This window comes from Deinococcus sp. AJ005, from assembly GCF_009017495.1.
Taxonomy (GTDB): Bacteria; Deinococcota; Deinococci; order Deinococcales; family Deinococcaceae; genus Deinococcus.
Map to the genome: position 1 here is coordinate 3,136,004 of NZ_CP044990.1, position 225,358 is coordinate 3,361,361.

The window sequence follows — 225,358 nt, forward strand, 5'->3', positions numbered from 1 at the left end:
AGGTGGATTACCTGCTGGGCGACGCCACCGAGACCCGCGAGAAGCTGGGCTGGACCCCCAAGACCACCTTCGAGGAACTGGTCCAGGAGATGGTGGACCACGATCTGGAACTGGCCCGTCAGGAACGCACCCTGCGCGACGCCGGACATAGCGTGGCCCTGAAAGGCATGGGCGCGTTCTGATGCAGCCCGCCGCAACGCAAGCGAATGTGATGCGCCCCGGTGACCGCATTTACGTGGCCGGACACGGCGGTCTGGTGGGCGGCGCGCTGGTCCGCGCCCTGAAAGCCGAGGGCCACACCAACATCATCACGCGCACGAGCCGTGAGCTGGACCTGCGCGATCAGGCGGCGGTACGCGCCTTTTTCGAGCAGGAGCGCCCGCAGTACGTCTTTCTGGCGGCGGCCAAGGTGGGGGGCATCCACGCCAACAGCACCCGCCCCGCCGAGTTCCTGTACGACAACCTGATGATCGCGGCCAACGTGATCCACGCGGCCCACGTCACGGGCGTAACCAAACTGCTGAACCTGGGGTCCACCTGCATCTACCCGCGCGACGCGGCGCAGCCCCTGCGCGAGGACGCCCTGCTGACTGGCCCGCTGGAAGACACCAACCGCGCCTACGCGGTGGCCAAGATCGCGGCCATCGAGCTGTGTGACCAGTACCGCGCGCAGTATGGCTCGGACTTCATTTCCGCCATGCCCACCAACCTGTACGGGCCAGGGGACAACTTCGATCTGATGGGCAGCCATGTGTTGCCCGCCCTGATCCGCAAGATGGTGGACGCCCGCGAGTCCCATTCCCCCACGGTCAGCATCTGGGGCAGCGGCACCCCTCTGCGCGAGTTCCTGCATGTGGACGATCTGGCCGATGCCTGCCTGTTCCTGATGCGCCATGTGTCCGAGCCGGGGCCGATCAACGTGGGCACCGGTCAGGACCTGAGCATCCGCGAGGTGGCCGAGCAGATCAGGGCCGTGGTGGGCTACCCCGGCGAACTGGCCTTCGACGCCAGCAAGCCCGACGGCACGCCGCGCAAGATCACGGATGTCAGCCGCATCCACGCGATGGGCTGGCATCACCGCATCTCGCTGGAGGACGGCCTACGCAGCACCGTGGAGTGGTATCTGGCCCACCGGGGTCAGGTGCGCGGTGAGGCGCTGGTGGGGGCCGGAAGTGGGACGGGCACAGCCCTGGCGTAACAGCGCTGACATCACAACAAGAGAGAGGGGCATGGTCCGTGAACCACGCCCCTCTTCTTGTTGTGCTTCTACTTGAAGAGGCCGAGCTTTTGTACTTCGTCGCGCTCCTCGGTCAGCTCCTGTGCGGTGGCGTCCATCTTGCCCCGGCTGAAGTCGGAGACGTCCAGGCCCTGCACGATCTCGTATTTGCCGCCGCTGCACTTGACTGGGAAGCCGTAGATCAACCCCTCTGGGACGCCGTAGCTGCCGTCACTGGGGATGCCCATGCTGACCCACTGGCCCTCGGGGGTGCCCAGCGCCCAGTCGTGCATGTGGTCAATGGCCGCGCTGGCTGCGCTGGCCGCGCTGCTGGCCCCGCGCGCCTCGATGATCGCCGCGCCGCGCTTGGCGACGGTGGGGATGTACTGGGTCTCATACCAGTCACGGTCCACCAGATCCAGGGCAGGTTTGCCGTCCACAGTGGCCTGGCTCAGGTCCGGGTACTGGGTGCTGGAGTGGTTGCCCCAGATGGTCAGGTTCTGAATGGCGGTCACGGGCTTGCCAGTCTTCTCGGCCAGTTGCGATACGGCGCGGTTGTGGTCCAGACGGACCATCGCCGTGAACTGTCCAGGGTCCAGATCGGGGGCGTTCTGCTGGGCGATCAGGGCGTTGGTGTTGGCGGGGTTGCCCACCACCAGCACCTTCACGTCGCGGCTGGCCACCTTGTTCAGCGCCTCGCCCTGCGGTTTGAAGATGCCGCCGTTGGCCGACAGCAGGTCGCCGCGTTCCATGCCCGCCTTGCGCGGCATCGCGCCCACCAGCAGGGCGTAATCGGCGTCCTTGAAGGCCACGTTGGGATCGTCGCTGGTCACGATGTCGGCCAGCAGCGGGAAAGCGCAGTCGCGCAGTTCCATGACCACGCCTTGCAGCGCCTTGAGAGCCGGGGTGACTTCCAGCAGTTGCAGGATCACGGGCTGATCCTTGCCCAGCATGTCGCCGGACGCGATGCGGAACAGCAGGCTATAGCCGATCTGGCCCGCTGCACCAGTAACCGCCACACGGATGGGTTCTTTGTTCGCCATAAAAATTCCTCCTGGGGTGAATTGATGTTCAGCCCACCATAACGCGGCGGGGGCGGCGACGGGGCGGGATGTTTCTTTAGGGGGGACAGGGGTAGGGCCTGACGATCTGAAGCTTTCTATTTTTAGATAGAACCACCGGAAGGTTTGGGGAAGGGGCTGCCATGCCCGTTTAACCCCTCCGGCCCTACGGGCCACCTCCCCTTAGAAGGGAGGCAAGAGTTGCAGAATTGCCGTGTTAGTCGATTTTCTTAGCTCCCTTTTGAGGGGAGCTGGCTGCGAAGGAGACTGAGGGGTTCGCCTTCCAGCTCGCTGCACCACCAAGCCCCTCAAACTGACCTCGCCCTCAGATCCATAGACCAACCTCAGATCGGCGCGTCCTCCGCAAACCTCGGCTCGCGCTTCTCGCGCAGGCTGCTCAGGCCCTCCTTCACATCGGGGCCAGTGAAGCCCAGGAATTCCAGGGCGAGGCTGGCATCAAAGGTGGGTCCCATCGCGCGGAGCCAGTTGTTGAGGGCGTACTTGGTCCAGCGGATCGCGGTGGGGCTGCCTGCCGCCAGTTTGCGGGCCACCTTCCACGAGCGGTCCAGCAGTTCGTCGTCTGGCACGCACAGGCTGACCAGACCGATGCGCTCGGCTTCCTCGCCGGAGACGGGTTCGCCCGTGAGCAGGTGGTACTTGGCCTTGTTCAACCCGCAGAGCAGCGGCCAGATGATCGCGGCGTGATCCCCGGCGGCCACGCCCAGGCGCACATGCCCGTCCAGAATGCGGGCCGTTTTTGCCGCAATGCTCACATCTGCCAGCAGCGCCACCGCCAGCCCCGCGCCGACGCAGGGGCCGTGGATGGCGCTGACGATGGGTTTGCCGCAATTGACGACGTTGTAAACCAGATCGCGGGCCTCACGCCACACGCGGGCCAGGGCGGTGAAGTCGCTGCTCATTTCCTCAATGAGGGTGAAATCCCCACCCGACGAGAAACCACGTCCCTCGCCCCGAATCAGCACGCAGCGCACACCCGTAGCCGCGTCAATGTCGCGCCAGACCTGCGTTAAAGCGCGGTGGGCTTCGGCGTTGACACTGTTCAGCGTTTTCTCGCTTCGGATAACGATTTCCAGGATGCCGCTGCCGCTTTCGGTCAGGTCATGCGCTTCCAGATGCAGGCCGGGATATGCGCCGGGGACGCAGAGTTGTTCCAGATTCACGGCTGCTCCAAGTTCATGGGTTGTGAGGTCATGGCTTGAGGCTAGCTCAGGCGGAAGCAGTTTTTCGCCAGCCCAGCAGGCCCACCACGCCCGCCAGTGCCATGCTGCCCGTCACCAGCAACACCACCGAGGGCCAGCCTCCGCCCTCGTAGGCATGTCCGGCCAGCACGCTGGCGGCGGCAGCCCCGCCATAATACGCCATGTGATACAGCCCCGAGGCTAGACTGCGTGCCCGCGTGACCTCGCGCTGCACGGCAGCCAGGGCGGCGGATTGGGCCAGAAACACGCCGCAAGCCCCCGCCGCCACGCCAACGATGATCAGGGGGAGCGGCGCGGCCAGCGTCAGCAGCAGCCCCACCAGACTGGCCCCCACCGCCGTCAGCAGCGCGATTCTGGGGCCGCGCAACGCAAGCAGCGGCCCGGCAATCGGGGTGATGACCACGCCCAGCAGGTAAACGGCAAAGATCAGTCCAGTCTGGGCGGTGTTCAGAAAATAGGGGGAAGCCGCCAGCCGCAGCGTCAGCGTATTGAACAGCCCCACCAGTGTGAACAGAATCAGAAAGCCCACCGCACACGTCGCCAGCAGCGCGGGATTTCGCAGATGGGCGCTCAGGTTTTCCAGCACGCCGCGCACATTCCTTTGCGGGGTGAAGTGCTGTTCAGCGGGCAATCCGGCGCGGGCCAGAAAAAAACCAGCCAGCGAGGCCACCGCCAGCAACCAGAAGGCCGCATGCCAGCCCCAGCGCACCGCCACCAGCCCAGCCAGAAAGCGTCCTAGAAAGCCGCCCAGTACCGTGCCCGTCACATACATGGTCAGGGCGCGGGCGCGTCCGGCAGGCGGGACTTCCTCGGCGATCAGGGCGTTCAGGGCCACCATCACGCCGGGGATCAGGAGACCCTGGGCGAAGCGGGCCGCATTCAGAGTCGCCAGCGTGGGCGCAAACACCGCCAGCACCGCCGGAACTGTCAGCAGCGCGAAGGCCCAGATCACTACGCCCCGGCGGCCCAACGCGTCGGCCAGCACGCCCACCAGCGGGGAGGCCAGGGCCATCGCCAGCGTCGTCGCGCCAATCACAACGCCGATCTGCGCCGCGTCCGCACTGAATTCCTGCGCCAGCACGGGCAGCAGGCTCTGGGGCGCGTAGACGTTCAGGAAGACTAGCGTTCCCAGCGCCGCAAAAAGAAGAGGATGTGGCGGCACAGCCCGGACGCTCAAGGCAGGCCGACGAGGCCCGTTTCGTTGACCCAGGCGGTCTGGACCCCCAGCGCCTCGGCCATTACCGGGTCCGGCGTGCCAGTCAGGCCGGGAAAGATCAGGGTGGGGCGGGCGTCCAGGCCCACGCCTCCAGTCTCGTCCAGCCGCGCCAGCACCGCTCCAAACGCCCAGTCAGATGCCCACAGCCGTTTCAGGGCTTGCAGGGCCGCCGTGCCGGGGGGCATGACCTGGGCCTCCTCCGTGGACAGCAGCCCCGGACGGCGCACATGCACCGCGCCTCTGTCTAATCCGGCATTGCCCAGCGCCCGGTAAAAAATCTGTACCGCGTCATCCATCAGAAAACTGGTGCGGATCAGGGCTTCGGCCCGCGCGGTCAGGTCCTCCAGCACGTCCTCGTCAATCCGCTTGGGGTTGATAGGTGCGAACAGGCGTCCCAGTTGTTCGGGCAGGTTGACGCTGCGGTAAAAGGCTTCCTCAAATTCGGGCGGCACCACCATGCCGCGCACGTCCTGCGCCGCCAGCCGCACCACTTCCGCGCCCACTCGGTCTGCACCGCGCCGCGCGGCTTCTTCAAAGGTCAGCATGACGGGCAGGCTAAAGCATTCCTGCCCACGTTGCTGTCGCCTGGGCCGTGGCTTACAGCGACGCCGCCGAGAGGTTGCTGTGGGTGGGCGTCAGGAACACGGTGCCCTGTCCGCTGATCATGAACACCAGACCCTCGCCGCTTCGCAGGGCGTTGCGGAGGCCGCGCACCAGCGGGCGCAATTCCACGTTCAGCGAGGCGCTGTACATCAGCATCAGATCGCCGTCCACGATCAGGCTGTCGCTGCCGCTGAGTTCAATCACTTCCACTTCCGAGACTGGAACCGGGGATTCCACTACGAAGATGCCCTTGCCCGACAGCTTGGGCTGGCGCAGCCCGTTGCCCGACAGCGCCCCGGCAATGGAGTTGTGCGTGTGCGTGCCCAGTTGCATGGTGTCCTGGGCCATGTAGAACGCCTTGTCGTCCAGAATCATGTCGTCGCCCTTCGCGCCGCTGGATTCCGCGATGATGAAGTGCTTGCGCGTCGGCTCGGTCCAGACCTTACCTTGTCCGGTAAAGCGCGTGGCGAAGGCGCTCTCTCCGGTGCCTGCGGTGGCGATGGCCCGGCTCAGGAAACCGCCCTTGGCCTGCTGCTCCACCTTGGCCTGAATGTTGCCGTGGCTGTACTGGAACGCCCCCGGCTCAATGAGAACGCCGGAGCCGTGAAGCTGGGCCTCCACGGTGAAGCGCCCGTCCATCTGGCGGGTCTCATCCAGTTCTCCGCTACTGGACGCCGAGTAGCGAATCACATGGGTCAGCGCATGGACGCGAAACGTCAATCCGTCGCCTTTTTGCTCCTGCACAAGCTGCATATGGGTCATGTTTCAAGTGTAATACAAATCTCTATTTTGGAATGTGGGAGGCGGCCCGCTCCGCAGATGGACCGTCTGGAACTGACCTGTCAGAGGCAATAGGAGACGCTAGGGTGCGGACATGAACGCGCCCGTTCCCACCTCTCCCCCGGCGGTGGCCGCCCGCCACATCACGTCCAGCGGCACGCGGGTCTATACGCTGACCGTGCCCGCCTTCCCGCACTTTGTCGCCAACGTGTTTGTAGTGGTGAGGGGCGACGCTGCCATGCCCGAATACGCCGCGCTGATAGACACCGGAGGCAGCCACGAGGCCAGCACCGCCGCGCTGGAAGCTGGGCTAGAAGCCATTCGCACTGAGTACGGCGAGGCGGTGGGTTGGGAGACCCTCAGCCGCGTGGTCATCACGCATCCGCACCCGGACCATGTGGCAGGACTGCCGTTCGTCCGCAGTCAGACAGACGCACCTGTCGCCACGCACGAGTGGGCCGTTCCCACCATGCAAAATCCGGCTGGCGATCCGGCAAAGCGGCAGGCCGAGATGGAAGACCACATCCACTGGCTGGGCCTGACCGGAGACGGCACTGAGGGCGAGTACGCCGAACGCCTGCGCCGCCGCGCCCGCAACACCATGCTGCCGGAAGCGGTTGAAGTTCAGACGGTCTTACATGACGGCGACGTGCTGGACGATGTATTTACTGTCATCCACACGCCCGGCCACGAGGGTTCACAGGTCTGCCTGCGCGTGGATGACCTGCTGCTGAGTGCCGATCATCTGTTGCCGCGCAACTCGCCGCCGCTGATGCCGGAGCGGTTCCAGCGGGGCGCAGGGCTGGGGCATTATCTGAAATCGCTGGACCGCATTGAGGAATTAGAAGGCGTAACTGTGGCGCTGGGTGGACACGACGGCCCCATGCACAACTGGAAAGGGCGTATCCAGAACCTCCGGGACCGCTACGACGACAAATTGCACGCCGTGCTGGACGCTGCCGCCGCACCGATTACCATTCATGACCTGACCCACGTATTGAATCCACGTTTGCGGGCGGTTCAGGCCATCCTGCTGCTGGACCAGACGGCGGCGCTGGCGGAGTATCTGGCGGCGCGGGGCGATCTGCTGGAAACGCGGCGGGAGGATGGGGCGGCTTTATTTGTGCGGGCGGCTCAGCCGTAAACTGACTTCACATCACGGTCAAAATAGGGGGCAGAATGACGCGAGTGAAAGAAGGGCTGGAGCGGTTGCTGGAAGATCTGGAGGAAAGCGGGCGCGTGGAGTTGGATGCCGGAACGATGGGCGGCTATTTCGGCGAGCGCCCACTGACCGACAAGCAGATGGATACCGTCAACGACGCACTCAACGCCAACGGTTTCAGTGTGGCGACGATTTACGTGATTTATAGAGACGTCGATGGCTACCGCTCCTTCACGCCGCCCCCCGCGCCCGAACCGCTGGACCTCAGTGCCGAATCCATCCGCGCCCTGAGCATCCGCCAGCCCTTCGTGGAACAGATTCTGCGCGGTGAGAAGAACATTGAATACCGCTCGTGGCAGGTTAAGGAGCCGGGGCCACTGCTGCTGCATGCCTCTGACACCAGAGCAGGGCCAGACGCCTTTGATGACGCGGATATCGCGCCAGACACGCTGCCTTACGCGGCGCTGGTGGGCATCGTGGATGTGGTGGATTGCCTGTGGGACGAGGAAAATGAGGAATTTGAATGGCTGCTGGCCTACCCCCGGCGCTTCTCCCAGCCCATTCCATACAAGGGCGCGGCCAGCATCTTCAACGTGCCAGTAGAGGAAATTCAGGCGGCGCTGCAAGCCCCGACTTGAATTGCCCCGGCCTGACGCCCCCGCGCTACTCTGCGGTGTTATGACCCCCGAGCGCTACGCCAAGATTCTGCGGGTGCTGAGCAAACGCCAGCCCACCCTGACCGTGTTGATGGATCAGGTCAACAAGCCCCACAACCTCTCGGCCATCGTCCGCACCTGCGACGCGGTGGGGGTTCTCACCGCCCACGCCGTCCCGCCGGGCAACGGCAAACCACTGGACTTCGAGGGCAATACCTTTGAGGCCACCAGCGGCAGCGCCCACAAATGGGTGCGGGTGCAGACGCACGCGGACACGCTGGAAACCGTGCGCGAATTGCAGGGGCAGGGCGTGCAGGTGCTGGCCACCCACCTGTCGCAGCGCAGCGTGGACTACAGTGAGGCCGACTACACCCGCCCCACCTGCGTCCTGCTGGGCGCGGAGAAATGGGGCGTGGCAGACGCGGCGGCGGACGCGGCAGACGGCAACATCATCATCCCCATGTTCGGCATGGTGCAGAGTCTGAACGTCTCGGTGGCGGCGGCCACCATTCTGTTTGAGGCCCAGCGGCAGCGGCTGGCGGCGGGGCTGTACGACACGCCTCAGCTTTCGCCGGAGGAGCTGGCACGGCTGGCCTTCGAGTGGGGCTACCCGGAACTGGCCCCAAAGTACCGGGAGCGGGGGGAAGCGTATCCGGCTTTGGATGGTGACGGGCAAATTCTGGGTTGAGGTTGTGTTCGGGCAGCCCCACCCCCCAGCCCACTCCCCCAGGGGGGCAGGGGGAGCAAGCGTTGCACTGGGCACGAGTCTATGGGCGTGGTGGGCGGGAGTGGCGGCAGCGTTCCTGTTCGGTGGTCCTGCTGCACGACGATAAGTGCGGCCCGTCCGCTTCGCGCCCGATGGCCTTCGGTTGCCGTTTCGCCAGGGACGGCGAGCGCTGCTTTTAGCTCCTCTTCTTTTTGGCGTTATCGGCGGCAGAATGTAATCTGCTGTCCTGCCAGACAGCCGAAACGCCACTGAAATTCTAAAACGAACTTCTCCCTGCCCGGTAAAAGTAGTGGACCAGCAACCCCGCTTCCGGCTTCGACGTCCTCTAACTTTCACCTGCCACCCAGTTAGTGTCCGACGTACACTGTTTGCCATGAGTGACCTGTTGCAGACGATCCGTGGGCTGTCCAAGAAGACCGAGAGCAAGATCGTAATGGTGGTGCTGGACGGTGTCGGCGGGCTGCCGCTGGAACTGAACGGCGAGACCGAACTGGCAACGGCAAAAACGCCCAATCTGGATGCGCTGGCCGCCCAGTCGCAACTGGGGCAGGTGGAACTGGTGGGCGCGGGCATCACCCCTGGCAGCGGCCCCGGCCACCTGAGCCTGTTCGGTTACGATCCGCTGGACTACGTGGTGGGACGCGGTGCGCTGAGCGCCGTGGGCATCGGCGTCAAGTTGAATAAGGGCGACGTGGCGGTGCGCGGCAACTTCGCCACGCTGGGCGCGGGCCGCATCGTGGAAGACCGCCGCGCGGGCCGCCCCAGCAACGAGAAGAACGCGGAAGTGGTGGCACAGCTCAAAGCCGCCATCCCCGAGATCGATGGCGTGCCCGTCGAGATCTACACCGAATCCGAACACCGTTTCGTGGTGGTCTTCCGGGCGCAGAACGGTGAGGTGCTGGGCGCGAATATCGGTGACGTGGACCCGCAGGACACCGGGGTGCAGCCGCTGAGGGCCGAGGCGCACGACGACGCCAGCGTCAAGTCAGCCGGGCTGGTCAACGCCTTCGTGGAGCGGGCCGAGACGGCGCTGAAGGACGACGCACAGGTCAACGGCGTGCTGTTCCGGGGTTACAGCGACGTGCCGCACTTCCCCAGCTTCGCGGACGTGTATCAACTGGACGCCGCCTGCATCGCCTCCTACCCCATGTACAAGGGACTGGCCAGTCTGGTGGGCATGGAGGTGCTGGACGTGCCCGGCGAGGAAGACGCGCTGGACGGCAAGGTGCAGGTGCTGCGCGACAACTGGGACAAACACGATTTCTTCTTCTTCCACGTCAAGAAGACCGACAGCACGGGCGAGGACGGCGATTTTAAGGCCAAGGTCAAGAAGATCGAGTTGTTCGACGCCCTACTGCCCGACATCCTGGCGCTGAAGCCGGACGTGCTGTGCATCGTCGGCGATCACAGCACGCCCAGCAAGCTGTCCAGCCACTCGTGGCACCCGGTCCCGGTGCTGGTCCGCAGCGATCACGGACGCAAGGACCTGACCGCGCGCTACACCGAGGAAGAGGCCCAGAAAGGCAGCCTGGGGCTGCGGCGCGGCCCGGACCTGATGCCGATCCTGATGGCCAATGCGTTGAAGCTGAACAAGTACGGTGCCTGAGGCGGAAGCTCATCTGAATTTGATCTCTGGGCAGCAGCTTAAGCCTGTGTGAGAGCGGATAAATGCGGCGAGGGCGGTGGATGAGAATGTCCTGCCGCCCTTTTGCCATGTTGTCAGGGCACAAAACCGCGTAGACGCCTCTGGAGCGGGTGTTACGGCCATGCGAATCCTCTCAGGATTGCGTAAAGAGTTGTCCAGGGCGGCCTTTAGCTGGCTGCCATTGTTCTTCCGGGTCGCTGCGGCAGCATGGGCACCACGAACGGAAGACAGGTCACAGAGCAATACCGTCAGAAATGACAGCCAGAAATGGCAGCACTGCGCCCCGTCGCCTGACCGTTTACCGAAAGTCCAGCCGCCATCAGGCGGCACCCCCACAAAGGAGATTCACATGGCCCGTTTAATGCCCCTGTCCGATATCACTGCCCAGCACTCCGACGTTCTCGGCACCGAATTCTACGATCCCACCGGCCAGACCGCCTACGGCATGAATGGCGAGAAGATCGGCACCATTCGCGGCGCGTTGGCCGAACCCGAAACCGGCAAGATCCGCTTCCTGCTGGTGGACGTGGGCGGCTGGTTCTCCAGCAAGGAAGTCGTGGTGCCCGTGGGCATGTCCACCTTCGAGGGCGATGAAGTGCATTTCACCAACCTGACCAAAGAGCAAGTCGGCGACATGCGCGAGTACCGCATGGGTGAGGAGTACGACACCGACGCCCAGATGTCCGATGAGCGGGTGCTGCGCGCCGCCAACACCGATATGCAGGTCGACGAGAGCAGGTACGCCGCCAGGGCCGGCTACCGCGAAGACGACGCCATGTACCAGACCCCCGACAAACTGCGCCTCCTGGAAGAGCGCTTGGTGGTCAACAAGGACCGTTTCGTGGCGGGCAGCGTGGAAGTCGGCAAGCGCGTCGAAACCCATCAGGAAAATGTGAACGTGGATCTGGCGCGTGAAGAAGTGGTCATTGAGCGTCACGCCGTCACCGACGCGCAGGCTGTGGAAGGCGCAGTGCTGGGTGCCGATTCCAAGACCATGCGCATTGATCTGGAAGCCGAGCGCGCCAACGTGAGCAAGCAGGCGTTCGTGACCGAGGAAGTCACGGTGGGCAAGCGCGAAGTCACCGACTCGCAGACCGTGACCGAGACCGTGGGCCGCGAGGTGCTGGAAGTGACCAAGAGCGGCGACGTGCGTCTGGACGCCGACGGCAAGCCGATGATGGACGACACGAACCGCAAGGTCTGATCTCAAGGCTCAGGGGCAGGGCGACTTCTCAAGGGAGGTCGCCCTGCTTTTTTTTCAAATATGTTCTCCCAGACAGGCAGGAGCTGAAATGACGGACCCAAGCAAGGACAAATCAAATGAGCCGCTGACCGGGACTGAGCTGGAAACCCGGACCACGCAGATTCAGGGCGTCCAGCTTCAGGGCGTGATCGAACTGCGCGAGGAACGCCTGATCATCGAGAAAGAGCGGGAAGTGGCGGGCAGCGTCGCCTTCACCCGCGAGGTCCGGCGCGAGACCGTACAGATGCCCGTGGAACTGGTGACCGAGGTGCTGATCATCGAACACCTGGGAACCGGTGCGGCGGACGGCGGCCACATGATTACCCTGGACGGCACACCGCTGGCCCCCGGCGAACGGCGCGAGGTTTTGGTCTACCGCGAGGAAGCCCGGATCGAGAAGCGCGTGGTGGTCCGCGAGCAGGTCAGCATCGGCAAACGGCAGGTGATCGAGACCCGCACCTTCGATGCCACGCTGGCCCGCGAGGAACTGGTGGTCAACCCAGAGGGCGACGTGCAGGTCTTCGAGCAACCCGCCGGAGAGCAGAAGCTCTAGCCGTTCAGGCCAGCCGCTCCCGTCCCTGGCGCAATTGAAACTCGTCCCAGGCGGCCTTCAGGCGCAGCACTGCTTCGGGCAACCGGGCCGGGTCCAGCGTGAAGGGCAGACGCAGAAAGCTGTCGGGCAGGGTGTCCACACCCATTGACGCGCCGGGGAACAGCCGCACACCGTACCGCGCCGCGCAGAGGGTAAAGGCGCTGGTCTGGCGGGTGGGCAACTCCACCCACAGGAACTGCCCACCGCCCGGCACGGTGAACCGCCATTCGGGCAGGTGCAGGCATAGCAATTCTGTCAGCAGATCACGGGCGACGGTCACGGCTTCGCGCCGCTGTTGCCGCAGCCGGGGCAGGTCCTGAAGCAGTTTCAGGGCGATGTGCTGCCCCGGTAAGCTGCTGCCAAAATCGGAGAGCGTCCGGGCCTGCCCCACCGGCCCCGCGTGCGCCACTGGCACGCGCACCCAGCCCACCCGCAGCCCCGCCCAGTACAGCTTGCTCAGCGAGCCGACATTGAAAATCGGCGCATCGGGGGCGAAGGTGGCGATACGCGGCGGGGCTTCCACCTCAAAGCCAAGATCGATCAGGGTGTCGTCCTCGATGGTGGGCAGATTGGCGTCTGCAATGGTGACAGCGATCCTTTGTCTGGCCCGCTCAGGCATCACTGTTCCCGTGGGATTCTGAAACGTGGGGGTCAGGAAGGCTAGACGTGGCGAATGCTGTTGCACGGCCTGGGCGAAAGCCTCAGCCTCCACTCCCTGCACCGTAACAGGCACGCCCACCGTCTCGGCCCCAACCGCGCGGAAGGCGTCGATGGCCCCGAAATAAGTGGGGGTTTCCAGCAGAACCCGGTCACGGGGGCGCAGAAAGACATTTGCAAGCAGCGAAATGGCCCCCTGCGCGCCGCTGGTGATCAGAACCATTTCCGGCGTGGTGGGCAGGCCCCCCTGCGTGTAGATTTCGGCCAGCAGGGCACGGAGATCGGGCAGGCCCAGTGGGTAATACAGCGACTCTTCAAAGGCGTCCAGGGCGGCCTCGCGCATCTTTTGGCGCTGGGCATCATGCAGCAGTGGAACAGCGATGGTGAAATCGAATTCCTTTCCACCCTGGGCCAAGACGGACGGTGTCCGCAGGGCCAGCACGTTCGCTCCACGCGGCGCACCAGCCGCCACCCGCGTGCCACTGCCGCGCTTGCGGGTGATCCAGCCGCCGCCCTCCAGCAGGTCATAGGCGGCCACCACCGTGCTGCGGCTGATGCCCAGCAATCCTGCCAGCGCCCGCTCTGCTGGCAACGGTTCGGCGGGCGAGAGTTGACCGTTGCGAATACCTGCGCGCATGGCCTCGGCCAGCAGGTCATACAGCGGCCCGTTCCCGGCCCTCCAGCCAGTGAGCAACGCAGACCAGCGGGGGGCATCCATTGGTTCAGCTTAGCAGTCCATTTGTGGATAGAATATAGACAAGCAGTCCAATTCTCAGACCATTGCTCCTCGACAGCAGTCCAATGACAGCGCAGAATCGCTCCCATGACCGCGCCCGTACTGGCTTCCCCCGCTCCTCGCAACTTCTGGCAGGACACCCAGTCCAGCGCCGTGCTGGCCGGACTGATCGCCGTGATCATCGGCTGGGCCGGGCCAAACGTGCTGGTCTACAGCGTGGCTCAGGCCGCGCACCTCAGCGACGCCACCGCCATGTCGTGGCTGTGGGCACACGCCATTTTCACCGGGCTGGCGGGCATCTTCCTGAGCCTGCGAACCCGGATGCCCATTTTGAGTACGTGGTCCACCCCCGGCATCGCCTTTCTGGTCACGGCGCTGCCCGGCATTCCCTTCGCGGAGGCGGTGGGGGCGTTCGTTACATCCGCCGTGCTGGTCTTCATTCTGGGCACTTTCAAACCGCTGACGCGGGCGCTGGGGGCCATTCCACCGCATCTGGCCGCCGCGCTGAACGCCGCGATTCTGCTGCCCTTCGGCTTCAAGGCGGCGCAGGCGTTCGGCGTGCAGCCCGCGCTGGTGGGGGCCATGATCGTGGCCTACTTTTTAATCCGGCAGATTTCGCCGCGCTGGGCGGTGGCCGCCGTGCTGGTGGTGGGCGTGGGGGCCAGCGCGGGCCTGGGGCTATGGCATCCCGCACCGATCAGTTTTGCGCTGACGCAGCCACAGTTTGTGCTGCCCATCTTCAGCCTGCACGCCACGATCAATCTGGCGCTGCCGCTGACGCTGCTGGCGTTCACCGGGCAATTTGTACCGGGTTTTGGCGTGCTGAAGACCAACGGCTACGAACCCGCGCCGGGGCCGGTACTGCGGACCTGCGGTGTCGCCAGTTTGGGCGCGGCCTTCGTGGGCTGCCACAACCTGACACTAGGCGCGCTGCTGGCCAACATCGTCAGCGGCCCGGAGGCGCACCCGGACGCACAGAAGCGCTACACCGCCGCCATCTGGGCCGGGGGCATCAACATCTGCTTTGGCCTGTTTGCTGGAACCTTCGTGCATCTGATGGGCATCCTGCCCGCCGAGGCACTGGCGGCCCTGGCCGGAATCGCCCTGCTGGGCGCGATGGGCAGCAGCCTTCAAGGCGCGTTCCAGGGACAATCCGGCAGTCTGGCCGCCCCGATCATTATTCTGGTCACGCTGAGCGGCATCACGCCGCTGGGCATCGGGGCGGCGTTCTGGGGCATCCTGGCCGGGCTGGCGGTGTACGCGGCAGAGCGGCGGGGTGTGGGGAAGACGGTGCAGGCAGCGAAATAAGTCCTCAGCCCTGAGCTGTCCCGAGCCACCCACTGAGGGGCGCGTGGTCACTCAGTTTCGCCTCGCGGTCCACCCGCACATTGCCCAGATCCACACCCGCCGACAGCAGGTAATCAATGCGCCAGCCGACGTTGTTGGCGTAGGCCCCGGCGCGGTTGCTCCACCACGTATATTCGGCTGCACTTCCCAGCGTGGCGCGGTGGGTGTCGGTCAGGCCCGAGGCCAGATGGGCGGTCATCCACTCGCGCTCGTGGGGCAAAAAGCCGCTGTTTTTCTGGTTGCTACGCCAGTTTTTGATGTCGATCTCGCGGTGGGCCACGTTGTAGTCGCCGCCGATGATCACGGGTTCGCTCTCCGCCATCAGCCCGCTTGCGAAGTCCTGAAATTCGCCCAGCACGCGGTCCTTGAAGCCCTGCCTGGCCTCGCCGCTGCTGCCGCTGGGCAGGTACACGCTGACATAACGCACGCCGCCAATCCGGGCACTCAGCACGCGGCCCTCGGCGTCCATCTCGTCGTGCCCCATGCCCACGCGCACGTCTTCCAGCGGCTGCTTTGCCAGGATCGCCACGCCGCTGTACCCCGCCTTCTGCGCTGGAAACCACGCGCTCTGATAGCCCAGGTGGGCCAGGGCATCAGGCATGGGCGGGGCGCGCACTTCCTGAAGCAGAAGAACGTCCGGGGCCTCGTGCGCCGCCCAGTCGGCCAATCCTTTGCGCATGGCGCTGCGAATGCCGTTGGCGTTCAGGGTGGTGACTTTCAGAGGGGAAGTCGGAACTGTCATCAGGGCCGAGGATAGCGCCGGACTTTTGCCCTTCCAAAAACAAGTCCGCTGCTCAAATCAAACTGTCAAGACATGTTGATCCAACTCAGCCCTGCTGCTCCCCCGTTTCGGGTACGCTACAGGCACTATGGCCGACATTAAATTTCTCAACGAAGCCGACGGTCAGGAATTCCAGATGACCCACCCCAAGGCGGCCCGCGTGCTGGGCGATATCAGGAAGTGGGCGCAGGGCAACGGCTTTGAACACGTCGCCTTCTGGCGCGACACCGACGACGAACATAAGCTGTGGGTGCAACTGGGCGAGGACAGGCTCAACTACTGGATTCACGACTCTACCTTCACCGAGGGCAAGCACGAAACGGTGGAAATGCAGATGGATTACGCGCGCGGGGCACAACGCCGCAGCGCTGCCGGATACGCCAAGTTCGACAAGTAGGTTCTGGACTCAGAAAACTGGGGGCTGGTCTTCGGGCTGGCCCTCAACCCGTTTTGTATGCGACGTAGACGGCCAGATGTGCGGTGTCCTGCACAGGAAAGCGATGTTCATTGACGCCGATGCTCAGGCCATAAGTTCCCACCAGTTCCCGCGCGTCCGCCGCCGTGACCCTGATGGGGACGCGCACGTCCAGCCGCAGGGCCGTGTGTCCAGCCTGTATCAGGGCGGCCCGTAGATTCTGCTCTGGCCCGCCATCATCGGCTGGGCGGCCCAGCGCGTGCCATGTTGCCCGCAGATGATCCGCATCGTGGGTCGCCAGCACCAGTTGCCCACCCGGACGCAGCACCCGCCACGCCTCGCGCAACGCTGCCCCGGCGTCCGGCAGGTGCGCCAGCGTCCGCACCAGCAAAGCCACGTCAAAGGCCCCGGCCATGTACGGCAGGGCTTCGGCCACACCACGATGAATCCCCGCGCCGGAGCCGGGATCGATGCCCTCTCCGCGCCCCGTTGAGTGCTGCCGCCACTCCCGAACCAGCGCCCCCTCCCCCGCACCGATGTCCAGCAGATCGGTATTGGGGGGAAGGGTCAGCACTTCCAACAAAGGCTGATGCGGCCACCCCACGCCAGTCAGGCGGGAAAGCAAAGCGTCCCGCTGCGCCAGCCTGGATTCGGAAGGCAAGGCTCAGGGCTGCTTGTAGGTGACCCGGTACATCACGCCGTTGCCGTCGTCGGTGACGAACAGCGCGCCGTCCGGGGCCACCTGCACGTCGGCGGGGCGGCCCGAAGTGGACAGGCCCAGCGCACCCAGAAAGCCGGTCATGAAGTCCTTCGTCTCCCCTGTTTTGGGGTCCACGGTGATCACGCTGTAACCGCTCTTCTGCGGGCGGTTCCACGAGCCGTGCAGGGCCACGAACATCTTGCCCTGGTACTCGGCGGGAAAGACCTTACCCGTGTAAAACGCCATGCCCAGCGGCGCAGCGTGGGCGGTGGTGGTGGCAAAGGACGGCTGAGCCGCCTCGCAGACTGCCGGGGTCTTCTTCCCAAAATCCTTGTCCCAGATCTGGGCCTCACCGGCGGCTACCGGATAGCAGTACGGCCAGCCGTAGTTCTTGCCGTCCATCACTCGGAAGAAGGATTCGGGCGGATTGTCGCTTCCAGCCATATCGCGCCCGTTGGCAGTGGCGTACAGGGTATCGCCCGACCACTCCAGACCCACGGCGTTTCGCAGGCCCGTGGCGAAGGGGCGGCCATTCTTACCATCGGCGTCGTAGACCCAGACGGTGGCGCGCTGGGCATTTTCTTCCTCACAGACATTACAGGTGCTGCCCATCGCCACGTACAGTTTGCCGTCCGGCCCGAAGACGATGGTGCGCGAATGGTGCCGCTCCCCGGCTTCCAGATTGATGATCTTCTCGGGCGTGGCTTCCGGCTTCAGATCGCCGTCCTTGTAGGGCATGCGGATCACGCCATCGGTGTTGGCGACGTACAGGTAGCCGCCGTGAAAGACCAGACTGTTCGGCTGATCCAGCGCCGAAAGGTAGGTCTGCGCGCCATCCAGAACACCGTTTTTGTCGCGGTCCGACAACACCAGTACACGCCCGGTGCCGGGGTCCTTACCCTCATCGGCCACAAACAGATCGCCGTTCGGGGCAAAGGCCATCAGGCGCGGCTTGCCCAGATCTTGGGCGTACAGGTCCGCCTGGAAGCCTGCCGGGAGGGTCAGCCCGGCGTTGGGTTTGGTGGTGTCGGGGCGCTGGACCACCGCGCAGGAGCCGAGGGCCAGGGTCAGCAGGCCGCCCAGCAGGGATGCGCGTCGCGTGTTGTGGGAGAGCATGACCCATGAGACACGGGCGACATGAAAATAGGGGGTCACTTGGTTAAACCGTGGCTGAGACTGCCTGCGGGCTTACGTTGTTGGCACGCAAGCGTCGGCAGAGAAGCACACAGGAAGGACGGGAGGCAGCCTGCTGGACTTCAGCTAAACGCCGCAGAACAGCCCAACAACACAGAACACAGCCCAAAAGACCGTCCGGGACTTCACAGTCCTGACTATTTCATTTGGCCTGCCGCCGATGCTCTAGCCTTCTGTCATGACCTCTACCCCGAAGAAAACCCTGAACGTGACCTGGCTGGGCGAGCAGCGCTACCTGGGCGTCAACGAAAGTGGGCAGCAACTGCTGATCGACAACAGCGCGACCAAGATCGGCGTTTCCCCGATGGAAGCGCTGCTGGGTGCGCTGGCGACCTGCACCGCCTACGACGTGGTGGAGGTGATGAAAAAACGCCGCACGCCGCTGGCGAGTTACCGCATTGAGGTAGAGGGTACGCGGGCCGACACGGACCCCAAACGCTACACCCACATCACCGTGCGCCACATCGCGGGCGGCGAGGGCATTACCGCCGAGGCGCTGGAGCGGGCCGCGCACCTGAGCCATGAGAAATACTGCTCGGTGGCCTCCAGCCTGAACAGCGAGATCAGCGTGGAGACACGGGTGGAAACGGCTTAACTCGGCCTCAGCTTCCGCGTTTGGCCGCCTTGAGGGCCGCGAGCGCCTTGCCCCGGTGGCTGATGGCCTGCTTCTCGGCCACGCTCATCTCGGCCAGGGTGCGGGTCTGGCCATCGGGGACGAACAGGGGATCGTAGCCGAAGCCGCCGTCGCCGCGCGGGCCTTCCAGCAGGGTGCCGGACAATTCTCCCCGGTACGATTCCACCTGTCCGTTGGGGTGGGCCAGGATCACCACCGAGACGAACCTGGCGCGGCGGTTGGCCTGCCCGCGCAGCTTTTCCAGCAAGTACATATTGCGCTCCAGATCGCTGTCGCGGCCCCCGAAACGGGCGCTGTACACGCCGGGTTCGCCGTTCAAGGCCTCTACCTCAATGCCGCTGTCGTCGGCCAGCGCCGTCGTGCGGGTCATCAGCGCCACTGTGCAGGCTTTCAGGGCGGCGTTCTCGGCGTAGGTGGCCCCAGTTTCCTCAGGCATGGGCACGCCCTGCACCGGCTGCAAATCCCAGTTCAGATCGGCCAGTGCCGCCTCGATCTCGCGCACTTTTCCGGCGTTTCCCGTCGCCACCGTTACTCGCATCAGGCCATTGCTCATCACACTCCAGAGTGTACGGGGAAATGCACAGCAGCAGGTGCGGAAATCCGGTCCCTCCCCCCACCAGTCCCCCCCAACACCAGTTCCCACAACACCAGCCCCCAGCCTCAGTCGCCCAGCGGCAATTCGGCGCGCACCCGCCAGCGTTCCTGGCCCTCCGGTTTCTCGAACAGGGTCAGAGAAGTGTAGTTCTGTGTGGTGAAAGGGCGGAGACGTTCCTCCAGTGCGCGGCGTAGCGCCTGCGGGTCATGGCCGCCGTAGGGCTGGACCAGGGTGAAATGCGGCTCCCAGGTGTCCAGCCCACGCGGCGTGTGCAGCAGTGACATGCGCGCACCCTCGAACGGTCTGGCGTACAACCCCTGAGCCACCTGCCCGGCAAAGGGCGAGGCAGTCACGAAGCGCGCGAGGCGGGCCAGCAGCAATGTATGCGCCACCAGCAAGGCCGGGGAAGGGTCCAGGCGCAGCACCCACGTTTCGCCGTCGTCCCAGACGTCGATGCGCCCATTCGTCAGCGACAGGTCCGTATCGGGCGAGAGGCAGGCCACGCAGGCGCGTGCCTCGGCCTCGATGGCGGGCCACCACGCCGGATCGGTGGAAAAACCCTCCACCACCGTCAGATGAAAGCCGAACGGCCCCGCGTCGGTTTGCCATTCGGGGGGTAGGAAGTCGGGAAGGGGGACGGGCTGATCCGCGCGCACATCAAAACCCAGCAGTTCGGACCCCACCTGGTACAGCGCCGATCCGGCAGGCGGACACAGATAGACGGCGAAACGCGTTCCAGCAGTGGCATCAGGCATGGCGCGATTGTGGCAGATGGCCGGGCAGGGGCTGGGGGTCAGAGGCCGGTTTGTGGGCGCAAGGCTTTTCGCACCCTTGCGCCCATACTTCCAGCTCCATCACTTCAGAGAAATCCTGACCTCGTTGCCCGCGCTGTCCTCGGCGCTGATCAGTTCGCCGGGGGGTGGGTCCGATTCGATCAGTAATTGCAGGGTTTCCAGGCTGAATCCGGCACTCTCCAGCGCGCGGATGCCGTGCGGCGGAATCAACTTGTGCAGATGCGGCGCGAGGCTGACCGGCAGGTTGGCGCTGTACTCGTCGCCCGCCGAGGACTCCACCCGAATTTGCAGGATGCGGGCCGAGCCGGAGCGCGAGTTGCCATATTGATACTGAGACTCGTACTGGGGTGTCTTGCCCTCGAACACGCCCTCGACAGCGCGCTCCACAGTATCGGTAATCCGGTCAACCATGCCCTCTATTCCTCCTCGGCCTGTGCGTGAGCGGCTGCCAGAATCCCAGGTCCATTGCGGGCCGCGTTGGTCCTCTGGACGTGGGTTGCCGAAGCCTCCGGGGGGCTGGGGTGGACGTGGAGGCGGGGGCGGCACATCACGCACGCCGCGCAGCAGCAGCAGGTGTTCGGCCACCTGTCCGGTATCCAGCTCGTCACGCTTGAGCAGCGAGTCGATCAGTTCGCGGTCACTGTCGGTCAGGGCCAGCTTGGCGCTCAGGGCGGCCAGCAGCGGCCCGGCGTCCTCCAGGCTCAGGCGGCCCGCGCGGACCAGATCGAGAAGACGTTTGACTTTCTCTTTCATGGGGTCCTCCTGTGGGTGGGGGGTCTGGTCTGAGCGGTCATGGCAGGTCACTCTGCGGAGGGCGACGGCTGGAGTGTGACCCAGGCGAGGACACCATCAGCACACGCCCGCCTGACATCAGCACCCTGCCGCGCAGATCGTCCCCGTCCGAACCCGTCTGACGGGTCATCTGATAAGCGTGCCACCGCTCGGGCGTGACGTGCAGCATGGCTTGCAAGCGCTGCCAGAATCTTCCGAACAGCCCAGGCCCAGGCACTTCGGCGGCGGATAGACGAACCCGGCGAATCACGCGGTAGCCCTTGCCGGAGCGGACCGTAAGAGGGGCCGAAACCGTGCGGGGGGAAGAAGAAGCGCTCATCTCACATCCTCCGTGAGCAGCTTGACCTGTCCGGCGGCCACCTTGCACGACAGGTAAGCCGCGCCGCCCCCCAGTTCCCCGGCGTGCTGCGTGTTCATGAAGCCGCCGCTCCTGCGGGTGGGAAAATCGGCCTTGAACGCGCCCACGGTCACGTCGGCGTCCACGCGAAGGCTGCTGCCCGGAAGCAGGTGCAGGGTGGCGTTTCCGGCGTTGACTTCCAGCCGATGATCGCCGCCCGACAGCACCCCGGCCCACTTGAGATTGCCGCCGTTGACGCTGGCGTTCAGGCTGTGCGCGCCGCTCAGCGTGAGGTTGCCGCCGTTGACGTTCAGGTGCGTGGGGCCATTCACCTCGGCGGCGGTCAGGTTGCCGCCGTTGACCTCGGCCTTCAGGCTTTCAGCGCGGCCCATGCGGACGTTGCCGCCGTTCACGTCGGCCCACAGCTCGCCGCCCAGATCGGGCAGGGTCAGGTTGCCGCCCTCCACCGAAGCGCGCACATGCCGGGGCATAAACGGCACCGAGAGGATGGCCTTGACATTGCCCCAGTGGCCTCTGGAGTGATCCACGCGCTGAACCTGCCAGCCCTTCGGCGTGCCGGTCAGGCGCAACACGCCGTCCTCGTTGGCGCTCAGATGCGGCGCATCCAGCGAAGCGTCGTGCAGCACGGTCAGGGTGTAGCCGCTGACCCTGAGCGTCAGGTCAGCGGGAATATCGCTGACGCTGCCCTGCTGGGCGGCAGGCATCACGGCTTCCTGCTCATCGGCGGGCGTGCCTTCCAGCAGCCCAGCGGCTTCCTCGGCGGTGAGTTTGCCCTCGGCCACCAGACGCTGCACCTGCGAACGGAAGTCCTCTGCGGGCGATTGCTTTTCATTCATATCCGTCTCCTTGAGAGAATAGAAACACAAATTTATCAGAATGTCAATATCGAGTTTAATGTCTGATTCTGGCAGATAGGATTTTTACTGTTCTGCACACGAATTGAGATATGAGACTCGCCCGTTTCTGACGCCTATAGCAATCTCAATCTGCTATTCACCTATTTCTTCTGCAATCATCCCCTTGCAACTCGGGCCGTCTGCCGCACCCGTCCTTCCCTCTCCCCTATGCTTGACGCCATGACATTGCCCGAACTCACCTCCGCCCAGCGCACCGATGTGGAACTGCTGGCGCGCGGCAAGGCAGAAAAGAGCCGCACCCTGCGCGAGATGAACCTGCCCGAGACGCCGGAATCCGCCCACACGCTGCTGTTGCGCCTGGGCATCTGGAACGAGGCGAAGACGCCCTACGCAGACCGTCTGGGCGCAACGCTGACCCACCTTTCGCTAGACGTGCCGGATTTTGCCGACGAGAACCGGCTGGACCTGACCCATTTGCCCGCCTACGCGATTGACGACGAGGGCAGCCGTGACCCGGACGACGCGATAGGCATTGAGGCGTTGGAGGGCGGTCTGACGCGCCTGTGGGTGCATGTGGCGGACGTGGCCGCGCTGGTGCCACCGGAAAGCGAGCTGGACCTGGAGGCCCGCGCACGCGGCGCGACGCTGTATCTGCCAGACCAGACCATTGGCATGTTGCCCGACGCTCTGATCGAGAAGACCGGGCTGGGCCTGCACGACACCATGCCCGCGCTGTCGATCTCGCTGGACCTGGACGCCGACGGCAACGCCGACGCCGTGGATGTGGCCCTGACCACCGTGCGGATCACGCGGCTGACGTACATGGGCGCGCAGGCGAAGCTGGAGGCGGGCGAGGAACCCTTCGTGACGCTGGCCCGGCTAGCCCATGCCAGCAAGGAACTGCGCGATTCCGAGGGCGCACTATCCATCGAACTGCCCGAAGTGAAGATTAAAGCCGACGAGAACGGCGCGTCCGTGACGCCGCTGCCCAAGCCGGAAATGCGCTTCGTGGTGCAGGAATGCATGACGCTGGCCGGCTGGGCCGCTGCCATTTACGCCGATGACCACGACATTCCCCTGCCGTTTGCCACCCAGGCCGATCCCAGCCGTGAGGTACGCGGCGAGGGGCTGGGCGTGCAGTGGGCACGGCGCAAAACGCTGGCCCGCACGCGCTTTCAGCCGTCGCCGGGGCCGCATTCCGGCATGGGGCTGGACCTGTACGCGCAGGCCACCAGCCCGATGCGGCGCTACCTGGATCTGGTGGTGCACCAGCAACTGCGCGCCGCGCTGACGGGGGGGGAACCGCTGGACGGCAAGGTGGTGGCCGCGCACATCGCCCAGGCCACCCTGAATGCCGACGCCACCCGGCAGGCCGAACGCCTGAGCCGCAAGCACCACACCCTGCGCTTCGCCGCCGCCCAGCCGGAGCGCGAGTGGGAGGCGGTGGTGGTGGACCGCCGGGGACCGCAGGCCACCCTGCTGATTCCCGAACTGGCCTACGATCTGCCCTTCAGCACCCCCGCGCCCGTGGGAACGGCGTTGCGAATCAGGCTGGTGGACGTGAACCTGCCCGCCCTGAGCATGCGGGCGCGGCTGGTCTGAGAACCTTCTCCGAAAAATACTGCGGCGGGACATCCAGCCCAGCCTCACCCTGAGCAGATGACGGCTGGCCCACGCTCTACGCCTCATCAGCAACCCGCTGTTCTTGATGAACGCGCTGCCTGTACTCAGTCCAGTACATCTACAGCGGAAATGTACTCGGGACATTTAACCCACAGCCGAAAAACAACGTTGAACACGCACATTTCATGCACCCAAACCTGCTTCATCTTTCATTCATATGCCCCCCTCTCTGCTTAAACTGCCAGACATGACCGCTGTGAGCCGGGTATTGAACGACATTGTGTCCCTGCGAATGAGCCATTGCCGCGCTGAACAGGCCGCTGGGGCCGCCCAGTACCATCTGGCGGTGCAGCACTACCGCGCCTGCCTGGAGGCTGCCGAGTGCCGCGAGGACTGTCAGGCGGTGCAGTTCTTCGCCCTGAAACTGTCGGGCTGCTATGACCAGATGGGCCTGCGCGACAAGGCAAGCCAGTTTCGCGCCCTGGCCAGTGCAGAAGACGAGATGCCCGGCCTGCTGGGCTGAAACCTTGAAACCTGCTGGACTGAAACCCGGCACGCCTCCGCGCCGTACTGGAAATATGTTGAAAACGTTGTTCCTGACGCTGACGCTCGCGGCCCTGCCCGCTGCTTCCGCCACATCCACATCTATAACGCTGACCGCCGGGCAGACGGTGACCAGCGGCGGCGCAAAAATTACCCTGCTGCGCTTTAGCGACAGTCGCTGCCCCGTGAAGGCCATCTGCGTGATGGCGGGCAACGTGAAGGCCAGCGTCTTCGTGGTTCGGGGCAAATCCGCGCGACTGTACACCGTCTATCTGCCCGGCGTGCCCATTCAGACGGCTGCCGGAAAAGTGGTTTTGAAGGCGGCAACGAGACTGGAAGACGGTTCGGCCCAGCGGCTGACGTTCCTGATCACACAATAGATTTGCTGAGGCAGGCTCGCGCGGCCTCGCCCTCCCCTAGCCCCCGCCCCGCGCTCAGGAGTCACACTCGCTAAAGTGACCCCCATGAAGTACGTGTCGACTCGTGGCCTGCGTGATCTGGGGGGCTTTTCGGATGTTCTGCTGATGGGCCTCGCCCCGGACGGCGGCCTTGCCATGCCCGAACACATCCCGACGTTTGGCCCGGACGAGCTGGAGGAGCTGCGCGGGCTGAAGTATTCAGCGCTGGCCTATGCGGTCATGCGGCCCTTCATCGACGATATTCCCGAAACTGACCTGCGCCAGATGCTGCGCGCCACCTACCACCCGGACGTCTTCCACAGCGCCGAAATCACTCCACTGATCCGGCTGGGCGACTCCGATCTGTACCTGCTGGAACTGTCTAACGGCCCCTCATTGGCCTTCAAGGACATTGCCATGCAGTTTCTGGGCCACGTCTTTGAATACGTGCTGGAGCGGCGGGGCGAGCATCTGAACATCCTGGGCGCGACTTCGGGCGACACCGGATCGGCAGCGGAGTACGCCATGCTGAGCAAGGCCCGCGTGAACGTGTTCATGCTCTCGCCGCACGGGCGCATGAGCGCGTTTCAGCAGGCGCAGATGTTCAGCATCAACGAGCCGAATATCTTCAACATCACCGTGGATGGCGTGTTCGACGACTGCCAGGATCTGGTGAAAGAGGTCAACGCCGATGCCGAATTCAAGGCCAGATACACCATCGGGGCCGTCAACTCGATCAACTGGGCGCGGGTGCTGGCGCAGGCGGTGTATTACTTCAAGGCGTATTTTGCGCTGAACCTGCCCGCCGGACAGCAGGTCGATTTCAGCGTGCCGTCCGGCAATTTCGGCAATGTGTTTGCCGGGTATCTAGCCAAGCGCATGGGCCTGCCCATCGGGCAACTGGTGGTGGCCAGCAACGAGAACGACGTGCTGCACGAGTTCTTTTCCACCGGGGTCTACCACGTCCGGCGGGCGGCGCAGGTGGCGCAGACCTCCAGCCCCAGCATGGACATCGGCAAGGCGTCCAACTTTGAGCGCTACCTGTATCTGGTGGCGGGGGAGGACGGCGTGCAGACCCGCGCGTGGTGGGACGAGGTGGGTGGCTCCAGACCCGTCGATCTGCGCGGTTCGGGCCACTGGGACGCCGTGAAGGCCAGCCGTCTCGTCGGCGGACGCAGCAGCCATCAGGACCGATTGGACACCATTCGCCGCGCCGATGGGGAGTTTGGACGCTTGATCGACCCGCACACCGCCGACGGCCTGCTCGTGGGTGAGCGCTGCGCGCGGCCGGGCGTACCGATGGTCTGCCTGGAAACGGCCCTGCCCGCCAAATTCGAGGCGACGGTGGAAGAAGCTGTGAACCGCATCCCCCCACGCCCTGAGCGCTTCGAGGGCATCGAGAAGCTGCCGCGCTATTTCACGGTTATGGACAATGATGCAGCGGCGTTGAAGGCATTTGTGGTGGAGAAGTTAGCGGCGACTCTAAAAGCAACGCCCTGATCCCCGCACTAAAGCAGTTGTTATAAAAAGACCATTTTTATGACCGAGCGGAGCGAGTGACTTTTACTGAGCAGGACGGAGAATGGAGTCGCCGGAAGTCTTTTATTCCGGCGACGTAATTCGTAGAACTGCACTAAACTCTGGCCCATGAAGCACCTCTCCGCCACCGATCCCACGCCGCGCAGCCTGGGCTTTACCATGCCCCCTGAATGGGAACCGCACGCCGCCACCTGGATGAGCTGGCCCGCTGACGACGAGTTGTGGTTCGGCCATCTGGAGGCCGTGCGCGCCGAATTCGCCGAACTGGTGCGCACGGTTGCCCGCTTCGAGCCGGTGCAGTTGCTGACCCGCGATGCCTATAGCCGTCAGGACGCCACAGAGCGTCTGGCCGGGGCCGACGTGACCTTCCACGACGTGCCACTGAACGACGTGTGGATCCGCGACAACGGCCCACTGTTCGTTACTCGCGCCTCCGGGGAAGTGTCCCTCGTCAACTGGCGGTTCAATGCCTGGGGCGGCAAATTCGACTATGCCGAGGATGACCGCGTGCCGGAAGCCGTGGCCCGCATTCTGGATGCCTCTCACTGGGATGTTCCGGTGGTACTGGAGGGTGGCGCGCTGGAAATCGGCGGCGCGGGCGTGGCGCTGACCACCCGTTCCTGCCTGCTGACCGAGACGCGCAATCTGGGCCTGGACGCGGGCAAGTACGCCGACTGGCTGCGCGAATACCTGGGCGTCAGCAAGCTGCTGTGGCTGGGCGCGGGGCTGGAGAATGACCACACCGACGGCCACATCGACACCATCACCCGCTTTACTGGTGAGCGGACGATTGTGACCAGCGTGGAGTCAGACGAGACAGACCCCAACCACGCAGTTATGTCGGCTAATCTGGCGGCGCTACGGGAGATGACCGACGAGAACGGCGAACCTTTCCGCATCGTGGAATTGCCACTGCCCGCCGAGTATCTGGAGGGCGCAGAGGGAAGACTGCCACCCACCTACGCCAATTTTTACATCGGCAACGGCTTCGTGGTGGTGCCGCAATACGGCGATCCCAACGACGCCCGCGCACTTGAAATTCTGGCCCCCCTCTTTCCGGGGCGCGAGGTCATTGGCCTGAGCAGCCGCGCGATCATCGAGGGCGGCGGCTCGTTCCACTGCATCACTCAGCAGCAGCCTGTGGGGACGGTGTGGACGGGGGAGTAAAATCGCACTCCCTAAAAATTGACCCTACTGGGAACATTCTGTATTCGTCTACGAAACTTTAGATCTGGAAAAGTAAATATATCGTATTCATAAGCTGTAAAAATTTTTTACACAGCCAGGATCGATGATTTGCACCTAAATATCTACTGCTAGAACTTTTAGCGCTATATTTTTATCAGATATGCAGCTCTATTGGAATTCATTTTTGCTTCTTAACTCCCATCACGGAATATGGAAAGGAAGAATTGAATTTATGAAAAATAATTCGACGGACTGTGAAATTGTACTGGCAACTTTTAATGGTGGTAAATATCTGAAGGATCAGTTGGACAGCCTGGAGGCACAGACAGTTAAGTGCAATATTCTATGCCATGATGATGGTTCCAGCGATAACACGCTCGTTCTACTAAAAGAACGCGTGCTGAGCAACGGTTACTTCCGTATCATTTCAGGTCCACCTATGGGAAGCGCAAGTCAAAACTTCTCACTCTTACTTGGAAATACGACGGCTAATTACGTTTTCTGTGCAGATCAGGATGATGTGTGGTTACCAGATAAAGTCGAGCATAGTTTGAAGGTTATTCAATTCTATGAACAGGTTTATGGCTCCGATACCCCATTGATGGTGCATAGCGACTTAACACTTATTGACGACTGCGGCAAATATATTGCTAGTTCAATGTGGAAATATCAGAATCTAGACCCAGAATGGGGAACTCAATTTAATTTACTTTTAACACAGAATGTAGTTGCTGGCTGTTCGATGGTTGTCAATCGGGCATTGCTAAATTTAGCTCTGCCCATACCAGCGACGGCAATTATGCACGATTGGTGGCTTGCCCTGATCGCCTGTGCCTTCGGCAAAGTCATATGGGAAGCAGAGAGTAAAATACTTTACAGGCAGCACGCGACAAATGTGATGGGAACAGAAAAGTATGACAAACGATTTCTACTCCTGAAGCTGATCTCATTTGGTCATTCCGAAAAGATGGCGTACCGCAACCACTGTAGGTTACGCGACGCAAAACAGGCCGAGGCTTTTGCCAAACGGTTTCCGACATCCTCATATGCAGTTCAGGCCAGTCTTTTTGCACAACTTCCACAAATGCACTCATGGCAACGTCGCCATACGATCCTACAACAAAGGTTTTTTAAGATCGGTAAAATACGTAATATGGACTGGCTCGTCTAGGTACAACCCGTGCTTACACAGCTTATGTGATTCGGCGTGATGTAGCAAGATTTTTATTTGTTGGACAGCATACGTCCCGGACGCCTCCGACGCGGCAGGTCAGGACACACAACTTCATCTGAGCCTTACCACACAGCTTCCACACCGATATTGAGTGACGTGGCGTCCACCGGTCCGACTGGTGGAGAACTCGCTGGAGTGGCTGGCGCAACGATGACCATCGCCCGTTGCATATATACCCGCTTGCAGGCAACGGGGCTGCGGCCCTGAGTGGAGATACCACAGGCGTGCTTGAATGCCAGGATGTCCGTTTTTGACCTCGGCGGCGGCTACAGTGCCCGGTCCATCCCGCTGGAGACCTACCGCGACGCCTGCGTCCGGCTGGGGAGCCGGATTTTCGGCGGCACTTCGCTGTATGCCTTCGGGGCTGAAACCAAAGCGCTGCCCCCGCTGGGCGAGACTTTTACCTGGGGCATTTACGTGGCTGAGGAACTGATCGGCTGGAGCTTCGCCTCTCAGCAGAGTGAACGCGCGGTGTACATGGCCGACACGGGAATCCTGCCCGAACATCAGGGGCGTGGGTTGTACACCCGCCTGCTGCCGCACCTGCTGGAGACCTTCCGGGCGGCGGGCTACACGCTGGTGCAAAGCCACCACCGCGCCACCAACAACGCCGTGATCATTCCCAAACTGCGCGCCGGGTTCTTCATCCAGGGCCTGAATCTGTACGAGGGCGGAATGAGCGTTCCCATGACGCTGAGCTTGGACGACACGTATCGGGACGCCATGCATGTCCGCAGCGGTTTTCAGGCGGCAGGGGGTGAGGTTGCGCGGCGGCTGGGATTGCCCTCCACGCCTCAAGCCGAGAGCGCTGCTGTTCCCGCCGTCCCGCTGCCAGAAGCTCAAGGCGACGACACCGATCTGGGCGGCGGCTACGTCCTGCGCCCCGTCGCCTACGAGACTTATTACGACATCTATATCCAGCTAGAGGACGCCGTGTACAGCAGCGTGTCGCTGAACTGGCCCGCGCCTGCCCGCCCCGAACCCGTGGAATACCCGCGTTACGCCTGGCTGATCGGCCACCAGAACGAGGTGGTGGGCTGGCACTATTCCCGCCAGTGGGACGCCCGCACGGCCTACATGGTCAACACGGCATTGCTGCCCGCACACCGGGGCCGGGGCCTGTACCCACGCGTGCTGCCGCCTGTGTTGAGGACGCTGCAAACCCAGGGCTACGATCTGGTCCGCAGCCACCACCACGCCACCAACAACGCTGTGCTGGTTCCCAAACTGCGCGCGGGCTTTCGCTTGCAGGGTCTTCAGGTGGACGATCACGGCGTCATGGCGGTGCTGATGCTCAGTTTTGGCACGCTGTACCGCGACTACATGGACGTTCGAAGCGGTCTGAAGCAGCCGGGGGGCGAGGTGGCGCGGGCGCTGGGCATGAATTGGAAGCCATAGAAAAAGCCCTCTCGGTGAAGGAAAGGGCCGATTGAACGAACTTTATGCCTTCTTCGCCGGGCGGTTCTTCGCGCGCTTGATCGTGGCGATGCCCGCGCCGGAGTGCAGCACGTCGCCGTACAGCTTCCACCACTGACGGGCCGTTTCCAGATCGCGGGTCAGGTTCTCGAAGCGGTAGTAGGCAGCTTCCCCGCCGGGCAGGACGAAGGTGGGCGTACCGAACACACCGATCTCAGCGGACTCGGCCAGATCGCTGCGGAGGCTGGCGCGCAGGGCGTCGTCGTCCTTGCGGTCAGCGGCAAACTGGTCCATATCCAGATTGGCGGCCTTCGCTGCGGCCATCACGGCGTCCTCGTCCAGCGATTTCTTGTCCTCATGGACCGCGCGGAACAGGGCCAGACTGAACTCCCAACTGGCTTCCTCGCCCTGCCTCGCCGCCGCCACCGCCGCCAGAAAGGCCAGCAGACTGGATTTCTGGAAACGCTCGCCCGCGTCCCCCGGCTGATCGGTCAGCCACCAGACGGGTTCCTTCTGGCCCGCGTTGTCGGGGTGGTTGCCCTGCACCAGCGAGAAGTGTTTGAGGGTGAACTGCTGCTCGCCCGCCTTTCGCAGCACCTGCGCCAGTTCCAGGCCGCGCCAGGCGTAGGGACACACGAAATCGAAGAAAATGGTGTTGGAAGTCATGGCGGGACGCTAGCACGCGCCCTGAACGGGGACTGTCAGCTTTCCAGCCCCCAAGCCCCATTACGAATGGTTCCAGTTCCCAGGATCGTCCGAGTCGCCGGGCGAGAGGCCCAGCACGTCGCCGTCCGTGGAGCAGCCCAGCCCCAGCACCGTGCGGTTGGCGTAGGCGAAGTAGGCCGTGACCTGATTGATCTCCAGAATCTCGCCGTCGGTGAAACCAGCGCTTCGCAGGGCCGCCACATCCGACTCGGCAACAGTAGACGGATTAACTGTCAACTTCTCGGCGTAGCGCAGGGCCTGTTTCTGGGCATCGGTCAGCGGGACGGCGTCGGGATCACGCGCTTCTATCGCGCAGCGAATCGCGTCGGCCCGCGCGTCGTCTTTGAGCAGCCGCCTCAGCCCGGCAAAGTGGTGTTCCACGCAATAGTCACAGGCATTGAGCGCACTGACCCAGACGCCCAGCGTTTCCAGCAGCCATTTGGGCAGCGTGTTGCCGCTGTGGTGCAGCGCGGCCTTGTACAGCGCCATGTGCCCCTCCATGCTGTGGGGCCGCAGCGAGTGCATCGCCATGATGTTGTCCACGGCATTGCCCGGCCCTTTCACGCGGTCATACAGGGTTTTCAGGCGGCCTGTGGCGTCGGCGTAGGGAACGGTTTCAATCCAGGGCATGGGGCAGTCTAGGCTGCCAGGAGGATTAAGCTGAACCCACCATGAACCCAGACGAGCGCGCGGCACAGAATGTCCGGCTGTTCGACACCCTCTCGGCCCACTATGACCGCATGGGCTTTTTACCGTTGACTGCCCTGTATCTGGCGCAGCGGTTTGACGCGCAGCCCGGCGAAACGCTGCTGGACGTGATGTGCGGCACTGGCACGCTGGCGCTGGCGCTGGCAGACGCGGTCGGTGCCGGCGGGCGGGTGGTGGGCGCTGACCTGTCGCCGGGAATGCTGGCGGTGGCGCGGAATAAAGCGGCGGGACAGCCACAGGTGTCATTCGTGGAGGCAGATGCGACGGCCCTGCCCCTGGCGGACGCGGAATTTAATGGTGTGGCCTGCGCCTCGGGCCTGTTCTTCGTGCCGGAGATGGACGCGGCCCTGCGCGAGTGGCGGCGGGTGGTGCGTCCCGGCGGACGCATGGTTTTCAGCTCATTCGGCAAGGGTCTGATGGGCGACCTGCCGGGGCGCTGGCGCACGGCGCTGGAAGGGGTGGGTTTCCATCCAGGCTTTCCGCCGCTGGGCCGCCTGCCCTCGCCGGACGCGGCGGCCCAGCTCCTGCGGGATGCGGGCTTTGCCGAGGTCACGGTGGACCTTCAGGACCTGCCCTACCTCCTGCCCACGCCACAGGACCGCTGGGACGACATCGAGGCGGGCATGGAAGGTGCGCCGCTGGCCGCCCTTCCGCCCGAGGTCCGCCGCCAGCTTCAGACTGATCATCTGGCCGAGCTGGAACTTCTGTTCGCCGGGCAACCGCTGACCGTGCCCGTTCCCGTGCTGGTGGCGGCAGGCGTGAAGCCGGGGTAAACGCGGCTGCCCCTTTTGACGGACGCAACCCAGGTCACGTTTGGGGCGTAATGTGAACCATGACGAATCCTGACGATCAGAAGACCCCGGCGGCAGGCAGGCCACAGGGCAACGGCAACGCACCGTCCTGGGTGGACGACGTGCTGGGCAGCCCGGGCGGCAGCGCACAGACGCACACCCCGGATTCAACCCGGCCCAACCTCAGCAAGACGCCCTCATCGGCGGGTGATCTGCGGATTCCCGAACCCGCGCGCGCCGCTCCGGTCCCAGCGGCAGAAACGGACGACTGGATTTCCCGCGTGACTGGCAGCCCGCCCCCGGCCCACGCCAACGCGCCGCACACCGCCCCCCAGCCCAGCAGTCCCCGCCCCACTGCCCCGGATCTGGACGCCTGGGGCGAACCGCAGCGGCCCACCATCCCCCTGGCCCCCCTGGCCGACGAACGGCCCGTCACGCCCTATACGCCAGTCCCCACCTACGCGGGCGACGTGGCCCAGAAACGCCTGATTGCTGGCCTGCTCGCCATTTTCCTGGGCAGCCTAGGCGTCCACAAGTTCTATCTGGGCATGAACATCCAGGGCATCATGATCCTAGGAGCCAACATCGGCGTCTGGATTCTGGCGCTGCTGATCGGCCTAGTCACGCTGGGCTTCGGCCTGATCATCACCCTTCCACTGGCGGGACTGATCAGCGCGGCGCTGGGTGTGCTGGGGCTGGTGGAGGGCATCCTGTACCTGACCAAGTCCGATGCGGACTTTGGGCGCGATTATCTGGTGGGCAAGAAACCCTGGCTGTAAGGAGCCATCCGACAGTCTCCTGTACCCACTTACCTCTTACAGCGCCGCCTCGATATCCGCCTTCAGGTCCGCCACCCCTTCCACGCCCACGCTCATGCGGATGGTCTGGGGCGTGACCCCGGCGGCGTGGCGGGCGGCCTCGGGGACGCGTCCGTGGGTGGTGGTCCAGGGGTGGACGACCAGGGTACGGACATCTCCCAGGTTGGGGGCCACGCGCAGCACCCGCAGGCGCGACAGAAAGGCGGCGGGGTCCGGCACCTCGAACGCCAGCACCGCGCCGGAGCCGTTGCCCAGGTAGCGCTGCGCCTGCGCGTGGAAAGGATGGTCCTCCAGGCCCGGATAGCTGACATGGCCCACCCTGGGATGGGCCTGAAGCCACTGCGCCAGCTCCAGCGCAGTCTCACATTCGCGGGCCATTCGCAGCGCCAGCGTTTCCAGCCCCTGCGCGATCAGAAAGGCGCTGTGGGGGGCCAGGGTCATGCCCAGTTGACTGGCCCCCAGCCAGCGTTGCCGCCACGCCAGAGCACTGTCGCCGCGCACCTTCAGAATGCTGTTTCCCTCGCCCTCGCTGTAGATCGGATTGCGGGTCAGATCGTGCCGCGCCCCAACGGTGACGCTGCCGCCCATCACGCTGCCGTGGCCGCCGGCCCACTTGGTCAGCGACTGCGCCACCAGATCCGCACCGTGGTCCAATGGACGGCACAGGTAGCCCACGCCGCCGCAGGTGTTGTCGATGGCGAGAAGTGCGCCGCGCTCATGGGCGATGTCCGCAAATGGCCCGATATCGGCGATGTCCCCGGCGGGATTGCTAATCATCTCGGCCCAGACCAGCCGGGTGTTGTCCTGCATGGCGGCGCGCACGGCGTCAGGGGTGTTGTCTACCAGCGTGGCGGAAATGCCCATCAGCGGCAGGATGTTGTTCAGCATCCCGGTGGTGCCCCCGAACAGGCTGGAGGCCGACACCACATGGTCCCCGGCGCGGCACACGCTCAGGATGGCAGTCAACGTGGCGGCCTGTCCGCTGGCGAGGGCCACCGTGTCTGCCCCGCCTTCCAGCGCCGTGATCCGGGCTTCCAGCGCGCGGGTGGTGGGGTTCTGGATACGGGCGTAACTGAGGCCGGTGTTGTTCTGGAACTCGCTCTGCGCCTGCTCCAGCGTGTCGAACTGGAAGGCGGCGGCGGCGTGGATGGGAAAGCCAATCGTCTGGCCCAGCCCGCGCGGAATGCCGGACTGGACGGCGGCGGTCTCATAGCCCCAATCGGCATCGGTCCAGTCGGGACCGGGCGCAGCGTCGTTCATGGGGCCAGCAGCAGAATCGCTCATCCACCCACGCTACGCGCCCCCGCGCCCGAACGTGCGGGACATGTCCGCATGACAGGACAGCAACAAGGCGCGGTCCCGAACTGGAAACCGCGCCTCGCCTTCAAACAGATGCTCTAGAGCCTGGGTGGCACGCTGCCCACAGACTGGGCCTTGAGGGCGTCGCGAATCTCGGCCAGCAGCTTTTCCTCATTGCTGGGTTCGGCCACAGGCGGCTTCTCCTCGCGCTTGAAACGTTCCATCAGGTGATTGAAGGGGATGATGACGAAGAAGTAGATGATGGCTGCCGTCAGCAGGAAGCTGAGCGCGTTGGTCAGGAACAGGCCGTATTTGAAAACGCTGCCGTTGATGGCAAAGGTCAGCGCCGAGAAATCCGGCACACCGCCGAAAATGCCGATGATCGGCAGGATCAGGCCGCTAGTAAAGGAATCCACCACCTTGCCGAAGGCGGCCCCGATCAGGACACCAACCGCCAGATCGATGAGATTGCCACGCAATAAGAACTTCTGAAATCCGCTGACCATCTGTGAATTTTTACACTGAACGAATGAGAATGCCAGCTTGGATACTTTCCGCTGTCTAGACAGGCTTTCCCGCCCATTCAAGGGTCTGCATCCCTCCTTGTGAGACTGCCGTGAACCCGACTCCGCTATGCTCCGGGACATGTCCCTGACGCCCACGGCCCTGCTCCTTCTTGGCGTGCAGCGCTGCCGACTGGAAGGCCATCCACACGAGCGGGAACTGGCGCGGCAGTGGGCGCATGCGGTAGATGAGGCCCGTGCCGTGGGCCAGTTGATCGTGCTGATGCAGTGGGACGGCCTGCCAGACACGCCCGGCGAGACCTTCGGCAAGGGCTGGACCCTGCACCCGGATTTCCGCGTGGAAGCGGGGGATCTGCCCGTGCGCGCCGGGCTGCCAGACGCCTTCTGGCACACCGATCTGGCTGCCGAACTCCATGCCCGTGCAGTTCGTGAGGTGGTCCTGCTGGCCCTGCCGGGCGTGCCCGAACTGGCCGCCACAGCCCAGGCCGCGCAAGAAGCCGGATTCACCGTGCGCGTGCTGGATGTCCTGATTCCAGTCTGAACCATGATCCCAGCGTGAACTGAGCGCCGGACAGCAACAGGTAGTGGCCCGGAACTTAAAACAGCGTTAAGCCAACTTGAACTCAGTGCGGCCCCCGCACTCCCAGACTGACGGCATGGCTGACAAAACACTGGCGGACCTTTCCAAAAATATGCGCGAGATCGACATCGCCATGCTCTCCACACACAGCAAGGGCGGCAATATCGCCGGGCGGCCCATGAGCAACAACGGACAGGTGGAGTATGACGGCACCTCGTATTACTTCACCTACGAGGCTGCCCATACCGTGGGCGAGATCGAGGCAGACCCCAAAGTCTCGCTGGCCTTCATGGGCGCCAAGGGCTTCTCGGTGGCGGTGGAGGGTAAGGCCAAACTCAGCCGCGACAAGGCGCAGATGAAAGACCACTGGTCCAAAGACCTGGACAAATGGTTCAAGGACGGCATCGACACCCCGGACATCGTGATGATTCAGGTGGACGCCACCCGCGTGCATTACTGGGACGGCGAGGACGAAGGCGAAGTCAAGCTGTAGATCCCGCATGGAAAAAGCCAGCGTGAGGACCGTCCTCCGCTGGCTTTTTTAATTCTGGCGCTCAGAGCAGTTCTCCGAATTACGTCACCGGAGTAAAAGACTTCCGGCGACTCCATTCTCTACTCCGCAGCTTTGCAAGTCCGTTCTGCTCAGTAAAAGTCACTCGCTGTCTTGGGCAGAACAGATGCCCTTGACTGGGACGGCTCGAAGAGAGGACGCTTGCCCGCCCCGCTCGGTCATAAAAATAGTCTTTTTATGACAACTGCTTTAGGGCTGATAGGTCTTCAGGCCGTCCATCACACCGCCCATTCCCTTTTGCCCGGTGCGGTAAAAGACCAAACTGATCGGCAGGTTGCTGCCACTGGCCGGAATGAAATCGATGTTGAGGCGGTCCGATCCCGCGCGCCACAGCAGCACGGGTTCCTGCGGTTTGATGGCGTTGCCGCTTCTGGGCAGCTTGATGGTCTGGCTGATCGGGCCGTCCTGCACATTCATGGCCCCCCGGTACAACCCCCCGCGCGGGCTGAGGGCCACCGCCGTGCCCGCCGCGCCGTTGACCTCCAGATCATACAGGACCCCGTAATTGCCGCTCAGGCGAACGGGCTTGTTGGTCAGTTTGTCGATGCCGTCAATGGCCGGATCAAGCTGCCCGTCCCCGATCACGATGCGGGCGGGCAGCGTGCCCAGATTGACGCGCAAATGGCGCACCGCGCCCTGGAAGGTGCCGCGCACATGCTTGCCGTCTGGCTGCAAATACGGCAACTGCTGGGACACCTGCGCGCTGGGGGGCAGACCGTCTTCCAACATCAGGAAGGTCAGTTCTACACGGCCCGAGGCGGTCAGGTCCTGCATCATGTTCGCGCCGCTGCCCATGCTCAGGGTGGGGCTGGCGTAAACGGCGGCGGCCTGACCGGGGGCCAGGGTCAGCGTGGGGCCGCCCGTGCTGGCGAAGTAATCCAGCAGCGTAACCTGTCCCAGCAGTCCCTCAATGCGGGTGGGCGCGGTCTCGCCCTGCCGCAGCGTGCGGACCTCTACCGGACGGTCCTCGGTGTTGCGGGCCAGCACGTACAGCCGCGCGGGTTTGCCCAGGCCGTTGAGGTGGTAGCCCAGCAGGCGGACCGGCCCCGAAATGGTGTCCTGGTACAGCACGCCGCTCTGGGTGGGCACTTCCGGGCTGTCACTGAAGATCAGCGGGAAAGAGGGTCCGGCCACTGGCACTACCGCCGCAGAGGGGTAATTCAGCACCTGCAAGTCAGGGAAGCGGTCACCAGGGGCAGCGTACTTGAGGGCGTAGGTGAGTGGACTGTCCAGCGGCGCACCCTGCACGGTGATGGTGCGGTTAAACGGCTTGCTGCTCAGGCCCCGGCTGTTGGTGACACTCAGGCCCACCGTATACGTGCCCGGCTGGAAGAAAGCGTCCTCGCGGTTGCTCCATTTGCGAGAGGTGATGTCCGCACCGTCCGGGTCATAGGCATACTCGGTGTACACCACGCGCTCGCCGGGGGCGTAGACCAGTTTGTCGGTGGAGAAACGCGCCTGTGGGGCCAGCGGATTTCCACCGTCGCGCAGAGCCGTCAGGGTCAGCGTGCGGCCCGTGTCGTCGGCGGCGCTGAGATTGGCGTCCAGCGCGTCGGCCAGCGTGCGGGCACTCAGATAAGGCACGCCGTCGATGATCAGGGCCGTACCCGCAGGCTGCGGCACCCCGGCCAGTGAGGCGTTGCCATCGGCAGTGACCACCACGCGCCCCACGCCCAGTTGCCCGGCACTCCCCACCTGCACGGGGCGGCCCAGCAGCACCGCCGTCTCGCGCAGCGGCAGCAGCGTGCGCCCGCCGATCAGCCGGGGCGCAGCCTGCCAGCGCGCGGCGTCGCCGTTCACGTTCAGGTCCGGGGCGTCCACCGTGAAGGTCAGTTGTACCGATCCGGCGGTCACGGTGGCGGCCAGCGCTGGGCCGCCTGCCGTGGACAGCAGGGCGCTCAGGACGAGAGAGGCGGGATTTCGACGTTTCAGGCGCAGGGCATGGCCCCGGAGCAACAACGGAAGGAAGAAGGGGGCAACACGCACCGGGGGAGTATGCCCGCCGCACCTGACGCCGATCTGTGCGGATTGTCCCTCCACATCTTCATGAACATCCCGCTGACAGCCCTGTGAGACAGATCTATGTCGATCTGCATCACAATTAGGGGGCTGAAGCATTAGAGAACCGAAACCAAAAAGAGCCTCATGGTCAAAGCCGGGAAACAGGCACGACAACAGCCTTCACCGTTGGGTCAGGTCTACAGCGGCACCCTGTCAATGTCCGCTTTCATTCCAAACTTTTCGAGTTCCGGCGGACTAGACTGGGCACATGTCGCCCCGCGCAGAATTCAACGTCGCCAGCAGGCCCGCATGAAAAAAGCGCCGTGGGGCTGGGGCCTGCTGGCCGGCATGGTGCTGGTTCTGGTGGTGGTCAGCCTGACCCTGCCCCGGGGCAACGGCAACGAGATGACCCTGACCGATTTTGCCGCTGGTGTGCGCGGGGGTCAGGTGCAGAGCGCCAACATCACCTATCAGAACGGCACCGCGCTGGTCAGCGGTCAGCTCAGGGACGGCCAGACGTTCCGAACCCGCACCCTGGCCAACGATCCGCTGATCGATCTGACCCGCCTGCAAGACCGGGGCGTCACGGTGGCCTACACCGCGCCCTCCCGCCTGAGCGTATTCGGCGTGCTGAGCGTGCTGCTGACCCTGGCCCTGATCGTGGGTCTGGTGATCCTGCTGATGCGGAGCCGCCAGAACTCGGGCACCGACGCCGCCGGGGCTTTTGGCAAATCGAAGGCCGCCGTGATCGCCGAGGGCCAGATCAAGACCAACTTCACCGATGTTGCGGGCTGCGACGAGGCCAAGCAGGATTTACAGGAAGTCGTCGATTTTCTTCGCCAGCCTGAGAAATACCACCAGCTCGGCGCACGCATCCCGCACGGCGTGTTACTCGTCGGTCCTCCTGGCAGCGGCAAGACCCTGCTGGCAAAAGCGGTCGCTGGGGAAGCCAAAGTGCCGTACTTCTCCATCAGCGGCTCTGACTTCGTAGAAATGTTCGTCGGCGTTGGGGCTGCCCGTGTCCGTGACCTGTTCGAGCAGGCCCGCAAGAGTGCGCCGTGCATCGTTTTCATCGACGAGATCGACGCTGTAGGCAGAAAGCGCGGCGTTTCGATGCAGGGCGGCAACGACGAGCGCGAACAGACATTGAATCAACTGCTGGTGGAGATGGACGGTTTCGGCAGTGGGCAGGAAGTGATCATTCTGGCGGCCACCAACCGCCCGGATGTGCTGGACGCAGCACTGCTGCGTCCGGGACGCTTTGACCGTCAGGTGGTGGTCGACGCCCCGGATGTCCGTGGACGCGAACATATCCTTAAGATTCATGCCCGCAAGAAGCCGCTGGACGTGAGTGTAGATCTGAGTGTCATCGCGCGGCGCACGGCGGGCATGGTGGGCGCGGACCTCGAAAACCTGTTGAACGAGGCGGCGCTGATGGCGGCAAGAGATGGCCGCAACCGGATCACTGGTAAAGATGTGGATGAGGCCAGAGACCGGGTGCTGATGGGACCGGAGCGGCGCAGCATGGTGGTGCGGGAAGCGGATAAGAAAGTGACGGCGTATCACGAAGTCGGGCACGCGTTGGCTGCCCAACTGCTGCCGCACGCCGACAAGGCGCACAAGCTGACCATCGTGCCGCGTGGGCGCAGCCTAGGGTCGGCGCTCTACACTCCAGAAGACCGCATGCACTACACCACGGGCGCGCTGCTGGACCGCATCTGCGTGGCGCTGGCCGGGCACGCCGCCGAGCAGGTCGCCACCGGACAGGTCACCACGGGCGCGGCCAACGACTTCCAGCAGGCCACGAGCATCGCCCGCCGGATGGTCACCGAATGGGGCATGAGCGAGGTAGGCCAACTTGCACTGGCGCAGGAAAGCAGCGCTTACTTGGGCTACGGCCCGCAGCAGGGCGTCTACAGCGATCACACCGCCCAGCAGATCGACCACGAGCTGAGCCGCATCCTGAACGGGCAATTTGACCGGGCCGTGACCCTGCTGACTGACCACGTCCATGTGTTGCACCGCCTGACCGACGAGCTGATCGCCCGCGAGAGCCTCAGCGGCGAGGACGTGCAGGCCGTGCTGGCGGGAGGCACGTTGCCGCCGCTGGAGTTGCCGGGGCCGGTGGTGCCAGCCAGTGAAGATCCCTCTGCCGCGGGTGGACTGAAACCCGGTCCAGCCTGAGCTGACTGCTTGCCACGTAAAAAAAACGCCTCACTTTCAACAGTGAGGCGTTTTGCTGCCGATGCCGAAACCACCAACAGATCATTCCGGCCATCAGTCCCATTCCCACTCGCGCCAGTCGCTGGCTTTCGCCTTGCCTTTTTTAGGTTTGGAGTCGGCCTCTTCCTTCAGGGCGTTCTTCGGAGCGTTTGGGTCTGGATACCACGTGTACGCAGCGGCCAGAGCCTCGTCCAGCCGTTCGCGCAACAACCCGCCCAAGCGGGCGTCCTCCTTTACAGTCAGTTTCTCGATCTCGCGCCGCAAACGGCCCAGCGCGGTTTCCAGACCATCCATGTACGGCTCGCGGGCCTTCTTGACCGCGCCTTTTTTTAGTGGTTCCGGGTGGATGGCGGGCGTGTACGACTGCGCCGCTGCCTGCAACAGCGCCTCCCGTTTGGCCTCGCGGACGGCGCGGTTGCGTTCGGCGCGTTCGCGGGCATCGGCGGCGCGGGCCTGGGCGGCCAGAAAGGTGTCGTCGCGCTCTACTTCATGCACGCGGGCCTCGGCGTACAGTTTGACGGGCGGCAGGCGGCGGCGGCCCATCCTGAGGCCGTTGGGACGGGTCTGGTCATGCTCGCCCAGGTAACGCCCGATCAGCGTGGGCGTCCAGCCCCGGTCCTTGAGGTCCTGCGTCGCCAGGAAGCCGGGGGGATTCAGCGGCGGTTTGTCCTTGCGGCTCATGGACTCTGCGCGGCTCATGAACTCTGCGGCGACTCCCGCGAACTGGTCCACTCGCGCCGCAGCAGGTCCAGACGCACGCTGTCGTGCCGGACGCCGTCCACCATTCGGGCCTCGCGGATACGGGCCGCTTCCTGAAAGCCCAGCCTCTGGGCGGCATGGATCATACGTTCGTTGCCTCCCCAGGTGGTAAAGGTCAGGACGTGGGCGTCGGTCTCGTCGAAGGTGGCTGTGACCCACAGAGACAGCGCCTGCGTGCCGATGCCCTGATTCCAGTGGGCCGGATCATAGATCAGGATGCCCAGGTCCCACCAGCCACCGCCCGCCGGTTCTTCCTGGCTGCGGTTGACCATGCCCACGCACTCGCCGTCCACGTCGATCACACGTTCGTCGGAGCGGGTGGGCGTGCGCTCCAGCCGCTCCACGTAGGCTTGCAGCGTGGCGGTGGTGGAAGCCGCGTGAAAATACGGCGCGTCCCACTTGCGCCACTCGGCCAGTGGATCGGCCAGCCAGCGCCGCAGCACCGGCAGGTCGCGGGGCCGCCGTCCGCGCAAGGTCACGGTTTGGGCGTAGGGAAGGGAAGTCATGGGATCAATCATCTCAGACGGGGCGAGGATACGGTGAGAGGGGGATTCAGTTGGGGCAGCGGTTTTGAAGGAAGCCGAGAAGCATCGGACTCCGCGTTATCGCCCGCCACCCACCCACGCCCACAGCGGTGGCAGCAGCACCACCAGACCCACCACCAGCGCTCCGGCGGAGGCGATCAGTACGGCCCCGGCGGCGGCGTCCTTGGCAACCTTCGCCAGCGGGTGCAGTTCAGGACTGGCCAGATCCACCACGGCTTCCAGCGCGGTGTTGACCAGCTCCAGCGCCAGCACCAGCGCGCACGCCAGGGCAATGGGAGCCAGGGGAACGCGGAGGAATGCGGCTGCGATCAGCGCCAGAACACCCGCCCAGACCTCGATACGGAAATTGGCCTGCGAGCGGTAGGCATGCCGGATTCCGGCCCAGGCAAAGCCCGCCGAACGCCACCAGCGGCGGGGGTTCAGGGCCGAGCCGTCCGAGCGCATGGCTAGATGCCAGCAGGCAGGGCGGACTCGGCGGCTTTCCAGGCCGCATGGAACACGTCCCACTCGGGACCCGTCGCGCCTTCCTCGTAGCCCAGGCCGTCGGCGTGGGGGTGGTCATGACCAACCAGATGGGTCAGGCCGTGGCTGGCCAGCAACGTCACTTCGCGGGTCAGGCTGTGGCCGCGCGCCGCCGCCTGCCGCCCCGCCGTGTCCAGGCTGATGATGATGTCGCCCAGATGCGGCGGCATAAAGGGATCCCCCGGCTCCCAGGTGGGAAAGCTCAGGACATCGGTGGAGGCGTCCTCGCCCCAGTGTTCCAGCTTGAGCTGACGGATGGTCCGGTCTCCCACCAGCACGAGGGTCAGCTCACGGTCCTGCATGCCGAAATGGGCCATCGCCGCCTCCAGGCCCATGCGCACCGCGGGGCGCAGGCCGGGAGGCGGGGTCTTGCGGGCCAGGAGGTCGATCATTGGGGCACAGCGTAGTGCAAGAAGTGTCAGAAAGAGAGGGCTAACGCGACTTTCACGCGCCAGCCCTCCTGATTGGGATGTTCAGCCCTGCGGTTGCGGATCGCCCTCGCCCTCGGGAATGCTGGCAAACTCGCCCCGGCGGGCCGAACGCTTGTCGTCCTCGGCGTTCTCGGCCTGCTCGTAGGCCCGGATGATCTTGCCCACCAGCGGATGACGCACCACGTCCACGTCGGTAAATTCGTGCCACGCGATGCCCTCGATCTGGCTCAGCACGCGCTTGGCCACCGCCAGACCACTGGTGATGTGGCGCGGCAGATCGATCTGGGTCACGTCCCCGGTGATGACCACGCGGCTGGAAAAGCCCATGCGGGTCAGGAACATCTTCATCTGCTCGCCCGTGGTGTTCTGCGCCTCGTCCAGGATGATGAACGCATCATTCAGGGTACGACCCCGCATGAAGGCCAGCGGCGCAATCTCGATCACTCCACTGGTCAGGTACGCCTCGAACTTGTCCTGATCCAGCATGTCCTGTAGCGCGTCGTACAGCGGGCGCAGGTACGGATCGATCTTGGCCTGGAGGTCACCGGGGAGGAACCCCAGCTTTTCCCCGGCCTCCACCGCTGGGCGGGTCAGAATGATGCGCTTGACCGTCTTGGTTTTCAGCGCCTGAATCGCCATCGCCACGGCCATGTACGTTTTGCCCGTCCCGGCGGGGCCGACGCCAAAGGTGATATCGCTGGCGGCAATGCGCTCCAGATACAGCTTCTGCCCCGGCGTCTTGGGTTTGAGACCGCGCGGCAGGCTCAGGCCCGGCATCTGGGTCTCGGCGGCCAGGCTGCGGCCCTCGCCGCTCATGCGGGCGGACCTGAGCAGGCTCTCGGGGGTCAGTTCGCCGCCGCCACGCACCACATCCAGCGCGTCGCGGACCATACGTTCGGCCTGCTGGACCTCGGCGTCTGTGCCCGTGATGGTGACGGTCTCGCCACGCGCCACCAGTTTGGCGCGGGTCAGCTCGCGCATACGGCGCAGGTTGGCGTCACCCGTGCCCAGCAGGCCCAGGGCCTCGCGCTGGTCTTTGAGGGCAATGACAGCGCTGGCGACGGGAGAGACGGTATCGGTCTGGCTCTGGTCCTGCTGTTGCAGGTCTTGCTGTTGCGGGTCAGTCACTCGGCTCCTGTGGTGGGATGAACGCAGTCCGGCGTGGCGTCCACGCGCGGCGCAGCCTGCCCCAAAGACGGCTTTGGCGGCGGGAAAAGAGGAAGGGTCATTCGGATGCCCCCATTGTCGGCAGTGTGCCGGAAGTGTGGCGTGGTCTGCGGCACATTCCGCCCCCAGGGAACCTGAACGCAGCTTGATGACTGGACTCTGCTTGATGACTGAACTGTAGTGACCGCCTGCACAACAAAAGTTCCCCGCCAGCCCACAGCGCCTGCTCAAAGTTGACAGGGAGGTGAGCAAACCCCCAACCCGCCCTGTAGGCCGCGCAAGAGTTCCGTCACGGCACGCGGCTACACTGGGAGCTGTGAACGTGCCGGACCGTCCCCACGCCCCCCAACACGCCTATCTGTTCGCTGACCCGGCGGCCCATTCGCTGTCGCCACAGATGCACCGCGCCGCCTTCGCGTATGCCGGAATCGACGGCGATTACGCCGCCCGGCGCGTGCTGACTGCCGATCTGCCGGAAGCCGTCGCCGGATTGCGAGACTCCGCTGTGTTGGGGGCCAACCTCAGCCTGCCGCACAAGGAAAGCGTGCTGGCGCTGCTGGACAGCCTGACCCCGGCAGCTCGGGCCATCGGGGCAGTCAACACCATCATCCACAAAGGCGGCAAGCTGCACGGCGACAACACCGACGCGCCCGGCTTTCTGGCGGCCCTGGCCGACGCGGACGCGCCGAAAGGTGGCCTGAGTGTGGTGCTGGGCGCGGGCGGCGCGGCGCGGGCAGCGGTGTACGCACTGCGGCAGGCAGGTCATGAGGTGCTGATCGTCAACCGCACCCACGCCCGCGCACAGGCGCTGGCCGCCGAACTGGGCGGGCGGGCGGCGTGGCCCGAAACTGCGCCGTGGTCCGCCGTGACCCTGCTGGTCAATGCCAGCAGCGCCGGGCTGGACGCGCCGGAGGACTCTCCCCTGTCTACCTTTTCCTCGGCCACCTTTCCCACACTGGCCCCGGCGGCGCTGGTCTACGACATGGTCTACCGCCCCGCCGAGACCCGGCTGCTGCGCGACGCCCGCGCGGTGGGCCTGCGCGCCGAGAACGGCCTTGGCATGCTGGCGCATCAGGCGCGGCTGGCCTTCGCGGCGTGGACCGGGGTGGACGTGCCGGTCTCGGTGTTCCTGGAGGCGCTGAATCCTGAAGCTGAAGACGCAGCGCCAACTGGAGACACAACGCCGTGACCGTACCCGCCGCCCCAGCCCCGGTGGCTGGCCGCGCCTCGCGGCGTGCGCCGCTGCTGGTGCTGGGGCTGATCCTGCTGCTGTCGCTGACTGCCGCGCTGGTCATTTCCGGCTTCGTGCAGGCGCAGCAGCGCGGACGCTTTGAGCGCGAGACGCTGGCCTACACCCTGGCCCTCAAGGACCGGATCAGCGACTATGACCGCCTGCTGCAGACGGCCCGGGCGGCGTGGCAGGTGCATCCCGATCTGCTCAATGAGTCCGCCTTTGCCCGTTTCGTGGACGGCATCGACCTGACTCGGCGCTATCCCGGCGTGCAGGCGCTGGCCTTCGGGGTCTGGGTGCCCGACGGCAATACCGACGCCCTGACCGCGCGGCTTCGGCGCACCGTGCAACCTGATTACACCGTGCGCCCTGACTACACTGTGCGGCCCGATGACACCGTGCGGTCCGGTTCCAGCCTGCGCGGTGGCGAATCGGCGCGGGTCGCCCGCGTGCCGGTCTCGGTGATCGCCCCGGCCAACGCCGAGAACCTGGGGGCGCTGGGCTTCGATCTGTACAGCGAACCGGTGCGCCGCGCCGCCCTGGACGGGGCCAGGAAGCGCGCAGAACTCCAGGCCAGCGGGCGCACCGAACTGGTGCAGCAAGATGACGTGGGGCAGCCCCTGTCCGGTTTCCTGCTGGCGTTGCCGGTGTGGCGAACGGCCCAGGTGGGGCCGCCAGAAGGCTTTCTGGTCCTGGCGGTGCGCGCCGATGGGTTCCTGGGCGGACTGGGGCCACCCGGGCTGGAAGACCGCCTCTCGGTCAGTGTCCGGCTGGACGATCAGCCACTGACAGGGGCCATTCAACCCGGTTACTTTCAGGACAGCACCACCCTCATGCTGGCCGGGCAGCCGTGGACCCTGGCCTACGCTGCCCCGCGCAGTTTCGGTCAGGACGCTGCCGCTGGCGTGCCAGTGCTGGTCATGCTGGCGGGCCTGCTGGTGGCCGGGCTGGCCTACCTGCTGGTGGGTTCGCAGGTCCTGGCCCGCCGCCGCGCCGAGGCCCTGAACCTCTCGCTGGGTCAGGCGCAGGCGCAACAGGAGCAGGCCCGCGCCGAGTTCGAGGCGATCTTCCAGTCCATGCAGGACGCCGCGGCCTTTACTGATCCGCAGGGGCAGATCCGACTGGTCAACCGCGCCCTGGAACGGCAGTTCGGGCATCCGGCCTCTGCGCTGATCGGTCAGCCGCTCTCAGAGCTGCATCTGGACACGCGGCTGAACGAACGCCAGACCTTTCAGGCCCTGACCACGCCGTACCGCCGCGCAGACGGCAGCATCTTTTCCGGCGAGGCCCAGCGTAGCACCGTGCAGGACGCCACTGGCGAGCGCCTGGGCCTGCTGGAAGTGGTGCGTGACGTCAGCGAGCGCGTGAGTGCCGAACAGGCCGTCGCGCGCGGTGAGCGGCGCTACCGCGGCGTGCTGGACGCCATCCCGCACATCTTGCAGGTCAGCGACGGCGCGGGCGCGATCACCTATGTCAACACCCAGCACCGTGACCTGCTGGGCGGCCAGGACCTGAGCGCCCGCATGACGCCCGAGGGCCGCGCCGCCTTTGAACACCTGTGGCAGGAAGTGCGTGAACGCGGCGCGGTGGGCCAGTACGCCGCCAGCGCCGAGGTCCAGCTTCAGGTGGGTGGCGGCCTGGCGGGCAGTGAGCTGGAGGACGGTGGAAGCCGCCGCTGGTTCACGTTGCGCCTCTCCCCCATCCGCATCAGCGACAGCCCCGAGGGCAGTGCCGGGCAGGAGGGTGCAAAACACGGCGAAGCGGACCAGACCGAGGAATGGATCACCTCGGCCACCGACATTCATGACCGCCTGATCGCCGAACGCCGGGCGCAGCACGGCGAGGAACGCTACCGCAGCGTGCTGGAGGGCCTGCCGCAGATCGTCTGGCAGGCCGATCCACAGGGCGATTCGCTGTCCTTCAACCGCCGCTGGGAGCAGTATGTGGGGCCAGAGCGTGCGTCTGGCGGCTTCCTGGGCCTGCTGCACCCCGATGACCGCGCCGACTACCAGCGCGGCTGGGCGGCGGCCATCCGCAGCGGGCGGCCCTTTGAAGCCGAACACCGCCTGCTGTCGGCGGGGGGGCGCTACCGCAACTTCGTGACGCGCGGCCTGCCCGTGCTGGACCCGGCAGGCGTGGTGCTGGAATGGGTGGGTACCAGCACCGACGTGGACGACTCGGTCTATGAGGAAAACGCCGCCCGCCTGCTGGCCGATGTGGCTGGAGATCTGGCCACCCGCCGCCCCGAGATCAAACCCACCCCCACCCGTCCCCACGTTATGGCCCCGCTGCTGATGCCGCCCTACCTGACGGCCCCCAGCCGCCCAGCGGTCTACCGCGCCGCGCTGGGCCGCCTGACTGCGCGTTTCGCGGAGGGCGCAGCGCTGTGGTCCATTCGGGACGGGTCTATCCGGGACGGGTCAGCCCAGGGGAGGGCCGCCCAGACCACGCTGCCCGAACTGCTCGCGTCGTCCTCGCTGCACCCGGCGTGGCAGACCGGGCACATGCGCGCCTTTCTGGACGGCCTGCTGGAACAGGTGATCCGCAGCGAGGACCCGCTGTTCATTCCGTCGCATCCGCTGCTGCACGCGGTCAACGCCACCGGGGCGCTGCTGTACCCGTTGCTGGGCGCGGGCGGGCGGCTGTGCGGCGTGCTTGGACTGTTCTACCGCCAGGAACTGAGCGGGCGCGACCACGATCTGGCCCAGGAGATCAGCGGGCGCTTTGCCGCCGCGCTGGACAACGACGCGCTTCAGGAGCGGGTGGCCGGGGCGCAGCGCGAGTTGCAGGCCCTCAACCTGTCCCTGGAAGACCGCGTGCAACGCCGCACCGAGGAACTGGAACATGCCAATCAGGAGCTGGAAGCCTTCAGCTACAGCGTCTCGCACGATCTGCGCACGCCGCTGCGGCACATCGTGGGCTTTGGTGACCTGCTGGGCAAGGAACTGCTGAACCAGCAGACCCGCAGCGAACAGGAGGGCGCGGCAGGGGGCGGCGGCCTGAGCGCCAAGGGACAGCGTTATCTGAGCATCATCACGGATTCGGCGGGGCGCATGAGCCAGCTTATCGACGATCTGCTGGAGTTCTCGCGCATGGGCCGCCAGGAACTACGCCGAGAACGGGTGGACCTGCGCGCCCTGCTGAAGACCGGCTGGGAGCAACTGGAACCGGACCGCGAGGGCCGCCACATCACCTTCACGTTGCCCGACACGCTCCCCGCTGTGCCCGGCGACGCGGGGCTGCTGGGGCTGGTGGTCACCAACCTGCTGAGTAACGCCATCAAGTACACCCGCACCCGTGACCACGCCACCGTGGACGTCAGCGCGCAGGTGGACGCTGCAGCAGGCCGCAGCGGAAGCATCACGTTAACGGTTCGTGACAACGGTGTGGGCTTTAATCCCGAATACCTGGATAAACTGTTCGGCGTGTTTCAACGTCTGCACCGCGCCGATGAATTCGAGGGCATCGGCATCGGCCTCGCCAATGTCCGGCGCATCGTGACCCGCCACGGGGGCCGTGTGGGGGCCGACGCCCGCCCGGACGAGTGGGCCGAATTCTGGATCACCCTGCCGCTGGATGCCGGGACGCCCGATGCCGGGACGCTCAATGCAGGTGCCCTGGCCGGATCAACCGCTCCCACCACCGGCACCGCCAACACCGAGACCGCAGGCCAGACCAACGTGGAGCGCGCATGACCGATACAGAAGTGAAACCGGCGGCGCTGAACGCCGCGCCGCCCGTACCCCAGCGCAGCTACCGCTTTCCCGGCCCCGGTGAAGCGCTGAACGTGCTGCATCTGGAAGACAGTGAACTGGACCATGAACTGGTGGTGATGCATCTGGACGGTGAGTTGCCGTGGCAGTTGCGGGTGCGCCGGGTGGAGGATGAAGCCGGATTCCTGGCCGCCCTCGACAACGATCCGCCGCACCTGATCCTCAGCGATTACGCGCTGCCCAGCTATGACGGCCTCAGCGCCTACCGCGCCGCCAGCGCCCGGCTGCCCGAGGTGCCGTTCATCATCGTGACCGGCGCGCTGGGCGAGGAAGTCGCGGTGGATACGTTGCGGCAGGGCGTCACCGATTACATCCTCAAGCAGCGCCTGGACCGGCTGGCCCCCACCATCCGCCGCGCGGTGGCCGAGGTGGAGGCCCGCGCCAGCCGGGAGCGCGCCGAGCGGGAGGTGCTGAGCCTCAACAGCAGTCTCCAGGCGCGCTTGATCGAGGTAGAACGCCTGCGGAACACCGCCGAACGCCAGAGCCAGCGCCTGGAAATTCAGGCCAAGCAGCTTGAGGAAGCGCTGAACATGCAAAAGACCTTCCTGGCCGAGACCAGCCATGAGCTGCGAACCCCGCTGACTGCCCTGCACGGCTACCTCCGCCGCGCCGAACGCGAGGCGGGCGGCTCCCAGACCCTGCTGGACGCCCAGAGGGTGGCCGAGAACATGACCCGGCTGGTCAATGACCTGCTGCAACTCTCACGTGGGGAACTGGTGCAGGGCATCGAAATGCACTTCATGAATCTGGGCAAGGTCATCTCGCAGGTGGGGCGCGATTACGGCGTCAGGGCCACACCCGAGAACATCGAGATCGTGGGCGATCCGGTGCGGCTGAGTCAGGTGTTCATGAACCTCGTGACCAACGCCATTCGCGTCAGCGGCTCACCGGAGCTGGTACATCTGGAAAGCAGCCTGCGCCCCGGCGAGGTGGAGGTGCGCGTGGTGGACCGGGGTCCCGGCGTGCCCGATGCGATCAAGCCGCGCATCTTCGACAAGTTTTTCAGGGGCAAGGAGGCGGGTTCGGCGGGCCTGGGCCTGACCATTGCCCAGCAGGTGGTGACCTCACATGGCGGCACGCTGGACGTGACCGACACCCCCGGCGGCGGGGCCACCTTCCGCGTGCGCCTGCCGCTGCCCGACGAGGAAGACGAGTAGAGGCGAATTGGCACTCGCAAGATTGCCCACTCAACTTTCCGCCGCTCCATTCCTGCCTCTCCCGCAGATGGAGAGGCAAAAGGCAGGTCAGGCCAGCTCTATTCCAGCTCCGCTCCCGCCAGGAAGGCCGCTAGCGGCCAACTCCGCCCGCCGCCCTGACGAACCCACTGGATTTCGCCGTTCTCTGCGCGCTGGAAGTGGTACGGCTCGCCCACAGAGCCGAAGCCGCCCTCGGGTTCCGGGCACAGGGTATTGGCGTCCTGCACGGTCAGTTCCACCGCGCTGGCGGACGGATCGCCCAGCGGGGTCAGGGCCACCAGCCGCCCGCCCAGATTCACGATATCGAACAGGCCCCAGGCGTTGGCGAAGCGTCCGGTGAAGGAGTCCAGATCATGCGCGGTGTCCGCCGTCTTCCCCGCATTCTTGTGCGCCAGATCGATCAGGCGGATCAGGTTGCCCGCCCATTCGGTGGCCGGGCCGCCCCCCGTGTTGGTCAGCACCGAGATGGACAGTCCAGTTTTCGGGTCCAACCACGACTGCGTGATGTGGCCGGGAAAGCCGCCGGAATGGCCCACCAGCGTGCGCCCGCCGATCTCGTCCAGAATCAGGCCCAGGCCGTAGCCGCGCCGGGTGGGCTTGGTGATCTCGGATTCGCGCCGCGCCATCAGGCGTTTGGAGGCGTCGGAGATCAGGCCGTCGTGGCCCAGGGCGTGCCGTGCCCAGTAGGCGGTCAGGGCCTCGGCAGTGCCGTAGAAGCCGGTGGCCGCCGCCAGCGCGCGGGTGTCGGAGGACGGCAGCGTGCGGCGGGCATCGTTGCCGTAAAGGCGTGCGCTGTGGCCGGTGGCCAGTTCGGCCTCGCGTTCCGGGGGCAGTTCCGCGCCCAGATCACTCAGACCCAGCGGACCCGTGATGTGCGCCTCTACATAGTCGCCGTAGTCCTCGCCACTGGCCGCCTCCACGATCAAGCCCAGCAGGCCGTAGCCGATGTTGGAATATTTGAAGTGCTGGTTCTGCGGAAACACGGCCTCGGCGCGGGCGAAGTCCAGCAGGGTCTGGCGATCCGGGAAGGCGTGCCGTTGCTGCCAGTAGTCGCTGTCGGCCCCGTCGCGGTTGATGCCGGACTGGTGGCCCAGCAGCGCCCGCACGGTCATGTCGGCGGCGGGCGAGCCTTGCAACTCTGGCAGCCAGTGGCCCGCCGTGTCGTCCAGGCGCAGCTTTCCGGCCTCGATCAGTTGAAAGACGGCGGTGGCCGTGAAGGTCTTGGAATGCGAGGCGATGCGGAACAGGTGCCGGGTGGTCAGCGCCTCGCCCGTGTCCTCGTTGGCTTTGCCCAGCGCGAACGACGCCGCCAGCTCGTCTCCCACGCGCACGGCCACCTGCACGCCGGGAATGCGCTGGAAGTCTCGCCCGTACTCCAGCCAGCGTTCCAGGTAGGGGGCGATGTGCCGGACGGTCTCCAGAAGGCTCATAGGCAGAACCCTAGCGCGTGGGGGTGTGGGTGGGGGCGTTAAGCTGGCCCATGAACCCAGACGACACCCGGAAGCAGGACGGCGGCGCGATCTTCGACGCCCTGACCGCCTTTGAAGGCATGCCTGAGCGCGAGCAGCAGGAAGATCAGGAACGGGATTATTCAGGCTGGGATGAGGCAGAACCCGCCATGCCGGACGCAGGCGAGAAGAAACCTCTGACGCAGGCCGAGCGAGAAGCCTTGATTGAATCTGTTGCTGGATATCTGGCGCGGGATGACGGGCAGGACATGACGCAGGAATTGCTGGACGAACGGCGGGAGGAGGCGAGAAACAAAGGCTGGTGAGCCACCCCCAGCCGCCGCACGCCTCCGCCGCAGCGTGGGCTGGTTGCTCACTATGCTGAAGACAGACTGGTGAGTTGAAGACAGATTCTCACCTCATTTCGTTGCTGCCTTGAATTAAGATGTTTCTATGGAAAGAGCGCATGGCAAATGGATTATTTCAGGAACCGAATCCACGCCATCAGGTTATATCGACTTTGGCGAGGATAAGATCGAAGCCTACTTTTTTGGTGTTGGAGTTGATGGGGATGAGCTATATATAGATAACCAATCTAAATATTCAAATATAGATTCTGCTATTCTAATTTCTTTAGAGGGAAAGAGTTATTCATGCTTTAATCTCTCATTTCTTGGAAACTCATTTCCAATTTTCGCCAAATCAAATGACGTTTTAGTAAGATATTCCTGTCAAATAGTTTTCAGCGGGGACTTTGCCTTCGACTCCTTAGAAGACAAAATCTTCAGATCACTGACAACAGAAACTGAAAATATTTTAAATTGGGCTGGATTACAACCCTATAAGTCTTTAAAACATAACAATGTGACTTTAAATTTGAAAAAATCAAAATTATATAATTATAAAGGGCTTAAACTATTTTTTGGGACTACTGCGCGACTAGAATCTAGGCTTCCTTCGATCAACATAATTGCCAAAGGCACAATAAATCTAAAATCTAATAGGCTTATTAAACCTATGGATCTCTATGGAAAGACGGTAGAAATATCTTCTTTAATATCTATATTATCAAGAAAAAGCCTAGCTACTTATAGCCAAAGCGTAGAAAGTAAATTTAAATCCATGAAAGTCGGAAATAAGATTGCTAGACATTCTCTTATTATAAAAACGAGAATGAACAGAGCTAAAGATATTGATGATTGGACTTTTGCACCTTTAATTAGATTGAGCGACATTGATGATTTTCAAGAAGTTCTAAATATCTGGGAAAATAGAACCGAGGTCTTCAATAGATCGGCATCGGTGATTATGCTAGCAATAAATAGGCCGGGCATGGTCTTGGATTCAAAGTATATTTCGATTGTTTCGGCACTAGAATCTTTATGTGGGGAAGGCGAGAAACAGTATTATATAGATAAAGCTAATTACAAAAACATTATGAAAAATTTACGTCAAATTTATAATACCGAAATCATGAATGAAACTTTATTGAAGGTTTTAGATGGCAGGCTGTCTAGCGCCAACGAAATCAGCTTACAAAGCAAAATAATTAAGGTCATCACAGATTCATATGAGATCATAAGAGAGCGAACTGACATGTCTCCAGAAGATTTAGCGAAGGCGCTCACTGACAACAGAAACTACATTGCACACAACGATTCAAGAAATAAGAAAATGATCGTAAAATCGTCTGAGACTTTATACTGGCTATGCGACTATGCTAGTATACTTTTATTATATAAATTTTACACAATGCTGAACATTGATAGTGAAAAAATTACACAGAATATCAAACAGAATATGAATAACTCCAACTTTAAAATTTATAGGGAAGACTTCGCTAAATTTAGAGAGCCAGAAACATTCAAAAAGGCAATTCTCTAAATTTAGGCCCGCATCCCCCCATTCCCATTCTGCTTGTTCATCCACGCCGGGGGCTTGGGCGCGAAGCGGCCCAGGATGGTCTGCTGATCGTAGGCCAGGTAGGCGTCGATCCATGGGAAGGTCTGGTTCAGCACCTTGATGGCGTCGGCGCTGCCCATGCCGTGATCGAGCTGGTAGACCACAAACTGCTCCGGCGTTTCCAGGCGCAGGTAGGTGGGCATGCTGCCCGCGTGTTCGTCCAGCACGCTCTGAAACTCGCCCACAGCGTCCGGGCTGGCGGTTTCCAGATCGATGTTCACGTACATAACCTTCGGCACCTCGCCCAGTTGCTCGATGGTGACCAGTTCCTCGGCAATGGCGCGCAGGCCGCCGTCCTCGCTCTCCAACTCCACGATCACCAGCGCGGGCGTGTCGTTGACCAGCTTTTCCTGAATCCGGTCATAGGCGCGGCTAAAGGCCACCAGCTCGGTCTGCCCGGACTCGTCGGCCAGGATGAAGCGGGCCATCATGCCGCCGGATTTGGTGGGCTTGCGAACCACGTTTTCCACCATGCCCGCCAGCACGGCTTTAATACGCTTGCCGGGGGCGACATTCTGGGCGGTAAACCACGTATCCAGGTCAGAAATGCGGCAACTGGCCGCCTCGCGCAGTCCCTCGTGCTGCTCCAGCGGGTGGCCAGAGATGTACAGGCCCAGCGCGTCCTTCTCGATACTCAGGCGTTCCAGATCGGTCAGCGGGGTAAAGATGGTTCGCAGGGGGCGTTCCTTTTTCACTTCGTCTGCGCCAAACATCATGCTCATGCCACTTCGGGCTTTTTCATTGATCCCGGCAGCTCCGGCGGCGTCTTCCAGGGCGTCGTCCAGACTGTCCAGCAGTTGGCGGCGTTCCCCGAAGGCGTCGAAGGCCCCGCTTTTAATCAGGTTTTCCAGCGCCTTGCGGTTGGTGGCTTTGCTGTCCACACGCGAGCAAAAATCGGCCAGAGATTTGAATGGCCCGGCGCGTTCCCGCTCCTCCAGAATCTTGAGAACCGCGCCCTCGCCCAGTCCCTTGATGGCGTACAGCCCGAACAGGATTTCCTCGCCCGCCACCGCAAAATCCGGCGCAGAGCGGTTGATGTCCGGCGGCAGCACCTTCACAGCCATCTTGCGCGCATCGGAAATGTACTCGGACACCTTGTCGGAATCGCGCCTTTCTACAGTTAACAGGGCGGCCATGAACTCGACGGGGTAATTGGCTTTGAGCCAGGCGGTCTGGTAGGTGATGACGCCGTATGCGGCGGAGTGGCTGTTGTGGACGATCAGGTCATTCGCCACGAAATTGTGCGTGCCAGGAACTTCCAGATCGTAGGTCTGCGCCTCGCCCACAGGCGTGATGCTGGTGATGGTGTCCCAGTAGAGATCATCCGAGCAGGCGTCCAGCAGTTCGGGAGCCTCGAAAAACTCGCCCAGAGTTTGGATGGTGGAGCGGCGGAAGCCTTTCTTGTGCGCCTTGGGCATGCCATAAAACTCCTTGGTACACACACCAGACTGCGCCTCCACATTGCGCCACGTCAGGCCGCTTGCAACCTTGGCCGTCTGGACGCGGGCCTTGACGCTGGCGGGCAGGGTATCCACCGTCTCGCGGCCTACAGGCGCGGCAGCGTAATAAGCACGCAACCCCACCAACTGCTCCTCACGGCCCACCAGATGCGGCCCAACCACTTCTAAAAAACGGTCAATGCTGCGCCGTCCCACCAGATGTACGGTGTAGCCAGTGCGCCCGGCAGTATCGTCGCCGCGCGTATAGGTGAAGTGCTTCTGCGTTACCTTGCCCACCATGCCCAGCCGCAGCAGAACATGGGCCAGATCATCGGCCAACTGGCGGGAGGAGGTGGCCGCGTAAGGCGTGGTGTTTCCAGCCCCGAACAGGAATCCGTCGCCAGACCAGTAACGCCCGATTAGCACGGCCAGCGAGGCGTTGTTGAGGCGGAAAGCGGCGGCGGGCAGGGATTTCTCGGTGGCTTTGACGCCAATCATGCCCAGGTCTTCCAGCCACAGGCGCACGCCGGACTTGCCGCCCGTGCTACCGCGAATGCCGCTGCCCAGGTACACATCGTGGACGTTCTGCCGATCAGGGCGCAGTTTGACCGTGGGACGGGTGTTGGGGAACTGTTCGGCCAGCGTCACCATATCCGCCACCTGCGTTTCAGACTGGCTGTACAGGTATGCGCCGTGGGGGTGATTCGTGTTGCCCTCGGCCAGAATCCAGCCCAGTAGTCCAGCTTGGTATTCAGGCCATGACTCCACGCCCAGTTCGGGAAGGCGGGCGGGGGCGGCGATGCGGTCTCCCGCGGCCAGGTCTTCCACGTTGCGCCAGCCGTCCAGCGTCAGCAGCGGGTGGTTGCCCGTGGCGGTCAGTTCGCGGCCCAGCGCGGTCTTGACTTTGAAAACGGGCTTGATGCCGTTGTCGAAGAATTGCCCGGTAGGACGCAACTCCAGGCGGTATTCGCCGTTCACGCTGGGAAGCTGGACGGGCTGGCCCTCGCGGTACAGGTCTTCAATCCGGCGCAATTCTCCGCCCGCCACCGGAACGCGGGTGTCGCCCGTCAAACACTTATTGAACCCGTAGTTCGCAAACGCATCCAGCAAATCGAAGAGTTTATTGGCTTCATCTTTCGGAACTTCATTGGTTTTCGCGCCCGCAACGAACAGGTCACGCTGCTTGGCCATTTCCGCCGTGTCTTTCTTGCCCATCGCGCGGCGCAGCAAATCAGCCCCGCCCAGGCTGAAGCCCGCAACTTCAGAGGCGATCTGCATGATCTGTTCCTGATATACCGGAATCCCATAGGTTTCAGACAGAATCTTTTCCAGAAACCGCGCAGAGGTAGGAAAGCCGTCGCGCACGTAATCCACTTCCTCCAGGCCGTGGTGGCGGCGCACGTAGGTGGGAATGTTCTCCATCGGGCCGGGGCGGTAGAGGGCCGAGAGGGCAATGATGTCGGCCAGACGGCGCGGCTTCAGGCGGCGGGAGGCGTCGGCAATGCCCGCGCCCTCCAACTGAAACACGCCCTTGGTGTCGCCGCGAGACAGCATTTCAAAGGTTCGCTCGTCCTCGTAGGGAATCGGCTGGTATTCGGTGGTGCCGCTGGGGCGCTGGCGCATCTCGTCAAAATCCACATCCTGACTCCGCGATTCACGCAGGATTCGCTTGGCCTCGTCTAGAAAGCTCAGCGTGCGCAGGCCCAGAAAGTCCATCTTGATCAGGCCGATGTCTTCCACCGCTTTCATGTCGTACTGGCAGACCATGCCCATGCCGGAGGTGTCGCGCATGACGGGCACCAAGTCGGTCAGTTTGTCGCGCCCGATGACCACCCCAGCGGCGTGGACGGAAGCGTGGCGGGTCAAGCCCTCCAGCTTCTGCGCGAACTCGTAGGCTTCCAGCAATTGCGCATCACTTTCCAGCATCTGCGCGATGTCCGGCACGGCGTCCCGCGCCTGCTCCAGCGAGTAGCTCTTGCCGAACTTAATGGGAATCAGCTTGGAAACCTTATCGACTTTGGCGTATTCCAGGCCCATCACGCGCGCCACGTCCTTCAGGCACGCCTTGCTCGCCATCGTCCCGAAGGTGGCAATCTGCGCCACCTTGTCCTCGCCGTACTTGTCCTGCACGTACTGGATGACCTCCACGCGGCGGGCATCGTTAAAGTCGATGTCGAAATCGGGCATGGAAATTCGGTCTGGGTTCAGGAAGCGCTCGAACAGCAATTCAAATTCCAGCGGATCGAGGTTGGTGATGCGCATGGCGTAGGCCACCAGCGATCCCGCCCCGGAACCGCGCCCCGGCCCCACGCTGATGCCCTGGTCCTTGGCCCAGTTGATGTAATCGGCCACGATCAGGAAGTAGTCGGGAAAGCCCATGTTGTTGATGACGCTCAGCTCGTACTCGGCGCGGCGCAGCAACACCAGTGCGTGCGTGTGGTGCGCGCGGCAGGTGGTCTCTTCCTCGCTGCCGGGATCGAGCGTAATAGCGGTGTTGCTGGCCTCGCCCTTACTGCGCTGCCAATCCAGACAAGCGTAATCGGGCAGGGGGCCGCTTTCCGCTGCCTTTTCCATCACTTCCAGCGCCGGGTAGAGGGTGTATTTCTCCCCCGCCGCCTTGCCGCGCGCCTCCCACTCGCTGCCCAGGAAGGCGGTCAGCGTCAGCAGCGTGTCCAGATGACAGGTGCGGGCATCGCAGCCTTCCGTGCGCGACAGGACACGTTCACGCTCCTCCTGCTCCAGCGCGTCCAGACTCCGCACGGCGTACTCGCGCAGCAGCGCCTCGGTGACGTGGTGCGGATACCGCTTGAGGCTCCCAGCATACGTCTGCACGCGCAGTTCCTCAGACATGGTGCGCCCTTCGGGAATGGGCAGCGCGGGCATCTGATACACGCGCTTTTTGCCCACCGGCAGATCAACGTTGCACAGGTCAGCGATGCGAGCGGTGTTGTCGAAGACTTCCTCGCCCCACTCGGACGGCGGCAAGGCGCGGCGCATCTCGTCCAGGTCTTTGACGTAAAACTCGTCACAGGGGAACTTGAAGCGGTTCTCGTCGGCCAGCGTGGCTTTGGTCTGAATCGCCAGCAGCGTCTCGTGGGCGGTGGCGTCCGACTTCTTGACGTAATGGCCGTCGTTGGTGGCCACCATGCCGATGCCCAGTTCCTGCGCCCAGGCTTTCAGGATCGGGTTGTTCCTCTTCTGCTCGGGCAGCCCGTGATCCTGAATCTCGATAAAGTAGTTCTCGCCGAACAGATCGCGGTACCACAGCATCCGCTGCTTGGCCTCGGCCTCGCGCCCCTGCATCAGCAGTTGCTGGACCTCCGAACCCAGGCAGCCGGAGAAGGCGATGATGCCCTTGTGGTGTTCGGTCAGCAGCTCGTGGTCAATGCGCGGCTTGTAGTAATAGCCCTCGGTGTAGCCCCGGCTGCTCAGGCGGCACAGATTCTGATAGCCCTCGAAGTCGCGGGCCAGCAGCGTCAGGTGAAAGATGCCCTTCTCGCCGCTGACGCCGGGTTTCTTGTCGCGGCGCGTGCCCATGCCGGGAACCACGTAGGCCTCGTAGCCCAGGATTGGCTTGACCTGCGCGGCCTGCGCGTAGTTATAGAAATGCACTGCGCCGTGCATGTTGCCGTGATCGGTCATGGCGCAGGCGGCGTCCTGACCGTCGGGCGTGACCTCTTTCACCCACTTCAGCAGATCCTTGAGCTTGGCTGCGCCGTCCAGCAGGCTGTATTGCGTGTGCTGGTGCAGGTGCGCGAACCGCCCGCTGTACTCGGTGGGGGCGCAGCACGAGCCGTCCGGCAGGTGGATGTGAGGAGCAGAATCGGCGGGCGCGGTCATGGGTCAAGGATAGGCCGGGGCGGGGGCGGGCTTCAGTGACGGGGAGGGGTTGACGGGGCTGTGACCTGTCTGTCGCGCCTGAATTTCCGCCGCCACGATCAACTTTGAAACAACCCTTTGATGAGGTCACTCTAATTGCTGACCGTCCACTACCTTCTTCATGCCGCGCTATAACCCCTGAATGCACTACCGCACACTTGGCAAGACCGGCTATGACGTGTCCAGCATCAGCTTTGGGGCGTGGGCCATCGGCGGCACCTGGGGCGAGGTCAGCGAGGCCGACGCCATGAGCGCCCTGCATAAAGCTTTAGACCTGGGCATCAATTTCTTTGATACCGCCGACGTGTACGGCGATGGACGCAGCGAACGTCTGATCGCCCGGCTGAGGCAGGAGCGCCCGGAAACCTTTTACGTGGCAACCAAGGCCGGACGCCGTTTGGACCCACATGAGGCGGGCGGTTACAACGCCAGGAACCTGCGCGGCTTCATCGAGCGCAGTTTGCAGAATCTGGAGACCGAGACTCTTGACCTCCTCCAGCTCCACTGCCCGCCGCCGGAAGTGTACGAGCGCGATGAAGTGTTTGGCGTGCTAGACGACTTCAAAACGGAAGGGCTGCTGCGGGCCTACGGCGTCAGCGTGGAAACGGTGGATGAGGCGCTGACCGCCATCAAGCACCCCAACGTCTCTACAGTCCAGATCATCTTCAATATCTTCCGCTTCAAGCCTGCCGAACAGTTCTTCGCGGCGGCGCGCGAGGCCAATGTGGGCATCCTGGCCCGTGTGCCCCTGGCAAGTGGCCTGCTGACTGGCAAGATGACGGCCCAAAGCAGCTTTGCCCCCGATGACCACCGCAGTTTCAACCGGCACGGCGAGGCGTTCGACAAGGGTGAAACCTTCTCCGGCGTGGATTTTGAAACGGGTCTTAGGGCGGTGGATGAGTTGCGCCCGCTCGTGCCTGCTGGCATGACGCTGGCCGAGTTCGCCCTGCGCTGGATTCTGATGTTCCCCGAAGTGAGCTGCGCCATTCCGGGGGCCAAGAACGCTGCCCAGGCCGAGGCCAACGCCCGCGCCGCCGATCTGCCGCCGCTGAGCGAGGACACGATGCGCGGGGTGGCAGATGTATATGACCGCCTGATCCGGCCCCAGGTTCAGGACCTGTGGTGAGCCGCTTTTCGGCTTGATATGGCCGACGCCCACCGCCAGCGCCAGAAGCTCTGTGCCAACTGCGGCCAATTCGCTCCGATCATGTACCGGGTCATTCGCAGGGCGGCGGAAGGCTGGGTGTTTTTATGCCCGGTGTGCCGCCGATTGACTGACAACAACAACCTGGAATACCGTTATGGCGGCACCTGGAAAGCCGAGAAAGGACGGTAGCGTTTCTCACAACTGCGGATGGCGTTGCTGGCCCCATCAGCAAGGGTGGGGGCCGTCATGACCAGACTGTAAACCGCATCGCTTACGCTGGACCATGACCATCCGCCCCGCCATTCCAGCCGATACCCCCGCCATTGCCCACATTCACGTCACCAGTTGGCGCGAAACGTACGCGGGCCTGATGCCGGACGACTTTCTGGACCGCATGACGAACGAGGAAACGCAGCGGCGGCGTGAGGGAGGCTGGGAACGGACCATCTCCCAGAAGCTGGAAACCGTGCTGGTGGCCGAACAGGACGGGGTTATGGTGGCCTTCGGCTCCGCTGGCCCAGCCCGCGATCATCCGGGTTACGAGGCGGAATTGATGACGCTGTACGCCCTGAAGTCTGCCCAGGGGCGCGGGCTGGGGCGGGCGCTGTTCACGGAAATAGTGCAGCAGCTCAGGGCAGACGGCTTTCAGAATCTGGCCCTGTGGGTACTGGATGCCAACCCCACGCGAGAGTGGTATCTGCGCCAGGGCGGACGCGAGGCGGGCGAAAAGACCGAGGGGGAACTGCGCGAGATGCGAATCGTCTGGGACACCCTGCCGGGCTGACGCCGCAGCCTGCGCGTGGCCAACCTCCGCCCCGCCGATGTGTCAACATCACTGCTTAACCCGCCCATGACCGATCTCTCCCTCCTCCACCTCCCCTCTCCCGCCGTCATCGCTTTAATCGGCGCACCTGCTGCGGGCAAAAGCACCTTTGCGGCGCGGCATTTTCAGCCCGAAGAAGTGCTGTCAGGCGACTTTTCGCCGGAGCTGGAGCGCAGGCTTGCACGCGGCGAACTGAGCGTGGTGAACGCCCCCCTGACCCGCCCAGACGAACGGCGGCGCGTGCTGGAGGCGTCCCGCGCCCACGATCTGCCCGCCGTCGCCATTGTGCTGGATCTGCCCCGGCAGGTGCTGGAGGAACGGGCAATACAGATGGAACTGGACCCCGCCGCCGTCCTCACCGACTTTGCCGAGTTGCGCCGCACGCTGGGCGGCTTGCAAAAAGAGGGTTTTCGTCAGGTGTACGTTCTGCGCTCGGTGGCCGAGATTAATGACGCACAGATGGTGCGCGTGCCCTTGCCCCCGGATCGCCGCGATTTGCCCGGCCCCTTCGATTTCATCGGCGACGTGCATGGCTGCCTGCCCGAACTGCTGGGGTTGCTGGGCAAACTCGGCTACAGCGTCAGCAGTTCAGAGGTCGCGCCGCCAGCGGGCCGCACTGCCGTCTTTATGGGTGATCTGACGGACCGAGGGCCAGACAGCGCAGGCGTGCTGCGCGTGGTCATGGGCATGGCGGCGTCGGGCGCGGCGCTGTGCGTGCCGGGCAACCACGACGAGAAACTGGCCCGCGCGCTGGACGGCAAGGCAGTCAGGGCCATGCACGGCCTGGAAGGAACGCTGGCCCAGATGGACGCGGCGGGCGAGGACTTCAAGGCGCAGGCCCGTGCCTTTATCGGCAGCCTGTCCAGCCATCTGGTGCTGGACGGCGGGCGAATTGTTGCGGCGCACGCTGGACTGCCTGAGAAGTATCAGGGGCGGATAGCCAGCCGGGTCCGCAGTTTCGCGCTGTACGGCGACGTGGACGGCAGCCGCGATGAGCTGGGGCTGCCGATCCGCCGCGACTGGGCCGCCGAATATGGTGGAGAGGCCATTGTGGTCTACGGTCACACGCCCGTCGCCGCGCCTGTCTGGATTAACCGCACGGTGGACATTGACACAGGCTGCGCTTTCGGCAACGCACTGACGGCATTGCGCTATCCCGAACTGGAATTCGTCAGCGTCCCTGCCCGCCAGATTTACACGCCCCCACCCCGCCCTTTGCCCTTGCTGGGGCCGGGAACGGGAACGCCAGAGCTGGGTTAAATCACCCCTGGCACGAATCGTTTTGTCCGTTTGCGGTAGGCCGCGTAGTCGGGAAAGCGCACCAACAGCGCCTTTTCCTCACGAGCCGATTTAAAGTGAAACAGCGGGGCGAGGGCGGCAGTCCAGCCCAGCGCCCCCGGACTGCCCCGCAGGACGCCCCAGCCCAGGCCCAAAGTCAGCAACCCGCTGTAAATCGGGTGACGGACATGGGCATACAGCCCCGTCGTGACCAGTTCCGACGTATCCAGCGGCTCCGGCAGAGGGCTGAGGTTGCGGCCCAGCGTGCGCCCACTGCCCATGACGACTGCGCCGCCCAGTCCCATCAGGGCCAGACCCGCCGTTTTCTGAACGACGCCAACCTCGCTTCGCTGCCGTCCGCTCAGGGCGACTAATGCCAGCAGCACAAACTGCGCGGCCACCAGATCGCCGCCGCGCTGGCGAAAGCTCTGGAGACGATTCTGAGGATTCATGCGCGAATCCTATCCCGCCGTCACCACGCCGTCGCGCACGCTCAGGCGGTAATTTGCCAGCGCCGCCACCTCCAGATCGTGGGTGATCAGGACCACGCGGCGGCCCTCGGCGGCGGCCCTGGTCAGCAGCGACAGCACCAGTTCTCCGGTCTTGCTGTCCAGATTCCCCGTCGGCTCGTCGGCCAGCAGGATGCCAGGATCGCGGGCCAGGGCGCGGGCGATGGCCACGCGCTGCGCCTCGCCGCCCGAAAGCTGGTTGGGCAGATGTCCGGCGCGGTTTTCCAGGCCCACCAGGGCCAGCAATTCCCGCGCCCGCGCCCGACGTTCTTTGGGCGGCAGGCCCGCCAGCGTTAGAGGAAACTCCACGTTCTCCTGTGCGCTCAGGATGCTGACGAGGTTGTGGTTCTGGAACACGAAGCCGTAGTGCGCCAGCCGGAAATCGGCCCGCGCGGGTTCAGAAAGGGTGGTCAGGTTAACGTCGCCCACCGCCACATGCCCGGTGCTGGGCGAGTCAAACCCGGCCAGCAGATTCAACAGGGTGCTTTTGCCGCTGCCCGACGGCCCCACCACTGCCGTCATCCCCGGCGGAAAGGTATGCGTGAACGGGGCCAGCGCCTGCACCTGCCCCTCGCCGCTGGGGTAGACGCGCGACAGGTTTTCAACGTGCAGGGGCGGCGTGTTGGTGGCCTGAGCCTCGGCCTTTTCTCTCGTTGCGACAGTCATCAGACCCTCCCCAGCGCTTCGGTGATGTTCAACTTACTGGCGGTGCGGGCAGGCAATAACCCCGACACCAATCCCAGAAACAGGCTGATGCCCAGCGCCAGCAGCACCAGCCGGGGCGTCAGCGCGGCGGCGTCGATTCCGGCCAGTTGCTGGGTGTACAGGTTGACGCCCCAGATGCCCACCAGACCCACGATCACGCCGCCTACACCGCCCACCAGCGACAGCAGCAGCGATTCGCTGAGCACCAGCGCCCGCACGAAGCCGGGCCGCGCCCCGATGGCCCGCAAGGTGCCGAATTCGCGGGTGCGCTCAAAGACGCCCATCATCACCGTGTTCGCCACCGCCAGCCCACCCACGATCAATGAGATCAGCGAGATGCCGAAGCGCACCGCGTCGCTGATTTTCAGCGCCCGTTCCACAAAGCTCAGGAAGTCCGACTGGGTGGAGGCTTCCAGGTCCAGTTTGTCGGACAGCGCCGTGGCCACCTCACGCGCTTGACGGGGATTGTCCAGTTTGACGGCCACCAGGGAGACGCGGCCCTCTGCACCCTCCGACTTTTGCAGGGTGTTCAGCGGCAGGAAGATGAAGTTGTCCACCAGCCCGGATTCGGGGGCCAGCACGCCCACCACTTTCGCCTGGTTGCGTCGGTTGAGGTTGAGGGTGCTGCCCACCTTGAGATTCAGGTTCTGCGCGGCCTTTGCGCCCGCAATGGCTACCCCTTTGCCCTCGTCGGCGGCAGTAAAGGCGCGGCCCTGCGCCTCCGATGAATTGGGAAACACCGCCCCGATGCCCTGCGCAGCAGGCAGGCCATACAGCACGACGCTCTGCGATACGTCCAGACTGCCCCGGATGGTCATCACCACCGGGGTCACCGTTTTAATCCCCAGTTCAGAGGACAGCGCCTGGATATCGGTCACGGCCTTGTCGGGCAGGTTGGGCTGCGGCGCAAAGCCCTGCGTGAAGCCGCTCAGGCTGACCTGAATATCCGGGCCGATACCGCCCAGTTGCTCCACAAACACCTTGCGGATGCCCTCGCCCAGCGACAGAAAAATGACCATGCTCGCCACTGCCACCGTGATCCCCAGCGCGGTCAGGCCGGTTCGCACCCGCCGCCGCGTCAGCCCGCGCCACGCCAGTCCCCACAAATCCGTCCATTTCATTGCCCTCAAGGTACGCCCCAGGGGCCGGGGCAGATGGTACGCAGTGCGGAGGTGTGGGGAAAGGGGGATTGGAAGTCTGGGGAGACTGGCACGGAAAATTTTCAGTCGGCCTCGCTCTCAGCTCCTTTTCAATGGAAAGTGGCACAGAGCGCCGGACTTGCAGTGTCAGGCTCGTAGAGCTGCGTATCAGAGGGATCAAACCGCGAACAGACATCCCAAAACTCTGCCTCCAAAACCCCCTCTCATCCCCCCCCGCTAGCCTGCTCCCATGTTTCGTCCTGCTGTCCTGCTGTCCATCCTGTTCGCTGCCCAGGCCGGGGCACAAACGCTGCTCCCGCTGGATTCACGGCCCGCGACACGGGTGCTGCCCGCCCTGATCGCGGGCCTCGGCGGCGGCGTACCCCACGTCCCGCCCGCCGTGCTGCTGGGCAACGCTGGACAGGAGGCCAACCCGGCGCTGCTGGCCGCGTGGCTGAACATGCAGCCCACAGACGGTCCGCTGATCGCTTCGCTGGACGCGCTGGCCTACGGCGGGCTGGTGCAGTCGCGCAAAAGTCCGTTGAGTGCGGCACAGGCGCTGGCCCGGCTAGAGCCTCTGCACGAGTGGCACACGCAGACCGGGCAGCCCATTTACGCCTTCATCGCCCTGCCGCGCGAGCCGGACGCCACGGACCGGGCACGCAATCTGGCGGTGGCGCGGGCCATGCTGGACTGGGCCAGCTCTGGTGTCCTGGCCCAGTTGGACATCACCTGGGACGACGCCCTGCCCGGCAGCCCGGCCCCGGCAGAAGGTGCGACGCTAGCAAAGGAAGCGGCAGATAGGGGCCTGACGAACGTGCGCGTCTACCCCGGCGCGGACGAGGTGCTGTCCATGCTGGTGGCCCGCGCGCTGGCCCCACAGCTTAAAACCGTGCGGGTGGAGTACAGCGATCCAAAGGCGGCACAGGCCGTCATCAGGTACGAGGGCATTCCGCTGACGCAGAGCGCGGCCAACCACGCGGCGGGCAGCGGCTTTACCGTGGTGGAGTCGGACGCCGATCTGACCCTGTACGTGTTCAACGGTGGCGATCCGCGCAAATCTGCCCTGCGAATCAGCGCCCTGCTGCGGCGCGGGCCAGTGGCAGTGGCGGACGTGGAAAAGGTCAACCTGGGCAACTCGCGGCTGTGGGCTGATCTGACCACCCTGCGCCAGCACGCCAATCTGCGGGCACTGGCGGCGTGGGGAACGCCGGGCAACAACCTTGGCTCGGCGCTGGCCCATGCCAGACTGGCCCTCAACAATCCCGATCCACTGCGGCAGGACGCTCTGCTGGCCCGCGAATACGCCAACGACGTGATCTACAGCACCGAACTGCGCGCCACACTCCGCAAGGCCGTACCGGAAAAGGAGCTGGACACGCCGCAGGGACAGGCCGAACTGCTCAAGCTAGCGCAGTCCTACTTTCCGCTGCGAATCGGCAACGAATACGTGCTGGACGCCGCCGCCCTGCCGTGGGGCCGCTCGTTCGAGTGGGATTTCGATTTGCAGACCCGCTGAAGCTCTGGCTCAACAGGTGATCCATTGGGCGCGGTCAATTATGGGCCGCTCAGTCGCGTGGTCCCAGCAGCGCAGCCGGGCCAGCCCGCAGTAATTTCAGGGTATCGGCCAGTTCCAGGGGCCGGGCGAACAGGTAGCCCTGGCCCCAGCGGCAGCCCAGGCGGAGCAGGTGATCGCGCTGCACAGGCGTCTCGATACCCTCGGCGATCACCTCCACATTCAGGGTGCGGGCCAGCAGCAGCACGGTCTGCACCACCTTGGCGCTGACCAGATCCTCGCCCAGCCGGGCGATAAAGGCCCGGTCCACCTTCAAGGCGTCCACCGGAAAGCGGTGCAGGAACGCCAAACTGGAATACCCGGTCCCGAAATCGTCGATGTGGATGCGGACGCCCAGGCCGCGCAATTCGGTCAGGGTGCGGGCGGCCTCATCGATATCCAGAATCAGGGCACTCTCGGTAACCTCCAGATGCAGCCGCGCGGCGGGAAAGCCGGTGTCGTCCAGAATCCGGCGCACCGTCCCCACGAAGCCGGGGCGCAGGAACTGCCGGGTGGACACGTTGACCTGGAGCGACGGGAGAGGGAAGGTGGCTGGGCCAGCCGGGCCAGAGCAGGCCGGATCAGGGCCGGAGGCAGCCTGAAAGGTGCGGCAGGCCGCCTCCAGCACGAAGGCCCCCAGCTCGGAGATGATCTCCAGTTCCTCGGCCAGCGGCACAAATTCATTGGGTGGCACTGCTCCAAGCTGCGGATGCTGCCAGCGCAGCAGGGCCTCGTAAGCGCCGATCCGGCCCGTTTGGATGTCCACGATGGGCTGGTAGACCAGCCGCATCTGGCCGCGCCGCGCCGCCTGCGCCAGATCGGCCTCAAGCTGAAGCTGACGCAGGGCCACCGCGTGCATCTCGGGCCGGAAGGTCACCACCGGGCGAGATGGGTCACGCTTGGCGCGGTACATGCTCAGGTCCGCGTCGCGCAGGATGTCGGCGGGCGAGGCGTGGTGCAGTTCGCCCGGCGCGATGCCGATACTGACGCTGACCCCCACCGAGCGGCCCTGGACCGTGAACGGCGAGATCAGGCGGGCCTGAAGGCGCGCGGCGGCGGCCTCCACCGGTCTCAGGTCACCTGGCGGCAGCCCGCACATCAGCACAGCGAACTCGTCGCCGCCCAGCCGGGCCACCAGCGCGTCGTCCATGCAGGCTTTCAGACGCTCGGCAAATGCCTGGAGCAACTGGTCCCCGGCGGTATGGCCCAGACTGTCGTTGATCACCTTGAACCGGTCCATGTCTAGGTACAGCACCGCGTAGTCCGGCTGCCCGGTCTGGCGGGCCAGTTCCATCTGCTCTTCCAGGACACTGTACAGACGGTCCCGGTTGAACAGCCGGGTCAGCGAGTCGTGGGTGGCCGCCCACAGCAGCCGCGCCTCGGCCTCCTGCCGCGCCGTGACATCCCGCGATGAGGACAGGTACTGGTGCGGCAGGCGTGGGCCGCCGGTCTCGGCTGGGCCGTCCGGCTCGATCCTGCTGAGACTGACCTCCAGGGTCAGGTAATGGCCCTCCCGGTGGCGCAACCTGAGCAGGATGGAGAGTCCCGGAGTCTGACCCAGTTCATGCAGGTTGACGCGGTCTTCCGGCTGCATCAGGGCTTCGGGAGAAGTGCCGATCAGCTCGGCTGGAACGTAGCCCAGCAGCCCGTGGACACTGGGGCTGACATAAGTGAAGTCGCCGCCGGGCCGGTGCAGACAGACCAGATCGTTGGTGTACTCGGCCAGCAGGCGGTACTGGGTCTCGCGCTCCCTGACCTGCGCGTGCAGCCACGAGCGTTCCAGCACCTGTTGCAGGTAGCCGCCCACCGAGCCGATGATCTGAGCGTCCCACGGCCCAAGCGGCTTGGCGCTGCCAAAGGTCTCGACGTTCAGGACGCCGATCACCTGCTGGCCACGCAGCAGCGGCACGCACACTTCCGAGGTGATGCCCTCAATGGCCAGCACCGCTTCCGGGTCCCGGCTCAGGTCCGGGACCCACTGCGTCTCGCCGCTGCGGCAGGTCCGGCCCATCACGCCCTGGCCCAACGGCAGGCGCTTGATCACCTCGGCGTACCCCACCTGATCCTGCATGACCAGCACGTCCCCGTCCAGCAGATACACGCTGACGTGCGAGTACCCGAAGGTCTCACGCAGCCCACGGGTCACTGCCCGGACGCTTTGGGCGGTATCCAGTCCAGCGCCGAACGAGGTCCGTAGGCGGTGCAGCAGGTCCAGCGCCCGGCGCTGCCGCTCCGTATCGGCGTGCAGCCGCTCGCGCTCCAGGGCCTGCCCCAGCCAGGTGCCCAGCGTCGCCAGGGGGCGCAGGTCCTGCACGCCCAGGTGCCGGGACTCACATTCCACGTCCAGCACGCCCACCACGCGCGTGCCGTCCAGCAGCGGCACGCAGATCTCGCTGATCACCCCCGGCAGCATGGAGATGTAATCGGGGTCCTGGGTCACGTCCGGCACCAGCGCAGGCTGACCGCTGCGGGCGACCCGGCCCGCCACGCCCGTATCCACCGGGTGCCAGGTGTCCCACTGGCCCTGCCCGGCGCTCTCGCGCAGCACCAGCACGCCCCCCGCCAGCGCGTCCCCTTCCAGCACAGCCCCTTCCAGCACACCGATGGCCACATGCTCGACCTCCAGCAGCTCGTGAATGGCCTGGGTGATCTTCCCGAACAGCTCATGCTGGCTGCCCGAGTACGCCACCGCCCGCCACGCCCGCTCCAGCAGTTCCACCTCGCGCTGCGCGGCGTTCAGGGCGCACTCCAGGTCCAGCCGGTGCAGCGCTGCGGCCAGCAACCCGGCCTGCGCCTGTGCCAGCGCCAGCAGCGGCGCGGGCGGCACGTCCACAGGCTGGCCCGCAGCCCCATCCACGGGCTCGAGGTCCAGATGCAGCGCCCCGCGCACCACCCCGCCCAGCTCGACAGGAACGGACAGCGAGAGGAAAGGTCGGGAAGACACTGCGCCGCTCAGGGCCTGCACAGCATCCGGGGCCAGCAGCGCCGCGTAGAGACTGGGGGCATCGAACAGGCGCTCAGGCTGCGGCAGGTGCGCCAGCAGTTCGGCGGCGCGGCGGCCCAAGGCCAGCGGCGTGGCCACGATGGGGGCAGACTCAGCCTGGGTAGGGACAGGTTCAGCCTGGGCCGCCAGCGCAAAAGTGCCACTCTCGCCAGTCAGGAACAGCCGCGCCGCCACCACCGATTCCAGCTCCAGCATTCCTGCCAGCGGCCCCAGCAGGACGTCTGGTGCAGACCCGGCCCCCGGTCCCGCCACAGGAACGGCAACGTCGGTCTCTTGCTGTCGGGGAAAAAAACTCGGCGGCTGAGGGTGCATGAGAATCTTCATGTATGGTAGCGCACCGTTCTTTCTGAACAATCACTGCCCTCTCGACAACGGTTGCCTGCCGAATGATCATTGCGGCGCGGGCAGGCAAAGCTCAGGACGCCGATCAGGAATCCACTGCTAGCGCCCGCGCGTCGGCGCTTTTTTTTCCACACTCAGCAGCAGCGCCGCGCCGATCACCAGCGCCGCCCCCAGCAGGGCCAGGGCGGCCAGCCGCTCACCGAACAGCAGCGCCGCCAGCCCGGCGGCCACCACCGGCTCCACGCTGGCGATCACGCTGGCGCGGGTGGCGTTCAGGCGGCGCAGGCCTGCGCTGTACAGCAGGTATGCCAGATACGTGGACAGCACCGCGATCCCTGCCAACCCGCCCCACGCGGAAGCCGACTTGGCCGCGAAGCCCGCCGAGGCCACGAGGGGTAGCAGCCCCAGCGCCCCCACCGGCAGCGCCACGCCCAGCAGCGCCGGGGTGCTGTAGCGGTGAAAGAACGCCTTGCCGTACAGGTAATACAGGCTATATGTAAAGCCTGCGGTCAGCCCGAAGGCCAGCGCGGGCAGCGTGACATTCACGCCCTGTCCGCCGCCCAGGCTGATCAGGGTGATCCCCAAAAGCGTTCCGGCAATCGCCAGCCACTCGCGCCCACCGGGTTTCTCCTTCAAAAAGGCCCAGCCCAGCAGCGCCACGAAAGCCGGGGCGGTGTACAGCAGCACCGAGGCCAGACTGGCCCCACCCGCCCTGACCGCCAACTGATACGTGCCGTAAAAGATGCTGACCCCGGCAATCCCGAAGGCCGCCGTGATCCACAGGTCACGCCCACGCGGCAGGCGGCTGCGCGTCAGGGCCGCGTGCAGGGCGTACAGCGCCCCGCCCAGCAGCGCCCGCCAGAAGGCCACCTCCAGCGGGGCCACACCCTCGGCCTGCACGCCCTTGCCGAAGATGCCCAGCAACCCCCACAGGCACGCGGCAGCCAGGATCAGCAGCGGTGCTGGAACAGATGGGCGGGCCGGAATTGCAGTCTCCGCACTCATGGACGGGTCACCTGCGCCGCCAGATTGCCAACGTCGCTGCCACGGTCAGCAACAGGGCCAGCCCACCCAGCCCCGCCAGAATCAGACTGGCGCGGTCCCGCGTGTCGCCCACCGGGGCCAGGGTGTTATCGGTAAAGGCGCGGGTGTCCCCGGCGGGTGCCAGCACATCCACGGGCGTGGGCGCGTCCGCCCGCCCGGTCTGGAGGCTGCCGGGGCCAGTCCCGCCCGTGGGCTTCAGGACCCCGCCCGCCGACAGCGGAGTGTAAACGCTGCTGGTCACCCAATATGCGTAACTTCCAGCGGGCACGGCGGCGTCGATGACCAGTCCGGTGCCTTCGATCTGCACGGTGGGCACGGCCAGGCGCTCGGTCTGCTCCCCGGCATCGTCCGTTCGCTCCAGCGTGCTGCCGTAACCGGTCACGCGCAGGTGATAGTGCCAGCCCCCACTGCGCGTCCGCAGGCCGGTGTCCGCCAGCGCCGTCTGGCCGCCAGGACCCGTCTTGATAAAAATGTCGGTGACCCCCGCCGAGAAGCCCGAAGGCGCATTCCAGGGGTTGCCAATCTGCCCCAGGCTGACGGTAAAACGCATGCCTGTTGCCTGCGGCGCAGCGCTGAACGAGCGCAGGTCCAGCGCGTCCTCGGTCACGGCGGGCTGGCGCGGCAGGATATAGCCGCCGTCCCCACGCGCGTCCCCCGCCGGATCGGGAACGGTCAGCAGCGAGGTGGTGAGCAGCAGCAGCAACAGCACAGGGGGAAGTATAGAGGCGGGGTGTGAAATGCGGGGGCCGGGACCGGGCTGAACCGAGGGAACCAGAAGCAGGGCAGGCTACGCCTGTCACCCCCTCTCCTGCGGAGCTGTACCAGTCCCAGCCTCCCCCGCAAGTGGGGAGGAGCAAAAAGCCGTGTCGATTAGCAAAACTTATTGACGCCATTCAAACCGTCAACGGCTAACCCGCCCCCCAATGAAACAGCAACCGAAGGCCGTCGGGCGCGTAGCGCACGGGCCGCACGCAGCGTCGCGGAGCAGGGCATCAGACCCGGAGGCTGCCGCCCTCTTCCCCCTACAAAGTCCATAAACCCCTGCCTAGCGCAGCGCTGCTCCCCCTGGGGTAGGGGGCTGGGGGGTGGGGCTGCCCGAATAACCAACCCGGAATTTCCCCGCCCACAGCTTCTACAGCCGAACCAGATCGTCCCTATGCACCGCTTCCGGCCCATAGGTAAAGCCCAGCAGCGCCTCAATCTCGCGCGAGTGATGCCCCGCGATGCGACTTAAATCCGCCGAGGCGTAACGCGTCAGCCCACGCGCCAGTTCCGCGCCGCCGGGGCCGATCAGGCGGATGGTCTGACCGCGCACGAACTCGCCCTCCACGCGCCGGATTCCAGCGGGCAGCAGGCTGGAGCCGCGTTCGGTCACCGCCCGCGCCGCGCCGTCGTCCAGATGCACGCGGGCCGGGGAAATCTCGGCCAGAATCCAGCGTTTGCGGGCTTCCAGGCGCGAACCGGCAGCCAGAAAACGCGTGCCCAGCGCCTCGCCACCCACGATGCGGGCCAGCGCGTCCGGCGCGTCGCCGGGGGCGATGACCACCGGGGTTCCGGCGCGGGTGGCGATCTCGGCGGCCTGGATCTTGGTGTGCATCCCGCCCGTGCCCCGGTGAGAGCCTGCACCCCCGGCCCGCGCCCAGACTTCCGGCGTGACGCGCTCCACCAGGGGAATCAGGGTGGCGTCTGGGTCTGTGCGAGGATCGGCGGTGTACAGGCCCGGTGCGTCGGTCAGGATCACCAGCAGATCGGCGTCCACCAGATTTGCCACGAAGGCCGAGAGGGTATCGTTGTCGCCCACCCGGATCTGCTCCAGCGCCACGGCGTCGTTCTCGTTGATGATCGGCAGCACGCCCCGGCTCAGGCAGGCGTCCAGCGTGGTGCGGGCGTTGAGGTAACGGGTACGGTCCCGGAAATCGTCGGCGGTCAGCAGCACCTGCGCCACGTTCACGCCGTACAGCTCGGCCAGCAGGGCGTACAGGTGCATCAGGCGGCCCTGGCCCACCGCCGCCAGCAATTGTTTCTCGGCCAGCGTGCGGTCACGCGGCGGAAAGGCCAGGGCCTCCCAGCCCGCCAGCACCGCGCCGCTGCTGACCAGCACCACCTGATGCCCGGCAGCCTGCACCGCCACCATGCCGCGCATCAGGTCCACCAGACGCGGGCGGCTCAGGCGGTCCCCCCCTGCCGTCAGGACGCTGGTGCCGAGTTTCAGGACAACGCGCATGGGAGGCAGTGTACGGGGCGCAGGGCAGTCTGACCGTCTGAAGGTCTAAAAGTCTGCGGGCCGTGTTCCCGCGTCCCCAAAACGAATCAGATGCGCCTGCCGTCCCGCCGCTGCCCGCAATGCTCCTGGCGACAGCACGGCGTCCCGGAAGGCGTCAATCAGTGGCGAAACCTCCTGCTGACCCCGGCGGGTCACACTGCCGATTGACCTCCACAGCGGCGTGGGCAGTGGATAAGCGCGCAGGTGGGAGGGCAGCGGCACGAAGACCAATCCGGTCAGCACCGTGAACCCGTGCCCCTCGGCCACCCGGCCCAGCGCCACCTGCGGGTCTTTGAGGCGTACGGCGGGCGTGGGCGGCTGCGAATGCCGGGCCACATGCGCAGCGATAAACGGGGCGCAGTCCTCCTCGCAGACGATATACGCGGCGCGGTGGAAGTCGGCCCAGGTGCGGATGGGCGGGGCGTGGGCAGACGCGATGATCAGGTATTCGTCGGCCAGCAGTTCGCGCGTGTCCAGTTCGGGGTGCATCGGCAGGCGGCCCAGGCCCAGATCGGCCTCGCCCGCCCGCACCAGCGCCTCGATCTCGTCATGCTCGCCGGAGGTGTCGCGCACCACCACCTCCACATCCGGGTACAGGTGATTAAAGGCGTTCAGCGCCGGGGTGATGAACTGCCGGATCACGCTGCGGCACGACACCACGCGCAGGATGCCGCCGAGTGGGGCCGGGAGAAGGGTCATGGCGTGCAGGGCGTCGGCAGCATTGCGGGCGTGGGCCAGCACCCGCGCGCCCGCCGCCGTGGGCCACGCGCCGTGGCGGCCCCGCTGGAAAATCCGCACGCCCAGCACCGTCTCGGCGGTCTGCACGGTATGGCTGACGGTGGACTGCGCCAGCCCCAGCCGCAGCGCGGCCTCGCTGAAGCTGCCCGCCTCGGCCACACCCAGCAGCACGCTGAGGTGGGCGCTGCCCAGTGCAGGCAGAGCGGGACGAGAGGGTGGTTCAGCGGTCATGGCCGCAGTCTAGAGGCTTCCATCGAATTTCCCGATACAAGGTCCAGGGGGATCGGCTCTGTGCGTTGTTTCCGCCCGAAGCGAGGACCAGAATGCATGAAACACCCCTGCTGACCCGCCCTTCAACTGTTCCGATCTCAGGAGGCCACCATGTCCACCCCCACTGCCTACCCCCGTTTGATTTTTCTATGCCTCACTCTGCTGGGCAGTGCCCATGCAGGCGGCAATGAAGCCCCAGTCATTCAGAACATGGTGACGCTCACCCCACCCCCTGCCGAGGCCACGCGCCCGCTGCGTGAACTGCAACTGGCCGCCGCCCCGGGCGGCTCCCTCGTGCTGGCGCTGCTAAATGATGCGGGGCAGGCCGACAGCGGTAAGGGCTTCTACGAATCGCGCAAGGTGCGGGTGTGGCGCAGTACGGCGAACGGCTGGGAGTTACTGCGAGGCGGCCTGCCCGGCGGCGTGCTGAATTACGATGTTCCGCGCCCCGCCTCCAATATCGATCTGGCGCTGGACGGCCAGGGCACGCCGATCCTGGTCTGGAACGAGAACTACGGCGACAACGACGTGGTGGTCTTCCGCGCGTATCAGGATGGAAACTGGACCCGGTGGCAGCCACGCTACCTGGGCGACGATCTGCCCTACGCCGCGCGCACCCGCTCGGTGGTGGCGCAGAACGGCGAACCCGTTTTCGCGTGGGGCGAGTCCCTCCGCAATCCCTACGGCAGCCGCCTGAGCGTGCGCCGCTGGGACGAGGCGGCAAAAACCTGGACGCGCAGCCCGGCCTTCAACCAGATCAGCGTTTTCTCGCGTACCCCCGCGCTGGGGCTGAACGGGGTGGGGCAGCCGACGGTGGCGTGGCTTCAGGGCGAGGTGCTGGAGAGCAACGTCTTCGTGAAGCGCTGGAACGGTACGGCCTGGGAGGCGCTGGGCGGCAGCCTGAACCGCACGCCGGACCGCTATCTGGCTTCCACGCGCCTGAAACTGGACGCCCAGGGACAGCCCACCGTGGCGTGGCTGGAAGACCTGAACGGCAAGGACGCGCTGTATGCCTCGCGCTGGGATGGGCAACAGTGGCAGGCGCTGGGCGGGGCGGTCAGTGCGAATTACGCCACCTCCCCTGCCTTGGCACTGGACGCGAATGGGCAGCCAGTCCTGGCCTGGGTGGAAGAACGAGGGGGCACCGGGCAGGTGCATCTGGCGCGTTGGCTGGGTGGGCGCTGGCAATATTCCGGCGTGGTGAACCTAGACCCCCAACACGACGCCCGGTCTCCCAGCCTCGCGGTGCTGCCGGATGGAGGGATCGTGCTGGGCTGGCGCGAGGACCTGAACGGCGTGTACGGCGTGCAGTTGCGAAAGATTGGAGGGAAAACCTCTCCCTGACCCCTACTGCGTGTTCAGGAAATCCAGAATGGCCCGCGCCAGGCCCTGCGCGACCTTTTCGCGGTAGGCCGCCGTCGCCAGCCGGGGTCCCTCGCTGGGGCTGGAGCCGAAGCCGATCTCGGTCAGGATGGCGGGGGTGGTGGGGTTGCGGATCACGTAGAAGGCGTCCGTCTGCACGCCCCGGTTGACGGCCCCGGTGTACTGCACCAACCGCGACTGCACCTTCAGGGCCAGTTGCCGCGAGAACGACAGCTTGGCCTGCGCCACGATGTCGCCCAGCAGGCCCTGGGCGCTGTTTGCCGCCTTGCGGGTCAGCTCCTGGCCCACACTGCCGCCGCCGTTTTCCTGCACGGCGCGGCTGCGGTCACTGCCCGCCAGCGGCTGCCCGAAGTAATACGTCTCGATGCCCTGCGCCGAGGCCCCGCCCGCGTTGACATGAATGCTGATATACGCGCTGACCTTGCCGGTGGTGGCCAGCCGTGAGCGGGCGTCCAGATCGGTGCGCTTGTCGGCACTCAGGTCAGTATCGGCGGTGCGGACCATCACCACATCCACGCCATGTTTGATCAGTTCGGCGCGGGTTCGCAGGGCCACGTCCAGCGTCACGTCCTTTTCACGCAGCCACTGGCTGGTCATGCCGGGATCGACGCCACCGTGCCCGGCATCCAGCACCACACGGGGACGGGTGACGGTGGAAGAGGCCGCCGGTCTGCTGGAAGTGGAAGCCGCCCGAACCGATGCCTGCGCGGCGGCAGTGGTGGGCACGTCGATAACCAGTCGCGCTGCCGCCGTTCCGCTTCTGGGCAGCACGCTGACCCTGGTTCTGGCCGCGCTGACACTCCCTGCCAGCGTGAGGGTGACGGTCTTGCCCGACACGTTGTAAAACTTGACGCCCGCCGCATTCAAGGCTCCCTTTTCAGTCTTGAGGGTGGTGCTGAGCCTGACGGTGACGCTTTGCGCCGCCCTGCTGACCGTGGAGGTGGCGTTGCCCGGCAACTCGAACACCAGCCGCGTGAACCCGTCGTGCGATCCCACACGCGGGGCGGCGTCAGCGCGGGGCAGGACCAGAAAGGCACACAGAAGTGCAACGATCTGAAGAAGCCGGGAGGAACGCGTGGTCCCTTGGCGCACAGCAACCTTATGGACTGGACCCCGGCAGCGTGGACCCCAGCGAATTGGGAACGGAAGAGACAGTAAAGACGAGGAGATCACTGCCCCGGAGTGTAACGCCCCCGTCCTGCTCGGCGATTGAAACCCCATGAGAGCGCACGGGCACCGTGGCGGCACCTGAATCAGGTCTGACTGGTCCACTCACGCCACTCAGGCACGGGCCGTTACGGTGGAAGGATGAAATTCCCCTCCTCGTCCCTGCTGGCCGCCGCCGCACTGGGCCTGCTGACCCTGAGTCCGTTCACGGGCGGGCAGGCGGTCACTTTCGGTGGCCTGAACGTCACGCCGCGCGGGCCGCAGAACCTGAATCTGGACACTGGCCTGACCGAACTGCCGCAGGGCGGCACCGCCACCGACAGCAAGGGCGGCCTGAAGCTGGTGGCGGGTGCCATGACCCTGAACCCCGGCAAGACCCTGACCGCCCAGAACGCCGTCCTGACCACCAAGCAGGGCGGGACACTGCGGGCCGCACAGGTGATCTATGACCTTAAATCCTCCACCGTGACCGCCACGGGCAACGTGACCTACAACGACGCCCGCTTTAAAAACCTGAGTGCGCCGCGCGTGATCCTGAATGTGGGCAGCGCCTTCGTGACCGCGCTGGGCGGCGTGAAGGCCGACGGTCCTGCCCTCAGCGGCACGGCGCTGGTCTTCGATCTGAACACCATGCAGGCCGTGCTGACCGGGCCATACACTGCGAGGCAGGGAACGCTGAATGCCTCGGCGGACGCGGCGGGACGGCTGCTGCTGGTCTTTGGGGGCAATCAGGTGGTGCGCTCGTCGACCAGCCCGGACGCGGCCACGCTGGGACGCTTCACGCCTTACCTAAAGTAAGGAACGCTACGCGTTTGGCTTGAGCAGATGCCCCAGGCAATGGCCGTAGCTGACGCCCTGGCGTGAATCGGCCACCAGATCGGCCACGCTGAATTCCTGCAACACGCCCAGCATGGCGTCGCGCATGCGGGTATAGACGGTGGCGCGGACGTGGCACCTGCCCTCCTCCGGACAGGCCTCGTGCCAGTTGAGACTGATACAGCTCAGCGGCGCAACCGGGCCGTCCACGGCGCGCACCACCTCGCACAGGCTGATCAGGGCGGGCTTGCGGGCCAGCGCGTAGCCGCCGCCGATACCCTTCTTGCTTTTCACCACGCCCTTGTTGCCCAGTGCCGCCAGGATGCGCACCAGATACGGGCGGTGAATCCCGGTGGCCTCGCTGATTTCCTCGCTGGACACCCAGCGCGCGGCGTCCCCTGGCCCCGGAGAATGGGTCCCCAGAAAACCCAGGGCCTGAAAGGCGTACACATCGGTGGCCGAAAGGCGCATAGAGACAGTCTAGAGCAGATGTGATGGAAGAGGCTGTCTGGACCGCTCCTGTCAGTCCCCGAAGTGCTGCCGCAGGTACGCCAGCGCCACCGGATCGAACTGCCCGCCTGCTGCCCAGCGTTCCTCCAGATTCTCGGTGCCGTACAGCGCCCAGGCGGCGGCCTCGGTTTCGGCGTCCCAGGGACCGTCCGGCAAGCTGGAGGCGTGGCCCTGCCGGATCAGCAAAGCACGCAGCCAGCCCAGTTCATCGGCACTCAACTCGCGCGTTTCCGTGGGTCTGCCGAACAGCAGATCAAAGGTATCCAGCAGACGCTCCAGCTCGGCGCAGGGTTCGGCGTGATCGTCGGCGCGCAGATTCACCCAGTCGTCGGTCAATCCGCCATACCCCCGCCCCGGCCCGGCGCACAGCAGCGCGGCAGACTGGCGGCCCCGTTTGTCGCCGCCCGCGCTATCCCCGGCACGCAACGCGGCCAGCAGACGGCGCGGCAGGGGCTGACCCAGCGCCGCATTCCAGGCCGCGTGCATAGCCTCCGCCACTTCCGGCCCGGTCAGGATGTTGCCCTGGATCGCCACGTCCGCCTCTGCAATCCCGCCCGCCCAAGCGTGGCAGCCGGGGCCAGTGAAGGTCACGCTCTGTCCGTCTGCGCCCACGATGCCGAACTGACGCTGGGCGATGTCGGAATCGTCGGTCTGAAAGCGGGCGCTGACCTGCTGCGGCGACAGGCCACTGGCGAGCAGACGCAGCCCATCGGGGCCGAAGTTGGGATTGACGTAACTCTGGGTGGCCACCGCGCCCACACCCGCCCGCACGAATGGCACCAGCGCGCCCACCGCCAGAAACTTGCTGGCCACCGCCACGCCGATGTCCCCGGTTGCCGCGTCGCGCCCCACGATGGAAAAGGTCATACGGAAAGCTAGCAGGCTTTACAGTAACGGGGTGTTAAAAGCGGCCCTGAACGGCAACCGGACCCTCAGCGAGCATCCCCGAATTCCTATCACGCCCCAGCAACTGGCGCAGGATGCACGCGCGGCGGTGGAGGCGGGCGCGGACGCCCTGCACCTGCATCCCAGAAACGCGGTGGGGGCGGAAAGTCTGGAGGCGAAGGATGTCGCGCAGGTGCTAGAAGCCGTGCGCGCCGCGTGCCCCGGTGTTCCCGTGGGCATCTCAAGCGGCTGGTGGATTCTGCCGGACACAGAAGCCAGACTGGCCGCCGTGCGCGCCTGGACGGTCCTGCCCGACTTCGTTTCCGTCAACTGGCATGAACAGCAGTCGCCCAAACTGGCAGAGCTGTTGCTGGAGCGTGGCATCGGCGTGGAGGCGGGACTGTGGACGGCGGACGAGGTGCGGAGATTTCTGGACTGGCCCCGGCGAGGTGAAGTGCTGCGCCTCCTGCTGGAACTGCCCGACAAACCCATCCGCGACTACAAGGCCGGGCTGAGGGAGATGTTCGCCCTGCTGGACGCCTCTGATCTGGATAAACAAGTCGTCTTGCACGGCCTGGGCGAGAGTGCTTGGCCCCTGCTGCGCGAGGCGGGGCGGCGCGGCCTGAGCACCCGTATCGGCCTGGAAGATACGTTGCTACTGCCCGGCGACTTCGCGGCTACCGACAATGCCGAGCTGGTGCGCGTGGGGCGGGAAATGCTGGGGTAAGGGCTTCGCCCGTCTAAAGGTCCAACCATCTAAACGTTCAGAGGCCACAAACCATCTACCTCGCTTGAGCGTTCAGACCCCCAGACTTCGAGACGTTCAGACGGCGCAGCCCCTGCAAGTGTTACCCTCGCCACGATGCTCACCTTTGCCCAGGCCGTGACCGAGCGCACCCGCCGACTGAACACCCGCCTATGCGTGGGCCTAGACCCGCGCCGGGACGCCTACCGCGACACCGCCCACCTGAAAGCCCACACGCTGGAGGTGCTGGAGGCGTGCGCCCCCTATGCCGCCTGCATTAAGCCGCAATTTGCCTTTTACGAGGCGCTGGGGCTGGAAGGCTTCGGCATTCTGGAGGAGGTCTGCGCCGCTGCCCGCACGCTGGGGCTGCCCGTGCTGCTGGACGCCAAACGCGGCGACATCGGCAGCACAGCTGGAGCTTACGCGCGGGCGTGGCTGACCGGGCGGCACGCAGGGGCAGCGCTGACAGTCAACCCGTTTCTGGGTTTTGAAACGCTGACCCCTTTTGTGGACACGGCGAATGAAAACGGCGGCGCAGTGTTCGTGCTGGTCAAGACGAGCAATCCCGGTCAGGCCGATTTGCAGGGCAGCGGCGTGAGCGAACGGGTGGCGGTGGAAGTGGCGCGGTTGAATGCCGAGGAACCAGACGGGGAATACGGTTCAGTGGGCGCGGTGGTAGGCGCGACGCACGCGGCGGACCTCGCCACCTTCCGGGCACTGATGCCGCGTGCGCTGCTGCTGCTGCCGGGGCTGGGCGCACAGGGCGGAGTGGCCGCAGACCTAAAGGGAGCCTTCCACGCAGGCGGCACGGGCGCACTCGCCAGCGCCAGCCGGGGCGTGCAGTACGCGGCTGGGCTGGATGTGGCCGCAAGTGTAGCGGCGGCACGGGGGTTTAGGGATGAATTGAATGGGGTGCTGGGGGATTGAATGTCAAACCGTCAAAAGGTCAAACCGTCTAACCGCTCAGAATTTCAGCGGTTAGACGGTTTGACTTTTAGACCTTTAGACCATCCTCAAATCCCCGCCAGTAACCGTTCCACATCGTCCAGGCTCGTGTAATGCGCGATGCTGACGCGTACGACGCCTTCCGGGTATAAACCTAAATCCTTGAGAGGCTGCACCGCATAGAAATGCCCCGCCGCCACGTCCACCCCGGCAGCCGTCAGGCGGGCAGCGGTCTGATCAGCAAATTCGCCGTCCACGCGAAAGGCTGCCGTTCCCACCCGGCCCGTCATGTTCTGTGGGCCATAAAGGGTCACGTTTTCCTTACCGACAAGGCCGGAAATCAGGCGCTCGGCCACCGGCTTTTCCAATTCGGCAATCCGCGCATAGGCGGACACCAACGCAGCCCGCGTCAACTCTACCGAGTCGCCCAGTTCGCGCAGATAGTCCAGCGTTCCCAGCCATCCGGCCAGCAGTTCGTACTGCGGCGTGCCGTGTTCTATGCCCGTGATATCGCCATCTGGGACAAAACTCAGCTTGGGCCAGGGCAGGTAGGCAAGGTGTTCGGGCTTAATCCACAGTGCGCCCAGGTGCGGGCCGAAGACCTTGTAGGGGCTGAACATCACGAAGTCCGCGCCCCACGCCTGCACGTCCGGCAGCGTGTGCGGCGCGGCGTGGACGGCATCCACCATCGTCCAGCCACCTGCTGCACGCACCTGGGCCGCCACGGCGGGAATGTCCACGGTGATGCCCAGGGCGTTGCTGGCCGCCGTCACCGACACCAGACGGGTTTTATCCGAGAGTAGTTCCGCCAGATCGTCGGCGTGCAGACGCATCTCCGGCTGGCGGGCGTGCCAGACCTTCACGGTCACGCCCACGCGCTCCAGCTCGCGCCAGGGACTGGCGTTGGCCTCGTGTTCCAGGCCGGACACGATCACCTCGTCCCCCGGCCCCCACAGGCGGGCAAAGGCGGCGGACAGGCGGAAGGCCAGCGCGGTGGCACTCTGCGCCAGCGCCACATCTTCCGGCTGGGCGTTCAGAAACAGGGCGGTGGCCTCGCGGGCGCGGTGCTTGAGGGCCAGCATCTCGGCCCCCGGCTGGTGACTGGGCATGGCGTTGGTTGCGCCGTAGCGCATCAGGTGGGCGGTGATGGCCTCAATGGCACGCAGGGGCAACAGCCCACCCGCCGCGTTGTCCAGATACGCGCGGCCCGCCGCCAGCGGGGGAAACTGTTCGCGCAGACGGTGGGGCAGGGTCAGTGTCGCGGGGGTCATGTCAAGAGTGTAAGCCGGTCTGAATGCCCGGAGGTGATTGAAGCTCTCACCGCTCCTGCTCAGATGGGTTGCACGCCAGCCGGAACCGGCTCACCCGCCCTCAACGCCTCCACGAACGCCCCGAACTGCACCGCCAGCGCGTCCCGCACCTCCCGCCAGCGGTCCAGCCCCTGACCGGAGGGATCGGGAAACGGGTAGTGCAGGCGCGTGGTCTGGCCCCCATACGCCGGACACCCCACATCTGCCGAGTCGCAGACCGTGATCACGTAATCGAAGTTCTGTGCGTCGGGAACGTCCCACAGGGTCTTGCTGGTGTGGGCGTCCAGGCCCAGGCCCAGTTCGGCTATGACGGTGCGGGCCTCGTCCTTGACGCGGGTGGCCTCGGTGCCCGCCGAATGCACGTCCAGCGGCAGGTCCACGCGCCCGGCAGCCGCGCGGGTCAGCGCCTCGGCCATCTGCGAGCGGGCCGAATTGTGGGTGCAGAGAATCAGCACGCGGGGAGTATGGACCATTCGCCCACCATAGCCGCGCCTCCGCCCAGATAAGTCAGCGGGAGGTCAGGGCTGAGAAGTCAAAGTCAGAGACTGCTGTTAACCCCCACTTGCTCACTCTTTGGTGTGATGCACCCTCTCATGCACCCCCCCTATCCTTTACCGATGAGTTTCGTCCGCAAACCCCGCCCGTATTCCTCCGGCCTGCCGTCGGTGGGACTGCCCAGTGCAGCCAGGGCCAGTGCGGTGCGGGAGGCTCCCAGACCCGAGAAGGCCAGAAAGGGACCGCGGCCCCCACGCGGCCCCCGTCCGGCCATGAGCTGGGCTGGAGCGGTCACGGGACTGGCAGTTCTGGGGACGGCGCTGGTCATCCTGGTGGGCGCGTCGGGCCTGTGGAACAGCGTGGCCCGCGACTGGCAGTTCCGTTCGGCGGCGGCAGGCGTGACCGACGTGGCCCGTTGAGGCTGAGACGATGACCCGCAGCCGTTCAGGACGCAACAGCTTGAGGCAGCGGCTCACCTTCTGGCGCAATCCCTGGCCGCGCACACCGTTCGTGCAGCGGCCAAAGTCGCGCTGGACGCTGCGGCGCGTCGTGCGGGCCGGGCTGGCAACCGTGGGCGTGCTGACGCTGGGAATGATGGCGCTGGGCGTGGCGGGCGCGTGGAGTACCGGGTCCTTTACCCGCGTGTGGAACCTGCGCTCGGAGTTGCGGCCCATTGAGGTACAGGACCGCCGGGGGCAGCCGCTGGGCGTGATTGACCACTGCCGCGAGGGCCAGACCACCAACGCCGTGCCGTGCCGCGAGTCGCTGAGCGTGCCGCTGACCGGGGTTTCGCAGGCGTTTTTGCTGGCCTACGTGGCAAAGGAAGACGTGCGTTTCTTCTCGCATTCCGGCGTGGATCTGGGCCGCCTACCGCGCGCCCTCCTGAGCGGCGCAGGCGGCAGCACCCTGACCATGCAACTGCTGAAGAACAACGTGCTGGCCGGGCATTTTGATTACGACACGCAGCGGCGCGGATTGGGGCTGGTGATGGCGCGCAAGGCCACCGAGTTCGTGCTGGCCCCGCTGGTCACCCTGCGCTACGGACGGCCTGAAGTCCTGGCGATGAGCGTCAACAGCCTGCCGTGGATCGGCATCGGCCAGCGCAAGGGCGTGTACGACGCGGCGCGGGCGGTCTTCGGCGTGGACCCGGCGGACCTGAATCTGGCGCAGAGTGCCTTTCTGGTGGGCCTGCTGCCCGCGCCGGGGCGTTATCTGGTGGCGGCGGACACCCCGCCCGAAACGGCCACCGCCCGCTTTCGCTGGATGCGTTCTCAGCAACTGCTGACCCTGAGAATCCTGCGTTCCCACGGCCTGATTTCCGAAAACGATTATTTAGCAGCAGCTTCGGTCCCATTGCAGCCCCGGCTGTGGCGCACCGAGTACGCGGGGGGTGGCGGCGACTTGCGGATCGTGAGTGCGGCGCGCAACCCCGACTACCGCAACGATCCCGAACCCGTGTGGGCCATGCAGGAGCTGGTGCGCCGCGAGTTGCGGGCGGCGGGCCTGAATCCTAGCAAGGTCAGCCGTGTAGTTCTGACCATCGACGCGCGGGCGCAGGCCGAACTATCGCGGCGCGTGAGTGGTGAGGGCGCAACTGGCGCACGTCCGCCCGGCATCGCGGAGGGCGCGGCAGTGGTGGACGTGCGCGGCGGCATCGTGGCCCTGGCCAGCAGCACGGGCGGCAACCAGAGCAGCGACGCCGGGCGGCAGTGGGCGGCGTATGCCCAGCGCCCGGTGGCCAGCACGGTCAAACCGCTGCTGTATGCCACGGCGTTCGGCACCGGGGACGGGGACCTCAACCAGTTCAGCACGTTTACCGATCAGGCCACCCGCTACGGCTCGCAGGCCATCCGCAACAATTCCGGCACCTTCCTGGGCCGCGCCGTCACCGTGCGTGAGGCCAACGCCCGCAGTCTGAACACCGTGGCCGTTCAGGTGGGGACCGGGCGCGAGGCGGCACTACGGAAGGTCCTGGCAGGCGTGAACTATCAGGAGGACAGCGCCAACCGCTCAAGCCCGGCGCTGGGAACCTTCCGGGCCTCGCCGCTGACAGTGGCGGCGGCCTACGGCAGCTTCGCCAACGGCGGAACACTGTGCCAGCCGCACCTGCTGGCCGAGGTCTACGGCGCGAATGACAGACCGCTGCCCCTGCGCCGCCGCGACTGTCAGCCGCTGTGGGACCCGGTGGTGGCCTACGAAACCTTTGACATGCTGACCGGCGCGGTGGACGATTCCGCCGGACACGTTCAGTTTCTGCGCCCCAGTTTCTTCCAGCGCCTGAACGGCCAGAACATGCCGCTGGGCGCGAAGTCCGGCACCACCGACGACATCAACGATACGTGGTGCGCGGGCGTGACCCCGCAGTACGCGATGGCCGTGTGGATCGGTGACCCGGATGGCCGCCAGAGCGTGCCCGTGGGCCTGTACCGCGAACAGGCCGCCTGTCGCGAGATCGCCCTGCTGCGCGAGTTACCGCACGACATCAAAAACGTGGAGGTTCCGCCTGGGATCACGCAGGTGGGCGGCGTGGCCGTGCCGATTCCGGGGCTGAATCCGAGGAATCCGGTGCCGCCAGGGTAAGTAAGGGGCGGGTTCGCTGATCACATGCCCCCTCACCCCCGCCGCAGACGTGGCGTCCCCCCCGTTCCAGGCTGTACCAGCCACCCACAGTAGAAGGGGACAGAAACCCTTAGACCCTCAGACTTTTTGACCCTTAAACCCTCCGAAGGAGCATCCCATGTCCCCCCTCCCCTTTCTTTTCCTGTTGCCTCTGCTGACGCCCGCGCCCTTGAGCGCCGGGACAGTTCTAGGGCTGAGTACGCCGCCGCTGCATTTCGTGATCGCCGCCGATATGACGGGCAGCAGCAAGAACCCCGCCTATAAGTACGCCGAGCAGGCCAGATTGCTGTCTCAGAGCATCATGCTCAATCAGGTGCGTTCAGGGGACACACTCACGCTTCTCCGTATCTGCGAAGGCGTGCAGACGGTGGCCGACTTCAAATTCGCCTCTAAAAATGGCGCACGGATGGGCAAGGCCGACATCCTGCGCTACACGGGCGCACTGACGCAGCCGTGTACCGGGCGGGGCAGCGCGATCACCGCCGGGCTGAGCAAGGCCAACGAACTGACCGCCAGAACGGCAGGCACGGGCGACGTGATCGTGATGTTCACCGACGGCGCTTTATTAGACGATCCGGCGCGGGGCAGGCTGGGAATTATTTTTGACAAACTGCTGGGCCGCAAGGACACGCGCCAGCTCTTTTTCGCGGGCCTGAGTCCAGAGAAGGACAAAAATGGTAACTCCATCCGCGACGGGTTCGTGAACGCACTGGGCAAGGCGGGCAACGACGCGCGGGTGCTGACGGCGGGCGCGTATGACCTGAACAACGTCTACCCCACCTTTGCCGACGCCGTGAAAAAAGCCAGGAGGTAGAGCCAGTGACCACCGACAGAACGGTTGAAATCCACCTCTCCAAGAGAGAGCCAGAGCTGACCTCACCTGAGTCTTCAGCCCCCCACACCCCTAAGCCTTCAGACGGGGCCAGCGGCCCCACGGACCCCGGAGCCTTTGACCTTTCCAGTTACGCCGCTGCCCTACCGCGCCCGGAAGCCCTGAGTGCCGAGCAATTCCTGCCCGTGCTGAGGCCAGGGCAGTTCTCGGAATTGCTGGAGGACCTGAGCGGCGAGTTGCAACTGGTTCCCGACGGGGCCGCCCGCAGCGCGTTGACCTCGCGGGCGCGGATTCTGCGGCTGAACGTGGACCAGTACCGCATCAACTACGACGCGGCCCGGACCACGCTGGACCGTGTGCTGGCCGAAACCGGGGTAGGCGTGCGCGGCTCCTGGGCGCGGCAGCAGGACCACCTCAACTTCATGAACTCGGCCAGCGGCGACGTGGAGCGCGAATACCTGAAGGCCACCGAGGAGATTGAGGCCGCCCGTCAGGGGCGTTTTGAAGCGCTGTCCCACTACGGCGTGCGCCCCGACGTGAACAGCGCCGAGGGCTTTTACCATGAGCAGGCGCTGGCCGAACTCGCGCGGGAAGGCCACGCCCTGCGTCCGCCGGAAGGAAGATCGGGCAGTAAGAAGGTCTTCAACGCCTTCGCGGTGTTCAGCAAATTCTTCGTGGGCATCATCAGCGGCGTGAGTATCAACCTGCTGTTCAACCCGGAAAGTCGGCTGTACATGACGGTCATTGCGCTGACCGCCGGAATCATGTTCAGCGTGCTGCTGCTGTGGCTGGTGGACGAACTGGCGTACCGCGCCAAACTGGCGACGCGCACCCAGGGCATGGCGCGGCCCATCGCGTACATCGGCGGCATCGTGGCCGTGACCGCGCTGTATCTGGGCGTGGAGGGCTACCTGAACTGGGACGGCATCCTGCGCGTGACCCAGCAGATCGCCGCCAACGCCGCGCAGCAGGGGCAGTTGACCGATCTGAGCGCTACCTCCGACACGCCAATAGAACCGCAACACTGGTCCCTGCTGACCTTTACCCTCGCGCTGGTGAGCATGGCGGCGGGCGCGGCGCTCATTCAGGGCCGCGAACGCGCCCGCATTCTGCTGGAGCGCGAACGGCTGGCAAGCAAAGTGGCCGAACTGAAGGTGGAAGGCCGCTACGCCGACGCCGCCCGCGCCACCGATCACGTCACCTATCTGGAAATGGCCCGTGACCGCCTGGCCCCCCCGCGCGACGTGACCAGCCCGGACCACGCCCGCCTGAATGAGCGCGTCCTCAACCACTGGGAACAGGAGCGCGACGGGCAGGTCCAGAGCATCGCCGCCGATCTGGTGCGCGAAGCACGCGCCGTGCAGGACGCCCTGGAAGCCTTCGCGCAGGATTTGACCGGGGCCAAGCACCCGCAGACGCGACGGGGATTTGGGTTCTTATAGGTTGTGAAATGTAGGGCTTTTTGCTCCCTCCCTCTTTATGGGGGACTGGTACAGCTCGGTACGAGAGGGCTGGGGACTTGCAAAGCTGCGAAGCAGAGGGGGTCAGGCGGGCATGGCATCCCAGAAACTCGTTTCCTGATGGCCCCCATTTTTTTCTGAGGGGCCAGGCAACTTGCCATATTTCCCCCCTCCCAGCCTCCCCCGCAAGGGGGGAGGAGCTAAAGGCCTCCACTCCTAGCCAGCATCTCCAACCCGTCCGCCACCACCGCTAACGCCTGCGTCGCGTCGATTTCCACCGTCACCGTCGCCCGCAGCAGCGGTTCCACCGTTTCTAGATGCTCCAGCACCAGCGCCCGCTCCTGCGAAGAACAGGCGGCAAGACTGCGTGGTCATTTTCTCCATCAACCATCTCCCATCAACCATGAACATTCCCGGCCCCCGCGCTAAACTCGCCCGCATGACTGCTCCATCCTCCACTCTGACCACCGCCGAGATCCGCGAGAAGTTCCTCAGTTTTTTTGAGAGCAAGGGCCACCTGCGCCTGCCCAGCGCCAGCACGATCTCGCCTGATCCCACGACGCTGTTCACGGTGGCGGGCATGCAGCCGTTCAAGGCGCAGTTCATGGGCGCACCCGCCCGCTTTGAGCAGGGCGCGAACAAGCGTGTGACCACCGCCCAGAAATGCCTGCGCGTCGGCGACATTGAGAACGTGGGGCGCACGCTGCGGCACTGCTCACTGCTGGAAATGCTGGGCAACTTCAGCTTTGGCGACTACTTCAAGCGCGAATCGCTGACCTGGGCCTGGGAATTTCTGACTGACCCGGAATGGATGGGCCTGGACGGCTCCAAGTTGTACGCCACCATCTATGAGGACGACGAGGAAGCGTATGACATCTGGACGAAGGAAATCGGCCTGCCCGCAGACCACGTCCTGCGCTTCGGGGCCGACGAGAACTTCTGGCCCGCCGACGCGCCGAAGGAAGGCCCGAACGGTCCCTGTGGCCCATGCAGCGAAATTTTCTATGACCGGGGGCCGAAGTACGGCGACGACACCTGGGCCGAATACGCCGATACCCGCGAGAGCGCCCGCTTTCTGGAAATCTGGAACAACGTGTTTCCACAATATGACCGCCAGGAACCGGGGCCAGACGGCACGCCGACGCTGATTGACCTGCCCTTCAAGAACATTGATACGGGCATGGGCCTGGAGCGCATCGCCACCGTCGTGCAGGACGTGTATGACTTTTACAGCAACGACGTGTTCGGCCCGATTGTCGCCAGGGTGGCCGAGCTGAGCGGTCATGCCTACGAGGGGCCGCAGAACGTCTCGCACCGCGTCGTGGCCGAGCATGTCCGCAGCGTCAGCATGGTGATTGCGGACGGCAGCACGCCCGGCAACACCGGGAGCGGCTACGTGATCCGCAAGATCCTGCGCCGCGCCAGCCGCCACGCCTACCTGCTGGGCCTGCGCGAGCCGACGCTGTACAAGCTGGTGCCGCTGGTGGTAGAGAGCATGGGCGACGCCTACCCCGAACTGCGAACGGAGCAGGCACGGGTGGAGGCGACGATCAAGAGCGAGGAAGAACGGTTTTTGAAGACTTTGGAAGGTGGGATTCAGCGCCTCGGCGGCCTGCTGGAAGGCATGGAAAAGGGTGCAGTGCTGGGAGGCAACGAAGCCTTCATCCTCTATGACACCTACGGCTTCCCCGTTGATCTGACCAAGGAAATTGCCGAGGAATACGGCGTCAGCGTGGACGAGGCCGGGTACGCCGAGAGCCTGGAAAACGCCCAGAACATCGCGCGGGCGGGCAGCAAGTACGGCAAGTCCGAACTGTTTGGGGCGCAGGAAGCGCTGGAAGACCTGCCCCAGACCCAGTTTGTCGGCTACAACGATCTGGAGGCCGACGGCGAGGTGCTGGCCCTGATGGTGGGCGGCGAACGCATTGAACACCTGTCGGCAGGCGACGAGGCGACGGTGGTGCTGTCCCGCTCACCCTTCTACGCGGAGGGCGGCGGCGAGGTGGGCGACACCGGACGCCTGGAATGGGACAGTGTTAATGGTGAGCGGGGCGCGGGCGTGGTGCGCGACACCCGCAAGACCCCCGGCGGCGTCTTCCTGCATGACGTGGCGATTGAATCCGGCGAGCTGAAACCCGGCCAGAGCGTGCGCGGCGTGGTTTCCGGCGAGCGGCACGCGACGCAGCGGCACCACACGGCCACGCACCTGCTGCACGCCGCGCTGCGGGCGGTACTGGGTTCCGGGGTGCGGCAGGCCGGGTCCCTGGTTGCGCCGGACCGTCTGCGCTTTGACTTCTCGCACGGCGCGGCCATGACGGTGGATGAACTCGCGGATGTGGAGCGGCTGGTGTCCCGCTGGGTCAGCGCCAACTTTCCCGTGACGTGGCAGGAAATGCCGATTGCCGAGGCGCGGGCGTCGGGCGCAACGGCCCTGTTTGGCGAGAAATACGGCGACACCGTGCGCGTGGTGCGTGTGGGCGGCGACGTGTCCTACGAGGGGCAGGCCGTGGCGAGCATGGAACTCTGCGGCGGCGCGCATGTCTCGCGCACCGGCGACATCGGCGCATTCGTCCTCCTGAGCGATGAGAACGTGGCCGCCGGGGTCCGCCGCATTGAGGCTTTGGCGGGCGAGACTGCAACGGAATGGCTGCGCGAACGCCTGCAACAGATGGCCCGCGTGTCCGCCATGCTCAACACCAACCCAGACGGTCTGGAGGGACGCGTAGCTGGCCTGCAAGTTCAGGTCAAGGCTGCCGAGAAGGAAATGGTGGCGGTGCGCCGTCAACTGGCCGAGGCGCAGATGGGCGGCGGGAGCGGCGCGGCTTCCCCGGTGCGCGAGATGGGCGGCTTTAAAGTGGCATCCCTAAAGCTGAGCGGCATTGAGGGCAACGAACTGCGCGGCGCTGCCGACAAGCTGCTGGAACAGAGTGGGGCGGATATTGTCGTCCTCGCTGGGGATAAGGGTTTGGTGGTCAAGGCGACGAAAGACGCCGTGGCACGCGGAGCGCACGCTGGGCAACTGGTGGGCAAGCTGGCGGCGGCGGGCGGCGGCAAGGGCGGAGGCCGCCCGGACATGGCACAGGCAGGGATTACGGATGCGGGGGCAGCGCTATTGGCTCTGGATACAGCGTTCTGAATTTATCCCTCAGCGTCAGTTCCGGTTCGCCGCCTCCATGCAGGAGCTGACCATACTTGACGGGTGCGGCGTGCAACACGATCAGGTCAGCGGCGGGGCCACCGTCCATCGGTTAACCAGACTGACCCTCGGTTGATCAGATTGACCCCCCGTTCACCTGACTGACCTATAGTGGGCCTTCATGCGCCCAGGTTTCCGCCTTCTGTCTTCTGTGATGCTGTGCCTTCTGATCGTCAGTCCCGTGGGCGAAGCCCAGACGATCAAGTACGACAAACCCATCGTGATCCGCAAGGGCGGCACCTACCGGGGCAACTGGCAGAGCCTGGACCCCAAGGTGCCCGCCGTGACTGTGGCCACCAGCCAGAAGGTCATCATCGAGAAATCCAATATCCAGAGCAAGGGCACGCTGATCTACACCGCGTTCACCAGCGCCAACCTGACGGTTCGCAACACCCGTGGCGTGGCGCTCAACCCGGACCGGCCCCTCAAGGAATACCGCTACCCTGGCCGTTTCCTGTCTGCCGAGGAATTTAAGAACATCGTGCTGGAGAACAACGAGATGATCGGGACTTCGGGGATTTACCTGCGGGCCTACAAGGGCCAAGCGAAATTGGGGGAAACGATCAAGATCCTGCGCAACAAGGCCCTGAATATCGACGGGCGCTACAGCATGGGCAAGGGTCAGTATTCGGACAAGGAATACCGGTTGGTGCAGTTCGTGCAGTTCAACGCGGTCCGCAAGATCAGCGGTGCGGAAATCGCCTGGAATCAGGTCATCAACGAGCCGGGCAAGAGCCGTCCCGAGGAAAACATAAACATGTATCTGTCCAGCGGCGTGCCCAGCAGCCGGATCAAGATCCATGACAACTACATCCAGGGGGCGTATGCCGTCAACCCACGGGTCAGCACCTACGCAGGCGGCGGCATCAACGCGGGCGACGGCAGCGCCAAAACCGTGGCCGAGGCGGCAGGCCACATTCTGGTCTACAGAAATGAAGTCGTGGCCACGTCCAACAACGGCATTGCCGTGTCTGCCGGTCACGATATCGAGGTCTACAACAACCGCATCATCGCCAGCGGCTACCTGCCCAGCGGGGCACCGATCCCCGCCCAGAATGTCGGCCTGTACGTGTGGGACGCGCGCGGGGACAAGGCCAGGAAAACTTTTTTTAACATCACGGTGCGCGACAATCTGGTGGCCTGGGGCAATCCCCTCAAAGGCCGGGATATCCAGAATCCCACCTGGTTTCCCGACTGCGAACCAAGGAAATGCTACGGCAACAGAGTCCTTCCTGGCCGCATCACCCTGACGATGGAACGCCAGGAATACACGCGCTGGCTGGCCAAGCTGAAGTCGGCCAAAATCACGGTGGGGCCGATTTCCAAATGAAAGTTTTCAGGTAAACGACTGCCTGTTGCCCATGGGTGCCTGAACCGGTTGGCTTCCAACATCTGGCCTTCAGCCGCCACGGTCTGCATACCCGCTACACCCTCTGCTCCTGGATGCGCCGGGGCCTGGAAACCTTTGCTTAACGGTCAATGTGATTAGCTCTGGACCAGAATGCCCGATGCGCCGATACCAGAACACCGACCCTTGCGGGCCATTTTCGTTGACGTCCCGATGATTTACAGCAGCGGCATTACTCAGGTCATGTACAAGCTCGCCCGCCACCGCAAGCCCGAACTGCTGGACATGATTAACGTAAGTCTTGACAAACCCAGTAAAACAATGACAGGGCTGTTTAATGCTTTCGGCATCCGCATCAGTCATGTTGGGAATTCCAGCATTCTGAGATCCGCACTCAATTTGAGGCGCGTTATAAAGCAGAGTTCAGCCGATCTCGTGGTGGCAAATTCGTTTCGCTGCTATCTGGTGGCAAAACTCGCGGTTGCCGGGACTGGTAAGCCTGTAATGTACTGGATTCATACCATCAATCAGATTCACACGAGTCGCCTGAGAAGGATTCTTTTCCCCATCCTCAGCAAACGTGACGCGCTGATCTACGTTTCAAAGGCTGTTCGTGAGAATAACCGCCCCAGAGGACATCAGGGAATGGAAGCCGTGATCTATAACGCGGTTGAGGCACCGGAAATGATGCCAGAATGGCAGCCCTATTCCCCAGAGAAGAGGATTGAGTTCGGAATACCCGAAGACGCCATCGTTCTAGGATACACGGCCCAATTCGTCTACTACAAAGACCACACCACCCTCTTAAACGCCTTCGATCACCTGTCACGGCGCATCCCAAACCTTTACCTTGTCCTTGTGGGCGGTGGACCAGACCACACGGGAGCGGTAGCCAGAGCGAAGCAGCTCGCTGCCAGCGATAGGGTTCTCTTCCTGGGAATTCGCGAAGATGCCCGCGCCCTCCTTGGAATCGTCGATCTCTACGTTCACGTCGCACCTGAAGAGGCATTTGGTCTGGCCGTGGTGGAGGCCATGCTGGCCCAGCGACCAGTTATCGCCGCGCGGGCCTTTGCCCTGCCAGAGCTGATCCGCGACGAGGAAACTGGATTACTCTTTGAAACTGGCAACGCCCAGGATCTGGAACGGCAGATCACACGCCTTATTGAGAACCGTGCCTACGCCGCTCAGCTTGCCGCCGCCGGAGAGCAAGACTGCCGCCGCCGCTTTCCCCCGGAACCGTTCGCCCAACAGGTAACAGCGTTCTTGCAAAATGTGATGTCCCGGCGCTCATCCCAGTCCCTGGTGCGGAAGAAGATATAACCGCATCAGCCGGGCAGCCCGTTTGTCGCTCGCTGCATTGCCAAACGATTCGCACTTTATCTCCACGCTGTCACGTCCTCTGCCGGGATCGCCACTTTATTTGATAGCCAGGACATCCGTGAGTGAACTCAAGACCAAGACCGTCAACGCTATGAAGTGGAGCTATCTCTCCATGTTCGTTGGGCTAACCCTACAACTGTTTTTTGCCGCAGTCCTTTCACGGCTGCTCACCAAAGAGCAGTTTGCCGTCTGGGCTATTGCCGCCATCCTCCAGCGATTCGGACAATTCATCACTGATCTGGGTGTCGGACAGGCCATCGTCCAGAAAAAGACGCTCAGCCAAGAGGATATCCGGGCAGGATTCACGGGGGCCATGGTCCTGGGCATTCTGACAACAGTGATCGCCTGGCTCGTCGCGCCAGCAGCAAGCCGGTTCTATCCCGACATTCCAGATCTGGTTCCCGTGTTCAGGGGATACGCCTTGGTTTACGTTCTGAGCAGCGGGATCATCATTTCCGGGAGCCTTCTGCGCCGGGCGTTAAATTTCCGCCCAGTGGTGACCGCCGAACTGACCTCCTACGCCGTCGGCCACGGGCTGATTGGCCTGAGCGCAGCCTACCTGGGCTACGGCGCGATGAGTCTGGTCATCAGTGCAATCTCACAGGCTGTCATTCAGCTTTTCCTGCTGTATTTTGCAGCCAGACACTCCCTTAAACCTATTTTTAAATGGTCCGCCTATCAGGGACTGTTCAGTTTTGGAATCAAGGCCACAGCCGTCAATCTGCTGGAATTTCTCAGTTCCACGCTCGATACGTTGATGATCGGGAAACTCTATTCCCCGGTGGCGCTGGGCGCGTATAGCCGGACCTTCAGCACCCTCGCCATGCCTGCAACAAACTTCGCCACCAGTCTGTCCAGGGTGATGGCACCGTCATTGAGCGCCGTGCAAAACGAGCCGGAGCGCCTTCGCCGCGCCTACCTGTCCGGGCTGCGGACCGTTGCGCTGATCATCAGCAGCGCCGCTGGCTGCATCTTCATTGACGCGCCGGAGATCGTGAAGGTGATGCTCGGCCCCAATTTCTTGGATTCCATCCACCTGATGCAGATCTTTGCCGTCTACATTCCTTTCGCCGTGATGACCAACCTGTCTGCGGTGCTGGCCGAGGCGACGGCCCGGTTAAACGTGAAAATTAAAATTCAGGCCGTGTATCTCGTGTTTCTGGCTCTGACCTTCTGGACGACCTACCGTCTGGGGGGTCAGATCGAGCAAATTGCCATGGTACTGGTGGCCGCTACCCTGCTGCGGAGCGTGGCGTTCGCCCTGGTGGCCCGGCAAATCATCGGGGGCAGTGGACGTCAGATCGCAGGCTCCTACGGGCTGGGGGGACTGGCATTCATCGGTTCTGCCCTGGTGACCGCTGCCGTGGTGTTCTCACTGCGGGCGCTGAATGTTCCACTCTCAGTCCTCTTTATCGTGGAACTGGCGCTGGGAGGCGCAGTGGTGGCGTCAGTACTGCTATTCGGCCCGGCCAGCGAACTCCAAGGTATGGCCCGGACCAGTTTACAGCGGTTGCGCGGACGGCTGCTCAACTCTGCCGGGTAGCAGCGCATCCAGGCGGCGGCAGACCAGACTGAACCAGACAGTCAGCCGCCCACGCCGGGACCACTTTGTTTATTTTTTATTAGCGGCCCGCCGCCTACCCTCTATTGCACCATGCGGTCTGGACAGAGTTCCACACCGTACTCTGGGAGAAGCATGTCTGCAAGCCATCTGTCCATCCTGTTCCACGGTCCCCAGCGGTCCTTGTCCTTCTCTGGAGCGGCCTTCCGTTCTTACCTGGCACATGTCTGGAAGGTGTGGCCACCGGCGCAGTTTCTGACCGGTCTCCTGGCGGGAGACGGCCTTTGAAATCCATGCCGCTGCGGTCCCCCAGGACCAGGGGTGAGCTACCACGCACTGGCTGGGTGACGTGGCTGGCGTTGCTGATGGCCGCGCTGCTGGTGGGCGTTCTGGCCACCGAGCAGCCGCTGCTGGCCGGGGCACTGGCCGCCCTGATGGTGTTGCTGGCCGGGCTGGTGCGCGTGTGGGACCGCCTGTCCCAGTTCGCCCTGGGGTTTATCGGCGTTTCGCTGATCGGTTACGCGTTTCTGGGCAAGGGCTACTCGTACATCGGGGTGCCGCCGCTGTTCGTGGGCGAGATGGCGCTGGGCGTGGGGTTGCTGGCGCTGTGGCGGGTGGGCACGGTGGGCATTCGCCATTACCGGGGGCTGCTGGCGCTGCTGGGTGTGTTCATGGTCATCGGCCTGATCAATACCGTACCGTACATCGGCCTCTACAAAATTGACGCGCTGCGCGACAGCGTGGTCTGGCTGTACGCGGCCTTCGCCCTGATCGTGGCGGGGCTGTTGCTGCGCCTGGGCTGGCTGGAGCGGGTCATCACGCAGTACGCCCGCTTCCTCCCATGGTTTCTGCTTTTTGCGCCCGTGAGTGTCGTGATCTTCAAGCTGTTCGAGAACAGCATCCCCGCGTGGCCGGGCAGCGATACGCCGCTGCTGTTCCCCAAGGGCGGGGATATCGCCGTTCATCTGGCGGGCATCGTGGCTTTCCTGCTCCTGGGCCTGCATCACCGCTTTACGTCACCAGAAAACCGCCGGGGCTGGCACGAATGGCTATGGTGGGGCCTGATCCTGCTGGGCATCCTGTCCATCTCCGAGGGGCGTGCTGGGCTGGTGACCGTCGGTGCCAGCGGGCTGTTCATCATTCTGCTGCGCCCCCGCAGCGGCTGGGGCCGTCCCCTGTATATGGTTGTCATGGTTCTGACGCTGCTGATCGCCACCAATTTCAAGCTTAACCTGGGTGGCCAGCGTGACATCTCTGCTGAATCCCTGCTGCTGAATGTCCAGAGCATCGTTGGGGATTCCGGCTCGGACGTGCGCGAGGGCACCCGCACCTGGCGGCTGGACTGGTGGAAGGAGATCGTGGACTACACCGTCTACGGTCCCTATTTCTGGACCGGCAAGGGCTACGGCATCAACCTGGCCGACTCTGACGGATTTCAGGTAGAGCAGGACCACTCGCTGAGAAACCCGCACAACGGCCACATGACCTTCCTGGCCCGCTCCGGGGTGCCGGGTTTTCTGGCCTGGGTGGCGCTGCAACTGGCCTTCGGCTTCAGCCTGCTGCGCGCCTACGCCCGCGCCCGCGCCGCCCGGAACACGCTCTGGGCCAATCTGAACCTGTGGATCTTCGCGTACTGGCTGGCTTTCCTGGTCAACGCCTCCTTCGACGTGTATCTGGAAGGGCCGCAGGGGGGCATCTGGTTCTGGTGCCTGTTCGGTTTTGGGCTGGCCGCCCTGGAAACCCAGCGCCGCCAGTTCGCCCTGTCCGAATCTCCCGCAGTTCCCTCTGCGCTGTCTGTTCCCACCGCCCTCAAGGAGTCCTGAAACGATGTCTGTTCCCACCTCGCCCGATCTGCGCCCTGCTGCCGCCACACCGTCCACTGCCACCGCACCCACCCTGACCTCCCGCTCAATTCTGGGGATGCGGGTGGATGTCACCACCTACGCGGATGCCACGGCGCGCGTGATGGACTGGGCACGCTCGGGGCAGGGGCGCTACATCTGCGCCTCCAACGTCCACATGGTCATGGAAACCAGCGACAGCGCCGAATTCCGGGACGTGGTCAACGGGGCCGATCTGGTCACTTCCGACGGCGTGCCGCTGGTGTGGGCTTTAAAGGCGCTGGGCGTGCCCCAAGCCGAGCGCGTCTATGGCCCCACCCTGATGCTGCACGTCTGCGAGGCCGCCGCCCGTGAAGGCGTGCCCATCGCCCTGTACGGCGGCACGCCCGAGAGTCTGGAGGAGTTCGTCGTTTTCCTGCATTCCCACTATCCAGGCATCGAGATCGCCTGCCTGATCGCCCCACCCTTCCGCCCCCCCACGCCCGAGGAAGACGCGCTGTACACACAGCAGATCGCCGATTCGGGGGCAAGGATCGTGTTCGTGGGCATCGGCTGCCCCAAGCAGGAGCGCTGGATGGCCGCCCACACGGACCGCCTGGACGCTGTATTGCTGGGCATGGGGGCCGCCTTCGACTTCCATTCTGGGCGGGTTCGGCAGGCCCCACCCGCCATGCAGAAGCTGGGGCTGGAGTGGCTGTTCCGCCTGATCATGGAACCCCGCCGCCTGTGGAAGCGTTACGCCAAACACAACCCGCGCTTTGTGGGCAAGTTCGCGCTGCAACTGCTGGGACAGAAGGTGATTGATAGGGGACGGACGGCGAGCAGGGGTTGAGGATGGAAAGCCAGCCTGACCGCTATCTCACTTCGAGGAAGAGTCGCAGAGTGCTTTATGCCCATCTGACAGAGCTGGCCCTGACTCATACCACCTCTCCTCTGCAAGCCTGGGAAAACGCCGTGCAGACCCTAGCCGCACAGGGCATCGGCACAGCGTCCAGCCGGGCCAAAGGTTGCCCCAAAGCGGCGTTCGTGGGCTTGGCCGAGCATGGCTATGTCCATGGATTCGCCGCCTTATCTTACAAACCTCTAGGGGAGAGCGCCAGCTACGCTCTATGCGCTTACAACTGCGCTATGACGAATCCTTCGCTTCAGCACCGTAAAGGAGACTGGGCGACGGCCGTCGCCGAGTGCGGACACTCCCGCAAGTATCACAATGGCGTGCTAGATGTCGTCGCTGCGCTTATTCAGCACAACGCCTTCCTTCCGACAGCAGAGACGGCTTCACCCTGACCCACCACAGCCCGGTGCGCGATCAGACAGTGGCGGGAAGAAGTGACCCTGCCGCTCTATGGTTGAGCTTATGCTGACCGCCTTCGCCACGCTGCTGTGTGTCACGGCGCTGCTGGCCTACCTCAACGAGCGCTTTTTCCACTTTCCCACCACCGTGGGCGTCACGCTGGCCGGGGCACTGGCCAGCATCGTGTTGATCACGCTGGACACCTTTCACCTGATTCCGGGCGTGCGCGGCTGGGCGGCGAGCCTGCTGCAAACGCTGAACTTCACCAACTTTGTCCTCAACGGCATTCTGGCCGTGCTCCTGTTCGCCGGGGCGCTGAGCCTGGACGCCCGCCAACTGCTGCGCCAGCGCGGAAGCATCCTGACGCTGGCCTTTCTCAGCACATTGATCAGCACCTTTCTGATCGGCTTCGCGGCGTATTTCGTCTTTAATCTGGTGGGGCTGGACGTACCGCTGATCTGGGCGCTGCTGTTCGGGGCGCTGATCAGTCCCACCGATCCGGTGGCGGTGCTGGACCTGTTGAAGCGGGCCAGGGTTCCGGCCAAGATTGAAACCCTGATCGCTGGGGAAAGCCTGTTCAACGACGGCGTGGGCGTGGTCATTTTTCTGGCGCTGGCGGGAATCGCGGGCATCGGCGGGCGGCACGACGGCGGCGTGAATGCCGTGGAAGTCCTGATCCTATTTCTACGCGAGGCAGGCGGCGGGCTGCTGTTCGGGGCCGTGCTGGGGGTGGTGGGTTACCGCCTGCTCCGCAGCATCAACCAGCATGCCGTGGAAATCCTGGTCACGCTGGCGCTGGTGGTGGGCGGCTATGTGGCCGCCGCCGCGCTGGAAATCAGCGGGCCACTGGCGATGGTGGTGGCCGGACTGGTGATCTCGGCCAACCGGCATGAGGTGTTCAGCGAGGAAACCGGGGAACTGGTGGAGAGTTTCTGGGAAACCATCGATCAGGTGCTGAACATTCTGCTGTTCGCCTTTATCGGGCTGGACGTGCTGCTGACCCGCACCACCGGGGCGCAACTGATCGCCAGCGCCGTGCTGATCGCCGTGGCCCTGGCCGCCCGCTGGATCAGCGTGGCGCTACCCTTCATGCTGGTCCGCGCCCGCGAGGGCTATGGGGCCTACACCGTGCGGCTGCTGACCTGGGGCGGCCTGCGCGGCGGCATCGCCATCAGTCTGGCCCTCAGTCTGCCCGCCAGCCCGTACCGCACGCATATCGTGACCGTGACCTACGCCATCGTGCTGTTCACGATTGCCGTGCAGGGCCTGACCATCCTGCCGCTGGTCCGCAGGGCCGCCGAGGCCAGCCCGGACGCCTGAAGCCAACTGGAATGCAGTTAATCTCACATTGATGTTTGTCCCCAGGCAGCCCAATACCCCCATGACGACTTCAGAAAAGACGATGTCCCGCGAGGTTCAACTGGCCGCCCGGCCCCAGGGTGCGCCCAAAAACAGCGACTTTGCGCTGGTGGACCGCGAACTGGGCCAGCCCGGTGACGGCGAGGTGCTGGTCCGCAACCTGTTCCTGAGCGTCGATCCCTACATGCGCGGGCGCATGAACGACGTCAAGTCCTACACGCCCCCCTTCGCGCTGAACGAGACCATGACCGGCGGCGCGGTGGGCGAGGTGATCGCCTCGAATGCGGACGGCCTGAGCGTGGGCGATCTGATGCTGCACGATCAGGGCTGGCGCACCCACGCGCTGCTGCCCGCCAAGGCCGCCCGCAAGGTGGACGCGATGGACGGTGTCTCGCCCAGCGCGTACCTGGGTATTCTGGGCATGCCCGGCCTGACTGCCTATGCGGGCCTGCTGGACGTGGCAGCCTTCAAGGAAGGGGACGTGGTGTTCGTTTCGGGCGCAGCGGGTGCGGTGGGCAGTGCCGTGGGCCAGATCGCCAAGCTGAAGGGCGCGGCGCGCGTGATTGGCAGCGCCGGGTCCGCCGAGAAAGTGGCGCACCTGACCGACAAACTGGGCTTCGACGCCGCCTTTAATTACAAAGACGGTTCGGTGAACAAGCTGCTGCGCGAGGCCGCCCCGGACGGCATTGACGTGTATTTCGACAACGTGGGCGGGGACCACCTGGAAGCGGCCCTGTTTTCCTTCAACCCCTTCGGGCGGGCGGCGCTGTGCGGGGCAATCAGCCAGTACAACGCCACCGAACCGGCCAGCGCCCCGCGCAATCTGGCGCTGGCGATCGGCAAGCAACTGACCCTTAAGGGCTTTATCGTCAGCAGCTACAGCCACCTGTTCTCGCAGTTCGTGCAGGAAGTCGGCGGCTGGATCGCGTCTGGCAAGTTGCACTATGACGAGACCGTGGTGGAAGGCATAGACGGCATGCCCGGCGCGTTCATGGGTCTGCTGGAAGGCCAGAACACCGGCAAGATGGTGGTCAAGCTATAAGGCGAGGACAGAGATAGACCTCCTCTCCATCGAACGCTCTGATCCCCAACAGGTCAGGGCGTTAGCGTTGCACTATGGCCAGAAAGGCGATGTCGAGTTCACTCCAGAAGCGGGCAAGTCGCTTGACCACTGCTAGGGACAGGCAACGTCTGATCAAGAGCATCACGGGGAGCCTGCGCGCCGCTGGTTACAACGTACAACATGCCGCTGTGGCCCAGGCTCAGAGCCAGTGCACGAAGTTATCCGATGGTCAGGGCGTCTGGCTTTTGCCGTCCCAGCGCCGCCCCACCCCACAATTGACGCTCCCCTCACCTTCACGCCTCAGTCCTGAATCATGAACGTTGACGAGAATGGGGGGCAATGCGCGCCCTTCTGCCCCTGCTCACCCTCGCCCTGCTGGGTGCGGCGTCGGCGCTGCCTGTCAAGGTCAGCATCGACAACATCAAGCACGAGTACCAGCGGCTGAACAACTGTGGACCGGTGACGGTGGGCATGGCGCTGAGCCGCTGGGGCGGCACCCTCAACCAGTACGACATCGCGCCCAAGCTGAAGGCGGGCGGGGGCGACGTGAACGTGTCGCCGGAGGAACTGGCGGCCTTTGCGCAGGGCCAGGGCATGAGTGTGCATCTGGCACGCGGCGGCACACCATTGATGCTCAAGCGGCTGCTGGCCGCCGGATTCCCGGTGATTGCCGAAACATGGTTCGTCACGCCCGACAGCGGCGGCATGGGCCATTACCGCCTGCTGACGGGGTACGACGACGCCAAGGGCAAGTTCTCGGCGCTGGACTCGTACATGGGCCGCCTGGGCTTTACCTACGCCGAGCTGGACGAGTTGTGGCGTTCATTCGGGCGCACCTTTCTGGTGATCGCCCCGCAAAGCAGGCAGGCCGCCCTGGACGCGGCGCTGGGCTATCACGCCGACGCGGGCATGACCAAACGCGCGGCCCTGCGCGTGTCGCTGGCCGAGGCGGAGAAGAAAAACGACGCCGTGGCATGGCTGAACGTGGGGCAGGCCAAACTGAATATGGGCGATTCAAGGGGTGCGGTGCGGGCCTTCGACGCGGCGTTCGCGGCCCGGCCCGACCCAAAACTCGATCCCACCCGCCCGGCGCGCACCGTGGGTGGGCTGGCGTGGCGCACGCTGTGGTACTCCTTCGGGCCGCTGGAGGCGTACACGCGCAACGGGCGCTACGACGCCGTGCTGCGCCTGACGAACGCCGTGCTGCACGATGCCCCCGCGCACGAGGAAATGCAGTACTGGCGGGGCCGTGCGCTGGCCGGGCTGGGTCAGAACGCAAAAGCCCAAGCGGCTTACCGCGAGGCGCTGCGCCTGCGCCCAGGCTTCGCGGCAGCACAGACGGAACTGGCGAAACTGTAAAAACCGTAGCCTTCGTTTGAAGAGTAGGGGCGGACTGATGGTCTCTCCGGCAACCTCCTGCCCCCTTTCGCCGTATAAAGGGGCATGAACGAACCTGTCCCCCAGGAGACGGTGATCAACCTGCGGCCCTCTGGCAGCGCGGAGCTGGCCCCCCGGCCTGTCACGGCGGGCAAACTGGTGCTGGCCACCGGCGGCGGGGTGCTGGCACTGGCCGTGCTGGGCGGCGCGGCGGTGGCGCTGTTCAACGTGGCGCTCACCACCGTGACCATCGCGGCCTTTGGCATCGCACTGCTGGCGGTGATCGTGCTGCTGCCCGCGCTGATGCTGGCCCTGAACGCGGGCCGGGTACGCGCCAAGGAGGCGGTGGCCCGCGCCATGCCGCTGGAAACGCTGATCTTGCAGCGCACGCAGTTCGAGAACCTGATCACCGCCAAGGGCCGTCAACTGGCCGAGGCCAACGGTCATCTGGAAGACTTCCGCCGCCTGATCGACACCAACCGCAAGGATATGGACGCCGCCGACATCGCCCGCTGGGAAACCGATTTGCAGGTCAGCCGCGACGCCTTTGGCCGCGCCCAGACCCACATGGAAGACCTGCGCGCCGATCTGGGTGAATTTGACCGCCAGATCAAGAAGGCCCGCATCGACACGCAACTGGCGCAGGCCAAGGGCAACGTGGCCTCCGCGCTGCAACAGGCCAACCTGAGCGCTGAGGACCGCCACGTTACCGAGAGCGCCCTGAGCGAGATCGCCCGCCGCGCAGGCCGCAACGCTGCCTTGCTGGACGAGGCGCTGGCCGCAGGTGAGCAGTCGGGCCGCGCCCGTGGAGGCGGAGCATGAGGCCACAACGATGACCCGCCCCCGCGTGCTGACTGCCGTGCTGGCCGCCATCCTGCTGTTGTGCGCCGCCGCCGTGTATCTGGATCAGCAGGGCTTTTTCGACGGTGGAACTACAATTTCGACACCTGACAAGCCAGCTCAACCCGTCACTCCAACCGCGCCAGTCACTCCGGCCACGCCCCCAGCCACCACCAACGGGGACGGCTACGGCGAGCTGAAATAAACCCCTTTCTCTGGAGGTCCACCATGACCCGCGTTCTGAGCCTGCTTCTGCTGTCCACCGTCGGCCTTGCCCACGCCGCCGATCCCATCTCGTTCAACGTCGCCACCGGCAGCCCCACCGGAACCTACAGCGCCATGTTCAGGAACATCGGGCAGGTCTGCGCCCAGAGCGCGTATCTCAAGGAACGCGGCACGGGCGGCAGCCTGGACAACATCGATCTGCTGATGAACAACGAGGTCTCGCTGGCCTTCGTGCAAAGTGATGTTCTCAAGGCCAGAGAGCAGATCGATCAGGACCCGCGCATGGCGAGCATCAAGGCGCTGCTGCCGCTGTACGACGAGGAAATTCATCTGTTTGCCAAACCGCCCGTGACCAGCAAGAGCTTTCTAGGCAAGACCACCGTGACGGGCGTGCAAGCTTTTGGTGACCTGAAAAACAAGCGCGTGGCGGCCTGGGGAGGCAGCGTGATCACTGCCAAGGTACTGAGCGCCAAACTGGCGGTGCCGTACAGCATCGTGCCCGTCAAGGACCAGCCTGCCGCCTTCGCCGCGCTAAACGCCGGGCAGGTGGACGCTGTGCTGGCGGTGATCGGTCAGCCCGCCCCCTGGGTCAAGGGGCTGAGCGGCGTGCAACTGGTTCCAGTGCCATTTAGCCCGCCGCTGAACGGCATCTACACCGCCGCCAAGCTGCGGTATCCCAACCTGAGCGTCTCCAGCGTGCCCACCGTGGCTGTGCAGAGCGTGCTGGTCACGCGCGATTTCAAGACCCCCGACAAGAAAGAGAAGTTGCTGGCCTACAAGAAATGCGCCGTGGGTAAGCTGGTCAACCTTCAGGAAGACGAGGGCATGCACCCCAAGTGGCAGCAGGTGACCTTCAAGACGTGGCCGTGGCCGGAGTACAAGTAGAGCTGATCTCCGCGCCCAGAAAGCTGTTGATGCTGCGGGAAAGCTGATTGCCGTCCGTTTCCGTCTCGGCCCTGAAGGCCAGGACCGCCAGGGTGCAGTGCGGCCCCGAGGTGGTGTGGCCCTCGGCATGGGCTTCGGCCAGCAGGGCGCTAAGGGCACGGGCCAGCCGCCGGTAACGCTCGGGTGAGAGGCGCAGGGTCAGCGAGTCCAGATGGGTGGGGTGGGCCTCCAGACTGGCGCTGTCGGGCAGCAGTGGCAGCAAGACCGGACGCTCGCCTGAGCCGAAGCCGTACACGTCTTCCTCGCCCTCGTGCATCAGTGTCCAGGAACGTTCGTAAGCGCGCAAAAAGCCCTGACTGAGTTCGCGCAGGTCTGCCGTGCCGTTGCCCTCCGCGTCCTCTGGAGGCACCAGACCGCTGGGCACCCGGAATTCCCGCGCCCCCTGCCCGCCTCGCGCTTCACCTCCAGCAACAGGCCCAGACCCTCCAGTTTGCGGGCGTGGTGGTGCGCCAGATTGGCCGCCATGCCCGCCGACGCCGCAATTTCACTGGGCGAACGCGGCTGCGTGAACAGGCCCAGAAAAGCGATGTTCTGACGCAGCGCGCGGGCGGCTGGAACGTCACCGATTCGCCGCGTCTCTGCCTGAGAATTGGTCATGATGCCCAATCTGAACCCGTGGCTTTCAGCGCGCGAGGGCCGGGACTGAAAGGGCGTCCGATCAACCAGAAGTCAGCACGGCACTCAGCCACCGTCAGCCTGCGCGTGCTAGGACTACGGACATGAAGCGCGTCCACACCCTGGCTTTCGCCCTGCTGACCGCCATTGCCGGAGCCGCGCCGGGTGGGGCAGATCTGAAAGCGGCAGCCCTCCAGACGGCCCAGACGCTGGGCGGCGTGCTGCGGGATTGCCCCTCCAGTTTTGCCGGAATCGGCCTGCCCGAAAAGCAGTGTGTGGGCGTGTCAGACGGCGTGGAAGACGCGCGCCTGAAACTGAATGCGGCGCTGGCAGACGATCTGTACAGCGTGTGGCGCAGCCGCGATGAGCAGCGCAGCGTCTACAACTGGCTGAAAACGGCGGGCGGGTACGTCTACCTGCGTCTCCAGCCAGACCCAGACGGACGCACCCAGACACTGGTGTACCTGGACCTGCCACCCGCCCAGGATGAATCCGCGCAGGCACAGGTTACACAGGCACAGGCCGGGCCATCCGGGGACGCACCCGCCGGGGCCACCCGGATCGGCGTTGTGATCCTGACACCCGCCCCTCCAGTCACCACCGTGCCCGCGCCGTCCCCCACGGCAGAGGCCAGCCCGCCAGCCCAGACACAGGCAGTCACCCCAGCGCCCACCGCCCCGGCTCCGGCCCCGGCCACACCAGACCTCGCGCCCGTGCCGTTTGGCCGCACGCTGAAATTGCAGAACGACAGGCTTCACGGCCCCGACGTGCTGGCAGTGCAGAACCGCCTGATCGCGCTGATGCGCCCGCAGCGCGCCGGGCAGGGCGACGGCTGGTATGGCCCGGCGACCACGCAGACCGTGCGCGTTTTTCAGAGGGCTGCCGGGCTGCCCATCACCGGGGCGGTGGACCGTGCCACCTGGAATCGGCTGTTCTCGGAGGGGGCCATGACATTCAACGCGCCCGTCACACCCTGAAAACCCGCCAGATGGGACCTCAATGAGATTCTTCACGCTGGAAGCAATCCGCGTTCTATGAGTGCCAGAGCGTCCTTTCTCACCTGAAACATTGAATAGTGGGAAGAGTCATGAAGCAGAAGATTATTCTTTTCTCATCTGCCCTGCTTCTAGGGGTCGCTGGAACCGGTCTGGCACAAGCAAACCCGGCACAATCAAACTTGGCGCAGAGCAGCGACCCCTTTATACGCGAGGTTCCGGCGCAGGCCGCGCCCGTGTTGCGGGGCACGCCCGTCGCGGCCCCGGCCCCCATCAATCTGACAGGCGTTCAGGACGCCGCTTTCGGGTCGCCCCGTTCCAGCCAGAACGGCAGCATTACGCGCGTGGTCTTTGATCTACCCACTGGCGTCAGCTACACCCTGACCCCCACCTTTACCGGGTTGCGACTGGATATCCAGGGCGCGCGGGTGATCCCCACCGTGTCCGGCAAGCTGGGCGACAGTGTCAACGAGTACCGCGCCGGGGGCGGACAGGCCACGCTGATCACGCCCTATCCGCTGTCACTGACTGGGGGGTGGCAGGCCACCGAAACCACCATCGGCACGGGTGGGCGGGTGCTGATTCTGGATTTCGCTGCGTCCCTGACGGGTGGGGCCAGCGCAGAACTGGGCAAACAGGTCCGCACGGTGGCACAGGGCAGCGCGCCCTCGGCGGCAATTCCGGCGGCTCCTCCCCTGGCCCCGGTGGCCACAAGCCCCAAACTGACTCCTCCGGTGGCCCTCTCGGTGCCGCGCGCCGTTCCGGCACAGGTCATCCCAACGCAGGCCAATCCAGTCCAGGCCACCCCGCCCGGCGACGATGTCACGCCCGCGCCTGGTGGCCCGCTGCCGCCCGCGCCCGCGCTGCCCGGCGCGAATCCCGAAACCCCCAGCGCCCTGAGCGGTCAGGTACCGGGCACGGCCAGGGGCGCGATGCTGTCGCCGCCGCGCATCGGCAAGAATCCGGGGCAGACGCGGGTGGTGCTGGACCTGCCGCCGGGGACCACCTACCGGATCGTGCCGGGGGGCATCGGCCTGCGCGTGGAACTCAGCGGCGTCAGCGTGGTCCCGCAGGTGGCGCAGAACATCAGCCCGGAACTGCGCTCCTGGCGGGCCGAATCGACGCTGAGCGGGGCTGTCTTCACGCTGCTGACCGCCGCGCCCACCACCGCCCGCAGTGGTTGGCGTGCCCAGTTGCTGCCGCCCGCCAGCGGCGACCTGTCGCGGCTGGCCATCGACCTGTCGCCCGCGCTGGCCGATCTGACTCCACTCCTGCCCGAGCAAAAACTGCTGGCCGCCGTACCCGCCATCCCGGCGGCGCGCGGCATGGCGATTCTGGCCCTGAGTGCCAGTTACACGCGCCCGCGCGTGGTGATCGATCCCGGCCACGGCGGCAGGGATCCCGGCGCGGTGGGAGCGGTGATCGAGAAGGAAGTGGTGCTGGACGTGGCCCTGCGTGTGGCCGCCCTGCTGCGCGCCGCTGGCGTGGATGTGGTCCTGACCCGTGACCGGGACGGCGCACTGAATCCCGACAAGAACACCGACCTGACCATGCGCGCCAAGCTGGGCACCCCCGGCACGCAGTTGTTCGTGAGCATCCACGTCAACGCGATGGACGCCCGCAGCGCCCTGCGCGGCTACGGCGTCGAGACGTGGTGGAATCCCAACCATCCGCTGTCCAGCAGTCTGGCGGCACTGCTCCAGACCAACGTGGTGAGCGAAACCGGGGCGTTCTCACAGGGTCTCAAGAACAGCCAGTCGCTGGCGGTGCTGCGCAACAGCCGCATTCCCGCCGCGCTGATCGAGATCGGCTACACCAGCCATCCCGTCGACGGTCTGAATTTGCAGGACACCAATTACCGGGACCGCGTGGCGTTGGGCATCGCGCAGGGCATCCGTGAGGCGCTGGTGTCAGGCATCGTGGACGGCGGCGCGGTGGGCGGCGCGGGCAAATAGATGCCTGGAGAACCGGGGACCACCGGGGTCTCTGGCGAGTTCCAGGCGCGGATTCTGGCCCTGGTGGCACGCATTCCGCCGGGCCGGGTCATGACCTACGGCCAGTTGGCACTGCTGGCCGGGCATCCCGGCGCGGCGCGGCAGGCGGGCCATGTCATGAACGGCCTGATGGGCGGCCAGGACGGGGCGGGGGCCGATCTGCCGTGGCAGCGGGTCATCAACGCGCAGGGCCGTGTCAGCACCCACAAGCTGGGCTTTGGTGATCTTCAGGAGCGCCTGCTGAGTGCCGAGGGCGTGAGTTTCGACGCCTCCGGGCGCTGCGATCTGTCCGCACGTCAGTGGTGGCCCGAGGAAGACCGTGACGCCCCACCCGAGGCGCTGTTCTAGAGGCAACAGCGTCTGGCAGCAACAGCGGGTACGGCGGAATGTGCCTCTAGCAGCAGGCCCTCTGAACCAGGGATTGCGGCAGACGGGGCCACCATCCAGCCCACAATCTGTTCTGCTGGACACCTGCTTAAAGGCCGCCTAAAAGAGCTGGGGGCGGCACGTCCCGGTCCTCCCAGCGTATGCTGGGGGCCATGAACCGAACGCACCCCAAGCGCCGCCGTGACCCCTGGGTCGAGGGCAGTCTGGCTTCCTGGATGGCGGGCGTGACCCTGGGCGCGGTCCTGGGGATCACCCTGCTGATCGCCACCCCCCGGCTGATGGCCGCCCCAGGCGAGACCGCCAAAGCGCCCACCGCCGCCGCGCAGACCGCCGGTGCTTCCCCCAGCAGCTCGGCCACCCCGGAGATGTCTGGCACCGAAGGAACCGCCGACACCAACGCTCCCACCACCGAAACCCCCGCCGACAACCAGAGCAGCGGCGGCACCTTGCCCGCCGCGCAGTCTCCCGCCGTGGCGGAAAATACCACTGGTGACCCAGCCCAGCAGGACACCAACGGGGCGGCAGAACCGGTGGCTGCGGGCGGCACGGCAGACGCCGCGCCCACCCCCAACGCCGCCAAGGGTGACGCTGCGGCGGGCACCACCATCTTCGCCAGCAACTGCGCGGGTTGCCACGGTGCGGGCGGCGGCGGCGGCATCGGCCCCAGCCTGGTCACCGATCAGGGGCCGAAAGGCTGGACACTGGCCCAGTTCACCACCGTGCTGCGTGAGGGCAAACTGCCCGAGGGCCGTGAACTGAGCGCCGTGATGCCCCGTTTCGCCGACGCCCAGCTCAGCGATACCCAGATCGCCGACGTGCTGGCCCACATCAAAACCCTGAACTGATTTTTTTCTAGGCGAAGTCGCCGTCCTGTACGAACAGAGCGGCGATTTCGTCTATCCGGCCTGAACCAGCCGTCCAGCAAGCGCCCGCAGGTCTGCCCGGTCCTCGTCGGCCACGCGGTAGGCCATGCGCCAGCGCTCGGGGGCGATCAGCGGGCGGACATTCCACAGTTCGCGCACGCGGCCCCGTTCCAGGGCGTCCTGCACCGCGAACAGCGGCACCAGCGTGGCCCCCAGTCCCACCTCTGCCGCGCCCACCACCGCGCGCAGATCGGGGGCCACCAGCATCTGCCGGGCCGCGAACCGCTCGCCCAGAACACCCAGAAAGAATCGCCGCGTCACAGGCAATTCCACGCTGGAGCTGACCCAGGGACGGGCATTGAGCCACCCCGCCAGACTGCCCAGCGGCATCTCCGGCGCGGGCCAGTCGGGTGGGCCGATCAAGACATATGGCACCCCGGCCAGTGCCCTCTCGCTCAGGGCGCGGCCCTGGACCGCAACGCTGACCAGCGCGGCGTCCAGCGTTCCAGCCTCCACGCGCTCCAGCAGACCGCGCGCCTCGCCGAAGCTGAGGTGCAGGGGCTGTTCCCAGCCTTCCAGGCGCGGCAGAACGTGGCCGTGCAGGAATTCCGGCGTGCTGCCCAGCCGCAGCGGCGTGTCGACCAGGATGGGGCGTGACACGCGCAGGCCACGGGCCACGTTGTTCAGCCGGTCCACCGCGTCCGCCACGGCGGCATACAGCAGCTTGCCACGTTCGGTGGGCGTCACGCCGCGCGGCGTGCGGATGAACAGCGCCTCGCCCACGCGGGCCTCCAGTGCGGCCAACTGGGCGCTGACCGCAGGCTGGGTCAGGTGCCGCTCGCGGGCCGCGCCGCTGACACTGCCAGCCCGGTAAATCGCCACGAACACCCGGAACGCCTCCGCCATTGCCATCAGGTTCTGTTATACCGCCCAGCAGCAGCCATGATTTGAAGTCATGGGCCAGGGCCGCGCACAATCGGCTCATGTCCACTTCCTCGTCCAGCAATCAATTCAACGCCCACGCCAGCAAGTACGCCGCCAGCGAGGTCCACAGGCACGGCCCCAGCCTGCCCGTGCTACTGGACTACTCCGCACCCACACCGCAGGACCGCGCGCTGGATGTGGCGACGGGGACGGGCAATACGGCGCACGCCCTGGCTCCTTTCGTGAAGGAAGTCGTGGGCCTGGATCTGGCCGAGGGGATGCTGGCCCACGCCCGGCAACGCGCCCAGGACGACGTGCAGACTAACGCCAGCTTCGTGGTGGGCAGCGCTGAGGACATTCCCTTCCCCGACGCCTCTTTCACGCTGGTCACGTCGCGCCATGCCCCGCACCACTTTCTGAATCTGGACCGCTTTCTGGCCGAGGCGTTTCGCGTGCTGGAAGGCGGCGGGCGGCTGGTGGTGGCCGATCAAATCAGCCCCACCCCCGCCGTGCAAGTGTGGATGGACGAATACCAGACCCTGCGCGATCCTAGCCACCACGCCCAGCGCACCGTGGAGGCGTGGCGGAAGCTGGCGCAGGAGGCGGGCTTCGTGTGGACGCCGCATACGCTGGTCCCGTATCGCCTGGACTTCGCATGGTGGACGGCGCAGTCCGGTTGCACACCCGAAACTGTGGAACGCCTGCGTGCCCATGCCGACGCCCTGAGCGAGTCTGAACGGCAGGCGGCTGGGCTGGAATACGGCGGCGGCGAACTGGTGGCCCACCACGAGCAGATGATGGTGGTGCGGCTGGAGAAACGCTGAATGCTCATCGGGGTCAGGTGTCTGGCGGCGGTCCAATCTGCGGGTAAGGTTGGAGAGAAGCCAGAGCTTTTTGCCCTTACCGCAGCCGGATAGACGGCCCCAGAAAGACCGCGTACAGCAGTGTGAACAGCAGTCCGCCAAGGGTCCAGGCCCAGTTGCGGGGCAGCGCCAGCGGCGGCTGGCTGCTCTGGACGTGGCGGTTCATGAACTGCATGGTCCACGCCAGCCCAGAGGTACCGCCCAGGCTGGCAGCAGCAGCAGAGGTCAACACGATCACCAGCCCCAGCGGGTTGAACAGGCCCACCAGCACCGACACCACTCCACCTGCCAGATAACTGGTCAGAGACAGGCGCTGGGCGTGCCGGACACGCGCCACCCCCTCTCCACCGATGACTGCGCCCATTCGGGCCAGCATGACGCGCACGCTCAGGGTGTAGGCGGCCACGCCCAGCGCCACCAGCAGTGTGCGCCACAGCCACTCGGGAGACAGTTCATAGGCCGCGCCGTCCCGACTGGTGCCGAAATCGCCCAGACCCGTTACACCGGAGAAGAGCAGGTAGCCGCTGGCCGTCAGCGCCCCCACCGAACCGAGCAGCCACAGAAAAAAAATCAGATGGGGCGAGGTCACCCGGCCAGCGCGCAGAACCGCGAAGCAGACCAACCCCGTCAGCAGGCTGACCAGCGGCCCGGCCAGCGCCACCAGCCGGATACCCAGATCCGACATCCCGCCGTAAGAACAGTCCACATAAAACGCGCCCAGTTCGCGCAGGGTGCCGCCCAGGGCCAGACAACTCACGGCATGTCCCAGATGCTCATGGAGCGCGGTGCCCAGCAGGTAGGCTAGGAAAGCGATGGAAACCACGGTCAGAAGGTCGATCGGAACCCGGCGGACAGAGGGGACGGACGCGGCGCTGGTCATGGCTGGGCCTCCTTGAGGGGTTGAGGCGATCATTCAAGCATGCGCGCGGTCAAGACATGCAGTTCTACCGCTGCGGCCCACCCAGACCCCCGGCCAGCGCGTCCTGCGAAAGTCTGTACAGCGCCCACTGCCCCGCCGCGAACCACGCGCCCAGCAACGTGAAGCCCAGGCATAGTACCCTATACCCCCAGTGTCAGCCTGCGCCCGCTGCGCTCCACGGTCTGTCGCCACGCCGCCGCCGATTCACGGGCCTCGGCCAGCTCAGGCATGGGCGGGCGGGTTCTCAGGGCGTCCTCCCACCCGGCGGTCAGGGTCACGGCGGTATTCAGCGCCTCCTTGCCAAAGGCCAGATCCAGAAACGGCGCGGCGCGTGCGCCCTCGGCCAGCCTGTTCAGCGCCCCCACCGCCGCCAGCGTCTGCGGGTCGGCCAGCGGATCAAACGGCGCAAGGGTGGCCTGCGCGTCGGCCAGCCGGGTTTCCAGCGTCTGAAGCTGCCAGTCCGCACGCTCCAGCGCGGCGCGGGCTGGAATCAGCGCCGCGAAGACGCCCACCCACATCGCCAGCACCAGCACGGCGGCCAGCCACAGCCCGCCCAGACCCAGACTACGGGCCAGCCGGACGCGGCGGCGGGGATTCACGGCGCTGAAGTCAGGCCCAGTTCCGCCCGCGCCGCCCGTGTCAGGCCTGCCACCACCAGCGCGTGACTGCCCTCCAGCAGTTCGCCCACCAGCACATCCGGCAGGCTGCCGTCCAGCGTCAGCGTGACCCAGTGGCGTTTGTTCAGATGGTAGCCGGGAACGATGGCCGCGTGGGCGGCGCGCAGATCGTCACCCCGCTCAGGGCGCACCTTGAGCGACAGCGTGAGCGGGTCCGCCGAGATGTCGCTCAACCCATAGACCTTACCGCCCACCTTCCAGACCAGCGTCGTAGGGCCGAAGGGAAAGGTTTCCTGCGAGCAGGCCAGCCACGCGCACGCCTCCCGCAGTTGGGCCACTGTTTGCATGGCTCCAGAATACGGCGCTCAGCTTTCTGCCGTCGGGTCCACTCCCTCCTCCGTTTCCAGTGCCAGATTCGCCTCGGTCATGGAGGCGTCGCCGCCCAGCAGACCCGTGACCTCCCCGGCGCTCATGCCGTCGCCTGTGGGGGCCGGAACTTCCGGCAGCGTGCGCTGGGGCAAGCCTTCAGGCGTGTGGAGGGTGGGCTGAGTACCTTGCTCACCCTCGGAATCGTTTTTCGTCATGCCCCAGCATGGGCCACAGAGGTCAGGAAAAGTTGAGAGGGGCTGAAAGCAGGGCAGAACATAGGAGAGGGGCGCGGCAAGTGCAATGCCGCGCCCCTGATTCTCCATAACCCTTATTTGGGCATCATCTTGTACAGCTCCATTCCCCGCGCGGTGCGGTCCTTGAAGCCCTTCCAGGAGGTGTCGTCGGCCTTCGGCGTGCCATCGGCGTTGCGGCTCACCTTGATGTCGTTGGACAGGGGGGTGGGCACGTTCAGGTAGGCGGCGTCTTCCGTCTTGCCCTTCAGTTTCCAGTCCAGGAAGGCCGTCACGAAATGCTGGTTGATGTTGTTCAGGCGGCCCATGTCCCAGGCGGGTTCGGCGTAGTGCATGTAGTCGTCGAAGCTGTTGATGGACGCGGCGGGGGGCGGGTTGGGCGCGGCGTTGTGCGAGGCGTTCTCGTAGACCAGCATGTAGCGCTCGGCGTTCACGGCGTTTTCAAACAGCGGCTTCACACCGCCCTCGTAGAAGGCCACGTCGTCACGGCTGCCCACCACGAACATGGTGGGGACCTTCAGGCCAGCCAGTCCGTCGTCGTTCCAGAAACCGTACTTGCCGCCAAAATTGACGCCGATGCTCTTCACGGCGGCGTCGCCACCCCACGGCGCGAAGGCCACCACGGCCTTGATGCGCGGGTCCACCTTGAAATTGCCGACCTCGCGCACCTTGAGCGCGTCGCCGGGAATCAACGGCCCCATTTCCGGGCCGTAACCCGCTCCAGCCGCGTTCAGTGCGCCGTAGCCGCCCATGCTGTAGCCCACCAGCGCGGTATCGTCGGCGTTGATCAGGCCGCTCAGCGGTGAGCCGCTGCCTGCCGCGCCCAGCCGGGCCATCTCGCCCAGCACGAAGTTGTCGTCTATCGCCCGGTTCAGCAGCGTGCTGCCAAAGGCGGCCTTGTCGGCGGTGGTGCTGTCGGTATGATCGATGGCCACCACGATGTAGCCCTTGCTCGCCAGATTCTCGGTCAGGTAGGTCATCAGGTAACGGCTACCCGGATAGCCGTGAGACACGATCACCAGCGGGTACGGGGCCTTGCCTGCCACGGGCGGCGCGTCGCGGGTGGCGCGGCCCAGCGTGATGAACGGCGTGTTGGGGCGCTTGGGATCATTGGGGCCGCTGCCCAGAAAATCGGTGTAGGTGGTGACGCCCGAACCGCTGTCGCCCTGCGCCGGATACCAGACCTCCACGGTGAGCGGGCGGTCATAGCGGGGAACGTCGCCTTCCTTGGGCGCATTCACGATGTCCAGTTGGCCGGGGTTGGTCAGCTTCAGCGTCCGCACGCCCACCGCGTAGGGGCCGCGTGCGCTCAGCTCGGGTGCGTCGGGGCGGGCGTCGCCAGGGATCGACTGGGATGGGGCCGAGGCCGCCAGTTGGGCGTGGGCGGCGGGAACGAGCAGGGCCAGGGTCAAAAACAGAGCTGATCTTTTCATGGCGGGAAACCTCCGGGGAACAGGCAACGGCACTCGCCGCGCAGAGGCAGCAGGCTTGGATTGTCGATGCGGGGCTTAGCCTAGCTCCAAAGTGGGGAGGCCATGCGGGAATCAGCCGGGCTGCCACCCGCCGTCGCCGCGCAAGGCCAGCAAATCCAACTCCCACAGCAGTGCGGCATGGAGTTCGGGGTCCAGACCGGAGGTGGCGGCCTCGTGCAGCAAATCCTCGATCATCTCAGCACAGAGGATGGGCTGTCCTTCCAGATGACTCAGCCGCACCCATCCGTTTATCAACACGTCCAGCGTCAGCAGCGTTTCGCCCGCCTCATCCCGCAGATGGACGAGGGTGCGCTGGACCGCAGGAGCATTCATTCACCCCGAGTTTAGCGGTCAGCAGTTCAAGCACCAAAAAGAGAAACTGGAGATCCACACTCAGCGGCCTCCAGTCTGCTTCAGATGTGGTTGAACTCAGAGGTGTTGGGATCAGCGCCCGTGTGTTCCTTCTGCCGGGAAATCATCGGGGATGAAGTTGAAGATTTCCAGGTCATCCACACTGTCACCCGCTCCCTGAAGCTGGGCCAGTTCAGCGGCGCTGGCACGCGGCTGCTGCGTGTCGTGGCCGTACCCCAGCGCGTCGGCCATCACGGCGGCGGGCACGGCGGAGAACATCCGGGCGGCCTGCGCGGGGGTGGCGTCCAGCAGCACGTCGGACAGCACCTCATCGGGAATGTCCTGGGAAATGCGGGAGCGGGCAGCGGCGATGGCAGCGGGGTCCAGTTCGGGCCGCTCGGCGGTTTCCTCGTCCAGATGGGCGGTGCCGGGCGGACGCAGCCCACGTAGACCCTTGCCCCGCCACCAGAACGCCGCCAGCAGCAACACGGCCACAACCACCACGAATATCATGGCCGCAGGTTACGGCCCGCCATCTCACGGCATTCTGCCCGCCAGCGGCATGAATGACGGGAATTACACACTGCTGCCCCCAGTGGGCCACCCGCCCGGACGCCTACGCCTCGCTGTAGGTCTTCTCGATGGGCATGCCCACCGCGTTGCCCCACTCGGTCCAGCTTCCGTCGTAATTGCGGACCTTGGGGTAGCCCAGCAGCTCGCGCAGCACAAACCAACTGTGGCTGCTGCGTTCGGCAATCCGGCAGTACGCGATGACGTCCTTATCGGGGGTCACGCCCTCACCCGCATACAGCTCCTTCAACTCGTCGGCGCTTTTAAAGGTGCCGTCCTCGTTGGTGGCCTTGGCCCACGGAATGCTGCGTGCGCCGGGAATGTGGCCGCCGCGCAGCACGCCTTCTTGCGGATAGTTCGCCATGTGCGTGACCTTGCCCGAAAACTCGTCGGGGCTGCGGACATCCACCAGTGCGCCCTTGCCCGCCTGCACGCTTTCCAGGTGCGCCCGGACCTCGTCGCGGTAGGCCCGCAGGCTCTCGTCACGGGTCAGTTGGGGATACTGGGTGGCCTCAATGGTGGGGTAATCGGTACTGGTTTCGCGCTCCTCGGCCATCCATTTCTGACGTCCGCCGTTCATCAGCTTGAGGTTCTGCACGCCGCTGTAAGACAGGAACCAGTACGCGTAGGAGGCCCACCAGTTGCTCTTATCGCCGTACAGGATGATCTGGTCACCCTCTTTGATTCCCAGACGTCCCAGCAACTCCGACACCTGATCCGGGCCAATAAAGTCGCGCTCCACTGGATGCCAGAAGTCGGTCTGCCAGTCCACCTTGACTGCGCCGGGGATGTGGCCGGTGTCGTACAACAAAATATCCTCGTCCACTTCAATCAGGCGGACGCCGGGGGTATTCAGGTTCTGGGCCACCCAGTCGGTGTTGACAAGTACATCTTTTACATATCCCGAATCAATACTGTCCATAAATTGAACCTCCAGAGTTGCTCTGCTCAGATCTTCTCGCCAGAGTCTAACCTTCACCACTAGTTGACCGATCATGTCAACTGGACAAACCTCACCATAGCGGGCCGGGGCGGGGCGGTACAGTGACGCATGACCTCTGATCCTTCCTCCAGCGCTGTTCTCCCTGACAAGCTCCAGGGCATTGTGAGCATGTTCAAAAGTGCGCCCAAGTCGCTGCGCCTGCAAGCCCTGCTGGAATACAGCCGCAAGCTGCCGCCGCTGCCCGCCAAGTACGTGGAACACCCGGAATTCATGCAGCCGGTCCCCGAATGCACCAGCCCGTTCTTTCTGGTGACCGAGCAGGACGGGAGCGGCGGCGTCAACATGTATTTCAAGGTGCCCGAGGAAGCCCCCACCGTGCGCGGCTACGCGGGCATTCTGCATGAAGCGCTGGACGGGGCCTCGCCCGAGACCATCCTGAACATTCCCGACGACTTCTACATGAACATGGGCCTGTCCGAACTGATCACGCCGATGCGCCTGCGCGGCATGGGCGCGATCCTGATGCGCCTGAAGAACGTGGTGCGCGAGGGTGAGAAGGCGGAAAGCTAGAGCCTCAGCTTCCGTTCTGAAAGATCAGCCCCTCTCCTGCAAGTGGAGAGGGGTTTTGCCTATTCTCTACTCGGCAGCACCCTGTCCAGTGCCAGCGCGGTCAATCCCAGCCCCAAGCCGTAGGCCAGATGCGCGCCCAGACGGTTGATGTGGCCCTTCGGGGTGGACCCACCGGGACCGTCCTGAAGCCCCATCAGCGGCACCAGTCCCTCGTCCATCAGCGCCCACAGGCCAACGCCGAAGATGGCGGCCTTGAAAGGCTGATCGGGGCCAGCCAGCGCGCCATATAGCCCGCCGTTCAATACACCCATGCCCCAGTGGACGCCTTCGCTGAGAGCGGTACGGGTGCCGTCTTTCCTGGGGGTATGGCCCTCGGCGGCCTCGTAAGCCAGCCTGCCCAGCGCGGCGGTACTGCTCTCGCCAGGGGCGTGCAACTGCCCCAGCGGCGCGATGCTGTGGCGGTCCGGCGTCGGTTTCTGATCGCCTTCCCCATCACCCTGAAGCAGCGGGGCAACCCGTGTCCAGTATTGCCCCATCGCCAGCGTCCCCACGGCCCCACCGATCAGGCCGATCACGATATTTCGGAAGAATGCCATTCCATAGAGTAAGAACAAATACTGTTCTGGCCGCCGAACATAAAGGAAGTGGGAACGCTCCTCTACACTGTTCGCCATGCAGCCCTACCTCGACCTGATGCGGCAGATTCTGGACCACGGCGCGGTGAAAACAGACCGCACCGGCACGGGCACCCGCAGCATCTTTGGCGCGCAGATGCGCTTTGATCTGGCGGACGGCTTTCCACTGGTCACCACCAAGAAGATTCACCTGAAGTCCGTGATTCACGAATTGCTGTGGTTCTTATCGGGCAGCAGCAATGTGGGGTATTTGCAGGACAACGGCGTGAAAATCTGGGACGAGTGGGCGGATGAACAGGGCGAACTCGGCCCGGTGTATGGCGTGCAGTGGCGCAACTGGCCCACGCCGGACGGGCGGCACATCGACCAGATCGCGCAGGTGGTCGATCAGATCAGAACCAACCCCGATTCCCGCCGCCTGATCGTCAGCGCGTGGAATGTGGGCGAGATCGAAAACATGGCCCTGCCCGCGTGCCACGCGTTGTTTCAGTTCTACGTGGCCGATGGACGCCTGAGCTGTCAGCTCTACCAGCGCAGCGCAGATGTGTTTCTCGGCGTGCCGTTCAACATCGCTTCCTACGCCCTGCTGACCATGATGGTGGCGCAGGTCTGTGATTTGCAGCCAGGGGACTTCGTCTGGACGGGCGGCGACTGCCATCTGTACAGCAACCATCTGGAGCAGGCGCGCGAGCAACTGACGCGTAACCCCAGGCCGCTGCCCACCATGCACCTGAACCCGGACGTGAAAGACCTGCTGGACTTCAAATACGCGGACTTTAAGCTCACAGGCTACGAGCCGCACCCACACATTAAGGCGACGGTGGCCGTTTGACCCTGCATCCAAAAAAATCACGCGTGACGTTCGTGGTGGCGATGGCCGAGAACCGCGTGATCGGTAAGGATGGCGACTTGCCGTGGCGTCTGCCCGCCGATCTGGCGCATTTCAAGCGGCTGACCGTGGGCAAGCCGGTGGTGATGGGCCGCAAGGTCTATGACTCGATTGGCAGGCCGCTGCCCGACAGACAGAACATCGTCCTGACGCGCAATCCAGACTTTCAGGCTCCCGGCTGTATCGTCGTCCACTCGTCAGGGGAAGCGTTAGAAGCCGCCGCTGGCCCAGACATCATGATTATCGGCGGCGAGGAGATTTACCGGCTGTATCTGCCACAGGTAGGGCGGGTGGAACTGACCCTGATCCATGCGGAGATCGGGGGCGATACCTTTTTCCCTGAACTGCCGGGCCAGTGGACGGAAACGGCGCGGCGTGAGCGGGCGGCAGATGAGCGCAACCCATATGACCTCAGTTTTCTGACGCTGGAGCGGACCCCTCTTCCATAACGCTACGGTAACCCTGATGTTGCAGCTCCAGTTATGGTGAACAGGTCATACAGAATCCGTGTCAGCTTCCGTTTTCACTGTTGGCGGCGGCTCCATGATCACCAGTGGCCCGGCCTGCTGCGCCAGTGCGCGGGCGGCGGCGGCATCCAATGGGGGCGAGAGGTAAAAGCCCTGCGCCAGCGTGAAGCCCAGCGCCCGAACCTGTGCGAACTGCTCAGGCGTCTCGATGCCCTCGGCCACGGTGGTCAGCCCCAACGCCTGCCCCAGTTCGGACACCGCCCGCACCAGCGCCGTGCTGGTGTGGCCGCCGTCCAGATCAGCGATAAAGCTGCGGTCCACCTTCAGGTCACTGATCGGAAACTGGCGCAGGTAACTCAGCGACGAGTAGCCGGTGCCAAAATCGTCCAGAGCCAGCCCCACGCCCAGTTCACGCAGCGTCCGCATGGTGTCCAGGGTGGTCGTGCGGTCATTCATCAGGACGTTCTCGGTCAGCTCCAGCGTCAGGCGTTCGGGGGCCAGCCCGCTGCGGCCCAGCACGCCCCGGACCTCGGCCACCAGACCGGGCAGATGCATCTGGGCTGCCGTCAGGTTGACGCCCAGCGCCAGGGCCGTGCGTCCGGGCAGCGCGGGCCAGGTGGCAGCCTCATGGGCCGCCGTCCGTAGCGTCCAGCGGTCCAGCGGCACGATCAGGCCGGTGTCCTCGGCCAGCGGAATGAAGGTCTCAGGACTGAGCAGCCCGCGCGTGGGGTGGGGCCAGCGCACCAGGGCCTCGAAACCCCGCAGGTGGCCGCTGCCGAGGTCCACGACGGGCTGATACCAGACCTCCAGCGCGCCGCTGCCGATGGCCGCCCGCAATTCGGTCTCCAGTTCCAGGCGCTCCAGAACCTCGCGGTGCATGGCGGCGTCGAAGACCTGGGCGCGGCCCCGGCTGTGGGCCTTGGCGTGGTACAGGGCCACGTCCGCGTTTCGCAGCAGGGTCTCGCCGTCCAGCGGTGTGCCGCCGCCCAGATCGCCGTCCAGATCGTCATACAGCGCGATGCCCAGGCTGGCGCGCACCTGCAATTCCAGACCCTGCACGGAAATCGCGGGTTCCAGCGCGCGCAACAGCCGGTCCGCCGTCTCGGAGGCCTGCTGGGGGCCAGGCAGATGCTCGAGCAACACGGCGAATTCGTCTCCGCCCAGCCGGGCCACCGTGTCACCCGGACGCACACCCGCCTGAAGACGCTGCCCAGTCAGGATCAGCACCTCATCCCCGGCGCTGTGGCCCAGGCTGTCGTTGATGGCCTTGAAATTGTCGAAATCCATCAGCAGTACGGCCAGACCATTGGGGGCCGGGGACGCCTCCAGCGCCCGCGCCACACGCTCGCCAAACAGGCGGCGGTTGCCCAGCCCGGTCAGCGGATCGTGCAGCGCTAGGTAAGCCAGCCGCGCGCTCAGGTGCTGCCGCTCACGGATCACCGCCCCAAGCAGCAGCCCCGAGACCGTCACCGTGACCAGCCCGAATTGCAGGGCCAGTCCGCTCGTTTCCGCGATCCGGCCCCCGGTCAGCAGGGCCACGCCCACGTTCAAGGCCAGCACGCACACGGCGGCGGGGGCAAAGCCGTGCCGGGTGGCAATCCACAGCACCGGGATGAACAGGGCGTAGCTGTAATTCAGGGTGGTGCCGCGCGGCCCGCCGTACCCGGCCCAGACCGCCGCCACCACCAGCACGGCGGCCACAGCGGCGTCGCGCGCCCAGGGCCAGACCTCTGATTTGGGCCGGGTTTCTGGTGGAAACGCAGGGGCCTGTGCGGGGGCGGACGACCACAGCCCCGGCCAGCGCCCCAGCAGCAGCAACAGCGGGGGGGCCAGCAACCCGACACCAGTGGCGCTGCCCGCCCACAGTTGCAAGGTCTGGGTCAGGCTCCGTTCGGTCAACTGAGGTCCAGTGGACAGCAGCCCGGCCACCGTCAGGTTAAAGACTTGCAAGGCCGACATCACCAGCGGCGCGCCCAGCATCGCCACCGCCACGAACAGCGCCACGTCGCGCAGACGCGGCAGACGCGGATCGATGTGTAATGGACGCAGCAGCAGATAGGCCGCCGCCAGCGTGGTGGCCACCGTCATTACGATGTACCCCAGCAGGGGCAGGGGGGGCAGGGTGTCCACCACGAAAAAGGTATGCACCAGTCGGCTCAGGATCAGCAGCGGCCAGAAGCGCAGGCCAAAGACCAGCAGCAGCACCACGTCCAGCCCCACCGCCGGATACCACACCGTCACCTCCGGCGAGGTGGCGAACTGCTGCGAGGCCACATCCAGCCCGTACCACGCCAGCAGATAAACCACCCCGATCAGTACTGGACGCCACCACAGATTGGGCATGGCCTTACATTAGACCGAATACAAACCTGGAAACGAGAAATACTTCAAGACTCCGGGTCATCTCCTGGCCCTGCGCTTCGAACCCTGTCAGATGGTGCGGGCGGAGGCCGGACAATAGTGCCCACCGCCCTTGTTCTGTCTGCCTGGGACCACTAAGCTGTTCCTCTTGTACTTCCCCTGCGCTTCGCCACGTCGGCGAGAACCACGGGGGGAAGATCGGCGGGAAAGCCCCTGACGCCGGGGCTGACCGAAACCGAAGGAGCGTTTAAAAATGCATAAAGTTGCCATTGTGGGCCGACCCAACGTCGGCAAATCAAGCCTGTTCAACCGCCTGATCGGACGTCGCGAGGCCGTCGTGGCCGACTTCCCCGGCGTGACCCGTGACGCCAAGGAAGGCATGATGCTGTACCAGAACCACCGGATCACCCTGGTGGACACGGGCGGGTTGTGGAGCGGCGACGAGTGGGAAGCCGCCATCCGCCAGAAGGCCGAGTGGGCCATTGAGGGCGCGCAGGCCGTGATCTTCGTGCTGGACCCCCGCGAGGGCCTGAGCGCCGCCGACTACGAGGTGGCCGACTGGCTGCGCCGCCTGGGCATTCCGGTGATCGTGGTGGCCAACAAGATCGACAGCCAGAAGCACGAGGTCTACCTGGCCGAGTTGTGGGGCCTGGGCTTCGGCGATCCTGTGCCGATCAGTGCCGAACACGCGCGCGGCCTGGACGAACTGATGGACCGCGTGATGACCCACATGCCCGACGACGATGATGACGTGCCGGAAATTGCGCCCATCCGAATCAGCCTGATCGGGCGGCCCAACGTGGGCAAGTCCAGCCTACTCAACGCCATTGTGCAGAGTGACCGCGCCATCGTGGCCGATCAGCCAGGGACCACCCGCGACAGCCTGGACGTAGAGTGGGATTACGGCGGGCAGCGCTTTGTGCTGGTGGATACGGCAGGGATTCGCAAGAAGCCCCCCACCGCCATCGAGGATTACGCCATTCAGCGCAGCCAGGCGGCCATTGCCCGCAGCGACCTGATCTGGCTGGTGGTCAACGCCGACGAACTGGGCGACCACGAGCTGAAGCTGGCCAACCTCGCCTACGACAGCGGCAAGCCCGTGATCGTGGTGGTCAACAAGTGGGACCTGATCCCCGACGCGGACCTGAAAAGCACCGAGCGGGACCTGAACCAGAAGCTGCACCATATTTCCTACGCGCCGCGCGTGTACACCAGCGCCATCAACGACTACGGCATCCACGAGATGCTGGCCGAGGCCATGAAACTGCACGACAAGTGGCAGAGCCGCGTGCCCACCAGCGAGTTGAACCGCTGGCTGGAAGTCTGGCAGATGCGTCAGGCCGTGCCGAACTTCCACGGCAAGAAGCTGCGGATGTACTTCATGACCCAGGTGGAAACCGCGCCGCCCACCTTTGCCATTTTCTGCAACCGCGCCACCTTTGTGACCCGCGCCTACGAGGGCTTCCTGCAAAACCGCATCCGCGAGGATCTGGCGCTGGCCGGAATCCCGGTGCGGTTGAAGTGGAAGGAAAAGGGTCCGTACAAGCGCGGCGAGAAGGGTGAGGAAGCCCAGGCTTAGTTCGACTCTGCCCCCATTCTGGACTGTGACCGTGCTTGCCTGGCGCCACTGAATTCAGGCTCCGCGTGAGCGTGTCAGACAGCAGTTTGGGGAAATTTTCTATGGAGTTGGAAAAACCCGCACCAGAACAGCTTTGCCGTCCACCTCCTCCCAACCCTTTCGTTCTAAGCTCCACCAGTCCCCCGCAAGGGGGCCTTTTTATTATCCGGCACGGAATTTGCAGTACGAATGTAGACGACAACCCCAACAACCTTCCGAACTCAGGCCAGGGCCAAAGCTCCCAGCAGCGGCGAGACGGTGGGTGTAAAGCTCACGTCACGGCCCGCGAAGTGCGCGTGGAAAGCCGCCTTCACCAGCGGATTGAAGCTGCCGCCGCACAGCGCCAGTTGTGAGTTTCCCGTGCGCTTCAGCACCGCCCCACCCAGCCGAGCCAGTTCTTCCCCGGCGCGGCGCTGGATGTCCTGGGCGCGTGGATCGCCGTCCACGGCAGCGGCGTACACGGCAGGCGCGAGCCGGGCCAGCGCGGCGCGGCCCTCGCCGTACACATAGGCCCGAATGTCCGGCCAGTGCTGGGAACCGATGACCCCAAAAATGCTGGAGGCCAGCAGGCTCTCCCCTCGCCCCTCATCCACCTCCCGCAATACCGCTTTCAGGCCCTGCCGCCCCTGCCAGAAGGCCCCGCCCGCGTCGTCGATCAGAAAACCGTGACCGCCCGCGCGGACCACCTCGTCTGCCGCTGTACCGTCATTTGAAACGGGGCGGTGGTAGGCCATGCTCCCGGTTCCGGCATAGACCAGGGTGCCGCCACCAGAAGGAAAATGCGCGGCGTAGGCCAGATGCAGATCGTCAGTGACGTGTATCGCGTGCTGGGGCAGATGAAACGTACTGGACAGCATTTCCATCATCAGCGGCGCGAAATCGGTTGACAGGCCGGTGACACCCACCACCACCGCTGAAGGCTGGCCGGGAATGGCGGCGCGAATCCCGGCCAGTCCAGCGGCCATGTGCTGCCGCGCTTCAGGGGTGTAGAGGTGGCCGGACAGGGAAGCGTAAACGCCGCTGGCGGCCACTTCCCCACCAGAGACCCCATCAGAAAACAGCGCCCACTTGCTGCTGCTCGCGCCCATGTCGATGCCGAGGATCATGGTCTCTCTAGAACCACTGCTGCGAAGGCATGGGACAGGTTCAGGCCGCAGAGCAGGGAGGGAAGATTCATTGAGGACATTGTTTCATGATGGCCGCAATGGTTGAGGGCATCCAGAACTTGCCCCCCCTTCCCGCTCTACCCTGACCCCATGCCCCACTGGCTCCTCAAATCCGAACCCGATGTTTTTGGCTACCCCGATCTGGAACGCGTAGGACGCGAACCCTGGAACGGCGTCCGCAACTATCAGGCGCGCAATTTTCTGCGGCAGATGATGGAGGGCGACCTGTGTCTCTTCTATCACTCGCGCAGCAAGATGCCAGGAATTGCGGGCGTGGCGCGGGTCACGCGGGCCGCCCACCCAGACGATCTGCAATTTGACCCAACCAGCGCCTATTTTGATCCCAAATCTGACCCATCCCAGCCGCGCTGGAGCATGGTGGAGGTGGAGGCGGTGCGCGCCTTTCCCACCGTGCTGACGCTAGAGGCCATCCGCGCCCTGCCCGAGTGGGCCGATTCACCGCTGACCCGCAAAGGCTCTCGCCTGAGCGTATTGCCCGTGACGCCGGAGCAGTTCGGAGCGGCGCTGGCAGCCGCAGGACTGAAACTTATCAACTGACCCGTGACCCAACTGTCAGACGCCACGGATCACACTGCAGCATGGAACTCGTGTTCGCCGGACTGGCTATCGTTTTCTCCCTGCTCCTCGCCTCGATTCAGAAGGAGCCGGAGCCTCAGCCGCTGCCCGTGAAGGTCAGAAGTCGGCAGGACTGAGCAGGCGGCTTGTTCTGGAAGCGTGACCACCCCATTGCGTCCGCCTGCGAGGACTGAACCTCCAGAACAACGCACTGACGGCTTTGCAGGACAGTGTCAGGTGGCTGGGGACGCTGACCCGGCTGGATCTGCGGACCAATGGCCTGACCGGTTTGCCGGAAGGACTGGAGCGCCTGCCAGTGGTCTTTGACCAGCTCCGCGAACGCGGCTGTCTGGTCTATCTCTGAAGCCGCGCAAGAGTTCTGGCAGAATGCCGCCCGTATACTCGGGCCGTGTCTGTCACCTGGCTGGGCCGCCCGCATACGCTGGCATCGCGTGTGTCTCTCCTCGCGTTGCGGTTGACGGGATGGACGCCGCTGCTGGAGCCGCCGCCGATGGGCGGGGTCAAGTTCGTCACGGCTGCCGCACCGCACACCAGCAATCTGGACTTCTGGCCAGGGCTGTTCTGGAAGTGGGCCACCCGCATTCCGCTGCACTGGGTCGGCAAACGTGAGCTGTTTAACTTCCCGATGGGCATCTTCATGCGAGGCGTGGGCGGCATTGCGCTGGACCGCCGCCGCGCCGGGGGCAACTTCGTGGACGCCGTGGTTTCGGTGATTGAGCGCGAGGAAGAAATCGTGCTGCTCGTCGCGCCGGAAGGCAGCCGCAACCGGGCAGAATACTGGAAGACTGGCTTTTATTACATGGCCCAGAGGGCAGGCGTGCCCATCGCCGTGACCGCGCTGGACTGGCAGCACAAACGCATCGGCATTATCGGTTATGTGCAGCCGACAGGGAACATCAAGGCCGACTTCGCCGAAATCGCCGCCCTCCTGAAAGACGTGCGGGGCCGCATCCCAGCGAACGAGACACCCATCATTCCCCGCCCCGACGACGCGGAACAGTCTGCCCCGGCCTGAGCTGGCGCTGCCGTCCAGAATGACCTTCCATCTAACTACTGGCGAAATTCCCGAGCTGGACGAACTCCTGCGCCTTTACGATTCGGCGGACTGGACCGCCTACACCTGTGACCCGCAAGCGTTGGCCCGCGCCCTCCGGCAATCCAGTTTCGTGTGGACGGCCCGCAGTGAGTGCGGCAAACTCGTCGGTCTGGTGCGCGGCCTGAGCGACGACGTGAGCATACTGTTCGTGCAGGACATCCTGGTCTTGCCCGACTGGCAGCGCCGGGGCGTGGGCCGCGCACTGATGAACGCCGTGCTGATCCGCTATGCACACGTTATGCAGATGGCGCTTCTAACCGACGACGGGCCAGCGCAACTGGCCTTTTATGAATCCCTAGGCTTTCAGAACACCCGGAATCTCGGCTTGAATGCCTGTTACCGGGCGAACATGCAAACGGATTCCTGAAAGTAGTTCGACTTATGCCGTCCCAGCGCATGAATTTTGGAGCGATGTATAAATTTGACACCCGCCGTATTTGGCGCTATAGTATTGCCATCACCGTCCGAGAGGACGGGTTTTTTGTTTCCTGGGTAGAATTGCCTGCTGGAAGAGCTTAATCCTCCCGGTCTTTAAGCCCCCGGATTTCCTCGATAAAGCGTTCCAGGCTATCGAAGTCGCGGTAGACGCTGGCAAAGCGGATATAGGCCACGTCGTCCAGCGGGCGCAGGAAGGTCATGGCCCGCTTGCCGATTTCCTCGCTGGCGATCTCAGCGGCCCCCACCTCGTCCTCAAAGCCGTAGGCAAAGGCGCGCAGGGCCTCCGGCTCCACCGGGCGTTTCTCGGTGGCCAGGGACAGGCCGCGCAGCAGCTTGTCGGGGTTGAACGCCTCACGCGGGCCGCTGCGTTTGACCACCATCAGCGGCTCAAGCTGGGCACGTTCGTAGGTGGTGAAGCGCCGGGCGCAGTTCAGGCACTCGCGGCGGCGGCGGATGCTGGCCCCGTCGTCGCTGGGGCGCGAGTTGACCACCTTGGAATCGGGGGCGGAGCAGTACGGGCATTTCATAGAGGGTTCATCACAACGCGTTCAATGCGGCCATGATTTCGGGCAGGCGAACTTTAGGCGCAGCGGGCAGCGGCACGTCCATCACGTTGCCGCGCAGGTGGCGCATGCGGGGGGCAGCCAGGGCCAGCACGGCGTCGGCCAGCGGGCGGTCCAGCGCCTCGTCGCCGCTGCTGGCGCGCGAGGGCAGCAGCATGTTCAGGCGCAGGTCCTCACGCACCGCCGCCTCCACCAGCCCACGAATCGCGCCGCGCTGCGGGTGGGCCTGCAACCCCGGCTCGTCGCCATGCGGGCCGATGATGGTCAGCCAGGTGTCGGGCAGACGGCGGCCCAGAATCTGCGCGATGGCGACGCTGCTCTTGACGTTGCTGTTAAACAGTTCCATCCACTCGTTCTCGCTGAGGGCGGTGAAACTGACGTTGGTGCGCTTGTCGGCCAGATGGACTATGCCGTGCAAAGCGCCGAAGATTTCCAGAATGCGGGTCTGGGCGCTCAGCCAGTCCAGCGGCACGCTCACGTCGGCCTTGATAGGAATGGCGTGGCCGCCGGAGCGCTCCAGCGCGCTGGCCTGCGCCGAGAGCGATTCGCTGTTGTTGCCGATCAGCACGACGCTGGCGCCAGTTTTCGCCAGGGCGGTACTGACCGTCTTGCCGTAGCCCATATCGGCCCCCGTCACGGCGATCACCTGTCCGGCCAGCACCTCACGGTAAATTGCCCCGGCGCGGTCCTGGGAAGAGGTTGGGTCCGTCATGCGGCCCAGCATAGCGCCCCGGCCTGCGCTGTTATCCCGCCTGGGGCAGCGGCCTGAGCGCGTCTATGGGCGGATCGCCCGCGCGGTGGCCCTTGCCGCACGCGTGGCACCAGTACGCCTGATCGCCGTCACGCAGATCATGCAGGGTCATGGGCAGGCCACAGTCCGGGCAGACATGCACATATCCGCGTCCGCTGGCCGGATATGCATCGGCTTCATTACGTAATTGACGCTTCATATTCTGATACTAGCAGAAGAGCGGCAGGTGTCAAAGGGCGGATGGGACATGCTCTCCGTGCTTTTGTACGGGGAGAGGTCAGTGAGTCTATCCCTCCACCGCATAGGGAAACAGCAGCGTCGCCAGAATGATAGTCCCGATATCAAAGGCGGTCAGGAAGGCGAACCACGGCCACAGCTCGTCAAAGGGCAAGCCTTCAATCAGGCCAGAGGTGGCGCGCACGGTGGCGATCACCACCGGAACCAGAATCGGAAAGGCCAGCGCGGGCAGCAGCGCCTCGCGGGCGCGCAGGCTGACGGTAATGGAACCGTAGAAGGTTGTGCCAGCTGCGAAACCCGTCACACCCAGCGCAGTGACGAGGGTCAACAGGGGCCAAGGCGTCGGCGCGCACTCTCGGCCCGGCACACAGTCCGCACCCGCCGCGCCGAACAGCAGCAACCCTGCCGGAAGCGTGAACGCCGCCACCAGCAGCAGCGGCCCCAGCACGCCCAGTAGCTTGCCCAGATAAAGCGCTCCGTGCGGCCCCGGATACAGCGTGAGTTGCTCCAGCGCCCCCGCTTCCTGCTCCTGCGCGAAGGCCCGCTGTGCGCCCACCGCCGCCGCCAATGCAAGGGCGGTCCAGACTGCACCGGAGGCCACCCCCGCCGTCTGGGACAGCGTGCGGCCCACGTTGCCGCCCAGCGCCAGCCCCAGCACCAGCAGCACCAGCCCGGCGAAAAAGGCGGTGGCGAGGAGGGTATCGCGCGTGCGTCCGGCGACGCGCAGGTCTTTGGCGGCGAGGTGGAAGATGTTGTTCATGGGCGGGCCTGGGGGGAGGGTTTGGGCGTGTGGTTTGCGGTGGGGGCCTGCGCCGTGGCCCCCTCACCCCGTTGCTTCGCAACGCCCCTCTCTCGTACCGAGCTGTACCAGTCCCGCAAGGGTAGAGGGGTCAAAAAACTTACACCTCTATTCCTCATGCAGCACCCCCGCTGCCAGCCGCAGGGCACGCGGGGCCACCTGCCGCGCCAGTTCCGGCTCGTGGGCGGCGATCAGCAATGTGACGCCCCCGGCGCGGAGTTCAGCCAGCAGCTCCAGTACCAGTTGGCGGCCTGCGGTGTCCAGATTGGCGAAGGGTTCGTCTATCAGCGTGACCGGGCGAGCCAGCAGATGGGCGCGGGCCAGGGCCAGCCGCTTCCGCATCCCCGCCGAGAGGAAACGGACGCGGCGACTGGCGGCAGTTTCCAGCGTCACGCGCCGTAGTGCAGCCGCCACATCCCCAGTCTGGCCGTGCATCTTCAAGGCAAATTCCAGATTCTCGGTGCAGCTCAGATCCGGGTAAAGTCCAGCGTCCACCGGCATAAGGTGAATGTAGTCACGCACGGCCCGCGAGTCGCGCAGGTCAAAGCCCATCACCCGTCCCTCGCCGCGCGTGGGCCGCAGCCCGGAGGCCAGCAGGCGCAGCAGGGTGGTCTTCCCCGCCCCGTTCTCGCCCAGCAGCGTGATTCCCTCCCCCGGCATGACATCCAGATTCACGCCGCGCAGGATGACCTCGCGGCCCAGCCTCAGCCACAGGTCACGCAGTTGCAGGGCGGGTTCGGGGGGCGGGCTGTGTTGGGCAGAGGCCGCCCCGACACTTTGAATACTTAGACCCTCAGCCACGCGGGCGTCACCTCGTAAAAGAATGTCGCCAGCCGCGTGAATTGCCCGGTCAGCATCAGCACGCCCACCAGAACCAGAATGCCGCCGCCCACCTTCTCAAAGATTCCGGCGTAGCGGTTGAGGCGGCGCAGGTTAAAACGGTCCCACAGCAATGCGGCCAGCAGGAACGGCACGGCCAGACCCAACGTGTAGGCGCTGAGCAGAAGGACGCCGCTACTGAGGCTGGCGCTGCTGGCGGCCAGACCCAGGATGCTGCCCAGGGCTGGACCCAGGCAGGGACTCCAGCCGAAGGCGAATGCCGCACCCAGGGCCACCGGGCCGTAGCCCCCGGCATCGGCCAGGGCGCGGGTGTCGCGCATCAGGAAGGGCAGGCGGATCACACCCAGCATCACCAGCCCGAAGAAGGTGATGAGGACCGCCGCGATCTGGCCCAGCAGGAATTTGTGGGGGGCGATCAGTGCGCCCAGGCTGCTGGCGGTGGCTCCCAGCGCAATAAACACCAGGCCGAAGCCCGCAATAAAGCCCAGCGCCCGCAGCAGCGGCACCTTTGCCCCGCCGATCACGCCCAGGTAACTGGGCACCAGCGGCAGCACGCAGGGACTGAGAAACGAGATCAGCCCCGCCAGAAACGCCACCGTCAGGGTGGGAGAGCCAGCGGGAAGATTCATGGGGCGAGTCTAGCGGCTGCGGGGAAAAAGAGAGGGGGCAGTCGTCCTTTTGGGGGTAGAGTGCTGAACCAGACCTTTTCGTGGATGGAGATAGGTTTGGAAGAATCAGTAGAAATGACCTACTAAAATAGCTATACAATCGTCATATCTATTATTTTCGCGCAATCATCATTATTTTCACCGTCTTTACTTCTGTTCCCCTATTAATGACCAGAATTTTTTCTTGACCTGCTTCGCCTGCAAGTAAAACTCCTATTTCAACGTCAGGTCGATTTGCTGTGGATTGCCCATCAATTGTCAAAATAAAATCGCCAAATCTAAGACCAGCTTTTTCAGCAGGTAAATCTTTCGTTACATCCGTAATAATTGGATAATATGTATTTCCGTCGGATGTCCATGGCACTACAAAAAATCCTATTTGCCCAGATTTTGTTGGGTTGTCTGGAAAATTAGCTGGCGGCATCTGCGCGAATATTCTGTACATAAGATTTTGTGCGGAAACCCTAACATCTGAATTTTGCGACGTTCCCACGCCTGAGGCAATGACTTGTTCCTTTTGGGTTTTGGCGTCGTAAACAATCACGCTCACGGCGGGGTAAAATAATCCCTTAGAGTAGCCTTCCCTACTGTAAGTTTGGCTTGTATAGTATCCGGGTACGTTCACAGAGCCTGAAGTGGTTCCTGAATAAGTCCCCCAGCCTGAATATCCTCCATTATAATTAAAATATCCATTTGTATTAGAATTATATCTAGCAGTAGTGCTTGGTACATAAATAGGCACAGTATATTGAGAAGCTGGTATATATGTTTCACTATAATTATTTGATGAATCTACGAAAAGTTTGAGATCCGCCTCATCCTTTTTTTCGATGAAACGATATCCAAGAAGTTCCATATAATTACGCGCCTGAAAAGCTAGATGCTGAGCGGTTATTCCTTTAGCTCCGGCGTCTTCACTAAATTCAGACAGTGGAATTACTACAAATGTCTTAAGATTAGGCATTGTCGGATTCAGGCCAACCTCTACTTTGACTGAAGGTTCCTGCTCTAAAGTAGATGATCTGAAATTAGCTGAGGTTGTGGGAGCGCAAGCTGTCAGCGCCATTAATGACCAAAGCAAGATTTTTTTCATGAAACTCATTCTATGGCAGGGGAGTGCAGGTTGCCTAGAGTGTGAGAGCCGATTACTCCCAAATTCTACAGATAGCCACTCCTTCCCAAATTAAATAATTCCGCTCCTCATCTTCCGGCTGCTCGCGCTCAGGCATACGATCAAAGCGTCGACAATCGCACCGCCGTGCAGCCCCACCCTCCTACTCCAACTTCCCCGTGAAATCCCCTTCCCAGGCGTTCAGAATACGGTCTCCCTGCACCAGCAGCACGGTGGGGTAGGCGCTCACTTTCAGGGCGCGGGCGAAGGCGGTGGCCCCGTCGCCGCGCCAGGGGTTCACACCTGCCGGGGCGGGCGAGGGCGTGCCTTCCGCGTTCACGGCCCGCACGGGCAGATCGCTATCCATCACCGCCTGCCACAGCACCCCCAGATCGCCGCAGTCGTGGCTGTAAACCACCACCACCTCGCGGCCCTCCGCATTGGCGCTGGCCTGCCAGGGGTGGGCGGGCAGCGCATCTCCCAACCTCACGCGGGCGTCGGCGCTGCTCAGGGTGGGCACCGTCCCCAGCGCGAGGAGCAGCGTCAGCAGGGGGGCATGTCGGTGGCTCATGCCCAGCATCATGCCGCGCCGCCCCATCAGGTTGCATGACGGGGCGGTGAGGACAGCTTGGGAGGCAACCCTGTTCAGGCAGCCGGAAGGTCAGGGGGCGGCTGGCTTTGGGGTCGGTTGTTCCGGCGCCGGAATCTGCGGCACAGCGCTCTGATTCTTCACGGCTTTCACGGCGGCGGGATCAGGCTTCTCGTCGGTCAGCGGGGCGGGGCTGTCGTCGGGGGCATAGGCGGGCAACTGCTCAATGTACACGCGGCGCTGCACGATGTTTTCCGGCGGGGTGAACTCGGTGGCCTGCTGGTTGGTGGTGCGGTCCACATCAATCAACACCGTGTTGGGATCGTTGTACGCCGCCGTGTAACGGGATTCGGTGTACTTGACCGGGGGGGGCGGGGTGTCGTTTTGCAGGGCCGTGTCGGCGGCGTCGCGGTAATTGGGGTCCAGCACGGCCAGCTTGACATTGGGCAGGTAACCGGGGTCCGGCGCATCGGCGTACAGAATGCCAGGGGGTTCGCTGAAGGCGCGCACGGTCTGGCCCTTGTGCGCCAGTTCCATCATGCGCCGCCAGATCGGGGCATTGACATAGCCGGAATAGTAGTAGGTGGGCATGTCGCCGCCCTGCTGCTTGCCCACCCACACGGCTCCGGTGTACAGGGGCGTGGTGCCCACGAACCAGAAGTCCTTGGGACCGTTGCTGGTCCCGGTCTTGCCCGCCACCGGCCAGTCGCCGAACTTGGCTCCCCAGGACAGACCGCCCTGCGCCTCGTTCAGATCGTTGACCACGCCCTTGATCATGTCCAGGCCCAGCCACGCGATCTGCGGCGTCCACACCCGCACCGGCTTGACTGGGTTCAGGGTGTCGTCATACAGCACCTCGCCGCGCGCCGTGGTCACCCGCGTCAGGTAACGGGGCGCGCGGTACAGCCCGCCGTTGGCGAAGGGGGCGTAGGCCGCCGCCATCTTGACCGGGGTGGTCTCCACCGCGCCCAGCGCCGCCGCCAGCCCAGTGCCGTCATTGGGCGGAATGCCCAGTTGCCGCAGCTTGCCGAAGAAGGTCTGCAACCCGATCCGGTCTGCCAGCCGCACGGTGACCAGGTTCAGCGAGCGGTCCAGCGCCTCACGGATGGTCATGCTGCGGTAACTGGTCTGACTCTCGAAGTTCTGGGGCGCGTAGACACCGTTCTTGCAGGTGGCGCAGGGGAAGGTGATCGGTTTGTCGTCCTCGCGGTGGTCCTGGGTCAATCCGGTGGACAGCGCGGTGGTGTACAGCAGCGGCTTGATGGTAGAGCCGATCTGGCGCTGGCCCTGCGCGGCGTTGTTCCAGGCATCAGGCGGCGCGTCCCCGTACAGCTTCTGCCCGATCATGCCCAGCACCTCGCCGGTAAACGGGTCGAGGATGGTGGCCCCCAGCGTCGCGCCGGGGGGCAGGCCGCGCGCTTCCTTGCTGGCGGTTTCCACGGCGGCCTGAATGCGGGGATCAACGGTGGTGTACACCCGCAGGCCCCCGCTGCCATACACCTTTTCGCGCCCAAAACGGCGCACCAGTTCCTGCTCGACCTGTCCCATGAACTGCGGATAACGCACGGTGGTCACCGCCTTCAGTTCTTTCTGGGTGCGGTCCACCAGTTTGGCGCTGGTGATGTTGCCCGCCTTGTCATACAGCACCTGCCAGCCGCGCGGTTGCAGATTCTCTTTGAGGGCCGCGTCCATCTGGGTCTGGGTGATCCATTTGTCTTCCACCATGCGGCCCAGCAGGGTCTTCATCAGGGGGCGCATGGCCTTGTAGTCAAAGTAACGGCCCGCACTGGGCACCAGCACCGTCAGGTAGGCGCTCTGGGCCAGGGTCAGGTTCCCCGGCGTGGTGCGAAAATACGCCTGGGCCGCCGAATAGATGCCGTACAGTTCGACGGGGCCGCCGTCTCCCCAGTAGATGGTGTTCAAGTAGTTCTGGAGAATCTCGGCCTTGGTAAAGCTGCGCTCGACCTGCACGCTCAGCAACCACTCCTTGATCTTGCGGTCCGGGGTGCGGGCCTGGTTGTACTCGTCGAGCAATAGGGTGTTCTTGATCAGTTGGTTGGTCAGGGTGCTGCCGCCCTGCACGCTCTCCCCTGCCGCCAGCCGCTGCACCTGCCGCCCCAGCCCGTAGGGATCGATGCCGTAATGCTCGAAGAAGCGCCGGTCCTCGTTGCTGACCAGCGCGGCCACCATGAAGGGGCTGATCTCGTCCAGATTGACCAGCGTGCGGCTGATGGCCTGCTCGCCGATCTTGGGAATCAGGCTGCCCAGCGGCGTGTTGTCGCGGGCAAAAACCTTGGTCTCTGCGCCCAGCGACAGGGTATCCAGTTGGCGGTAATCGGGCAGCTCACGCCACCATTTCAGGCCGTAGGTGGCCGCCACGCCCGTCCCGGCGATCAGGGCGGCAATCAGGAGAGAGGTCAGAAATTTCAGGAAACGGAGAAAAAAGATCATGAACACAACCTCGTAAAAAAACGGCTGAAGGCCGTCAGGGGCGGCGGGCCGCGACGAGCTGGTTGATGCGTCCGCGCAGGTTCTTGCCGGACAGCGGTTTGTAGACGATGTCGTCCGCGCCCACCAGCTTGGCGTGGTCGCGCGTCTGATCGTCGTCGAAGCCGGTCAGCAGCAGTACGGGAACGCCGCGCAGCCGCTTGACCCGCTTGACGCGCGAGCAGATTTCAAAGCCGTCCATGTGCGGCATCTTGATGTCCAGCAGCATGGCGTCGGGGGTGTGGTCTTGCAGGTATTCCAGCGCCGCCTTGCCGTCGGGCACCGCCACGATCTCGTGTCCATCGGCGGACAGAATGACTTCCAGCATGGTGCGGATGGCTGGCTCATCGTCGGCGACGAGGATCGTATACGGCATATGCCACACATGATAGTGCAGTCCACATGAAAAAAAGGGAACCGGGCGGCTTTTGATCCGCCTGATCCGGGCAATTGCCGCTCGCCTCACCACACAGGTTGGAGCCAGACTGATAATGTCCATGATTGCTATGACGGCCTTGACGACAGCAACTGCGGGAAACACGGGCGCAGCCCAGACGGGCGAGCGCGTGCTGTGCGCCATGTCCGGCGGCGTGGACAGCAGCGTGACGGCGGCCCTGCTGAAAGACGCCGGGTACAGCGTGGTGGGCGCGATGATGCGCTTCTGGCCCGACGACAAACGCACGGACACCTTCGACAGTTGCTGCTCGCCCGACGCCGCCTATGAAGCCCGCCGCGTGGCCGAACAGGTGGGCATCCCGTTTTACCTGCTGGACTACCGCGAGCAGTTCCAGCGCCACATCGTCGGCCCGTTTATCGAGGAATACGCACAGGGCCGCACGCCCAATCCCTGCGTGAACTGCAACACCAAGGTCAAGTTCGACGAACTGGTGAAGAAGGCCAAGATGCTGGGCTGCCGCTACGTGGCGACGGGCCATTACGTCAAGCGCGTCGATAACGGCGATGTGGTGGAGTTTCACCGGGGCGACGATCCGCAGAAGGACCAGACCTATTTCCTGTGGGGCACGCCGCGTGACGCGCTGCCGTACATCCTGTTTCCGGTTGGGGAGCTGGAAAAGCCCCGCGTACGCGAGATCGCCGAGGAGCGCGGCCTGCTGACCGCCCGCAAGCCCGAGAGCCAGAACATCTGCTTCGTGCCGGGGAAGGTGCAGGACTTCGTGGCCGAGCATCTGCCCCAGGCGACAGGCTTTATCCGCGAGATCAGCAACGGCGAGATCGTGGGCGATCACCTGGGCACACAGTTCTACACCCTGGGCCAGAAGCGTGGCATGGGCCTGTACCAGTCGCACAAGGTTCGGCACATCGTCCATCTGGACCCAAAGACCAACACCGTCTGGGTGGGCGATTACGACGATTGCCTGTGGGGCAGCCTGAAGGTGTCGGACGCGAATTACCTGTGCGATCTGGCCGATCTGCCACGCGTGGTGGATGTGCAGGTGCGCTACCGCACGAGGCCCGTGCGCGCCACGGTGCTGCACGCCGACGAAAACGGCTTTGAACTCCAGTTCGATGATCCGCAGTTTGCCGTCGCCCCCGGCCAGAGCGCCGTGCTGTATGACGGACCACGCCTGCTGGGCGGCGGCTTGATCAACGACCACAAGCGGGACCTGCCGGAAGTGTCCGGTTCACCGGCAACTCTGGTCAACGCTTAAGGGCCTGCCGGTAGTTCTCGATGGTCTGATCACCGCAGCCGACGGGCAGGACATGTACCAGTCGCCTCCAGTCGGAAAAATGCTGATCGTCGATGAACACCTGCGGCTTCGGCAGGCAAAACTGAAAACAATCCTCCAGTCCGCATTCTCTGGCACTCTGGCGGGCGTAGGCCGCGCCGCCTGAACTCCAGCAATAGAGTTCGGCTCCCTGCTCGTAAAGAGCGCGCACATGACGAATCACCGCCGGAATCGGGATACGCGACTTGCCGTAATTTCTGATCAGCGTTTCATCGACATCAACGTAAACGACCAGAGGCGTCGGGTTGACTTTCATGGAGGAAATCTACATCCGCAGCCAGCAAAAGCCTTGCCATAAAAGTTTCAGGCTCAGCGCAGCAGACGTGCAGGAGAGTAAAACGAGTGATCGGAGCTGGAAAAACCCCGGCCATAAGACATGGGTTGCAAGACGCCTCTCTGACACGGACTCCATCTGTGATGCGACGGAAATCGAGACAGCACCGATTCCCGCACTCCATGCCCGGAATCCGTACCAGTCCAGCCCGTGGGCCAGCATGCTGCGCGCCTGAAAAATGCTCGTATGCTGACCGCATGTCCGATTACGAGAAGCTCGGCGCGTTTTACCTCGGCAAGGCAGTGGACGGCGGTACGGGGGCAGTCACCGATGAATTGCTGCTGTACGACAGTGCCGATCTGACCACCCACGCCGTCATCATCGGCATGACCGGGAGCGGCAAGACCGGGCTGGGGCTGGGGCTGATCGAGGAAGCGGCGATGGACGGCATTCCGGTGCTGGCCGTCGATCCCAAGGGCGATCTGGCGAATCTGCTGCTGACCTTCCCGGACCTCGCGCCCGCCGATTTTCGCCCGTGGGTGGATGAATCCGAGGCCACGCGCGGCGGCATCACCCCGGACGAGCTGGCCGCGCAGAAGGCGGCCATGTGGCAAAAAGGGCTGGCCGACTGGGGCCAGAGCGGCGAACGCATCCGCACCCTCAAGGAAAAGGCCGATTTCGCGGTCTACACCCCCGGCAGCAGCGCGGGCCGCCCGATCAGCGTGTTGAAAGGCTTCGATGCCCCGCCGCCGGAAATCATGGACGACGCTGACGCCCTGCGCGAGCGCATCGGCGGCACTGTGAGCGGCCTGCTGGGATTGCTGGGCATTGACGCCGATCCGCTGCGTTCGCGCGAGCATGTGCTGCTGTCCACGCTGCTCTCGCACGCCTGGGCCGAGGGCCGCACCCTGGACATGGCGGGAATGATCGCCGGAATCCAGACCCCGCCGTTCACGCAGATCGGCGTGATGGGCGTGGACGCCTTTTACCCCCCCAAAGACCGCTTTGACCTCGCCATGGGCCTCAACAACCTGCTGGCCTCGCCGGGCTTCGCCGTGTGGACGCAGGGCGAACCGCTGGACGTGGGCCGTTTCCTGTTCACGCCGGAGGGCAAGCCGCGCGTATCGATCATGAACATCGCCCACCTGAACGACTCCGAGCGGATGTTCTTCGTGAGCATGTTGCTGAATGCCGTGCTGAGCTGGATGAGGACGCAGTCCGGGACGAGTTCCCTGCGGGCGCTGCTGTACATGGATGAAATCGCCGGATTCTTCCCACCCAACGGCAACCCGCCCAGCAAACCGCCGATGCTGACGCTGCTCAAGCAGGCCCGCGCTTTTGGCCTGGGCGTGACATTGGCAACGCAGAACCCCGTCGATCTGGATTACAAAGGGCTAAGCAACACCGGAACGTGGATGATTGGCCGCCTCCAGACCGACAACGACAAGGCCCGCGTGCTGGAGGCGTTGCAGGGCGCGTCCGCTGGGCAGGAGGCCATGAGCAAAGCCGAGCTGGACAAACTGCTGTCGGGCCTGGGCAAACGCGTCTTTCTGATGCACAACGTCCACGACGCTCGCCCCACGCTGTTCACGACGCGCTGGACCATGAGCTATCTGGCCGGGCCGATCACGGGGAGCCAGATTCGCAAGCTGGCGCAGGGGAATGCACCGCGCAATACGGAATCGAGCGCCGCGCCACCAGTGCCCGCTCCAATAGCCTCCCAGACAGGCTCCAAACCTCTTCTCCCCCCTGGCGTCACCGAGGTCTACATTCCCACTACCGACACGGGCGTGACGTACCATCCGCATCTACTGGCGGTGGCCAACGTGCGTTACAGCGACCTGAAAGCGCGGGTAGAGGTGAGCGGTACTCTCCCTCTGGCCGTGGAAGTCGGCGATGGCCCGATCCCTGTGAGCTGGACCGATGCGGCGGAATTGCCCGTCAACCCGGCCACGCTGGAACAGACCCCAGCAGACGGCGCGACATTTGCCGAACTGCCTGCGCCGCTGCTGGACGCCAAGAACTACGCCAGATGGAGCAAGGAGGCTGCCAAATACGTGGCCGCCAGCAAGCCGCTGACGCTGTGGCAGGACCCGGCCAGCGGCGTGATGAGTTCGCCCGGCGAGTCCGAGGGCGATTTTCGGGTGCGGGCCAGCCACGCCGGGCGCGAGGCGCGGGACGCGGCGGTGCAGAAGCTGCGGGCCAAATACGCCACCAAAGTGTCTACCCTGCAAACCCGGCTGGAACGCGTTCAAATGAAAGTCGGGCAGCAGCAGGCACAGGCACAGCAGGCGCAGCTCCAGACCGCCATGAATGTGGGCGTGGGCGTGCTGGGCGCGCTGTTTGGCGGCGGGCGCAGCACGACGGCCCTCCGCAGCGGCGTCTCTGGCATGGGCCGCTCCATGCGCGAGGGGCAGGACGTGCAGGCGGCGCAGGCGGAATTTATGCAGGTCTCGCAACAGCTTCAGGACCTGCAAAATCAGGTTCAGGCCGAGGTGGACGCGCTGGGCGAGGTCTCCGGCGGGGAGCTGGAGCGCGTCGAAATCCGTGCCAAAGCAGCAGACGTCAGCATTCCACTGATCGCGCTGGCGTGGCTACCTTTCGTCTCCGAGAACGGGGCATTGCGGGCGGCCTGGGCGGGGGCGGAAGGTTAGTTCGGGATGATCAGGATTCTGCCGAACGGCGCAGGGCCAGCCATGCCTCCTTCAGTTCGGGCCGCACAGCGCTGGACGGCTCGGCCAACAGCAGTTCCTGGTAAGCATCCAGAATGCCCAGCCGCTGACGGTGAAAGAAGTGCAACAGGTGACGCGCGAAGCTGAGGGCGTCCAGAACAGCAAACTCCACACCTGTCTGGGAATGCAGAGTGCGGGCAAATTCGGTGACCTCACGGTCTATGGGGTGTGTGGTCACGAACAGGTAATTCGAGGGCCGGGCAGCCACAGCCGCGACTTTTGCCACCGCAATCTGTAGATCGCTCACGCTGACGGCGCGGGCCTTGACCTCGTAAACCGTGGCGGGCACGCCAGGAGCGCTCAGCAACTCGATTTCTATATCGCCCAGAGCGCCCGTTCGGGCGTCAGCAGCGTTGTGAGCGCCTAGACTCAGGGCCACTTCGCCAGCCAGAATACCGAGCGTGCGGTAAAGGGCCGTAACGAGCAGCACGGGCAGGCGGCTGGCATTGCGGCTTTTGAGGTGCTGTTCCAGCAGCGTCAGCACATCCTCACTGGAGAGGTTTTGCGGCGTGGCTGGCAAACTGGAAAGGGCCGCTGACAGCGCCACCTCGCGCTCGTCCCGCATGACGAACAACTCACGCAGCATGAAAGCCAGGACTTCTTCCGCCGCCGCCGAACCGTCTTGTAGTCCTTCCAATACCCGCGCGGCGTTGCGGTAAACCTCACGCGGGCGGCCTTCAAAGGGTGTAGCGCTACGGAGCGGGATATTGATGTTTCGCAGGGTGGGCGTCAGAAATGCAGTGGTGCTGTTGAGCGGTAGGCGCTGGGCGGCGATGAGCGCGGGCAGATACCGCTCGTCATACGTTCGCCCGGAAAACGAGTGACCAGAGCGAATCTCTGTGTATGGCTCGGTGGCGTCCAGTTCTGGGCGGTGAGCTTTGGCCAGTGCGCAGGCCAGCACCAGCCTCGCGGGGGCGCGGTTGCCAGGGCAGCGGGCCACGCTCAGCAGGTCAGCCTGAACCTCGGCAGGCACAGCCAGAACCTCGCCGCTCAGCGCCAGTTCTATTGCGCGAACAAGGAGGTCTGCGGGTTCTGCCACGCCTCTTCCTCCTTCGCGGCGGTCATAGGCGCGTCGTAATTGACCCACAACACCTCGGCCCGCTCGCCCTTGCTGCTGTGAATCTGGCGGGCGGGTGCTTCGATCCGGTTCCAGCCCACGTACAACTCTTCATACAGGCTGCTCGCATAACCGCTGATCGCCACCTTGCCAGACACGCCGCGCAGCGTCTCGGCCAGGGCGCGGTGTTCGTCATCGGTCATCTCGAAGCCATACGCTTTTGCGTCGCCGCGCGTACCGTGCAAATACGGTGGATCGCAATAAAACAGCGTTTCTGGACTGTCGTAGCGGGCAATCACCTCCAGCGCTGGGGCATTTTCAATCTGGACCCGCAACAGCCGTTGCACGATTTCCGATAATCCTTCCACACTGCCCAGCCAGCGCGACACTGCCCCGCCCATGCCCGCCCGACTGGTCAGCAGACAATGCGCCCAGCGCCCCTCAGAGGCGGTCTGGGCCAGACCCGTCCGCACCTGCCGCGCCCGTACAAAAAACCGCCGGGCACGTTCCAGGTCACTCAGCTCTGCGGCCTGTTTGATGGTTGCCACACGTAATTCTTCGCGGGAAAAAGGGGTCAGGCCAATCGCCTCGATCAGCGCGCCCTTATCCTCACGTAGCACCCGGAAGAAATTGACCAGTTCGCTGTCCAGATCGTTATACGTCTCGACGGGTGAGGGCGCGCGGTTAAGCAGCACCGCTGCCGAGCCGCCGAAAGGTTCACAGTAGTGCGTGCTGGGCGGCAGCAACGGCAGCAGCCAGTCCAGATGGCTGAACTTGCCGCCGTACCAGCCGAAGGCGATTTTCTTGGTTCCGCGTAGGGCCATACCCAGCAGGATAGCTGGGAAAACGCCACCGGACAGTCCTCTCCCGGTGGCACTCTACCTATCCGCTACGTCACAGGCTGAAGCTGCCGCTGGTCCGAGCGCGGTGCAATGATCCACAGTGCGGCATAGGCCACGATCACCGGGGGAATGCAGACGGCCAACACTGCCGCCACCACCCGCAACAGCATCAGGTCTACCTGCGGAGCGTAGAGGCGTTGCAGCCCCGCCACCACGCCGCCGAGAACTTTTCTGTCCATGTCGCGAATCAGTTTCTTTTCCATACCCGCAGTCCGCCCTCGGCGTGAACCGTGCGAAACAGCCTTTTGATGGACGGTTTTTCTCCATCCAAAGTTATGAATCTAGAGCAGTTGTCATAAAAATGGTCTTTTTATGACTGAGCGGAGCGAGTGACTTTTGCTGAGCAGGACGCAGAATGGAGTCGCCGGAAGTCTTTTATTCCGGCGACGTAATTCGGAGAACTGCGCTAAATTTGTTGCTCATGGCTCCAGCGTCAGGGTGCAGCGTCCCAGCTTCAACTCGGCGCTGGCCTCGGCGCGGTCTGCGGGGGTTGTGGCCACCTTGAAGATGGCCAGGGCTGCTTCCAGCAAGGGGGGCAGGTTTTCCAGTGGGGCGGCGGCCAATACGCCTTCAAATGCTTTTCCTCGCAGCGGGCCGATATACGCGCAGGCCAGCGCCAGTCCACCGTCCTGTGCGTCGGCGAAGTCCAGGGCGATCAGGGATGAATTCTGCTGGTCCAGCAGCAGGACGCCCCGGTCCGCGCGGTAGGTGGCGGGCGTGCCACTGGGCGGCTGCGGTTTGAGGCGCAGGATGGTCTGGAACATCTCACCTTCCGCCGTCGTGCCACTCAGGGTCCAGACCTGGCCCGGCTGAATGGGGCTGTCCGGCAGCGGCGCGGGCGACTGGGCCAGACCAGATAGGGCCAGACCTCCTGCCCAGCCACAACAGGTCACGAGCAGCAAAGGCAACAATGGACGCATGGCCCAGGCTAACGCGCCCCATCCTGCCAGACGCTATGCCCTAGTCTGGGGCCATGAATGCCAAGGGTGAACTGATCGCGCGGCTGGTGGGGCAGGGGCAGGGCGCGCCGATCTTCGAGGCGGTGTCGCACGGTCCGGCGCATGAGCGTCTGTTCCGGGTGCAGGTGATCGCCAGCGGGCGTGTGCTGGGCGTGGGCGGCGAGGGCCGCAGCAAGAAGGACGCCGAGCGATTGGCCGCAGAATCGGCCATGCGGGCGCTAGACGGCGTCAGCGAGGCGGAGCTGCCGGGAGAAGAGACAGAATCTCCCGTCCGGTGGCCGATCTATTCCGGCGTGCTGGAAGCCGCACTGGAAACGGCCCTCGAACTCTCGTCCGACGACGCCACACTGGACGAGGTGCGCGCCGACGCCGCCCGCCTGTACCGCGATCTGCTGAGTGAACTGGGCCACGGCCCCGAAGCCGAAGCGTGAAGACGGGCGCAGTGGGCTGGCCGTGGCGTCCGGCGGGCGTGCTGTTCGACATGGACGGCGTGCTGACCGCCAACAACGCCTTTCACCGTCAAGCGTGGCAGGAGGTGGCCGCCGAGGTGCTGGGCCTGAACCTCAGCGAACACGATCTGGACACCAAGGTGGACGGCGGACGCAACCCGGAAATCATCGAGCGTCTGACCGGGCAGTACCCAGACGCCGAACTGGCCTCCCGCTTCCACGAGGCCAAGGAAGGGCGTTACCGCGATCTGGCCGCCGGAAACATGCAGGAAGTCGCGGGCCTCAGCGCTTACCTGGACGTGCTGGCGGCGCGCGGCATTCCCTACAGTCTGGTTACAAGCGCAGACCGCGTGAACGTGGAATTCGGCATGAAGGCACTGGGCCTGGGCGAACGCTTTGGGACGCGCGTGCTGGGCGAGGATGTCACGCGCGGCAAACCCCACCCAGAGCCTTTTCTGCTGGGCGCACAGCGGCTGGGCCTGAACGCCGCCGACTGTCTGGCCCACGAGGACGCCGTGAATGGGGTCAAAAGCGCCGCCGGAGCAGGCTGCCGCGTCGTGGCACTGACCACCACCTCCCCTGGAGAAGTGCTGTTAGAAGCAGGCGCAACGCTGGCCGTGCCGGACTTCACAGGCTGGGCCGCGTGGCTGGGTTAACGCCAGTTCTCCGGTCTTGAAAGGCGCAGACGCCGAGGACCGCGCCGCCGCCTACCTGCTGGGCCTGGGCCGCGAGGTTCTGGCGCGCAACTACCGCATTCCCGGCGGTGAGATCGATCTGATCACCTGTGATTCAGGCGGTACGCTTATTTTCACCGAAGTCCGCCAGCGCCGTCAGACCCGCTACGGCAGCGCCGCCGAGAGTGTCACGCCGCGCAAGCTGGCGCTGATGCACCGCGCCGCGCTGGAATACCTGACCCGTGAGCTGGGCCGCGACGATCTGCCCTGCCGCCTGGAAGTGCTGACCATCGACGGTCCGGCACAAACGGGGGAAATTCAGTTGCTGGACGTGTTGGAGTAAAGACGTTCTCCTACCCCATCGACTCCGTGAAAATCCGCGCCAGATCGTCCGCCGTGGGGGTGCGTGGGGCGACATTCAGCAGCCGCTGTTGCTTGAGCGCTCCGTCCACCAGCGCGGGGATATCGGATTCGTCGTAGCCAAAGGTGCGGACGCTGAGTGGAGCCTGAATGTCACGCATCAGCGAGAGTAGGGCGTCGGGCAGGGCGTCCCGGTCATCCGGTTCATATGTCTGCCCGGTCAGCATGGAGGCCGCCTGGATGTGCCGTGCTGGATCACTGTCAAAGGTAAAACGGAAGGCGGCGGGCGCGGTGACGATCACGCTGAAGCCGTGTGGCACGAAGTTCTTATCGCCGGGATAGCCGGGGTGGCGGTACTCGTGCTTGAGGCCCGCAATCGGATAGGCGCAGGCGTGCGGGATATGCACCCCTGCCGAGCCGAAGCCCACGCCCGCCATCGTGGCGCTGAGCATCATTGCTCCTCTGGCTTCCTCATCGTTCGCGTCTTGCACGGCTCGGCGCAGATACTGGCCGCCGTTACGGATGGCCTGGGCAGACCACAAGTCGGCCACCGGATTGCTGCCCTGATAGGGCGGACGTTCGCCGGGGGTGGCGGGACGTGGGCGGCTGGTGTACGGACGGCTCAGGAAACTCTCGGCGGCGTGACAGACCACATCCAGCCCCGCCGAGGCGATCACGGCAGACGGCGCACTGCGGGTCAGTTCCGGGTCCACGACGGCCTGTGTGGGCCGCAAACGGCGGTGGCTGATACCGGTCTTGATCCGCAGTTCCGGCAGATCCAGGATGGCAACCGTGGTGGCCTCCGAGCCGCTGCCGGGGGTGGTGGGAATGGCGAGCAGCGGGCGCAACGGTCCCGCAGGCTGACGGCCCCCGCCCACAGGTGCGTTCACGTATTCCATGATCCCGCCCCCATCCGAGACCACCAGATTCGCCACCTTGGCAATGTCTATGGCGCTGCCGCCCCCCAGCGCAGCGAAGGCGTCGGCATCGGCTTCACGCGCCGCCGCCACCGCCCGCTCAAAGCACGCCAGCGTCGGCTCGGTCTCCACGTCCGAGTACACGGTCACGTCGATCCCCTCGTCGCGGATGCTGTTCAGCACGGCTTCGGCCAGCCCCAGCCTCAGCACTTCGGGGTCCACCACAAAAAACACGCGCCGCGCACCCAGCCGCCGCAACTCCCAGCCCGTTTCCAGTGCCGCGCCCGGCCCGAACTTGACTGGCGTGGCCTCGACGGTAAAAATCCTCTCCCGTTCGTCATTCATGGTTTGCCCCCTGATGGGCCTGACTGTAGCAACTGGGCCGTACTCTGGGAGGCATGTGGCACCAGCGTGACCTGACCCTCAAGCCCCACCCGCGCGGCTTTCACCTGATCACGCGTGAGGTGGTCTCGGCCCTGCCCGAACTCGCCGGGATTCGGGTGGGCCTGCTGCATGTCTTCATCCAGCACACCTCTGCCAGTCTGACCGTCAGCGAGAACGCCAGCCCCGACGTGCGGCGCGACTTCGAGCGGTATTTCAACCACGCCGTTCCCGACGGCTGGGCCAGCTTTGAACACACTCTGGAAGGCGACGACGATATGGCCGCGCACATCAAGGCCAGCGTGCTGGGCGCGGGCCTGAGCCTGCCTGTGCGGGATGGACGGCTGGCGCTGGGAACGTGGCAGGGCGTGTACCTGTGTGAACACCGCGATCACGGCGGCGCGCGGCGGCTGGTGCTGACGCTGATGGGGGAAGGCAGATGAGTGGACAGGTCTGGGTTTTTACGGGTCACAACAGCTCATTTCCCGCAGGTGTGTTTTCCAGCCGGAAACTCGGAGAGACGTGGATTCGGCAGCATCGGCTCAGCGGCACATTGACCGCCTATCCGTTGGACATTGGAGCTTACGACTGGGCGGTAGAAAGCGGAGCATTCAAGCCGAAAGGCGACAGACACAGGACGCCCGGATTTATTGCCGGTTTTAGCAGCGCCAGCCAGTCACATGAGCATTATCAGAACGGTGAACCTGGTCATGCTGCCGAGTAAACAACCTCACCCCACCCTCGCCCCTATCCGGTAAGCTGAATTACGGTGCTGTGCGCCGTGTTTTTTTTTGCCGCCTGAATCCATATCCGGGTTCAGTTGCAGGCAAGGAAAAGCAAGTCTGCGCGCATGGCCGAGGGGCTGAGATGCCTGGAATTGCAATTTTAGGGGCGCAGTGGGGCGACGAGGGCAAGGGAAAGATCACAGATTTCCTGGCCCCTCAGGCGGAATTCGTGGTGCGTTTTCAGGGTGGCGCGAATGCCGGGCATACGGTGACTGCCAAGGGGCAGACCTTCAAACTCAATCTGCTGCCCAGCGGCGTGCTGCATCCTGGCGCGGTCAGTATCCTGGGCGACGGCATGGTCATCGACGCCGACAAGTTTCTAGAAGAGCGCCAGAACCTGATGAACGCGGGCATTGACCCCGAACTGCGGATCAGTGACCGTGCGCATCTGGTCTTACCGCACCACAAATACGTGGATGGACGCAAGGATTTCGTGGGCACCACCGGGCGCGGCATTGGCCCGGCCTATGCGGACCGTGCCCGGCGCGTGGGCCTGCGCTTCGGCGATCTGGCCGACGACAACGTGCTGCGCGAGCGTCTCGAACGGCTGCTGGAGGCCAAGCCCAACAGCACCCGCGACGCGGGCTGGACCTCGGTGCAGGTGGCCCTGGACGCTCTGGCCCCCACCCGCGAGGCGCTGCTGCCCTTCGTGCAGGACACCGGGGCGCAACTCCGTCAGGCCCTCACCGAAAGCCGCAACGTGCTGTTTGAAGGCGCACAGGCCACCCTGCTGGACCTGAATTACGGCACCTATCCCTTCGTGACCAGCAGCCACCCCACCGTGGGCGGAATCTTGGTGGGCGCGGGCGTGAACCACAAGGCGCTGAACAAGGTCTACGGTGTCGCCAAAGCCTTCAACACCCGCGTCGGCCACGGCCCCTTCGTCACCGAAGTTCTGGACGATGCAGGAGTCCTGCGCCTGCGCGGCGACGGCAGCCAGCCCTGGGACGAGTATGGCACCACCACCGGACGCCCCCGCCGCGTGGGCTGGCTGGATCTGGCCCTGCTGAAATACGCCGTGGACGTGAACGGCCTGGACGGTCTGGTCATCAACAAGATGGACATCTTGGCGGGCCTGGACAGCATTCCCGTCTGCACAGCCTACGACGCGGATGGCCAGCCTGTTTACAAAAACATGCCCGGCTGGGCCACCACCGACGGCGCAGACAGCCGCGACACTCTACCTAGGGAAGCCCAGGCGTACCTTGACGTGATCGAGGAAACCGTGAATTGCCCTGTGGTGATCTTCTCCTGCGGCCCGGCCCGTGAGCAGACGTATGGAGCCGTGACCTGGGGCTAGACCGGGTTGTGAACAGAGAGGGGCCAGGAGATTACTTCCCAGCTCCTTTTTCCTCCTCCAGCACCCGCTTAAGCAAGACTGGATCGTCGGTCAGAATCCCATCCACGCCCATGCCGATCAGGCGGCGCATGGTGGCCTCGTCGTTGATGGTCCAGACTTGCACGGACACGCCCCGGCGGTGCATGGCTTTCACGAAAGACGGCGTGACCACGGTGAGGCCACCGCCCGTCATCGGCACCTGCGCCGACTTACCGGGGACGGGGGCCAGTCCACTCAGGCCCACCTTGCTCAGCAGCACCAGCGGGCGCAGTTCCTTCTCGGTCATGCTGGTCAGCACCTCGGGGCAGGCGGTGCGGAAATCGCCCATCGCCACGTCGCTGAAGCTGGACACCACCACGCGCGCGGTGGCCCCGGCGTCCCGCAGCGCCTTGCAGAAGGGTATGCCCAGACTGGGCGTGACCTGCTTGATCTCGATGGACAGCGGCATCTTCGGAAACCCGCTCAGCATCTCAGACAGGGTGGCAACGCGCACGCCCTGGCCCCGGAAGGGAAAGGTCTGGCCGCCGTCGGGCGAGAGGGTGTAACCCGCGTCCGCCGCCTGAACCTGCTCAAGCGTCATGTCTTCGATCTTGCCCTTCAGGTTGGTCAGGCGGTCCAGGGTGTCGTCGTGCGACAGCACCAGCACGCCGTCCTTCGTGGCGTGCATGTCGGTGTCCAGCATGTCCGCGCCCAGCGCCGCCGCATTGTGGAAGGCCAGCATGGTGTTGCTAGGCCACAGCAGCTCGCCGCCCTGATGGGCCACGTTCCAGACACGCCCAGTGATCAGGGGATTGGGCTGCGCCCCCTCCGTCTGGGCTGGGCCGCTGCTGCACGCGCCCAGTCCGCCCAGCAGCCCCAGTGTCAGCAAGCCTGCTCCTGCCCAGCCACGTTTTTTCATGCCCCTATTTTAAGGGGCTGTGGGTGCATCCCGCTAAGCTGGGGCCGAAAAGAGGCCGCGCACCCTACAGATTCCGTCTGTAACGCGGCAGTCGGGTTGGCGTTCGGTGGGTCTCCAGTGGTGAAAAAGTGGAGCGTCCGCCGTGGGGGTGATCCAGCGGTTACAATTTTCACCCTATGGACCCTCATTCCACGTCCGATTCCCGGAACTATGCGCTATGACCCCGGCAGCCAGCGACGAGCGGGACGCGCCCCTTTCACTGTCGAAGGACACGGCGAACTTGCTTAACCGGATTGAACAGGACTGGCATCGCGTGCGGCCCGAGTTAGACGCCTCGCCCATGCTAACCGGGCTGTTGCTGGACCGACTGGGCAGCGCCTTTGCGCGGCATATCGAGCAGACGTACAGTGAGGAAGGCATCAATTCCTCCAACTGGGACCTGCTGCTCACCCTGCTGCGTTCCGCGCCGCCGCAGGGGCTGACACACACCGAGCTGAGCGATCTGACCGCCATCTCCGGGCCGTCCATGACCAACCGGGTCACGCGGCTGCTGGACAAGGGACTGGTGGAGCGGATGGTCAATGAGAAGGACCGCCGCTCGGCCCTGGTCCGCCTGACCCCACAGGGACGCGAACTGGTGGAACGCTTGCTGCCCCAGCACATCGAGCGCGAGCAGCAGGCCCTGAGCGTGCTGACCAGTGAGGAGCTGAGCGTCCTGACCGGAATCGCCATGAAACTGGTGGAACATCTGGAAGTGGGCGCGGCGGAAGAGGAAGTGGGCGCAAAAGTCAGCACCTGACGGGCTGATATTGCGGAACAAGATACGGCCCTGCGGATAAGACCGGGGCCGTTTTTTTGTTGGCAGGGCAACTCAAATAGCGCCACACCGACAAGTTTTGGGGACGCCCTGCCCGCTTAACCCCTCTAATCCGCAGCTCTGCGAGTCCGCCCCTTCGGGGCGCCTCCCCTCAAGGGGAGCTGGCTGCGAAGCAGACTGAGAGGTTTGCCTTCCATCTCGCCGCCCGTTCGCCCCAGATCACTGACTTTGCCGTAGCCCCGCTCTCAGCCCCAACTCCTCTCTCTATTTTTATACCATGAAATTCTTTCCCATAGATTGACAAATAGACGTCTAAGTTTTATTCTGTGGTCAACAAGCACACAGGAGGCAGGGCGTATGGCGAAGATGAGAGCAATTGAAGCGGCGGTGGAAGTTTTGAAGAAGGAAGGGGTCAATATCTCCTTCGGCGTTCCCGGCGCGGCGATCAACCCGCTATACGCGGCGATGAAGAAGCTCGGCGGGATCGAGCATATTCTGGCGCGGCATGTGGAAGGCGCGTCGCATATGGCGGACGGCTACACCCGCGCCAAAGCGGGCAACATCGGCGTGTGCATCGGCACCAGCGGCCCTGCCGGAACCGACATGATCACTGGCCTGTACGCAGCCATCGCGGATTCCGTGCCGATTCTTTGCATCACCGGACAGGCCCCGCGTGCCCGCCTGTACAAAGAGGACTTCCAGGCCGTGGATATCGAGAGCATCGCCAAGCCCGTGACCAAGTGGGCCGTGACCGTGCGTGAACCCGCTCTGGTCCCCTACGTGTTCCAGCAGGCGTTCCACATCATGCGTTCGGGCCGCCCCGGCCCCGTGCATATCGACCTGCCCTTCGACGTGCAGATGGGCGAGATCGAGTTCGACATCGACACCTACGAGCCGCTGACCCCCTACAAGCCCGCCGCCACCCGTGCCCAGATCGAGAAGTCGCTGGAACTGCTGTTTGCCTCCAAGCGTCCCCTCCTCGTTGCAGGCGGCGGCATCATAAACGCGGACGCCTCCGCCGAACTGGTGCTGTTTGCCGAAATCACTGGCATTCCCGTGATTCCCACGCTGATGGGCTGGGGAACCATTCCCGATGATCACGCGCTGATGGCAGGCATGGCTGGCCTTCAGACCTCGCAGATGTACGGCAACGCGACCGTGCTGGCCTCGGACTTCGTATACGGCATCGGCAACCGCTGGGCCAACCGCCACACCGGCAGCGTCGAGAAGTACACCGAGGGCCGCAAGTTCGTCCACATCGACATCGAACCCACCCAGATCGGGCGCGTGTTCGGCCCTGATTACGGCATCGTCTCCGATGCGGGCGCGGCGCTGAAACTGCTGGTGGAAGTGGCAAGCGAGTGGAAGGAAGCAGGGAAGATTCCCGATTACGGCGAATGGGCCGAGCAGTGCCGTGAGCGCAAGCGCACCATGCTCCGCAAGACGCACTACGACAACATTCCGATCAAGCCGCAGCGCGTGTACGAGGAAATGCTCAAGTCCTTCGGGCGCGACACCGTCTACGTCAGCACGATTGGCCTGTCGCAGATTGCCGCCGCACAGTTCCTGCATGTCTATCAGCCCCGTCAGTGGATCAACGCGGGGCAGGCCGGGCCGCTGGGCTGGACCATGCCCGCCGCGTTGGGCGTGGTGGCCGCCGACCGCAGCAAGACCGTGGTGGCCCTCAGCGGCGATTACGACTTCCAGTTCATGATTGAAGAACTGGCCGTGGGCGCACAGTTCAAGCTGCCCTACGTGCATGTGCTGGTCAACAACAGCTACCTGGGATTGATCCGCCAGTCGCAGCGCGGCTTTGAAATGGACTTCCAGGTGCAACTGGCCTTTGACAACATCAATGCCCCTGAGCTGAACGGCTACGGTGTGGACCACGTCGCTGTGGCCGAGGGTCTGGGCTGCCGCGCCATCCGCGTCACTCACCCCGACAAGATCAAGGAAGGGCTGGAAGAAGCCAAGGCGCTGGCCCAGAAGTTCCAGGTTCCGGTTGTGCTGGAAGTCATTCTGGAGCGCGTCACCAACATCAGCATGGGGACCGAGCTGGACAACGTGGTGGAGTTTGAAGAACTGGCCGACGCGCGGGAAGATGCGCCGACGGCGATTGCGATGCTGGATTAAGAGCTGTCAAACCGTCTAAAGGTCAAACCGTCTAACCGCCAAAAGATTAAAGCTCTTGCCGCTTGACGGTTAGACGGTTTGACCCCTCCGAAGGAGTTTTATGCCCAAATACGCTGCCAACCTCACCATGTTGTTTCAGGAACACGACTTTCTTGACCGCTTCGACGCGGCGGGCAAGGCTGGGTTCAAGTTCATCGAGTACATGTTTCCCTACCCCTATGACGCTGCCGAACTACGCGCCAAGCTGGATCAGAACGGGCAGACGCAGGCGCTGTTCAACCTGCCTGCGGGCGACTGGCCCGGCGGGGACCGTGGCATTGCCGTGCAGCCGGGGCGTCAGGACGAGTTCCGCGCTGGCGTTGAGAAGGCGCTGATCTACGCCGATGTGCTGTACAAGGGCGTTCAGGGACCGAAACTGGTCAATGTCCTTGTCGGGAAAGCCGAGGCAGACGAGGTCATTACCCGCAAAACAGTGGTGGGCAACCTTCAGTACGCCGCCGACAAGCTGGGCGACGCGGGCTTGACGCTGATCGTGGAGCCGCTGAATCCCTACGACGTGCCAGGATTTTACCTGTATGGCACGCAGAACACGCTGGATCTGATTGGTGAAGTCGGGCGCGACAACGTAAAATTGCAGTACGACTTTTACCACATGCAGCGCGTGGAAGGCCGCCTGACCCAGACCGTGCGCGAGAACCTGGACCGGATTGCCCACATCCAACTGGCCGACGTGCCGGGCCGCCACCAGCCAGGAACCGGGGAAATTAACTACCCCTTCCTGCTGGCCGAGCTGGACCGCCTGGGCTACGAGGGCTACGTGGGTCTGGAATACATCCCCGAGGGCCGCACCGAGGACACGCTGGGCTGGCTCAAAGAGTTGCAGGGCGTCTAACAGACTGTCAAACCGTCAAACGGCAAGAGCTTTTTTTGAGCGGTTAGACGGTTAGACAAAATTACTTTCCACACGCAATCAAAGGAGGCCACCAACATGGCACAGAAAGAAACCATCGGCTTTATCGGCCTGGGCATCATGGGCAAACCTATGGCCCTGAATTTGGTCAAGGCCGGATTTTCAGTCGTCGTCAACAACCGCACGCCCGAAGTGATGGATGAACTGGTCAAGGCGGGCGCGAAAGCTGCCCACAGCGCTAAAGAAGTGGCCGAGCAGAGCGACATCATCATCACCATGCTCCCCGATTCGCCGCAGGTGGAAGAGGTTGCACTGGGCGAGGGCGGCGTCATCGAGGGCATCAGGAAGGGCGCGCTGTTTATTGACATGAGCAGCATCTCGCCCAACACCTCGCGCAAGGTTCAGAAGGAACTGTCGGCCAGGGGTGCGGACGCGCTGGACGCTCCTGTTTCCGGCGGGCAGGTTGGTGCGGAAGGCGCAACCCTGAGCATCATGGTGGGCGGCAGCGAGGAGTCCTTTAACCGCGCCAAACCCGTGTTTGAAGCCGTGGGCAAGAACATCGTCCACATCGGCGGCCCCGGCGCTGGACAGGTCACCAAGATTGCCAACCAGATCGTGGTGGGTCTGACCATCCAGGCCATTTCCGAGGCGCTGACACTGGCGAAGAAGTCCGGCGTGGACGTGGGCAAGGTGCGCGAGGCGCTGCTGGGCGGCTTTGCCCAGAGCCGCATTCTGGACCTGCACGGGCAGCGCATTCTGGACGGTAACTTCAAGCCAGGTTTCCGCATCAACCTGCACCGCAAAGATCTGCGTCTGGCGCTGGAAACGGGCCGTGAGGCGGGCGTGCCGCTGTTTGCCACAGGCGTGGCCGCCAACATCATGGACGCCATGATCGCGCAGGGTGACGGCGACCTGGATCACTCCGGCATGGCGAAGTTCTACGCCGAGATGAGCGGCATCGAATAAAGTAGTCCTATGCCCCCAATGGGACGCAGCAAACGCCCTTTTGCGTCCTGCGTCTCGCTTTTTCTTTTCTCTTCAGACCCAAAAGGAAGCGCCATGAACACCCGCTCACTGCTGGAAAACGCCTATCACGCCGCGCTGGAGGCCGCGAGTCCGGCGCAACTGCTGGCCCCCCATCTGAAGGGAGAAAAACCTGATTTCATCCTGGCGTTCGGCAAGGCGGCGCTGCCGATGGCGCGGGCGGCGCTGGCAGCCTATTCTGGCGTGGAAACCCTGGTGATTGCGCCCAGCGGCACTGAGAATCTGGAGTTGCCTGCCTCGGCCACGCTGATGCTGTCCAGCCACCCGGTTCCAGACGCCTCCAGCGCGGCGGCGGCAGAAGCGGCGTTGGAGAGGCTGGGCGCACTGAAAGAGGGTCAGCATGCTCTGGTGCTGGTGTCCGGCGGCGGCAGTGCGCTGATGGCGGCCCCGGACGGCGTGACGCTGGAGCAGAAGCAGGCGCTGACCCGTGAGCTGCTGCGGGCGGGGGCCGATATCGGCGAGATCAACACCGTTCGCAAGCACCTCTCGCGCAGCAAGGGCGGACGGCTGGCAGCAAGTACCAAAGCGAAAGTCACGGCTCTATTGATCTCCGATGTGGTGGGTGACGATCCCTCGGTGATTGCCAGTGGACCGACGGTGCCGGACACCACGACGTTCGCGGGGGCGCTGGCCGTGCTGGATCGTTATGGCATTGCCGCCCCAGAGGCCCGCACGCACTTTCAATCAGGTGTAGACGGCCAGGTGTCCGAAACGCCGGATAGCCTGCCACACGTCACCAACACCATTATCGGCTCCAACCGTCACCTGCTGGAAGCGGCGCAGACATATATAGAGGGACAGGACGTGCGGGCGGTGATCCTCTCGGACAGCTTTGAGGGCGAAGCGAGTGAGCTGGCGAAGGCGCACGCGGCAATTGCGCGCAGCGTGGAGCAGTATGGCAATCCGGTGTCAGCTCCAGTCGTCCTTCTCTCCGGCGGTGAAGCGACTGTGACCTTGCGCGGCGACGGCGTGGGCGGGCGCAATCTGGAATTTGCACTGGCGCTGCTGCTGGCCCTGGGTGAAGATGGCTTTTACGCGCTCTCGGCAGGTTCGGACGGCGTAGACGGTTCCAGCCCAGCGGCAGGATCGTTCCTGACGCCAGACAGCCTCAAGCGGGCGCAGGCAGCGGGGTTGAACGGACGCGATTACCTGGAGCGCAACGATTCCGGCTCCTTCTTTGCCGCGCTGAACGACACCCTGATCACCGGACCCAGCGGACACAACCTCAACGATTTGCGCCTGATCGCGGTGGGATTGCCCCAGAACTGAAGCTCCACTTCCCGCCCCAGACACAAGCGACGCCGAATCCATTGATCAGGATTCGGTACTTTTATTACAGTTCAATTGAAAATTTAAGCGGCTCACATACTGTATTGCGGGGTACGTCACCCTTGTAGACGGCAAATTAAGATTCATCATCAAAGAGAGCGACAGACCTTCTGCACGGTGTACAGAGAAGGAGTTCTCTTCGAATCTCCTACAGCAGTCTCTAAAAGCTCATATCTCAACTTCAGGAGGAACAACCATGAAAAAGATGCTTCTTTGCACCACTCTTCTGTTCACCGGCGTAGCCTTTGCAGGCGGCGGTAGCTCCATGCCCATGGGCAACACCATTGCCGCCATCGTGTCCAACGATCCTAACTTCAGCACCCTGCTGGCGGCCGTTAAGGCTGCCGGACTGGTGGAAACCCTGAGCAGCCCCGGCCCATTCACAGTCTTTGCCCCAACCAACGCCGCGTTTGCCAAGATTCCAGCTGCTGATCTGAACGCACTGCTGAATGACCCCGCCAAGCTGAAAGCTGTTCTGCTGTACCACGTCGTGGCCGGTAAAGTGACCGCGTCACAGGTGATGGGCATGTCCAGCGGCACCACCGTGAACGGCGCTGACGTCAAGGTGTCCATGATGGACGGCAAGGTGATGATCAACGACGCCACCGTAACCAAGGCCGATATCATGGCCAGCAACGGTATTATCCACGTCATCGATACCGTCTTGATGCCCTGAGCGCATCCAACACACTGGGGGAGAAGCTTACGGGCCTCTCCCCCTTTTGCCGTTTAGAGAGGAAACCATTCATGACCTCATTCAAATTTCTCTTGATCTCTGCCAGCCTGACCGTGCTGGGCAGTCTGCTGACGGGCTGTGGGCCAGCCGAGGCGGAGGCGGTGACCAAAGGACCGCCTGTCATGGCCACTGCTGTTTCCCCAACGCCTCCCGCGCCTGCCTCAGCGACTACAAATGCAGATGCCCCGGCCCCCGGCAAGCCTCAACCGCTAGAACTGCGCTGGACGGTGCCGGAACCGCGTCTGTTGGGCGGACAGGTGGAGCGTCCGCTAATGAACATGTCGGCCAGCCTTGCACTGTCGCCCGCACAGATTGCCCAGATCAAGGAGGACGGCACGCTGGACGCCGTCCGGCAGGAGTTGGATGGGATATATACCGGAATCGATGACCGGCAACCGCGCGATGTCCGCTTCCGTCAGGTGGGCAAGGACTGGATCGGCGAGGCCCGTACCGGCTGGAAAGTGGACCGTGCAGCCAGCGAGAAGACCGTCCTGAAAGCGGTGCTGGGCGGCGAGACGCGCAGCACGCTGACGGTTGCGCTGGAAGCCCCGAACCGTAGTGTGCGCTGGGCCGCCGATAAGAAGATCGGTCATCTGGCAAGCGGTCAGTCCAGTTTCGCGGGCAGCCCCGATTTCCGGGTGCATAACATCCGTACGGGCGCGGAGAGGGTGCAGGGCGCGTGGGTTGCGCCGGGCAAAACATTCAGCTTCAACGCCCTGATCGGGCCGATCAACTCGGCGACTGGCTTTCAGCCTGGTTACGTGGTCACGGGCAACACCCTCTCCACCGAGGACGGCGGCGGTATCTGCCAGGTCAGCACCACCGTCTTCCGCGCGGCCTTCAACGCCGGGCTGCCCATCACCGAACGCCACGAGCATTCCTATCTGGTGGGCTATTACGAGCAACCGGGCCTGGACGCCGCCGTGTACGCCCCCAGCAAGGATCTGCGCTGGAAGAACGACACCGCCGCGCCACTGCTGGTGCAGACCGCCTGGGATTTGAAGGCCGAGACATTGACGGTCAGTTTGTTTGGAGCGAATGACGGACGCACGGTCAGGATTTCCGAACCGGCCATCAGCGCCCGCAAACCCGCCCCCGATCCAACATTCATGGTGGACCGCGCCTTAGAAAAGGGAGCGGCACGGCGCGTCGATATGCCTGCCGCCGGGCTGAAGGCCGTCATCACGCGCACTGTGACCTTCACAGACGGAAAGCAGAAAAAAGAGGATTTCGTCAGCCGGTACAAGGCGTGGGGCGGCGTATTCGCAGTGGCTCCAGGGGATGACCGGCTGCGGTAAACCCCGGCAGAACGAGGGGAGGCGGCGCGTTCGTCTCCCTTTCGCATTGAGGCTGCCTGCTGAGACTGTCTGCGCTGGAAGACAGCCCCGGCGGGCAGCAAAAACCCACAACCCCAGTGATGTAGACATTCCCTGTCCCTTCGAAACGGACAGGGGATTCACATTTGCCTCTAGTTTGCGTACAATGAAAATCAAGTTCATAGCACGGAATTTAATAGCGCAATTGAGCGCAGCAGTCCAGGGGTTCCCAGTTCAGACAGGCCAGTCCCGATTCAGGGATGTCACTTCCCACCCTTTTTCCCTTCAAGGAGTCTCATGAGCAACGCCGCCACCAGCAGCAACACCGCAGAAGGCTTGAAGTTCCTCGCCCCCGTCAGCGATCAGCAGCGCGAGGTGCTGACCCCGGAGGCGCTGGCCTTCGTGACCGAGCTGCACCGCCGCTTCGAGCCGCGCCGCCGCGAACTGATGCAGGCACGGGTGGACCGTCAGGCCCGTCTGGATGCCGGGGAACTGCCCGACTTCCTGCCCGAGACGCGTGAGATCCGCGAGGGTGACTGGAAGATTGCGCCGCTGCCGGGGGATTTGCAGGACCGCCGGGTGGAAATCACCGGGCCGGTGGACCGCAAAATGATCATCAACGCGCTGAACAGCGGCGCGCGCGTGTTCATGGCCGATTTTGAGGACGCCAGCAGCCCCACCTGGGACAACATGGTGGACGGCCAGCTCAACCTGCGCGACGCGGCCCGCCGGGACATCACGCTGGAGCAGAACGGCAAGTCCTACAAGCTGAACGAGAAGACGGCGGTGCTGCTGGCCCGCCCGCGCGGCTGGCACCTGCCCGAGAAGCACGTCACGGTGGACGGCGACACGCTGTTCGGCGCGTTCTTCGACTTTGGCCTCTACACCTTCCACAACGCGGCAGAACTGCTGAAGCGCGGCAGCGGCCCGTATTTCTACCTGCCCAAGCTGGAATCGCATCTGGAAGCCCGCCTCTGGAACGACATCTTCAACTACGCCGAGGAAACGCTTGCCATCCCGCACGGCAGCATCAAGGGCACGGTGCTGATCGAGACGATTCTGGCCACCTTCGAGATGGACGAGATTCTGTACGAGCTGCGCGACCACTCGGCAGGTCTGAACTGTGGGCGCTGGGACTACATCTTTTCCTACATCAAGAAGTTCCGCGAGCAGGGTGACCGGGTGCTGCCAGACCGCGCCAAGGTCAGCATGGCCGTGCCGATGATGAGCAACTACAGCAAACTGGCGATCCAGACCTGCCACAAGCGCGGCGCGCCCTCGATTGGCGGCATGAGCGCGTTTATCCCGGTCAAGAACGACGAGGCCGCCAACGAGAAGGCCTTCGCGCAGGTCCGCGCCGACAAGGAACGCGAGGCCACCAACGGCCATGACGGCACCTGGGTGGCCCACCCCGGCATGGTGCAACTCGCCACCGAAGTGTTTGACCGGATCATGCCCACCCCCAACCAGATTGGCAGCGGCAAGCAGATGGATTTCAAGGTGACGGCTGCCGATCTGCTCGTCCCGCCCGAAGGAACCATCAGCGAGGAAGGCGTCCGCATGAACATCAACGTGGGCATCCAGTACCTCGCGGCGTGGCTGCGCGGCAGCGGCGCGGTTCCCATCCACAACCTGATGGAAGACGCCGCCACCGCCGAGATCAGCCGGGCGCAACTGTGGCAGTGGCGCAAGCAGGGCGTGAAGCTGGAAGACGGACGCACCCTGAGCCACGAACTGTTCGACGAACTGTACGCCGACGAGGCCGGAAAACTGGGCGGCGACTTTGCAGACGCCACGAAACTGTTCAAGGAAATGTCCGTCCGCACCCCGCTGGCCGACTTCCTGACGCTGCCCGGCTACGAGCAGTTGGCGTAATGAACGACACCTCTCCCCCCAACACCCGCCAGAAGACAGGTCGCGCCCGCACGGGCGACGCGGGCAGCGTGCGGACGCTGGAACGCGGACTGAAGGTGCTGACCTCGCTGGCAGAACTGGGGCAGGCGTCTTTGACGCAGGTGGCCAAGGCGGCGGGATTATCGGCCAGCACCACCTACCGTTTGCTGGAAACCCTGCGCCAGAGCGGTTTTGTGGAGTGGGAGGAACGCAGCGGCCTGTTCAGCGTGGGCGTGCGCTCGTATCAGGTGGGCGCGGCCTTTGCCGGACGCAACACGCTGATGAATGCCGCGCAGTCCGAGATGATCTCGCTGGTCAATGATCTGGGCGAAACTGCCAATCTGGCCGTGCTGCGCGAGAACGAGGCGGTGTATGTGCATCAGGTGGAGGGCCGCCAACTGGTGCGGATGTTCGCGCAACTGGGCGCGGGCACGCTGCTGAACTGCTCTGGCGTGGGCAAGGTATTGCTGGCGTGGCAGGACGAGGAAGATGTGGCCGGGCGGCTGGGAGAACAACCCTACGCCGCCTTCACACCCAATTCGATCACCACGCTGCCCACCTACCTGAAAGAACTGGCGAAGGTGCGCACTCAGGGCTTCGCACTGGACGACGAGGAACGCGAGATCGGCGTGCGCTGCATGGCGACGCCGCTGCGCGACCACACCCGGCAGGTGGTGGCCTCGCTGAGCATCTCCGCGCCCACCTCACGCTTCAGCCGTGAGCAGATTCCGGCGTTCTACGAGCGTATGGAGGCGGCCTCACGCGCGATCTCGGCACGGCTGGGCTGGACGCCGTAATTCAAAGACCGAAGGCGTCCATGCCTGTGCGGACGCCTCTTTTTATAACCCGATAGATAGACGACTAAGTAAGCTCAGGAGGCTCGCCCATGAATTCAGCCCCGCTCAAGCTCAAGCCCGCCGCGCAGGAACTGGTGGCTGCATTGCACCGCCAGCTCAGGACGCGCTGGGAGGCGCTGGACGCCCCTAACCAGCCTGCCCCCGCCACGCCTCCGGACTACCGCGCCGCCGCACTTCCCAACGATCTGAAAAGCCGCCGGGTAGAGCTGATCGTGGAAGCCTCCGATTTGAAGGCGCTGGACGCTGCGCTGAACTCGGATGCAGACGCGCTGGTACTGGATTTTGACGATACCTTCACGCCCACGCGGGCCAATGTGGAAACGGCTTACGCCGCGGTAGAGACGGCGGCGAACAGCGACAAGCCCATCCTGGCCCGGCCCCGCGCACTGTATGCAGTGGAGGAGCATCTGGACTTTGGTGGCCCCGCCATCGCCGCCCTCTGCGATTTGGGCGTCATCCTGGCCGCGCGGCCCGAAACACCCATGCACATCTACATTCCCAAGCTGGAAACGGAACAGGAAGCGCAGTTGTGGGAGGACGCGCTGGCGCTGGCTGAAACGCATCTGGGTCTGGAAAAGAACGCGATTAAAGTCTGCGTCCAGATTGAAACCTACACCGCCTGCCTGCACGCCGACGCGCTGCTGTACGCGCTGCATGGACGGGCGTTTGGCCTGAATGCCGGGCGCTGGGACTACGTCTTTAGTCTGACCAAACGTGTGGGCGCACAGCGCGGAGCCATGCCGCCGCGCAATGACCTGACCATGGATCTGGACGCCATGCGCGCCTATGCCGAGGCACTGGTGCGCGTCTGCGAGGCACGCGGCGCACAGGCCATCGGGGGCAGTGCTGCCGTTGCGCCCAACGCCCAGAACCCCCAGCCCACGCTGGACGCCGTTCGCGCCGATAAGGTGAGGGAAGCCGCGCAGGGCTATGTCGCCGCCTGGGCCGGACTGCCGATGCTGCTGGATTCCGTGCGGGGAGCGTTTGGAAATGAGACTTCCCAGCCACTGCCCGCCGAAACTGCCGAGCGCACGCTGGAGCGCCTGCTGGACCTGCCCGCACCCTGTCCCCTACCGCTGAACGTGGTGCAAGACAGCATCGGCCTCGCACTGGCGGTGTTTGAGGCGTGGTACCACGGACGCGGCGTGGTGGTTCGCAATGGACGCATCGAGGACACGGCCACCGCCGAACTCGCCCGCGCCCAGTTGTGGCAGTGGGTGAAATGTGAGGCAGAGTTAGAAGGCGGGGATAAGTTAACGGCTGACCGTTACCTCTCTGAACGCCGCGCTCTAGCTGACGATGACACCGCTCAGGTCCGTCTGCTGGACCATCTGGTGCTTGCCCCCATCTGCCCCGAGTATTTTCCCCACGCCGCGCAATTGCTTCAGCCCCAGGAGGCCACCGTATGACCGCCAGTTCACATCCCTCTGTCTCCAACGAAACCGTTCAGGCGCTGAGCCAGAAGATTATGGACGCCTGCGCCGCGCTGGCCTGCTACACGGAAGTGGAGGGCGAGACCAACCGCCCCTTCCTGTGCCCCACGGCGCATCAGGTTCATGAGTATCTGACGGTGTGGGCCGACGCGCTGGGCATGACCACCTATGAGGACGCCGCCGGAAACCTGCGCTCGCGCCTGGCCGGGCCGACGCCGGACGCGCCGACGCTGTATCTGGCCTCTCATCTGGATACCGTGCCGAACGCGGGCGCCTACGACGGGATTCTGGGCGTGGTCATGGGGTACGCCATGCTGGAAGCGGTCAAGGGTGAGCGTCTGCCCTACGCGGTGGAAGTCGTGGGTTTCTCGGAGGAAGAGGGCGTGCGCTACGGCGTGCCCTTTATCGGCAGCCGGGCGCTGGTGGGCACCGTGGACGACATGCTGGAACTGCGCGACGCGGCAGGCCAGAGCGTGCGCGACGCCATCACCAACTACGGCCTGAACGTGGAGGAAATCGGCGAGGCGCAGTACAAGGGCAAGGCGCTGGGTTACTTTGAAATCCACGCCGAGCAGGGGCCGGTCTTGCAGGACCAGGGCGTGTCGCTGGGCGTGGTGGAAGGAATCGCGGGCCAGAACCGCCTGATCCTGAACTTCGTGGGGCAGGCCTCACACGCCGGGACGACACCGATGAACCTGCGCCGCGACGCACTGGCCGCCGCCACCCGCTTCGCCGTGGCTGCCGAGGACGTGGCCCGCGCTACCCCCGGACTGGTGGCCACCGTGGGCGTGATGCAGGCGTTCCCTGGGGCCATGAACGTGATTCCCAGTGAAGCCAACTGCACGCTGGACATCCGCCACGCGAAAGACGAGGTGCGGCTGAAGGCCCTGGAACATCTGATAGACACCGCCCAGGCTGTTTCCGAGGAACGCGGCGTCACCGTCACCATCACGCCCAAGATGGAGGAGAAGGCCACGCCGATGTCGGACACCTTCAAGGCGCTGCTGCACCGCGCCGCTGAAGCCGAAAGCCTGCCGCACCCCGAACTGGTCAGCGGCGCAGGCCATGACGCCATGATCATGGCCGCGCACATGCCGTCCGCCATGCTATTCGTGCGCTCACCCAACGCGCTGAGCCACCACCCCGATGAGCTGGTCTTGGTTGAAGATGTGGCCGACGCCCTGCGCCTGAGCGTGCGCTTCCTGCACCTGCTGGCCGACGAGAACGCATGAGCTTTGATCTGATCGTGCGCGGCGGCTTGCTGGTCACGCCAGACGGTGTGCGCCGCGCAGACCTGGGCATCAGCGGCGGCCAGATCGTGGAAGTCTCGGAGGAGATCACGGCGGACGGCAAGGCACTGGACGCCTCCGGGCTGCATATTTTTCCCGGCGTGGTGGATGCACACGTTCATTTCAACGAGCCGGGCCGCACCCACTGGGAAGGCTTTGAAACCGGCTCGCGGGCGCTGGTGGCGGGCGGTGGCACGTCGTTTCTGGACATGCCCCTCAACTCCTCGCCCCCGGTGCTGGGCCGCGCCGAATTTGACGCCAAGCGCGAGATCGGTGAGCAGAAGTCGCTGGTGGATTTCGGGCTGTGGGGTGGATTAACCCCCACCAATCTGGACCGTCTGGATGAGCTGGCCGAGGCTGGAGTGATCGCCTTCAAGGCGTTCATGAGCCACAGCGGGCTGGAGGAATTTCAGGCGGCGGATGACCTGACGCTGCTGGAGGGAATGCGAACGGCGAAACGTCACGGCCTCCTCGTCGGAACCCACGCCGAGAGCAACGAGCTGACGCGCGGCCTGACCGAACAGGTGCGGGCGGGCGGGCGTAAAGGCGTGCGCGACTATCTGGACAGCCGCCCCGTGCTGGCCGAGCTGGAAGCCGTGACCCGCGCTCTGCTGTTCGCCGAGGAAACCGGAGCCGCGTTGCACCTCGTGCATATAAGCAGCGGGCGGGCGGTGACGCTGGCTTACGAGGCCAAACAGCGCGGCGTGGACGTGACCATTGAAACCTGCCCCCACTACCTGCACTTCACCGACGAGGACGTGGAGCGCGTGGGCGCGGCCCTAAAATGTGCGCCGCCGCTGCGCTCAAAGACTGTGCAGGACGAGTTATGGACCGAGTTGCTGGCCGGACACATTGACATCGTGGGTTCGGACCACTCGCCCGCGCCACCCGACATGAAGACCAGCGACGATTTCTTTGCGCTGTGGGGCGGCATCAGCGGGGCACAGAGTACGCTGAATGTGCTGCTGACCGACGGGTACGGCCAACGCAAACTGCCGCTGGAAGCCATCGCCGCCCTGAGCGCCCTGAATCCCGCCCGCCGTTTCAACCTGCCGGGCAAGGGCCGTCTGGACGTTGGCGCTGACGCCGATCTTGCCCTGGTGCGCCTGGACGAGACTTTCAAACTGACCGAACTGCATGACCGCTGGCAGCAAAACCCCTTCGCGGGCCAGGACTACCGGGGCCGCGTGACGCACACGCTGTCGCGGGGCCGGACGGTCTATCAGGACGGCAAGTTTGACGACGCCGTGCGCGGGCGGTTGCTACGGCCTGGGGCGTAAAGCCCTTCTCTCTGCTTCAAGGCGAGACGCAAGACCTTCCAGCCTCTCCCTCTTTGTAAACCCCATCCCTGATTCAAAAGGAGCCACATGAAACACCTCGGAGCCACCCGCAGCGCACTGGAAAACGCGCACGCCGTCATCACCCCTGAAACGCACGTTCGCACCGCACTTGCCGAGTGGCCGGGCAGCGCCATCATCCTGCACATCGCGCCCGTGATCGGCACCCGCGCCCGCTTCGTGCAGTTCACGGCGGAGATGCCTGCTGGGGCAGCGGCCAAAGAGTCCGCACACGGCTACCAGCGTTTTGCCTTCGTGCTGAGCGGTGAGGTAGAGGCCGATGTAGACGGCGAGAAACGCACCCTCAAGGAATACGACTACGTGTACGTCCCGGCGGGCCTAGCGCACAACCTGACCGCCACATCGGACGCGCGCATTTCGGTGTTTGAGAAGCCCTATGAAGCTGTGGACGGCGTGACCGCTCCCGGCGTCTACTGGGGCAACGAGCGCGAGAATCCCGGCTACGCCTTTGAAGGCGATGACCACCTGATCGCCCGCAAACTGCTGCCCGACGAGGTTCCCTTTGACTTCATGGTCAGCACCATGAGCTTTGCGCCGGGGGCCAGCCTGCCCTACACGGAAGTGCATTACATGGAACACGGCCTGCTGATGCTGGAGGGCGAGGGCCTGTACAAATTGCAGCAGACGTATTACCCGGTCACCGTGGGCGACGTGATCTGGATGGGCGCGCACTGCCCGCAGTGGTACGGCGCGCTGGGCCGCGAGTGGAGCAAGTACCTGCTGTACAAGGACATGAACCGCCACCCGCTGTCCATGCTCGGCTCTGGCCTCTGAACTGACCCGCCGTCCTCCCTTCGCCTAACTTTTTAGAGGAGAACCCCCATGACCCAGACCACCCAGCCCCTGACCGATCACTACGACGTCAAGCGCGACTCAGACGGCCACCGCTACCTGCATCCCCTCGTGACGGGTTTCAACCTCACCCGCATTCCGCTGCTGAACAAGGGCACCGCCTTCACCGAGGACGAGCGCCAGAAGCTGAATCTGGACGGCCTGCTGGCCCCGCAGGTAGACACACTAGAAGTGCTGGCCGAGCGCATTTATGCCGATTACGGCAAGATCAAGGATCCGCTGGAGCGTCATGTGTTCCTCCGCAACCTGCAAGACCGCAACGAGGTGCTGTTTTACGCCCTGCTGGCCGCGCATGTGGAGGAAATGCTGCCCATCGTCTACACGCCGACCGTGGGCTTGGCCGTGCAGAAATTCAGCCAGATTTACCGTTACGCGCGTGGGCTGACCCTCAGCACCAACAACATTGAGCGGGCGGCGAAGGCGCTGGCAAACGTGCCGCTCAATGACGTGCGGATCATCGTTGCCACCGACAGCAGCGCGATTCTGGGCATCGGGGATCAGGGCTTCGGCGGCATGGCGATCAGCATTGGCAAGCTGTCGCTGTACACCGTGGCGGGCGGCGTCGGCCCCGACAAGACCTTGCCGGTGGAACTGGACGTGGGCACGGGCCGCGCCGACTTGCGCGAAGACCCGTCTTATCTGGGCGTCAAGCATGACCGCTTGAAGGGCGAGGAATACCTGCGCTTCGTGGACCGATTTGTGGAAGCCACCCTGGAACGCTTTCCCAAAGCGATCATCCAGTGGGAGGATTTCTCCAAGGACACCGCATTCATGGTGCTGGACCGTTACCGCAAGGTGGTGCCCAGCTTCAACGACGACATCCAGGGGACTGGCGCGGTGGTACTGGCCGGGGTGCTGAATGCCTGCCGTCTCAAGGGCGAGACGCTGGCCGATCAGCGAGTGGTCATCAGCGGTGCGGGTGCGGGCGGGGCCGGAGTCGCCGCCGCCATCCGCGAGGGCATGCGCCGCGAGGGTCTGACCCCCGAGCAGATCAGCGAGCGCGTATTTGTGCTGGATTCGCGCGGCCTGCTGACCGATGACCGCCAGATGGAGGAATACAAGAAGTCGCTGGCGACGCCCAAAGCCTTCACCGAGGGCTGGGCCGGAACGGGTCTGCTGGACGTGATCCGCGAGGGCAAGGCCACCGTGCTGCTGGGCCTGTCCGGCGTGCCGAACACGTTTGACGAGGAAGTCGTGAAGGCCGCGATGGCGAACACCCCGCGCCCGCTGGTCTTCCCCCTGTCCAACCCCACCGCCAACTGCGAGGCGTTGCCGGAAGACGTGCTGCGCTGGAGCAATGGCGCGGCCCTCGTTGCCACGGGTAGCCCCTTTGATCCGGTGGAATTGAACGGCCAGACCTACCCCATCGGGCAGGGCAACAACGCCTTTATCTTCCCCGGCCTGGGCTTCGGCGCAATCCTGGCCCGCGTGCGCGAGATCACCGACGAGATGGTCACCGAATCGGCCTATGCACTGGCCGCCTACACCCAGCGCCACCACCCTGGCCGCACCTTCCCACCCGTCTCGGAACTGGGAGCCGCCAGCCTGGAAGTGGCCGTGGCCGTGATCAAGCAGGCGCTGAAGGACGGCGTCGCCACCGAATTCAGCATCCGTGGCCTGAGCGACGAGCAGTTGCTGGAAGTGGTCAAGGCCAAGTTCTGGCAGCCCAAGTACCTGCCGTTTAAGGTGGAATAAGCGGTTAGGGAAATGGGAGAAGGGCGCGTCCGGGATGAGGTGGACGCGCCCTTTTTGGGTTGGGATGTTTGGGTGAGGTGCTGGGGTGGCTCCCACGAAAACCCCTCAGTCTGCTTCGCAGCCAGCTCCCCTCAAAAGGGAGCCAAGGAGCGCAGAAGATCGTCCAGCGCAGCAATCTCCTTGCCTCCCTTCTAAGGGGAGGTGGCGCGAAGCGCCGGAGGGGTTAAACCGTGGGAGCGTCCCGATCACACAGCACATATCTCCTTCACCCCCGCGCCAGCTCCTCCTTCTCGTGATGCACTTCCTCCGAGACCAGCGGCGAGGAAATGAGCGGCTTGAAATCCTCATCGGCCACCAGTTCCCAGCGGCGGCGTCCCAGCAGGCCCACGCCGACGCTGAGGACGGCAATGCCCAGCAGGATCAGCATGAAGGTGGCGTAGCTGCCCTGAAACGCGCCGCTGAGGGCGTGGCGGAAGGCATTGACGCTCTGTGTGACGGGCACGAAGTTGTGGATGGCCCCGAAGAAGGACGGCGAGAGTTCCACCGGATAGCTGCCGCCCGACGCCGCGAGCTGAAGCACCAGCAGCACCAGGGCGATCAGCCGCCCCGCCGCCCCGAACAGGAAGATCAGCGCCAGCACCAGCGTCAGGAAGGTCAGGCTGGAGGCCAGCGCTGTGGCGATCACCTGCGCCGGGTGCAGGAAGTCCACACCCAGCGCATGCACGCCCCAGACCACCAGCAAAGCCTGAACGCAGACCAGCGCAGCGGGAACGGCGGCCTTGCGGAGCATCCGCGCAAACTGCGAGGTGCCGCGTCCACTGCGGGGCAACTGGCTGTACGGAAAGATAAAGGTAGTCAGCGTGACGCCCACCCACAGACTCAGGGCCATGAAATATGGCGCGAACCCGGCCCCGTTGTTCTTGACCGGGGCGAAGGTCTGGGTCACGGGCAGCACGCTGGCGCTGAGGCCCGCCGGATCGCCGCCGAGTTGCTCGGTGTCGGCGGGAATCTTGCTGTAAAGGGTGTTCAGCCCGTCGCGCAGTTTGACGGCCCCAGCGTCCAGATCAGTCGCCCCGGTCTGGAGTTTGGTGGCCCCGCTGCTCAGCGTTTTCAAACCGTTGCTTAAGTCACCAGATTTCGTAGCCAGGGTAGAGGCTCCAGTTTTCAGGCTGTCCAGATCGCTCTGCGCGGGCAGTTGAGTGGTGATCTGGCCTAGCGCATCCTTGATCTTGAGGTTGCCATCAACGAGGGTATTCACGCCGTTCTGAAGGGAGGTTGCGCCCACACTCAGATCAGCCGCCCCTTTGGCCGCCTCGCCGGATTTCTGGGCCAGTGTCGCCGCGCCGCTCTGGAGTTGCGCTGTGCCTGCCGTGAGTTGCGCGGCCCCGGCGCTGAGCTGCTGCGCACCTTTCACGGCGGTTGTAGAGGCGGTGGAGGCGTCTTTCAAACCCGTGGCAAGAGATGCCGCGCCCGTCTGCACTTTGGCCGTGCCTGCCGCCAGATCGGTGGCCCCAGCCGCCAGTTGTCCGGCGCTGACAGCAGCCTTCTGCGCCCCGTCCGCCAGTTTGGGCAGCGCGTTGCTCAGGCTGTTGCTTCCCGCATGGACCTGCGTGGCCCCGCTGTTGATCTGTGCGACGCCGCCCTTGAGTTCGCCCGGCAACAGCGCCTGATCCTTCACGGATTCATTCAGGGTCTTGGTTCCGGTGGCGAGTTCAGCGGCCCCCTGATTCAGTTTGTTGGCCCCATCTGTGGCCTGCTGCAAGCCGCCCGACAGGTCTTTCAATCCACCCGCGAGCTGCTTATTCCCGGCAGCCACTTTCCCGGCCCCGGCGTTGGCCGCTTTTGCCCCAGCCGAGAGCTGATTCGCCCCGTCCGAAAGCTGATCCAACCCGGTCTGAAGCTGGGGAAGTTTGGAAGCCAGTTCCTTGCTGCCGCCCGCCAGTTGCGCCGCGCCTGTATTGGCGTTCCTCGCACCGTCCGAGAGTGTGGAAGCTCCAGCCGAGAGTTGATTCAGACCGCCCGACAACTTGACCGCCCCGCTCTGAAGCTGCCCCACGCCAACTTGCAACGGTGCGAGCTGGGCCTGACCGGGCGCTGCCGCCTCTAGCTGGCGCAGACCGCTGGAGAGTTGGGCGCTGCCGTCCGTGAGCCTGCCGACGCCGGAAGACAGCGATTTCGCGCCGTCCGTCAGTTGTGCGACGCCGCTCGCCGCAGCCTTCGCGCCAATTGCCAGATCAGCCGCACCACCCCTGAGCGCCTTTGTGCCGTCTTCCAGGGTGACCGCACCGTCGCGCAGTTTTCCGGTGGCCGTGCGAATGTCATTAAATCCCTTCTGCACGTCTTTGAGCGAATCGCCCACCACCTCCCAGCGGTTCTCGCCCAGCGTGCGGTTCAGTTCGTCGCTCAGCGTCGTGGCAAAGGTGGAGGCCACGCGGCTGGCGAAGTAGCTGCCACCCTCGGAGACGTAGAACTTGAGCAGGCCGTGGCTGGAGCTGCTGCCCGTGACTGCTTTGGCGCTGAAATTGGCGGGCAGCGTCAGCGCGAAATAGGCGTCGCCACGCCGCACGGCTTCCTGTGCCGCCGCCTCGCTGGGATAGCTCAGGTAGTTGAATTTGGGATCGTCGCGCAAATCCTTGACGACTTCCGCGCCCAGCCGGACTTCCTCGCCCCGGTTCCGGGTGCCCGTGTCCAGATTGACCAGCGCCACGGGCAGGTTTTTCAGGTTGCCGTAGGGGTCAATCGCGCTGCCCAGATAAATGCCCGCGTACAGCAGCGGCACCACGGCAATGGCAGCGGCGGACAGCCACATCATGGGATGCCGCCACAGGCTGCGCTCGGCGGGAGTCAGGATTTTGAAGTCTTGGGTCAATCTGGACATTGAGGCTCCTTGAAGGGTGAAACGCGGCTCCCCGAATATCAGCACTATCTTCCTTTATTGACACTTCGTCAAGTGACAGAACGTCAATTAAATGTTAGACTCTCTTTATGACCATGCTTGATTCGCCCTCCCCCGCCCGCCGACTGAGTGCGGAGAACCGCCGCGAGCAGATTCTGGAAGCCGCGTCGGCGTTGTTTATCGAGAAGGGCTTTGAGGCCGTGGGCATGAACGATATCGCCCGCGCACTCCAGACCTCGCGGCCCACGGTCTACGGCTATTTCACGTCCACAGAGGACATGCTGCGCGCCCTGCTGGCCGGGCGGCTGCCCGCCATGTGGGAACGGCTGCGGCCCTTGCTGCCCGCTTCCGGCGAGTTCCAAGCCGGAACCTTCAGCGCCCTGTTTCTGGCCCTGCTGCATGAGCGCGAACTGCTGCTGCTGTTGCACAGCGGCGGCGGCCCGATCTTCCGCGAGCAGCGCGCCGATTTCCTGCGGCAGTTGCAGGAATGGACCACGCCGTACCGCCGGGCAGAGGCACGCCAGCCCCAGACCCTGCACCTGATCACGCTGTTGCTGGAGGCGGCGGCAGTGGAAGCGGTGCGGGGGGAGCAGAGCGAGGCAGAGGTGCAGGCCAAAGGAAAGACACAGGCGCGAGTGCTGGGGCAGTTCATAGCGGGGGGCATGGCGGGTCTGTCGTCCGAAATGCAGCTCTCCTGAACCCGGCACCACGCCTCTGCATCCTTCCAGCACACAAGAAAAGCCCCCCACCATTCCTGGCAAGGGGGCTTTTGTCTGTCTCTCTGGCTTCAGCCGTGGAAATCCCTGGCTTCCGGCGCGTGGCCCGTGGAGTCGGCCAGCGAGGACGGGTGCGGCGTGTTGTTGCCCACGATGTTAAACAGGATGTTCAGCAGGATCGCGGCGATGGCGGCAGAGGTGATGCCGCTGTCCAGCACCAGCGAGACCTGCTCGGGCAGTTTCTCATACAGGGTGGGCACGGTAGAGGGGATGACACCCAGCGCCACGCTGACGGCCACGATGGTCAGGTTGCGGGTGTCGTTCATGTTGACCTTGGTCAGCGTCTGCACCCCGGCAGCAGCCACGGTCCCGAACAGCACCAGTCCAGCGCCGCCCAGCACGGGCAGGGGGATCGAGGACACCAGCGCGCTCAGTTTGGGAATGAAGCCCAGCAGCATCAGGATGATCCCGGCCACGGCCACCACGAAGCGGCTCTTGATGCCGGTAAAGCGCACCAGCCCCACATTCTGCGCGAAGGCGGTGAAGGGGAAGACGTTGAACACGCCGCCCAGCACGGTGGACAGGCCATCGGCGCGCAGGCCATTGGCAACCATCCTGGCGTCCACGTCTTTCTCAACCACTTCGCCAATGGCCAGGATGTCGGCGGTGGTTTCCACCATCACCACCAGCATCACCAGCAGCATGGACAGCACCGGCACGAAGGCGAAGGTGGGGGTGCCGAAGTGGAAGGGCGCGGTGAAGCCGAACCACGCGGCGGTGGCGACGCCGGAGAAGTTTGCCAGACCGAAGATGGCCGCCACGATGGTCCCGATGACCAGACCCAGCAGCACCGAGACCCGGCTCAGGAAGCCCTTGCCGAAGCGGGTGAGCAGCAGCACGATGATCATGGTCAGCAGCGCCAGGCCCAGGCTGGCCGGGTTGCCAAAAGACTCTGCCGCCGGGTTGCCGCCCCCGGCCCAGCGGATGGCGACGGGCATCAGCGAAACACCGATCATCAGGATCACGGTTCCGGCCACCACGGGCGGGAAGAAGCGCAGCAGCTTGGAGAAGTACGGCGCAAGCAAAACCGTCAGAACGCCCCCGGCGATCACTGCCCCGTAAACCCCTGGCAGCCCGTAGGCCTTGCCGATGGCGATCATGGTGGCCACGGCGGCGAAGGTGGTGCCCTGCACGATGGGCAGCTTGGCCCCGAAGCCCTTGAAACCGATGGTCTGGATCAGCGTGGCGACGCCGCACATGAAAAAGCTTGCGCCGATGATGCGCACGAGATCATCGGGTGCCAGACCCAGCGCGGTGGCGAGGATCAGCGGTACGGCCACGATGCCGGCGTACATGCTCAGGACGTGCTGAAGGCCGAAGGCGATCATGTTCTGAACGGGCAGAACTTCATCTACGGGGTGGACGTTGTTGCGCGTTGGTGTTGTCGTCATGTTTCCTCCGGGCTGACCGTCTGGGCCAGTGCAGATTGCGTTGATGCGTCTAGAAGTGGCCTGCCGCGCGTAACCGCCGAACCTGCCCCGTGCTTCCTACGGTTGCCCTCCAGCCCTCCCCGGGTCTTTTTACTTAGCTGTCTAATTTCCATTGAGTGTAAAAGGTTTTCAAAATACTGTCAAGGTTCAGTCAGGTTCGGCTCATGGTGCTGAAAATGGCTTGCTGGATGGCAAAAGTCGGCTAGGCCGCCAAGCGTTAAACCCAGTCCAGTAATGAGTTACTGAGACAGTTACAACTCTAAAGGACAAATGCCATTTGTGTAGAAGAATGTCCAGCACGACTTTTAGAGCGGCAGACCATCGATCTTTCTGCATACGGTGGCCCACGAAGTTACAGCGGGGGAAAGCGCCTCCTTAACAAGCTCGACTGTCCGGCTCGTGGGGACGGGCAGTCAACTGATCGGCATTCCAGGCGTCCTGCTGCCCGGATCGCCCGCCCCTGCTACGCTCGGCGCATGCGTCTGCAAGCCCTGGCCGCCGCCCTCCACCTTCCCGCCACCGATCTGCCAGACATAGAAGTGCGCGGCGTCACCCACAACGCCGACTGGGCCGGGCCGGGAGACGTGTTCGTGGCGATTCGCGGGGCGCGTTTCGACGGCCACAGCTTTATAGACAAGGTGCGGCAGGCCGGGGCGGTGGCGGTGCTGGGCGAGGGCTTGCCGGACGACATGACCTCTTCCTTGCCCTACCTGCGGGTGCCGGATGCGCGGGCGGCGCTGGCAGACGCGGCGGCAGCCATAGAGGGCTATCCCAGCCGGGAGTTGCGCGTGGTGGGTATTACAGGCACCGACGGCAAGACCACCACCGCATGGCTGACCCGTCATCTGCTGCGGGCGGCAGACCTGCAAACGGGCCTGCTGAGTACGGTGGGCTATGAACTGCCGGACGGCGAACTGCGGCACTTTCCGGCACACTTCACCACGCCCGAGGCCCCGCAGGTCCAGAGCACCCTGCGCGAGATGGTGGCGGTGGGGGCAGACGCGGTGGTGCTGGAGGCCAGCAGCCATGCGCTGGCGCTGGAGCGGGTGCGCAGCGTGGACTGGGACGTGGCGGTCTGGACCCACCTGAGCCGCGAACACCTGGATTTTCACGGCACGGTGGAGAACTACTTTGCCGAGAAACGCAAGCTGGTGGAACGCGCCCGCTTTGCGGTCCTGAACGCGGACGATCCGTGGACGGCGCGGCTGACCGGTCTGGCCCCGCAGGAAACCACCTACAGCGCCGAGGGCAGTGAAGCCGACTGGGCGGCGCACGACATCGAGGAAGGTGCGGGCGGGTTGAGCTGGCGCGTGACCTCTCCACTGGGAGAATTTGGGGCGCAGTTGCCGATGATCGGGCGCTTCAACGTGGCGAACGCGCTGGCGGGCATGGCGGCGGCGGCACACCTGGGGGCCTCGGCGGAGCAACTGGTGGCAGGGCTGGCGTCCTTCCGGGGGGTGCCGGGGCGCATGGAACTGCTGGCGGGGGACGGCCCCGCCTCCGAACACCCGGCCCCGCGCGTGATCGTGGATTTTGCGCACACGCCGCCCAGCCTGGAAAAGGCGCTGGCTACCCTGCGTACCACCACGCCGGGGCGGTTGTGGGTGCTGATCGGCTCGGCGGGGGGGCCACGCGATCCGGGCAAGCGTGCGCCGCTGGGCGAGGTGGCCGCGCGGCTGGCCGATCACGCCGTCTTCACCGAGGAGGACTGCCGCGACACGCCGCTGGACGACATTCTGCGCGAGATGGAACGCGGGGCGCGGGCGGGCGGGCGCACGAACTTCACCACCATCCCAGACCGGGCGGGGGCGATTGCCTGGATCATCGGGAAGGCGCAGCCAGGGGACACCGTGCTGCTGGCGGGCAAGGGACCAGAGGACACGCTGGAACGCGCCCACGAGACGGTTCCCTGGAATGAGGTGGCCGTGGCGCGGGGCGCACTCTCCGACTGGCAGATGGCCGCACGGCGGTAATCGAAAAAATCGTGCCATAATGAATGGCATGACCAGTGCCACCCGGATCAGTGCGACAGTCTCCGCAGACCTTGCTGATTTTCTGGACGAGTATCAGCAGACCCACGGTCTGGATTCGCGGAGTGCAGCCCTTGCTGAAGCCATCCGCGCCCTGCGTGAACGTGTGCTGGACGCTGCTTATCAGGAGCTGGGCGACGCGCAACGTGCTGGACAGGAAACCTATCCTGCCGACAATCTCGATGGTCTGGACCTCAATGGTCTGGACGGCGCATGAAATTGATCCGGCGCGGCGACATCTGGCTGATTAACTTTCGCCCGGACGGACGCGAGGGCGAGGCGGGGCAAACACACCCAGGCATCGTGGTTTCCAACAATGCCAACAACGCCAGAGCGCCGCTGCTTCAGACTGTTCCGCTGACCAGCAACACCGGGCGTGTTTACGTGACCAACGTGGTATTGCCCAATCAGCGCACGGGTCTGGACTATGACAGCAAGGCACAGATCGAGGCCACCCGCGCCACCCATGTCAGCCGTCTGGTCAAGAGGCTGGGCTTCGTGCCGGACGACCTGATGCTGGAGATTGACGGAAAGTTGCGGATGCATTTCGGGCTGTAATTCAACCACCCCAAAATCTTCCCACCGCCCCACCCGCTATCCTTCCTCCCATGTCCCCCACCTTCAGCGCCTTCATCGGCTTCTACCCCACCGCCGATCTGGCCGCCACGCACGCCTTTTATGTCGGCACGCTGGGGCTGACGCTGGCGCGGGACCACATCTATGCGCAGGGGCTGGGTGGGGAGAGCGTAGAAGTTTAAGAGTCTATTAGAACCTATAACTAACTAAATTAACACCCACAATTAATTTAGTTAGCATATTTAAATTCTAGTAGTCTAGCAAAATCGGAGAGATAATGAAAATTAAGGAAGTTGTTGTCGTGAAACTAAACGGTGTCTATAACTATCAAGTTAAATTTCATGATGATATAAATATCATTACCGGGTTGAATGGTTCTGGTAAGTCTACTTTCATAAAACTTATATGGTATATTATCAGTGGAAATTTAGAGAGAATTCCCGCAGAAATTAATGTTTTATCAGCGAAAGTTATTACTGACTCCTATACTGTAAGCATCGAACTTACCGGCACTCCAGATAACGATAATGTCATTAAAGGCAGATCGTATAAAATTACCTATAAATCTGATAAAAACAACAGAGAAGTTACTATACCTATGTCTCAAATCTCCGCTAATAATGATCTAGATGAGATCAACAAATTCGTTGCGAAGCAAGCTGGGTCACTCTTCTTCCCAACATATAGAAGAGTTGAATGGGGAAGTGAGTCTAGTGAGGCAAATAGATTATTCAATCATAGAGTGTTTGGTGAGCCTAGATCTGCTTTAGAAGTAATTGGAACAACATTAGACAAAGTTTCAAAAGAAATTTCGGTATATAAACATAAATTTGTGACTTCAATTTCAGTTGATGATATCATTGAACTAATAACAGAAAAATACGCAAATATTTCTCGAATTAATAATTTAGTCCAAAATCAGTTATCTGAAACCATAATCAACAAGATCGAAAGCCACAAAACTGAGAATAGTCGTGAAAGTAATGCTATTATGCAGTCCATCAAGAATGATATCGAAACATCAAATTCACGTAGAGAAAAGAATATGATGCCTTTAACACAATTTAGCGAATTAGCTGGGGACGTTCTGGGTAATAAAAAAGTCAAAATAACAAGATTCATCACTTTAGGAGATGAAAGAAATAAGGAAGTTCCTGCTTATCTACTGTCGGCAGGGGAAAAGCAGATGATTGGCTTTCTGTGTTACAATGCGTTATACCAAAATATACCAATAATTATAGACGAGCCAGAATTAAGCTTACACACAGATTGGCAGCGCACATTATTTCCCTTATTATTATCACAGCATACCAAAAATCAATTTATTGTAGTTACTCATTCTCCATTTATATATTCTAAATATAGAGATAGAGAGATTATATTCAATAAAGATCGTGGAGACACTGAATCCCAAGACGAAATTGACTCTATTTCAACATCTTTTAAACATGGCGAGAATGAGTAAGAAGGGACGCGACGGACTGGAGCCTGAAATAATAATCTCAACACTTAAGCATACAAATATACCAACTCTTCTTGTAGAGGGTACAGGTGATGTAGGTATCTACAGATGGCTAGAAAAAAGATTAGGTGTAGGCAAGGTTGATATTTTACAATGTGGTGGCCGCTCAGATTTACTCGAAATTTACTCTAGGAGAGGGGAGTTTGATACTAAGCCAGTGGTCTTTCTAGCGGATTTGGACGACTACATTTATTTCGGTGTGAATATAAAATATAATGAAATCATATTTACTAGCGGTTATTCAATTGAAAACGATATCATCTGTGATAATAGTATTGATTATTTATTTGATGAGTCTGAAAAAAGTGATTTTGAAAATGCTTTGACAAGGATGATCGAGATATACTCGGAGAAGGTTTCCCGACGCAGTTCTGATCCATCAGAGGACTTGGCACTTCATCCTAGCACCTATTATGATTTTGAACGCTCCGCTTTCATAACCTCAAATATATTTGAACAGTATCAGAAAGATGAGCTATGGTTTGATCATATTAAAGCTGATCCAAAAATCCTTATAAGAGGTAAAAATATTGTAAGTTTGTATGCAGCAATTTTATCGCGCACATCACGTCAGTCAAAGTTCTCGAAGGCTAATATAGTCGAAATACATCTCAAGCAGAGCGCGTTACCCATGCCTATCGCGAGAACACTGGTTAAAATACGATACAAATTCAGGGCTTTGGGTATAGCGATCTAAGAACTACCACCTGTTTACTTACACACCCCCAAACCTCCTCAACCCATCCCATTCCCCCAACCAACTCTTTCCCGGCCAGGGACAGGAAGTACCAGCCGTCTGCCGCGCCATGATCCACCACCAGATTATAAGTACCGCCCTCCAACGTGCGCGCCAGCGTCTGGCCTTTGCGGGCGGTAACGCCGTGACCGCTGTACGGCGCAGACTTCATCCAAAACAGCTTTCAGTAGGGCAGCGGCGCGGCACCAACAACCCGCATTCCCAGCCACTCACCACCCGGCGTGGTCAATGCCCCCACACCATCCTGTTGGAAGTGTGGAAGGGCGTGGCCTAGACTGGCCCCATGACGAAACAGCCGCCCAACCGCCCGCCGCGCGCGGGACTTCCTTCGCAGGAACGCGATTCGGTCAACCACATAGAGACGCAGGAGTGGCTCGATTCTCTGGCCTATGTGTTTGCCGACGCGGGCGACAACCGCGCGGCGGAACTGCTGACCGAACTGGACCACTACGCCTATTTTCAGGGCGCACCCATCGAGTTCAAGCAGAACACGCCGTACATCAACACCATTGATGTGGACGCGCAGCCCGAGTACCCCGGCAACGAGGCGCTGGAGCTGAAGTTCCGCAACGCGATCCGCTGGAACTCGGTGATCATGGTGCTGCGCGCCAACAAGGCCAGCGACGGCATCGGCGGCCACCTCGCCACCTACGCCAGCGCCGCCGAGCTGCTGGAAGTCGGCTTTAACCACTTCTTCCGGGGGCCGGAAGCCGGGCCAGACCGCGACATGGTGTTCTTCCAGGGCCACGCCAGCCCCGGCGTGTACGCCCGCAGCTTCCTGGAAGGCCGCTGGGGCGAGGACCGCATGAACCGTTTCCGGCGCGAACTGTCGCCCGACGGCCCCGGCCTCGCCAGCTACCCCCACCCCTGGCTGATGCCCGACTACTGGGAATTTCCCACCGTCAGCATGGGCCTCGGCCCCATTCAGGCCATTTATCAGGCGCGCTACATCAAGTATCTGGAAAACCGCAGCCTCAAGCCCAAGGGCGACGCCCGCGTCTGGGCCTTCCTGGGCGACGGCGAGATGGACGAGCCGCAGAGCATCGGCGCGATCCGCTTTGCCGCCTACGAGAACCTGGACAACCTGATCTTCGTCCTCAACGCCAACCTCCAGCGCTTGGACGGCCCGGTGCGCGCCAACTCCAAGGTCATCCAGGAGTTCGAGGCGCTGTTCCGGGGCGCGGGCTGGAATGTCATCAAGGTGATCTGGGACGGCAAGTGGGACGAGCTGCTTCAGAAGGACTACAACGGCACCATCGTCAAGCGCTTTGAGTTGCTGGTAGACGGCGAATCGCAGCGTTACGCGGCCTTCGGCGGCAAGGAGCTGCGCGAGAAGTTCTTCAACACCCCCGAACTCAAGCGCCTGATCGAAGGCTGGAGTGATGCCGATCTGGAGCTGCTGAACCGGGGCGGCCACGACGTCCACAAGATCTACGCCGCCTACAAGGCCGCCACCGAACACAAGGGCAGCCCCACCCTGATCATCCCGCGCACCGTCAAGGGCTACGGCCTGGGCGAGAGCGCGCAGGCCCGCAACGTGGCCCACAACGTCAAGAAGCTGGACGTGGCCAGCCTGATGGCCCTGCGGACGCTGCTGGAACTGCCCCTGACCGACGAGCAAGTCGAGCATCTGGAGTACTACAACCCCGGCCCCGAAAGCCCGGAGGTCAAGTACGCGCTGGAACGCCGCGCCGCGCTGAGCGGTCTGGTGCCCTCGCGCCACGTCGAGTACCCGCACCCCACGGTGCCCACCGGCGAGTTCTACGAGGAATTCGCGGGCGGCAGCAAGGGCCGCGCCGTGTCCACCACGATGGCCGCCGTCTCGATCCTCAGCAAGCTGCTGCGCGACAAGGAAATCGGCAAGTACATCGTGCCCATCGTGCCCGACGAGGCCCGCACCTTCGGCATGGACGCGCTGGTCCCGCGCATCGGGATTTACAGCCCGCGCGGCCAGACCTACACCCCTGTCGATAGCGGCTCATTGATGGTCTACAAGGAAAGCATCGACGGCCAGATGCTGGAAGAGGGGCTGACCGAGGACGGCGCGATGTCCTCGTGGATCGCCGCCGCCACCAGTTACGCCAACCACGGCGTGCCCACCATTCCCTTCTATGTCTTCTATTCCATGTTCGGCATGCAGCGCATCGGCGATCTGGTGTGGGCTGCCGCCGATCAGATGGCACGCGGCTTCCTGCTGGGCGCGACTGCCGGGCGCACCACCCTCAACGGCGAGGGTTTGCAGCATCAGGACGGCAACAGCCACCTCCAGGGCTACGTGGTCCCCAACATGAAAACCTACGATCCGGCCTTCGCCTACGAGCTGGCGGTGATCATCGAGGCGGGCATCCAGCGCATGTACGTGGACGGCATCAACGAGTTCTATTACATCACCGTGGACAACGAGAACGAGATTCAGCCCGCCATGCCCGACGACGGGCGCACCCACGAAGAAATCCACGACGGGATTCTCAAGGGCATGTACCTGTTCCAGCGCAACGCCAATAAAAAGGCCAAGCTGCGCGCCCAGATTCTTGCCAGCGGTCCCGCAATGGACGCCGCCCAGAAGGCCATAGAGATGCTGGCCGACTACGGCGTGGCCGCAGACCTGTGGAGCGTCACCAGCTACAAGGAACTGCATCAGGACGCCCTGCTGACCCAGCGCCACAACATGCTGCACCCCACCGAGACGCCGAAGGTCAGCTACGTGGCCGAGCAACTGACCCCCGAGAACGCTCCCGGCGTCCTGATCAGCGTCAGCGATTACGTGAAGCTGGGCGCGGACGGTCTGAACGGCCACCTGGACCGCAAGCTGTGGACCCTGGGCACCGACGGCTTTGGCCGCAGCGAGGGCCGCGCCGAACTGCGCGACTTCTTCGAGGTAGACGCCAAGCACGTCGTCGTGGCGACCCTCTACGCCCTCCAGCGCGACGGCAAGGTCAAGGGCGACGTGGTGGCCAAGGCGATTGCCGATCTGGGCATCGATCCCGAACGCGCCGCACCCGTCCTGCGCTAAGTCACCACCTCTTTTAGCCCCTCCCCCTTTATGGGGGAGGCTGGGAGGGGGTAAACCGCAAGCGCCCCCAGCGATAAAAAACTCAAATCAAGATCAATAAATAAGGAGCCTCCAAATGGCGACAGAACTGAAACTCCCCGACGTCGGGGACAACATCGAGAAGGGAACCGTCGTCACCGTGCTGGTCAAGGCTGGGGACACCATCGCCGAGGGCGATCCGATCATCGAGATCGAGACGGATAAAGCGGTCATTGAGGTTCCGGCCAGCGAGGGCGGCACGGTGGAAGCCGTGTCGGTCAATGTGGGCGACACCGTGAACGTGGGCGGCGTGATCCTGACCCTGAGCGGCGGCGGTGCGGCTCCGGCGGCAGCGGCTCCCGCACAGGCTGAAGCACCCAAAGCCGAAGCGCCCAGGCAGGAAGCGGCGGCCCCAGCCGCGCCTGCATCTGCTCCGGCCAGCTCCGGCGGCGGCAGCACCATCGTCGCGCTGCCCGATGTGGGCGACAACATTGAGAAGGGAACCGTCGTGACTGTGCTGGTCAACGTGGGCGATACCGTCAAGGAAGGCGATCCGGTCATCGAGATCGAGACCGACAAGGCCGTGATCGAGGTTCCCTCCAGCGCGAGCGGCACGGTGGAAAGCATCGGCGTGGCAGTGGGTGACACCGTGAACGTGGGCGGCACCATCCTCACTCTGTCGGGCGGCGCAGGTGGCGCAGCGGCTCCAGCTCCGGCGCAGGGCGGCGGCGATCAGGCGGCCAATGTGGAGTCCAGCGCCACGGCTTCTGACCCGGCCACGGCCAACCGCGTGGCGCAGGCCCAGCAGGAATCGCAGAAGGCGCAGGCCGCAGCTCCCGTCGCTTCTGTCAATCACGACAAGATGCCCGCCGCCGCCGGAGCCGTCACCCAGGCCCCCGGCGCGCAGCGTCCTTATAACACCCAGACCTACGACGGGCGCACGGTTGTTCCCGCCGCCCCCAGCGTGCGCCGCATGGCCCGCGAGATCGGTGTGGACATCCACGACGTTCACGGCACCGGGATCGCCGGACGCATCAGCGAGGAAGACGTGCGCCGCACTGCCGGAACGCCCAGCGTGCAACCCGCTGCCGCCTCTGCCGCTGGCAGCAGTGCCCCCGCCGCTGCCCCAGCACAGGTTCAGGCCGCGCCGCTGCCCAATTTCGAGAAGTGGGGCACGGTCAAGCGCGAAGACATGTCCGGCATTCGCAAGGCCACCGTACGCTCCATGACCGCCTCGTGGTCAAGTATTCCGATGGTCACCCACTTCGACAAGGCTGACGTGACCGCGATGGAAGAAACCCGCAAGCGCTTCGGCGCGCGGGTAGAAAAGGCGGGCGGCAAGCTGACCATGACCCACATCCTGATGAAAGTCGTGGCGAACGCCCTGCGCCAGTTCCCCAAATTCGGCGCGAGCCTGGATCTGGAAGCGCAGCAGGTGGTCTTCAAGGACTACATCAACATCGGCGTGGCGGTGGATACCCCGGTGGGTCTGCTGGTGCCAGTGGTCAAGGACGCCGACCGCAAGAGCATCACCGAGCTGGTGCTGGAGCTGGCCGAACTGGCGGGCCGGGCACGCGAACGCAAGCTCAAGCCCGATGAGATGTCGGGGGCCACCTTCACGATTTCCAACCTGGGCGGCATCGGCGGCCACGCCTTCACCCCGATCGTCAACAGCCCCGAAGTCGCCATCCTGGGCGTCTCGCGCGGCGGCCTGGAGCCGGTCTGGAACAAGGAAACAAACGCCTTCGAGCCGCGCAACATGCTGCCCCTGTCGCTGACTTACGATCACCGCCTGATCGACGGCGCAGATGCGGCCCGCTTTGTGCGCTTCATTGCCGAAGCGCTGGAAGACCCCTTCCTGATCTCGCTGTAACTCGAGGCTGTCTCTCAACAAGTCTGAGAAGAGAATCCCCCGTTCAGTGTGACGGGGTTTTCTTTGTCGTAAATCTGTCAGGACTGGCCCGTTATCGTCCTGAGCGTGAAAAAGCTGCTCCTGCTTGCGCCCGTGCTGCTCGCTGCCTGCGCCCCCGCTTACACTGGCCTTAAGCCCGGCCCGAACGAAATCATCGTGGAAGCCACTTCCCCATCTCGCCGCCCAGCACCCTGGGGGATGAGCAGTCGGCGGGCATCACGGGATTCGCCGTGATCTCGGTCCTGCTGCTCAAGAACCAGCCCGCTGAGTTGGGCTTGCCGGACGGCTACACCAGTTTCTCCTTTCCAAACGGCGCGGCCAGCATGCAGCGCGTCAGCGCCCCAGACAGCCCCATGCACGTCAAGATCGACTGGCAGGCCAGCAAGCCGCCCACGCAGAACACCGTGAATGTGCTGTGGGAAAGCCGTCCCATCGGCGGCAAGCTGCTCAGTGTGACGGTCAAGGCCAGCAGTTCCGACACGGCAGTCAACACCCGGACTATTGAGGACCGTTTGATCGCGAAATTTGTCAGCCAGACTGGCATCCGCCTCATCGCCAGTGGACGCTGAGCTATAGACCAGCAAGAAAATCCCCGCCGCAGTGGACGGAGATTTCTCAGCTTCAGGACGCTTGAACGGTGACGCTCAGGCTTTTTCCAACCGCGCCGCTTCCACCTGCGCCGCCTGAATCGCCGTCAGCGCAATGGTGTACACGATGTCGTCCACCAACGCCCCACGCGACAGGTCATTGACCGGCTTACGTAAGCCCTGAAGCATCGGCCCCACCGCCACCACGCCCGCCGCGCGCTGCACGGCCTTGTAGGTGGTGTTGCCCGTGTTCAAGTCGGGGAAGATGAACACGGTGGCGCGGCCTGCCACGGGGCTGTCCGGGGCCTTCTGGCGGCCCACGCTCATCACGCTGGCGGCGTCGTACTGCATAGGGCCGTCCACCATCAGGTCCGGGCGGCGTTCCTGGACCAGCTTGGTCGCCACACGCACCTTTTCCACCTCATCGCCACTGCCACTCTCGCCTGTGCTGTAAGACAGCATGGCAATGCGCGGCGTGATGCCGAAGGCCAGGGCGCTGTCGGCACTCTGGATGGCGATGTCGGCCAGTTCCTCGGCGTTGGGGTTGGGGTTAATGGCCGCGTCGCCGTAGACCAGCACCTGCTCGGGCATCAGCATGAAGAACACCGAGGAAATCAGCGCCGCGCCGGGGGCAGTTTTGATCAGTTGCATGGCGGGGCGCACGGTGTTGGCGGTGGTATGCACCGCGCCGGACACCAGCCCGTCCACCTCGCCCAGCGCCAGCATCATGGTGCCCAGCACCACGGCGTCTTCCAGTTGCGCCTCGGCCTGCGGGGCGGTCAGGCCCTTGCTCTTGCGAAGTTCCACCATCGGGGCCACGTACCTGGAGCGGATGGTGTCCGGGTCAATGATTTCCAGCCCCGGTGGCAGAATCAGCGCCAGCCCGTCGGCCACCTGACGCACCTTTTCGGGCGAGGCCAGCAGCAGCGGGCGGGCGATGCCCTTTTCCACGCAGCGGATGGCGGCGCGGATGGTGCGGGGTTCGTCGCCCTCGGGCAGCACAATGCGCCTGTTGGCCGCGCGGGCGCGTTGAATCAACTCGTAGCGAAAGGCGCTGGGGGGAAGACGGCGCTCGCCCACTACGTCCGGCGTGCGGATGCGGGTTTTCAGGGCGGCCAGATCCAGACGGTCCGCGATGAAGTCCAGCGTGTGGTCCATGCGCTGGGTGTCGTCGTGCGGCACGCGGGCGTCCATGCGCGAGAGCCGCGAGGCGGTATTGAAGGAATTGGTCTTCACCCGCATGACGGGCAGGCTGGAGGTCAGTGACGCCCAGCACAGCTTTTCAATGCTGTCCTCCGGCCCACTGTCCGAGGTGTACATCAGGCCCGCCAGCGGCACGCCGCTCAGGTGCGCCAGCGACGCGGCCATGATCACGTCCTCGCGGTCTCCGGGGGTGACCACCAGTGCGCCGGGAACAAACAGGTGGGCCATGCGCGGCACGGTGCGGGCGGTGACCACGGTGCTGGTGACGCGTCGGAGCTGGGCCTCGCCCTCGTTCAGCACCTCGGCTTCCAGATGGCGGGCCACGTCCAGCGTGCGCGGGGCGGCCAGCGCGGGCGACTGCGCCACCACGCCCAGCAGCGGCAATTCCCCACTCGCCAGCAGCGGACTGCGCGCCCGCAACTCGGCCATCAGGCCACCAAAATCCAGCTCTTTAGGCGCAAAGTTCAGCACGTAGCCTGACAGCCCGGTGCCGTCGCTGCGGCGATAATTCTGGGCGGCGATTTCCAGTTCGTCGGCCAGTGTCCCTGCCGTCACGCCGCTGAGACTGGACACCAGAACGGTACTGGCCTCCAGGTTGCGCGCCAAGCTGGCATTCAATGCGCCCGCGTACACGTTGCGCTCGGTCAGGGCCAGCCCCTCGGCGATCAGCACATCTGCGCCGAAGCCGTCGGTGGCCGCGCGCGACAGGGCGATCACGTTTTCCATCAATTCCTCTTCCGCGCCGTGGCTGAGCTGGTCCTCAGCCCTGGACAGGGGAATCGGATCGGGGGTTTTCAGGTGGGCCAGCACGCGGGCAAAATGCACGCTGTCGTCGGTGGCGCTCTCGTGCGTCTGCGCGATGGGCTTCAGGAAGGCGACTTTCAAGCCCTGCCGTTCCAGCGCGCGGGTCAGGCCCAGCGCCGTGCTGGACAGGCCCACGGCGTTGCGGGTGGGGGCGATGAAGAGGGTTTTCATGGATTCCTCCTTCGGAAGGGTCTAAGGGTCTGAAAGTCTGAGGGCGAAAAATGTGCGCTCAGCGGGGCGTGAGCGACAGGACTTCCGCCGTCTCGCGGGCGATCATCCATTCCTCGTTGGTGTTGACCACCAGGGCCGGGAGGGTTTCGGGGGAGCTGATTAAGCCACCTTGACCGCGCACGGCTGCCGTGTTGGCGGCCTCGTCTAACCCGAACCCGAGGAGCGGCAGGCGGGCCAGCGTTGCCGCGCGCACCGTGGCACTGTTCTCGCCGATGCCTCCGGTGAAGACCAGACCGTCCACGCGGCCCAGGGCGACGGCCATCGCTGCAATGCCCTGCGCCAGCCGGTAGACGAAGATTTCCACGGCCAGCCTCGCGCCGTCATGTCCACGCGCCGCCGCTTCCTCCAGCTCGCGCATGTCGTTGGTCAGGCCGGACAGGGCCAGCAGGCCACTTTCACGGTTCAGGGCCGCCGTGATCTGGGTCAGGGTCAGGCCGGACACGCGGGCCAGATAGTCGTGCAGGCCGGGGTCCACGTTGCCGCTGCGGGTTCCCATCACCAGACCTTCCAGCGGGGTCAGGCCCATGCTGCTGTCCACACTGCGCCCGCCGAGAACCGCGCAGACGCTACAGCCGTTGCCCAGGTGGGCGGTGATCAGATTGAGGTCCGAGAGTGGACGGTCCAGCGTCCGCGCCGCCTCCCCAGCCACAAACGCGTGGCTGATGCCGTGAAAGCCGTAGCGCCGGACGCCATGTTGCCGGTACCACTCCTCTGGCACGGCGTAGCGGTAGGCGACTTCGGGCAGGGTCTGGTGAAAGGCGGTGTCAAACACGGCCACCTGCGGCAGCCCCGGAAAGGCGTTCATGGCGGCCTCAATACCCGCGATATTCGCCGGGTTATGCAGCGGCGCAAGCGGCACGCAGTCGCGGATGGCCTCCAGCACCTCAGGGGTGATGGGGGCGGGGGCGCTGAAGCGGCTGCCACCATGCACGACACGGTGGCCCACCGCCCGCACGTCCTGGCGCAAGCCCAGCACGTCCAGTTCGTTCAGCACCAGCCGCATGGCCTCAGCGTAACTGCCGCCGTTCAGGGAATGGGTCTGCCGCTTGCTGCTGCCATCCTGCTGGGTAGAGTCCAGCCGCATGGATGCCGCCTCCGCGCCCAGCCGCTCGGCCAGCCCGCTTAAACGCGTTTCACCGGAGGCCGGGTCAATGACGGCGAATTTGAGGCTGCTGCTGCCGCTGTTGAGAACCAGGGTCCACATATGGCGGCATTCTTTCAGACGCGGGGCGGGACACGCGGGAGCCGTCAGGTTTTCTTCAGGTGGGCTGGGATTTCAGAGGCTGGCGATGGGGCCAATAGACGTGTTCCAGTGGCGTTTTTCTACCCACCCTTCAGACAACTCTGCCGCTCTGCGCTCGGGCGTTTGGCACATTCGGCAGCCGCCCCGATAAACTTCGGAATATCGCCCCCGTTGCGTTCCAGCAGGGCCAGGAAGTCCGGCACCAGCGTCGCGTAGGCGGCCACCGCACCCAGCGAGGCGTTGTTGGCGCCACGCCTGAACCAGCCGTCGTAACCCGCGTAACCGTCCCAACTGGCCTTGAGGGCGACGTAACGGTCATTCAGGGTCTGGATGATCTGCGCCTTGCGGGTCTGGATTTCGGCGGCGGGCAGCTTCTGGGAGTACAGGGCTTCCAGCTCGCCGCGTGTTTGCAGCAGCAGTTTCTCGAAACCTGCGGCCCTGGCCTGTGCAAGCCGATCTGCCTCAGCCAGTTCGGGGGTGCCGTATTCCTTCAGCCAGCGCCGCATCCCCGCCTCTTCAACTGAGGTGGCGAAGGATTCGTTGAACACAGTGTCGTCCTTGACGTACAGCGCCGGGTGCGCCAGTTCATGAATGACGGTGCGGATCAGGTTGGCGTCGCCGGAATTCAGCATGGTGGACAGCACCGGGTCTTTCAGGTAGCCCAGCGTGCTGTAGGCGCTGACGCCGCCCACGCTCACGTCGTCCCCTGCCGCGCGGCGCTTGTCGGCGTAGGCCCGCGCGGCAGCCTCGTGGAAGTAGCCCCGGTAGGTCACGCAGCCCGCGATGGGAAAGCAGGAGGTGAGCAGGTGAATGCTGTCGGGCGGCGCGGAAAACACGTTCCAGACCACGGCAGGCCGTCCCACGTCCACATACTTGAGGAACGAGCCGTGATCGGGCAGGCCCAGTTCGCCTATCGCAAAGGCCCGCACCCGGCCCACCAGTTCCAGCTTGCGGCGCACCTCCGCGTCGGTGGCAGAATCGGCCAGCACATCGGCAATGGGCCGCGCCCGCTGAAGCAGGTCCAGTTGCCCGCCCGCCGCCTGCGCCAGATAGCGCACGTCCGAGCAGGCCGAGAGCGCGGCCACCAGCGCCACGACTCCAACAGTGATCAGCGCAACTCTAGCGGGCCGCATGACCCACTTCCCGGACCTCGGCCACCAGCGCGGCAATCGCTTCCGGCCAGGCTGGATATTCAAATTTGAAGCCCGCGTTCAGCAGACGCTCCGGTACGGCATAGCGACTTTTGAGCAGCAGTTCGGCCTCGGAGTTCATCACTTTCGCGCCCAGCCCGATCAGCCCAGCGGTAGACGGAATGCCCAGCGGCATGCCCCAGGCGTTGCGGTAAGCACGCAGGAAATCCCGGTTGGGCAGCGGGTTCGGCGCGCTGACATTGATGGGACCTGCCAGCTCATGCGCGATCAGAAACTCCACCGCCCGGCAGAAATCGCGCTCGTGAATCCACGACACGTACTGCATACCGCCCGCCATCGGGCCGCCCAGACCCAGGCGCATCAGCGGATCGGTGGTGGCCATCACACCGTCCGCGCCGAGGCCATAGACCATCGCGGTTCGCAGGGCCACGCGGCGGGTGTGGGGCAACTCCTCTTCCATCAGGGCAGCCTCCCAGCGCTGGCCCACGTCCACGCTGAAGCCGTCTCCGATCTCACCCGCGGCCTCGGTCTGCGGGGTCTGAGCGCTGCGGTAAATGGTTCCGGTGCTGCTGTTCAGCCACACGGACGGGGGCTGTGCAGCTTCCTGGATCGCCGTGCCCAGCGCCCACGTGGTGTCCAGGCGTGAGGTATAGATGTCCAGCATGTTCTGCGCGGTGTAACGGCAATTCACGGTGCGTCCGGCCAGATTCAGCACGGCGGCGGCCCCATCAATCTCGCGGCTCCACTCGCCCTGCCGCAGACCGTCCCAGCGCACCCAGCGCCCCGGCATCGTTACGGCGGAAGGTGAGCGCGAAACCGTCACCACGTCCCAGCCCAGGGCCGCAAAATGCCGCGCCACCGCACGCCCCAGAAAGCCGGAACCGCCTGCGAGGACCAGCCGAGGTTGAGACGTCATGCGGGCATAGTAGCGGGCGGGGCGTGGATAAAAAGGGGACAAAAAAAGCCCCCTCCACGCGGGAGAGGGCGGGCGTGGGGGGCCTGCGGTTCAGTTCATCTCGCCCACGGGCACGGGCTTGGGCCGCAGATCCTCGGTGAAGTTGGCCAGCCACGCACCCAGCGCGCCGCCCAGGATCGGCCCCACGAAGTAAATCCACATGTTGGCCCAGGTACCGCCCGCCACCGCTGCGCCCAGGGCACGGGCCGGGTTCATGGTTGCGCCGCTGATGGGGCCGACGGACAGAATGCCCACCACGATGGTCAGACCCACGATCAGGCCGCCCAGCACGCTTTTCTGGTGAATGGCCACCTTGACCACCACCAGCACCAGAAAGGCAGTGGTGATCGCCTCGGCCAGCAGACCGCCGCCCACGCTGACGCCACTGCCCAGAGTTGCTGCGCCGTAACCGACTCCGACTTTTTGCATGGCGTCCTGCCCGGCCACCGCCACGGCGGCAAAGGCCCCCAGGATGCCCCCCACAAACTGCGCGGGAATGAAGGCCAGCGTGTCGCTCCATTTCTGGTGTCCGGTCAGGCTCAGGCCGATGCTGATGGCAGGGTTGAACTGCCCGCCGCTGACGGTGCCCAGCGCCATGGCCATCACGGCAATTGCCAGCCCGTGCGCGAAGGCCACACCCAGCAACGTCGCGTCGTTGGCGATGGAGAGCATGCCCGCAAACAGCAGGGCAAAGGTGCCGATGGCCTCGGCAATGAGCTTCTTGGTCAGCATGAGAGGAATTGTAGAATAATGTCAAGTTTTTCACAATCTAATGCTTAGACGACTCAATAATTTGTCCCATGCGGCTGGACGGACGGTCAGCTCTGCCCTTCCTGCGGCACCCGCTCGCGCGAGTACGGTTTGTACCCCGGCGGCGTCCCAGTCTGGTCACTGAAAAGCGCCGTGGTCAGGTAACGCGCTCCAGTGTCACAGGCGATGGTGGCCACGCGCTTCCCCGTTCCCAGTTCGCGGGCCACCTGCAACGAGGCCCAAGCGTTGGCCCCGCTGCTCATGCCCACGAACACCCCTTCCTCCTGGGCCAGACGGCGGGCCAGCGGGTAGGCGTCCTCCTCCCAGACGGTGATCACGCGGTCAATGATGCTACGGTCCAGATTGTCGGGAATAAAGCCTGGCCCCATGCCCTGAAAGCCGTGTTCGCCACGCTCGCCGCCGCTGAGGACATTGCTGCGGGCGGGTTCCACGGCGATGATCTGAATGTCAGGGTTCTGGGATTTAAGGAACCGCCCCACACCGCTGATCGTGCCCCCTGTGCCGCTGCCATACACGAAGGCGTCGATGCGTCCGTCCATCTGCTTCCACAGTTCCGGGCCGGTGGTGCGCTCGTGGACGGCGGGGTTGGCGGGGTTGGTAAACTGGCCCATCACCACGGCCCCAGTTTCCTCAGAAATGCGCCCGGCTTCCTCGATGGCGGCCAGCATGCGGCGTGCGGGATCAGTCAGCACCAGCTCTGCGCCGTAGGCCCTGAGCGTTCGCTTGCGCTCCTCGCTCATCTGGGCGGGCATGCACAGGATCAGTTTGTACCCCTTGGCCGCCGCCACCTGCGCCAGCCCAATGCCGGTATTGCCGCTGGTGGGTTCCACGATGGTGCCGCCGGGCTTCAGGCGTCCGCTGCGTTCGGCGTCCTCGATCAATCCCAGCGCGGTGCGGTCCTTGATGCTGCCGCCGGGGTTCTGGCCCTCCAGTTTCACGAACACGTCGGCCATGCCGCCTTCCGTCACGCGGCGCAGTTGCACCAGCGGCGTGTTGCCAATCAGCGTTTCAACCATGCCCGCCAGCATAAGCCCGGTCCGCAGCACGCACGAGGGCAAGTCTCCCATTCGCCGCCAATTCGAGCCTCGCAACAGCAAAAACCCCCTCACCGTAGAGAGGGGGTTCCTGAGCGCGAGGAGCGTTTAGCCCTGCGTCTTGAGATCGGTGTCGGGCGTGTTCTGCTTGCCCAGGTCCGGCTGGCTGTCCAGCGCACCCTTGCCGTGTTCGGCGGGGCGGCTGTTCATCGGGTTGATGTCCGGCGTTTCCATGCTCACGCTGTCCAGCAGGATGTCCAGCACGTCGCCCCCGGTGGCCAGTTCCACGGCCTTGTGGGTCACGATTTCGCCCAGGTTCAGGATAATGCTGTCATCGGGGGCCAGGATCACGCGGTTGACTGGGCGGCCCAGGGCGTCCTTGATGCGCTGCTCGTGGGCGGCCTGCTGGCGCTCGTCCAGCGCCGTTTCGGCATCTTCCCGGCGCTCGCCCAGCCAGCCCCTGGCACGCTCGAACAGGTTGCTGGCCCCGCTGGACACGTTCTCCAGGCCACCGGCCAGGGCGGCGCGGGTGTCGGTGCCACTTGCCTGTGCCGGGCGGCCCACCGTGGCAGCCAGCAGTTGGTCCTGAACGCCCAGATGCTGGGCACGCTCCAGGATCGCCGCCGTGACGATCTGGCCCTGTGCGGCCACCAGACTGCCGCTGGGGCTGCGAACCTCCGTTTTGGCACGGCGGCCAATGGCAGCCTCGGGGCTGCTGGGGTCCACGGCGACGGCAGTGTCGCCGCTGCCGCGCAGGCCACCCGCAATCGCTCCGCCCGTGGCGGCGGCGGTCAGTGCGCCCAGTTTGCCCACCTGCTCGGCACGTTCGGCCTGATACTCGGTGATCACGCCGCCCTTGTAGACGATGGTCTCGCCCGCGTCGGTGGACACGTCCTGGCTGGCGGTCTTGCCCACCACATAGGTCTTCTGCCGTTCGGCGGTGGCATCGCGCATGTCGTCGAAGCCGCCCTGCACACGGTCACGGGCATTGCCGTAGCTGGCGACGATCACGCCGCCCGTCGCGGTGGTGGCCAGCATGGTCAGCTTGCCGTCCTGCTCGGCGCGGTCTGCCTGCTCCGCGGTGATGATCTGCCCCTTGGTGACGATGGTGGAGCCGTCCTCAGCCAGCAGGTCGCCCCCCGCCGCCTTGCCGATCACGTATTCCTTCTGGCGTTCCCTGGAAGCGTCGGCGATATTGCCGTAAGCGTCCGAGATCGACCCACCCGTCGCGGTGGTCGCCAGTGCGCCCAGCTTGCCATGCTGCTCGGCCAGATCTGCCTGCGCGGTAGTAATAGTGTCGCCTTTGGCCACGATCACGGTGCCGTCTTCCAGGGTCACGTCGCCGCCCGCCGTCTTGCCCACCGCGTATTCCTTCTGGCGTTCCCTGGTGGCGTCGGCGATGTTGCCGTAAGCGTCCGAGATCACGCCGCCCGTCGCGGTGGTGGCCAGCGCCCCAAGTTTGCCGTGCTGCTCGGCCAGATCGGCCTGCTCGGCGGTAATCGTATCGCCCTTGGCCACGATCACGGTGCCGTCTTCCAGGGTGATGTCGCCGCCCGCGTGCTTGCCCACCGCGTACTCTTTCTGGCGTTCCTTGGTGGCGTCGGCCACGTTCTCGTAAGCGCCCTTGATTGAGTCGCTCGCGCTGCTGAAGGCACCCTTGATTCCGCCCGGCTCCTGCTCCTGCATGGCGGCGGCCACCGACACAGGAACGATGGCGGCGTGTTCACCAATCTGCACGTTTTCCGGCGCGGGCACGAAGGTCCGCCCGTTGCTCAGATCCGAGAACAGCCCGCCGGTGGCCTCATAGCCCTCCACTTTGCCGGTCTTCTCGTCAAAATACACGTCGGCGATCTTGCCCAGATCCTGCCCGTCGGTGGTCAGCAGGGTCATCCCGATCAGGCTGATCTTGCTGTCCAGCACGTCGGCCAAGCGGTCATCGTCGCGGGTGGTGGTGACGTGGTCCGCCGAGTCGATCATGATGGCGTCCTCGCCAATCGAACGGATCATCTCGAAGGGCACCACTTTGGCGGCGCGGAACCAGCCGCCCTCATCGACCAGCAGGCCCAGAACCTCGTTGGCCTGATGGTCGAAGATCAGGTCATGCACGTTATCGATGCGCTGGCCCGAATCGATGGCGACGATATGCCGTCCCAGAATGTCTTTGCCTTTAATCATGGGTCACGCTCCAGTGTGGAAACAGAAAATTTGAGTGGTAAAAGTGCAGAAGAAGAAGTCAGGTGACTTTAAATAAAGCCCAGATTGAGGACGCCCTGCGGCTTCAGGTACAGAAAGTACGCCAGCAGGAAAACGACGAGAATGATCAGCAGGATCAGCAGCCAGGGGCCTGCGCCGCCACCGCCATTGCCTTTGAGTCGGGTCATGTTGCCTCCGTACCAAAGTGTAGAGATGAACGGCGGGTCAGTGATGGCTGAAGTCCTCAGCAGCACTTGTCCTAGCCTTGCGGTGGTCTTTATAAAATTTAACAGAGGACGGAGAGGGAAGGAGGAGTGGCTGTCCTGTTTCCCGTCAGCAGGCGGAGTGTTGCAATAGAAAGGAAGGTTGTCATAGAAATCGGCACGAGAAGGTGCAAAGTCGCCCCGCTGACTGGACCGCCCCGAACGCGCCGCGTGGCCCCCCGTGTAGCCTGAGCGGCGTGAACGCTCCCCCGAGCCTGCCTTTCCTCCGTGCCGACGTTGCGGCTGATGCTGCGTCTGAAACCCCGTCTGCCCGGACGGGTGAACGCCTGCTGGGCGAGTTGCCCCTGACCGTGCTGGTGGGCGTGACCGGCGTGGGCAAAAGCACGGCGCTGGACGCGTTGCAGGTGCTGGGCGGCCAGAAGGTGCTGCCGGACCGCCGCGAGGTCACGGACGCCGTGATGATCTGGCCGGGGGTGGGCCGCGACGTGACAGACCGTGAAGAACGTTTTGCCCTGACCGCGCAGTACCGCGCCGCCCACCCCGGCGGCATGGCGCAGGCGCTGGGATCGCTGCTGGCCGATACCCGCCACTGGGGTCTGTCCCCGTTGTTCGACGGCCTGCGCGGTCTGGACGAGGTGACTTACGCCGCCCGGAGCTTTCCGGCATGGCGTTTCGTAGCGTTGGGTGCACCCGACGCCGTGCGCGTGCGCCGCCTGCTGGGTCGGGGGGACGCTTTTGACCGGGTGATAGACACGGCAACAGGCGGCACCCTGCGGGCCGAGTTGGACAGTCTGGCAGGCATTTCCGGGGTCTTCTCCCCTGCCGAGCTGGACGGTCTGGCCGCACTGGAAGGCCCGGAGTGTGCGGCAGCCGAGGTGCTGGCAAAGGTGCGGATCGTGCTGAGCGAGCGCCGTCAGTACGATCCCGCCGCCGCCGAAGCGTTTTTGCGCGGGCTGCCGCCGGGGCGGGCGCTGGTTCTGGATACCGTGGCCCTGAATCCAGCCCAGGTGGCGCGGGCTGTCCAGGACTGGGCATGAACGACTTTGAAGCCCCCAAAAGTGGCGTGACCGTGCAGCAGATTGAGGCCATACCCTACCGGCTGCCGCTGACCTCCGCGCTGGCGTGGGGCGCGCATTCCGCCATCAGCGCCGCCGAGCATGTGCTGGTGCGCGTGACCCTGTCGGACGGCACGGTGGGACAGGCCGAGGCCACGCCGCGCCCCACCATCTACGGCGAGACGCCCGGCAGCGTGGCGGCTGTGCTGGCCCACCTCTCCCCGGCGCTGAGCGGGCTGGACATTGCCGACGAGGACGGCCTGAACCGGGTGAGAAACAGCGTGGCGAACAACCACACGGCGCGCGGCGCGCTGGACATGGCGCTGCACGACGCCCGCGCCCGCGCTGCGGGGAAAACGCTGTTCGACACGTTGATGGGACCGAATCCCCGCGTGCGCGTCAGTTTTATCCTGGGCCTGGGCACGCCCGCCGACATGCTGGCCGAGGCCGAGCGGGTGGTGGCGGCGGGTGTGCGCTGCCTGAAGGTGAAGGTGGGCCGCAACCACGCCCGCGATCTGGCGGTCATTTCTGAGTTGCGCCGCACGTTCGGGTCCGGGGTATCGCTGTATGCCGACAGCAACGAGACGCTGACCCCGGAAACAGCCCCCGCCGCCCTGAACGCCATGTGGGAGGCCGGGCTGCTGTACGTGGAAGAACCGCTGCCCGTGCGCCAATTGCGGGCGCGGGCTGACCTGCACGCCCGCAGCCTGCTGCCCATCGTGGCCGACGACAGTTGCTTTACCCCCGCCGATCTGGAGCGCGAACTGGACTTTGATACCTTCGACGTGCTGAACGTCAAGACCGCTCGCAACGGCTTTACCGACGGCGCGTGGATGCTGCGCGAGGCAGCCCGGCGCGGCAAACGCGGCATGGTGGGATCACAGGCCAGCACTGGACTGGGGACCCTGCACGCCGCCCTTCTCTCTACCCACGCCGAGGTGACCGAGCCGTGCGAACTGAGTTTCGTGCTGAAGCTGCAGGATGACCTGCTGAACCTGCCGATCACCTTCGAGGACGGCTGGCTGGACGTGCATGGTCTGCGCGAACATGCGGTGGACCCGCAGAAACTGGCGCGTTACCGCCTGTAAATATCCGCCGAACTGCCGGAGGTGACAGGCGGACTCAGCAGACCCCGCACGCCCTGCGCCATTCAGCAGAATTTCTATGCAGGTGACAGACCTGTCAGAAAACGGCGCGGATAATGAGGCATGGATCAAGGAATGCTCAACGCTCTGGCGCTTCCTCTGCTGTTTAGCATCTGCGGCGGCCTCTACCTGTACCTGCGTTTTCCCGAACGTCGCCCGCGCGCCCTGCTGGTCATGACCCTGTTTCAACTGGTGGGGGCCTACGGCTACGCCACCGCCCCGGAAGAGGGGCTGTTCGGCCTGCTGATCCTGCACGCAGCGGTGGTGTTTGTGCTGCTGGTGCGCCACCTGCAAGCGCCCACGCTGCTGCCGGGCAACATTTCCCAGTAATGCGAAATTGAGAGAAATCGAAGAAGAATCCGAGTAAGACTCGCAGAGTTGCGCCGCTGAGGAGTAAACCCGTACGGGTGCCATCTCACGCCGACAGTTCGTTCACGACGAGCGCGAGAACAGGAAAAGACCAACAGGCGACGAAGTTGGCGGCCCCATTGGAGGCCGCCATTTTTGATGATCCGGGGCTGTCGTGCTGGCGTATCTGGTCAAGGCCGAAGTGCCATGCGGACCCGGATTGCGAAACAGGGCCAACGCCCGAAAATCCGGGCCACACAGAAGCGGCAATCTCGTCCTGAAAAGCCTTCAGAGAAAGTGTCGGGGACTGGATACACCGGGCTACACTGGCAAAGTCAACGCCTGCCGCCGCGCCGGACGGTACAGCCCCAGATAAATGGCGATCACGCTTCCACCGTACATCAACAGCGTCCAGGCGAACAGCACCTGAAAGGCGAGGGTAAACGGCAACTGTCCGCGCACCACCCCGGCCAGCACGCTGCTGATGGCCCAGCCCGAGTCCCAGGCGATGATGTTCAGGGCCGAATACATCGGGCGGTCATCCTCGTCCAATGAGGACATGGCATATGCGCCGTACACCGGCCCGGCGGCGTTCATCAGTGCCCCGCGCGTGAACAGGGCCAGCGTGACCATCCACAGGTGGGGCGCAAACCCCAGCAGGGCCAGGAACGGCAGACTGCTGGCCTGCACCAGCAAGACCACCTGCAATTGCCCCAGACGGCGCACCAGCAGCGGCTGAAGCAGCGCGGTGGCCGCCGTCGCCAGACTGGCCCACGCGAACAGTTGCCCCAGGCTGGCGTAATTGATCTGGAATTTGCCCTCGATAAACACGTTCAGAAACGGAATGGTGGCCCCGGCCCCCAGCCCCACCAGCAGGTTGGGCAAGATCAGCCGGAACATCGCCCGCTTGTCTCGCACGGCGAAACTGCGCCCGGTCTGGGAGGTCTTGCCACTGGGTTTGAGCTTCAGGGCAGGAATCAGGCCCAGCAGTTGCAGGAAGGTGGCGACGAGCAACGCGGTTCGCAAAGCCCCCAGGCCCGTCGGCTCGGTCTGGGTAAACAGCGCGTAGGCTTCCGGCACGCGCCCGCCGATCAGGTTGCCCACAAAGCCCGCGCCGGTCATCAGGGCGCTCTGAACGCTGAACAGGGTCACGCGGCTGCGGTCGTCGCTGTTGTTGGCCATGAAGGGCGATCCGGCCACCATGACCAGCGCCGAGCCAGCACCCTGTACCAGCGCGCCTGTGACGATGCCGACTGGCCCCCCGGCCAGCGCCAGGATCAGCGTGCCCAAGAGACTCAGGGCTACCCCGATCTTGATGGTGTGGGCGTTGCTGATGCGGCGGGCCAGCGCCACGGCGGGCAGGCTCAGGAACACCAGCGTCAGTGCAGGCAGCGCGTTCATGATGCCCTGCCATTCCGGCCCCAGCCCCAGCGCCCGCAGGTAAAAGTTCAGGAACAGGGCCAGAAACGCCTGCGCCATCCCGAAGGAGAAAGAGGTGGTCAGGAACAGCCAGACCTGTGGGGCAAAGCGCCAGGTCATACGGACTCCGATTGAAAGGTGTTGAAAACGCCTGGAAATCCGAACGGGAGGAGCAGCGTCCTCATGGGCGTCTGTTCGCGACGATGGCGAGAAGGAGAAAAACGGGTTCCGGGCGTGGAGTGCAGGAATCGGCGCTGTCCCGATTTCTGCCGCGTTACAGACGGAATCCGTATCACAGGCGGCCCAGTGAGGCGTTGTGGCTCAACCCTCCACCCCGACTTTCGGGCAGAACGCCGCCATCTCGCACACCGCGCACTGCGGGTTGCGGGCCATGCACACGCGCCGCCCATGCAGGATCAGCGCGTGGTGCAGGAAGATCCAGCGTTCACGAGGGAACAGCTTCTGAAGATCAAGCTCTACTTTGTCCGGGTTGGTCTGCGTGCTGAGGCCCAGTCGGCGGGCCAGACGACCCACATGGGTATCGACGGCAATAGCGGGATAGCCGTATGCGTTGCTGAGAACCACGTTGGCAGTCTTGCGGCCCGCGCCGGGCAGGGCCACCACGGCATCAAAATCGTTGGGCACCTCTCCGCCATGCCGCTCGATCAGCAACCGCGCCAGCGCCGCCAGATTGCGCGCCTTGCCCCGGTACAGGCCGATGCGCCGGATGAACGGCTCAATGTCCTCTGCCGAAGCCTGACTCATGGCCTGGGCGTTCGGGTAATGCTCAAACAGGGCGGGCGTGGCAGCATTCACGCTGACATCGGTGGCTTGGGCGCTCAGGACCGTGGCAACCAGCAACTCGAAGGGCGTGCCGAAATCCAGTTCGGTGCGGGCATCGGGATAGAGGTGTTCAAGGGAAGCCAGAACCTGGGGGGCACGAATTCTGGCCCCGTTCGGCAAGCGCGCCACACCGCGCCCAGCGGGTTTTTTGGGGACAGAAGAAGTCACGCTTTCAAGCTAGCGCCTCAGACCCTGAATTGTCCGCCCGGCACGGACGCAACCTTTCGTCCCACCGCCGCGTATTGTGGGCATGAGAGTCGTTTCCCTGATCTTCGGCATTCTGGCTGCACTGGGCCTGCTGCTGGGCCTTTTACCGCTGTTCGGCTGGCTCAACTGGATTTTCGTGTTGCCCCCCGCCGTGCTGGGGCTGATCTTCGGGGCGATGAGCCGGGACCGGGGCGCGGTCACCCTGAGTGCGGTGGTGGCCGTGCTGGGCGCACTACGGCTGATGCTGGGCGGCGGCGTAATTTAACAAAACGGTCCGCACATTCTGGACAGGATTGTTTAAAAGGCAAGACCAGGTTCCAGCTAAACCTATCGCTTAATCAAATGTGAGGTTTTCTCACTTTTTGGCGCTAGACTGTTTATGAATGCAGAGTGCGCCTCCCAGCCCCGTGAATGCGGATCAAATTGACCTTCGACAGGTTTTCGGTACACTCAGGCGGTACGCGCCGCTGTTGATCCTGACTCCGGTGGTGGTGGCGAGCGCGGCGTATCTGCTGTCCAGTCGGCAGGCCCCGGTGTACGAGTCCAGTGCCAGCATCATCGCGGTGGACAGCAATGCCCAGAACTCGCTGATCAACAACACGCTGGTGACCGCTCCGCCGTTGCCGCAGGGCGCGGTAGAGCAGGTGCTGCACAGCCGCAATCTGGTGGCCACCATCATCGGACGGCTGGAAAAGAGCGATCTGCCGCCGGAGATCATCCGAAAGATGCGCGCGGACCTGAGCAAGGAACTCTCGGCCAACGTCTTCAACCGTCTGAAGGTGCGCGCCCGTCTGGACACACAGCAGCGCGGCGTGTACGAGATCCAGGCGCAGGCCGAGACCCCCGCAGCGGCCATGCAACTGGCCCAGGACGGCGTGGCCGCGCTGCTGGACTGGGACAACGCCCGCGCCAAGCAGAGCGTGACCCGCTCGCGCCAGAGCCTGCAAGGCCAGCTCCAGAACCTGACGGCCCGGATCGATTCCCTTCAGGATCCGCTGGAGCGTCAGAGCCTGGTGGCGGCGCGTGGTCAGGTGCTGCAAAACCTGTCGCAGATGGCGGTGCTGGAAACGGCAGCCACCGGCACGCTGCTCCCGGTGGCCGACGCGGTGGCTCCCAACCGGGCCGTCTCGCCGCGTCCGCTGCGCAATGCGGCGCTGGCTGGGCTGCTGGCGCTGTTCTTGGTGACGGGTCTGGTCCTGCTGACTGACAGCCTGCGCCGCCGGGTCAACGGCACCGAGGACCTGCTGCCGCTGGGCCTGCCCGTGCTGGCACAACTGCCGCTGGTGCGCCGCCGCAATCTGGCTGCCGGATTCCTGCCCGCCAGCCACAGCGGCCCGCTGTACGAGAGCATCGGCTTCCTGCGGATCAACGTGCAGTCCATGCTGGGGGACCGTGAACACCGCCGTCTGGTCATTTCCAGCTCCTATCCCGGCGAGGGCAAGAGTTCGATGACGGCGGCGCTGGCCGAGAGCCTGGGCGCGGCTGGACAGAAAGTGCTGGTCATCGACGCGGACCTGCGCCGCCCGACCCAGCTTAAGGTCTGGGCACCGGACCGTCTTGGCACGCACCCGCTGCCCGGCACTGACGCCAGTCTGCCGCCCGCCAACACCGTGACCGAGATGTTCCTGCGCCCAGACGCCGCCCATGCCACCCGTGTGGGCACCAACGTGGACCTGCTGCCCGCCGGAACGCCACACCGGGGAGACGGCGCGGGCAGCATCCTGAACCAGCCTGCCTTCCGCACCTACCTGGACCGCTGGGCACAGGGCTACGACTACGTGCTGATCGACACCCCGCCCATGCTGGGCCTGCCCGATACGCTGGCCGTGGCCCCCTATACCGACGGCGTGATTCTGGTGGTGGAAGGCGGCAAGACCCGATTGAACGACGTGGAGCGCAGCCTGCAAAACGCGCGCGTGGCCAACGTGACCGTGCTGGGCATCGTGCTGAACAAGATCGCCCGGACCAACGACTCGTATTACGCCTACGCCTACGGCACGGCGGACCAGAAAGCGGACGCGGCCCCTGTGCTGCCCACAGGCCGGGGCTGAGCGGCCACGCGGCACAGACCAGCAGCCGGGAATTCAGGGGAAGAGGTGATCTCTTCCTCTTTTCCACGTTTCCGCACTGCTGTACCCTCCCATGACGACTGAAATCACCCCAGCTCAGCCCCAGCCCGTCGCCCCGGCCCCGCTGTGGATTCGGGTGTGGCTGGCGCTGCTGGCCCCGCTGTATTTCTTCGCACCTGTGGCGGTCTTTGCCCTGCCCACACTGCGCCGTCTGCCCCGCCCGGTGTGGTGGGTGCTGGGCTTCTACGCCGTGACCCAGCAACTTCCGGCGCTGCTGACCCCCGAACCGCTGATCAACTCCGGACTGGCACTGGCACGCACGCTGCTGATGTTCAGCTTTGTCGCGCTGGGCGCGTCCCTGAATAGCACCCGCCAACTGGCCCCGCTGGGCGTGGGGCTGGCGGTGGTATACGTCACGGCACTGGGCCTGACAGGTATTGATGGCCTCAATCCCCTGAGCCAGCGCCTGGGCCACCCCTATATGACCCCCATCACGCTGGGGCTGGCCGGGGCGGCAGGGATCTGGATGGCGCTGTTCGCCGGGGGAAAATTGTGGTGGCGCGTGCCGCTGGGGACGGTGGCGCTGGGCATTCTGCTGCTGTCGGGCAGCCGGGGACCGCTGCTGGCGGCGCTGCTGGGCATGGCGCTGGGCTTCGCGGTGCGCCAGAGCCGCCGGGTGGCGCTGGGTATCCTGGCTGGGGCGGCGCTGCTGGCCGGTGGCTTTTACGCCGGCACCCGACTGGATCTGCCTGCCATCAACCGCCTGAGCAACTCGGATACCTCCGGGCGCGATCTGGTCTGGAACAACGCCCTGTCGGTGATCCGCAGCGAGCCGATCAGCGGCGTGGGCAGCTACCGTCTGGGCGCGCGGCTGTCCCCGCCCGGCGAGAAATGCACGCTGTGGCCCGCCCCGGACGGTACGCTGGCCCCCTGTCCAGCCTGGATAGACCGCCTGGGCCAGCCATGGCTGATCGCCCACAACGTCACCTTGCAACAACTGGCCGAGACCGGGCCGCTGGGGCTGCTGGGCCTGTTCGTGCTTCTGGGCGTGGGCGTGGCGGCGGCGTGGCGACAGCGCGATCCGCTGGGCATCGCGGTCCTCGCGGGCCTGCTGGTGGCCACTGCCAACGACAACACCCTGATCGTCCCCGGTCCCTTTGTGGGCGAGCTGTTCTGGGTCACCATAGGCTCCGTGCTGGCGCGCATGCCACAGCGTTCGCCCGCCGTGGGCTGGGCTGGAGGCGCGGCGGCGGCAGGCTTGCTGGCCGCCCTCTCATTTCCGCTGCTGGTGGGAGCGCTGCGGCCAGCGCCCACGATCAAAGCCTCGCTGGACGCCCTGATCGCCCCACGCAACGTTCAGGACACCCAGAATTACCAGGCGTTCGTGCGACTGAACCTGCCCCCCGGCCCCTACCGCGTGTCTCTGCGGGCCTGCCAGAGCAGTTGTTCCACCATCATCACGCTGCCCGTCACCGCCCCTGCCAGCGGCCCCACCCCTCTGCTCAAGCTGGGCGGCAACCTGTACGACACGGCAACGCAACGCGTGGAATTACTGGTCTATCCTGGCGAAGGCTCGGTGCGTCCGCAGCCGCTGGCGCAGACCTCGTGGACGGTGACGCGCACGGCAAAATCACCCTGAGCAGCAGGGTTGAACAATTACCAGCTCCTTACCGTGCCATGCGTCGCCTGCAACCTTCTGTGGCTCCGGGTTCTGGTCAGACGGACCCTAGCGCAATGCGGCGCGCACAGCGGCAGCGGCATCCAGGACGGGCAGCCCGCCGGAACGGTTGACATTCGCCAGCAGGAGGGTGCGGGTCTGTTCCGCGCTCAGGCCGGGGTTCGCGCCGCGCATCAGGGCCACGACGCCGCTGACCAGCGGGGCGGAGAAACTGGTGCCCGCCTCCAGCCCATAGCCGCCGCCAGAGGCCAGCACAGGAATGTCCAGTTCTGGCGTGCTGCCCGGACAGATACCGCCCACCCCACCCGGCGCGACGATGTCCAGCACGCGGGGATGCTGGGCATTTGGGCGGGCGCTGTAGCAGGCCAGCGCGTTGTCGCTGCTGCCCAACGCCCCGACGGCGATCACGTCCGGGTGACTGGCGGGGTAATAGACCCCTTCACTGGCCGAGTTGCCCGCCGCCGCGACGATCACCGCCGTTTTTGCCGACGCCGTGAGCGCTGCGCCCAGCACCGCGTCCTCGATTCCCGGCGCACCCAGACTGATGTTGATGACTCTGGCTCCCTGCTGGACGGCGTAGTTCAGTCCGGCGGTCAGGTCCGCTGTGCTGCCGTTGCCACTGCTGTCCAGCACCTCGATACCCATGACTGGCCCGCTCCAGACCACGCCCGCGAGACCCACGCCGTTGTTGGTCTTCGCGCCGATCAGACCCGTGACCTCGGTGCCGTGTTCGCTGGCCGTGACCTCACCCGTGGCGGGGCCAGCCGCCAGACAAGACACCCCGGCTTCCAGGCGGCCCTGCAATTCGGGATGGCTGCGGTCCGGGGCAGAGTCCAGCACGGCGATCCTGGCCCCCAGCGGTGTTTTGCCCGCCGCCGTCAGTGCGTCCCAGGCCGCCGGAACCCCGCTACGCGTCAGATAATTCTGGAACACGTTGATGCCTCCCACCTTCAGACCTGCGTTGCCCGGAAAGGCCGGATCGTTCGGCAGGGCCAGCGCCCGGTACACGTAGTTGGGCTGGGTCCGCAGACCCGCCACCCCCAGGCGCTGCGCGAAGGCCCGGTCATCCTCGCCTGCCGGGGTCCAGGCCAGTTGCACGCCGGGCACCACGACCTGCGTCTGCACGCCAGACAGCGCACTGAGGGCCTGGGCACTCAGGTTCGTGGCCGCGCCGCCCTGCAAGATCAGCACCTGTCCCGGCACATGCGCGGCGCTCCAGTCGGACGTGGCCTGTGGCCAGCTCAGGGGCGCGGCCTCCAGTGAAGCTGCGCCCACCCCGGCGGCCCCCAGGGTGCGGCAGGCCACAGGAATGGGCGGCTCAACCGGGTCTGGCCTGGGCGTCGGCTCCGGCGTGACCGGCTGGTCCAGACAGGCGGTCAGAAGCAGCGGCAACAGCAGGGCGGACATCAGCACACGGCGGGGCATGATTTCAGGGTACAGGCCCCGAAGCTGAGACGCGTGGGGCCTGCGCCCCCGGCCCTGGCCCCAGAAATACAGAGAGGACCGCGCCGCCCAGCCGTTCCACCACGCGCGGTAATGCGCCCGTAATGCCGGAGGAAGAGGCTGTTCCCAGTCCAGAAGCCTACCCGCACCCCGCAACGCAGCCCAGTCAATCAGCCCGGAGGTTCGTCCCATGTCCGATCAGACCACGCCCCAGACCGCGACTTCCCAGAACTCAGCTTCCCAGGCCGCAACGCCTCAGCACGCAGCCGCCCCCAACGCCACGCCTGCGCTGACGGTGCAAGACGCCATGCATCCCCGCGCCGTGAGCATCGGCGCGCACGAAACGCTGGCCGACGCCGTGGTCGCCATGCAGGAACTAAAAGTCAAGCGGCTGCCGGTGATCCAGAACAACAGGGTAATCGGCATCCTCACGGACGGCGAGGTCCGCCGCAACCTGCCGCCGCTCAAGGAAGGGCTGACCCCCTGGGACTTCGCGGGCCGCGTGGGGCGGGTGCGGGTACGCGAGGCCATGCGCCAGCCTGTGCATACGGTCACCCCTGAAACGCCCCTGGCGACGGCGGTTCGCACCATGCTGGAAAGGCATATCGGCGGGCTGCCCGTGGTAGACGGAGACGGCGCTCTGCTGGGCATGCTGACCCTGACCGATGTGCTGCGTGCCGAGGCCAGAACCCCCCGCCTGCGCTGGGGCGTGGTGGAGCAGCACATGACCGTGGGCGTGGTGACCACCCCCGCCGACGCCCCGGCCCACGAAGCGGCGGCCAAACTCAGGGTCTCGCGCCTGCGCGTGCTGCCCGTACTTCAGGACGGGGTGCTGACGGGCCTGCTGCACGAGGTTGATCTGGCCGAGGCCATAGACCGCGCCAGCGCTGGACACGGCGACACGGTCATGGGCGGTCAGTTCTTCCTAGAGGGCAAAACGGCCCGCGACCTGATGCGCCCGCCCACCGGACACCTGCGCGCCGGGACCCCCATGCGCGACGCCCTGAGCCAGATGCTGGCGCTGAACGTTCACGGCCTGCCCATTGTGGACGATGGGGGCGAACTGCTGGGCGTGGTCACCATCAGCGACGTGCTGAAAACCGTGCTGGGGCAGACCGAAGAGGGCCAGATAAAAGAGAGCCAGACGAAAGAGGGCTAGCCTTCAGAGAGCCGGAGCGGGGGCTGATCTGGCCGGACAGCCAACCCCGTAACCTCTCTTTCCCTTTCACGCCGCCGTCTGCTCCAGACTGGCGGCGTGTCCGCGCCCGCCGCCTTCCGCCACCCCTTCCGGGCGTACTCGCCCGCCGATTTCCATTTTCCGCTGCCCGAAGGCCACCGCTTCCCGTATTACAAGTACGCTGGGGTGCGAGAGCTGCTGCGCCCACATCTGCCCGTACCGGACGCGCCCGCCCTGCGCTGGGCCGATGCGGCGCGGGTGCATGACCCACACTGGCTGCGGCGCTGGCGTCGCGGAGAGGTGGGGAAGAATGAGGAACGCGCCCTGGGATTGCCGTGGTCCCCGGAGATGGTGGAGCGTTCACGCCGCGCGGCAGGCGGCTCGCTGGCAGCCCTGCACGACGCCATGAACACCGGCTGGGGCGCGAATCTGGCCGGGGGCACGCACCATTCCTTCCGGGACCGCGCCGAGGGCTTCTGCCTGCTGAACGACGCCGCGCTGCTCACAAAGGTGGCGCTGGACGACGGGCTGGCCTCGCGGGTGGCCGTCATTGATCTGGACGTTCATCAGGGCAACGGCACGGCGGCCATGCTGGGCGCAGAGGCGCGGGCCTTTACCCTCAGCATTCACGGCGAGCGCAATTATCCCTTTCGCAAGGAGATCAGCTCGCTGGACCTGGGCCTGGGCGACGGCGTGACCGACAGCGAGTATCTGGACGTGCTGCAACGGCAGGCGCTGCCCGCGATAGAGGCGTTCCGGCCCGATCTGCTCCTGTTCCTGGCCGGGGCGGACGTGCTGGCCGGGGACCGCTTTGGACGCTTCGCGCTGAGTCTGGACGGCCTGCGCGAACGCAACCGCGCGGTGCTGTACTGGGCAAAAAGAGCGGCTATTCCAGTGGTGACGGTCCTGGCCGGCGGCTATAACAACGATCATGAACTCACCATTAAAGCCCATGCCAGCGTGGTTTTAGACGGCTTGGAGGTCCTGGGTTAGACGATAGATGACAGCGGGGATTTGGTCAGTCTTCATACTGTGTCGGCTGAACGTTCAGAGGTTATTCAAAGCTTGTACAGTGCTGGTACGAAAGGCTGTTCAGAGAAGTGGCGTCAGGTGTAGCGCGCAGGTCCGACTCGGGTGAGCCGAACTTTTTTTCTGAAATGCCCCTTGTCCCCACAGGAGCGTCTATGACCTACGTAACCCCCACCGCCGTTCTTCCCGTGACCCACGCCGATCTCTCCGCCCGTCAGGTCCGCCGGGGCCAGACGCTGTACTACGCCGGAGACAGCTCACCCAGCCTGTACCGTCTGGAGAGTGGCCTGATGCGCGCCGTGCGCCTGACCCCGCAGGGCCGCAACCTGACCGTGCGCCACATCCACCCCGGCGACATCTTCGGCGAGGAAACGCTGCACGGACAGACCCGCGCCCATCAGGTCGTCGCGCTGACCGACGCTGCGCTGACCCCCATCCACCCCGAACACCTGTCCGCCTCCGAACTGTGGGACCTGACCCGCAGCCTGAGTGCCCAGCTCCAGCGCATGATGACCGACGGCGTGCACATCCAGGACGGCGACCTGCGCGAGCGCATCGCCCGTTACCTGCTGAACCTCGCCGACAGCACCCTGGGCGGCCAGCATGCCGACGGCGCACGGTATGTCCGCGCCACGCATGAGCTGATTGCCGAGGGAACCGGGGCGACCCGCGAGAGCGTGAGCAAGCTGATCGGCGAGATGCGCGATGACGGCCTGCTGCTGCCCGCCTACCGCTGCCTGACCCTGATCGACGAAACCCGCCTCAAGGGCCTGAGCGGCTACCACGGCTGAATTCCGACAACCCATCACTTCCCTCTCTGTTTTATCGGAGAGGGATTTTTTCTGGCTTTACCACCACCCGCGCCGCTTAAAGTAAAGGGCCAGCAGGCCGCCGACCAGCAGGAAACTGCCCCAGGCCATCACATAACCCAGCGGCCACGCCAGCTCCGGCATGGCCTTGAAGTTCATGCCCCAGACGCCCGCCAGGAAGGTCAGCGGCAAAAAGATCACACTTACGGCGGTCAAGGTCCGCATCACCTCGTTCATGCGCTGGTTCTGGAGGTTCAGGTGCAGGTCCAGCAGACTGGTGAGGAAGTCGCGCAGGCCGTCCAGGTGGCTGGCCGCGCGGGTGAAACTGTCCTGGGCGTCACGGTAACGGACCAGATCGGCGGGGGTGGCGGTGGCGTGGCGGCCCAGCAGCGCGGCAGCCTCGCGGGCGTCACCGGCCAAGCGGCGGCCCTGCGACAGCAGGTGCTTGACTTCAAAAATATCGGGGACCGGGTTGTCACGCCTGTTTTTGAACACCTGCTCCTCCAGCGCGTCGGTGCGCCTCTCCAGCGCATCGGCCAGCATGAAAAAGGTGTCTGCGGTGTGGTCCAGCAGTTCGTAGGTGACCTCGGCGGGCAGGTTGACATTCTCGCGGCCCACCATCCCCCAGACGTTTCGCAGCGCCGCCGTGCCACTCGTGCTGAAGGTCAGCGCCGCGTCTGCGAACCCAAAAATGCTGATACGTTCGGTGTCCTCGTCCTCCTTGTCGGGGTGCGAGAAAGACCGGACGGTGATAAAGGCATGTTCGGGGTACTGCTCGGCGCGGCTCCAGTGGCCGTGTTCCAGCACGTCTTCCAGGGCCAGCTCGTTGAGGGGAAAAGCCGCTTGCAAACGGGCCAGTTCGGGCGGCGTCACATCCTGAACATCCACCCAGACGCCGGACGTCTGCCCCTCCCATTCAAAAGCTTCCCCACTCGCAAGGTGCTTGGCACGGATCATGGGGTTGATGCTACGCGGCGCAGACGCACAAAGCACCGCCCTGCTTACGCACTATCCTGTTGCCCATGACGCCCGCGCTGTGGATTTCGCTCATGCTGGGAGGCGCGGTGGGTGCCGCCTGCCGCCAGGGGGCGGTGATGGCCCTGATGCCGCTGGTGGCCCGCACAGGTTTTCCCTACGCCGTGCTGATCATCAACATACTGGGATCGTTCTTGCTGGGTCTGACGCTGGCCCTGGCCGGACGTGGCTTGGTGTCGGAGGCGGTGCGGGTGGCCTTCGGGACCGGCGTGCTGGGCGCGTTCACCACCTTTTCTACCTTCAGCACAGAGCTGGACGGGTTGTTGCTGCGCGGACAGGCTGTATCGGCCCTGCTGTACGCGCTGGGCAGCGTGGGCCTGGGGCTGACGGCGGCCATCTTTGGAAGGCTGCTGGGTGCGAGGCTATGACCAAGCGGCGCAAAAAGGCCGAGCCGACGCGCCCGCCTGAGCAGTTCCTGGAACTCTCGGAGGTGCTGGCATACATCGGGCAGGTGATCTCGCGCGGGATGCCGGGGGCCGTGTGGGTGCGGGCAGAGGTGGCCTCGGTGACAGACCGCCGTCACCTGTATATAGACTTGGTGCAACTGGGCGAGGACGGCGAGGTGGCCAAGTGCCGTGCCACCGTCTGGGCACGCGAACGCTTCAGCCTGGAGGGCAAATTCAAGCAGGCGACGGGCGGCACGCTGACGGCGGGTTTAAAAGTGCTGCTGTTCTGCCAGCCGGAATTTCACCCGCAGTACGGCTTCTCTTTGAACGTGCTGGACCTGTCGCCCGAGTACACGCTGGGCGACGCGGCGCTGCGCCTGGACACGTTGCGGCAAACACTGGTGCAGGAGGGCATCTATGGCCAGAACCGCCTGCTGCCCGCGCCTGCCGACTTCGCGCGGGTGGCCGTGATCTCGCCCACAGGCGCAGCGGGCCTGGGCGACTTCCGCCGCGAGACGGACCCGCTGGAAGCGGCTGGAATCATTGAGTTCACGTATCTGGAGGCCACTTTTCAGGGCCGCGAAGCGTCCGCCAGTCTATTACGTGCGGCAGAGGCGGCGCTGGAGTTGCATGAGGAAGCCCCGCTTGACGCGCTGGTGGTGATCCGGGGCGGCGGGGCCGTGACTGATCTGGCGTGGCTGAACGATCTGGCCTTCGCCCGTGCCCTGGCCACCTTTCCCGCCCCAGTCATCACCGGTCTGGGTCACGCCCGCGACGACTCCCTACCCGACGAGGTGGCGGCGATCCGCACCGACACGCCCAGCAAAGCTGCCGCCCTGATCGTCCGCATGGTGGCCGGGGCCGCCGCTGCCGCGCAGGAGAACGTCCGTAACATTCGCGCCGCCGCCGCATCTGTGCTGGTGGAGGCCGACGCCGGGGCGTTGTGGGCAAGGGACCGCATTTTGGGGGCCGCCGCCCGCAAGAGCGACACAGCTCGCGCCGATGTAGACGCCCTGATGCGGCAGGCGCTGGGGCTGACCCCCGAGCGCACCCTGGCCCGTGGTTACGCTTTAGTGCGCGATGCGGAAGGCCAACCCGTCACACGGACGGCAGGAGCGACGGCGGGGCAACGGCTCACACTGGAATGGCAGGACGGCAAGGCAGGCGTGACAGTGGAAAACGTCGCGCCTACTCCAGCACCCTGAGCATGGCGATCTCGTTGCAGTTCTCGAAGAAGGCGCAGCGCTGGCACTCACTCCAGACCTTCGGGTGAAGGTGGGTCTTGTCGATGCGCGTAAAGCCGCACTTCTCAAAAAAGACCTGCTGGTAGGTCCACGCGAACAGCGCGGGCAGGGCAATCTCACGCGCCTCCCGCTCGCAGGCTTCCACGAGTTGCTTGCCCAGCCCACGCCCCTGCATCTGGGGGTGGATGGCCAGACCGCGCACCTCGGCCAGATCGGGGGCCAGCAAGTGCAGACCACAGACGCCCGCCAGACCGCCGACCTGACCCTCATGGGCCTCGGCGAAGATCAGGTGAAAGTCCCGAATGGTCTCGGCCAGCAGCGCGCGTGAGCGCACCAGCATCTGCCCGCGCGCTGCCCAGTACCCGATCAGTTCGTGGATGGCTTCAATGTCCGACAGTCTGGCCTTGCGCCCATTCAGCGGCGCTTGCGGATGAATGTCGGGAATGGCGATGGAATCCAGGGAAAGGGTCATGGGCAACGCCTCTGTGATGCGAAAAAGCCCCTGACCCCAATCCGCCTTACGCCTTGCTGACTCCACTGGTCAGATCGCGCATCCAGGTGGTGTCGCCGGGGCGCTGGCCGCCCGCACGGTAAGCCTTGACCTGCGGGGCGTCGGGAATATCGCCCATGACCAGCGCCATCGGCACCTGGGTAAAGCCGAAGGTGCTCCAGTCGCCGCCACTGCTGAACATATAAACCGCGCGGTCCCCCCGGCCCTGCGCGTACTCGATGGCGCTCATGATCAGCCGCCGTCCCAGACCCCCACCCCGCGCGTCCGGCATCACGGCTGCGCCGCGCAGCAGCGAGGCCCCATCGCCGTGTTCCAGGCCAATCGCGCCAATGGGCTGGCTGCCGCGCTCCATTACCCAGTAGGTGGTGCCCGTCGCCATCGCCTCGTCGGTGTCCAGCCCAGCGTCGTGAAAAACGCGGACCACAGTGTCTTTGTCGCTTGTTTTGGCCAGCCTGATCTGAATATTCTGATCGGTCATGGGAAATTCCTCCGGAAAAGAAAAGGGCAATGGTCTGAGATTCGCCGAGCAGTCCCGGCGCACTTGAATTGAGAACGTGGGCAGAATAGCGCACGGCCCGCGCCCGTGGCAGGCGTCCGGCGGTCATGTCCGGCCTCCTCCATTCAACTCGCGCTTCCACGCCTGCTCGCTGTGAATCCAGCCTTTCAGTAGCCCACTGCTGACCTGGGGTGTGCCCGGCAGCGCGGCGCTGATCTCATCTACACCCACTGGCACAAAGCCAAAGCGCAGCCAGTAATCCCCAGCCTCCTGGCTGAACAGATACACGGCCCGGTCCCCACGCAGGCTGGCATGCGTGAGCGCTGAATTCACCAGCGCGCGGCCCAACCCCTGCGAACGCGCCGTGAGCAATACGGCAGTCGAGCGGATCAGCGACACCCCCTCGCCGTGTTCCAGGCCGATACAGCCGCCCGGCACGCCGTCGAGGTCCGCGATCCAGTAGGTGCTGCCCGTGGGGGTGACACTCTGGGTATGCAGTCCGCAGTCGTCCAGCATCGCCAGAACGGTGGAAAAGTCCTCCGGCGTGGCCTGGCGCAGCTTGACGTGCATCTGGGAAAGAGGAGGGTGGGCATTGGGAGTCTGGATGGGGGTCATGGGGAAACCTCTGTGGGATGGGGAGCAGTTGACAAGTCGGTGTCGCCCGCCTGTCGTCGCTTGGCAGCCTGCGCCGCCGCCTTCAGGAAGTAACGCAGACCCACGCCCGCAGATGCGTCCGTGTTCCAGCGCGGAATGACGTGCAGGTGAACGTGGGGAATATGCGCCCCGCCCGCCGGGAAAACGTTCCAGCCGACTGTGTAGCCATCGGGTTTGACCGTTTCCTCTAAATAGGTGCAGACTTCGGCCAGCAAGTCGTGGCTGGAGACAGTTTCGGCGGGGGTCAGATCGAAGACGGTTTCGCAGGGGCGGCGGGTGACGATATAGCCAGAAGCGCGGAGGCCATCGCTGTAGCGTGAGTCCTGCACGTACACGCACAACTCGTTTTCCAGCACCACCTCAGCACCCGCAAAAGTGGCCCGCGTGGACAGCGGATTGTCCTGCGGGTGCGCGAGCCAGTGCGCCCACTCCTGCTGCCGCCTGCCCAGCAGAGTTCCGTCCAGCTTGACCGTCACGTCCATCAGTCCGCCGCCACCAGCCCCAGCGCCAGTTTCGCCGCGTCCACCGCCTCACGCACCCGTCTGGGCGCGGTGCCGCCGTAGCTCAAGCGATTCTTGACACTTTCCTCCACAGTCAGGGAGGCCGCGACTTCAGCGTTCAGCAGCGGATGGGCGGCTTTCAATTCCTCGTCCGTCAGCTCCCACAACTGCCGATTGGAGCGCGAAGCCACACCCACCAGACCGCCCACCACCTCATGCGCCTCGCGGAAGGGGACGCCCTGGCGGGCCAGAAAGTCGGCGACATCGGTGGCCGTGCTGTAGCCCCGCGCTGCCGCCTCGCGGGTCTTGTCGGCGTGCCACTCGCACTTGGGCAGCATGTCGGCATACAGTCGCAGCACGATGCTCAGGGTGTCGTAGCTGTCGAACACGCCCTCCTTGTCCTCCTGCAAATCCTTGTTGTAGGCCAGTGGTGTTCCCTTGACCACAGTGAGCAGGCCCATCAGGTTGCCGAACACACGTCCCGCCTTGCCACGCGCCAGTTCGGACACATCCGGGTTTTTCTTCTGCGGCATGATGCTGGAACCCGTGGTGTGCGAATCCGGCAGCGTCAGGAAGCCGAATTCAAAGGTGCTATACAGAATCAGTTCTTCCGAAAGGCGCGAGATATGGGCGGACAGGATGGCGCAGGCACTCAGGAACTCCAGTGCGAAGTCGCGGCTGCCCACGCCGTCCAGGGAATTGGCGGTGGGACGGGCAAACCCCAGCGCGGTAGACACGGTGTGGCGGTCAATCGGCCACGGCGTCCCGGCCAGTGCGGAGCTGCCCAGCGGCGACTCGTCCATACGCGTGGCGGCGTCCAGAAAACGGCCCTCGTCGCGCTCCAGCATGGCGGCGTAGGCCATGAACCAGTGCGCCAGCAAGATGGGCTGCGCCACCTGAAGGTGCGTGTAACCGGGCAGGATGACCCCTGCGTCCAGCGCCCTCTCGGCCTCGGCCACCATCACGGCGCGCAAAGCACGCGTCTGGGCGGCGAGGTCCAGCGCCGCCTCCTTGGTGAACAGCCGGAAATCCACCGCCACCTGATCGTTGCGGCTGCGGGCGGTGTGCAACTTGCCTGCCACCGGGCCGATGCGGTCCCGCAGCGCCGCTTCAATGTTCATATGCACGTCTTCGCGGTCCAGACGCCATTCAAATTCCCCAGCGCGAATCTCGTCCAGCACAGCATTTAAGCCGTCGCTGATCTGGGTGACTTCCTCGGCAGTCAGGATGTCCACCTGCCCCAGCATGGCGACGTGGGCCAGCGAGCCGCGAATGTCCTGCTCGTACAGGCGCTGGTCAAAGGACACGGAGGCGTTAAACAGTTCCACGAGGCTGTCGGTGGCCTCAGCGAAACGGCCCCCCCAGAGTTTCTTGTCTTTTGTGTTAGTCATTTTTTCCTCTCAATTGCTCAACTGCTTGATCTAGCCAATCTTCGTACCATTGGAGAAAAGTGGTTCCAGACTTATCTTTCTTTAGAGGTGTGATTCCATAATTCGTAGCTCTGGAGTCTACCCAGATGTTCCCACGCTCAGGCCCACAAACAACCAGAAGTGTCATATGACCACAGCCCTGCTCTCCGATACACATGCTGCCCGAAGAGTTATTCCCATCATAATAAAATTCATTCCAGGCTCTTTGTTTCTTGCGGTCTAACTCAGTAACAGGATTGTTTATGTAATAAGGTATTTTACCCTGCCCACGAGGCGTCCCGTCACTCAAATTTTCAACTAGAGGTTGCCATGCCTTGCGATGAGGAAATTCGCGGCCAATCGCAAGGGTGTTACAAAGCTCCAAGCTTTCATCCAGCGAAAAGATTCCGTAATCAGGTCCTGCACCCCCATTCCCAACAGTTGTCAAAAATTGGGCATAATCCTCTGGGAAATCTATTCCAAAACTTTGTGCTGTTTTCCCAAGCTGTTCTTTGGATATGGGCGGATGCAGTTCATATCGGTGGATTTCCGAACCGAAGATCAGATGGTTAACATCAAGCTTTTTGAGTTCGGCCAGCTTCTGAGTAATTTCAGCAAGGCGATTATCCAGATCGGTAGACCCGATTCCAACAATCCTTTTCACCAACACCACCGGAACCGGACTCCCCGGACTGGCGAACGCATAAATTTCATTAGCCTGCACATATCCCAACCGCTCGTAATACGGCACAACTTCTAAATTGAATTGCGAAACGGCCAGCAGCACCCGTCGGAATCCGCGTTCGGCGGCCACCGTTTCCACCGCCCGCACCAGCGCAGCGCCGATATCCTGGCCGCGCATATCTGGCAGGGTGGCAAGGCGATTAAGCGTCAGCGTGTCTTCCCTGTCCGGGCGAAAGCCAACGCAGCCGCAGACCTCTCCTCCACAGACAGCTACGAACCCACCTGAGCCAGGTGCAAAAAGCGATTGCTCCAGCCCCTCCAGCGTCGTGCGGTTCCAGCTTGAGCGGGGGTCCATCCCTGCCGCCAGCATGACCGTGTGGAAGGCGGGCAAATCGGCGGCGGTGACGGGGCGAATCACGACGGTTCCAGCGTCAGGCGCATCTCGTTGGTGGAAACGAAACCCAGCTTGAGATACGTGGGTCTTCCCGCGTCGGAGGCGTGCAGGCTGACTTGCTCCACCCCGCGCAACTCGCACTCAGCCAGCAAAACCCGCATCAGATGCCGGGCCAGCCCCTGCCCCCGCTGCCCTGGAGAGACATAAACATTCTGGATGTAGGCCCGCAACGGGGTCACGGTGCGTGGGCTGGGCGGCAGCATCTGCCAGGACACGCCCGCCCCAGCCACGACTTCCCCGTCTTTCTCGATCAGAATGCCGGAATACGTGCCGTCGGCCAGTGCTCCATGCAGCCACGCCAGACTGGGGGCACAACTCGCCCGGACCCGCTCCACATCACTACCCATATCGGTGAACATGGCGTCACGCTGGCCCTGGATAAGTTCAGCGTCGGCCAGAGTGGCGGCGCGCAGGGTGAGACCACACGGTAGGGTCACGCTCAGACCTTCGCCGCGTCCTTCTGCTCCGCCCTGGCCTGAACCCGCGCCTGCACGCGCATCCGCAGAGCATTGAGTTTGATAAAAGCCCCGGCGTCGTGCTGGTTGTAGTCGCCGCCCGCCTCGAAGGACACCAGATCCTTGTCGTATAGGCTCTGCGGGGCTTTGCGGCCCACCGTGTCGCAATTGCCCTTGTACAACTTTAGGCGGGCGGTGCCAGTTACGCTCTGCGCAACGTGATCGATGTAGACCTGCAAAGCCTCACGCTCGGGGGCAAACCAGAAGCCGTTGTAGACCAGTTCGGCGTATTTCACACCCAGAGCGTCGCGCTGGTGCAGCACCTCGCGGTCCAGGGTCAGGCTTTCCACGGCACGGCGGGCGTGGTACAGCAGCGTGCCGCCGGGCGTCTCGTACACGCCGCGCGACTTCATGCCCACGAAGCGGTTTTCCACCAGATCAATGCGCCCAATGCCGTGCTTGCCGCCAATCTCGTTGGCCTTCTGAAGCAGGTCAGCGGGCGAGAGTTTTTCGCCATCAATGCTCACCGGATCGCCGTTCACGAACTCCACTTCCACGTACTGCGCCTCGTTGGGGGCGTCTTCCGGGGAAACGGTCAGCTTGAACATGTGCGCGGGCGGCTCGGTCCAGGGGTCTTCCAGAATGCCGCCCTCGTAGCTGATGTGCAGCATGTTGGCGTCGGTACTCCAGGGGTCTTTCTTGGTGGTGGGAACGGGGATGTTGTGTTCATGCGCGAAGGCTTCCAGATCGGCGCGGCCCTGAAATTCCCAGTCTCGCCAGGGGGCCACCGTCACGATGTCAGGGTTGAGGGCATACGCGGTCATCTCGAAACGCACCTGATCGTTGCCCTTGCCCGTCGCGCCGTGCGACACGGCCACCGCGCCTTCCTTAGCCGCAATTTCCACCATTTTCTTGGCAATCAGCGGGCGGGCAATGGACGTGCCAAGCAGGTAATAGCCCTCATACAGCGCCGAGGAGCGGAACATCGGGAACACGTAGTCGCGCACGAATTCTTCACGTAAATCCAGGGCGTAGGCGGCCACCGCCCCCGTGTTTAGCGCCTTGACGCGGGCTTCTTCCACCTCGTCGCCCTGGCCCAGATCGGCGGTGAAGCACACCACGTCGTAATTGCGCTCGGTCTGGAGCCACTTGAGGATGATGCTGGTGTCCAGACCGCCACTGTAGGCGAGGACGATTTTTTCACGGCTGCTGGCGGCGGTGCTGTTGGGGTCAGTCATGGGGTGATTGTCTCCTAGAAAGGTCAGGCAACGCAAAAGGCCCGGCGCATGCGAACGCCGCCCATCCCCGCAGTATCGATCAAGAGCTGCGGGTCAAGCGGAATCTTTAGCGTCGGGAAATTGAGTCTGGTGTCATATGTATTGTTATGCGCTTTTTACGCATAGCTATACAGAATCTAGCAGGCTGGATGCGAAGTTTCAAGCTGTTACAAAACATTGATGCGGATAGCTCTGATCCTTGCAAGGCCGACTTGACGATCAGCTAGCAAAAGCAAGAAGGCCGCTGAGGGATGTGAAGCGGTCTTCCAAGTCAACCTTTCCGTTCCCAGAAAATGGTTTTTAATGCAGCGAGCGTGGGTCCAGGCCAACTGCGCGCGTCCGCATCCAGGATTTGACGCCGCTGGCTGCCGGGGTGTCGTGGACCAGAGCCGTCATAACGCCCACGCCGAAGGGACAGACCACCAGCACCCGGTCCCCGAACTCGATCTGCACGGCCTGCATGGGTTGCTGACCACCCAGATGCAGACTCAGAGACGCCGATGTGCTGCACAGGAAGCCCAGGTAAGCCCCGAGCTGGGCGGGCAACTGGGCCGAACCCGCGATCAGCTCGCCCTGTTCGCCAAACACGCACGACGACAGCACGCCGGGCAGCAGGTTGATGCCGCCCACACACGCCTGCGCGGCCTGAAAGCTCAGTTCGGGCGCTTGCAGCACCGGGGTGCTGGGCAGCAGACCGTCATCACCGTCCTCCTGCTCCACACCGGAAGCGTCGTCCACATCACCGTTTAACCAGCCTTGCAGCGACGAGAGCAGCACTGCCGATTGCAGGGGCTTACGCATCACGTCCAGCACGCCCAGTTCGCGGGCCTGACGACGCAGGCTGTCCTCCACGATTCCGCTCATCAGGACCACGGCCAGCTCCGGGCGGCCCTCGCGCAACCTGCGCGCCAGTTCCAGGCCGTCCATGCCCGGCATCTGCACGTCGCTGAGAACCAGCGCGGTGTCGGAGGTCAGGACTTCCAGCGCGGCGTGGGCACTGCTCGCCATCTGCACGCTGACGTGGGGCGAGAGCAGCCGGTGCATGGTGAGCAGAACACCGGGGCTGTCGTCAACGATCAGAACCGAGGGATGGGGAGCGGAGGCGGTCATAGTTCCCAGAGCGTAAGCAGGCGGCTGTATCGCGCACCTTACGCCATTCACCGATAAAGGTGAGAACTTCACAGGGATTTCTTAAGATGCAGACTTCTTCATGAAAATAGGTTCTGGGAGGAGCTTGAACGCGCTGCGCCGCTCAAATGACCGGTAACTCGACTGACCAGTGAGCTGTTCTGAAGCTCAGGGCCGGGCCTGATGATCCGGCTCGCTGCTGGGCGTTTCCTGGCCCTCGGGCAGCGGCGGCACTGGACAGGGCTTGCCCGCCTCGTCCACGGCCACGAAGACGAACGTGCCCGTGGTGGCCAGTGCCTGCTCCCCGGTGGTCATGGTCTCACGGTACACATCCACCCGCACGGTCATGCTGCTGCGGCCCACCCGGATTACCTGCGCGTCCAGCGCCACCGCGTCTCCCACCCGGATCGGCAGCCGGAAATCCACGCCGTCCATCCGCGCCGTGACCACGTTGCCGCCGCCGTGCCGCACCGCCGCAACGCTGGCGGCCTTGTCCATCAGGGACAGCACCCAGCCCCCAAACGCGGTCCCCAGGTAATTGGTGTCCTTGGGAAAGACCAGTTCCAGCATACGGGCGCGGCTGCGCGGGGCCGGGGTGATGGGATGCGGGGCTGTGGAATGGGGGGCAGAGGCGGGATCAGTCATCGCCCAGAAGTGTAGTGCCCTGACATGTAATGCCCTGGCGTGCAGCGCAGCGGGCCGTATCAGGCGGCAGCAGGCTGCTTTCTCTCCATCTCCCCGACCTCCACTTTTCACCTGAGAACTTCATCAATTGGGGGCAGGGCAATTGACACCCCCGCTTGCCCATGACAGCATGTGTTCCACGCACAACTTGTACTGCGTCCAGCGTATTTGGCACCGTCCATTGCGCCTTTGGATACCGGAGGTTCACCCATGAAGACCAGACTTCTGTTCCCTGCCCTCGTCCTGGCCCTTGCCGGGTCCGCCTACGCCGATAAAGTCGTTAACATCGGCTATTCCGGCCCCCTGTCGGGCGGCGCGGCCTCTTACGGCAAAGACGTCCAGAGCGGCATCGAGATGGGCATCAACGACATCAACAAAGCGGGCGGCATCACTGTGGGCGGCGAGAAGGTCACCTTCAAGCTGGTCAGCCTGGATGACCGTTACCTGCCCAACGAGACCGCCACCAACGTCAAACGCCTGACCTCGCAGGGCATTGACGTGATCTTCGTGCCACACGCCGGGGGCATCCTGACCGTGCAGCCGATGACCACCCGCGATCCTGCGTTCCTGCTGGTGGCCTACTCCAGCGAACCCAAGATCCTGGAGGCCAAGAACCCGCTGACCTTCATGCTGCCGCCGCGCTATGACAACTACCTGCAACCCTTCGTGAGTACGCAGATCAAGGCGTTTGGCAAGAAACTGGGCATGGTGGGCACCACCAGCGCCTACGGCAAGCAGTGGGCCGAGGCCGTGATGGGCGAGTGGAAGAAAGAGGGCGGCACCGTGGGCAGCAACAACGGCGTCGATTACGGCACCACCGTGGACTACAGCGCCGCCGTGACCAAAGCCCTGTCTGAAAAGCCCGATGTGCTGTTCATCGGCGGTCCCAGCCAGCCCACCGCGCTGGTGGTCAAGGCTGCCCGCGAGCAGGGCTTCAAGGGCGGCTTCATCGTCATGGATCAGGCCAAGTTCGAGCAGATGGATCAGGTCGTGCCGATCTCGTACCTGAACGGCTCCGTGGGCGTGCTGCCCACCAAGGAATTTGCCGGAACGCAACTGTTCGTCGCCCAGTACCAGCGCCTTTACAAGAAGATTCCCACCAGTGAGGCCGCGCTGAACTACATGGGCATCAACGTACTCGCCAAGGCGATGGAACTGGCCGGGACCACCACCGATCCTGCCAAGATCAAGGCCAGCCTGGACGCCGCCGCCAGGGCGCTGCCCCAGAGCAAGACCATCTTCAAGATGAAAGGTGTGTCGGCTCTGGGCCATGCCGACGCCGATTTCATCATTGCCAGCGTCAAGGACGGCAAGTACACCAAGCTGCGGTTGGATACGGTCTTCAAGTAAGGCGGGTGGGGCAGCGCTCAGGAGCTTTTGCTGAACGCCGCCCCGCTGCCCGCGCCCCGACGCAATTTTGCCGGGGCGCGTTTTGATTGCCTGAAGTGGTCGTTCGTGTGGGGCAGGTTCGCTGGTCCGTCCCCTCACCCCAGCCCTTTCCCACAGGGGCAAGGGAGCAGACCACCCAACCTGCCTCTTCTCAATCGTTTGAGTTGCCTGCCCATGATGGGACCGCCCCCCTCTCGCCCCCAACTTTCCTGGAGGACCATCCCCTTGACCACTTTGCTGCAACAACTTTTCAATGCCGTGGCGCTGGGCGGGGTCTATGCGCTGGTGGCGCTGGGCCTGACCCTGGTGTACGGCGTGATGCGCGTGCCCAACTTCGCACACGGCGGGCTGTACATGCTGGGCGCATACCTGACCTACGCCTCGCTGACCGGGCTGGGTATCGGCTATGTGCCGTCTCTGCTGCTGGCCGCCATCGGCGTGGCGCTGCTGGCCGCTTTAATGGAGCGGGTGATCTTCTATCCGCTGCGAAACGCGCCGCATGTCTCGCCGATGATCGCCGCGATTGGCGTGCTGTTCTTCCTGGAGGCCGCCGTGCAACTGATCTGGGGACCGGACTTCAAGCAGATTCCTGCACCGATTAACGGCATCGTCGAGATCGGCGGCGTGATCGTCACCTGGCAGCGCCTGATCATCATTGCGGCCAGTGTGGTGGTGGTGCTGGCCCTGAACTACTTCCTGAAGCGCACGCTGACCGGCGCAACCATCGAGGCCATGTCGCAGAACCGCGAGGGCGCGCGGCTGGTGGGCATCAACACCAACCGGGTGGGCATGCTGACCTTCGCCATCTCTGGCCTGCTGGCGGCAGCGGCGGCGGCATTGATCGCCCCCACACTGCTGGTCAGCCCCAGCATGGGCGAGGTCATGAACCTCAAGGTCTTCGCCATCATCATTCTGGGCGGCATGGGCAGCGTGCCAGGGGCAATTGTGGGCGCGTTTCTGCTGTCGTTCGCCGAGACCTTCGGCGGCGCGTTCATCAGCCTGGACTTTGCCGATGTGATCGGCTTTGCCATGCTGGTAGTGGTTCTGGCGATCCGGCCCCAGGGTCTGTTTAAGAGGGGAACATGAAGGGCTGGATGGGCTGGGTGGCCGTGTTCGTGCTGGCCGCTCTGGTGCCGCTGTTCGGCCCCTCCGGCTACATCCTGGACATCGGCGTGAACATCATGATCTACGCGATCCTGGCCTATGGCCTGAACGTGTTGCTGGGTTACACCGGACAGTTACCGCTGGCGCACGCCGGGTTCTTCGGCATCGGCGCGTATGCCACTGGCATCCTGACCCTCAAGGTGGGCTGGAGTTTCTGGCTGGCGTGGCCGGTGGCCGTGGCGATCACCGCCGTGGCCGGGCTACTGCTGGGACTGGTGGCCTTCCGCACCAAGGGCGATACCTTCGCCATCTTCACGCTGGGCGTGGGCGTGATCATCATGCTGGTCATCAACAAATGGGACGCACTGACCGGGGGCAACGACGGCCTGAACGGGATTCAACCCCCCGCCGGACTGGAAGCCCTGTCCAACAGCGTGGGCCTGAAACTGTCGAGCGGCTTTTATTATCTGGCCCTGATCAGTCTGGTGCTGACGGTGATCGCCGTGGCGCGGGCGCGGGGAAGTGTGTTTGGGCGCTCGCTGATTGCCATTCGCGGCGGCGACGATCTGGCGCGCAGCGCGGGCATCGACGTCTACTCGCACAAGCTGCGGGCCATGATGCTGTCCACGGCCATCGCGGGCTTTGCGGGCGGGCTGTACGCCACGTACCTGGGCTTCCTGGGTTCGGCGGCCACCGGACCGATCCAGACCTTCACCATCCTGCTGTACCTGCTGGTGGGCGGGCTGGGCACGCTGGCCGGGCCGCTGCTGGGCACGGGGCTGATGTACACGCTGGCGCAGAGCCTTAAAGGGTTGCAGGATTACCAGTACATCATCTTCGGGCCGCTGCTGATTCTGCTGATCATGTTCGCGCCGCAGGGACTGGCGGGGCTGTGGACGCGCCTGACTGCGCGGCGCACCCCGCCGCCAGCCTCACCGCCCGCCGCGCCACCCAAAAAGGAGGTCACCCGTGCTGGAAGTTAAGAGGCTGGGCATCCGCTTCGGGGGCAACCACGCCGTTCAGGACGTGACCGCCAGTATCGAGGCCGGAAAGATCACCGCCATCATCGGGCCGAACGGGGCGGGCAAGAGTACCTTTTTCAACCTGATCTCCGGCTTTTACCAGCCGACTTCGGGCAGCATTCAGTTCATGGGCAAGGACATCACCCGCCTGCCCACGCATGACGTGGTGGCGCGCGGCATTGCCCGCACCTTCCAGACCACCACTATTTACAAGGAACTGACCGTGCTGGACAACGCCATGATCGGCCACCGCGTCCGCACCCGCGCCGGGTTGTGGGACGCGCTGCTGCGAACCGGGCGCGAGAAGCACGACGAAAACGAAAGCCGCGCCGGGGGCATGGCCGCGCTGGAACGGGTGGGGCTGGCCGCGCAGGCGGGCCTTCCCGCTGGGGCGCTGACGCAGGAAGGCCAGAAGCGCGTGGGCATTGCGATGGCCCTGTCCAGCGATCCCAAACTGCTGCTGCTGGACGAACCCGCCGCCGGGATGAACCCCGAAGAGACGGTGAATCTGATGGCCCTGATCCGCGAACTGGTGGTGGGGGGCCTGAGCGTGGCCCTCGTGGAACACAAGATGAGTCTGGTGATGGGCCTGGCCGACGAGATTCTGGTGATGCACCATGGCCAGAAGATTGCGGAAGGCACGCCCGCCCAGGTCAGCCGGGACCCCGCCGTGATTGAGGCCTATCTAGGCAGCCACGCCCACGGCGGACAGATGGGACAGAGTGACAGCGCTGATACTCCTGAGCCTGCCGCTGTTCGATTGGCTAAGGAATCTGACCATGCTTGAAGTCCACAATCTGAGCGTCAATTACGGCCACTTCACGGCCCTGCACGCCATCAGCCTGACCGTCAACCCCGGCGAGATCGTGGTGATGCTGGGGGCCAACGGTGCGGGCAAAAGCACGCTGTTTCGCACGCTGTCGGGGCTACAACGGCCCAGCGGCGGCAGCGCTACCTGGAACGGCACGCCGCTGACCGGGGGCAAGCCGGAATACAACGTCGAACACGGCGTCGCGCAGTGTCCCGAAGGCCGCCTGCTGTTCCCGGATCTGAGCGTGGAGAAAAATCTGCGGCTGGGCGCGTTCGTTCACCGCAAGGACCCGGCAGGCACCAACCGCGAGCTGGAGCGCGTCTACACGCTGTTTCCCGATCTGGTACAGAAGCGCAACGCCCCCGCCGGAAGTCTGTCCGGGGGGCAGCAGCAGATGGTGGCCATTGCCCGCTCACTCATGGCCCGCCCCCAACTGCTGCTGCTGGACGAACCCAGCCTGGGTCTCGCGCCGATGGTGGTAGAACAGGTCTTTGCCGCCGTGCAGCGCGTCAACGAGGCCGGGGTCAGCGTGCTGCTGGCCGAGCAGAACGCCTACGCCGCCCTGGGGGTCGCGCACCGGGGCTACGTGATGGAAAGCGGCGTGCTGACCTTGCAGGGCACCCAGCAGGAACTGATGACGGATGACCGGGTCAGGAGTGCTTATTTAGGGGTGTAGTCAGAACATGGGAGAGGCAGATTGGCCTCTCCCCCCAGAACAGCAAGAAGCAGGTGGGCCTCAAACGAGGTTCGCCTCTTTTTCTTCCTCTCCTTTCACCTGTTGCCCAGCCCACAACCGACCGGCCACCAGTACGGCCACCACAGCCCCCAGCAGCGTGACTGCAAAGGCCAGCGTGAAGGCCCCATCCAGCGGGCGCACGCGGGCGATCAATGCGCCGCCGATGCCCGCCGCCAGCGCCACCATCAACGATTCAATGTTGGCCAGTTGCCCGGACAGTTGCCCCGCGCCTTCCGGGCGAACGTTGGACATGGCGAACAGAGAAACGCTGGTGTAGCCGATGCCCATGCCCAGGCATGCCAGCACCCAACTGGGGTAGATGACCCACAGCGGCACCACGCCCAGCACGCTCAGGGCGGTCAGGGCCACGCCGACGACCACGCCGCTCAGGCCCGCCCGTATCCGCGCTGGCCGCGACGCCTCGCCGCGTGCGTCCTCTATCCGCGCCTGAATCCACGAACCCAGGGTCCAGGTCACGCCGCCCAGCGACAGCACGATGCCTGCCCCGGTCAGGGTCAGGCCGCGCAACTCATTGAGGGCCAGTGGCAAAAAGGAACTGGTGCCCATGATGGCAAACGCCGCCAGCCCCCGGACCATCAGGGCACTGGGCAGGCCACTTTTAAAGCGCCACAGGCCCGCCGGAAACAGCACACGGGTGCTGAGGCCCACACCGACCAGTCCGGCTGCGCCCAGCAGCAGACCCAGGATGTCGGCGCGGCGCAAGCCCTCCACCAACGCCCCTGCCGAGACGGCCAGCGCCAGCGCGGCCCACAACACGCGGCGGCTGCCCAGCGCGGCCTCACCCTTTTGCGGCTGCCGCACCCGCACCCGCAAGGGCAGCACGCACATCGGGGCGCTGACCGCCAAAAGCGGCACCAGTCCCCAGAAGACCACGCGCCAAGACCACGTATCGGCCATCACGCTGGCGATCAGCGGGCCAATCAAAGCCGGAAGGAGCCACGCGCTGGAAATGGCGGCCAGCATCTTCGCACGGGCCTGCGGGGGATAACGGGTGGAAATCACGGCCCACGGCAACGCGGCCAGCCCGCCTGCCCCCAGACCCTGAATCAACCGGGCCAGCACGAAAATCAGCATGGTGGGAGACGCCGCCCCCACCAGCAGGCCGAAAGCGAACAGAATCAGCGCCAGCACTGCCCCGTAGGCCAGGCCGCGTCGGTCCGCCAGCACGCCGCCCAACACCGCGCCGAACAGGCTGGACAGCAGAAAAGCGCTGGAGGCCCAGCCATACAGGGCCAGCCCGTTCAATTGCTCGGCCACCCTGGGCAGCACCGTGCTGACGGCCATCGACTCGAAGGCCACGATCAGCACCACCAGCACCAGCCCCAGGCTCAGGGTGGGCGGCACAGCCGGAAGAGGGGTTGAATCGGGGGATACGGCGCTGCTCACGGGGCGCATCCTCGCACAGTCGGGGCGGCTGGGCTGTAAGAACTGAACTGCTCCGATTTTAGGCCCTGCTGGAGAAGAGGGGGCAGACGTTTCCGTTACCGTCAGCCGAGGGTTTCCTGTTCTCGCTCTCGTCGTGAAGAGACGCCATGACCGCTACAGCTCGCAGAGAGGACGCCACTCCTCTTAAGTTCGCATCAGCTTTGACAGATAGATGGAAGCGTTGGGCGGCCCTCTGACAGAGTTGGCAAGACTGTTTCCACCCGACCCTGTCTGACCCACCCACCCCTGCCCGCGGCCTCACAGGCGCACACTAAACCATGCCCGAACTGTTGCCCCGCGCCCGCGCCTCGCGGGAGAGTGTGTTTGCCCGCATGAGCCGCCTGGCCGCGCAGTACGGGGCCGTCAATCTGGGCCAGGGCTTTCCCGCCGATTCTCCGCCCGCCTTTCTGCTGGACGCAGCGCGGCGGGCGGTGGGCACGCTGGACCAGTACAGCCCCCCTGCCGGACTGCCCGCCCTGCGCGATGCCATCGGCATGGACCTGGGCGTGGACGGCGCGGACGTGATCGTCACCAGCGGCGCAACCGAGGCCCTGAACGTGCTGACCCTGTCGCTGTATGGCCCCGGCGATGAGGTGCTGATGCTGGAGCCGGTCTTCGACGTGTACGTTCCCCAGACGCTGCTGGCCGGGGCCGTGCCCGTCACGGTGCCCATGCAGCTTTCCAGTACAGGAGGCTGGTCCCTGAATCTGGAGGCGCTGAAAGCCGCCGTCACGCCGCGCACACGGGCGCTGCTGCTGAACAGCCCATATAACCCGACTGGAACGATTTTCTCCCGCGAGGAACTGACTGAGATTGTGGCGCTGGCCCGCACCCACGATTTGTGGATCATCAGCGACGAGGTCTACGACGAACTGTACTTTGGCGAGAAGCCCATCTCCATGCGGGAACTGGCCCCCGAACGCACCTTTACTGTGGGCAGCGCGGGCAAACGGTTAGAGGCCACCGGCTGGCGCGTGGGCTGGATCGCGTGTCCGCCTGGGGAAGCTGGGGCAGGCGTGGCCGCGAACATCGCCGGGGTGCGCCAGCAGGGATCGTTCTGCTCGCCCACGCCCCTCCAGGCGGCGGTGGCCTCCGCACTGCCCCTGGCCCGTGCCGAGGGCTTTTATGAGGGCCTGCGCGCCGAATACAGCGCCCGGCAGACCTTGCTGGCAGACGGCCTGCGCGGTCTGGGGGCCAACGTGTTCATGCCGCGCGGTACCTATTTCCTCACGGCGCTGCATCCCGAATGGAGCGCCGAGACGCTGGTGGAACGCGGCGTCGCGGTTATTCCCGGCGAGGCGTTCTACTGGCAGCACCCCGCGCCTCAGGGCCTGCTGCGCGTCGCCTTCTGCAAATCACGGGACGAGATCACGCGGGCGCTGGAGCGGCTCTCGGCGGTCACGGCGGCCCTCTAGAAAAGCAAGACAGACCCCAAAGAATAAGTAAGCCCTAAAGGCCACTGTTCGTTTCTGTAAAGGTCCTCACCTTTTACAAGCAGAGCGACCCCGTTATGGTGGGTTTATGAAGAAAGCCGCCCTGACCCTCCTGGCCCTTGCCGCCGCATCTACCGCCTCCGCTGCAAACTATGTCGGCGGTTCCGTTGGCTCCGGCCTGAGCGTGCATTACCAGTCCGATCTTTCCACCACCTCGGCCATCCGCTACGGCCTGAACCTGGACGCCGTGAACTTTAACTTCAATGCGCTGGCCGTCAACGCCACCGTGGATTATCTGGCCGACTTCGCCGGTATCGGCTCGCTCGGCGGCTTCACCCCGTACTACGGCGTCGGGCTGGGTGCGGGCGCGGGTCTGGGCAGCAACGTGGGCCTGAGCGTCTACCCCCACGGCACCCTGGGCCTGCGGTACAACATCACGGCCCCACTCAGCGTGTTCGTCGAGGGCAACGCCGGGCTGAACGTCCGCGTCGGCAGCGGCTCGAACACCACCAGCACTAAATTCGGCAGCAACGCCCGCATCGGCCTGAACTACCGCCTGCCCTGAGTTTAACCAGCATTGAAAACCCCCACCCAACTTACGGGCGGGGGTTTTCAATTGAGCGGGCGGATCAGAGGTTCACTTGACGGTGAGGTTCCCCTGTTCCATCGTCACAGCCAGATCAACCTTGTATTTGGCTGTCGCGAAATTGGCACTTTGATATGTGCCGTCAAACGCCAGCCCGTCGGCCACCGTCTTGCCGTTGATGACCAACGCTCCCTGGGTAAATTTCTTGACCTCCAGACTGATTCCGGTGTTCGGCGGCAGGGTGATGGTGGTGTCGCCCTGCGCTTGCTGCAATGTCGCCTTCAGATTGGCAGCAGGCAGCTTCAATTGCAGGCTGCCGAGTTTCTGGGTCACTTGCAAACCCAGAAGTTTGAGTGACCGCAGGTCCAGACTGCTCTCGCCCTGGGTGGCCTGAACCGTCAGGTTGATCGGCAATTTTGGACTCAGCCCGATGGCCCAGTTGCCCAGCGAATGCGAGGCCGACACATAGGCCACGCCGTTCTTGGTGGTGGGGTTACGGACGCCCATGACCGGCGACGCGCCGCTGTTGCCGCTCAGCGTCAGGTCTCCCAGTTCCTGCTTGAGTGTGACGTTGACGCTGCTGTAGCTGGCGGCCAGAGCAAAACTGGCGGTGGCGAGGGCGGTCATGGCAGGGGCGATCAGAACAGAGGCACTTCGTTTCATGGGGCACGTCCTTGAGCAAAACTGGTTTTCAGGCGGTACTGAAATGGACTGGGCTGTCCAGGATAAGAGGGGGCGGCAGCTTGCCCTCTCTCATTAGGGCAGGCATAGTAAGAGGCGCTACAAATTGGAATATAGCCCCTTCTCCTTTTCCCCTATCCCCGGAGGTTCGCCATGACGTCATTCCACATTCTGCCCCTGACCCTTGCCCTGCTGGGTTCCGCCGCCCTGGCCGCCGCCCCCAAGGACACGCTGGTCATCCAGCAGGCTGCCACCGTCACCACGCTGGACCCCACCGCCGCCTACGACACCTTCAGCCTTCAGGTGCTGGAAAACGTGTACGAGACGCTGTGGACCTACAAGGGGGCCAGCCTGACCCAGATGACGCCGCTGCTGGCCTCGGCGCTCCCCACCTACACGGACGGCGGCAGGACCCTGACAGTCAGCCTGCGAAAAGGGGTCAAATTCCACAGCGGCAACCCGATGACCTGCGCGGACGCCCAGTACACCTACCGCCGCGATCTGGTCACCAACAGCGCCGAATCGGCCAACTGGTTTATCAGCGACTCGCTGCTAGGCACGCGAGACAACGCCAAGACTGACAAGAGTGTCACCTGGGCACGCATTGCCGGGGCCGTGAGCTGCAACGCACAGAGCCAACTGGTCTTTAAGCTGCCCAAGCCGGACCCGGCCTTCATGGCGAAGATGGCGTTTGCTGGAATGGGCGTGCTGGACAGCAAATGGGCGGCCAAACTGGGCGAGTGGAATGGCACGGAGGCCACCTGGCAGGCGTGGGTGGGCAAGGACGTATCGGGCAGCAAGCTGAGCGCCCAGCCCAGCGGCACCGGGGCCTACCAGTTGCTGCGCCGCGACGCCGACAACATCCTGCTGACCGCCTTTCCCAGCTACTGGGGCGGCAAACCGGCCATTTCCAATGTGATCATGCAGAAGGTGGGCGAACTGGCCGTGCGCCAGCAGGCGTTCCTGCGCGGCGACGCGGATCTGATCGAGGCCGGAACACGCACCAACGTGGAAGCGCAACTGAAGGGCAAGCCCGGCGTGACCGTGCTGGACAATCTGCCCAGTGCCGGAGCGCAGGCCCTGTTCATGAACAACAACATCAAGGGCGGCGCCGCGCTGGGCAGCGGCAAACTGGACGGCAAGGGCATTCCCGCCAACTTCTTCGCCGATACTGACGTGCGCCGGGCCTTCGCCTACGCCTTCGATTACGACGAATACATGCGCGACGTGCAGCGCGGCAAGGCGGTCAAGCGCACCATGCTGCTGCCCGACACTTTTCCCGGCTATTCCAAGGGGACCAAGACTTACAGCTATGATCCGGCGCAGGCCCAGGCCCTGTTCAAGAAGGCCCAGGGCGGCGAGGTCTGGAAGAATGGCTTTACCATCAACGCCAATTACCGCACCGGGCACATCGCCGGACAGGTGGCGCTGGAGTTGCTCAAGCGCAATGTAGAGGCCCTGAACCCCAAATTCCGCATCAACATCATCGAGGAACCGTGGGCCGAGCAGTCCAAGAAGATGCAGGAGGGTCTGGAAATCATGCTGCCGATGGGCTGGGGAGCGGACTACGCCGATCCCGACAACTTCGTGTATACCTTCTACAGCTCTGAAGGCTTCTTCTACCCCACCAACAACTGGAAAGACGCGGACGTGGACCGCTGGCTCGTTCAGGCACGGGCCACGGTGGACCCCGCCGTTCGCGCGGGGCTGTACAAGCAAGTGGCGGACCGCGCCTACCAGCAGAGTCCATTTATCGTGCTGCCCGCCGAAACCAACATCCGCCCCGTTCGCAGCAACCTTCAGGGCGCGTCGGCAGCCACCTATAACCCCATGCGTTCCTTTGGCTTTACCGGGACGCTGTGGCGGGAGCTGAGCAAGAAGTAGGGCCAAGTCCGCCCAGAGCTATTTCTTGCAGGTCAGGTCAAAGCGCATGTTGGGGTCTGCCACGGTGTACTGCCCCACGGCAGGCTTCTCGCGGAACAGCAGCAGCATCTTGACCGGAGGGTTGTCCTGCTGCAAGTTGGGGCGGCTGAAGAAATAGCTCAGGGTCCGCGCCGAGGCCGGGGCAAATTGTTCGGTGCCGCCTGAGCTTGAGCCGTTGCGCGTGAGCTGGCTTCCGTCTTTCAGGACCAGGATGACCGGATCACCGCCACTGGACTGCAAGCTGTTGATGAACAGCTTATTGGGCTGGGCGCTGGCATTAGCGTATTTCACATCCACCGTCCAACCGGTGTTGAAGCCGGTTCTGGCGGGGGTGAATGCGACGCTCTGAACGGTCACGCGCCAGTTGCCGTTGAACAGCTCCTGTTTCAGGCAGCCCTCCAGTGCGCGGGTCTGGGTGGCCCCGCCCGTGATCCCAACGCTCAGAGTGCCGCCACTCACCGCTGAGGCGATGCCCAGTTCCTTGAGGACACTGAGGGGCACGTAGGTCTGGCCGCCGATCGTGACGGCTTTCGTCGCGTGCGCTTTGCCGTTCACGACAATCGGCAGGGAACTCTGCACGCTCTGGGCGCTGGCAGATGCCCCGAAGCCCAGCACAATCAGGGCGCCGAGGACGGAGTTTCTATGCTGGGCAGATGCGGATTTCATGGTCATGGACGGCTCCTGGGGCGGCCAGCCGGAGAGG

General features: G+C 64.2%; 213 protein-coding genes (1 of these 213 only partly in view). 116 read left to right on the top strand and 97 right to left on the bottom strand.

The features are described 5' to 3' along the window. Both gmd and DAAJ005_RS17085 read left to right on the top strand, forming a co-directional pair. Positions 1 to 182 carry the final stretch of a GDP-mannose 4,6-dehydratase gene (gmd, locus tag DAAJ005_RS17080; RefSeq protein WP_151848148.1) on the top strand. The gene continues 865 nt to the left of window position 1, outside the view, so only the last 182 of its 1,047 coding nucleotides appear in the window; the start codon falls outside the window, past its left edge; its stop codon occupies positions 180 to 182. Further along, positions 182 to 1,198 carry a GDP-L-fucose synthase gene (locus DAAJ005_RS17085; protein ID WP_304523493.1) on the top strand — a complete coding sequence of 339 codons (1,017 nt, stop codon included), beginning with the start codon at positions 182 to 184 and terminating at the stop codon, positions 1,196 to 1,198. Before gmd ends, DAAJ005_RS17085 begins: the two co-directional genes overlap by 1 nt. A 68-nt stretch (positions 1,199 to 1,266) precedes the next feature. Here DAAJ005_RS17085 and DAAJ005_RS17090 read toward each other — a convergent pair whose 3' ends face one another. The 5 genes from DAAJ005_RS17090 to DAAJ005_RS17110 form a co-directional block, all read right to left on the bottom strand. Next, a complete protein-coding gene (locus DAAJ005_RS17090; protein WP_151848149.1) occupies positions 1,267 to 2,259 on the bottom strand; it encodes a malate dehydrogenase in 993 nt (330 codons plus the stop codon). 362 nt (positions 2,260 to 2,621) lie between these two features. Next, on the bottom strand, positions 2,622 to 3,458 hold the full coding sequence (locus tag DAAJ005_RS17095; RefSeq protein ID WP_151848150.1) for an enoyl-CoA hydratase/isomerase family protein: 837 nt from the start codon (positions 3,456 to 3,458) through the stop codon (positions 2,622 to 2,624). Between the two features lie 46 nt (positions 3,459 to 3,504). Then, positions 3,505 to 4,659, bottom strand: a complete 1,155-nt coding sequence (locus DAAJ005_RS17100; protein WP_151848151.1) for an MFS transporter — start codon at positions 4,657 to 4,659, stop codon at positions 3,505 to 3,507. A gap of 11 nt (positions 4,660 to 4,670) precedes the next feature. After that, positions 4,671 to 5,258 (bottom strand): hypothetical protein, encoded by a 588-nt coding sequence (locus DAAJ005_RS17105; protein ID WP_151848152.1) that lies wholly within the window; start codon positions 5,256 to 5,258, stop codon positions 4,671 to 4,673. 52 nt (positions 5,259 to 5,310) lie between these two features. Beyond that, positions 5,311 to 6,078: an AIM24 family protein gene (locus tag DAAJ005_RS17110; RefSeq protein WP_226342507.1), complete on the bottom strand. Its 768-nt coding sequence runs from the start codon at positions 6,076 to 6,078 to the stop codon at positions 5,311 to 5,313. 112 nt (positions 6,079 to 6,190) lie between these two features. On the opposite strand from DAAJ005_RS17110, the gene DAAJ005_RS17115 reads away from it, so the two are divergent. From DAAJ005_RS17115 to DAAJ005_RS17140, 6 genes are all read left to right on the top strand, one after another. Next, a complete protein-coding gene (locus tag DAAJ005_RS17115; RefSeq protein ID WP_151848153.1) occupies positions 6,191 to 7,240 on the top strand; it encodes an MBL fold metallo-hydrolase in 1,050 nt (349 codons plus the stop codon). Between the two features lie 35 nt (positions 7,241 to 7,275). Then, a complete protein-coding gene (locus DAAJ005_RS17120) occupies positions 7,276 to 7,896 on the top strand; it encodes an ASCH domain-containing protein (RefSeq protein ID WP_151848154.1) in 621 nt (206 codons plus the stop codon). 40 nt (positions 7,897 to 7,936) lie between these two features. After that, positions 7,937 to 8,602, top strand: a complete 666-nt coding sequence (gene trmH, locus DAAJ005_RS17125) for a tRNA (guanosine(18)-2'-O)-methyltransferase TrmH (RefSeq protein ID WP_151848155.1) — start codon at positions 7,937 to 7,939, stop codon at positions 8,600 to 8,602. A 412-nt stretch (positions 8,603 to 9,014) separates the two neighbouring features. Further along, on the top strand, positions 9,015 to 10,247 hold the full coding sequence (locus DAAJ005_RS17130; protein WP_151848156.1) for a 2,3-bisphosphoglycerate-independent phosphoglycerate mutase: 1,233 nt from the start codon (positions 9,015 to 9,017) through the stop codon (positions 10,245 to 10,247). 388 nt (positions 10,248 to 10,635) lie between these two features. Further along, the gene (locus DAAJ005_RS17135; RefSeq protein WP_151848157.1) at positions 10,636 to 11,490 is read left to right on the top strand and encodes a DUF2382 domain-containing protein; all 855 of its coding nucleotides are present in this window, start codon (positions 10,636 to 10,638) and stop codon (positions 11,488 to 11,490) included. Positions 11,491 to 11,578: 88 nt separating this feature from the next. Continuing rightward, positions 11,579 to 12,082: a YsnF/AvaK domain-containing protein gene (locus tag DAAJ005_RS17140; RefSeq protein ID WP_151848158.1), complete on the top strand. Its 504-nt coding sequence runs from the start codon at positions 11,579 to 11,581 to the stop codon at positions 12,080 to 12,082. Positions 12,083 to 12,086: 4 nt separating this feature from the next. Here the strand turns inward: DAAJ005_RS17140 and DAAJ005_RS17145 are convergent, their stop codons facing one another. Further along, positions 12,087 to 13,496: a PLP-dependent aminotransferase family protein gene (locus tag DAAJ005_RS17145; protein WP_151848159.1), complete on the bottom strand. Its 1,410-nt coding sequence runs from the start codon at positions 13,494 to 13,496 to the stop codon at positions 12,087 to 12,089. A 105-nt stretch (positions 13,497 to 13,601) separates the two neighbouring features. Between DAAJ005_RS17145 and DAAJ005_RS17150 the strand changes: the two genes are divergently transcribed. Further along, complete coding sequence (locus DAAJ005_RS17150) at positions 13,602 to 14,822, top strand: benzoate/H(+) symporter BenE family transporter (RefSeq protein WP_151848160.1); 1,221 nt, start codon at positions 13,602 to 13,604, stop codon at positions 14,820 to 14,822. A 4-nt stretch (positions 14,823 to 14,826) separates the two neighbouring features. Here the strand turns inward: DAAJ005_RS17150 and DAAJ005_RS17155 are convergent, their stop codons facing one another. Beyond that, a complete protein-coding gene (locus DAAJ005_RS17155) occupies positions 14,827 to 15,603 on the bottom strand; it encodes an exodeoxyribonuclease III (RefSeq protein ID WP_151848161.1) in 777 nt (258 codons plus the stop codon). A 127-nt stretch (positions 15,604 to 15,730) separates the two neighbouring features. Here DAAJ005_RS17155 and DAAJ005_RS17160 point away from each other — a divergent pair, with 127 nt between their 5' ends. Continuing rightward, the gene (locus tag DAAJ005_RS17160; protein WP_075830005.1) at positions 15,731 to 16,039 is read left to right on the top strand and encodes a hypothetical protein; all 309 of its coding nucleotides are present in this window, start codon (positions 15,731 to 15,733) and stop codon (positions 16,037 to 16,039) included. 43 nt (positions 16,040 to 16,082) lie between these two features. On the opposite strand, the gene DAAJ005_RS17165 is transcribed toward DAAJ005_RS17160, so the two are convergent. Then, positions 16,083 to 16,631: a class I SAM-dependent methyltransferase gene (locus DAAJ005_RS17165; protein ID WP_255448024.1), complete on the bottom strand. Its 549-nt coding sequence runs from the start codon at positions 16,629 to 16,631 to the stop codon at positions 16,083 to 16,085. A 90-nt stretch (positions 16,632 to 16,721) separates the two neighbouring features. Next, positions 16,722 to 17,873, bottom strand: a complete 1,152-nt coding sequence (locus DAAJ005_RS17170; RefSeq protein ID WP_151848162.1) for a sorbosone dehydrogenase family protein — start codon at positions 17,871 to 17,873, stop codon at positions 16,722 to 16,724. Between the two features lie 256 nt (positions 17,874 to 18,129). Between DAAJ005_RS17170 and DAAJ005_RS17175 the strand changes: the two genes are divergently transcribed. Beyond that, a complete protein-coding gene (locus DAAJ005_RS17175; RefSeq protein ID WP_151848163.1) occupies positions 18,130 to 18,546 on the top strand; it encodes an OsmC family protein in 417 nt (138 codons plus the stop codon). Positions 18,547 to 18,553: 7 nt separating this feature from the next. On the opposite strand, the gene rdgB is transcribed toward DAAJ005_RS17175, so the two are convergent. The 5 genes from rdgB to DAAJ005_RS17200 all read right to left on the bottom strand — a co-directional run bounded on the left by rdgB (position 18,554) and on the right by DAAJ005_RS17200 (position 21,960). Then, positions 18,554 to 19,138 (bottom strand): RdgB/HAM1 family non-canonical purine NTP pyrophosphatase, encoded by a 585-nt coding sequence (gene rdgB / locus DAAJ005_RS17180; RefSeq protein WP_226342508.1) that lies wholly within the window; start codon positions 19,136 to 19,138, stop codon positions 18,554 to 18,556. Between the two features lie 107 nt (positions 19,139 to 19,245). Further along, positions 19,246 to 19,935 carry a hypothetical protein gene (locus DAAJ005_RS17185; protein ID WP_151848164.1) on the bottom strand — a complete coding sequence of 230 codons (690 nt, stop codon included), beginning with the start codon at positions 19,933 to 19,935 and terminating at the stop codon, positions 19,246 to 19,248. A gap of 99 nt (positions 19,936 to 20,034) precedes the next feature. Beyond that, complete coding sequence (locus DAAJ005_RS17190; RefSeq protein ID WP_151848165.1) at positions 20,035 to 20,727, bottom strand: hypothetical protein; 693 nt, start codon at positions 20,725 to 20,727, stop codon at positions 20,035 to 20,037. Between the two features lie 37 nt (positions 20,728 to 20,764). After that, complete coding sequence (locus DAAJ005_RS17195; RefSeq protein WP_151848166.1) at positions 20,765 to 21,085, bottom strand: hypothetical protein; 321 nt, start codon at positions 21,083 to 21,085, stop codon at positions 20,765 to 20,767. After that, positions 21,082 to 21,960, bottom strand: a complete 879-nt coding sequence (locus DAAJ005_RS17200) for a hypothetical protein (RefSeq protein WP_151848167.1) — start codon at positions 21,958 to 21,960, stop codon at positions 21,082 to 21,084. Before DAAJ005_RS17200 ends, DAAJ005_RS17195 begins: the two co-directional genes overlap by 4 nt. Positions 21,961 to 22,200: 240 nt before the next feature. Here DAAJ005_RS17200 and DAAJ005_RS17205 point away from each other — a divergent pair, with 240 nt between their 5' ends. From DAAJ005_RS17205 to DAAJ005_RS17235, 7 genes are all read left to right on the top strand, one after another. Continuing rightward, the gene (locus tag DAAJ005_RS17205; RefSeq protein WP_151848650.1) at positions 22,201 to 23,583 is read left to right on the top strand and encodes an RNB domain-containing ribonuclease; all 1,383 of its coding nucleotides are present in this window, start codon (positions 22,201 to 22,203) and stop codon (positions 23,581 to 23,583) included. A 268-nt stretch (positions 23,584 to 23,851) separates the two neighbouring features. Next, positions 23,852 to 24,127, top strand: coding sequence for a hypothetical protein (locus tag DAAJ005_RS17210; protein ID WP_151848168.1), 276 nt, complete (start codon positions 23,852 to 23,854; stop codon positions 24,125 to 24,127). A 55-nt stretch (positions 24,128 to 24,182) separates the two neighbouring features. Continuing rightward, positions 24,183 to 24,527 (top strand): hypothetical protein, encoded by a 345-nt coding sequence (locus DAAJ005_RS17215; protein ID WP_151848169.1) that lies wholly within the window; start codon positions 24,183 to 24,185, stop codon positions 24,525 to 24,527. An 84-nt stretch (positions 24,528 to 24,611) separates the two neighbouring features. Beyond that, positions 24,612 to 26,045: a threonine synthase gene (thrC, locus tag DAAJ005_RS17220; RefSeq protein ID WP_151848651.1), complete on the top strand. Its 1,434-nt coding sequence runs from the start codon at positions 24,612 to 24,614 to the stop codon at positions 26,043 to 26,045. A 147-nt stretch (positions 26,046 to 26,192) separates the two neighbouring features. After that, positions 26,193 to 27,251: an agmatine/peptidylarginine deiminase gene (locus tag DAAJ005_RS17225; protein ID WP_151848170.1), complete on the top strand. Its 1,059-nt coding sequence runs from the start codon at positions 26,193 to 26,195 to the stop codon at positions 27,249 to 27,251. Between the two features lie 181 nt (positions 27,252 to 27,432). Next, positions 27,433 to 28,443 (top strand): glycosyltransferase family 2 protein, encoded by a 1,011-nt coding sequence (locus DAAJ005_RS17230; RefSeq protein WP_151848171.1) that lies wholly within the window; start codon positions 27,433 to 27,435, stop codon positions 28,441 to 28,443. A gap of 303 nt (positions 28,444 to 28,746) precedes the next feature. Further along, positions 28,747 to 29,904, top strand: a complete 1,158-nt coding sequence (locus tag DAAJ005_RS17235) for a GNAT family N-acetyltransferase (RefSeq protein ID WP_151848172.1) — start codon at positions 28,747 to 28,749, stop codon at positions 29,902 to 29,904. Between the two features lie 42 nt (positions 29,905 to 29,946). On the opposite strand, the gene DAAJ005_RS17240 is transcribed toward DAAJ005_RS17235, so the two are convergent. Further along, the gene (locus DAAJ005_RS17240; RefSeq protein ID WP_151848173.1) at positions 29,947 to 30,588 is read right to left on the bottom strand and encodes a DsbA family protein; all 642 of its coding nucleotides are present in this window, start codon (positions 30,586 to 30,588) and stop codon (positions 29,947 to 29,949) included. Positions 30,589 to 30,648: 60 nt separating this feature from the next. Next, complete coding sequence (locus tag DAAJ005_RS17245; protein WP_151848174.1) at positions 30,649 to 31,257, bottom strand: carboxymuconolactone decarboxylase family protein; 609 nt, start codon at positions 31,255 to 31,257, stop codon at positions 30,649 to 30,651. 41 nt (positions 31,258 to 31,298) lie between these two features. Between DAAJ005_RS17245 and DAAJ005_RS17250 the strand changes: the two genes are divergently transcribed. Together DAAJ005_RS17250 and DAAJ005_RS17255 are read left to right on the top strand one after the other, a co-directional pair. Next, positions 31,299 to 32,108, top strand: coding sequence for a methyltransferase domain-containing protein (locus DAAJ005_RS17250; protein WP_151848175.1), 810 nt, complete (start codon positions 31,299 to 31,301; stop codon positions 32,106 to 32,108). 59 nt (positions 32,109 to 32,167) lie between these two features. Next, a complete protein-coding gene (locus DAAJ005_RS17255) occupies positions 32,168 to 32,905 on the top strand; it encodes a TM2 domain-containing protein (protein ID WP_151848176.1) in 738 nt (245 codons plus the stop codon). Positions 32,906 to 32,941: 36 nt separating this feature from the next. Here the strand turns inward: DAAJ005_RS17255 and DAAJ005_RS17260 are convergent, their stop codons facing one another. After that, on the bottom strand, positions 32,942 to 34,228 hold the full coding sequence (locus DAAJ005_RS17260) for an aminotransferase class V-fold PLP-dependent enzyme (RefSeq protein ID WP_192930815.1): 1,287 nt from the start codon (positions 34,226 to 34,228) through the stop codon (positions 32,942 to 32,944). A gap of 113 nt (positions 34,229 to 34,341) precedes the next feature. Next, on the bottom strand, positions 34,342 to 34,722 hold the full coding sequence (mscL, locus tag DAAJ005_RS17265; RefSeq protein ID WP_370519739.1) for a large conductance mechanosensitive channel protein MscL: 381 nt from the start codon (positions 34,720 to 34,722) through the stop codon (positions 34,342 to 34,344). A 166-nt stretch (positions 34,723 to 34,888) separates the two neighbouring features. Between mscL and DAAJ005_RS17270 the strand changes: the two genes are divergently transcribed. Together DAAJ005_RS17270 and DAAJ005_RS17275 are read left to right on the top strand one after the other, a co-directional pair. Then, positions 34,889 to 35,308, top strand: a complete 420-nt coding sequence (locus tag DAAJ005_RS17270) for an isochorismatase (protein WP_192930816.1) — start codon at positions 34,889 to 34,891, stop codon at positions 35,306 to 35,308. 115 nt (positions 35,309 to 35,423) lie between these two features. Then, positions 35,424 to 35,840: a pyridoxamine 5'-phosphate oxidase family protein gene (locus DAAJ005_RS17275; protein WP_151848177.1), complete on the top strand. Its 417-nt coding sequence runs from the start codon at positions 35,424 to 35,426 to the stop codon at positions 35,838 to 35,840. A gap of 267 nt (positions 35,841 to 36,107) precedes the next feature. On the opposite strand, the gene DAAJ005_RS17280 is transcribed toward DAAJ005_RS17275, so the two are convergent. Beyond that, a complete protein-coding gene (locus DAAJ005_RS17280) occupies positions 36,108 to 37,811 on the bottom strand; it encodes a copper amine oxidase N-terminal domain-containing protein (protein ID WP_370519831.1) in 1,704 nt (567 codons plus the stop codon). Between the two features lie 417 nt (positions 37,812 to 38,228). On the opposite strand from DAAJ005_RS17280, the gene ftsH reads away from it, so the two are divergent. Next, complete coding sequence (ftsH, locus tag DAAJ005_RS17285) at positions 38,229 to 40,103, top strand: ATP-dependent zinc metalloprotease FtsH (RefSeq protein ID WP_151848178.1); 1,875 nt, start codon at positions 38,229 to 38,231, stop codon at positions 40,101 to 40,103. A gap of 93 nt (positions 40,104 to 40,196) precedes the next feature. Here the strand turns inward: ftsH and DAAJ005_RS17290 are convergent, their stop codons facing one another. The 5 genes from DAAJ005_RS17290 to DAAJ005_RS17310 all read right to left on the bottom strand — a co-directional run bounded on the left by DAAJ005_RS17290 (position 40,197) and on the right by DAAJ005_RS17310 (position 43,446). Then, positions 40,197 to 40,841, bottom strand: a complete 645-nt coding sequence (locus DAAJ005_RS17290) for a hypothetical protein (RefSeq protein ID WP_226342509.1) — start codon at positions 40,839 to 40,841, stop codon at positions 40,197 to 40,199. Continuing rightward, positions 40,838 to 41,407, bottom strand: a complete 570-nt coding sequence (locus tag DAAJ005_RS17295) for a GNAT family N-acetyltransferase (RefSeq protein WP_151848179.1) — start codon at positions 41,405 to 41,407, stop codon at positions 40,838 to 40,840. Before DAAJ005_RS17295 ends, DAAJ005_RS17290 begins: the two co-directional genes overlap by 4 nt. A 96-nt stretch (positions 41,408 to 41,503) precedes the next feature. Continuing rightward, on the bottom strand, positions 41,504 to 41,890 hold the full coding sequence (locus DAAJ005_RS17300; protein WP_151848180.1) for a diacylglycerol kinase family protein: 387 nt from the start codon (positions 41,888 to 41,890) through the stop codon (positions 41,504 to 41,506). Between the two features lie 2 nt (positions 41,891 to 41,892). Beyond that, positions 41,893 to 42,360 (bottom strand): rRNA maturation RNase YbeY, encoded by a 468-nt coding sequence (ybeY, locus tag DAAJ005_RS17305; protein WP_151848181.1) that lies wholly within the window; start codon positions 42,358 to 42,360, stop codon positions 41,893 to 41,895. 81 nt (positions 42,361 to 42,441) lie between these two features. Further along, positions 42,442 to 43,446 (bottom strand): PhoH family protein, encoded by a 1,005-nt coding sequence (locus DAAJ005_RS17310; protein WP_255448070.1) that lies wholly within the window; start codon positions 43,444 to 43,446, stop codon positions 42,442 to 42,444. A 517-nt stretch (positions 43,447 to 43,963) separates the two neighbouring features. Between DAAJ005_RS17310 and DAAJ005_RS17315 the strand changes: the two genes are divergently transcribed. Genes DAAJ005_RS17315 through DAAJ005_RS17325 form a run of 3 tightly spaced genes read left to right on the top strand, consistent with a single transcriptional unit; the run spans position 43,964 to position 49,727 of the window. Next, positions 43,964 to 44,755, top strand: coding sequence for a shikimate dehydrogenase (locus DAAJ005_RS17315; protein WP_151848657.1), 792 nt, complete (start codon positions 43,964 to 43,966; stop codon positions 44,753 to 44,755). Continuing rightward, entirely contained in the window at positions 44,752 to 48,492 is a 3,741-nt protein-coding gene (locus DAAJ005_RS17320) for a CHASE domain-containing protein (RefSeq protein ID WP_226342511.1), read from the top strand. Before DAAJ005_RS17315 ends, DAAJ005_RS17320 begins: the two co-directional genes overlap by 4 nt. Then, entirely contained in the window at positions 48,489 to 49,727 is a 1,239-nt protein-coding gene (locus tag DAAJ005_RS17325) for a hybrid sensor histidine kinase/response regulator (protein ID WP_192930817.1), read from the top strand. Before DAAJ005_RS17320 ends, DAAJ005_RS17325 begins: the two co-directional genes overlap by 4 nt. Positions 49,728 to 49,825: 98 nt before the next feature. On the opposite strand, the gene DAAJ005_RS17330 is transcribed toward DAAJ005_RS17325, so the two are convergent. Further along, positions 49,826 to 51,196 carry a serine hydrolase gene (locus DAAJ005_RS17330; protein WP_151848182.1) on the bottom strand — a complete coding sequence of 457 codons (1,371 nt, stop codon included), beginning with the start codon at positions 51,194 to 51,196 and terminating at the stop codon, positions 49,826 to 49,828. A gap of 50 nt (positions 51,197 to 51,246) precedes the next feature. On the opposite strand from DAAJ005_RS17330, the gene DAAJ005_RS17335 reads away from it, so the two are divergent. Then, positions 51,247 to 51,540, top strand: coding sequence for a hypothetical protein (locus tag DAAJ005_RS17335; RefSeq protein ID WP_151848183.1), 294 nt, complete (start codon positions 51,247 to 51,249; stop codon positions 51,538 to 51,540). A 127-nt stretch (positions 51,541 to 51,667) separates the two neighbouring features. Further along, the gene (locus DAAJ005_RS17340; protein ID WP_151848184.1) at positions 51,668 to 53,098 is read left to right on the top strand and encodes a HEPN domain-containing protein; all 1,431 of its coding nucleotides are present in this window, start codon (positions 51,668 to 51,670) and stop codon (positions 53,096 to 53,098) included. Positions 53,099 to 53,100: 2 nt separating this feature from the next. Here DAAJ005_RS17340 and dnaE read toward each other — a convergent pair whose 3' ends face one another. Continuing rightward, positions 53,101 to 58,455: a DNA polymerase III subunit alpha gene (gene dnaE, locus DAAJ005_RS17345; RefSeq protein WP_151848185.1), complete on the bottom strand. Its 5,355-nt coding sequence runs from the start codon at positions 58,453 to 58,455 to the stop codon at positions 53,101 to 53,103. Between the two features lie 181 nt (positions 58,456 to 58,636). Here dnaE and DAAJ005_RS17350 point away from each other — a divergent pair, with 181 nt between their 5' ends. The 3 genes from DAAJ005_RS17350 (at position 58,637) to DAAJ005_RS17365 (ending at position 61,724) form a co-directional block, all read left to right on the top strand. Beyond that, positions 58,637 to 59,620, top strand: a complete 984-nt coding sequence (locus DAAJ005_RS17350; RefSeq protein ID WP_151848186.1) for an aldo/keto reductase — start codon at positions 58,637 to 58,639, stop codon at positions 59,618 to 59,620. 304 nt (positions 59,621 to 59,924) lie between these two features. Beyond that, positions 59,925 to 60,425: a GNAT family N-acetyltransferase gene (locus DAAJ005_RS17360; RefSeq protein ID WP_151848188.1), complete on the top strand. Its 501-nt coding sequence runs from the start codon at positions 59,925 to 59,927 to the stop codon at positions 60,423 to 60,425. 66 nt (positions 60,426 to 60,491) lie between these two features. Continuing rightward, complete coding sequence (locus tag DAAJ005_RS17365; protein WP_151848189.1) at positions 60,492 to 61,724, top strand: AAA family ATPase; 1,233 nt, start codon at positions 60,492 to 60,494, stop codon at positions 61,722 to 61,724. Here the strand turns inward: DAAJ005_RS17365 and DAAJ005_RS17370 are convergent. Genes DAAJ005_RS17370 through DAAJ005_RS17380 form a run of 3 tightly spaced genes read right to left on the bottom strand, consistent with a single transcriptional unit; the run spans position 61,721 to position 64,077 of the window. Further along, on the bottom strand, positions 61,721 to 62,194 hold the full coding sequence (locus tag DAAJ005_RS17370) for an isoprenylcysteine carboxylmethyltransferase family protein (RefSeq protein ID WP_151848190.1): 474 nt from the start codon (positions 62,192 to 62,194) through the stop codon (positions 61,721 to 61,723). The genes DAAJ005_RS17365 and DAAJ005_RS17370 overlap by 4 nt on opposite strands. A 9-nt stretch (positions 62,195 to 62,203) precedes the next feature. Further along, on the bottom strand, positions 62,204 to 62,917 hold the full coding sequence (locus DAAJ005_RS17375; protein WP_151848191.1) for an ABC transporter ATP-binding protein: 714 nt from the start codon (positions 62,915 to 62,917) through the stop codon (positions 62,204 to 62,206). Next, positions 62,917 to 64,077: an ABC transporter permease gene (locus tag DAAJ005_RS17380; RefSeq protein ID WP_151848192.1), complete on the bottom strand. Its 1,161-nt coding sequence runs from the start codon at positions 64,075 to 64,077 to the stop codon at positions 62,917 to 62,919. Before DAAJ005_RS17380 ends, DAAJ005_RS17375 begins: the two co-directional genes overlap by 1 nt. Before the next feature lie 268 nt (positions 64,078 to 64,345). Between DAAJ005_RS17380 and DAAJ005_RS17385 the strand changes: the two genes are divergently transcribed. Further along, positions 64,346 to 65,614, top strand: coding sequence for a DUF4127 family protein (locus DAAJ005_RS17385; protein WP_151848193.1), 1,269 nt, complete (start codon positions 64,346 to 64,348; stop codon positions 65,612 to 65,614). A gap of 49 nt (positions 65,615 to 65,663) precedes the next feature. On the opposite strand, the gene DAAJ005_RS17390 is transcribed toward DAAJ005_RS17385, so the two are convergent. The 5 genes from DAAJ005_RS17390 to DAAJ005_RS17410 form a co-directional block, all read right to left on the bottom strand. Then, positions 65,664 to 68,978, bottom strand: coding sequence for an EAL domain-containing protein (locus DAAJ005_RS17390; RefSeq protein WP_151848194.1), 3,315 nt, complete (start codon positions 68,976 to 68,978; stop codon positions 65,664 to 65,666). 117 nt (positions 68,979 to 69,095) lie between these two features. Then, positions 69,096 to 70,001, bottom strand: a complete 906-nt coding sequence (locus DAAJ005_RS17395) for a DMT family transporter (protein ID WP_151848195.1) — start codon at positions 69,999 to 70,001, stop codon at positions 69,096 to 69,098. A 7-nt stretch (positions 70,002 to 70,008) separates the two neighbouring features. Beyond that, positions 70,009 to 70,749: a glucodextranase DOMON-like domain-containing protein gene (locus DAAJ005_RS17400; protein ID WP_151848196.1), complete on the bottom strand. Its 741-nt coding sequence runs from the start codon at positions 70,747 to 70,749 to the stop codon at positions 70,009 to 70,011. Between the two features lie 423 nt (positions 70,750 to 71,172). Next, complete coding sequence (gene proB / locus DAAJ005_RS17405; RefSeq protein WP_151848197.1) at positions 71,173 to 72,264, bottom strand: glutamate 5-kinase; 1,092 nt, start codon at positions 72,262 to 72,264, stop codon at positions 71,173 to 71,175. Positions 72,265 to 72,309: 45 nt separating this feature from the next. Then, on the bottom strand, positions 72,310 to 73,272 hold the full coding sequence (locus tag DAAJ005_RS17410; RefSeq protein ID WP_151848198.1) for a LysR family transcriptional regulator: 963 nt from the start codon (positions 73,270 to 73,272) through the stop codon (positions 72,310 to 72,312). A 150-nt stretch (positions 73,273 to 73,422) separates the two neighbouring features. On the opposite strand from DAAJ005_RS17410, the gene DAAJ005_RS17415 reads away from it, so the two are divergent. Next, positions 73,423 to 74,655, top strand: coding sequence for a hypothetical protein (locus tag DAAJ005_RS17415; RefSeq protein WP_151848199.1), 1,233 nt, complete (start codon positions 73,423 to 73,425; stop codon positions 74,653 to 74,655). A 3-nt stretch (positions 74,656 to 74,658) separates the two neighbouring features. On the opposite strand, the gene DAAJ005_RS17420 is transcribed toward DAAJ005_RS17415, so the two are convergent. After that, positions 74,659 to 75,786, bottom strand: a complete 1,128-nt coding sequence (locus tag DAAJ005_RS17420; RefSeq protein ID WP_370519741.1) for an N-acetylmuramoyl-L-alanine amidase — start codon at positions 75,784 to 75,786, stop codon at positions 74,659 to 74,661. A 216-nt stretch (positions 75,787 to 76,002) separates the two neighbouring features. On the opposite strand from DAAJ005_RS17420, the gene DAAJ005_RS17425 reads away from it, so the two are divergent. Further along, positions 76,003 to 76,659: a hypothetical protein gene (locus DAAJ005_RS17425; protein ID WP_226342512.1), complete on the top strand. Its 657-nt coding sequence runs from the start codon at positions 76,003 to 76,005 to the stop codon at positions 76,657 to 76,659. Positions 76,660 to 76,665: 6 nt separating this feature from the next. Here the strand turns inward: DAAJ005_RS17425 and DAAJ005_RS17430 are convergent, their stop codons facing one another. Further along, positions 76,666 to 77,148: an RrF2 family transcriptional regulator gene (locus DAAJ005_RS17430; RefSeq protein ID WP_151848201.1), complete on the bottom strand. Its 483-nt coding sequence runs from the start codon at positions 77,146 to 77,148 to the stop codon at positions 76,666 to 76,668. A gap of 51 nt (positions 77,149 to 77,199) precedes the next feature. After that, the gene (locus DAAJ005_RS17435; protein ID WP_151848202.1) at positions 77,200 to 78,054 is read right to left on the bottom strand and encodes a DUF1028 domain-containing protein; all 855 of its coding nucleotides are present in this window, start codon (positions 78,052 to 78,054) and stop codon (positions 77,200 to 77,202) included. 31 nt (positions 78,055 to 78,085) lie between these two features. Here DAAJ005_RS17435 and DAAJ005_RS17440 point away from each other — a divergent pair, with 31 nt between their 5' ends. Next, positions 78,086 to 78,799: a 3-keto-5-aminohexanoate cleavage protein gene (locus tag DAAJ005_RS17440; protein ID WP_226342513.1), complete on the top strand. Its 714-nt coding sequence runs from the start codon at positions 78,086 to 78,088 to the stop codon at positions 78,797 to 78,799. A gap of 135 nt (positions 78,800 to 78,934) precedes the next feature. After that, a complete protein-coding gene (gene pyrF, locus DAAJ005_RS17445; protein WP_151848203.1) occupies positions 78,935 to 79,744 on the top strand; it encodes an orotidine-5'-phosphate decarboxylase in 810 nt (269 codons plus the stop codon). An 86-nt stretch (positions 79,745 to 79,830) separates the two neighbouring features. Here the strand turns inward: pyrF and DAAJ005_RS17450 are convergent, their stop codons facing one another. Beyond that, the gene (locus DAAJ005_RS17450; protein ID WP_151848204.1) at positions 79,831 to 81,033 is read right to left on the bottom strand and encodes a cysteine desulfurase-like protein; all 1,203 of its coding nucleotides are present in this window, start codon (positions 81,031 to 81,033) and stop codon (positions 79,831 to 79,833) included. 59 nt (positions 81,034 to 81,092) lie between these two features. Then, positions 81,093 to 81,545 (bottom strand): arsenate reductase ArsC, encoded by a 453-nt coding sequence (locus DAAJ005_RS17455; RefSeq protein WP_151848205.1) that lies wholly within the window; start codon positions 81,543 to 81,545, stop codon positions 81,093 to 81,095. 144 nt (positions 81,546 to 81,689) lie between these two features. Here DAAJ005_RS17455 and DAAJ005_RS17460 point away from each other — a divergent pair, with 144 nt between their 5' ends. The 4 genes from DAAJ005_RS17460 (at position 81,690) to DAAJ005_RS17475 (ending at position 86,460) form a co-directional block, all read left to right on the top strand. Then, on the top strand, positions 81,690 to 81,986 hold the full coding sequence (locus DAAJ005_RS17460; RefSeq protein WP_151848206.1) for a hypothetical protein: 297 nt from the start codon (positions 81,690 to 81,692) through the stop codon (positions 81,984 to 81,986). Positions 81,987 to 81,996: 10 nt separating this feature from the next. Further along, positions 81,997 to 84,147, top strand: a complete 2,151-nt coding sequence (locus DAAJ005_RS17465; RefSeq protein ID WP_151848207.1) for a transglycosylase domain-containing protein — start codon at positions 81,997 to 81,999, stop codon at positions 84,145 to 84,147. Between the two features lie 157 nt (positions 84,148 to 84,304). After that, positions 84,305 to 85,000 carry a VWA domain-containing protein gene (locus tag DAAJ005_RS17470; protein ID WP_151848208.1) on the top strand — a complete coding sequence of 232 codons (696 nt, stop codon included), beginning with the start codon at positions 84,305 to 84,307 and terminating at the stop codon, positions 84,998 to 85,000. A gap of 5 nt (positions 85,001 to 85,005) precedes the next feature. Then, a complete protein-coding gene (locus tag DAAJ005_RS17475; protein ID WP_226342514.1) occupies positions 85,006 to 86,460 on the top strand; it encodes a hypothetical protein in 1,455 nt (484 codons plus the stop codon). A gap of 218 nt (positions 86,461 to 86,678) precedes the next feature. Here DAAJ005_RS17475 and DAAJ005_RS19325 read toward each other — a convergent pair whose 3' ends face one another. Beyond that, positions 86,679 to 86,807, bottom strand: a complete 129-nt coding sequence (locus DAAJ005_RS19325) for a hypothetical protein (RefSeq protein ID WP_255448030.1) — start codon at positions 86,805 to 86,807, stop codon at positions 86,679 to 86,681. Positions 86,808 to 86,917: 110 nt separating this feature from the next. Here DAAJ005_RS19325 and alaS point away from each other — a divergent pair, with 110 nt between their 5' ends. From alaS to DAAJ005_RS17535, 12 genes are all read left to right on the top strand, one after another. Beyond that, a complete protein-coding gene (gene alaS, locus DAAJ005_RS17480) occupies positions 86,918 to 89,614 on the top strand; it encodes an alanine--tRNA ligase (RefSeq protein WP_151848209.1) in 2,697 nt (898 codons plus the stop codon). 214 nt (positions 89,615 to 89,828) lie between these two features. Beyond that, the gene (locus DAAJ005_RS17485) at positions 89,829 to 91,004 is read left to right on the top strand and encodes a hypothetical protein (protein WP_226342515.1); all 1,176 of its coding nucleotides are present in this window, start codon (positions 89,829 to 89,831) and stop codon (positions 91,002 to 91,004) included. 171 nt (positions 91,005 to 91,175) lie between these two features. Continuing rightward, positions 91,176 to 92,342, top strand: coding sequence for a glycosyltransferase family 4 protein (locus DAAJ005_RS17490; protein ID WP_151848211.1), 1,167 nt, complete (start codon positions 91,176 to 91,178; stop codon positions 92,340 to 92,342). Positions 92,343 to 92,364: 22 nt separating this feature from the next. Next, entirely contained in the window at positions 92,365 to 93,945 is a 1,581-nt protein-coding gene (locus DAAJ005_RS17495) for a lipopolysaccharide biosynthesis protein (RefSeq protein WP_151848212.1), read from the top strand. Between the two features lie 362 nt (positions 93,946 to 94,307). After that, positions 94,308 to 95,786 carry an O-antigen ligase gene (locus tag DAAJ005_RS17500; protein WP_226342516.1) on the top strand — a complete coding sequence of 493 codons (1,479 nt, stop codon included), beginning with the start codon at positions 94,308 to 94,310 and terminating at the stop codon, positions 95,784 to 95,786. 4 nt (positions 95,787 to 95,790) lie between these two features. Next, positions 95,791 to 96,636 (top strand): WecB/TagA/CpsF family glycosyltransferase, encoded by an 846-nt coding sequence (locus tag DAAJ005_RS17505; RefSeq protein WP_226342517.1) that lies wholly within the window; start codon positions 95,791 to 95,793, stop codon positions 96,634 to 96,636. 513 nt (positions 96,637 to 97,149) lie between these two features. After that, positions 97,150 to 98,418 (top strand): sodium:proton antiporter, encoded by a 1,269-nt coding sequence (locus tag DAAJ005_RS17510; RefSeq protein ID WP_226342518.1) that lies wholly within the window; start codon positions 97,150 to 97,152, stop codon positions 98,416 to 98,418. Between the two features lie 61 nt (positions 98,419 to 98,479). Further along, positions 98,480 to 99,499: an NADP-dependent oxidoreductase gene (locus DAAJ005_RS17515; RefSeq protein WP_151848213.1), complete on the top strand. Its 1,020-nt coding sequence runs from the start codon at positions 98,480 to 98,482 to the stop codon at positions 99,497 to 99,499. Between the two features lie 360 nt (positions 99,500 to 99,859). Continuing rightward, positions 99,860 to 100,879: a C39 family peptidase gene (locus DAAJ005_RS17520; protein WP_151848214.1), complete on the top strand. Its 1,020-nt coding sequence runs from the start codon at positions 99,860 to 99,862 to the stop codon at positions 100,877 to 100,879. An 84-nt stretch (positions 100,880 to 100,963) separates the two neighbouring features. Then, positions 100,964 to 101,719 (top strand): hypothetical protein, encoded by a 756-nt coding sequence (locus DAAJ005_RS17525; RefSeq protein ID WP_151848215.1) that lies wholly within the window; start codon positions 100,964 to 100,966, stop codon positions 101,717 to 101,719. Between the two features lie 10 nt (positions 101,720 to 101,729). Next, complete coding sequence (locus DAAJ005_RS17530; protein WP_151848216.1) at positions 101,730 to 101,942, top strand: hypothetical protein; 213 nt, start codon at positions 101,730 to 101,732, stop codon at positions 101,940 to 101,942. A 23-nt stretch (positions 101,943 to 101,965) separates the two neighbouring features. Then, entirely contained in the window at positions 101,966 to 102,847 is an 882-nt protein-coding gene (locus tag DAAJ005_RS17535; RefSeq protein WP_151848217.1) for a TAXI family TRAP transporter solute-binding subunit, read from the top strand. Here DAAJ005_RS17535 and DAAJ005_RS17540 read toward each other — a convergent pair. Beyond that, positions 102,816 to 103,271 carry a hypothetical protein gene (locus DAAJ005_RS17540; RefSeq protein WP_151848218.1) on the bottom strand — a complete coding sequence of 152 codons (456 nt, stop codon included), beginning with the start codon at positions 103,269 to 103,271 and terminating at the stop codon, positions 102,816 to 102,818. The two genes, DAAJ005_RS17535 and DAAJ005_RS17540, sit on opposite strands and share 32 nt — an antisense overlap. Before the next feature lie 355 nt (positions 103,272 to 103,626). Between DAAJ005_RS17540 and DAAJ005_RS17545 the strand changes: the two genes are divergently transcribed. The 4 genes from DAAJ005_RS17545 to DAAJ005_RS17560 all read left to right on the top strand — a co-directional run bounded on the left by DAAJ005_RS17545 (position 103,627) and on the right by DAAJ005_RS17560 (position 107,743). Next, positions 103,627 to 104,499 carry a peptidoglycan-binding protein gene (locus DAAJ005_RS17545; protein WP_151848219.1) on the top strand — a complete coding sequence of 291 codons (873 nt, stop codon included), beginning with the start codon at positions 103,627 to 103,629 and terminating at the stop codon, positions 104,497 to 104,499. A 110-nt stretch (positions 104,500 to 104,609) separates the two neighbouring features. Further along, positions 104,610 to 106,472: an N-acetylmuramoyl-L-alanine amidase gene (locus DAAJ005_RS17550; protein ID WP_151848220.1), complete on the top strand. Its 1,863-nt coding sequence runs from the start codon at positions 104,610 to 104,612 to the stop codon at positions 106,470 to 106,472. After that, on the top strand, positions 106,473 to 106,859 hold the full coding sequence (locus DAAJ005_RS17555; RefSeq protein WP_151848221.1) for an MGMT family protein: 387 nt from the start codon (positions 106,473 to 106,475) through the stop codon (positions 106,857 to 106,859). 191 nt (positions 106,860 to 107,050) lie between these two features. After that, the gene (locus tag DAAJ005_RS17560) at positions 107,051 to 107,743 is read left to right on the top strand and encodes a c-type cytochrome (protein ID WP_151848222.1); all 693 of its coding nucleotides are present in this window, start codon (positions 107,051 to 107,053) and stop codon (positions 107,741 to 107,743) included. Between the two features lie 51 nt (positions 107,744 to 107,794). On the opposite strand, the gene DAAJ005_RS17565 is transcribed toward DAAJ005_RS17560, so the two are convergent. Next, positions 107,795 to 108,673, bottom strand: a complete 879-nt coding sequence (locus tag DAAJ005_RS17565) for a LysR family transcriptional regulator (protein ID WP_151848223.1) — start codon at positions 108,671 to 108,673, stop codon at positions 107,795 to 107,797. A gap of 71 nt (positions 108,674 to 108,744) precedes the next feature. Between DAAJ005_RS17565 and DAAJ005_RS17570 the strand changes: the two genes are divergently transcribed. Beyond that, a complete protein-coding gene (locus tag DAAJ005_RS17570) occupies positions 108,745 to 109,509 on the top strand; it encodes a class I SAM-dependent methyltransferase (protein WP_151848224.1) in 765 nt (254 codons plus the stop codon). Positions 109,510 to 109,585: 76 nt separating this feature from the next. Here DAAJ005_RS17570 and DAAJ005_RS17575 read toward each other — a convergent pair whose 3' ends face one another. The 8 genes from DAAJ005_RS17575 to DAAJ005_RS17610 all read right to left on the bottom strand — a co-directional run bounded on the left by DAAJ005_RS17575 (position 109,586) and on the right by DAAJ005_RS17610 (position 115,019). Continuing rightward, complete coding sequence (locus DAAJ005_RS17575; protein ID WP_151848225.1) at positions 109,586 to 110,428, bottom strand: hypothetical protein; 843 nt, start codon at positions 110,426 to 110,428, stop codon at positions 109,586 to 109,588. A 179-nt stretch (positions 110,429 to 110,607) separates the two neighbouring features. After that, positions 110,608 to 111,066, bottom strand: a complete 459-nt coding sequence (locus DAAJ005_RS17580; protein WP_151848226.1) for a hypothetical protein — start codon at positions 111,064 to 111,066, stop codon at positions 110,608 to 110,610. Next, on the bottom strand, positions 111,063 to 111,431 hold the full coding sequence (locus tag DAAJ005_RS17585) for an MmcQ/YjbR family DNA-binding protein (RefSeq protein ID WP_151848227.1): 369 nt from the start codon (positions 111,429 to 111,431) through the stop codon (positions 111,063 to 111,065). The genes DAAJ005_RS17580 and DAAJ005_RS17585 overlap by 4 nt, the downstream gene beginning before the upstream one ends. Positions 111,432 to 111,449: 18 nt before the next feature. Beyond that, the gene (locus DAAJ005_RS17590; protein ID WP_151848228.1) at positions 111,450 to 111,668 is read right to left on the bottom strand and encodes a hypothetical protein; all 219 of its coding nucleotides are present in this window, start codon (positions 111,666 to 111,668) and stop codon (positions 111,450 to 111,452) included. 113 nt (positions 111,669 to 111,781) lie between these two features. Then, positions 111,782 to 113,137, bottom strand: coding sequence for a dienelactone hydrolase (locus DAAJ005_RS17595; RefSeq protein ID WP_151848229.1), 1,356 nt, complete (start codon positions 113,135 to 113,137; stop codon positions 111,782 to 111,784). 111 nt (positions 113,138 to 113,248) lie between these two features. Beyond that, the gene (locus DAAJ005_RS17600) at positions 113,249 to 113,509 is read right to left on the bottom strand and encodes a hypothetical protein (protein ID WP_151848230.1); all 261 of its coding nucleotides are present in this window, start codon (positions 113,507 to 113,509) and stop codon (positions 113,249 to 113,251) included. Between the two features lie 111 nt (positions 113,510 to 113,620). Next, positions 113,621 to 114,040, bottom strand: coding sequence for a hypothetical protein (locus tag DAAJ005_RS17605; RefSeq protein ID WP_151848231.1), 420 nt, complete (start codon positions 114,038 to 114,040; stop codon positions 113,621 to 113,623). Positions 114,041 to 114,143: 103 nt separating this feature from the next. Next, a complete protein-coding gene (locus tag DAAJ005_RS17610; RefSeq protein WP_151848232.1) occupies positions 114,144 to 115,019 on the bottom strand; it encodes a sulfurtransferase in 876 nt (291 codons plus the stop codon). Positions 115,020 to 115,148: 129 nt separating this feature from the next. Here DAAJ005_RS17610 and DAAJ005_RS17615 point away from each other — a divergent pair, with 129 nt between their 5' ends. After that, positions 115,149 to 115,610, top strand: coding sequence for a SufE family protein (locus DAAJ005_RS17615; protein ID WP_151848233.1), 462 nt, complete (start codon positions 115,149 to 115,151; stop codon positions 115,608 to 115,610). Positions 115,611 to 115,669: 59 nt separating this feature from the next. Here the strand turns inward: DAAJ005_RS17615 and DAAJ005_RS17620 are convergent, their stop codons facing one another. Further along, complete coding sequence (locus DAAJ005_RS17620; RefSeq protein ID WP_151848234.1) at positions 115,670 to 116,206, bottom strand: hypothetical protein; 537 nt, start codon at positions 116,204 to 116,206, stop codon at positions 115,670 to 115,672. A gap of 76 nt (positions 116,207 to 116,282) precedes the next feature. On the opposite strand from DAAJ005_RS17620, the gene DAAJ005_RS17625 reads away from it, so the two are divergent. Continuing rightward, positions 116,283 to 117,077 (top strand): thymidylate synthase, encoded by a 795-nt coding sequence (locus DAAJ005_RS17625; protein WP_151848235.1) that lies wholly within the window; start codon positions 116,283 to 116,285, stop codon positions 117,075 to 117,077. Then, on the top strand, positions 117,074 to 117,583 hold the full coding sequence (locus tag DAAJ005_RS17630) for a dihydrofolate reductase (RefSeq protein WP_226342519.1): 510 nt from the start codon (positions 117,074 to 117,076) through the stop codon (positions 117,581 to 117,583). The genes DAAJ005_RS17625 and DAAJ005_RS17630 overlap by 4 nt, the downstream gene beginning before the upstream one ends. Before the next feature lie 45 nt (positions 117,584 to 117,628). Here DAAJ005_RS17630 and DAAJ005_RS17635 read toward each other — a convergent pair whose 3' ends face one another. Further along, positions 117,629 to 119,944 carry a bifunctional diguanylate cyclase/phosphodiesterase gene (locus tag DAAJ005_RS17635; RefSeq protein WP_151848236.1) on the bottom strand — a complete coding sequence of 772 codons (2,316 nt, stop codon included), beginning with the start codon at positions 119,942 to 119,944 and terminating at the stop codon, positions 117,629 to 117,631. 271 nt (positions 119,945 to 120,215) lie between these two features. Here DAAJ005_RS17635 and der point away from each other — a divergent pair, with 271 nt between their 5' ends. Further along, positions 120,216 to 121,541 (top strand): ribosome biogenesis GTPase Der, encoded by a 1,326-nt coding sequence (der, locus tag DAAJ005_RS17640; protein WP_151848237.1) that lies wholly within the window; start codon positions 120,216 to 120,218, stop codon positions 121,539 to 121,541. A 260-nt stretch (positions 121,542 to 121,801) separates the two neighbouring features. Here the strand turns inward: der and DAAJ005_RS17645 are convergent, their stop codons facing one another. Next, the gene (locus DAAJ005_RS17645; RefSeq protein ID WP_151848238.1) at positions 121,802 to 122,686 is read right to left on the bottom strand and encodes an N-acetylglucosamine kinase; all 885 of its coding nucleotides are present in this window, start codon (positions 122,684 to 122,686) and stop codon (positions 121,802 to 121,804) included. A gap of 150 nt (positions 122,687 to 122,836) precedes the next feature. Between DAAJ005_RS17645 and DAAJ005_RS17650 the strand changes: the two genes are divergently transcribed. The 4 genes from DAAJ005_RS17650 to DAAJ005_RS17660 all read left to right on the top strand — a co-directional run bounded on the left by DAAJ005_RS17650 (position 122,837) and on the right by DAAJ005_RS17660 (position 124,806). Then, positions 122,837 to 123,304 (top strand): EVE domain-containing protein, encoded by a 468-nt coding sequence (locus tag DAAJ005_RS17650; RefSeq protein ID WP_151848239.1) that lies wholly within the window; start codon positions 122,837 to 122,839, stop codon positions 123,302 to 123,304. Positions 123,305 to 123,542: 238 nt separating this feature from the next. Next, the gene (locus DAAJ005_RS19000) at positions 123,543 to 123,686 is read left to right on the top strand and encodes a hypothetical protein (protein WP_192930818.1); all 144 of its coding nucleotides are present in this window, start codon (positions 123,543 to 123,545) and stop codon (positions 123,684 to 123,686) included. Between the two features lie 45 nt (positions 123,687 to 123,731). Further along, positions 123,732 to 124,358 carry a 1-acyl-sn-glycerol-3-phosphate acyltransferase gene (locus DAAJ005_RS17655; protein WP_151848240.1) on the top strand — a complete coding sequence of 209 codons (627 nt, stop codon included), beginning with the start codon at positions 123,732 to 123,734 and terminating at the stop codon, positions 124,356 to 124,358. A 19-nt stretch (positions 124,359 to 124,377) separates the two neighbouring features. After that, positions 124,378 to 124,806, top strand: coding sequence for a GNAT family N-acetyltransferase (locus DAAJ005_RS17660; RefSeq protein ID WP_151848241.1), 429 nt, complete (start codon positions 124,378 to 124,380; stop codon positions 124,804 to 124,806). Between the two features lie 148 nt (positions 124,807 to 124,954). Here DAAJ005_RS17660 and nrdR read toward each other — a convergent pair whose 3' ends face one another. From nrdR to DAAJ005_RS17710, 10 genes are all read right to left on the bottom strand, one after another. Continuing rightward, positions 124,955 to 125,404 carry a transcriptional regulator NrdR gene (nrdR, locus tag DAAJ005_RS17665; RefSeq protein WP_151848242.1) on the bottom strand — a complete coding sequence of 150 codons (450 nt, stop codon included), beginning with the start codon at positions 125,402 to 125,404 and terminating at the stop codon, positions 124,955 to 124,957. A gap of 10 nt (positions 125,405 to 125,414) precedes the next feature. Further along, positions 125,415 to 126,152 carry an SDR family NAD(P)-dependent oxidoreductase gene (locus tag DAAJ005_RS17670; protein WP_151848243.1) on the bottom strand — a complete coding sequence of 246 codons (738 nt, stop codon included), beginning with the start codon at positions 126,150 to 126,152 and terminating at the stop codon, positions 125,415 to 125,417. A 31-nt stretch (positions 126,153 to 126,183) separates the two neighbouring features. Further along, positions 126,184 to 126,390, bottom strand: a complete 207-nt coding sequence (locus tag DAAJ005_RS17675; RefSeq protein ID WP_151848244.1) for a hypothetical protein — start codon at positions 126,388 to 126,390, stop codon at positions 126,184 to 126,186. Positions 126,391 to 126,477: 87 nt separating this feature from the next. Continuing rightward, positions 126,478 to 127,188 (bottom strand): heme exporter protein CcmB, encoded by a 711-nt coding sequence (locus tag DAAJ005_RS17680; protein WP_151848245.1) that lies wholly within the window; start codon positions 127,186 to 127,188, stop codon positions 126,478 to 126,480. Positions 127,189 to 127,335: 147 nt separating this feature from the next. Continuing rightward, complete coding sequence (gene ccmA / locus DAAJ005_RS17685; RefSeq protein WP_370519742.1) at positions 127,336 to 128,028, bottom strand: heme ABC exporter ATP-binding protein CcmA; 693 nt, start codon at positions 128,026 to 128,028, stop codon at positions 127,336 to 127,338. Further along, positions 128,013 to 128,696 carry a cytochrome c biogenesis CcdA family protein gene (locus DAAJ005_RS17690; RefSeq protein ID WP_151848246.1) on the bottom strand — a complete coding sequence of 228 codons (684 nt, stop codon included), beginning with the start codon at positions 128,694 to 128,696 and terminating at the stop codon, positions 128,013 to 128,015. The genes ccmA and DAAJ005_RS17690 overlap by 16 nt, the downstream gene beginning before the upstream one ends. A gap of 151 nt (positions 128,697 to 128,847) precedes the next feature. Continuing rightward, positions 128,848 to 129,828 (bottom strand): PDZ domain-containing protein, encoded by a 981-nt coding sequence (locus DAAJ005_RS17695; protein WP_192930819.1) that lies wholly within the window; start codon positions 129,826 to 129,828, stop codon positions 128,848 to 128,850. A 181-nt stretch (positions 129,829 to 130,009) separates the two neighbouring features. Next, positions 130,010 to 130,417 (bottom strand): penicillin-binding protein, encoded by a 408-nt coding sequence (locus DAAJ005_RS17700; RefSeq protein WP_370519743.1) that lies wholly within the window; start codon positions 130,415 to 130,417, stop codon positions 130,010 to 130,012. Positions 130,418 to 130,507: 90 nt separating this feature from the next. Continuing rightward, positions 130,508 to 132,886, bottom strand: a complete 2,379-nt coding sequence (locus DAAJ005_RS17705) for a transglycosylase domain-containing protein (RefSeq protein WP_151848249.1) — start codon at positions 132,884 to 132,886, stop codon at positions 130,508 to 130,510. A gap of 34 nt (positions 132,887 to 132,920) precedes the next feature. Then, entirely contained in the window at positions 132,921 to 133,298 is a 378-nt protein-coding gene (locus DAAJ005_RS17710; RefSeq protein ID WP_192930820.1) for a PleD family two-component system response regulator, read from the bottom strand. Between the two features lie 130 nt (positions 133,299 to 133,428). Here DAAJ005_RS17710 and mnmA point away from each other — a divergent pair, with 130 nt between their 5' ends. Then, positions 133,429 to 134,592, top strand: coding sequence for a tRNA 2-thiouridine(34) synthase MnmA (gene mnmA / locus DAAJ005_RS17715; RefSeq protein WP_192930979.1), 1,164 nt, complete (start codon positions 133,429 to 133,431; stop codon positions 134,590 to 134,592). Here mnmA and DAAJ005_RS17720 read toward each other — a convergent pair. Further along, positions 134,582 to 134,926 carry a DUF705 domain-containing protein gene (locus DAAJ005_RS17720; RefSeq protein WP_151848252.1) on the bottom strand — a complete coding sequence of 115 codons (345 nt, stop codon included), beginning with the start codon at positions 134,924 to 134,926 and terminating at the stop codon, positions 134,582 to 134,584. The genes mnmA and DAAJ005_RS17720 overlap by 11 nt on opposite strands. 275 nt (positions 134,927 to 135,201) lie before the next feature. Here DAAJ005_RS17720 and DAAJ005_RS17725 point away from each other — a divergent pair, with 275 nt between their 5' ends. After that, complete coding sequence (locus tag DAAJ005_RS17725) at positions 135,202 to 137,598, top strand: ATP-binding protein (protein ID WP_151848253.1); 2,397 nt, start codon at positions 135,202 to 135,204, stop codon at positions 137,596 to 137,598. A 10-nt stretch (positions 137,599 to 137,608) separates the two neighbouring features. Here DAAJ005_RS17725 and DAAJ005_RS17730 read toward each other — a convergent pair whose 3' ends face one another. From DAAJ005_RS17730 to DAAJ005_RS17745, 4 genes are all read right to left on the bottom strand, one after another. Next, positions 137,609 to 138,715 carry a DNA methyltransferase gene (locus DAAJ005_RS17730; protein ID WP_151848254.1) on the bottom strand — a complete coding sequence of 369 codons (1,107 nt, stop codon included), beginning with the start codon at positions 138,713 to 138,715 and terminating at the stop codon, positions 137,609 to 137,611. After that, on the bottom strand, positions 138,679 to 139,557 hold the full coding sequence (locus DAAJ005_RS17735) for a DNA adenine methylase (protein ID WP_151848255.1): 879 nt from the start codon (positions 139,555 to 139,557) through the stop codon (positions 138,679 to 138,681). Before DAAJ005_RS17735 ends, DAAJ005_RS17730 begins: the two co-directional genes overlap by 37 nt. Positions 139,558 to 139,622: 65 nt before the next feature. Next, complete coding sequence (locus DAAJ005_RS17740; protein ID WP_151848256.1) at positions 139,623 to 139,838, bottom strand: PspC domain-containing protein; 216 nt, start codon at positions 139,836 to 139,838, stop codon at positions 139,623 to 139,625. A gap of 216 nt (positions 139,839 to 140,054) precedes the next feature. Then, a complete protein-coding gene (locus tag DAAJ005_RS17745) occupies positions 140,055 to 140,555 on the bottom strand; it encodes a hypothetical protein (RefSeq protein WP_151848257.1) in 501 nt (166 codons plus the stop codon). A 53-nt stretch (positions 140,556 to 140,608) separates the two neighbouring features. Here DAAJ005_RS17745 and DAAJ005_RS17750 point away from each other — a divergent pair, with 53 nt between their 5' ends. Genes DAAJ005_RS17750 through DAAJ005_RS17760 form a run of 3 tightly spaced genes read left to right on the top strand, consistent with a single transcriptional unit; the run spans position 140,609 to position 142,060 of the window. After that, complete coding sequence (locus DAAJ005_RS17750) at positions 140,609 to 141,025, top strand: putative dsRNA-binding protein (protein ID WP_151848258.1); 417 nt, start codon at positions 140,609 to 140,611, stop codon at positions 141,023 to 141,025. A 50-nt stretch (positions 141,026 to 141,075) separates the two neighbouring features. Next, the gene (locus DAAJ005_RS17755) at positions 141,076 to 141,699 is read left to right on the top strand and encodes an HAD family phosphatase (RefSeq protein ID WP_151848668.1); all 624 of its coding nucleotides are present in this window, start codon (positions 141,076 to 141,078) and stop codon (positions 141,697 to 141,699) included. A 16-nt stretch (positions 141,700 to 141,715) separates the two neighbouring features. Continuing rightward, positions 141,716 to 142,060 (top strand): YraN family protein, encoded by a 345-nt coding sequence (locus tag DAAJ005_RS17760; protein WP_151848259.1) that lies wholly within the window; start codon positions 141,716 to 141,718, stop codon positions 142,058 to 142,060. A gap of 10 nt (positions 142,061 to 142,070) precedes the next feature. Here the strand turns inward: DAAJ005_RS17760 and DAAJ005_RS17765 are convergent, their stop codons facing one another. Further along, positions 142,071 to 143,339, bottom strand: coding sequence for a hydroxyacid-oxoacid transhydrogenase (locus tag DAAJ005_RS17765; RefSeq protein WP_151848260.1), 1,269 nt, complete (start codon positions 143,337 to 143,339; stop codon positions 142,071 to 142,073). A gap of 53 nt (positions 143,340 to 143,392) precedes the next feature. Here DAAJ005_RS17765 and DAAJ005_RS17770 point away from each other — a divergent pair, with 53 nt between their 5' ends. The 3 genes from DAAJ005_RS17770 to DAAJ005_RS17780 all read left to right on the top strand — a co-directional run bounded on the left by DAAJ005_RS17770 (position 143,393) and on the right by DAAJ005_RS17780 (position 145,460). Then, positions 143,393 to 143,818 carry a secondary thiamine-phosphate synthase enzyme YjbQ gene (locus DAAJ005_RS17770; protein ID WP_151848261.1) on the top strand — a complete coding sequence of 142 codons (426 nt, stop codon included), beginning with the start codon at positions 143,393 to 143,395 and terminating at the stop codon, positions 143,816 to 143,818. Then, a complete protein-coding gene (locus DAAJ005_RS17775; RefSeq protein ID WP_151848262.1) occupies positions 143,815 to 144,099 on the top strand; it encodes a hypothetical protein in 285 nt (94 codons plus the stop codon). The genes DAAJ005_RS17770 and DAAJ005_RS17775 overlap by 4 nt, the downstream gene beginning before the upstream one ends. A 143-nt stretch (positions 144,100 to 144,242) precedes the next feature. After that, positions 144,243 to 145,460, top strand: coding sequence for an adenylosuccinate synthase (locus tag DAAJ005_RS17780; RefSeq protein WP_151848263.1), 1,218 nt, complete (start codon positions 144,243 to 144,245; stop codon positions 145,458 to 145,460). Positions 145,461 to 145,491: 31 nt separating this feature from the next. Here the strand turns inward: DAAJ005_RS17780 and DAAJ005_RS17785 are convergent, their stop codons facing one another. Further along, positions 145,492 to 146,397, bottom strand: a complete 906-nt coding sequence (locus tag DAAJ005_RS17785) for a glycerophosphodiester phosphodiesterase (RefSeq protein ID WP_151848264.1) — start codon at positions 146,395 to 146,397, stop codon at positions 145,492 to 145,494. A gap of 217 nt (positions 146,398 to 146,614) precedes the next feature. Here DAAJ005_RS17785 and DAAJ005_RS17790 point away from each other — a divergent pair, with 217 nt between their 5' ends. The 14 genes from DAAJ005_RS17790 (at position 146,615) to DAAJ005_RS17855 (ending at position 164,059) form a co-directional block, all read left to right on the top strand. Beyond that, a complete protein-coding gene (locus DAAJ005_RS17790) occupies positions 146,615 to 147,196 on the top strand; it encodes a MarR family winged helix-turn-helix transcriptional regulator (RefSeq protein ID WP_151848265.1) in 582 nt (193 codons plus the stop codon). Between the two features lie 375 nt (positions 147,197 to 147,571). Next, positions 147,572 to 149,347, top strand: a complete 1,776-nt coding sequence (gene gcl, locus DAAJ005_RS17795) for a glyoxylate carboligase (protein WP_151848266.1) — start codon at positions 147,572 to 147,574, stop codon at positions 149,345 to 149,347. A gap of 100 nt (positions 149,348 to 149,447) precedes the next feature. Continuing rightward, positions 149,448 to 150,239: a 2-oxo-tetronate isomerase gene (gene otnI, locus DAAJ005_RS17800; protein WP_151848267.1), complete on the top strand. Its 792-nt coding sequence runs from the start codon at positions 149,448 to 149,450 to the stop codon at positions 150,237 to 150,239. Positions 150,240 to 150,299: 60 nt separating this feature from the next. Beyond that, positions 150,300 to 151,223 carry a 2-hydroxy-3-oxopropionate reductase gene (locus DAAJ005_RS17805; RefSeq protein ID WP_226342715.1) on the top strand — a complete coding sequence of 308 codons (924 nt, stop codon included), beginning with the start codon at positions 150,300 to 150,302 and terminating at the stop codon, positions 151,221 to 151,223. Positions 151,224 to 151,316: 93 nt separating this feature from the next. Next, a complete protein-coding gene (locus DAAJ005_RS17810) occupies positions 151,317 to 152,570 on the top strand; it encodes a glycerate kinase (protein WP_151848269.1) in 1,254 nt (417 codons plus the stop codon). 256 nt (positions 152,571 to 152,826) lie between these two features. Next, positions 152,827 to 153,306 carry a fasciclin domain-containing protein gene (locus tag DAAJ005_RS17815; RefSeq protein WP_151848270.1) on the top strand — a complete coding sequence of 160 codons (480 nt, stop codon included), beginning with the start codon at positions 152,827 to 152,829 and terminating at the stop codon, positions 153,304 to 153,306. 71 nt (positions 153,307 to 153,377) lie between these two features. Beyond that, entirely contained in the window at positions 153,378 to 154,664 is a 1,287-nt protein-coding gene (locus tag DAAJ005_RS17820) for a VanW family protein (protein ID WP_192930821.1), read from the top strand. 315 nt (positions 154,665 to 154,979) lie between these two features. After that, a complete protein-coding gene (aceB, locus tag DAAJ005_RS17825) occupies positions 154,980 to 156,557 on the top strand; it encodes a malate synthase A (protein ID WP_151848271.1) in 1,578 nt (525 codons plus the stop codon). Further along, the gene (locus DAAJ005_RS17830) at positions 156,557 to 157,372 is read left to right on the top strand and encodes an IclR family transcriptional regulator (protein ID WP_151848272.1); all 816 of its coding nucleotides are present in this window, start codon (positions 156,557 to 156,559) and stop codon (positions 157,370 to 157,372) included. The genes aceB and DAAJ005_RS17830 overlap by 1 nt, the downstream gene beginning before the upstream one ends. An 89-nt stretch (positions 157,373 to 157,461) precedes the next feature. Beyond that, positions 157,462 to 158,841, top strand: a complete 1,380-nt coding sequence (locus DAAJ005_RS17835) for an aldolase/citrate lyase family protein (protein WP_151848273.1) — start codon at positions 157,462 to 157,464, stop codon at positions 158,839 to 158,841. Further along, positions 158,838 to 160,097, top strand: coding sequence for an allantoate amidohydrolase (locus tag DAAJ005_RS17840; protein ID WP_151848274.1), 1,260 nt, complete (start codon positions 158,838 to 158,840; stop codon positions 160,095 to 160,097). The genes DAAJ005_RS17835 and DAAJ005_RS17840 overlap by 4 nt, the downstream gene beginning before the upstream one ends. After that, on the top strand, positions 160,094 to 161,434 hold the full coding sequence (locus DAAJ005_RS17845) for an allantoinase (protein ID WP_151848275.1): 1,341 nt from the start codon (positions 160,094 to 160,096) through the stop codon (positions 161,432 to 161,434). Before DAAJ005_RS17840 ends, DAAJ005_RS17845 begins: the two co-directional genes overlap by 4 nt. An 87-nt stretch (positions 161,435 to 161,521) precedes the next feature. Beyond that, positions 161,522 to 162,286, top strand: coding sequence for a (S)-ureidoglycine aminohydrolase (allE, locus tag DAAJ005_RS17850; protein ID WP_151848276.1), 765 nt, complete (start codon positions 161,522 to 161,524; stop codon positions 162,284 to 162,286). Positions 162,287 to 162,334: 48 nt separating this feature from the next. After that, complete coding sequence (locus DAAJ005_RS17855; RefSeq protein WP_151848277.1) at positions 162,335 to 164,059, top strand: NAD-dependent malic enzyme; 1,725 nt, start codon at positions 162,335 to 162,337, stop codon at positions 164,057 to 164,059. 265 nt (positions 164,060 to 164,324) lie between these two features. On the opposite strand, the gene DAAJ005_RS17860 is transcribed toward DAAJ005_RS17855, so the two are convergent. Next, entirely contained in the window at positions 164,325 to 166,937 is a 2,613-nt protein-coding gene (locus tag DAAJ005_RS17860) for a YhgE/Pip domain-containing protein (RefSeq protein WP_151848278.1), read from the bottom strand. Positions 166,938 to 167,044: 107 nt separating this feature from the next. Between DAAJ005_RS17860 and DAAJ005_RS17865 the strand changes: the two genes are divergently transcribed. Next, positions 167,045 to 167,653: a TetR/AcrR family transcriptional regulator gene (locus DAAJ005_RS17865; protein ID WP_226342520.1), complete on the top strand. Its 609-nt coding sequence runs from the start codon at positions 167,045 to 167,047 to the stop codon at positions 167,651 to 167,653. An 89-nt stretch (positions 167,654 to 167,742) separates the two neighbouring features. Here the strand turns inward: DAAJ005_RS17865 and DAAJ005_RS17870 are convergent, their stop codons facing one another. Further along, positions 167,743 to 169,122: a nucleobase:cation symporter-2 family protein gene (locus tag DAAJ005_RS17870; RefSeq protein WP_151848279.1), complete on the bottom strand. Its 1,380-nt coding sequence runs from the start codon at positions 169,120 to 169,122 to the stop codon at positions 167,743 to 167,745. Positions 169,123 to 169,637: 515 nt separating this feature from the next. Here DAAJ005_RS17870 and DAAJ005_RS17875 point away from each other — a divergent pair. From DAAJ005_RS17875 to DAAJ005_RS17910, 9 genes are all read left to right on the top strand, one after another. Continuing rightward, positions 169,638 to 171,134: a UDP-N-acetylmuramoyl-L-alanyl-D-glutamate--2,6-diaminopimelate ligase gene (locus DAAJ005_RS17875; protein WP_151848280.1), complete on the top strand. Its 1,497-nt coding sequence runs from the start codon at positions 169,638 to 169,640 to the stop codon at positions 171,132 to 171,134. Positions 171,135 to 171,162: 28 nt separating this feature from the next. Beyond that, the gene (locus DAAJ005_RS17880; protein WP_075831930.1) at positions 171,163 to 171,408 is read left to right on the top strand and encodes a CopG family ribbon-helix-helix protein; all 246 of its coding nucleotides are present in this window, start codon (positions 171,163 to 171,165) and stop codon (positions 171,406 to 171,408) included. Further along, the gene (locus DAAJ005_RS17885; RefSeq protein WP_151848281.1) at positions 171,405 to 171,749 is read left to right on the top strand and encodes a type II toxin-antitoxin system PemK/MazF family toxin; all 345 of its coding nucleotides are present in this window, start codon (positions 171,405 to 171,407) and stop codon (positions 171,747 to 171,749) included. The genes DAAJ005_RS17880 and DAAJ005_RS17885 overlap by 4 nt, the downstream gene beginning before the upstream one ends. A 50-nt stretch (positions 171,750 to 171,799) precedes the next feature. Beyond that, entirely contained in the window at positions 171,800 to 171,949 is a 150-nt protein-coding gene (locus DAAJ005_RS19005; protein ID WP_192930822.1) for a hypothetical protein, read from the top strand. Between the two features lie 95 nt (positions 171,950 to 172,044). Then, positions 172,045 to 173,232, top strand: a complete 1,188-nt coding sequence (locus DAAJ005_RS17890) for an AAA family ATPase (protein ID WP_151848282.1) — start codon at positions 172,045 to 172,047, stop codon at positions 173,230 to 173,232. Continuing rightward, positions 173,225 to 173,986: a DUF4435 domain-containing protein gene (locus tag DAAJ005_RS17895; RefSeq protein WP_192930823.1), complete on the top strand. Its 762-nt coding sequence runs from the start codon at positions 173,225 to 173,227 to the stop codon at positions 173,984 to 173,986. The genes DAAJ005_RS17890 and DAAJ005_RS17895 overlap by 8 nt, the downstream gene beginning before the upstream one ends. A gap of 343 nt (positions 173,987 to 174,329) precedes the next feature. Continuing rightward, positions 174,330 to 177,059, top strand: coding sequence for a pyruvate dehydrogenase (acetyl-transferring), homodimeric type (gene aceE, locus DAAJ005_RS17900; protein ID WP_151848284.1), 2,730 nt, complete (start codon positions 174,330 to 174,332; stop codon positions 177,057 to 177,059). Positions 177,060 to 177,174: 115 nt separating this feature from the next. Then, entirely contained in the window at positions 177,175 to 178,950 is a 1,776-nt protein-coding gene (locus DAAJ005_RS17905) for a 2-oxo acid dehydrogenase subunit E2 (protein WP_151848285.1), read from the top strand. Between the two features lie 269 nt (positions 178,951 to 179,219). Beyond that, positions 179,220 to 179,558 (top strand): hypothetical protein, encoded by a 339-nt coding sequence (locus DAAJ005_RS17910; protein WP_151848286.1) that lies wholly within the window; start codon positions 179,220 to 179,222, stop codon positions 179,556 to 179,558. A gap of 75 nt (positions 179,559 to 179,633) precedes the next feature. Here the strand turns inward: DAAJ005_RS17910 and pta are convergent, their stop codons facing one another. From pta to DAAJ005_RS19010, 8 genes are all read right to left on the bottom strand, one after another. Then, complete coding sequence (pta, locus tag DAAJ005_RS17915; protein ID WP_151848287.1) at positions 179,634 to 181,754, bottom strand: phosphate acetyltransferase; 2,121 nt, start codon at positions 181,752 to 181,754, stop codon at positions 179,634 to 179,636. Between the two features lie 58 nt (positions 181,755 to 181,812). After that, positions 181,813 to 183,018 carry an acetate kinase gene (locus tag DAAJ005_RS17920; protein WP_151848288.1) on the bottom strand — a complete coding sequence of 402 codons (1,206 nt, stop codon included), beginning with the start codon at positions 183,016 to 183,018 and terminating at the stop codon, positions 181,813 to 181,815. Positions 183,019 to 183,137: 119 nt separating this feature from the next. After that, positions 183,138 to 184,190, bottom strand: coding sequence for an aminopeptidase (locus tag DAAJ005_RS17925; protein WP_151848289.1), 1,053 nt, complete (start codon positions 184,188 to 184,190; stop codon positions 183,138 to 183,140). Continuing rightward, positions 184,177 to 185,124 (bottom strand): epimerase, encoded by a 948-nt coding sequence (locus tag DAAJ005_RS17930; RefSeq protein WP_151848290.1) that lies wholly within the window; start codon positions 185,122 to 185,124, stop codon positions 184,177 to 184,179. Before DAAJ005_RS17930 ends, DAAJ005_RS17925 begins: the two co-directional genes overlap by 14 nt. A gap of 90 nt (positions 185,125 to 185,214) precedes the next feature. Further along, positions 185,215 to 185,895, bottom strand: a complete 681-nt coding sequence (locus DAAJ005_RS17935; protein WP_151848291.1) for an MIP/aquaporin family protein — start codon at positions 185,893 to 185,895, stop codon at positions 185,215 to 185,217. An 86-nt stretch (positions 185,896 to 185,981) separates the two neighbouring features. Continuing rightward, positions 185,982 to 186,950, bottom strand: a complete 969-nt coding sequence (gene cysK / locus DAAJ005_RS17940; protein ID WP_151848292.1) for a cysteine synthase A — start codon at positions 186,948 to 186,950, stop codon at positions 185,982 to 185,984. Positions 186,951 to 187,076: 126 nt separating this feature from the next. Then, entirely contained in the window at positions 187,077 to 189,143 is a 2,067-nt protein-coding gene (locus DAAJ005_RS17945; protein ID WP_151848293.1) for a PRC-barrel domain-containing protein, read from the bottom strand. A 68-nt stretch (positions 189,144 to 189,211) separates the two neighbouring features. Next, positions 189,212 to 189,349, bottom strand: a complete 138-nt coding sequence (locus DAAJ005_RS19010) for a hypothetical protein (RefSeq protein WP_192930824.1) — start codon at positions 189,347 to 189,349, stop codon at positions 189,212 to 189,214. 272 nt (positions 189,350 to 189,621) lie between these two features. On the opposite strand from DAAJ005_RS19010, the gene DAAJ005_RS17950 reads away from it, so the two are divergent. The 3 genes from DAAJ005_RS17950 to DAAJ005_RS17960 all read left to right on the top strand — a co-directional run bounded on the left by DAAJ005_RS17950 (position 189,622) and on the right by DAAJ005_RS17960 (position 191,915). Further along, positions 189,622 to 190,422 carry an ATPase gene (locus tag DAAJ005_RS17950; protein ID WP_370519744.1) on the top strand — a complete coding sequence of 267 codons (801 nt, stop codon included), beginning with the start codon at positions 189,622 to 189,624 and terminating at the stop codon, positions 190,420 to 190,422. Then, positions 190,419 to 191,528: an enolase C-terminal domain-like protein gene (locus DAAJ005_RS17955; protein ID WP_151848294.1), complete on the top strand. Its 1,110-nt coding sequence runs from the start codon at positions 190,419 to 190,421 to the stop codon at positions 191,526 to 191,528. Before DAAJ005_RS17950 ends, DAAJ005_RS17955 begins: the two co-directional genes overlap by 4 nt. A gap of 120 nt (positions 191,529 to 191,648) precedes the next feature. After that, positions 191,649 to 191,915, top strand: coding sequence for a hypothetical protein (locus DAAJ005_RS17960; protein WP_151848295.1), 267 nt, complete (start codon positions 191,649 to 191,651; stop codon positions 191,913 to 191,915). A gap of 339 nt (positions 191,916 to 192,254) precedes the next feature. On the opposite strand, the gene DAAJ005_RS17965 is transcribed toward DAAJ005_RS17960, so the two are convergent. Further along, the gene (locus DAAJ005_RS17965) at positions 192,255 to 193,472 is read right to left on the bottom strand and encodes an MFS transporter (RefSeq protein WP_151848296.1); all 1,218 of its coding nucleotides are present in this window, start codon (positions 193,470 to 193,472) and stop codon (positions 192,255 to 192,257) included. Between the two features lie 201 nt (positions 193,473 to 193,673). Continuing rightward, on the bottom strand, positions 193,674 to 194,363 hold the full coding sequence (gene nth, locus DAAJ005_RS17970; protein ID WP_226342521.1) for an endonuclease III: 690 nt from the start codon (positions 194,361 to 194,363) through the stop codon (positions 193,674 to 193,676). A gap of 82 nt (positions 194,364 to 194,445) precedes the next feature. Here nth and DAAJ005_RS17975 point away from each other — a divergent pair, with 82 nt between their 5' ends. The 3 genes from DAAJ005_RS17975 (at position 194,446) to DAAJ005_RS17985 (ending at position 198,110) form a co-directional block, all read left to right on the top strand. After that, positions 194,446 to 194,667: a hypothetical protein gene (locus DAAJ005_RS17975; RefSeq protein WP_029481149.1), complete on the top strand. Its 222-nt coding sequence runs from the start codon at positions 194,446 to 194,448 to the stop codon at positions 194,665 to 194,667. Between the two features lie 118 nt (positions 194,668 to 194,785). Next, positions 194,786 to 196,453 carry a P-loop NTPase gene (locus DAAJ005_RS17980; protein WP_151848297.1) on the top strand — a complete coding sequence of 556 codons (1,668 nt, stop codon included), beginning with the start codon at positions 194,786 to 194,788 and terminating at the stop codon, positions 196,451 to 196,453. Positions 196,454 to 196,544: 91 nt separating this feature from the next. Then, positions 196,545 to 198,110, top strand: coding sequence for an O-antigen ligase family protein (locus DAAJ005_RS17985; RefSeq protein WP_151848298.1), 1,566 nt, complete (start codon positions 196,545 to 196,547; stop codon positions 198,108 to 198,110). Positions 198,111 to 198,197: 87 nt separating this feature from the next. Here DAAJ005_RS17985 and DAAJ005_RS17990 read toward each other — a convergent pair whose 3' ends face one another. After that, positions 198,198 to 199,574, bottom strand: a complete 1,377-nt coding sequence (locus DAAJ005_RS17990; protein WP_151848299.1) for a S8 family serine peptidase — start codon at positions 199,572 to 199,574, stop codon at positions 198,198 to 198,200. Between the two features lie 208 nt (positions 199,575 to 199,782). On the opposite strand from DAAJ005_RS17990, the gene DAAJ005_RS17995 reads away from it, so the two are divergent. The 3 genes from DAAJ005_RS17995 to DAAJ005_RS18005 all read left to right on the top strand — a co-directional run bounded on the left by DAAJ005_RS17995 (position 199,783) and on the right by DAAJ005_RS18005 (position 202,589). Then, on the top strand, positions 199,783 to 200,751 hold the full coding sequence (locus DAAJ005_RS17995) for a CBS domain-containing protein (RefSeq protein WP_151848300.1): 969 nt from the start codon (positions 199,783 to 199,785) through the stop codon (positions 200,749 to 200,751). 96 nt (positions 200,752 to 200,847) lie between these two features. Then, a complete protein-coding gene (locus DAAJ005_RS18000; protein ID WP_151848301.1) occupies positions 200,848 to 201,762 on the top strand; it encodes a histone deacetylase in 915 nt (304 codons plus the stop codon). Between the two features lie 191 nt (positions 201,763 to 201,953). Then, entirely contained in the window at positions 201,954 to 202,589 is a 636-nt protein-coding gene (locus tag DAAJ005_RS18005) for a cyclic nucleotide-binding domain-containing protein (protein WP_151848302.1), read from the top strand. Between the two features lie 57 nt (positions 202,590 to 202,646). On the opposite strand, the gene DAAJ005_RS18010 is transcribed toward DAAJ005_RS18005, so the two are convergent. Continuing rightward, positions 202,647 to 203,564, bottom strand: coding sequence for a magnesium transporter CorA family protein (locus DAAJ005_RS18010; protein WP_151848303.1), 918 nt, complete (start codon positions 203,562 to 203,564; stop codon positions 202,647 to 202,649). 65 nt (positions 203,565 to 203,629) lie between these two features. On the opposite strand from DAAJ005_RS18010, the gene crcB reads away from it, so the two are divergent. Both crcB and xseA read left to right on the top strand, forming a co-directional pair. Beyond that, complete coding sequence (crcB, locus tag DAAJ005_RS18015; RefSeq protein ID WP_151848304.1) at positions 203,630 to 204,010, top strand: fluoride efflux transporter CrcB; 381 nt, start codon at positions 203,630 to 203,632, stop codon at positions 204,008 to 204,010. Beyond that, positions 204,007 to 205,233 (top strand): exodeoxyribonuclease VII large subunit, encoded by a 1,227-nt coding sequence (gene xseA, locus DAAJ005_RS18020; protein WP_151848305.1) that lies wholly within the window; start codon positions 204,007 to 204,009, stop codon positions 205,231 to 205,233. Before crcB ends, xseA begins: the two co-directional genes overlap by 4 nt. Here xseA and DAAJ005_RS18025 read toward each other — a convergent pair. The 10 genes from DAAJ005_RS18025 to DAAJ005_RS18070 all read right to left on the bottom strand — a co-directional run bounded on the left by DAAJ005_RS18025 (position 205,217) and on the right by DAAJ005_RS18070 (position 213,485). After that, positions 205,217 to 205,744 (bottom strand): N-acetyltransferase, encoded by a 528-nt coding sequence (locus DAAJ005_RS18025; protein ID WP_151848306.1) that lies wholly within the window; start codon positions 205,742 to 205,744, stop codon positions 205,217 to 205,219. The genes xseA and DAAJ005_RS18025 overlap by 17 nt on opposite strands. Before the next feature lie 46 nt (positions 205,745 to 205,790). Next, a complete protein-coding gene (locus tag DAAJ005_RS18030) occupies positions 205,791 to 206,261 on the bottom strand; it encodes a GNAT family N-acetyltransferase (protein WP_151848307.1) in 471 nt (156 codons plus the stop codon). A 123-nt stretch (positions 206,262 to 206,384) separates the two neighbouring features. Beyond that, positions 206,385 to 206,894, bottom strand: coding sequence for a GNAT family N-acetyltransferase (locus DAAJ005_RS18035; RefSeq protein ID WP_151848308.1), 510 nt, complete (start codon positions 206,892 to 206,894; stop codon positions 206,385 to 206,387). Further along, entirely contained in the window at positions 206,891 to 207,415 is a 525-nt protein-coding gene (locus DAAJ005_RS18040) for an HIT family protein (RefSeq protein ID WP_151848309.1), read from the bottom strand. Before DAAJ005_RS18040 ends, DAAJ005_RS18035 begins: the two co-directional genes overlap by 4 nt. Continuing rightward, a complete protein-coding gene (gene argH, locus DAAJ005_RS18045; protein WP_151848310.1) occupies positions 207,415 to 208,824 on the bottom strand; it encodes an argininosuccinate lyase in 1,410 nt (469 codons plus the stop codon). The genes DAAJ005_RS18040 and argH overlap by 1 nt, the downstream gene beginning before the upstream one ends. Further along, entirely contained in the window at positions 208,817 to 209,944 is a 1,128-nt protein-coding gene (locus DAAJ005_RS18050; protein WP_226342522.1) for a GNAT family N-acetyltransferase, read from the bottom strand. Before DAAJ005_RS18050 ends, argH begins: the two co-directional genes overlap by 8 nt. Further along, entirely contained in the window at positions 209,941 to 210,417 is a 477-nt protein-coding gene (locus DAAJ005_RS18055) for a GNAT family N-acetyltransferase (RefSeq protein WP_226342523.1), read from the bottom strand. Before DAAJ005_RS18055 ends, DAAJ005_RS18050 begins: the two co-directional genes overlap by 4 nt. A gap of 2 nt (positions 210,418 to 210,419) precedes the next feature. Then, positions 210,420 to 211,673, bottom strand: a complete 1,254-nt coding sequence (locus tag DAAJ005_RS18060) for an argininosuccinate synthase (RefSeq protein ID WP_151848311.1) — start codon at positions 211,671 to 211,673, stop codon at positions 210,420 to 210,422. Between the two features lie 339 nt (positions 211,674 to 212,012). Next, the gene (locus tag DAAJ005_RS18065) at positions 212,013 to 212,822 is read right to left on the bottom strand and encodes a response regulator (RefSeq protein WP_151848312.1); all 810 of its coding nucleotides are present in this window, start codon (positions 212,820 to 212,822) and stop codon (positions 212,013 to 212,015) included. 186 nt (positions 212,823 to 213,008) lie between these two features. Beyond that, positions 213,009 to 213,485 (bottom strand): acyl-CoA thioesterase, encoded by a 477-nt coding sequence (locus tag DAAJ005_RS18070; protein WP_151848313.1) that lies wholly within the window; start codon positions 213,483 to 213,485, stop codon positions 213,009 to 213,011. Positions 213,486 to 213,734: 249 nt separating this feature from the next. Here DAAJ005_RS18070 and DAAJ005_RS18075 point away from each other — a divergent pair, with 249 nt between their 5' ends. The 5 genes from DAAJ005_RS18075 (at position 213,735) to DAAJ005_RS18095 (ending at position 218,526) form a co-directional block, all read left to right on the top strand. Further along, entirely contained in the window at positions 213,735 to 214,874 is a 1,140-nt protein-coding gene (locus tag DAAJ005_RS18075) for an ABC transporter substrate-binding protein (protein ID WP_151848314.1), read from the top strand. A 264-nt stretch (positions 214,875 to 215,138) separates the two neighbouring features. Further along, entirely contained in the window at positions 215,139 to 215,999 is an 861-nt protein-coding gene (locus tag DAAJ005_RS18080) for a branched-chain amino acid ABC transporter permease (RefSeq protein ID WP_075836408.1), read from the top strand. After that, a complete protein-coding gene (locus DAAJ005_RS18085) occupies positions 215,996 to 217,000 on the top strand; it encodes a branched-chain amino acid ABC transporter permease (protein WP_151848315.1) in 1,005 nt (334 codons plus the stop codon). Before DAAJ005_RS18080 ends, DAAJ005_RS18085 begins: the two co-directional genes overlap by 4 nt. Then, complete coding sequence (locus DAAJ005_RS18090) at positions 216,987 to 217,826, top strand: ABC transporter ATP-binding protein (protein ID WP_192930825.1); 840 nt, start codon at positions 216,987 to 216,989, stop codon at positions 217,824 to 217,826. The genes DAAJ005_RS18085 and DAAJ005_RS18090 overlap by 14 nt, the downstream gene beginning before the upstream one ends. Then, positions 217,819 to 218,526, top strand: coding sequence for an ABC transporter ATP-binding protein (locus DAAJ005_RS18095; RefSeq protein WP_151848317.1), 708 nt, complete (start codon positions 217,819 to 217,821; stop codon positions 218,524 to 218,526). The genes DAAJ005_RS18090 and DAAJ005_RS18095 overlap by 8 nt, the downstream gene beginning before the upstream one ends. Positions 218,527 to 218,586: 60 nt before the next feature. Here the strand turns inward: DAAJ005_RS18095 and DAAJ005_RS18100 are convergent, their stop codons facing one another. Continuing rightward, positions 218,587 to 219,993 carry an MFS transporter gene (locus DAAJ005_RS18100; protein ID WP_226342524.1) on the bottom strand — a complete coding sequence of 469 codons (1,407 nt, stop codon included), beginning with the start codon at positions 219,991 to 219,993 and terminating at the stop codon, positions 218,587 to 218,589. A 317-nt stretch (positions 219,994 to 220,310) separates the two neighbouring features. Between DAAJ005_RS18100 and DAAJ005_RS18105 the strand changes: the two genes are divergently transcribed. Both DAAJ005_RS18105 and DAAJ005_RS18110 read left to right on the top strand, forming a co-directional pair. Then, entirely contained in the window at positions 220,311 to 221,447 is a 1,137-nt protein-coding gene (locus DAAJ005_RS18105) for a pyridoxal phosphate-dependent aminotransferase (protein ID WP_151848319.1), read from the top strand. A 106-nt stretch (positions 221,448 to 221,553) separates the two neighbouring features. After that, positions 221,554 to 222,030: a hypothetical protein gene (locus tag DAAJ005_RS18110; protein WP_151848320.1), complete on the top strand. Its 477-nt coding sequence runs from the start codon at positions 221,554 to 221,556 to the stop codon at positions 222,028 to 222,030. Between the two features lie 72 nt (positions 222,031 to 222,102). Here DAAJ005_RS18110 and DAAJ005_RS18115 read toward each other — a convergent pair whose 3' ends face one another. After that, positions 222,103 to 222,714 carry a hypothetical protein gene (locus DAAJ005_RS18115; protein ID WP_151848321.1) on the bottom strand — a complete coding sequence of 204 codons (612 nt, stop codon included), beginning with the start codon at positions 222,712 to 222,714 and terminating at the stop codon, positions 222,103 to 222,105. Between the two features lie 171 nt (positions 222,715 to 222,885). Here DAAJ005_RS18115 and DAAJ005_RS18120 point away from each other — a divergent pair, with 171 nt between their 5' ends. Next, complete coding sequence (locus tag DAAJ005_RS18120) at positions 222,886 to 224,616, top strand: ABC transporter substrate-binding protein (RefSeq protein ID WP_151848322.1); 1,731 nt, start codon at positions 222,886 to 222,888, stop codon at positions 224,614 to 224,616. Between the two features lie 18 nt (positions 224,617 to 224,634). On the opposite strand, the gene DAAJ005_RS18125 is transcribed toward DAAJ005_RS18120, so the two are convergent. Beyond that, positions 224,635 to 225,327 (bottom strand): hypothetical protein, encoded by a 693-nt coding sequence (locus tag DAAJ005_RS18125; protein WP_151848323.1) that lies wholly within the window; start codon positions 225,325 to 225,327, stop codon positions 224,635 to 224,637. Positions 225,328 to 225,358 lie beyond the last annotated feature (31 nt).

Bases quoted from the DNA above. Each gene is read 5' to 3' on its own strand.
- DAAJ005_RS17085 (WP_304523493.1), top strand. From the start codon at position 182: ATGCAGCCCGCCGCAACGCAAGCGAATGTGATGCGCCCCGGTGACCGC.
- DAAJ005_RS17090 (WP_151848149.1), bottom strand. From the start codon at position 2,259: ATGGCGAACAAAGAACCCATCCGTGTGGCGGTTACTGGTGCAGCGGGC.
- DAAJ005_RS17105 (WP_151848152.1), bottom strand. From the start codon at position 5,258: ATGCTGACCTTTGAAGAAGCCGCGCGGCGCGGTGCAGACCGAGTGGGC.
- DAAJ005_RS17110 (WP_226342507.1), bottom strand. From the start codon at position 6,078: ATGACCCATATGCAGCTTGTGCAGGAGCAAAAAGGCGACGGATTGACG.
- DAAJ005_RS17115 (WP_151848153.1), top strand. From the start codon at position 6,191: ATGAACGCGCCCGTTCCCACCTCTCCCCCGGCGGTGGCCGCCCGCCAC.
- DAAJ005_RS17120 (WP_151848154.1), top strand. From the start codon at position 7,276: ATGACGCGAGTGAAAGAAGGGCTGGAGCGGTTGCTGGAAGATCTGGAG.
- trmH (WP_151848155.1), top strand. From the start codon at position 7,937: ATGACCCCCGAGCGCTACGCCAAGATTCTGCGGGTGCTGAGCAAACGC.
- DAAJ005_RS17130 (WP_151848156.1), top strand. From the start codon at position 9,015: ATGAGTGACCTGTTGCAGACGATCCGTGGGCTGTCCAAGAAGACCGAG.
- DAAJ005_RS17135 (WP_151848157.1), top strand. From the start codon at position 10,636: ATGGCCCGTTTAATGCCCCTGTCCGATATCACTGCCCAGCACTCCGAC.
- DAAJ005_RS17140 (WP_151848158.1), top strand. From the start codon at position 11,579: ATGACGGACCCAAGCAAGGACAAATCAAATGAGCCGCTGACCGGGACT.
- DAAJ005_RS17145 (WP_151848159.1), bottom strand. From the start codon at position 13,496: ATGGATGCCCCCCGCTGGTCTGCGTTGCTCACTGGCTGGAGGGCCGGG.
- DAAJ005_RS17150 (WP_151848160.1), top strand. From the start codon at position 13,602: ATGACCGCGCCCGTACTGGCTTCCCCCGCTCCTCGCAACTTCTGGCAG.
- DAAJ005_RS17155 (WP_151848161.1), bottom strand. From the start codon at position 15,603: ATGACAGTTCCGACTTCCCCTCTGAAAGTCACCACCCTGAACGCCAAC.
- DAAJ005_RS17160 (WP_075830005.1), top strand. From the start codon at position 15,731: ATGGCCGACATTAAATTTCTCAACGAAGCCGACGGTCAGGAATTCCAG.
- DAAJ005_RS17170 (WP_151848162.1), bottom strand. From the start codon at position 17,873: ATGCTCTCCCACAACACGCGACGCGCATCCCTGCTGGGCGGCCTGCTG.
- DAAJ005_RS17175 (WP_151848163.1), top strand. From the start codon at position 18,130: ATGACCTCTACCCCGAAGAAAACCCTGAACGTGACCTGGCTGGGCGAG.
- rdgB (WP_226342508.1), bottom strand. From the start codon at position 19,138: ATGAGCAATGGCCTGATGCGAGTAACGGTGGCGACGGGAAACGCCGGA.
- DAAJ005_RS17185 (WP_151848164.1), bottom strand. From the start codon at position 19,935: ATGCCTGATGCCACTGCTGGAACGCGTTTCGCCGTCTATCTGTGTCCG.
- DAAJ005_RS17190 (WP_151848165.1), bottom strand. From the start codon at position 20,727: ATGAAAGAGAAAGTCAAACGTCTTCTCGATCTGGTCCGCGCGGGCCGC.
- DAAJ005_RS17195 (WP_151848166.1), bottom strand. From the start codon at position 21,085: ATGAGCGCTTCTTCTTCCCCCCGCACGGTTTCGGCCCCTCTTACGGTC.
- DAAJ005_RS17200 (WP_151848167.1), bottom strand. From the start codon at position 21,960: ATGAATGAAAAGCAATCGCCCGCAGAGGACTTCCGTTCGCAGGTGCAG.
- DAAJ005_RS17205 (WP_151848650.1), top strand. From the start codon at position 22,201: ATGACATTGCCCGAACTCACCTCCGCCCAGCGCACCGATGTGGAACTG.
- DAAJ005_RS17210 (WP_151848168.1), top strand. From the start codon at position 23,852: ATGACCGCTGTGAGCCGGGTATTGAACGACATTGTGTCCCTGCGAATG.
- DAAJ005_RS17215 (WP_151848169.1), top strand. From the start codon at position 24,183: ATGTTGAAAACGTTGTTCCTGACGCTGACGCTCGCGGCCCTGCCCGCT.
- thrC (WP_151848651.1), top strand. From the start codon at position 24,612: ATGAAGTACGTGTCGACTCGTGGCCTGCGTGATCTGGGGGGCTTTTCG.
- DAAJ005_RS17225 (WP_151848170.1), top strand. From the start codon at position 26,193: ATGAAGCACCTCTCCGCCACCGATCCCACGCCGCGCAGCCTGGGCTTT.
- DAAJ005_RS17230 (WP_151848171.1), top strand. From the start codon at position 27,433: ATGCAGCTCTATTGGAATTCATTTTTGCTTCTTAACTCCCATCACGGA.
- DAAJ005_RS17235 (WP_151848172.1), top strand. From the start codon at position 28,747: ATGTCCGTTTTTGACCTCGGCGGCGGCTACAGTGCCCGGTCCATCCCG.
- DAAJ005_RS17240 (WP_151848173.1), bottom strand. From the start codon at position 30,588: ATGACTTCCAACACCATTTTCTTCGATTTCGTGTGTCCCTACGCCTGG.
- DAAJ005_RS17245 (WP_151848174.1), bottom strand. From the start codon at position 31,257: ATGCCCTGGATTGAAACCGTTCCCTACGCCGACGCCACAGGCCGCCTG.
- DAAJ005_RS17250 (WP_151848175.1), top strand. From the start codon at position 31,299: ATGAACCCAGACGAGCGCGCGGCACAGAATGTCCGGCTGTTCGACACC.
- DAAJ005_RS17255 (WP_151848176.1), top strand. From the start codon at position 32,168: ATGACGAATCCTGACGATCAGAAGACCCCGGCGGCAGGCAGGCCACAG.
- DAAJ005_RS17260 (WP_192930815.1), bottom strand. From the start codon at position 34,228: ATGAGCGATTCTGCTGCTGGCCCCATGAACGACGCTGCGCCCGGTCCC.
- DAAJ005_RS17270 (WP_192930816.1), top strand. From the start codon at position 34,889: ATGTCCCTGACGCCCACGGCCCTGCTCCTTCTTGGCGTGCAGCGCTGC.
- DAAJ005_RS17275 (WP_151848177.1), top strand. From the start codon at position 35,424: ATGGCTGACAAAACACTGGCGGACCTTTCCAAAAATATGCGCGAGATC.
- ftsH (WP_151848178.1), top strand. From the start codon at position 38,229: ATGAAAAAAGCGCCGTGGGGCTGGGGCCTGCTGGCCGGCATGGTGCTG.
- DAAJ005_RS17290 (WP_226342509.1), bottom strand. From the start codon at position 40,841: ATGAGCCGCGCAGAGTCCATGAGCCGCAAGGACAAACCGCCGCTGAAT.
- DAAJ005_RS17295 (WP_151848179.1), bottom strand. From the start codon at position 41,407: ATGACTTCCCTTCCCTACGCCCAAACCGTGACCTTGCGCGGACGGCGG.
- DAAJ005_RS17300 (WP_151848180.1), bottom strand. From the start codon at position 41,890: ATGCGCTCGGACGGCTCGGCCCTGAACCCCCGCCGCTGGTGGCGTTCG.
- ybeY (WP_151848181.1), bottom strand. From the start codon at position 42,360: ATGATCGACCTCCTGGCCCGCAAGACCCCGCCTCCCGGCCTGCGCCCC.
- DAAJ005_RS17315 (WP_151848657.1), top strand. From the start codon at position 43,964: ATGCACCGCGCCGCCTTCGCGTATGCCGGAATCGACGGCGATTACGCC.
- DAAJ005_RS17325 (WP_192930817.1), top strand. From the start codon at position 48,489: ATGACCGATACAGAAGTGAAACCGGCGGCGCTGAACGCCGCGCCGCCC.
- DAAJ005_RS17330 (WP_151848182.1), bottom strand. From the start codon at position 51,196: ATGAGCCTTCTGGAGACCGTCCGGCACATCGCCCCCTACCTGGAACGC.
- DAAJ005_RS17335 (WP_151848183.1), top strand. From the start codon at position 51,247: ATGAACCCAGACGACACCCGGAAGCAGGACGGCGGCGCGATCTTCGAC.
- DAAJ005_RS17340 (WP_151848184.1), top strand. From the start codon at position 51,668: ATGGAAAGAGCGCATGGCAAATGGATTATTTCAGGAACCGAATCCACG.
- dnaE (WP_151848185.1), bottom strand. From the start codon at position 58,455: ATGACCGCGCCCGCCGATTCTGCTCCTCACATCCACCTGCCGGACGGC.
- DAAJ005_RS17350 (WP_151848186.1), top strand. From the start codon at position 58,637: ATGCACTACCGCACACTTGGCAAGACCGGCTATGACGTGTCCAGCATC.
- DAAJ005_RS17360 (WP_151848188.1), top strand. From the start codon at position 59,925: ATGACCATCCGCCCCGCCATTCCAGCCGATACCCCCGCCATTGCCCAC.
- DAAJ005_RS17365 (WP_151848189.1), top strand. From the start codon at position 60,492: ATGACCGATCTCTCCCTCCTCCACCTCCCCTCTCCCGCCGTCATCGCT.
- DAAJ005_RS17370 (WP_151848190.1), bottom strand. From the start codon at position 62,194: ATGAATCCTCAGAATCGTCTCCAGAGCTTTCGCCAGCGCGGCGGCGAT.
- DAAJ005_RS17375 (WP_151848191.1), bottom strand. From the start codon at position 62,917: ATGACTGTCGCAACGAGAGAAAAGGCCGAGGCTCAGGCCACCAACACG.
- DAAJ005_RS17380 (WP_151848192.1), bottom strand. From the start codon at position 64,077: ATGAAATGGACGGATTTGTGGGGACTGGCGTGGCGCGGGCTGACGCGG.
- DAAJ005_RS17385 (WP_151848193.1), top strand. From the start codon at position 64,346: ATGTTTCGTCCTGCTGTCCTGCTGTCCATCCTGTTCGCTGCCCAGGCC.
- DAAJ005_RS17390 (WP_151848194.1), bottom strand. From the start codon at position 68,978: ATGAAGATTCTCATGCACCCTCAGCCGCCGAGTTTTTTTCCCCGACAG.
- DAAJ005_RS17395 (WP_151848195.1), bottom strand. From the start codon at position 70,001: ATGAGTGCGGAGACTGCAATTCCGGCCCGCCCATCTGTTCCAGCACCG.
- proB (WP_151848197.1), bottom strand. From the start codon at position 72,264: ATGCGCGTTGTCCTGAAACTCGGCACCAGCGTCCTGACGGCAGGGGGG.
- DAAJ005_RS17410 (WP_151848198.1), bottom strand. From the start codon at position 73,272: ATGACCGCTGAACCACCCTCTCGTCCCGCTCTGCCTGCACTGGGCAGC.
- DAAJ005_RS17415 (WP_151848199.1), top strand. From the start codon at position 73,423: ATGTCCACCCCCACTGCCTACCCCCGTTTGATTTTTCTATGCCTCACT.
- DAAJ005_RS17425 (WP_226342512.1), top strand. From the start codon at position 76,003: ATGAAATTCCCCTCCTCGTCCCTGCTGGCCGCCGCCGCACTGGGCCTG.
- DAAJ005_RS17430 (WP_151848201.1), bottom strand. From the start codon at position 77,148: ATGCGCCTTTCGGCCACCGATGTGTACGCCTTTCAGGCCCTGGGTTTT.
- DAAJ005_RS17435 (WP_151848202.1), bottom strand. From the start codon at position 78,054: ATGACCTTTTCCATCGTGGGGCGCGACGCGGCAACCGGGGACATCGGC.
- pyrF (WP_151848203.1), top strand. From the start codon at position 78,935: ATGCTCACCTTTGCCCAGGCCGTGACCGAGCGCACCCGCCGACTGAAC.
- DAAJ005_RS17450 (WP_151848204.1), bottom strand. From the start codon at position 81,033: ATGACCCCCGCGACACTGACCCTGCCCCACCGTCTGCGCGAACAGTTT.
- DAAJ005_RS17455 (WP_151848205.1), bottom strand. From the start codon at position 81,545: ATGGTCCATACTCCCCGCGTGCTGATTCTCTGCACCCACAATTCGGCC.
- DAAJ005_RS17460 (WP_151848206.1), top strand. From the start codon at position 81,690: ATGAGTTTCGTCCGCAAACCCCGCCCGTATTCCTCCGGCCTGCCGTCG.
- DAAJ005_RS17465 (WP_151848207.1), top strand. From the start codon at position 81,997: ATGACCCGCAGCCGTTCAGGACGCAACAGCTTGAGGCAGCGGCTCACC.
- DAAJ005_RS17470 (WP_151848208.1), top strand. From the start codon at position 84,305: ATGTCCCCCCTCCCCTTTCTTTTCCTGTTGCCTCTGCTGACGCCCGCG.
- alaS (WP_151848209.1), top strand. From the start codon at position 86,918: ATGACTGCTCCATCCTCCACTCTGACCACCGCCGAGATCCGCGAGAAG.
- DAAJ005_RS17485 (WP_226342515.1), top strand. From the start codon at position 89,829: ATGCTGTGCCTTCTGATCGTCAGTCCCGTGGGCGAAGCCCAGACGATC.
- DAAJ005_RS17490 (WP_151848211.1), top strand. From the start codon at position 91,176: ATGCCCGATGCGCCGATACCAGAACACCGACCCTTGCGGGCCATTTTC.
- DAAJ005_RS17505 (WP_226342517.1), top strand. From the start codon at position 95,791: ATGTCTGTTCCCACCTCGCCCGATCTGCGCCCTGCTGCCGCCACACCG.
- DAAJ005_RS17510 (WP_226342518.1), top strand. From the start codon at position 97,150: ATGGTTGAGCTTATGCTGACCGCCTTCGCCACGCTGCTGTGTGTCACG.
- DAAJ005_RS17515 (WP_151848213.1), top strand. From the start codon at position 98,480: ATGACGACTTCAGAAAAGACGATGTCCCGCGAGGTTCAACTGGCCGCC.
- DAAJ005_RS17520 (WP_151848214.1), top strand. From the start codon at position 99,860: ATGCGCGCCCTTCTGCCCCTGCTCACCCTCGCCCTGCTGGGTGCGGCG.
- DAAJ005_RS17525 (WP_151848215.1), top strand. From the start codon at position 100,964: ATGAACGAACCTGTCCCCCAGGAGACGGTGATCAACCTGCGGCCCTCT.
- DAAJ005_RS17530 (WP_151848216.1), top strand. From the start codon at position 101,730: ATGACCCGCCCCCGCGTGCTGACTGCCGTGCTGGCCGCCATCCTGCTG.
- DAAJ005_RS17535 (WP_151848217.1), top strand. From the start codon at position 101,966: ATGACCCGCGTTCTGAGCCTGCTTCTGCTGTCCACCGTCGGCCTTGCC.
- DAAJ005_RS17545 (WP_151848219.1), top strand. From the start codon at position 103,627: ATGAAGCGCGTCCACACCCTGGCTTTCGCCCTGCTGACCGCCATTGCC.
- DAAJ005_RS17550 (WP_151848220.1), top strand. From the start codon at position 104,610: ATGAAGCAGAAGATTATTCTTTTCTCATCTGCCCTGCTTCTAGGGGTC.
- DAAJ005_RS17555 (WP_151848221.1), top strand. From the start codon at position 106,473: ATGCCTGGAGAACCGGGGACCACCGGGGTCTCTGGCGAGTTCCAGGCG.
- DAAJ005_RS17560 (WP_151848222.1), top strand. From the start codon at position 107,051: ATGAACCGAACGCACCCCAAGCGCCGCCGTGACCCCTGGGTCGAGGGC.
- DAAJ005_RS17565 (WP_151848223.1), bottom strand. From the start codon at position 108,673: ATGGCAATGGCGGAGGCGTTCCGGGTGTTCGTGGCGATTTACCGGGCT.
- DAAJ005_RS17570 (WP_151848224.1), top strand. From the start codon at position 108,745: ATGTCCACTTCCTCGTCCAGCAATCAATTCAACGCCCACGCCAGCAAG.
- DAAJ005_RS17575 (WP_151848225.1), bottom strand. From the start codon at position 110,428: ATGACCAGCGCCGCGTCCGTCCCCTCTGTCCGCCGGGTTCCGATCGAC.
- DAAJ005_RS17585 (WP_151848227.1), bottom strand. From the start codon at position 111,431: ATGCAAACAGTGGCCCAACTGCGGGAGGCGTGCGCGTGGCTGGCCTGC.
- DAAJ005_RS17590 (WP_151848228.1), bottom strand. From the start codon at position 111,668: ATGACGAAAAACGATTCCGAGGGTGAGCAAGGTACTCAGCCCACCCTC.
- DAAJ005_RS17595 (WP_151848229.1), bottom strand. From the start codon at position 113,137: ATGAAAAGATCAGCTCTGTTTTTGACCCTGGCCCTGCTCGTTCCCGCC.
- DAAJ005_RS17600 (WP_151848230.1), bottom strand. From the start codon at position 113,509: ATGAATGCTCCTGCGGTCCAGCGCACCCTCGTCCATCTGCGGGATGAG.
- DAAJ005_RS17605 (WP_151848231.1), bottom strand. From the start codon at position 114,040: ATGATATTCGTGGTGGTTGTGGCCGTGTTGCTGCTGGCGGCGTTCTGG.
- DAAJ005_RS17610 (WP_151848232.1), bottom strand. From the start codon at position 115,019: ATGGACAGTATTGATTCGGGATATGTAAAAGATGTACTTGTCAACACC.
- DAAJ005_RS17615 (WP_151848233.1), top strand. From the start codon at position 115,149: ATGACCTCTGATCCTTCCTCCAGCGCTGTTCTCCCTGACAAGCTCCAG.
- DAAJ005_RS17620 (WP_151848234.1), bottom strand. From the start codon at position 116,206: ATGGCATTCTTCCGAAATATCGTGATCGGCCTGATCGGTGGGGCCGTG.
- DAAJ005_RS17625 (WP_151848235.1), top strand. From the start codon at position 116,283: ATGCAGCCCTACCTCGACCTGATGCGGCAGATTCTGGACCACGGCGCG.
- DAAJ005_RS17635 (WP_151848236.1), bottom strand. From the start codon at position 119,944: ATGCCCAATCTGTGGTGGCGTCCAGTACTGATCGGGGTGGTTTATCTG.
- der (WP_151848237.1), top strand. From the start codon at position 120,216: ATGCATAAAGTTGCCATTGTGGGCCGACCCAACGTCGGCAAATCAAGC.
- DAAJ005_RS17645 (WP_151848238.1), bottom strand. From the start codon at position 122,686: ATGATCCTCGGCATCGACATGGGCGCGAGCAGCAGCAAGTGGGCGCTG.
- DAAJ005_RS17650 (WP_151848239.1), top strand. From the start codon at position 122,837: ATGCCCCACTGGCTCCTCAAATCCGAACCCGATGTTTTTGGCTACCCC.
- DAAJ005_RS17660 (WP_151848241.1), top strand. From the start codon at position 124,378: ATGACCTTCCATCTAACTACTGGCGAAATTCCCGAGCTGGACGAACTC.
- nrdR (WP_151848242.1), bottom strand. From the start codon at position 125,404: ATGAAATGCCCGTACTGCTCCGCCCCCGATTCCAAGGTGGTCAACTCG.
- DAAJ005_RS17670 (WP_151848243.1), bottom strand. From the start codon at position 126,152: ATGACGGACCCAACCTCTTCCCAGGACCGCGCCGGGGCAATTTACCGT.
- DAAJ005_RS17675 (WP_151848244.1), bottom strand. From the start codon at position 126,390: ATGAAGCGTCAATTACGTAATGAAGCCGATGCATATCCGGCCAGCGGA.
- DAAJ005_RS17680 (WP_151848245.1), bottom strand. From the start codon at position 127,188: ATGAACAACATCTTCCACCTCGCCGCCAAAGACCTGCGCGTCGCCGGA.
- DAAJ005_RS17690 (WP_151848246.1), bottom strand. From the start codon at position 128,696: ATGAATCTTCCCGCTGGCTCTCCCACCCTGACGGTGGCGTTTCTGGCG.
- DAAJ005_RS17695 (WP_192930819.1), bottom strand. From the start codon at position 129,828: ATGAAAAAAATCTTGCTTTGGTCATTAATGGCGCTGACAGCTTGCGCT.
- DAAJ005_RS17700 (WP_370519743.1), bottom strand. From the start codon at position 130,417: ATGAGCCACCGACATGCCCCCCTGCTGACGCTGCTCCTCGCGCTGGGG.
- DAAJ005_RS17705 (WP_151848249.1), bottom strand. From the start codon at position 132,886: ATGATCTTTTTTCTCCGTTTCCTGAAATTTCTGACCTCTCTCCTGATT.
- DAAJ005_RS17710 (WP_192930820.1), bottom strand. From the start codon at position 133,298: ATGCCGTATACGATCCTCGTCGCCGACGATGAGCCAGCCATCCGCACC.
- mnmA (WP_192930979.1), top strand. From the start codon at position 133,429: ATGACGGCCTTGACGACAGCAACTGCGGGAAACACGGGCGCAGCCCAG.
- DAAJ005_RS17720 (WP_151848252.1), bottom strand. From the start codon at position 134,926: ATGAAAGTCAACCCGACGCCTCTGGTCGTTTACGTTGATGTCGATGAA.
- DAAJ005_RS17725 (WP_151848253.1), top strand. From the start codon at position 135,202: ATGTCCGATTACGAGAAGCTCGGCGCGTTTTACCTCGGCAAGGCAGTG.
- DAAJ005_RS17735 (WP_151848255.1), bottom strand. From the start codon at position 139,557: ATGGCCCTACGCGGAACCAAGAAAATCGCCTTCGGCTGGTACGGCGGC.
- DAAJ005_RS17740 (WP_151848256.1), bottom strand. From the start codon at position 139,838: ATGGAAAAGAAACTGATTCGCGACATGGACAGAAAAGTTCTCGGCGGC.
- DAAJ005_RS17745 (WP_151848257.1), bottom strand. From the start codon at position 140,555: ATGCGTCCATTGTTGCCTTTGCTGCTCGTGACCTGTTGTGGCTGGGCA.
- DAAJ005_RS17750 (WP_151848258.1), top strand. From the start codon at position 140,609: ATGAATGCCAAGGGTGAACTGATCGCGCGGCTGGTGGGGCAGGGGCAG.
- DAAJ005_RS17755 (WP_151848668.1), top strand. From the start codon at position 141,076: ATGGACGGCGTGCTGACCGCCAACAACGCCTTTCACCGTCAAGCGTGG.
- DAAJ005_RS17765 (WP_151848260.1), bottom strand. From the start codon at position 143,339: ATGAATGACGAACGGGAGAGGATTTTTACCGTCGAGGCCACGCCAGTC.
- DAAJ005_RS17770 (WP_151848261.1), top strand. From the start codon at position 143,393: ATGTGGCACCAGCGTGACCTGACCCTCAAGCCCCACCCGCGCGGCTTT.
- DAAJ005_RS17775 (WP_151848262.1), top strand. From the start codon at position 143,815: ATGAGTGGACAGGTCTGGGTTTTTACGGGTCACAACAGCTCATTTCCC.
- DAAJ005_RS17780 (WP_151848263.1), top strand. From the start codon at position 144,243: ATGCCTGGAATTGCAATTTTAGGGGCGCAGTGGGGCGACGAGGGCAAG.
- DAAJ005_RS17785 (WP_151848264.1), bottom strand. From the start codon at position 146,397: ATGAAAAAACGTGGCTGGGCAGGAGCAGGCTTGCTGACACTGGGGCTG.
- DAAJ005_RS17790 (WP_151848265.1), top strand. From the start codon at position 146,615: ATGACCCCGGCAGCCAGCGACGAGCGGGACGCGCCCCTTTCACTGTCG.
- gcl (WP_151848266.1), top strand. From the start codon at position 147,572: ATGGCGAAGATGAGAGCAATTGAAGCGGCGGTGGAAGTTTTGAAGAAG.
- otnI (WP_151848267.1), top strand. From the start codon at position 149,448: ATGCCCAAATACGCTGCCAACCTCACCATGTTGTTTCAGGAACACGAC.
- DAAJ005_RS17810 (WP_151848269.1), top strand. From the start codon at position 151,317: ATGAACACCCGCTCACTGCTGGAAAACGCCTATCACGCCGCGCTGGAG.
- DAAJ005_RS17815 (WP_151848270.1), top strand. From the start codon at position 152,827: ATGAAAAAGATGCTTCTTTGCACCACTCTTCTGTTCACCGGCGTAGCC.
- DAAJ005_RS17820 (WP_192930821.1), top strand. From the start codon at position 153,378: ATGACCTCATTCAAATTTCTCTTGATCTCTGCCAGCCTGACCGTGCTG.
- aceB (WP_151848271.1), top strand. From the start codon at position 154,980: ATGAGCAACGCCGCCACCAGCAGCAACACCGCAGAAGGCTTGAAGTTC.
- DAAJ005_RS17830 (WP_151848272.1), top strand. From the start codon at position 156,557: ATGAACGACACCTCTCCCCCCAACACCCGCCAGAAGACAGGTCGCGCC.
- DAAJ005_RS17835 (WP_151848273.1), top strand. From the start codon at position 157,462: ATGAATTCAGCCCCGCTCAAGCTCAAGCCCGCCGCGCAGGAACTGGTG.
- DAAJ005_RS17840 (WP_151848274.1), top strand. From the start codon at position 158,838: ATGACCGCCAGTTCACATCCCTCTGTCTCCAACGAAACCGTTCAGGCG.
- DAAJ005_RS17845 (WP_151848275.1), top strand. From the start codon at position 160,094: ATGAGCTTTGATCTGATCGTGCGCGGCGGCTTGCTGGTCACGCCAGAC.
- allE (WP_151848276.1), top strand. From the start codon at position 161,522: ATGAAACACCTCGGAGCCACCCGCAGCGCACTGGAAAACGCGCACGCC.
- DAAJ005_RS17855 (WP_151848277.1), top strand. From the start codon at position 162,335: ATGACCCAGACCACCCAGCCCCTGACCGATCACTACGACGTCAAGCGC.
- DAAJ005_RS17860 (WP_151848278.1), bottom strand. From the start codon at position 166,937: ATGTCCAGATTGACCCAAGACTTCAAAATCCTGACTCCCGCCGAGCGC.
- DAAJ005_RS17865 (WP_226342520.1), top strand. From the start codon at position 167,045: ATGACCATGCTTGATTCGCCCTCCCCCGCCCGCCGACTGAGTGCGGAG.
- DAAJ005_RS17870 (WP_151848279.1), bottom strand. From the start codon at position 169,122: ATGACGACAACACCAACGCGCAACAACGTCCACCCCGTAGATGAAGTT.
- DAAJ005_RS17875 (WP_151848280.1), top strand. From the start codon at position 169,638: ATGCGTCTGCAAGCCCTGGCCGCCGCCCTCCACCTTCCCGCCACCGAT.
- DAAJ005_RS17880 (WP_075831930.1), top strand. From the start codon at position 171,163: ATGACCAGTGCCACCCGGATCAGTGCGACAGTCTCCGCAGACCTTGCT.
- DAAJ005_RS17885 (WP_151848281.1), top strand. From the start codon at position 171,405: ATGAAATTGATCCGGCGCGGCGACATCTGGCTGATTAACTTTCGCCCG.
- DAAJ005_RS19005 (WP_192930822.1), top strand. From the start codon at position 171,800: ATGTCCCCCACCTTCAGCGCCTTCATCGGCTTCTACCCCACCGCCGAT.
- DAAJ005_RS17890 (WP_151848282.1), top strand. From the start codon at position 172,045: ATGAAAATTAAGGAAGTTGTTGTCGTGAAACTAAACGGTGTCTATAAC.
- DAAJ005_RS17895 (WP_192930823.1), top strand. From the start codon at position 173,225: ATGAGTAAGAAGGGACGCGACGGACTGGAGCCTGAAATAATAATCTCA.
- aceE (WP_151848284.1), top strand. From the start codon at position 174,330: ATGACGAAACAGCCGCCCAACCGCCCGCCGCGCGCGGGACTTCCTTCG.
- DAAJ005_RS17905 (WP_151848285.1), top strand. From the start codon at position 177,175: ATGGCGACAGAACTGAAACTCCCCGACGTCGGGGACAACATCGAGAAG.
- pta (WP_151848287.1), bottom strand. From the start codon at position 181,754: ATGAAAACCCTCTTCATCGCCCCCACCCGCAACGCCGTGGGCCTGTCC.
- DAAJ005_RS17920 (WP_151848288.1), bottom strand. From the start codon at position 183,018: ATGTGGACCCTGGTTCTCAACAGCGGCAGCAGCAGCCTCAAATTCGCC.
- DAAJ005_RS17925 (WP_151848289.1), bottom strand. From the start codon at position 184,190: ATGCGGCCCGCTAGAGTTGCGCTGATCACTGTTGGAGTCGTGGCGCTG.
- DAAJ005_RS17930 (WP_151848290.1), bottom strand. From the start codon at position 185,124: ATGACGTCTCAACCTCGGCTGGTCCTCGCAGGCGGTTCCGGCTTTCTG.
- DAAJ005_RS17935 (WP_151848291.1), bottom strand. From the start codon at position 185,895: ATGCTGACCAAGAAGCTCATTGCCGAGGCCATCGGCACCTTTGCCCTG.
- cysK (WP_151848292.1), bottom strand. From the start codon at position 186,950: ATGGTTGAAACGCTGATTGGCAACACGCCGCTGGTGCAACTGCGCCGC.
- DAAJ005_RS17945 (WP_151848293.1), bottom strand. From the start codon at position 189,143: ATGATTAAAGGCAAAGACATTCTGGGACGGCATATCGTCGCCATCGAT.
- DAAJ005_RS19010 (WP_192930824.1), bottom strand. From the start codon at position 189,349: ATGACCCGACTCAAAGGCAATGGCGGTGGCGGCGCAGGCCCCTGGCTG.
- DAAJ005_RS17955 (WP_151848294.1), top strand. From the start codon at position 190,419: ATGAACGACTTTGAAGCCCCCAAAAGTGGCGTGACCGTGCAGCAGATT.
- DAAJ005_RS17960 (WP_151848295.1), top strand. From the start codon at position 191,649: ATGGATCAAGGAATGCTCAACGCTCTGGCGCTTCCTCTGCTGTTTAGC.
- DAAJ005_RS17965 (WP_151848296.1), bottom strand. From the start codon at position 193,472: ATGACCTGGCGCTTTGCCCCACAGGTCTGGCTGTTCCTGACCACCTCT.
- DAAJ005_RS17975 (WP_029481149.1), top strand. From the start codon at position 194,446: ATGAGAGTCGTTTCCCTGATCTTCGGCATTCTGGCTGCACTGGGCCTG.
- DAAJ005_RS17980 (WP_151848297.1), top strand. From the start codon at position 194,786: ATGCAGAGTGCGCCTCCCAGCCCCGTGAATGCGGATCAAATTGACCTT.
- DAAJ005_RS17985 (WP_151848298.1), top strand. From the start codon at position 196,545: ATGACGACTGAAATCACCCCAGCTCAGCCCCAGCCCGTCGCCCCGGCC.
- DAAJ005_RS17990 (WP_151848299.1), bottom strand. From the start codon at position 199,574: ATGCCCCGCCGTGTGCTGATGTCCGCCCTGCTGTTGCCGCTGCTTCTG.
- DAAJ005_RS17995 (WP_151848300.1), top strand. From the start codon at position 199,783: ATGTCCGATCAGACCACGCCCCAGACCGCGACTTCCCAGAACTCAGCT.
- DAAJ005_RS18005 (WP_151848302.1), top strand. From the start codon at position 201,954: ATGACCTACGTAACCCCCACCGCCGTTCTTCCCGTGACCCACGCCGAT.
- DAAJ005_RS18010 (WP_151848303.1), bottom strand. From the start codon at position 203,564: ATGATCCGTGCCAAGCACCTTGCGAGTGGGGAAGCTTTTGAATGGGAG.
- crcB (WP_151848304.1), top strand. From the start codon at position 203,630: ATGACGCCCGCGCTGTGGATTTCGCTCATGCTGGGAGGCGCGGTGGGT.
- xseA (WP_151848305.1), top strand. From the start codon at position 204,007: ATGACCAAGCGGCGCAAAAAGGCCGAGCCGACGCGCCCGCCTGAGCAG.
- DAAJ005_RS18025 (WP_151848306.1), bottom strand. From the start codon at position 205,744: ATGACCCTTTCCCTGGATTCCATCGCCATTCCCGACATTCATCCGCAA.
- DAAJ005_RS18030 (WP_151848307.1), bottom strand. From the start codon at position 206,261: ATGACCGATCAGAATATTCAGATCAGGCTGGCCAAAACAAGCGACAAA.
- DAAJ005_RS18035 (WP_151848308.1), bottom strand. From the start codon at position 206,894: ATGACCCCCATCCAGACTCCCAATGCCCACCCTCCTCTTTCCCAGATG.
- DAAJ005_RS18040 (WP_151848309.1), bottom strand. From the start codon at position 207,415: ATGGACGTGACGGTCAAGCTGGACGGAACTCTGCTGGGCAGGCGGCAG.
- argH (WP_151848310.1), bottom strand. From the start codon at position 208,824: ATGACTAACACAAAAGACAAGAAACTCTGGGGGGGCCGTTTCGCTGAG.
- DAAJ005_RS18060 (WP_151848311.1), bottom strand. From the start codon at position 211,673: ATGACTGACCCCAACAGCACCGCCGCCAGCAGCCGTGAAAAAATCGTC.
- DAAJ005_RS18065 (WP_151848312.1), bottom strand. From the start codon at position 212,822: ATGACCGCCTCCGCTCCCCATCCCTCGGTTCTGATCGTTGACGACAGC.
- DAAJ005_RS18070 (WP_151848313.1), bottom strand. From the start codon at position 213,485: ATGACTGATCCCGCCTCTGCCCCCCATTCCACAGCCCCGCATCCCATC.
- DAAJ005_RS18075 (WP_151848314.1), top strand. From the start codon at position 213,735: ATGAAGACCAGACTTCTGTTCCCTGCCCTCGTCCTGGCCCTTGCCGGG.
- DAAJ005_RS18085 (WP_151848315.1), top strand. From the start codon at position 215,996: ATGAAGGGCTGGATGGGCTGGGTGGCCGTGTTCGTGCTGGCCGCTCTG.
- DAAJ005_RS18095 (WP_151848317.1), top strand. From the start codon at position 217,819: ATGCTTGAAGTCCACAATCTGAGCGTCAATTACGGCCACTTCACGGCC.
- DAAJ005_RS18105 (WP_151848319.1), top strand. From the start codon at position 220,311: ATGCCCGAACTGTTGCCCCGCGCCCGCGCCTCGCGGGAGAGTGTGTTT.
- DAAJ005_RS18110 (WP_151848320.1), top strand. From the start codon at position 221,554: ATGAAGAAAGCCGCCCTGACCCTCCTGGCCCTTGCCGCCGCATCTACC.
- DAAJ005_RS18115 (WP_151848321.1), bottom strand. From the start codon at position 222,714: ATGAAACGAAGTGCCTCTGTTCTGATCGCCCCTGCCATGACCGCCCTC.
- DAAJ005_RS18120 (WP_151848322.1), top strand. From the start codon at position 222,886: ATGACGTCATTCCACATTCTGCCCCTGACCCTTGCCCTGCTGGGTTCC.
- DAAJ005_RS18125 (WP_151848323.1), bottom strand. From the start codon at position 225,327: ATGACCATGAAATCCGCATCTGCCCAGCATAGAAACTCCGTCCTCGGC.